This window comes from Mycoplasmopsis columbinasalis (assembly GCF_900660705.1).
Lineage (GTDB): Bacteria > Bacillota_I > Bacilli_A > Mycoplasmatales > Metamycoplasmataceae > Mycoplasmopsis > Mycoplasmopsis columbinasalis.
The window spans coordinates 346,028-576,713 of record NZ_LR215043.1 but is presented as its reverse complement, the minus strand read 5'-3'; the positions used below and the strand labels follow the sequence as shown (position 1 = coordinate 576,713).

Here is a 230,686-nt window from a genome sequence, read left to right as displayed (position 1 = left end):
ATTGCAATTGATGGGCCTTCTGGTGCCGGAAAGTCATCTGTTTCAGAAGCTTTAGCTAAAAAGCTTAATTATATTTTTATTAACACAGGTAGTTTTTATCGCGCTGTGGCACTTTATTCACTTAGAAACAATATTGATCCAACTGACGAAAATGAAGTTATAGCTAATTTGCAAACTCTTAATCCGCATTCAATCACAATTAACAACCAAGAACAAATTTTCTTAGACGGCGAAAATATTACTAACACCATTCGTGCAGACCAAATTTCGAAGTATGCGTCACAAATTGCTGCTTACAAATTAGTGCGTGAATTTGTTGTCAATCGTATTCAACACATCACTAAAAATGACAAAGGTTATATTATGGACGGTCGTGATACAACTTTTAGAATTATGCCTTATGCAGAAGTTAAGATTTTTTTAACTGCTTCAGCTAGTGAACGTGCGAAACGCAGAATTAAACAAAACTATGAATCAGGTTACAACACTGATTATCAAACTGTTTACGAAGAAGTTAAGCAAAGAGATTATCAAGACTCACACCGCGCAACTGATCCTCTACACAAAGTTGAAGATGCCATTGAAATTGACTGTACTGAAATGAATTTTGAAGCTGTACTCAACAAAATTATTGAAATTGTAGAAAGCAAGGTTAACGATGCGAAATAATGTGATTGCAATTATTGGTAAACCCAATGTTGGCAAAAGCACTCTATTTAATAGGCTTGTTGGTAAAAAAGCATCAATTACTTACGATCGACCAGGTGTAACGCGGGATCGTCTTTATGAAAATTTTTCGTGAAACGGACATGAAGTTAGATTAATTGACACAGGTGGTATCGAAGTAGACAATAAACCATTCCAAGAACAAATTCGCACGCAAGCGGAAATTGCCATTGAAGAAGCCAATGTGATTATTTTTATGGTTGACGGCACAAGTGAAATTACTAACGATGACCAAATGATTTTGAGCAAACTTCGGAAAGCAAACAAACCAGTGGTTGTAGTTGCCAATAAATTAGATAACAATGATGATTTTAATTATGGGTGATACGCTTTGGGTGTAGAACAAATTTTTAGAATCTCCGCTCAGCACGGGCAAGGTGTTGGCGATGTGCTTGATGAATGTTTAAAACACCTTAACCTTGATGATATTCACACAGAAAGTCGTTTTAAACTTTCAATTATTGGACGGCCAAATGCGGGTAAGAGTTCTTTGTTAAACCGCTTAGTTAACGAAAATCGTTCAATTGTTTCTGATATTGCCGGCACAACTCGTGATAGTGTTAAAAGTTTAGTTATCATCCACGGACAAAAATTTGAAATTATTGATACAGCCGGAATCACGCGCAAAAGTAAAATTGAAGATAACGTCGAAAAATATGCTTTAATGCGTGCCATTAGTTCACTTGATGAGTCAAATCTTTCTTTAATTATGATTGATTCGACACAAGAGCTTTCTCACTTTGATGCACGTATTATTGGTTATGCCCTAGAAAACCAAAAACCAATTATTATAGTAGTCAATAAGTGAGACTTAATCACCAAAGAAACTAACACAATGGCAAACTTTGAAAAAATGCTTCGCAATCGTTTTCACTTTGTACCGTGAGTTCCAATTGTGTTTGTTTCAGTCAAAAATAACCAACGACTTGATAAACTAATTAATTTAATTTTACAAGTCAAAACAAATTTAGAACGCGATGTGAAACCATCAGTGCTCTCAAACTTTATTCGCGAAACACAAATGGTACAACCAGCTGCCCCTTACAATGGTGGTCGACTTAACATTTACTTTGTTCGCAAACAAGCAGATAAAATCCCGACTTTTGTGTTCTTTGTGAACAATAAAAAATTTTTACACTTTAGTTACCAACGACATTTAGAAAACGAAATACGTAAAGTTTTAGACTTTACTGGTTGCCCACTAAAATTAATTTTCAAAAACAAAAATGGACTTGATTAATTGAACAGAAACTTGCGTTCTGTTCTTTTTATTTACAACAGTATGCACAAGTCTGTTTTGTTATAATTCATTTATGAATCTCAAGGAAATTTTCACACTGCAACAGAATTTAGATGAACAAATTGCCAAGCGTTCGGACTTAAATTTTGCCAGCAAACCAATTCAAAATCGGCAAATTTGCATTGCCTTATTGGTTGAATGATGTGAATTGGCTAACGAAGTTAGTTTTTTCAAATATTGAAAGGCACAAAAACATCTTGATCGCAGCAAAGCGCTTGAAGAATTAGCTGATGTGTTACATTTTTTAACAACTTTAAGTTACAAAACTGGTGTGTCTGCTGAAATTAACCCGTACGTAGTACCATCACAACAACTTGACGATCAATTTTGTGCAGTTTCGCAATTAATTACACAAACTTTCAGTCAGCTTACCAAAACAAACATTCATCATTTATATGAATTAGTACTTGGTTTTGCGCAACTTTTAAACTTTAGTGAAAACGAAATCCTTGAAGCTTATCGACAAAAAAATAAAATTAACCACCAACGTATTTATGATCATTATTAGAAAGGAGGACATATGGCTAAAAAAGCAGTGAAAACGAACAAAGTTGCCACACAAAATAACACTAAAGCTTTGTTGATGAATCTTTCTAACCAAAGCAATGATGTTATTTTTGGCCAGTTCTTCTCTTCAAACAAAGGTATTACTACTGAAGAACAAATTATTCACAATCGAAACACATTTGGCGCAAATAAAATTTCCAAAAAGAGCAAAAATTCAATGTTGAAGCGCATTATTTATGCATTTATCAATCCTTTTGCCATCATCTTGTTAGTTTTAGCACTTATCTCACTAGTAACTGACATTATTATTCCTTTGAGTCAAAGTCAAAAACCAGAACCAGTAACTATGTGCATTATTCTCATTATGGTGCTTATTAGTGGTATTTTAAACATAGTCAACGATACCAGGTCAGCTGCTAGTGCCGAAAAACTCGTGAAAATGGTGCAAACAACTACTCGAGTGGAACGAAACGGTATTTTTTACGAAATTCCACTGGAAGAAGTTGTAGTAGGCGACATTATCATTTTGGCAGCAGGTGATATTATTCCAGCTGACGTTAAAATCTTAAGTGCTAAAGATTTATTTGTGTCGCAGTCTTCTTTAACTGGCGAAAGTGATGCGATTGAAAAATTTGCAAAAAACACTAAAGAAGCTGCCAATGTTACAGACTTAACCAATTTAGCTTTTATGGGTTCTAATGTGATCTCTGGTTCGGCACGCGCGATTGCTCTGGCAACTGGAAATAATACTTATTTAGGACAAATTGCACAAAAAGTCAATGAAAAGGCTGTGAAAACTGATTTTGAAAAAGGTATCAAAGCAGTTTCATGACTTTTAATTAGAATTATGTTAGTAGTAGTACCACTAGTCTTTGTAATTACAGGACTTAGAGGTGATTTCAAAAACGGTAAAACTTGGTTTGAAGCCTTACTCTTTGCAATCTCTGTTGCAGTTGGACTTACGCCTGAAATGTTGCCAATGATTGTTACTAGTACCTTGGCAAAAGGTGCAATGTCAATGTCAAAAAAACAAACTATTGTCAAGAATCTTAATTCAATTCAGAATTTTGGAGCGATGGATGTTTTCTGTACTGACAAAACTGGTACCTTGACAATGGACCAAGTGGTGCTTGAACGACACCTTGATGTTAAAGGACAAGAAGATGTGAATGTCCTCAAACACGCTTTCTTAAATAGTCACTATCAAACTGGGTTAAAAAACTTATTAGATCTTTCGATTATTTCTCGCACTGAAGAACTCTCTTACTTACATAACGAGTTGCATGAACTCGAAGAACAATATCAAAAAGTTGATGAAATTCCTTTTGATTTCCAACGGAAAAGAATGTCAGTAGTAGTAAAAAATAAAATTACTGGCACAAGTGAATTAATTGCTAAAGGTGCTGTTGAAGAAATTTTGCACATTTGCTCGCACATCGAATATGATGGGCAAATTCAAGAACTTTCGCAAACTCACATCGACAACGTACTTAAACATGTGGATAATCTCAACGACCAAGGTATGCGGGTAATTGCAATTGCCAAAAAAGACGCTGCTTACAAAAATGATAACTTTGGTATCAACGATGAAACACAAATGATCCTAATTGGTTATCTTGCTTTTCTCGACCCACCAAAAGAGTCAACTGCTTCCGCAATTAAAAACTTACACGAACTTGGTGTCAATGTCAAAATTTTAACCGGTGATAACGCCCGTGTTACCAAATCAATTTGTTCAAAAGTTGGAATCCCTGCTGACAAAGTTATGCTTGGTAAAGATTTACTTACACTTGACGACGAGGCCTTGCGCGCAGTGGTAAACGAATACGACATATATGCAAAACTTTCGCCTGACCAAAAGGCTCGCATCATTACCGCTTTACGCCACAATGGTCATGTTGTAGGCTATATGGGTGATGGAATTAACGATGCACCCGCAATGAAAGTAGCTGATGTTTCGATTTCAGTTGATACCGCAGTAGACATTGCTAAAGAAACTGCAAGCATCATTTTGCTGGAAAAAGATTTAAATGTGCTTGCTACCGGTATTATTGAAGGTCGCAAAACTTACACTAATATGAACAAGTACATCAAAATGACAATTAGTAGTAACTTCGGTAATATTATTAGTATTTTGTTTGCGTCTTTATTATTGGGTTTTACGCCAATGTTAGCTGTCCAAATTCTCTTCTTAAACTTAATTTACGATTTATCATGCAGCGTGATTCCATGAGACAAAGTTGACCGGAAGTTTATTACAAAACCGCGGAAATGGAACTCCAAGAGCGTGCTCAAATTTATGCTGTGGTTTGGACCAATTTCAAGCATTATTGACATTACAACTTTCTTATTATTAAAATTTGTCTTTTTACCTTACCTTTATCCGCACGCTTCACAAGCTGAGTTTCAAACTCTATTTAGAACAGGTTGGTTTGTCTTATCAATGTGAACCCAAGCTTTGGTAATTCACTTTATTCGTACCGAAAAAATTCCGTTCTTCCAATCAAAACCAGCGCCAATGTTAATGATAATGACAGCTTGCGTTTTAACAATAGTTGTTGTTGCCCCCTATGTGCCAGGCGTGAACGCAACTTTACAGTTACAAGCTTTACATCCTTACTTTTACCTTATGCTGTTTGGTCTGGTTGCACTTTACATCACACTGGTGATGTTTGTGAAAAAACTATTTATCAAAAGATATACTGATTTGTTATAAAAATCTTATTTGAAAATGCAGGCTGCTTGCCTGCATTTTTAGTTATAAATTATTTTAAATTGATTACGCCGTTTTCATCAACTAAAGCAACCTTATCATCGGCAGTTAACTCAAATTGTTGACGCATCAAGTTCACAAATTCATCACTTACAGCGAATTGATTATAAAGTTCCGCATTTTGGTTGGTTCACACACCATAAGAAATTCCAAATTCGCCAGCTCAGTTAGAGTATTTAGCAATTGTTTCTGGATTAACTAAATGAGAAATAATTGCATTTGGTCTTTGTTTACTAAGTTCAAATACATTTGCATTAGTTTGAGATTTGACTACAATAAGTTTTAAGTTATCATCAACATAAGAAAGCTTTGCAAGATCTTTAAAATCAATTGGATTAGTTTTAACATCACGAGTTTCAGTTTTAGCCTCAGCTAAAAATTCTTCTTCAGCTCTTAGTTGAATTCTTTTCATTACTTCGGTTGCTTTTTCAGGATATTTACCTGAAGCGCTCTCACCTGATAACATAGTTGAATCAGCTTGTGCATAAATTGCGCCATAAACATCGTTCACTTCAGCACGTGTTGGCGATAAATTATTTTCCATTGAATCAAGCATTTGAGTTGCCACAATCACAGGTTTTCCAACCTTACGACATTTTTTAATAATTTGTTTTTGAACATAAGGCACATCGTAATAAGGGATTTCAAGTCCTAAGTCACCACGCGCAACCATAATTCCGTCACAAGCAGCAATGATTTGGTAAATGTTTTTGACACCCAATACGCTTTCAATTTTGGCAATAATTTGAATGTTTTCGCCACCATTTTCATCAAGTAATTTTCTTAATTCTTGAATATTTTGCGCAGTGTTAACAAATGACGCCGCAACATAATTTACACCAATCTTAATTCCAAAAAGCACATCATCAATATCTTTTTGACTTAAAAATGGCAATGAAAATTCAACTCCTGGCAAATTAATTCTTTTGTTTGTTTTTAAAAAGTGTGCATTTTCTGTTTTTACTTGCACAAAATTTTCTTCGACATAAATTACTCTTGATGTTAATTTACCATCATCAAAAAGAACTAAATCACCTTCTTTTAAGTCTTTCGACATATCGTATTGAACACTAATATCAGTTGAATTGCCTACTAAACTTTCATAATCTTCACTCGAAGTATGTAAATTAATAACAGCATTAGCTGGAATTTCAACACCATCGTCTTTCATTTTTCCGATTCTAATTTCAGGGCCTTTGGTGTCAAGCATCAATGAAACTGGAACATTTAAATCTTTGGCAACTTGTTTAGCTAATTCAAATTTTTTGCTTTGCTCCTCGTGAGTGCCATGGCTAAAATTAGCACGAACACAAGTAGCGCCTGCTAAAACTAATGACTTCAAAGTTTCATAGTTATCAGAAGCTGGGCCAACAGTTACAATAAGCTTACTTTTTTTATAAATAGATTGCATCGCTCTCCTTAGCGTAACATTTTTTAGATAGTTTATATTGTGAAAAACAATATAGATGTAAGCTTATTATAACAAATACAAATACTAATAGTTCAAAAGTAAGATTTCAAATTTAGGACTATAAAATAGGTAAATTCGCAAATTTAATTTTTACTAGTTAATTTAATCAAACAAAAATGAAATTTCATAGTTTTAAACAAAGTTTTTTCCGTTTTGTAAAAATAAATTTGATAAATAAGGCTATGCCTTAGTGTTATTTGAAAAATTTTGTTTGCTAAACTTATCAAGCTTATTAATATGTATATTTAATATAATAAATGTTACTTATTTTTGTAAAAAGTAGACTGAGGAGACTTGATGAAATTAATAAAAGTCGAAGCACACGGGTTCAAATCCTTCGCTGATCCAATTGCACTTAAATTTGATGGTGGTGTTGCTGGGATTATTGGACCAAATGGCTCAGGAAAATCAAACATTAACGATGCAATTAAATGGGTTTTAGGTGAACGTAGTGCAAAAGAATTACGTGGCGATAACATGGAAGATGTTATCTTTGCCGGTTCAAAAACTGCTAAACCTATGAACAAAGCAGAAGTTACACTTACTTTTGATAATCGTGATTCAAACAATAACATTCCGCACGGCATTATTACCATCAGTAGAGTTTTGGAAAGAGGCAATGGCACAAATACGTATTACTTAAATGGTGAAGTTTGTCGTCAAAAAGATATTAAAGATATCGCGATGGAAACTGGAATTGGTAAAAGTTCGTTAGCTATTATTTCGCAAGGAACAGTTAGCGACATTGCCGAGGCCACCGCTGAAGAAAGAATGGGTATTTTTGAGGAAGCTGCCGGAGTTTCAAAATATAAATTTAGAAAAAAAGAAGCAATTGCTAAATTAGAAAAAGCTGAAATTGGTTTGGAAAAAATTTGTTTAGTAATTGCGGAAATAGAAAAGAAACTTGTTCCATTACGTCGTCAAGCTGAAAAAGCAAAAGTTTTCATTGCTAAAAGTGAAGAATTAAAACAAATTGAAGTTGGTTTGTTAGTTGATAACATTCAACACTATGGAAATCTTTACGAAACATACAACACAGAACTTGATGGTGTCATCGAAACTAAAACTGATTTAGAAGCAAGAATTACTCAACTTGAAGCCAAAATCAACCAATCAGAAGGTATGAAGGCCATCGAAGAAACTGAATTACGAAAACTCGATAAAGAACTCAACGAAGTGAAAACTCGTTTCAACAATCTTGAGTTGATTTTAGCTCGTCAGGAAGAACGTCACCGTTTAATTGCCACCGGACAAGCGCAAGAAAACCACGAAGAACAAGTTCTTTCGTACAAAGCTTTACTTGAAACTAACGCCAACAGATTGAAAGCAATCAACAAAGATATTGCTAGCATCGAAGCTAAAATTGAAGAAAACAACAAATTAATTGAAACTTATTTAGCAGAACTCAATAATTTAAGCATTTCGATTAATAAAAAAGTCGGTGAAATTACCAAAATTGAAACGCACTTGAACACTTTTAGACAACAAAGAGAAAGTGGTTCTTTGATGAACAAGGGTACAAAAGTAATCCTTGAAAGTCGCAATGTTTTTGGCAAGGGTGTTAAAGGTACGGTAGCCGACTTAATTCACGTTGATTTACAATATGTACCAGCCATTAACGCAATTTTAGGTAACTCAGTCCAAAATCTTGTCGTTGACAAATCAGAAACTGCGGTAAAAGCTGTTAACTTTTTAAAAAATAATAATGGTGGTCGTGCAACTTTCATTCCATTAGGCTCAATTGCGCCTAAGTCGGTACGTGATGACTTGGTCTTAGCAATTCAAGGGCATCCAGGTTTTGTGGGCATTGCTTCAGAATTAACTCAATGTAGTATTGAATATGATGTTTTAAACAAGTTTTTACTTGGAAACGTCATTGTGGCTAGTGATATCGAAAGTGCTAACTCAATTGCAAATGTACTTGAACGTCGTTACATGGTAGTTACGCTCGAAGGCGACATTGTGCGTGTTGGTGGTGTGATTACCGGTGGTACACAAGCTGCTGTGCAAACAATTTTAGGACTTGACGAAAAAATTAAAGAACTCGAAACAGTCTTGCCTGGTATTCGCGAGGCTAAAAACAACCTCGAAACCAAACACAATGAAATCAACAACTATCGTCACAGTGCCTTTGAACTTGCCTCACAATACAAACAACAATTACACACTTTATTAGTTAATCGCAACTCTGTACAACAAATTTTTGACGAATTTAGTGTTAAATACCGTGAATTAGCCAACCAAACTATCGACTTAGAATCTGTCAGTCAAACCATCCAAAGTGAAGAAGCAACTTATGAAGACTTACGTAGTCAAATTTTGGCGCTCGAAACACAAGTGAAAGTACGCACTGAATCCATTGTGCGTTTAGCTGCTGATATTAAATTCTTTAATACTAACAGAGCTGACTTCCAGGCTAGTTTAAACAAACTCAACAGTTCGTTTGCTAAAAAAATGGCTGACAAAGATAAGTCAAAATACATTTTGGACCAATCACGTGAAAGATTGGCAACACAATACAAAATGACTTATGAAATGGCAGCACAGTCATATAAACTAGAAATGAACCGTGAACAAGCTACCGAAATTGTGAATCAATTGCGCAGCGAAATCGAAGCACTTGGTTCAGTCAACCTTGAGAGCTTAGAAGCCCTAGTTGAAGAAGAAAACAGATTCGCGGAATTATCAAAAGAAGAAAAAGAACTTTCGGAAGCAAAACAAACTTTTGAAACTGCCATTGCGGAAATGGACAAAATTATTATTACGCGTCTCAAAAACATTGTGACTGATGTAAATGACGAATTTAATAATGTCTTCAAAAGTATGTTTGGCGGTGGTAATGCCCGCCTTTACTTTGACAACCCTAACAACATCTTAGAATCTGGTGTGGAAATTGAAGCGCAACCTCCAGGTAAAAGTGTTAAAAACCTTAAACTTTTCTCAGGTGGTGAAAAATCACTGATTGCAATTTCACTCTTGTTTGGAATCCTCAAAGCACGCCCACTCCCATTGTGTATTCTTGACGAAGTAGAAGCTGCTTTAGACGAAGCTAACGTCGTACGTTATGCTGAATACTTGCAAGCACTCAAAGAAAAAACTCAGTTCTTAGTCATTACCCACCGGCACGGGACAATGAGTAGAGTCGACACTTTGTTTGGTGCTACAATGCAAACTCGGGGTGTGACTTCCTTCTTTAGTTTAAAACTTGAAGATGCCAAAAAACTTGTTGCTGATGAGCAAAAAGATTTTAATGACTTGGAAAAAGGAACCAAAGCCCAACTTAGTGCTGAAACTCCAGACCAACCAGTAACTCCAAGTGAAGAACTTGACTTTGAACTTTCTTAAAAAAATAAAAATGCAAATTCAATAACAGAAATTTGCATTTTTAATTAAAATAAAAGAACTAAAATTGTATTAGTAGACAAATAATGCTAGTAGATAGGAACAAATGAAACTTTGATCAAAATTTTTCTGCACTTCAGTGCTCACTATTGCACCTGTACTAGTTACTGTTTCGTGCAATAATAACAGCTCAAGTAACTGAACAACTATCAAAGCAGAACTAAGTGACATTCGAGACAACCACAAATACAACATCGGTGTCGACCAAACCAAATTAACTCAAGAAGTAACTGAAATTAAGCAATTGGCTCAAGCAAATCAACTTAAATACAAAGAATATGTGCTCAGTTACCAACTTAACAAAATTCCCAAAGCTGCTGAAACTAAATATTTCACCATTGATTACTTAATCGCGCGTGGTTTGTTAGAATTAACTATTAGTGACCAAGCTTTAGCACAAAAATATGCTGCCAAAATTACTAACTTTGCCGATGCCACCATTACTTGAAAGCTTTTTGACCAAGCAAACCCTGATAAGTATTACATCACCTTCGAGATACCAACAACTCAACTAAGCGCCTTGAACTTGATAAATTATGGCGCCGCCCATACACACTTTACCTTTGCGGAAAGTGAAACTCCACCTTCAATTATTGATAGTTATCAATATAATTTAGATATTAGTACTAATTACAAACCAAACTAAGAATTGTGATACAATATGTATCGCAATTTTTAATTGCAGAAAGAGTTTATCTCACCTGAAGGTGTGTTGTCACCTTAGGTAAAAGCTACAATTAAAGTCTTTATTTTAATAGTAGTTAAAGAGCGCCAACCTCTTTACTTTTTATATTTATCTATTTAGGAGAAACCATCCAAGTTAACAGAAATAATCGTAAACCACAAGCTGAACACATCATTAATGAAAACATTCCGTTTAAAAAAGTGTTTGTGATTGGCGAAGATGGTGAAAAAATTGGCGTGCTCGACACACGTCAAGCAATTGAAATGGCTAAGGAACAAAAACTCGATTTAGTTTTAATTAGTACCGAGCCTAAACCAATTGCCAGAGTTTTAAATTATGGTAAATTCAAATATGAACGTAAAAAGAAGCAAAAAGCTGCCAAGGAAAAACAAACTATTATTCAAAATCGTCAAATTCGCTTAACGCCACTCATTGGCATTCACGATTTGAATGTTAAGAGTAAGAAAGCTAGAGAATTTTTACTTGACGGTGACAGAATTAAAGTTAGTTTGAAGTTTCGCGGACGTGAACTTGCTCGTCAAGAGTTAGGTCACCAAACCCTGCAAAAATTTTATGAATCTTTAGCAGATATTGCTGATATTACCAAAGAAGCAACTTTAGTCAACGACAGATTTTTAGATATGTATTTACAACCTAACAAAACTAAAGTTGCTAAGTATAAAAAAGAAAATAACTTAGTAGATAAATCAACTACAAATACCGAAGCAAGAGTTAACAATAATCAAGAACAAGTTGAAACCGAAACAGAAGAATAATTGTTTTAGTCTCACACTCTGTTTCAAAAGGAAGCAAAATGTCAAAAATGAAGACCAAAAGTGCTCTTAAAAAGAGGATCAAAGTTACAGGAACTGGTAAAGTTATGCGTGAACAAGCTTACCGTTCACACTTAGCTCAAAACAAAACCACTAAACAAAAGCGTCAAGCTCGTAAACGTGCACTCATGCATGCTTCAGACTTAAAAAGATTTAAAGCTTTATTCAAATAGAGTTATTAACGCTTAGTTAATTAATTACATAAAGCTACTGAATCATTAACAATTATTATTTAAACAATTAAGGGAGAACAATCATGAGAGTAAAAGGCGGAACAGTCACTAGAGCAAGACGCAAAAGATGATTAAAGCACGCAAAAGGATACTGAGGACACAAGTCAATTGGCTTTAAAATTGCTAAGGAAGCAGTTGTTAAGTCATGAACTTATGCCTTTAGAGATCGTAAGCAAGTAAAACGTAACTTTAGAAAACTTTGAATCGCGCGTATTAACGCAACTGTAAGAGCACAAAATCTTACTTATTCACAATTTATTAATGGACTTAAAAAAGCTAACGTTGAAATTAATCGTAAAATGTTATCAGAATTAGCAATTAACCAACCACAAGCTTTTAACCAACTCGTTGAAATGGTAAAGAACCACAAATAAATCACACGTTAAAAAACAAGCAACAAAAGTTGTTTGTTTTTTTATTTTGACATAATAGAAATCTTTCATATTCGAATCAAAAGAGAACAAAGTTAAACAAAGCAATTCTGTTCTACTCAAATTTCTTAGGATCAGTCTTTAGTTGACGAAAAATCAAAAAAATTTTATTCTGCATAAAGAGTTGCTGAAGTGTGCAGACAGGGCGAATTTCCAGATATGTTGAATTAAAACGACTATTTAAATTGAGTAAATTAGATTTTTATTCTAATTACGCTTCTATATAAAAGGTAGGAGTGTGTTTTGAGTAAGTCACTGCAAAAACCAACCGCAAAGTCTTTTCTTAGCTTATAGAATCAAACCCGTTAATATCAGCATTAAAATCTAACAGAAAATCAACTTAAAAACATATTAAAAAACTTGACAAAATAGCGCTACTTTATATTGTTTTTTACATTAAAAAAAGCATTTGATGATAAAATTATGCAGCAATACGTGAAGACAGCAACGGTGTTGTGAATCCACAAGCTTAATAATGTTGCCAAATGTATATCACTTATTGTTTTACTTGCAGAAAGGAGAACAAATGTCAGCAGTTAAAGAATCAGCTTTAAGATTAGCAAAAAAAGAAATTGTTAAAGAAATTGTTAACAAACTACAAACAGCAAAATCATTAGTTACAGCTGAATATCGTGGTTTAACAGTTGCGGAATTAACTAAACTTCGTAGACTTGCTAAGAAAAATAACATTGACATCAAAGTTTATAAAAACAGATTGTTCAAGTTAGCAGCTCAAGAACTTGGTTATTCTGATTTAAGCGAACACTTAGTTGGACCAAACATTTTTGCTTTTGGCGTTGAAGATGAACTTGCACCTTACAAATTACTTGCTAACTTTGCAAAAGAAAACAAAATTTTTGTAAACAAAGCCGGTTTATTCGAAGGTAAAGTTGTTAATGCACAAGGCGTGGCAGAAATTGCAACTTTACCAAACTACCAAGAAGCACTTACCATTCTTGCTCGTTCATTGATGGGTGGTCTTCAACAACTTTCTCTTTCACTTAAATTAGTGAGTGAAAAGAAAGAAGCTTAATGAGTGAAACATTTTTGTTTCCTTAACATTCAACAAAAAATCAATTCAATTTATTCACAAATATATAGAAAGGTGACACAATGGCAAAATTAGAAAAAGTAGCTTTTATCGAAGCTTTAAAAGAAATGTCAATTAAAGAAGTTATGGAACTTGTTGAAGCAATGAAAGAAGAGTTCGGCATCGACCCTTCAGCAGTTGCTGTAGCAGCTGGTCCAGCTGCTGGTGCAGAAGCAGAAGAAAAATCAACAGTTTCAGTTGTTATTACCGCTGACAACGGTAAGAAATTACCAATTGTTAAAGTAGTTAAAGAATTACTTAACTTACCATTAATGGATGCTAACAAACTTGTTTCAGCTCTTCCAGCAACAGTAAAAGAAAATATTCCTGCTGCAGAAGCTGAAGAAATTAAAGCTAAACTTGTTGAAGCTGGTGCTTCAGTTGACATTAAATAATTGTTTTCTTTAAGTTAATTAAAAAAATGTAGCCTGCTAAAGCTACATTTTTTTATTTTTAAAATATTCTGTAACTAATATGTTCTATCTATCCACAATTTCAACATCAAATGTTTCTGGATTAAATTTGATAACATCATCCTTGTTAAGTTTATAAGCATAATCTTTGATCCGAGGAAACACATCAGCGATGATAGTTTCAAAGAAACTAAAAGTTACAAGCATAGCCACCACATCATTTTGGCAATATTCTTGTAATTGAACAACGTTAGCGCCTCACTCATTATCACCAATAAGACCAAGATAACGATTGTTAGCTAAAGTCATCGCCATCGAACCATTCCGCACATCAAGATTTTTGTATTCTTTAAAATATTCACTGTATTTGAGTTTTAAATTATTTTTGGTAATTAATTTTTCAATAGATTTTATACTTTTTTTACCTAGCAATTCATACAAGAAAAACGTTGAAACAGCAAAACCTTTACTTGTCACATCATAAAATTCCAAATTGATAGACTTGTTTTTTTGAAATTCAGTTTTAGTTTTTGGCAATTTCAAGACAATGTCATTTTTTGTTCTATTTTCATAATTAATAAGATCTGAATTTATTGGAAAACAAAATTGATTTGCAGCTGGAGTCTGCTTCAAAAAATCCATTAAATCTAAAGTATGATTCTGAATATGCTCTACAATCGCCGCAAGATCTAAAGGTGAATTGATACCTAGGTCCTTAATTTTTTTAATTAAGTCGTGATCTTTATTTAACGCAAAAGTTCTGTCAACTGCGTGAAAAATATCTAAATTTCTTGTGTTTTCATAACTCTTGTTGTAGACAACATAATAATCAGCACGATTGCTATAAACTTTTAAAATATTGTCAACTAAATCTGCTAAATCTAGATTTTTTGGATCTTTTACAATATTGTCAGCTATTTTTTTCTCTTCACTAATAATTTTGCCATTTATTGTTCTAATGATACTCACTTGATTAGTAACTTGTTGATAGTGCAGCATATTATCAAGGATTGGCGCAACAGATGAAACACCCTCATAGTCATATCAAACATATTTTTTATCTTTCTTAAAATATTGAGAAAGCAAAGTTAAAGCAGTTTCAGAAAAAAAGTTTTCTCTTTTTTTAAGATTTTGAATTATGTTTTTTAGTTCATCAAGTTGATCTTGTGTTAGTGCGTTTGTAATTCTTTTTAACGTACCAAACGAATAAAAGTTATTCACACCTAAATATTGAGCAATAATTTGTTTTTTTGCATCTTTTTGCGAGCCATAAACTTTATGAAAGTCATTTGGCATTGCTATTTCATTTTTGTTATTACTATATTGGGGTAACAGAGTATAGTATCCTGAAATAATTTTTTGTACCTGCGTATCAAAGTCGCCAAAAGCTCCTTCTTCATTGTAATCTTCGCCCCCATTTGTAAAAATACATTCAGTTGTTTTTGCTTTCAATCGATAGGGCTTTAAAGGTTTACCTTCGATTACAGCATGTTTAAAAGTTAAAGGATGATTTACAAATTCTGAAGTGTAAAAAAGACCTGTATTTATTGCGTACATAGCTTTTCTCAAAAGTTCAGGGTCTTGCTTTTTACCACTAAGAAAACTCTTGTTTTTCGCGGTTTTATTAGCGTTTGCTGCACTTGTAATTAAATAAGAGACTTTACCTCGCTTAGTAAATCGAACTGAATTATCAAAAAGCAACATTTTAAAACTGTCAATTCTAAAATTAAGTCGATTAGCAACTTCATAACACCAATTAACTTTTAAGTAATCTTCTACCGAATTGCTCGCTTTATAACGAATCAAATAAGCTTCTCTTTTTTCTTTATCATAGGCAAATAAATTGGATTTTAAAACGAACTCGTCATCGTATTTGCCTATATTATAGGGGTAAATCAAAACAGGATTAAAAATATAACGCACCTGGTCGTCAGCCATTAACTGAGCCATCTCGGCAGCTACTTTTTCTGCAGTTTGCATTGTGTTTATTGTTTTTGCACTATCTTTATTAGCGTGAAAAACTTCTTCAAGCATAAATGTTTTTGCTTGCGCAAATAAATCATCATAAATTTTTTTATTAGAACGTTGTGTGTAATCTCAAGTATCTTCTGGAGTTAATTCTTCTAAAAAATCATCAAAATCAAGTTTCAAATTACTTATTTCACCGTCAAATTCGCCATCTTCATCGCTATCTAAGTCAGCAAATTCTTCTCAAAATGTGAGCTTGTTTTGTTCAAAATTGGTTTTTTCGTATAACTCAAAACCATTCGCGTCTACTGGGGGAATAATTAAATTTTGCTGTTCGTCTTTACGTTCTCAAATAAAGTATGGTTGAGAAATAAAAGAGTTTAAATACTGTTTGTAACCAATTATGATTGGTTTTTTATCTGAACTCAATGTTTTCATCAACCTTTCCTTTCTCTTTTCAACTATTAAAAAGAATTTCTCACTCAGCTTCGTTTCGACATCTTAAGTAATCAACTTGATCTTTATCTCTTGGAAGCTGGTACTTTGGTGAACGACCTAAGTTTGTATATTTTTTTCAAAAGTCTTTAACTACTTTTATATCGTCTTGCGCCATAGCCTCATTGACTTTAAAGTTAAACATTTGTGTTTGTTTAAGAAAATTAACTTGATCATAATTCGTGTAATCAGTTTCTTCTAAAAAGGTACCCACAATAGAATAATATGGATAACCAAGTAAATAAGCATACAATTGCGCTTGTTTTTTATAATCTTCTGGAATTACTCCACCGACTCAAGTAGCACGTTTTTTTGCCCCAACGGCTTTAAGTTCTAAGACTGTTTTGTGTGTTGGTACTAGCGCATCAGGAACTCCACCAATAATTTCGTCATTTTTAAAGTAATCGTATTCAACATCTTCAGCTCTAATGTGTTCAATCGTGGCACCAGGAAATATTTTTTGCATAAAAGTAACCACTTTTGGTTCCAGTGCAACACCCGCATTTATATATTTCATTTGCAAAGCGGGCATTTTAAGTCTGGAAATAAAACAAAAAGCATTAAATTGACTTTTAAAAGCATCAGTTTCAAAAACATCGCCAATCGATGACCCACCAAATTTTTTAAATTTTTTAAACTTATTTGGCGATTCCAAAAGTTCTTTGTGGAAATCCGGCAACAAACGTACTTCTTGTGCTTCTTCGTCTAAAACATAATCTTTACCGTTATAAAATCTTTTTAAAATACTACTCATAAAATTCTCTTCTTTTTTGCAAAACAAAAGCTCTCGTTACTAGCTAATTCATAGTTTTGATTAATTAATGTATTTGTTTAATTATAAAAGCTACTTTTTACTCACAAATTTTCTTCTACTATTTTATAGCTTGTAAACTTTTTAGGTCACAAAAGAGACCACTTTGAAACAAAAAAACACAGGCACAAAATCCTGTGTTTGTACGAATTATCAAATCGTAACTCTCTTTTCTTTTGGCAAGAACATCTTGTCGCCTTCTTTTATATCGAAAGTTTCGTAAAATTCGTCAAGATTTTTAAGTTGCATATTTGCTCTTAATTCAGTTGAAGCATGCGGGTCAGTCACAAGTAAAACTTTGGCTGCATTTTCCGTCATAAGTTGTCTTCAGATTGTTGCTCAACTAATGAAGAAATCTTCTGAAGAATGATCTGGATCAAGTTTTGATGCTGCTAAAGCACAAGAAATTCCACCGGCATCAGCAATATTTTCTGAGAGAGTTAACTTTCCATCGCATTTACCACCGAAGGTTTCCACGCCATCAAATAAATCAATCATTTTTTTACCTAATTCGGTGAAAGTATCAAAGTCCGCTTGGGTTCATCACATATTCAAGTTACCTTTTTCATCGAATTGTGCTCCGTGATTGTCAAAAGCGTGACTAATTTCGTGTGCGATCACGGCACCAATACCACCATAATTAGCTGCTGAACTTTGTTTTGTCGAGTAAAATGGTTCATTTAAAATAGCAGCTGGGAAAACAATTTGGTTAAATACAGGTGAGTAGTATGCATTCACTACGTTTGGCGCCATACCTCAGAAGTTTTTGTTAACTGGTGTGTCGATGCATGAAAAGCTTCACTTCATTCTGACTTTTGCGAGTTCGATTACGTTTGCCAATAAATTACCGCCTTCAGCGTATGAACTAACTTTAAAGTCTTTGTAAAATGGACGAAATTCTTTTGGATAACCAATTTGCACGTCTAAAGTTCTCAATTTGAGTAAAGCTTTTTCTTTAGTTGCTGGTGAAAGTCAGGTGTTGTTTTGTAATCTTTGCGCATAAATCTCGATCATTGTAGCAACTTTTTTCTCAACGTCTTTTTTGATTTTATTTGAAAAGTATTTGTCCACAAAAGCCATTCCCACTGGCATTGAAAAGAAGCTCACAGCAAGGTCTGTTGCTACTTTTTTTGGTGCTTTTGGTCTCTTAACACCAGAAACTACACGACCAAATTGGGTTGCGGTTACTCTAGTAGCGTCATCAGCATACTTAGCAAAATCAAGTGCTGTAGTAACAATTAATCATGATTTGAATTGGTTTCAGTTACGACGGTTAACAACTTTGTCAAGATTTTCGAAGAATCTTGGGTAAGTTGGTGAAACAATTTTGACATCTTTACCAGTTAATTCTTGCACTAAGGTTGATAACTTCACATTCTTTGAAAACTTATTGAATTCTTTCAAAGTAAGTGGGTTATACATTTTTGAATAATCAGATAATTCAAGGCCGCTTGGGTAGTAAGCCGCTAAATTTTCATCAAATTTATGTGTACCTTTTAACAATGCACGAATTTCTTCTGGGCTAAAACCAAGTTGAGCAAGAATTTTCTTTGCGCCTTTGTCATAGGCACGAAGTAAAACTTTCTTTTGTGGATGATCATCTTTGTAGTATGAAATTTCAGGCAAGATAATTGTTGCTGGTTCAACGTACAAAATTTGATTTTGACTGTTAGCAAAATCTGCATAAACTGAAAAGTTAAGAATTGCATTAAAGCCATTTAGCGCAAGATGCGAATACTTGCTTCAGTAATCTTCAAGTGAATCGAGTTGTTTAAGTTCTTCGAGATAAGGAAGTAACGGAGTCACTCCGAGTTCATCTCTCTTAGTAGCATTAGTTGTGAGTTGATAAAATTTTGCGAAGTTTTGTAAAATTGGGTCTGTCAATTTGTTGTTAACAAATTTTTGCTCAAGTTCGTCTGCTAATTTTTCTACTCTCTTTTCGTTCTTTAGGTGAATTTCCACAAAAGTACCAATACTTGGTCGATTGTTTGGAATCTTTGTTTTCGCAAGTCACTCTTTATTCACGGCACGATAAAAATTTTCTTTAAGAAGTGTACGGTCCATAAACATCCTTTCTGTTTATTAAAAATTAAATATCTATTAATTTTATAATAAAAGGCTTATCTCTAGTGAGTTAGAAAAATTGGGGCAAACGCATTTGTTTCATTTTTGTTCCAAATGAGCTTGTTTTTGCTTTTTTCGCATTCAAAATAACGATAAAAAGCAGAGTTTACTATGAAAATATCAAAACAATTTGCTTACCGCTTTGACTATTCAATTGTGATTTTTTATAAAAATTCTAAAATAAAAATGTAAGAGATTTTTATATACTTTGACACATTTACCTCTTGCAGAAAGTGAATGATTATGGAAAAAATGAAAGCTTTTGTCGTTCGTGCTCCAAAACAATGAAGCGTCGAAGAAGTTGAAATTCCAAAACCAAAATACAAAGAAGTGCTTATTAAGATGGAAACATCTGGCGTTTGCCACACTGATTTACATGCCGCTAACTTTGACTGGTTAGTACAACCAAAATACCCACTTATTCCTGGCCATGAAGGTATCGGAATTGTTACAAAGCTTGGTGAAGGTTGCACCAGACTTAAAGTTGGTGACAGAGTTTGTTTAGCTTGACTCCACGATGCATGTGGCAGCTGTGAATTCTGTTTACAAGGTGAAGAAACACTTTGTCCAAACCAAAATATGTCAGCTTACACCAAAGATGGTTCATTTGCTGAATACGCAATTGGCCACGAAGACTTTGTTGGTATCGTGCCTGAAAAACTTGACCTTATCACAGGCGCTCCTGTTGTGTGTGCTGGTGTGACAACTTACAAAGCAATCAAGCGTGCTAACGTAAGAGCTGGTCAATGAGTAGCAGTAATTGGAGTTGGCGGACTTGGACAACTTGCAATTCAATATGCAAAAGCAATGGGCTACCGTCCAATTGGTGTTGATTTAACCGATGAAAAATGTGACTTAGCACTTAAAAGTGGTGCAGAATTTGCTTTCAACTCAGCTAAAGATCCTAACTGAGTACAAAACTTAATTAAAGCTACCAATGGTGGTGCTCATGGTGTAATTAACACCTCAGTGTCAAAACAAGCAGCTCAAAACGGTATGGACATTTTACGTCGTAATGGTCGTCAAGTTCTTGTTGGTTTACCATCAAAAGATGCGCATGGTAAAGATGAATTTGGTGTTTCAATCTTCTGAACAGTACTTTTTGAAAGAGAACTTGTTGGTTCTATTGTTGGAACCAGACTCGACTTAGCTGAAGCGCTTGAATACGCAGCTGAAGGTAAAGTAAAATCAGAAGTTACTCGTGTAGTAAGAATTGACGAAATTCCAGAAATTTTTGACAAATTACAAAAAGGTGAATTCTTAGGTCGTGCTGTAATCGACTTTAGAAAATAAATAACCACGCTATTAGTAAAAAACACTCTTGCTTCTTGTCAAGAGTGTTTTTTAATGATTACAAAACTTTAATGGCGCGCTTACATTTGGCGGGTGATGAGGGATTCGAACCCTCGAGGGATTTGCATCCCTGACAGTTTTCGAGACTGCTCCCGTCGGCCTCTTGGGTAATCACCCTGCTTATTTTAATAATATAATGAATCGTTTAAAAATACAAACTATTTCTGCGAATTTAGTAAAAATACGATGCCAATTTTTACGAGTCAATTTTGCCAATACCACTATAATATAGGTTTCAAAATCAAATTGATTTTGTTCGATTTAATTAACTTTATAAAAAAAAGTTCCTCAAAGGAACTAATTGAAGCGATATGGTGGCTCCGGCAGGAATCGAACCAGCGACACACGGAGCTTCAGTCCGTTGCTCTACCAACTGAGCTACAGAGCCGTGGCGGTCCAGACGGGAATTGAACCCGCGATCTCCTCCGTGACAGGGAGGCGTATTAAACCACTTTACCACTGGACCATTTTGGTGGCGGGGGTTGGACTTGAACCAACGACCTCAGGGTTATGAGCCCTGCGAGATACCTAACTTCTCCACCCCGCGATGTAAAGTTCTGGTGTTCACATGGAACAAATGGCGGGTGATGAGGGATTCGAACCCCCGCGGGCCGTGAAGCCCCTGGCAGTTTTCAAGACTGCTCCCTTCAGCCAGACTTGGGTAATCACCCCTGGTGGACCCAACAGGATTCGAACCTGTAACCAACCGGTTATGAGCCGGTTGCTCTAACCATTGAGCTATAGGTCCGTATAACCGTTAGGTATTCCATATTTTGGTAGCGTCGATGAGAGTCGAACTCATGACCTTCCGGGTATGAACCGGATGCTCTAACCAACTGAGCTACAACGCCATAATGGTGGAGGATATGGGATTCGAACCCACCACCCCTTGCGTGCAAGGCAAGTGCTCTAGCCAAATGAGCTAATCCCCCGTAAATGGTGAAGAAGACAGGATTTGAACCTGCGACCACTTGGTCCCAAACCAAGCGCTCTACCAAGCTGAGCTACTTCTCCGCTTTTTAAAGGTACTAAAAAGCAAAAGTTATTATAGCACTATATTCTATTTTTTAAGAAAATAAAATATAAATTTTCTCGCTTGGAATTTTCAAACTTGTCTAACTTAATTTAGTGAGCAAATGCAATGATTTTTTTATTTTTGCATATACTTAATATTAGTTATTAAGATATAAAAAAATCTGTAAAACAGATCTTGCATTGACATACTCAATGTCGGCTCGCAGTTTATTATATCAGAAACGGGGAATTATGAAATTAATTCATTTGTATAACCAAACACATTATTCTTTTTTAGATTCTTTAATAAGTGTTGAAGATTTAGTAAAAACCAATGCCAAAAATGGAGTAAGTGCTGTCGCTTTAACCGATCACAATAATTTATTTGCACTTGGTGAATTTTTGGATGCTTGCAAAAAGTACAAAATTAAACCAATTATTGGTGTTGATTTAGATACTATAATTAACAATTATGTCTATAGAATAGTGTTATTAGCAAAAAACAACGTTGGATACCAACGTCTTAATGAATTAATTCATTTTGTCAACAAACATGGACCAGTGCCTATTGAAAAATTTCAAGACGACGACAATCTTTATTTAATTGATCACCCTTCAAAAGGTTTTTATACTCTGGACAATCGCAATATGTATTCGGATTTTTTTGAAAAAAATTCTAATTTTTATACTATCAGAAAATACAAAGCGTTATCAAATAATGAAATTGTTGTGCGGGAAAATAAAATTTTGTTCGCCAGTCAAAACCAAGCACTTAAAACTTTACAAAAAATCGGTAATTTACCTGTTTCACAAATTGATTTCCCCGATTATGATAACGAATTTAGCAATGACACTGATACTATAATTTTTAATCGTATTAACGAAATTGTGATTAATTGTAATGTTACTTTTGAAAAGAAAAATTTAAATTTAGCACACTTTAACAATTTCACCGACCAAGAAGCCGAAAGTTACTTTAACAAATTACTTGAAGAAAGTGTCAGAGCGAGAATTGATGAATTAGAAGAGTATGACTCTTGGTTGCAAAGACTAAATTATGAACGTAAAGTTATTCGAGATTTTGGTTTTATTAATTACTTTTTAATTATTCAAGATTTAATTAAATGAGCTAAAAGTCAAAACATTGCTATTGGTCCTGGACGTGGCAGTGCTGCTGGTTCTCTTGTGTCTTATCTGTTAGGAATTACTGACGTAAACCCCCTGAAATATGATCTTTTGTTTGAAAGATTTTTAAATCCCGATCGAAAAACTTGACCTGATATTGATATTGACATTCAAGATGATCGCAGAAATGAAGTTTTTGAATATGTACAACAAAAATATGGTTATGCTAATACTGCTTTGATTAGCACTTTCCAAACTATGGGAGCAAAAAATTCAATTCGAGATGTAGCGCGAACACTAGGAATTTCAGTTGCAGAAGTTAACAGAATTTCGAAGCTAATTCCTTTTAACGCAACCTTGGCTGAAACTTACGCGCAAAACTTCGCTTTTCGTGATGCAATTCAACAACATCCTAATTTATATGAATTAGCTGTACAACTTGAAGGCCTGCCAAGACAATATGGTTACCATCCAGCTGGTTTAATCGTTGCTAACACGCCAATTTTAAAAGATTTGCCTGCATTCGAAGTTTCTGATATGAATTTTTTACAAGTTCAATTATCAATGAAACACATTGAAGAATTTGGTTTCTTAAAAATTGATTTGCTTGGTTTAAAAACATTGACTGAAATTGCTGATATTGAAGCGGAAATTCCCGTCGAAGCAAGGTTTGATTCCTTATACAAAAGAGATTCAAGAGTAATTAACGATCCAAGCGTTTTAATGATGTTAAATGATGGTTATACTGAAGGAATTTTTCAGCTTGAATCAAACGGAATGAAAAGTACTATTAAAAAAGTTAAACTGGAAGTTTTTGACGATTTATACGCGGTAATTTCTCTTTTTAGACCTGGACCAAAAAATTACATTGATACTTATGCTCAACGTAAGAATGAAAAAGTTGATTATCCAAAAGTCGAAAGAAATTACAATGCAATCGTTGAAAAAACTTATGGAATTATTGTTTACCAAGAACAGATAACGCAAATTGCGCAAAAAGTAGCTTTGATGTCGCCTGGAGAAGCAGATTTCTTGCGACGTGCAATTAGCAAGAAAAATGAAGAATTAATTCAAGAGTATCAAAGTAAATTTATTGCGGGCGCTGTACAAAATGGATTGAGCCATGAATTTGCTAATGAAATTTACGAAAACATCAAACTTTTTGGTCTTTATGGTTTTAACAAGTCACACGCAGTAAGTTATGCATATTTAACTATTAAAATGGCTTTTTACAAGTGCTATTATCCTGCGTTTTTCTACAAAGCTTTAGTTTCAAATAATTCACAATCGCAAGATACGATTATTCAGTATGTTCAAGAAGCGCAAGAAATGGGTTTTGCTGTTGAATCTCCAAACATTTTTTACTCTTCGAAAAAATGTGAAGTTCACAATAATAAACTTTACTTGCCTTTCAATATTATTAAGGGTTTTGGAGCTGAAAGTGTAAAGAAAATTGTTGCGGATAAGTCTATACACAAGGAATATTCGCAAAACCTCATCGAAACATTATTAAGATTAAAAGCTGCTGATATTAAAAACAACCACATCGAAACTTTAATCAAAGCTAATGTGTTTAGAGACTTTAACACAATTAAAAATGTACTTTATATTTTTAACAACGTTATCGACTCACTACCTAAACCACCAAAAAACCTTGATGATCCTTATACATTTTATATTCAACAAGCACAGGCACTTAAAAGCGTCGAAGAATTAATGAATAATAAGGCGCTTACTATTAATGAAATTGATTACGAAAAAACTTGTGAAGAAGAAGCTTTAGGAACGACTTTTAACGCTGTTTATTCGCGAATTTACGAAAAAAACTATCCAAAAAGATTGAATGAAATTAAATATGGTCAGCCTCCAAGTTTGTACGTTGTTGAATTTGTTTCATTAAAAAAGAACTCTGGCAAGAACTTTTACACACTAATTTGTAAGGACACTTCAAAAACAATGAGGTTTTTCTTAAGTTCTTATCTGAAAGAAAAATTTAACGGTATTACCACATATAAGGTAGTAGAACTGAAAATAGAATGAAACAAAGCGAATAAAAATCCACAAGTGTTAGATTGAAAAGGAATTATTTAAAATGAACAAATTTCTATTAATAGACGGAAATTTATTAATGTTTAAGTCATTTTATGCAACGTATAATCCGAATGTACCTGAAAAAATTTTAAAAAATAGTAAGGGTATTTACACAAATGCAATTTATGTCTTTTTAAAATCTTTGTTCAAAATTTTGGACTATATTAACCCAACACATTTAATGATTGCTTTTGATGCAAGTTCGCAAACTTGACGAAAACAAGAATTCGCAAACTACAAAGAAGGTCGAAGTAAAACGCCAGAAATTCTTTTTAGTCAGTTCGATATTTTAAAAGTATTACTCACAAAATTAAATTGTTTTTGACTTCAACACGAGGGAGATGAAGCGGACGATATAATTGCCACTTTTACAAAGAACCCAGGTTTTCATTACTATGTTTTTTCAAATGATAAGGATTTGCTTCAACTTGTTGACGAAAATGTAACTATAGTTCAAACAGGAAAAACGGATTACGAAAACCCTTATAAAATTATTTCCAATCAAAATTTCTTCCAAATTTTTAATTTATTTCCGAATCAAATTCCTGATTTCAAAGGTCTAGCAGGAGACTCTTCAGATAACATTCCGGGTGTGAATCAAATCGGTGAGAAAAAGGCAATAACTTTATTACAAAAATTTGGCAATATTGATTCTATTTATAAAAACATTGATGAAATTAAAAGCAAATTGCGCGAAAATCTAGAAAACGAAAAGGAATTAGCTTTTTTTTATAAAAAAATAGCGACTTTAAACAAAGATGTTCAAATTGATTATTCACTTGGTCAATGTATAAATTTTTTTGATGGTGACTTAACTGACGCAATCAAGATGCTCGAAGATCTCGAACTAAAGTCAATAGCAAATAGAATAAAAAACTTTACTATAAAATGATAAATAGGAGAAATTATGAAAAAAATAAGTTTTAAAGAGTTAGACAACATTTTACTCTTGCCAGAAAATAAAAATAAATTATTTTTTATTGAATTTTCCGTAACGTGATGTGGTGACTGCAAAATGATGCAACCTATAGTAAATGCACTTATTGATGATTATAAACAAAATGAAAATGTCATTTTTTTAGAAATTGATGCGGAAGAAGCGGGTATTTTTAGAGATCCTACTTCTAAATGACAAGTTTTAAAAGTTCCTACTTTTGTTTTTGTTAAAAACAATCAAATTCAAAAAACTTGCTACGAATACTATCCTAAAGAACTTCTTGCTCAATTCATTGAAAACTATATTGACTAATCCAAATAATGACAAAAGAAGAAATACTTAAAAAACTTAAAGGTGTTACCACTTCTGCAGGAATTTATCTTTGAAAAAATGCCGAAGATGAAGTGGTTTACGTCGGAAAAGCAAAAAACCTCAGAAATAGAATGCATCAATATTTTGAGGGAGCAGAAAATTCATACAAAACTTCAAAATTAGTCCAAGACATTGCTGATTTTGAAGTTTTTGTCGTCAACAATGATAAGGAAGCCTTACTGTTAGAACGCCAATTTATCAGCAAATATAATCCAGTCTACAATATTTTGCTTCGTGATGACAAGAAATATCCATATATTAAAGTTGAATTAAAACAAAAACTTTTCATTAATCTTTCTTTTAAAGTTAAGCATAGCGATTCGCCAACTTCTTTCTATTTTGGCCCTTTTCCGAATGGATATGGAGCCAGACCAATTTTAAAATTATTAGAAAGAGAAGCTTTTTATGAAAAAGGTCTATATATAAAAAATGATGACTATGAATTTTGAAAAGAAAAATTCGAAAAAATCAAAGGAATTTTAAAATTCAACAGCTCATATATTAATGAATTAGAAAGGAAAATGTATGAAGCTGCAGATAATAATCAATTTGCTATCGCTAAAGATTTAAAAGATTGTTGAACTTATTTGAAAAAATTAAACGAAAACCAAGTTATTGAATTAAAAGAAATAAGTGACATCGACGTGTTTTCAGCTAAAGAAATTGATAACTTTCTTTATATAAACATAATTTTTTATCGTTATGGAATTTTGATTCACCGTGAGTTTTACACAATACCAATTAAAATTGACTTAAAACACACTTTTGAAACGTTTGTGAACCGTTTTTACAATTTAAATTTGATACCTAACAAAATTATTTCAAACATTAACATCAGTGATTTTGAATTTGATTTTTCAAATCTTTCGCAAAAATTTATTCTCCCAAAAACTGGTATTAATGCTCAAATTTTAAGTTTGGGTTTACAAAACATTGATGAATATTACAAAAATAATCATTTACAAATTAAAGACAAAGCTAGAGAAGCGCAAGCAATGTTAGAGTTGCTTAAAACATATGTACCTGTTAAAGATTTAAAGCAAATTGTTTTATTTGATAATTCAAATTTGAATAATACAAACCCAATTGGAGTAGCAGTTGTTTATATTGATGGTGTAAAAAGTAAAAGTCTTTACCGAAAATATAATCACGAAAATTTAATTGATCAACACGCTGATGTCCAATATATGAAAATGACTGCTGAAAAATATTTACGAAATCTTAACTTCAATGTTTTGCCATCGCTAATTATTGTTGATGGCGGACTTCAACAAGTTAATGCTGTACAAAAAGTTTTGAACTTTCTAGATTTAGATATTCCTTTAGTTGGGCTTGTAAAAGATGACAAACACAGAACAAGAGCATTGATTAACTTAGAACGTGAGGAAGTTGAAATTGCAGATAAAAAACTTTTTTCTTTTTTAGCAGAAATGCAAATAGAAGTTGATCGCTTCGCAAAAGAACATTTTCGAACTCGCCATAGAATTTCATCTCTAGATGGAAAATTGCGTTCGATTAAAGGTTTAGGCGAAATGATGGAAAATAGATTACTAAGTCATTTTAAATCTTATAGTGACATATATAATGCTTCTGTAGAAGAACTTTCGAAAGTTGTTCCTAAACATATTGCGGAAAAAATTTTTAATAAAGAATTTCTTAAAAAATAAATTAGACACTACCCTCTCCTAAACTCTAGTTTTTTAAGTGATGAAATTTTTATTATTTATCTTAATAATAGAATTCTAAGTAAAATTTAAATTATGAAAAATTTAGCCAATGAACTTAGACCCAAAACACTAAATGACGTAATTGGGCAGCCACAAGTTACGGACTTATTAAAAAAAGTTGCTCAAAACCAATTACACTTTAGTTTCATTTTTTACGGCGAAAGCGGAACTGGTAAAACAAGCGCCGCAGTTGCTTTAGCTAATGATTTAGGTTTAAGTTATGGTTTTTTTAATGCAACAATTGATTCAAAAAAAGATTTGCAAGAATTATTAGAGACCAAAGACATTATTATTTTGGACGAAATTCACAGACTTAATAAAGATAAACAAGATATCTTACTTTCTTATTTAGAAGCAGACAAAATTATAGTTTATGCCACCACAACTGAAAATCCTTATTTTCGCGTTAACCCGGCCCTTAGAAGCAGAATGCAAATTCGACAGTTTAATAAAATTAGTGAAGAAGACATTTTTTTAGGACTTAAAAAAGTCAAAGAAACTTATTTTCTCGACTTAAAAATTTCAGACCAAAACTTAAAGAATTTAGTCAAAGTCTCCAACGGAGATTACCGCTCAGCTATTAATAATTTGCAACTAATTTCTCTTGTGAGCAGTAAGGACGAAGAAATTACGGAAACACAAATTAAAAAGATTATTCCTAATATAAATTTTTATAGCGATAAAGATGCCGATGCACACTATCACTTTTTATCAGCATTTCATAAGTCGTTACGTGGTAGTGATGTTGATGCTGCGCTTTACTGAGGAACACTTATACTCAAGTCAGGCGACTATCACGGTTTGTTTAGAAGATTGACTTGTGCTGCTTATGAAGATGTTGGTTTAGCAGACTCAAATTTACCTATGCGAATCGATGCAGCTTTTGATGCGGTGGAAAAGTTAGGTTTTCCAGAGGCTAATTTACCGATTTATTTTGCAATAATTACTGTGGCGCTTGCGCCTAAAAGTAATACAGTTGTAAAAAGTATTGGTGAGTTAAACAATTTTGTTGACCAAGGAAACGTTTTTGAAGTACCAAAACACCTCAAAGATGCTCATTATGCTTCCGCGAAGTATTTAGGTGATGGCTTAGGTTATAAATATCCACACGATTTTCCGAATAGTCTTGTAAAACAGCAGTATTTACCAAATGAAATTAAAAACAAGCAGTTTATTGATTTTAGTGACAACGACTCTAAAAAATTTAAAGAGTGATATCAAGAATTAAAACGAATTCAAAACGAAGGAGAATAATTATGATCCAATGAGAAAAAATCAAAACTCTCGAAGAACTTAAACAAGCTAAAAATCAAATTTATGGTGACAACAGTGAATTTCAAACCTTACAAAACAAAGTAAGAAGCGCTTCACCAGAAGAAAAAAAGGAATTGGGAAAGCAATTAAGCGAACTTAAAAAGTTTTACGAACAAAAAATCAAAGAAGCTGAAGCTCAAATTGAAAGATATAAATTAGAGGAAGCAATTAGCAAAGAATTTGTGGATGTCACAACACCAGTTCACAAAGTTGGTACTCTTCACCCTATTACTTTAATTGAAAACAAATTAAGAGATTGATTTTACCAAAATGGCTATTTTGAAGCTACAGCCGGTGAAATTACAACTGACTTGTATAATTTCGAAAAACTAAACATTCCTCAAAATCACCCTGCTCGTGATATGCAGGATTCACTTTATATAAATGAAAAAATTTTGTTACGAACACACAATACTGGTATTAGTGCCCAAGAACTCGAAAAAAGAGCAAATCAACCTGCGAATGTGTTTGCAATTGGCAAAGTTTATCGTAATGACGAAGATGATACAACGCACTCGCATCAATTCACACAACTCGATTTTATTAGCGTAGGCAATGTTAGTTTTGCGAATTTAAAATGAACTCTTGAATCGTTACTTTCTTATGTTTTTGAAACACAAGTTAAAGTCAGAATGCGGCCAAGTTATTTCCCTTTCACTGAACCAAGTGTAGAAGTTGATGTCTTCTATAAAAATAAATGAATTGAAATTTTAGGCGCTGGTATGATCCACAAAAATGTTTTGCGAGCAGCAGGTTACACCAATAATATGAGTGCTTTTGCTGCTGGAATTGGTCTTGAACGTCTTGCGATGATTAAGTATGAAATTAAAAATATTCGTGAATTTTACAAAAATGACCTTAGAACATTAAATCAATTTAACAACAGATAATGAATCGAAGTTTTTCAATTTTGCACCAACGAGTATTACAAAAATACGATTTCAGTCAATTAAAAGCAAATTTAAAAGCTGAACTTAAAACTCACCAAATTACACCACATTACCGTGACTGATTCCGTTTTGGCAACTATTGTAATGTAATGGATTTGAAAGTTTTGATTCTCGGCCAAGACCCTTATCCTGGCGAAAATGCTGCTGATGGTTTAGCTTTTTCAACACGACAAGCAGAGCGCCCCAAAAGTCTCGATAATATTTTTAAAGTTATCAAATCATCCTATCCCACAGCAACATTCACAACAAATTCTCTAGAATCCTGAGCACAACAAGGTGTGTTACTACTTAATACTTGTTTAACTTCTAGAGTGAATGCGCCTTTAAGTCATCATAACCTTGGTTGACACGAATATGTAGGCGCGTTAATTGTCGAAATTTTGCACCACAAACCTGATTTGATTTGTGTTTGTTTAGGTAACGCGGCAATGGAATTTTGAAACAAGTATGTATGACCTTATACCAAAAAGGATGTCTTGTTTGCTTCACATCCCTCACCTTTAGGTTGAGATAAAGGAAAAAGGCCTTTTAAAACATCTCAAATTTTTAAAGAAATAAACGATTTACTCGGACCAGGCAAAAAAATTGATTTTTCAACTCGATAGAAAGGAATAAATATGTTAGTTTCGCTTAAGCAAGTCAATAAATTTTTGCAATTACAAACCAACCCAATTTCAAAAGATGAATTAGAAAATATTTTTAACCGTTTAGGTTATGAAGTAGAAAGTGTTACCCCGTTTAGCCAAGCACAAGGAATTAAATTTGGTAAGGTGCTTGATGTCAAACCAAATCCAAATAGCAAAAACTTAAATGTAGTGCAACTTGAAACTGCTACTGGCAATGTGACTATTCAAACCGTAGCAACTAACGCGCAAGTTGGCTACTGAGCAGTTGCTTTTGTTGAGGGCGCTAAACTAGGTGAAATTACTTTTACCACCAAAATGATGGCAGGTGTAGCTTCACAAGGAATGTTATCTGGTTTTCCTGAATTAGGTTATGACGTTAAATACTTACCCTACTCAGAAGATGATTTGGTTATGCTAAACACAAGTGAGTTTCCTGAACTAAATTTAACTACTGACCCACTTGAATTTTTTGACCTAAATGACTTTATTTTTGATATTACAACCCCAGCAAATCGTTCTGATGTCAATTCTTATGCAACTTTAGTTGACGAAATTGCTGCTGAATATGGAGTTACTGTTCCTGAATTACTGTGAACCAATAAACCTATAACAAAGAGTTTTAAAGTAAATCAAGCAGACATTAAAATTGCAAAGGTAAGCGAATTCAATCAACACTTAATGTTTTTTGAAGTTGATGTCAAAAATGCACAAACTAAATTTGCAAATTTATTACTTTTAGCAAAACACCATATTGAAGTTAAAAACATTTGAGCTATTGATATGACTAACTTAGCATTGTTGTTGCTTGGTACACCAGTGCATGCTTATGATGCGACTAAAATTGGCAAAAAACTTTGGTGTGAACTATACACGGGCAAACTTGAAATTTTAGGTAAAAAAGAAGTTGATGTCAAAGATGTAATTATCGTGCGTGACGAAAACAAACCAATTTCAATCGCATCGGTAATGGGTTTAGAAAATTCTGCAGTTACTGCGCAAACTCAAAAAGTTGTTTTTGAAATCGGTACTTTTGATTCGAAAAAAATTAGGCAAGCAGCTAAACAAATTAAAATCGATTCATCTGCTTCAGTACAAGGCGCTCGTGGTATTAGCGGACACACCTTATTAAGAGTTTTTGATTTTATAAAAAATCAAGGTGCTTTAGATGGGTTGGCTACTGCTAAAATTGCGCCAACTTTAGCTGGCAAAAATTTTAACGAGTATTTAACTTGAAAAAATGATGCTGAATTGAAAAAACATTCTTTCCTTCCAAAAAGTAGAAAAATTCGTTTCAATCCAAAAACTTTAGCTTTATATGCAAACGTTTCTGAAAACAAGGCGAAATTGCAATTCAAAGATGCTGCTGATAAACTAGAAAAATTAGGCTTCTTGTTTTTAAATCGTACTACTGGCAAAAAACGTATTAAAGCAGAACGGCTATCTGCAAACACGGATATTTACGCGCCATTATATAGAAATGACGTTAAGTCAACTGAAGACATTATTGAAGAACTATTTAGATTCACAAATTATGATTCATTTGTTTCACAAGCTCCAAAATTAAGAAACTATGAAGTTCAAACTAGAAATGTTGACAAAGAAAAACTTGCAGGTGCTGGATATCAAGAAGTAAGAACCTTTAGCTTAACAAGTAAAGAAAAGAATAAATTTAATCCTTTTGCTTTTGAACAAGATGTTAACTTAAAAACTTTTGTTTCTCTCGAACGCGAAGTAGTTAGAAATTCAATTTTACCTTCGTTACTTGAAGTCGCCGAGTACAACCTTAAACGTAAAATTACATCTTTTAACTTATTTGAAAATGGAATGATTAACTATAACGAATATGTCTATGGCTTAGTGTCATCAGTGAAATCAGTCCAAGAATTAAAACAAGATGTAACTAATTTTTTAGGTACGAATAATCTCTCATTTGCGCCATTTACTGACAATGAGTTAGTGCATCCTAAAGTATCAGCAAAAATTTATCAAGATGGTAAGTTTATAGGTTGAGTTGGTAAATTCATTCCGACCTTTGATAAATATGGTTTAGTTGTAGCTGAATTCAAAACTCCAAAACAAACTAAAAAAACAACACTCTTTGCTGAATACAACAACGAACCATTTAAATCAATTGACTTAACTTTTGAACTCGAACCACAAACACACATCAAGCACATTGTTGATGAATTGCAAACTAAATTCAAAGTTTATGAAATTAAACAAATTGATGAATTCCTCAAAGATGATAAAAACTACCCTACTTTAAGAATTACTGCTGAAGCAGAAACCATTCAACTTATTAATGATTATTACAACAAAAAATAGACAGGTATATATGGACAAACACGACAATTATTACCGGATTAATTTACTTGATCAAGATGTGGCCGCAATTATTAACAAAGAAGCTAAACGTCAAGAAGACCACATCGAATTAATTGCAAGCGAAAACTATGTTAGTGAAGATGTTTTGAAGGCAACTGGCTCAATTTTTACTAACAAATATGCTGAAGGCTATCCGCAAAAACGTTACTATGGTGGCTGCGAATTTACTGATGAACTTGAACTTTTAGCACAAAATCGTCTAAAAAAACTTTTCAATGTTAATTATGTGAATGTACAACCATATTCAGGTTCAACTGCAAACGCAGCAGCCATTAGCTCAATTTGCAAACCAGGAGATAAAATTATGGGTTTAGATTTAGCTTCTGGCGGGCACCTTAGTCATGGTTACAAAATCACTTTTAGCGGCACATTTTTTACAACTGCAACTTACTATACAGATGAAAATGGATTACTTGATTACGAAGCAATTAAAGAAATCGCAATTAAAGAAAAACCACAACTCATTATTTGCGGCTATTCAGCTTATTCAAGAATTGTTGACTTTCAAAAATTTAGGGAAATTGCTGATGCTTGTGGTGCCAAATTAATGGCTGACATTGCTCACATCGCGGGTTTAGTTGCTACTGGACTTCACCCTTCGCCTGTACCTTACGCAGACATTATTACTTCTACTACGCATAAAACTTTGCGCGGGGCACGCGGGGCAATCATTATGACTAATAATGAAGAGATTGCTAAAAAAGTTGACCGTTGAGTTTTTCCAGGCTTCCAAGGCGGGCCTTTAGTGCACCAAATCGCTGGCAAATGCGTTGCTTTTGGTGAAGCTTTAAAACCTGAGTATAAAACTTATGCACAAAAAATAGTCAAAAACGCAAATGAATTTTGCAACGCATTTAAAAATTACAATGTGCCAATTATTTCTGGTGGAACTGATAATCACTTGTTCACCATTAATGTTTACCAAGGTTATGGTATCACCGGTGTTGATGCTGAAAACTTGCTTGGAAAATTTAACATTACGGTCAATAAAAATACCATTCCAAACGATCCTTTAGGTCCACGCGTTACCTCGGGTGTTAGACTTGGCACACCAGCGATGACTTCAAGAGATTTTACTAAGTGAACTGAATTAGCAGCGTTAATGAACGAAATTTTAAGTCAAGGTAATAAGATTCTAGAAAACAAACAACGCGTAGGAATAATCAAAGCACAAATTGCTAGTTGAACAAAAGAATTTCCTATTAAGAAACATTATTAATTGTTGTTTAACCCTATACCATTAGACTATATAAAAAATCTGACTTTTATAAGTCAGATTTTTCTTTTTCATCCATTTTAAAATGAACTTTCGCAATTTCATATAATTCAGACTCACCAAGTTCTTGTAAAAGTGTATTACGTAATTCTTTTACTTCTTTACCGGCGCCAAAAGGAAAATGCGTGTCATAATCTATGTCCATTTTCTTTTTATATTTTAAAAATCTCGCGCGAGCAATAATTGAAGCAACAGCTACTGCTAAACTTTTACTTTCGCCTTTAGTTCCTAAAATTACTTGATAATTTAAAGGTCTAATCCGAAAGTATCCATTGTCCACAAATTTTTGGTAGTAATTACGAATAGTTCTCTGCGTTGAATATTTATCAATAAAAATGCCATCTACTCGTAATTTTTCACGGTATGTTTGATCTAAAAGTCCGTTAATACTTTGTAAATGAATAAACATTTTAATTTCATTCGCATTGTATTTTTTACAAAGATTATTGTATCCCCGCGGACTTAAAACATAGGTATAACTCAAGGCGATTTTTTCAAGTTTGGGTGCTAAATTAAGAATTTTATCATCGCTGATTTTTTTGCTATCTTTTACTCCCAGAACTTTTATTTCTGCAATTCGTTCAGCAGGAAGATAGGCAGAAGTTGCTACTACTGGACCAAAAAAATCACCTGTGCCAGTTTCGTCTACGCCTATAAAATAGGGGTGATTGTAAATTGCTTCAAAATTATATGTGCGTCCATCATCTAAATCGATGATGTCGAGATCGTAATTACTCATCGTCGTCCTCAGAAACCCAATGTCTCTTAATAATTTTTTCAAGTACTGCGTTACTTTTATCAATTATCTTTTGTGGGTCATCCAAAATTTTATCAATAAAGTAACCAACGGCACCTTCATCGTTTTGTTTTCTGAGTTTGATGGTTGCGTATTTTTTAACATCATAGGTTGCATTGCCAACCGCAACTGAAATTGAGGCCACTTTAAACATTGGTACATCGTTAAAACCATCACCAATTGCAATGGTGTGGTCTAAATCTATGCTGTAGAATCTTGAGAGTAAACTTAAAGCAGCGCCCTTATTGACAGAAACATTAGTAATATCAAAAACAGGAGTCAAATTCTTTCCTTTTGATCAGTAAGAAAATTCCCCTAAGTCACCATATTTACGTTTAAGATATGTTCTTAAAGCTTCAACATCGGTAGTTGGTTTCACATCAAAAATAATTCCTGTTGGCTTAAGTGGGATTTTGTTGTAATTAATTCCCACCTTAAACTTAGGACTTGATGAAAAACCAAACACGCTTTCAAGATCTTTGTCACGGTGTTGTAGTTGTACTCAACCAGGTCCTTCGATAGCGACGTTGCTGATTTCTTTTTCAACTTTCGGGTCACCAAGAACATAAAGCATTTCATTTAAATCGAGATACTTAATGTAAGGGATAAAGTTTTCATCTTTAGGGTTGTGAATTTGAGCGCCGTTGTAATTAGCTACAACTGTATCTAACCCTAATTTTTCATAAATTGGTTTTGTCGATCTTCATGGGCGGCCTGTCAAAATACATACTACGTGGCCTTCGCGTTTTGCTCTTTCAATTGCCTTCAAAGTTCTTTCGTGAATTTCACCGCTTGCACTAGAAGAAAGTAAAGTTCCATCTAAGTCGATTGCAAATAAAAATCTCATTTGTTTTTGTTCCATATAAATCCTTATATATGTACTTGTATTTGTTCATCATAGTCAGTCAAAATGTTCGTGCTTTTGATTTTAAAATTTGTAATTTTGTTAAGTTTTTCATCAAAAGTTAAAATCATAAAACATGGAATTGAACCAAATTCAGGTTCAAATGCAGAGCCAGGATTAACGATGAAAACGTTGTTTGCAGATTCAACATAAGTTGGCATATGCGTATAACCAAAAAGATAACAAACATCAGTTGTAGGCAGGTTGTGCGTGTGAGCAAAGTCTTTAAAAATAACAGGTAATTTCGAATCAACTAACAAATCCATTTTGTTAACAGTTAATTTTGAACCATGTTGTAAAACAAAAGTAAATTTTTTACCATCATTAGTTAAGTCAAAAGTAGTTAACTCTGGTAATTGTGAGTCTTTGTCCGCTAAGCCTTTAACATAGTACTGAAAATGATTTTTAATAAAATCATCTGATAATTCTGAGTCACCTAAGCTCACAAAAATTACTTTTTCGCCATTTTTTTCAGCAAGTTTCTTTTCGCCATTAACAAATTCTGATGTTAAAAATTCCTTTTCATGCATATCGCTAAAAACAATTATTTTCATTTTTCTCCTTTTCTTGCAATAAAATTTTAATACATTTCTTTATACATTACTATAAAATAGGCCTATACAGCGAATTAGAAAGAAAAAAATGGCTTTAGCCATTTTATTTTACTATTTTTGGTATGTGTGTCATGTGCATATCGTAGTAATGATCCATCACTGACGTATTTTTAAACTTGAAGTTAGTGACTTTGCCATTTTGAAAATCTAAAACTAAATATGATGGAATGGAACCAAATCTTGGCTCAAACGCAGAACCTGGATTTGTCACATAGCAATTATTTGGAAACTCAACAAAAGTTGGAAAATGTGTCCAGCCAAAAACTACGCAAAGATTTTCAAGTGGATGTGACTCCTTTTGCGCGAGTTTGTGCAAAACTTTTTCAAGTTTACTATTAATTAAGAGATCGCTTTGGTCTTCAACTAAGTTGTTGCCATAAGTTAGTATTAGTTTTATTTTCTGTGAATCACTTTGTAAAGTAACAATTTTTTGATTTTCAAATGAAGTACAATATTGAGTCTTGTCGTCAACAAAAAAATCAAAATTTGCTTGAATTAATTCGTCAGGAAGTTCCATATCGCCAGCACTTAAAAAGTAAATCTTTTTATTCTCTTGTGCTGCCAAAGTTTTTTCGATTTGAATAATATCCAATAGATCTTTCGTGTTTCTGTGCACACCACCAATTGCAACCAATCTCATTTCATCCTTTCTAAAAATTTAGATAGTTATTCAATGTTAAGTTTTTTAAGTAAAGCATCTATATCCATATCAAAAGCATTAACTTCTTGTTCGGCTTTTTTAAAGATTTGCTCCTCAGCAACGCTTTTTTCCTCATAATGCGTAACAACATCTAAATTTTGATTTGCAAAATAATCAGTTTTGAAACAACTTAATACTATTCGTGGCGCACTAAAGTTTTCGAATGGTTCAGATACACTTGCAGAAACTTTGTAATTTGTTGGATAATCTAAAATTAATTCATTGTTATCGTTTTTTAGCAAAATTTCTGTTGCAGAATCAATTGTCAAACAGTCGCGAACAAGTATTTCGTTAAATTTCAATTGTTCAAAAATTTTCTTGCCAACATTAGTTTTATTTGTTTTAAATTTGTCTTTTATTTTCAAATTTTTGATTTTAGTATCGGTTAAAAGGGCTATTTGATCGGAGTCACCTAACACGGTGAAAGCAACCAAAAAATCATCTTTTGCTAATTTAGCAGCTTTGATTCCAATTGATTTACCCGAACGAACTGAAATTTCGTTTTCACTATATTGCCAAGCTAACCCATTTTTACTAATTAGTAAAAAGTCTTTTCAGCCATTAGAAAGACGCGCTCCAATTACCTCGTCGTCTTGCTCGAGCTTAAAAATAGCAAAGGTTTTATTAAAACGACTAACTTCTAAGTCTTTGAGTAAAATTCTCATTCCTTGCGCTTGTTTTGAAAAGAGTGAAACATATAAATTTTCTGCGAAATTTTTAATTGCAAAAGCCCCAACAACAGTTTCACCAGTCTTGAGTTCTACAAATTGACTTAGATGCATACCATTTTCTTTTCATTTTGTATCATCTAATTTAAAAACAGGAACAATAGCATAATTACCTAAATTAGTAAAAATAAGTAAGTGAGCTAAAGTTGAAGTTTTACCATGAAACACTAATTTGTCTTCAGTTTTTAAACCGTATGTTGTTCACTGATTTTGGGCAATGTTTTTTTCTGTATATCTCTTTAAATAACCATAATTCGTAACAGCAACAATTACATCTTCTTCTTTTATCAAGTCGCTTTCATTATAAGATTTGTCTAATTTTTCACTATGAACATCTGTTTTGCGAGGTAATGCATATTCTTTCTTTATTGTTTTAAGTAATTCAATTAATCACTTATTGAAAGCATTAGAATCATTGAGTAATAACTCACATTGAGCAATATTTGTTTCCAATTCAACTTTTTCTCTTAAAAAAGCTTCTTTATCAGTTTTACTTAATTTATAAAGTCTTAATTCCGCAATAGCTGTTGCCTGGTTTTGAGTAAAAGCAAAAACTTTCATTAAATTTTCAATAACACCAGCTTTAGAATTTTCACTTTTACGAATAACTTCAATAATTTCGTCAGTAATTTCTGAAACCTTAATGAAACCTTCAACAATTTCTAAACGTAATTTATATTTAACTAAGTCGTACTTTAAGGTTTTTGTCTTGACATTTTTAATGTGGCCAATATATTCATCTAATAATTCAAGCAAATTCAAAAGTTTAGGTGAATTATTTTGAATCACAACATTGTTGTAATTGTAGTAAATTTGTAATTCCGTTTTTTGTAATAAGAAATTGATAATAGTTTCAACATTAGCGTCTTTTTCTAACGTGATTAATATGCTAATACCACTGCGATCAGATTGGTCTTTGATTTCAACAATACCTGGAATTTCGCTGGTCAAAGTAATAAGGTCAATATCTTTAACTAATTTGGATTTAACTACGCCATAGGGTATTTCGTAAATTTCTATGTATTTATGTTTCTTATCTTCTGTGATTCGATATTTAGAAACAAGAATAACTTTACCGCGTCCAGTTTTGAATGCCTCATAAACTCCATCTGTTCCAAAAACTTGGCCGCCAGTAGGAAAATCTGGCCCTTTGATAATTTTCATTAAAGCTTCAAGAGAAATTTCTGGTTTAAGAATTTTGGCAACGGCTCCATCCAAAATTTCTCCTAAGTTGTGCGGTGGCATTTCAGTGGCAAAACCTGACGCAATTCCCTTTGCGCCGTTAAGTAACAAGTTTGGAATTAGTGATGGCAAGACAGTAGGTTCTTGCTCAGAGTCATCAAAATTTGGGGCAAAAGCAACTGTATTTTTTTTTAAGTCACTTAACATTAAATCTGCAATTTTAGCTAATCTAACTTCAGTATAACGCATCGCTGCAGCAGGGTCATCATCAATCGAACCAATATTTCCGTGCATTTGTAACAAGGGAATTCCCATTTTTCAATCTTGCGACATTCTAACCATCGCTTCATAGATTGAAGAATCTCCGTGTGGGTGATATTTACCAATCACATCACCAACTACCCGAGCAGATTTTTTGAAAGGTTTGTTGTTTTGTAAACCTAGTTCACTCATTGAATATAAGATGCGACGTTGCACAGGTTTCAAACCATCACGCACATCAGGCAAAGCACGTTGCTGAATAATATATTTTGAGTACCGACTAAAACGATCGGCAATCACGACATCAATATTTTCGTTAATTATCTTTGTTAATAACTCATCGAGTTTTTCCTGATCTTGTTTTTTCATTATTCACCATTAATTTGATAGTTATCTTCCATCGTAAATTCAACATTAGCATTGATTCATTGTTTTCTTGGTTCAACATTATCGCCCATAAGCGTGGAAACACGTCGTTCAGCTAAAGCTGCGTCCTCAATTTTGACACGTACAAGAGTTCGTGTTGCCGGACTCATTGTTGTTTCTCACAACTGGTCAGCGTTCATTTCTCCCAAACCTTTATAACGTTGCACTTCTGCACCTTTAAACTTATCTTGAGCTAAGATTTCTTTTAGTTCGAGTTCATCTCAGGCGTAAATAACTTCTTTTTTTGCTTTTGTGGAACTAATTTTAAACAAGGGCGGCAAAGCAATGTAAACTTTTTGGTTTTCGATTAATTGACGCATGTGACGAAAGAAAAATGTTAATAATAAAATTTGAATATGTGCTCCATCAGTATCCGCGTCAGTCATAACAATAACTTTGTCGTATTGTGCTTTAGTAATGTCAAAGTCACTGCCGATTCCTGCACCAATAGTATTGATAATAGTAGCGATTTCTTCGTTTTTTAAAATTTCAAACAATCTAGCTTTTTCTGTGTTAATGACTTTACCTCGCAAAGGCAAAATAGCTTGAAATTTACGGTCGCGGCCAAGTTTTGCCGAGCCACCTGCTGAATCACCTTCAACTAAAAAAAGTTCTTTTTCACTCACATTTTTACTTTGAGCAGGTGTGAGTTTGCCACTTAAAATTTGTTTTTCCTTAAGCGCGTTTTTAGCGCTGCGAGCTTCCTGTTTAGCTTTTCGTGCCGCTAGTCTACTTTCCGCGGCTCGCTTAATTTTGTTTAAGATTTTTTTAGCAAGTGAGTTGTTTTCGCTAATTCAATTTTTCAGCGAAGCACTCACCATTTCTTCCACGGCGCCTTTGGCTTCTGGCGTGCCAAGTTTATCTTTGGTTTGACTGACAAATTCAAGATATTTTTCGGGAATTTTAACACTTAAAACCACTGTTAAGCCTTCGCGAATGTCTTCGCCATCAAAAGTGTTTTTGCCTTTGATAGCTTTTTCATTGATGGCAAAATCATTAAATACCTTTGTGAAAGCAGCTTTGAGTCCTGTTTCGTGGGTACCACCATCTCTGGTTTTGACATTATTAACAAAAGAAAACAGTGTTTCGTTGTAACTATCAGAATATTGAAAGCCAAATTCAACTTCAATTTCACGCACAGTTTCTTTAAAAGTATAAATTGGAGTCAAAGGATTTTTGGAATCATTGATGAAATCAATAAAAGCATTCATTCCATCGTCATAGCAAAATTCTAAGGTGCGGTTGGTTTTTTCATCTTTAAGCACAATTCTCAAACCACTAATTAAAAAGCAACTTTCGCGCATTCGTTCAGCAATCACATCAAAATTAAATTGTGCACGTTTGAAAATTTCGAAATTTGGTCAAAATTCAACTAATGTACCGCGTTTGTTCGTGGTGCCTATTTCAGTTGTTGGTTGCGCAATCAAGTCAGCGTTAAAGACTGTTTCATAGACCTTACGGTCACGATACACTGTACAAACTAACTTGTTACTAAGAGCATTAACCACAGAAGAACCAACCCCATGCAAACCACCAGAAGTTTTATAGGCACCATCACCAAATTTACCGCCAGAGTGTAATTCTGTAAAAATTAATTCCACAGCACTTTTGCCTGATTCTGTTTTGCCAACCGGGATACCACGTCCATTATCTTCAACTTTGACACTGCCTTCTTTGGTTAAAGTTACACGTATTAAATCAGCATAACCAGCTAAGGCTTCGTCAATTGAGTTATCAACAATTTCTCAAATTAAATGATGCAAACCATTAATGTCGGTGCTACCAATATACATACCAGGACGTTTGCGAACAGCTTCTAGTCCCTTAAGTTGTTTAATTGTCGACGCATCATACTTTATTCCCATTATTACCGCCTTTACCAATGCCACTACAACATAGGTTTATTTATAAATTTTAAAAAATAATGGTTGTCAATTTTTGTCAAATCAACCAGTCAATATCGATATTATACATTGTTTGACTTAGCTTTTTGCAGATAGAAAAAAGAGCAAATAACTTGCTCTTTTTTGTTCTTAATTAGATTTCCTTAAAGTTTTGTTTTTGCAATTCTTTAAAAGTTTCTAGTTCTTCATCGGTTGCTAACACGAAATGTTGGTTACCCAAATCTTGTCATTTTGGTTGTGTTTCCATATCATATTCGTGCATTTCAGGGTTATAAATATAACCAAGAAGTGAACCTTTTTCGCTATCAATTGATGGCACCGCATCTAAAAGACTTTTAGTATATGGGTGCATTGGGTGTTTCATAATTTCATTGGTTGGTCCAATTTCGACTAAAACACCTTTGTTTAGAATTGCAATTCTGTCAGAAATGTATTCAACCATCCGTAAATCGTGCGCAATGAACACGATTGTGAGATTGAATTTTTCTTTTAGTTCGTTGAAAATATTAATAACTTGTGCTTGAATCGAAACGTCAAGAGCACTAATTGGCTCATCAGCAATTAACAACTTAGGTTGTAAGACCACCGCACGACAAATCCCTAAACGTTGTTGTTGACCGCCTGAAAACTCAAGTGGATAACGACCTAACACCGAATCATCAAGTCCAACTAAATTAAGAATTTGTAAAATTAATTTCTTACGGCAAGCACGTTCAGAAAGTTTGTCCATTTCTTTCCGCGTTTGAATTGATTCGTTAAAGTAAGGAATAAATTCTTGATAACGCGCGTCTTGGTTAGTTGCCTTAATTAATTCACGATAAGTTTGAACAAAATATTTTTGGTAACTTTCTTTGTGATCAGCAGGAGTTTCCTTAGCTAACTTTTCAAAGTCTTCAAATAATGGTTTAAGGTTTCGCTCTCTAATTCTTTGGTTTAAAGTAACGAAAAATTCTGCGTCATAGTTATATAAGTAAATAAATTTTGCAGCTTTAAGGTTGGTTAAGCCTTCGCCAACTACGGTTTCAACGTTTTTGTAAGGGTTAAGTGAGTTGGTTGGATCTTGGAAAATCATTTGCACTTTATTTATTAAAAAGTCAAGGATTTTCTTTTTGTTTTTGCCAAATTTGAACCCTTTATTCACATTTTTTGGCATCACAGTGTCAAGAATTTTGATGTGGCCAAATGAGTGTGGCGTCAAACCAACTAACGTACGACCAATTGTTGATTTACCAGAACCAGATTCTCCAACTAAACCAAGTACTTCACCGTCGTAAACATTAAACGAAACGTCTTTGATTGCCTTAAATCTTTTTACACCGTTACCATAAGTAACATCTAAATTACGAATTTCCAACAAGACATCACGGTCACTGCAATTCAACATTTCTTCTGTGCTTTCAACAATAGGGCGACAGACTTTTTTACCGAAAAGTTTTTTTTCACAATAAAACTTAGCCATTATTGTTTACTCCTTGAAGTGGTTGTGTCTTTCTTGTTCGTTTTGGTTGTTTCCGTTGTTGGTTGTGGTTTTGCAGCGGCTGGCACTGCTTTTTTAGGCATCTTAGGAATTTTTAGTTTCTTTTTCTCTTTCACAACTTTTGGTTTAGGTTCTTCAACTTTGGTTGGAGCTGGAGTTTGCGTTGCTTCCTTGGTTGTAGGTTCTTTTGTTACAGTTTCTTTCGCTGCGGATTCTTTTGGTGCGATGCTTTTGTTGTCTTTTGCTTGGTCTTGTGCTTTTTGAGCATCATCTTGTTGTTCAAGTCAAGCTTGAACATCTTTTTTATCTTCCTTACTTAACTTATGTTTAGACGAAGGATTGATTGCAGTTTCAGCTTTCGCTTTTTTCGATTTCAAGAGTCCTGCTTTAAGTTTCTTGGTTTTTTTATCATCAGGAGTCTTAGCATCTGCATTCTTGTCACTTTTATCTTTTTGAGCTTGTGCAACTTTAATTGCTTTTTGTTCTTTTTTACTTAAAGCATTAAATTCTACTTGTTTTTGGTGTTCTTCAAAAAGCACTGATACATCTGCGTTATAGGCTTGTGCGTCAAGTTGGTGTGCTTGATATTCTTCCTCTTCAACAAAAATATTTCTGTTGTAAAGTAAATTCAACGCAAGGTTGTATTTTCTTCATAATTTTTGAATTGTAGCAGGTGGAGTATATCTTGGCGCTTGTTTGTTGAGTAAGTTTGAACGGACAAAGTGAGTTGGTGAAACTTGGTACAATGGTGGGTTTTGTTCCAAGTCAACTCATAAAGCATAGTCATTACGAACTGCGAACGCGTCACCTTTGATTTGGTTGAGTGATGATGGCACAGCACCACGAATCACTTGTAAACGGACATCGTTATTAAAATCAGGCATCGAAGTAATCAAGCCTCAGGTGTAAGGGTGTTGTGGGTTAGTAAGAATTTCTTCTTTAGTACCACTTTCCACAATTTGACCAGCATACATAATGTTAATGAAGTCACTAATTGATGAAACCACACCTAAGTCGTGAGTAATGAACACAATGGCAATTTTGAATTGCTCTTGTAATTCTTTAATAATGTTAAGTACTTGCGCTTGTACAGTTGGGTCAAGCGCAGTTGTTGGTTCGTCAAGAACTAAAATTTTTGGTTTAAGTGACACAATTGAGGCAATTGCAATCCGTTGGATCATTCCACCTGAAAGTTCATGAGGATAAAGTTTCATAATCTTTTCAGGGTTGTTAATTTTAGTTAAGCGTAAGTATTTAATTGCTTCTTCGTAAGCTTCGCGTTTGTTTTTAACAATTTTGTTAATAAGCAAACCTTCCATAATTTGCTTACCAACTTTCATTGTTGGGTCCAAAATTGACATTGGGTTTTGGAACACAGCACTAACAATGCGACCACGTAGTTTTGACTTTTCTCAGTTGTAAGCTGAGAATTTTGATACTTCTAAACCATAAAGTTTAACACTACCAGATTCAAACACAGCATTCGAGCCAGTAAGTCCATATAAAAGTGAGGTGAGCACACTTTTACCAGATCCAGATTCACCAATAACTGCATGTACCATTCCTTCATAAACTGTTAATGAAGCACCACGTAACACCACATTCTTTTCTTTTGGATTGGCTGGGTTTTTAAAGGTTAACCAAGCGTTTTCAATTCGAGCAGCAACCTTTGTTTTTTTGTTTAACACCGTGGTTTTAGGAGTTGCTTCAATTAATTTTTGGAAGGTGTTAAAGTCAATGTTTCTTGAAATTACATCAAGTTGTTCATTTGTCAATTGCACCTTGCCTGTAGCAGTATCGGTCAACGAGTTCTCAAAAGTTTCGATAATTTTTTTGGCCGCTTTACGTCTGGTAAAAAATTTTAATTTTTGACTTCAGCGGTCAACAATTCTTCTCCAGAAGGTTTTGGTTGGATCTTTTTTAACTACTAATAAGTCAAGCGGTTCTGGTTTGTTGTCTCAAATAATTGGAGTTCTAAATTTGCGGTTATAACCAGTCAAGTGTTTTGACACTTTCAAACGCAACACAAATTCAAGAATTTCCTTACGGTCAAGCAATTTTTTACGTAAGGTTTCAGGTAAGGAACCAACTGCCAACAAGTCATTGATTTTGGCAATTTCTTCTTCCTCGAAGCGTTTTTGGGCTTCGAGTTGCTCATGAGTTATCTCTTCAAGAGTTGCCTCACCTTGGTCACTGACTAAGTGTGCAATTTCATCATCCAAAATTTCAAAGTCATCGTAAATTGAATCAAAGTCGCCTTCGAGCGCTTTGTCATAGGCATTTTGGCTAATGTGTTCTTTAATAACAGTACGTTCGCTTAGCGATTTACCAGCTGCAAGTAACTCAAGTTCTTCGTCATAAGCACGTTGTTGGTAAGTACGATATTTAAATCAGTCAGGATTTTCGATTTTGTCAGCTTCCACTTGTTGTCAGTAAAGCTGTTCTTGTTCAAATTCGTAAAGAGTTTTTGCTTCACGCGGTTTCAAACGTTGTTTGCTTGAATCAGGTGACAAAATTACGGGTGCACTTGGTGGTAAGTCTCACTCGTTTGCCCGCACGTTGATAGTTTGAGGGCGAAAAACTTTGTCAAAAGGCACTGGTTTGTGCAGTTTTTCCAAGTCACCATTGACTGGGCGTTCACTTCAAGAAGAATCATTATCAGTTAAATAGTTAGTAGAAAGAGCTAATGGTTTGCCTTTTTTCTTAAGTTCGTCTTTATTCGGAAATCTTAATTTCATTTTGCTCCTTTCTATCTTTGTCTCAACAGACTATCTTGAATAGCTGCTGACATTAACTGAATTGAAGTGGTGACAAGTACTAAGGTAAATGATGGAATCAACACATAACGTGGGTACACAGTAAATACTTTGGTTCCTTCAGTAATCAAGTTACCTAACGTTGGAATTGAGGTAATTGATAAACCAATGAAGGCAAGCGAAGTTTCACTAAGAATTACCCCTGGAATTGAGAAAACAATTTCGGTAACTAAAATTGGAATAACAACTGGTAAGTAGTTAAGTAACACTTTGTAAGTTGGAGTTCCAAGAATTTTGGAAGCATTGACTCACTCAAAAGTGGTTGCCCGCAACACTTGCGAACGCATTTGGTTGGCAATTCCTGTTCAGGAGGTAAAGGTTAAGGCAAAGACAATAATTCAGAAGGTTGGTTTGAGGATCACGGTAATAATAATCAAAATGATGATTGATGGTACGTTGGTAATGATCTTAATTATAAAGGTCATAATCTTGTCAAAGATGCGGAAGTGTCCCATACAAATACCAATGATTAAACCAACTAAGACTTGAATGCCCGTCACAATGAAGGCAAGCGCTAAGGAATAACGTAAACCTCATCATAAACGTGCAAAGATGTCACGTCCTAAGTTATCAGTTCCTAAAATGTGCCCGCTGGTAAAGAAAGTAAAGTTAGCTTCCTTGGTGTTAATCACCGTTGGGTCAGTAGTGAAAAAAGGAATGATAATGGCAAGTAGAATAATTAGGGCAAGTGTAACAAACCCAAACACACCGGCAAAAGAACGCGAGAAGCGGTAGAAAAATTCTTTAAACGGGCGCTGGCGTTCCTTGAGGGTTCCTTGTTCATAACTAGCTAAAATTTCACCAATAAGTTCTCACTTTTTATGTTGTAGTGGCTGTAAAAATGGGTTAGGGGCAAGCTGTTTGCCATGTTCATTATTGGCAGCACGAGCTTGTTTGCGACTCAGTTTACTCATAATTTAAAGCCCTTTCTTTCTCACACGTGGGTCCACAATTTTGTAGAGTGCATCACGAAGTGTAAATGACAAGATTGTAATAAGTGAGAACATAGTTACTAAGAAGAGAATGATTGAGTAGTCTTTTGAAGTAATTGCTTCTAGTAAAAGTCCACCCGAACCAGTGATGAAGAAGATTTTTTCCACGAAAAGTGAACCAATGAACGAACCAAAGATAACTACAGGGAAGAAGGTAGCAATTGGGAACAAGGCCGGTTTAAGGGCGTGTGTTCACACAAATCTTGTTTTTGTTACACCTTTAAGGAAACAGAATTTAGCGTGCATTGAGTTAAGTTCCCGGTTGAGCTCAACTCTAATGTATTTGACATAAACAATAATTGAACCAAGCGAAAGTGCTAGACCTGGTAACACGTAGGTAGCAATGTCTTTTTCGTTGAAGATATATGGTAAGTTCAAATAACGACCTGCGAGCAATAGCCAAAGCGCAAACACGAGCGATGGAATTGATGAAAAGATCGACACAAACACAGTTGCAAGGTGGTCTGGTCATCTGTCAGGGTTCATCCCCACAAACACACCAAGTGGAATTCCAATAATTAAAGTTAAAGCAACTGAGAAAATACCAACATAGAAACTCTTCAAGAATCTCACTCAGATAAAGTCATTAATTTGCGAACCAGGAAACACTGACAGTGACACACCAAAGTCCCCATGAATAATGTTGTACAAGTAGATTCAGTAACGTTGCACGACTGGTTTGTCTAGTCCGTATTGTTGTTCCACCGCGGCCTTGACGCTTTCATCTAGTCCGGAGGTAATTGCGTTAGAACCTGGAATTGAGTTAATCAAGAAGAAGGTAATGGTAATCACAATTCAGGCCACCAACACAAATTCTAAGAACATCTTAAGCACTGAGTAAAGTGATTTGACAAATGATGATCTTGGTGAAAGTAAGTTCAAGAATCAATTTGATTTAAACCTAATTCTGCGACCAGTGTAATCAACATACTGGTGCACAATTTTGGTTTTCTTATCTTCCGGATCAACTTCAGCAATTTCAAAGCGTGTTTTCTTTTGGACTGCTTCTTTTGCTTTAGTTTTAGCATCTTTAGCGTACAAGAAATCAAGATTAGTAATGTTTCTTTCTTTAATGTAAGCAAAAAGTGCTGCTTCTTTTTCTTTTGAATACGCGTTAACAAGTTTTGAACGTTCAACTGTCATCCGTTCAATTTTGTTTTCCAACTTAGTTTGTTGTTTAACTGAAATTGCAGCTTGCACTTCAGGATCGTTCAAAAAGTTTTGGTAGTGAGCAATTTTAGCATCCAATTTTTGTACTTTACGTGCAACTGCTGGTGTTAATTCTTCGCTAGCTGTATCTTGGAGAATTTCTGGCAGAACAATTTTTAAAGGTACATATGCTGAATCAACTCTACTGCTATAGTGTGGACGTCGAGGTTGGAAGTTAGCTGAAGAACCACTCCGACGAGCTACAGCAAATCTTGAAATTTCTTCAAAGTTAATTGGAATGAATTCATCCAACAATTGTTTTTCAAGGTCATAGTCAAATTCATTAGCAACTGCTCTGTATTTTTTGAAGGTTTGTTGTTCTTCTTGAGTTTCTTCAAATAAATTAAGGAGTTTAAGTTGTTCTTCGTAAATTCAAAGTCTTTCGTAAAACTCTTCAATGTTTTTCTTGGTTGCTGGTGCAATTAAAGCAAAGTATTTTCTTTGTAAAGTTGTTAATTTTTTGTTAATTTTTTGCACAACTTTACGAGTTTGTCCGTTTTTAAGTTCAGGATCTTTTTCTTTAGTCGCAGTCAACACATCATTCGAAAGTTTAATTTGTTTATAAACTTCGTCAATTTGTTTAAGTTTACGCGCTGGAACAGATTTGTTTTCGAAAATCGAAGGTAACAATAATTTTGGTTGTTCTGGTACCTTTTTAACTACGACAGTCTCAGGAGTATCAGTTTGCAATTCTACCTGTGACATAGTAGTATTTAACAACATTGGCACAACACGTTTGGTTGAACTTCTGAGTAAATCGTAATTTTTCTTTGAGTAAGGATATTCGATTTTGTCAATTTCTAACTGAAGAAAATCAATTCTTTGTTGTGCTTTTCTTTTGTCAGCTTTGATTTTTAATTTACCGCCATTGGTTTCATCACCGTTTAAAAAATCATCGTATAAACTTAATTGTTTTTTAAGACGATCTAACCTTTGTTTTTGGTGTGCTGAATAAACTTCACGATTTTTCGTTGGTACCTTTACTATAGGGGTATATTCATAATACTTAACTTTATAAGTTTCTTGTTCGTTTGGTCCTGGCAAAATTGATTCGCCATAAATAGCACCACGTGGAATAGTGAAAGTTTTTGATAATAGTGGATTAACAAATTCGAAAGCAGTTGGGTCTTTCTTTCAAAGATCTTCAACAGCATTTTTGTAGTATGGAGTTTCGAGTTTGTACTTTTTGAGTTGCAATAACTCAATTCTCTTTTGCAACGTACGTTGGTCTTTAAGTTTAGTTAATTTACCACCGTTAGTTGGGTCGCCACTAATGAAAGCTTTATATTCTTCAAGTTCTTTGTTGATTGCAGTAATTTTCACAATATTTTGTGAAGAGGCTTTAATGTAACGATCTTGTGGGTACCGTTGTTGCGCCACATCATTAATAGCTTTGTTTGCAGATTCTTCAACAAGTTGAGCAAGTTGTTTCTTTCTAAGTTCTTCGGTTAACGCTTCTTCTTTAGCTTTTTCTTCAGCGATTTTAGCTAACTGTTTATTAAATTCAAGTTTTGCTTCACTAAGTTCTGTTTGCAGTCTTTGAATTTTTTGCGCTGCTTTCTTTTGTTGCAGCTTAGATTTTAATTGACCATTGTTGGTTTCATCACCATTAATAAACGCAGTATATTCGTTTAATTGAGTTTGAAGTCTTTGAATTTTTTCTTCTAACTTTGAGTCAGCTAAAGCAACTTCAGTTGGTGTTGGTTCCTTTATTACAGCAGTATTTGCCAATTCTTCTTCAATTGTTTGAATGATTGGATCTTCTTCTACTACTGGGGTTTCTTCAACAACCACTTCATTTTCACTAACTGGTGTTCCAACGACAGCTTCTGTGGTTGCTGGAGCAGTTGTTTGTTCAACTTCGTTTTGTACTGGAGAAGCTTTTGCTTCTGTGCTTGTAGAAACTGTTTCTTCTGCTGTTTCTGCTTCTTCTTCACTTGTTTCGGCAGGTTGACTTTCTTGCACAGTAGCTGCAAGTTCTGCAACTTCTTGTTCTAACTTTTTAATTTTTTGTTGTACTTTTGGTAAGTTTCTCTCCGCCTTAGCTTTTTCTTTTGGTGTAGTTAACCAAGAATCTAATTCAGGATCATTACTTAAAATTTTTTCAAAAAGTATTACTTCATCTTGTAATTCTTTGAGTTCAGTTTGTTTTTTTGTTAGCAGCGCTGAAGTAGATGCTGCTTGTGATTCAGCATGATCTAACTGTTCATTCTGAGTCTTAAGATTTTTATCTTTTTTCATCATCTACTCCTATTCTGTGCCGCCAATTTTTCTTGGCAATCTATTTTGTGGTGGGTTGGTTACATCATAAGCAAATTGTAACGAGTAAGTGTTACCACCTGTTACACCACCAACTCTCGATATTTTCCAGTAAGTATCAACTTCCATTAGTGGAACTACTACTGCTGAATCTCTAACAACTTTTTCGAAAACTGCAATAACTGCAAAGACTTCTTTTTCAGTGAATAACAAAGCTTTTTCTTCATTAGTGAATTGGTTTGAGAAAAAGGCCGTTAATCTGTTTGTGTACTGAAGATCTGTTTCCTTAGGTAATTGGTAAGCTAATTCAAGTGCTTTTTTTCAAATTAGTTCGTTTTTCACGTTTAAACGTTCTTGTAAGGCTTTGTCTTTTGCGACATCTGCATTGACAACTTTATTTTCTTTATTAAGTGAGTAACCCATTTCATCAAAGTATTGTTTATAAGTTCAACTACCTGCTGGGTTGTTTCTAAATCCTGAATTTTTCGATTGACTCTTTTGAATACCATCTGGTGTGAAGAAAGCTATAACATAGGCATATGGGTCGCTACCAAAGATATCAAAGTTGCCATATAACAAGTCAAATTTACCACTAGTTTTGGCATCTTCATACACGGTAATTGGCATTGGTTTAATGTCAATTTGGAAGAAATTAGCATCTTCTTCTTTAAATGAACGCTTCAATTGGTCAACTAGGGCATCACCAACTCTGGTTTGTTCGTCGGTTGAGTTAGTAATGTAAGTTAAGGTAACTTGTTTTACATCTGGATGACGTTTCTTGTATTGGTCAAGGTAAGCTTGAGCAATTTCTTTCCGGTACGCAAGGTCACGCCGTGGCAATTGTTCAAAACGATAAGATTTTGCTAAGTGGTCAACGTGCGTGTAATTTTGTAATGGAATCGAACGATCAACATTTTCAGGCGCAAATTCAACATTAGTTCAATCGTTCACAAAGGCACTTTCAAGCGATTCCCCTAACGAAGAGGCACTCGAACCGAATTGTGTTCAAGTAATAACAGGGAACGATGAGTTTCAACCGGCAATTTCTAACATTTCTTCACGATTAAGCGCATAGTAAATTGCATTTCTTAAGTAACGATCTTGTAATGGTGAATTGCCGTTAGTTTCTTTATCAAGGTTGAAAGCTAACGCGATTGTACCGTAACCAGCACCTTTAACCATGAACTGACGATAATCACTTTGTGCTCAGTAGTTAAGCTGTTGAATCGAAGGTACTTTAGTTTCTGAAATTAAACCATCATCGAATAAAGCTGAGTTGGTGTTTGGATCAGAACTAAAGTAAATTTTAATTTTGTTCGACAAGGTAAAGTCGGCTGAATAGTAAGATGAATCTTTTTCTAATTCAATGTGACCTTGACCACCCAACACTAACGATGAAATTCGGAATGGACCAGAAGTTAAGAATTCTTTCTCGCTCAAACCAAACTTAGCTACAGTGGTTACTTTTTCGACAAATTTACGGTTCACTGGGAATAATTGGTCTAACAAGAATTGAACTCATGGACTTAAACTTTGTGGTTCATTCGGATTGAATTCAAGTCTTAATGAATATTCATCAAGCGCAAAGACACGATTTTGTACTCAGTCAATTGGCTTGTAATTAGCTGGCACAGTGGTATCACGTTGGCCGTAAAGTTTTGAAACTTCTAAATTGTAAGCATTTAAGTCGGTTGCATTTTCATCATAACTAGTAGTAAGTTTCTTCTTGAGTTCACTAGCTTGATTGAGTGCAAAAAGTAGTTTGTTCCGGTCAAGTTTTTGACGAGGGTCGGTAAAGTGATACTTACGAATTTTGGTAGCAAGCCGTTGGGGAATATTTTGTAATTCTTCCTTGGTGTGTTTTTCGGTTGAATATTCTGGGTTTGGTAACATCACCACCGTAATTTCGGCATCGGGATCAAACTCAGGTGAAAATTCAATGGCTTGGAGAATTTCTTCGTTGCTGTAGTTTCAGTAAAGACGGTTTGAGTAAGCACCTAAGCTTAAGACTGCGTTTTTAATTGCTTCAACATCTTTCTCGTCACCAGCAGTTTGTGAAGCTCAAGGTTTTCATTTTGGATTAAACACATCATAAACTAACTTACCATTAACTTCGATCACTGGTGGGTAACCAAAAGGATTTTGGTAAGTTTTTTTGTATTTATTAATGTAATCTGACTGAGTCTTGAGCACAGTGTTAACTTCATTAATTTTGCTCCGTGACATTCTGATAATGTGCTGCGAACCGGTATTGATATCCAAAATGTAGTGAATGTAATCAATGTAATCAGCAGCTTCAATCGGGTCACCGTTGCTTCACTTACTTGCGCCGCGGTTGAGGTTGATTGTTGACGAAAGTACATTATTACTTGGCGTGGTAATAAGGGAAACTTGGTCATTGCTTGAATCAATAGTAAGTGAACCAGGTAACACTAGTTTTGACAAGTCAAAGAAGACACCAGAAGCCTTTTTAGGTTCATAACTATTACTTGCTAAATAGTCTTCAATTGTGTTGCCTTTCGATTGGTACGCCATAATGAGAGTATCTGGTAAGGTGAACACATTTTGCACTTCCGGGTTGGTATTAGAACGGAAAATTGATTCGGTGAGCGAACCAAGTAAACGGTTAGCCGCATTGTAACGTAAGTAGTTAAGTGAGTTAATTGGTTCGTGTACTAAACCAAAGTCATAGTCTTTAGTTAGCTTATTTCACTTTGTTTCTTGGTTGGTGTTGCAACTTGCTGAAATGAAAGCTAAAGGTAAAACAGCACTACTAAGACCGAGTAAAAATTTATTTAATTTCTGTTTGTTCATGTCATTCTCCTTTAAAAACTGCCATTAAATTGGTTTTGTACAATCAAAATTGCTTTGCCTTGCAATGCTTCATCATAACTCTCGTCTGCTTTAGTTACTTTCGTTGGGGCTTGGTCATAAGTTTTTCCGTTTTCACTCACACTCTCAACATTACCTAAATCAACTTCGTAAGCAAAGGTTCCCTTTGCATCCGAAGCAAAGTACATATAGTATTGTTCGCCAGGTGTTAATAATCTGTCCCGGTACTCATTCATTACCGCATAATCTGAAACTCAAGCCGTAAAACCAATACCTTCGTGTTTACCGTTGAGGTCTGTGTACTTGTAAGGTTCGTCAGCTAAGGTGTGACGTAAGCTTGAATCACGTTCGGCATCACGCCGTTGTTGTTTGTAGTAGAACAAGTTATCTGTACCATCGGTTGTAACTTTTAAGGTTTTAATTTCACCAGTTTTAATATTTTTGAAAGCAAGGTATTTGATCTTTTCTTTCATAGTTGTTGGCACATAACCAAACATTGCCACTGCGTCTAAATCATTGTTACGTCAAAGTTTAGTTAAGTTTCGTTTACCTACACCTTGGTTTTGAATATAGAACTGTCAGTAGGCGTCCACACGGTTAGTCACTGCCCCCCCTCCAAGTTCTTAATTCTAATAGTGTCATCTTCAACTGGATTACCGTTGTCGTCGTAAAGTAAGAAGTCAGTAATTTCACGGTACCAACGGTCTAAGTATCAACCGTTATTGTCGGTTAAGATTTTGCCAAAGTATGATGATTCTTTTGATATTTGAGGTGAAAAGTCTTCGTCAGTAACAAATTTGTAAGGGGTTTTGATTTGGTTATAGTTGTAGTTGTAAGCTTGACGCTCGGTTGCTAAGGTTTTGTAGAAGTCTTGCAAGGCGCCTTTGACTGAGGCTTGTGCTGCTGCACTGCTTGAGTAAAGCACTTTCCGGTCGTTTCAAGTTTGTGCTTTTTCGCCATTAATTACATAGGTAACACCAAGTGAAGACTCCGATGCGCCACCAAGAGCAGTTGGTAAGTTTTGGAAGTTTTTAGCTACAGGTGCGTAAGTGATTTGCAAGTTATCACGGTTGATAGTTTCTGCTCAACTTCAAGTATAGTCACTGAAAAGTTGGTTGAAGTCACGATAAGTTTTTGAGTAGTAAAGACTTTCAATAAAGGCATCTGGCTTGTCTTTGATTTTGCCACCAAATTGTTCTAGGATTCCTTGGAGTACCCACACAATTTCTGATTGGTTGTTAGCTTCAAATAATGGTTTGAGTGCCGTAAGTTGGTTTGGTGGTGCAATAGTGATTTTGCTCCGTGTGAGCATTACATCCAAGAAACTAAGTTGATGCATAGTTAAATCACGTTGTGGATTAAACTCTTGATTTCAAGTGTATTCACTCATTTTCGTTTTGTATTGTTCAAGAATAATGTTGAATTGGTCACGCAAGACGCTTTCGTTATTAGTTGCAAATACATCAAAGTCAGCTAGTTTAAGGTAATCAAGTCCCACGTTGGCATCAAAGATTCAGTATTTACTTGGATCAGCAAGTAATTGTGCCAGTGTGTAATGAGTGTGGACTAAAGCCAATGGACTCGCAATGAAACGTTTCATAAATTCATTTGCAAGTAATTGTGCTTTTTCTGTTGCGTTTGCTTCTTTAAGCATTGCTTCAAAACCAGCTTTTTCGTCTTTAGTTAGTTTTGCAGTGTCTAATCAGTTCCGTAAACCATCTTCAAAACGTGTTTGACTGTACTTAGTTGCTACATAAGCAATGTCTCAGTCAACTCTGTGTTTAGTTGTGTTAAGTTTGGCTTTGGTGAGATCAATTTTGACAAATTTTAAGAATGTAGCCACATCAGTAAATTCAGTTTGAGCACCAAAAGTTTGGTTTGAACCAAAAGCTTGGAACATTTCATTGTGCTTATCTAAATTCAAGTTAGCTGTATCAATTTTAATTTTGGCTGCTTGTTTAAAGCCTTCTGCGTTAAGTGGAGCTACTTTGTTGTCAGCTGTAATTAATCTAAAGATTGCTGGTTGCGCACTCTCATTTTGGCCAAAAGCAGCAAATAAACTTTGCAATGGTGAAGTCAAATGTTTTTTACTCAAAATGTCATCACTTAAATATGTTGCAATTTTGTAAACTGGTGGCACTTTAAAATTAAAAGTTTTTTCAAGTGCTGCAAGATTCGCAAGGTAAGCTCCCTCAAAAATGTTACGAGCATTGCCGGCATTAGTAATAACATACTGACCATCTAGTCAAGTTGCAAAAGCAGCTGTTCCGTTTTGATAGTTTCATCTACCTTCTGGGTAGAAACTGCTTAATCGATAAAGATTAGTAAAGACAGTGGTGTTGGCACCAAGATTTCAGATTTCTGGCTTACTTGAAATAGGCGTCGTGGCATCAAAATCGTCAGCATAAAATTCAATGTTTTTAGCTATTCGTTCCAAGAACTGAGCAAAAGTTAAGTTTTGTACCGCGGCATCATCTAAGAATTTAGTGTACCCATTTTGGTTTGGCAGATCAACAGCCTTGGTCTTTAAATAATTAGAAACATTAGCAAGTGGAATAACTTTATTATTTTCGTCTAAATCGTAGTATGAATAATATGAATAATCAGATCTTCCATTAGGTCTTAATGTGTATCATTTCAATTTACTAATAGCACTTAAATCAGCAGCATCTTGTGGTTGTCTTTTGACAACTAAATCAAAGTAAGATTTAGCCGCTAACGCGTATGAAGCTGCGGAAATTTGTTTTGTGAGTGCTTGGTTAAAAATACCATTAATTGGTCAGTTTTGAGTGAAGTCTAATTCAACTTTGTTATCAATTTTAGCATTTGAATGATCACGATCTCAGCCGCCTATTTGCGGTGAGCTTGGGTAGAATGCTTGGATAGCCTTAATTGCCTTGATAACTATATTATTGTAGTATTCGATTTCTGCTGGATCAGTTAAGACTACATTCAATGGTAGTTGTAAGGCGTCTTCGCCAAACTCATTTTTCAAAATAACTTTGGTAAATTTAGTCATTTTGGTTCAACCAGTCTCTGGATCTGTAGCTGCCACTCTGCTACCAGCTGGAATGTAAGGATCACTAGCTTCAACAACTTTTGGTAATCGTTTACCTGATTTGTCATCTTTAACAAATTCAATCAAATTACCAGCACGATCTTTAAGGTTCAAGTTGTTGTTTTCTGGCAAGGCAGGTAGGTAAACTTCCTTACCATCTGTAGTTGGAGTTAAGACTTTTAGAACTCCATCAAATTTACTTGGGTTGAGTGTACCTGAATAAGGGTCAAGAGCGTTGAGTAACCATAAGTCTGAAATCCGCAAGTGTTTTTTGAGTTCATCAGTGGTTAAACCATATGCTTCTTGACGCGCTTTGAGAGCAGCGGCAAAGCTTTCGAAATTTTGACCAAAACGACGTTTGTCGTTATTGAAGGCAAGACGGACATCGGTCACACCATCTGGTGTACCAAAAACGTCAGTAGCATCTTCAGTTTTGTATTCAATTTCGCCAGTTTCGCTGTTGAAAGTAGGTAATTGTCAACGAGGGTATTCACCAGCTTCATTAACTCTTTCACCTTTTTCGTTAAATTCAAGTAAAGGACTATTATCAACGTTAATGTTGCTCCGTGCTTGTAAATACAACTTCAACATCTCTGCATTTTGGTATGAGTTGATATTTGGTGGGTAGCCAGGTTGAAGTGCACTAACTAAAATTGGTTTGCTACCTTTGTCTCCTAAGTCACTAGCTCCATTAAGCGTAATGTGGTGACCATATTCGTGAGCGCCAACAAAAGCTAAGAAATCTCAAGCTAATGATTTAAAGTTAGGATCAGTGGCTTTGAGTACACTTCATAACCCAACACGTGAATTCATGTTTCAGCCTAAGTACGCACCATCTTTAACTTCATAAGTCATTTCACCATTAGCATCAATACTACGTTCAAGGTGCGCGCCAGTTTGTCACTCAGCTGCGTAAGGGAATTTTTCACGGACAGTATCAAGTAAAAGCAAGTAATCTTCTGAAAAAATTTCAAACAATTTTTCTTTTTCACCTTGTTCATTGATTCTAAAACTACTTTCGTTGACCACGTAAGGTGAAAAGACTTTGTTATAACCTAATTCGCGAAGCAAATCAGCGACTTTGGCAACAACTTCCATTTTGGCGTTAGCATCAACACTAATAACTTTGTAACCATCAGTATAACCTGGTTCAACGTAAGCTTCTTCAGTCTTAGGTTCAACTTCACGTAAGATGAGTTCTAAGTTAGTACCGTTTTTAGCAAATTTATCAAGGTTAACATGCTTAATTTTGGCTTTAACTTCGTCTTCGTTAGTAGCAGTTAAGACACCTGCTTCTTTAAGTTTAGCAAGTAAAGTTACTTGGTTCGTACCATAGTATCACTGGTTGCCAGCAGTAAAGTTAAGAGTTTGACCGGCACGTTTGTTCAAATTGTCTTCTTTTTGTTCCAAAATAGCTTTGTTCCGCAACACTGCTGAGAAAGGACGAGTAAAGATTTCAAAACCAGTAAGGTTAGTATTTAATAATAAGGTAAATAAGTTTTGATAATTTTTGACCGCACCAAACAATTTTTGTACTTTTGTTTGCAATTGTCCGTAGGTGTTTGCCACCTCAGTAATATAAGTTACCAATTTAGAAGGCAGAACAGTGAAAAACACATCTGATCATGCGCCAATACCTGTGTCATCGAAAATGGCAGCTTTAGCTTTGAGATCGTACTCAAAGTTTTCGTCAAGCAATTTATTGTTAGCTACGTATCAATAGCTTGTTCCAAAAGTAGAATTATTCACTGCTGGATTGGCAGTCACGAAACTTTGATTACTAATTAAAGCATTGTAGAAGTAGTATTTAAGTAATTTGTCTTTATCTTGGTTGTAAAGTTCTGTCAAACGATTGTTTAGTGTTGTGCGTTCTTGGGAACTTAAGTTTGTTTTTAGTTTTTCCGCAATTTCAGCCGCTTCTTCTACTGAATTTGCAGTTGCCACATTGGCAGCAGCAAAGTCTGCTTGAATCAAACCACTCACCAAGGCACCAGCTCACACATAAAGTGTGTAATCTAAACGCGTAAACTTGCTTGCGTTTTCCGGTTTAGTTGCAAGATAAATCGCATCAAAAGCATTTTGCAAGTAATTTGTGTATACCTCTGTGTTGAAGCCTTCTTCGTTAAGTTTAGCTTGGAATTCAGTTTTAATTTTTTCAACACTAACTGTAAATTCAGCAATTTCTTGTTTAAGCGAATTGAGGGTTAATTTAGTGTTTTTAATTTCGGTAAGTTGTCCTAATACTAAAGTTAAGAAGAGTGAAGCTTCTTGGTTAATTGAACCGCTAAAAACAGAACTATTAAAAATTAACTCTGAAGCTTTTTTGTATAAATCATTCAAAGCATTAGAATAAGTTTCAATTGCTGCTTCTTTTTGTTTAACTAAGTTAATAATTTCATCCTTTTGAGCAAAGAATGGGGTTAAATCAGTAAAGAAGTTAGTCAATTTGGTTTCAATTTCTGCTAGTTTAGCGTCAATTAAACTTTGCGCTTGATTACCTTCAAGATTGAGTAATTGTTTAAGTTTAGTTGCTTCTGCATTACCAAATTCAGCAATTTTGGTTTGACTAAAAGTATCACCCAAGTCAAAAATTGGGTTACCATCAGGACCATAGTGTTTAAAGTCATTGAAACCAACAGCATCTAATTGAGCTTGTTTTGTTTGTGCAAACAAGTTAAATTGTTCACTAAAGTAAGTATTAAATATTTTTTTGAACGATTCAATTTTTGTGTTGTCATTACCAGTTAAAACTTTTTTGTATTCCGTTAAGAACAATTTAGTTCTCATTAGGTTGTCGTAGTTTAATAAATAATTTTGAATTGCTGGAGTTTGACGTGACATTTCCGTGAATTTATCACTTACTTGCGTAGTTAACGATTCGAATTCACGCGCAAAGTCTTGGTTTTTGAGTGCTTCAAATTCTGCTTGTAAGTTGAAAATTTCTTTGAAAGTTTCACCAGAAGAACCATTAGTTTGATAGTCTGTTTGTACGGCTTGAATAACTGCGTAGAAAGCATTATAAAGGCTTTCAGACTCTGGGTTTTGTTGCGCAGTTTCTGGTAATTCGGTTGGAAGCCATGTTTGCAATTTAGCATCAATTGTGTCAATAGTTGCTTGGCTTGTGGTAATTTTGTTAAGTTGTGCAAGATATTGTACAAAATCAGTTTTCGCAGCATCATTAGCATAAAGTTGTGTTACTTTTGCATTATTTTGTGCCACTAAAGTCTCTAAACTTGTTTTCGTATCAGCTGCAGAATGATAAGCAACAAAAGGACTGAATTTAGTATAAGCATTAGCAAGACCGTCTAAAGTATCCAAAAATGCTGGAAGCACAAAATCAATAAGTTGTGACTCAGAAAATGGAATGAGGCGGTTTTCTCATTTTGGATCATTGCCTGTGACAAAAGTATCTGGATCTGTAACCACTTTAGCAAACAACTCAGCGCTATGTGCTAAACGAACTGCTGCTGAAGTTGTAGTTGCAGTTTTATATTCACTATCAGCAGGACTTTGTTTTGAACTTGAATCAAAGTTGAAAATATCAGTAAGAATGTTTAATAATAACGCAGGTTTGTGAGTTGTAGCTTCTGTAACACTTCATGGTGTGTCACTTGTTTGGTTGGCAGCAACTTGACCAACTTGTCAGTAGTCTTTATTATCCAAGGTGAGTGCATAATCTTTTTGTAAGAAACTTAAAACTTGACTACCAATACTGTAAAGAGCAACAAATCTAGAGAAGAAGCCATTCACAGAATTTTGTGCTGTAAGTTGAGTTTGTACAAATTTATAGTTAGCCAAAGCACTTTGGAATAAGTTTAATAAGGCGCCACTTTTAAGCTCTTCCATTAAAGTGTTGTAAACCTTGAATGTATTAAGGAAATATCTGTATGCAACCAATTTTTCTGAATTTTCTGGCTCACTGTCAAGGTTTGGGTTAGTTGCAACTCAGTAAGCAAATTTTTTGCTTACTTGTTGGTTCATAGTTACTAACTTGGTGAGTGTTGAAGGATCTTGTAAATTCGTGATAATAGCTTGCAAATTATTAAGAAAAATAGTTTCATACTTAAGAATGAAATCTTTATATGTAGTTTGTTCATTCACTTGCTCAAACAATTTGTTTGAACTATCAGCAAAAACATTTTTCAACTCTTCGCTTAGATTTGCACTTGTGCCTGAACCATCTTTTTTACCAGCGAAAATTGAAGTAAAGTTTTTATTATTTGCATTTTCAATTCATTGGTTGATGATTGTGGCATACGAAGCAATTGCACCCCCATCAATACCAGTAACATTTCTATTGCCGGCAGTCTTAAGATTTGCAAAAGCAGATTCAACTACAGCATTTTGTTGGTAAGTGATAGATTTTGTAAGTAACTCTGTTGCCTCGGCAGTACTAGCAACATTATGATTAGCAAACTTTGTGTAAGCTAATTGTGCGTTCGGCGCGAAAAAGACACCAAATTCACTAGTTGGTTGTACATATTGAATTTGTAAGAAAGCAGCAGCTTTTTGTGCACTTAAAGAATTGATTTCTGCTTCAATTTTAGCAGTCACTTGAGCTGCAAATTGAGTTTTTTTGCTTTCAAACGCAGCGCGCAAACTGTTGTATTTAGTCACAACTTCTTCACCGGTTGCATCACCAATAACATTTGCTAATTTAATAAGTGAATCAGTGAAAGTTTGCTCAAGTTTTTTAGTTTCAAGTTGAATTCTTAAGTTTTTATAGTCTTCAACAGTTGGCAATGAATTAACTAAACGCGTTTTGATACTTCGCAAGTTTTCTCTCAATGTTTCTAAATTAAAGACTGCATCATAAGTGTAAGAAGATCTTTCTAAAAACTGTGCTTTTCAAAGTTCAACTTTGGCCACATCAATTTTTGTTGTAAGTTCATTCTTGCTTGCATTTTTAATTTGACTGTAAAGATCACTTGCTGAAGTTGTGGTCATTTTAGTTTGAACTTCATTGTAAAGAGTTTCAATACCTTTACGTGCGACTGAATTGTCTGGAGCTTTTTGATTTCCATTAAGTGCTAAATTAACATAAGCTGCTAAAAATGATTCAGAACCATTGGTTAAGAATGAATTTTGCAGAAAATCTAGAATTTGTTCGCTCGCTTGTGCTTCAAAGGACTCTTCACCAGGTAATTTGTAACCTTCTGGGAGCGCAACAGCTGTTGAAGTACCGTTAGTCAAGTAATCTTTTAATAAATTGTAAGCTGATGTTGTTGAGGTTAAAGCAGTGAGATCATCATTAAATTGATTGATTTGAGTTTGAAGTTGAGCAATTTCTGCTGTAAGTTCACTGAGTTTTGTTTTCGATTCTTCAACTTTAAGTACATCAGTTTGTTCGCTTTTTTTCAACGAATCCAGTGGTTGGTCTTGAGCATTATTATAGAAATAGAATGCAGCTGTGGTATTTTTAGCGCCAAATAACGAAGTAGAACTTTTTTTGCGTAAAAAACCATTGAGATTTGCATAATCTCTTCAGTTTAAAGCGTTTTGTTTGCTAAGTTCTCGTAAAGTATCTAAAGAAATTAGATAGTTAGGTAAATCACCTAAGTCCACAGCATAGATAAAGTGATTGTTCTGGTCAACACTAACAAATCGTTTGTTATTCACGAACGGATCGAGCACTGCAAAAAGTTTGTTATATCAAGTAGTGTAAAATTTGTTGCTTTCAAGAACAAAATTTACCTTTTCTTGAAATTTAGCTGTATCCTCGAAACTTTCAGCAGCATATTCTGCGAATTTAGTTTCGTATGTTTTTACAAAATCTGTTTCAGCAAATTCAACTCTTAATTGCATAAGTTTAAAGAGTGAACGCGCTTTACTGAAATTGAAGAAAATTTTTTCAGCCAAGTTAAGAAAACGAATTTTTTCCGCTAATTTTGAATGGTTGTTTTCTGCGACAACCATTGTGTCATCAGCGTTTGGATCGTCTTCACCTTCAGCTTCTAAAAATTTCTTAAACTGTGCTGTTAATTCATCTAATTTTTCACTCGGAATACCAAATTTAGTTTGAACTAATTGCTCAGCAGTGTCAAATGATGTTTTTAAGGTTTTATAACGTTGGTCAGCAAATTCTCATGCAGAATTAATTTTTTCAAATGAAGCAAAATCTTTCGCAACATAAACCTTACGAGACCCTACTGTTGTCTTAACTTTGGTGCTTGAAATTAAATCAAACAAATTAAATGTTGTTCCATCTTGGAATCAAACTTTAAGGTATTTTTGTTCAAACTCATCCGTTTCAAGATTTGCAAATGTTGGTAATTCAACTGAAATAATAGTTTTTTCATCTAATTGCACAGTTTGTGGATCAATTTGTTTGAAGAAATTAAAATTACCACTAATTTCTGCATATTTTTTCAACTCAGCAGCTAAATTTTTGCGAGCTTCTTGTTCATCTTGTCCATGCGTAAGTAAGGCATATGTAAAACCATCATTTTCAAAATCTTGCTTAATGAGGTTTAATTCAGCTTTAGTGATGTCATTGAATGCTTGTTTTTCAAATTCATCTGTTCAATTTTGTAAACGAACAGCATAAACTTTTGCACCAACTAGTTCAGTGTAATCGTTTAAAGTTCTAAATCTATTACTTTGATTTATGTTTTGTGCACTATTGATTTCTTTAGCGTTTTGAAGTAAGTGGGTGAGTTCTTCAGAAGTTAAATATTGTGCATTTACAAGTGAAGTTAAAGAATCTACGGCATTGTTTTTTCCTGCAGTAGTTGAATAAATTGGTAAAGAACCAAAAAAGGCATCAGGATAAAATTTGATTACTGTTGTCTCTTTGTTAGTATCTTTGTGTGAACCAAGGATTATGCTAGAACCGTTTTGGTCAACTCCACGTACAATTGAGAAATTTTTCAGTGTAATAATTTCTGGACCTCAAGAAACATTTTTCATAAACCATTGAGTAAATTTGAAAAATTCAGATGGTGAAACAGCTTCAACATAATCATTGAAGAAATTAAAAGTTCCGTATGCAATATTGAGAGAAGGTAATTCGCGGTTTGTTTCAAAATAATCAAGAAGAAACTGATCTACATCAGCACTTGTTTCTTGACCATTGATTGTGTAAATAACTTTGTCTTCTTTTGTATCGTAAAGAGCAACTTCTCGTAAGTGGTCACCACTCATAAATTTTGTTGTCACATCTTTTTCAATATCTGAAACAAAGCGATTAATTAAAGCATCTCCTTGAACTGGATTAACCTTTCCTAACTTTTGATCTGATTTTGAAGCTGAAGCAAAAACTCCACCTATCGTCGTTCCTACTCCAGCTATTAACAACCCTGCGGATATGACATACTTTGGTCAAACTAGGGTTTTGAAATTAAATTTTAGTTTACTCATAGTAGCTTTCCCCTATTTAGTTTCTTGGATTTAACAATCAACACTTTTCTAAATCGAATTCTGGCAAAATTCTTAGAAATAAAAAAGTGCTTCAAGCAGTACTTTTTAAATTTCAAATTCGCAAATAAATCGCTATAACCTTTAAAACAAAATTGCTGCCAGACTGAAAAATATATATCGTTTAATTACAAATTCTAATATATATTAGAATGCTTAAATTATATATATAAATGCCTATATGTTTTGTGTTTATGCACAAACTAAGAAATTTTTTTCAATTTTTTGATTTTTTAAATTTTTGTTTCAAAGAAAAAGTTAACTTCAAGAAATACTGATTTTAAAACTAATTTTTTAGATATAGCTATGTTATAGAGTTATCTGTCAAATCATAGTTTTAAATGAATTTTTGGATTTTTATCATCTTTACGTATTAAATTAAGCGTATATCGCTTTCTTATAGTTTGATTCGTAAAATTAGTTTTAAATAAAATGAATTAACTTGCATTGAATTGTTTTTGCACAATTAAAATGCTTTTACCATTATAGTTTTCACCATAAAGATTATCTTGAGCTTTGGTAACTTTGACAGGCGCTTGGTCAAATGTTTTGCCATTTTCGCTCACACTCTCCACATCACCTAAATCCACTTCATAGGCAAAAGTTCCTTGTGCATCAGAAGCAAAGTATAGATAGTAAGTTGAACCTGGATTAAGTAATCTATCTTTGTAATTACTCATCACCGCATAGTTAGAAACTCAGGCTGTAAAACCAGTTCCTTTGTGCTTACCATTTAAATCTGTATATGCATATTCTTCATCTGCTAAACGGTGGCGTGCTGCAGAATCGAGCTCATTGTTAGCTTTTTGTGTCTTGTAATAGAACAAATTATCAGTGTTTTCAGTTGTCACTGGCAGCGTTTTGACTTCACCAGTTTTAAGATCTTTGAAGGCTAAATATTTAATTTTGTCCTTCATATCATTTGGCACATAACCAAACATTGCCACAGCATCTAAGTCCAGATTTCTTCAAATTTTAGTTAAATTACGACGACCAATTCCTTGAGCTTGCAAGTAATATTGCCAGTAAGCTGTCACAAGATTAGTAACTTTTTCGCCTTTTAAATCTTTAATTCTGATGGTGTGATCTTCGACTGGTTGCCCTTGATCATCATAAAGTAAAAAGTCTGTAATTTCACGATATCAACGGTCTTTATACCAAGCATTATTATCGGTTTTGATTTGACCAAAATAACTACTACTTAGTCTTGCCGGCATAAAATCACTTGCTTGCGAAAACATCACTGTATCGGTATATTTGCTGTAGTTGTAACTATAAACTTTGTTTTCGTCTTCGTAAGCTTTAGTGTAATTTATCAAAGTATCCATAATATTTTTTGTTGTGTAAGAACGTTCTAACTCGACAAATTTTTCTTTTCACACTGCTGCTTTTTCACCATTAATTACATAAGTGCTGCCAAGCAAACTTTCTGAAGCAGTACCAATTGCAGTTGGTAAATGAGTAAAGTTTTTAGTCACCGGTGAATAAGTAATTTGTAAATTATCACGGTTAATGGTTTCGGCTCAATTTCAAGCGTAATCGCTAAAAAGTTGATTGAACTCACGGTATGTTTTCGAGTAATACAAGCTTTCAATGAATGGATCTGGTTTGTCTCTGACGAAACCACTTAATTGTGAAAAGTAAGCTTCCGCATATCAAAGTAGTGGTAACTGTGTTGCAAAACTTCTGTGATTTTTTTCTCATTTTCAGAAATTCCATCTAATCATTGGTGCAACAATAGTTTTGTTGCTATTGTTAATTAAGACATCTAAGAAGGTAATGTTTCTTGGAATCAAACCATCAATTCAGTCTTTTAAGTATTCTTTGTTGTAAGGTTCATCACCTTCATAATTTAGGGAATGCATTAATTGTTTGTAATGAGCTAGTAACTCATCACTCCAGGTAATTGGTGTTTCCTTGTTTTGAGTTGCAAAAATGTCAAAATCAAGTTTGTAATCATCTAACCCGAAGTTTTTATCAAAAATTCACTGTATATGTTGAAATGCTGGTTCACGCAATTGTTGCATTGTATAAGCTGTGTGTACCAAAGCCAATGGACTGCGAAGGAAACGATACATAAATTCGTTAGCAAGCAATTGTGTTTGTTCGGTTTCATCTTGTGCATCAAGAATCGCTTGCATTTGTGTGCGTTTTTCAGGACTAATGTCACCACTTTCCACTCAGAATTTAATTCCTTTGAAGAATAAGTCTCTGTTTCACTTAGTGTTGACATACGCTACATCCCAGTCAATTCTGCGTTTTTCTTCATTTAGTTTTGTTTTACTTAAGTCGACTTTAACAAAACTTAAGAACGCATCTGTTTTACTAAATTCTAACTCAGCGCCATACTTGCCATTGACACCAAAAGCTTCAAAAAGACTTAGTTCGTAATTTTCAGTGAGTGCAGCTAAATTAACTTTAGCTGTGGTAGCCCCACCTAACAAACTAGGATTGTTAAGGTCTAATTTGTAATTATTACCTTCATTATCCAATGCGAAAAAGACTTGTGGTTTAGTTGACACGCCGCCAAAAGCCGTCATTATTGATTGCAATGGTGAAATTACGTTTTTTAAGCCCAAAATGCGTGGACTGCTGACTTCTTCAGTCATTGCATAATTGATCTCATAATCAGCTCTTGTTAAAACTTGGTGTAAACGCTGTAACACATTTTCCGATAAGTTGTTTGAGTTTAAGGTGTTAGTAATAACGATGTGTTCGTCACGCGTACGACCTAATTTTGAATTTCACAACGCTAAGGCTTGTGAACCATCTTGGTACATCAAAATTTGTTCTGGGTCGCCAAGTGACTCAACTACTTCTTCGGGTAGTGCTGGTGCCGCACCGATTCGAAGGCCTTCTCCTTTAGAAGTGTCTAAAGCTAACGCAAAGGCACTGAAAAGTTTTTGTAAAGTTGAATAATCATTTGACAAGTTCGTTGAATCAAAACTTGCTTGGTAACTGTTAGCAACTCAATATGAACGAGCGTTGTTCATAAATAATGGGTTTTTTGGTCCGTTAATTTCACCTTTGTCGTCGACAATGTTGCCATCAGCATCAATGTTATAACTGCCACCGCTAGCAGCAGCAAGCGTTGATCATTCATTTGATGAAGCTTTAAAGTAATCACGAAAACCTGTGCGCGTACGATTTAGCACATAGTTAAAGTAAGCTTTTCAACTCATTGCGTAGTGTGCGGGCACTAATTTATCGTCAAAGTGAAAATCAATTCATTCACCAAAAGGAAAGTCTTGCAAAATGTTTAATTCCTTTGTCACATCAACTTTAGCTGAACTATGATTGCGGTCTCAACCATAAGTGCTAACTTCTGATGGCACAAATGCCTGAATTGAAGCAACAAGTTGGTTAACCAAATTATTGTAGTACTCAATATCTTTTAGATCGGTTAGTTCCACGTTAAGTGGTAACTTTACTGCATCCGTACCATCTGCATTTTTAATTAAAACTTTTGTAAATTTTTTGCGTTTAATGTAGCCTGTGTTTTCATAGACATCTTGGAATTTTATGTCTGCACCATTAACATACTCTCCTTCGACTACATTTGGCACTAAGTCACCGGTTGGAGTGTAACTAAAGGTAATTGGGTTACCGGCTTTGTCAGTAAGGTTGAGATTTTTGTTTTCAACACTTGCAATTTCAAAAACTTCCTCACCATTCTCTTTTTTCTGCAAGATTTTAATTAAACCTTTAAATTTCGATGGATTAAGAGTAGCAGAATTAGGATCTAAAGTGTTCAAAAGTCACAAGTCTGAAATGCGAAGATATTTAGCATCATCACCGGTTAAATTATTTTCTTGTCTGCGTGCTTCAACAGCAGCAAGAAATGAATCATAATGTTGACCAAACCGACGTTTTTTGTTACTAAAGGCTGCTTGAATATCATAAACACCATCTTCAGTGCCAAAAACATCACGTGGGTCTTCGTAAACAAATTCAAGTTCACCATTTTCATTACGTCTTGGTAATTTTCATTTTGGATATTCGCCATACGCACTATCATACCCTTGATTTTCTTTGTTAAAGTCAAGCAAAATATTATTATCAAAATCAAGATTACTTCTAGCTTGTAGGTATAAACGTAAATTGTCTGCGTTGTTGTAAGCAGTAAGCTGAGGTTGCGAACCTGGCATCAGTGCGCTTACTAAAAGTGGCTTAGTTCCTTTGTTGCCAAGATCTTGTGCACCATTTAAGGTAATATGGTGACCATATTCGTGCGCACTAACAAAAGTTAAAAAGTCAGCTGATAAACCTTTGAATGAAGGATCAGACACCTTAAGTACACTTCAAAGTCCAATTCTCGAATTTGCAGTTCAACCTAAGTAACTACCTTCTTGAATTTCATAACGATAAACACCATCAGCGTTTAAAGTTTTTACTAAGTGCGGACCATTTTGTCACTCAGCAGCATAAGGGAATTGTTCCTTGATTTTATTGAGTAAACCTGGATAAGCCTCAAGGTAAACTGAATAAAGTTTTTCTCTTTCTCCTTTTTGATTAAAAGTAAAACCAGTTTCTTGAATTACATAAGGATTAATAATTCTTTCGTAACCTAATTCTTTAAAGAATTCATCGATTTTTAGTGCTATGTCAGCTTTAACGTTTGCGTCGAATTCAACTATTTTATAGCCATCTGTGTAACCTTGATTTACAAAATTAAGCGTTTCATCTTTTGAAATTTCGCGCAAGAAAACAGTTAATTTTTGGCCTTCTTTGGCAAATTTTACGACATTAACTTCTTTAATTTTGGCAAGAATTTCTTCTTTATTATCTTCTGTTGCAATACCAGCATTTTGTAGTTTATTAATCAGAATAAGCGGACTTTTAGCAAAGAAAAATTTATCTGGATTATCAAAATTGATAATATTGCCTTCTTTACGCAACATTTTGGCATCTTTTGTTTCGTCAATAATTTTGTCACGCAAAATTTGGTAAAGTGATTTAGTGCTGCTTTCACGATTTAATCTTGTATCCAAAGTTGTATTCAACAAATCTTCATAAGATGTGGTGTAACCAAAAATATCATCTATGGTTTTTTGAATTTCAACTGGTGTTTGAGCTAACTCATCTTTATATTTTGACCAAGGACTTGGTTTACTTAACTCATTACTATTAAAAGTATCTTCGAATTTTTGTAAATAACCTAATGCTGTTGAAGCCAAATTACTTACAACATTATTTGTTGGTCCCTCAAGATCTGGATAAATAAGAGCTCTTGAATGTAAAGCATCATTAGCATTTGCTAAAGAATTGATAAAGAAGTCGTTTTCAAGAGTTGATTTAAAGAAGAAATGTTGAAATAAAGTTTCTTTGTTTTGATCGAAAAGAGTTTGCAAAGTTGTCTTGGCGCTATCAACTTCTGCTGTGTTTTTGCTGTTTTGAATAATTTCGCTTAATTTTTTTGCTTGATTAATAATTAAATTTACGTTAGCAAAAGAATCAGTAGCCTGTGTAGCGAACAACGGATATACAAGTGGCGCAATCACACCAAAAAGTGTTCTAGAAATGTTAAATGAAAGTGATAGGGGATTAGTGATTCGTAAATCTAGTTCACCATCTTCATTAAATTGAAGTAAACTAAGTTCACCAAATAACTGAGTTAAAGTATCAATATATTTTACGTATGTACCTATATCATTGTTTGATTCGTTTAATTTATTATTTCATTTGGTTTTCAAACTATTGATGTCGAGATCTCAATTTAATAATTTTTGTTTATTATCTGCAAGCTTATTTGTAGCATTTTCTACTTTTACTAACTGATCGCTTAAAGCGCTTAAAAAGTTTGAAATATTAGCATTTTCAATATCAGATAAGTTTGGATCTTGGCGTAATAATTCTAATGTTTGATTATAAATTTGCTTGAGTTCAGTTAAGTAAAGATCAATTTTTGATTCAGCATTTTTGTAAGCATCAATGATTTCTTGTTTCTTTGCAAAGAAATTAGTTAACGGTGCAAAAATATTAGCTATTTTGTCATCAAGTTCAGCTATTTTTGCACTGATTTTTGTTTTTCCGGCATCACTTAAATTATATGCATCGGCGAAACCAAAATAAGAGTAAGCAAAATGTTCGTAAGAGTCTTCATTAGGCAAGTCGAATAAATCACTGTATTGAGTAATTAAAGTTTGCGCAAACTGATTGATTTTGGTTTGGTCAAAAGTATCACCTAAATTAATTAAGTGATTTCCTTGACTATCTTTAAGGTCAAAATATTTAAGTCCGCTTTGTCTAAATTTATCAAAATTATTTTGTTTTAGTACATTTGAGGAACCATCAATAAATCATTTAAGAAAAGTTTTAATTCCAACTGCACCATAAGGAAAAGCATCTTCATCACTTGCTGTTTTAACTTTTTCAAAATTTACCAAAATTTGTTGTAAAAACGTTTTGCTTTTTTGTAAATTATTAAGATTTGATAATTGTTGATTAACAAATTCGATATCTTGTTTTCAAAGATCTAATTTTTGGTCGATTTCAATTTTGACATTTTCCACGTCGAGATGTTTTTGGTCGGTTAATAATGCATCATACTGAGTTTTGAATTCGAAAATTTTGTTAACAGTCGGATTACTTCTGGTTTCATTTACCATTGCCGCTGTTGCATTAAAAATTTCTGTCGCAAGTCCTGATTCATTGATTGCTGGACGAGTTTCAATAAAACCTAAAGGTAATCAAGCCTCAATATTCGCACTTGCTTGATCAATCAATTTTTGTGCTTCTTGAGCTGTTTTGAAAGATTTAACAAAATTTTGGAAGGCGATTTTTGCTTCCTCATTGTTAACTAAATTTGTAAATAGAACATTATTGTTTGTGATAGTTGTATTCAAAATATCAATTACATCATTAACAGCTTTGAAATTTTGGTACTCACTACCATCTTTACCAAAGACAGGATCAATGGTTTTGGTGAAGTACTCAAAATAATCATTACTTGCAAGACGGCGGAACGATTCGCCGGGTAATGGCATTCAAGCGCTCTTTCAAGGTGAGAAAACATCACCTTGAATAAATGAATCAGGTTGAGTAATTAATCTAATAAATTCAGTGGTACTAAAAGCAAACCTAATAATTGGCGAATCAGTAGTAGCAGTTGCAATTGCTTCATCAGTTAACGGTGTGTTTTCATCAAATTTTTCCACTTGCGCAAGCAAGTCGAAAAGGTATTCGTTAGTAGAATCTGCTACTGCTCATTCTTGGTCATCTTGAGCGGAAGTACCAATGCCTTTAATCAAATAAACACCAGTAAGTGGTAAACCAGAATTACCAGTAACTGTACGTGTGCTTAAAATTGCTGAAACTTTTTTACCAATAATATAAAGTGTCGAAATAATTGAGAAAAGACCTGAAGTACTCTGTTGACGCGCAACCTGAGCTTTTAAAAATTGATATTCATTGTAAGCTGCTTCTAAAGTTTCCACTAACCTGTATTAAAGTATTTAGAAAGTTCATTGAAAGCAAGAATAGTGTTTAAAAATAAGTTTGATTTCCGAATTTCATCTTCGGTATAAGCAGTTGGATCTGGATGTTTAGTTTTGAAAAATTCGTATTTCTTACTTAAACGAGCAATAACTTTTTCGAGCTTTGTTTTAAAGTTTGCCTCTTTTAACGCTCTTAACATTGCGCTAAAGTTATTAAGAAAAATTTGTTCAAAAGTATTGAAAAATGTTAAGTAAGTTGCGTTTTCTCCACCAACAGCATCATCAATAACTGTGTTTCCTGAACTGTCTTTAAAGATGTTTTTAAATTCTGCACTAACATCAGCAGCTTTCTTTTTATTTTTGCTTGCTGGATTAGCTGCTTCCCTGTCACCACCAGCAAGTAAAGTAAGAATACTTTTCCGATTTGCGTCGTGTGCTCACTCGTCTAGTAATGAAATTGTGGTGCGACCTAAACTAACTTTTTCATCTTGTGAAAAAATAAACTTGTCTCTTGCTTGGTCAAAATCAACATTTTGAGCATAAATTGCAATTTTGTCAAAGAAAGCTTTAATTTGTGCTTCGGTTTCCAATGTTTCATTAACAAAATTTTTATAATAATCACTTAATTTGTGGTCATAAAAAACACCAAAAGAGTTAGCTTGATATTGTTGTCCAATTGAATTCAACAAAATTGTTTTCGAAATTGTAGTTTTTAAGATTTGCGCATCTAATTTTGCTTTCTGTTCACTTACTAACGCGTTTTTCTTTGTGTTGTAAGTATTGATTAAAGTGCGGTATGCGCTTAAAAATTCTTCATTATTCAAATTAAGGACATTCGAAACTAAGTTTCAAACAATACGTTTGAAACGTAAATCAATAGTTTTTTCTGCTAATTCAACTTGTAAATCGTTAAATTTAGTAATTTTTGTGCTTAGTTGGTTAGCTAATCTCTTTTTCAAAGCATCAAAATTATTAAAAAGACCAACTAAATTACTATATTGCTCTCAAGTAAAACCTGTTTGCTTGAAAAAGTTCAAAAGGTTCGAAACATATGCAATGTATGCTGCACTAGTGGCCTTGTCTTGACCAGGTTGCACAAGCGTAGCAGGATCTACATCAACTAAAGCGTCATAAATATTTTTAGCATTGGCATCTATAATTGCATTTGCTTTGGCCAAAATACCTCTAAGACCTAAGTTTTCATTTGAATTGGCTGGTGGATTTTGATTACCTTCCAAAATGTAATTAATAAATAACTCTAAATATGAGTTGGTTTGATTTTCTGGTCTTAGATATGAAAACTCTAAAAATGCTTTTAGTTCGCCATTAGACTCAATTGAACCATCAAATTTTTCGTGACCAGGCAATTTGAAATTGAAAGGTAATGGGGTTACATCTTGAGTAGCATAAACAGAATTTAAAATAGTTCAAGCTGATAAATTCTCTCCATTTACTTCGTCTTTAAAAAGAGAACTATTTAAGTTAGTAATTTCAGTTTGAATGGCATTGGTACGAGCTTCGAGCGCGTGAATTTCATTGATTAAAACTTCTTGATCAATTTCACTTGACGTGGTGTTATCTTTTAGTGAATCAAGTGGTTGTTCATCGGTGTTGTTATAAAAGAAAAATTTAGTTGCTGTATTTTCTTTAGCAACGCCATTAACTATATTTTCGCTGACTTTTTTGCGTAAAAAACCATTGAGATTCGCAAAATCTCTTCAGTTAATTCTATGTTCATTGGTTTTCTTAGTTAATGTATTTAGTGTAATTAAATAATTTGGTAAGTCGCCTAAATCAACATTGTAAATAAAACGATTAGTTAAGTTTTGGCGTTCAACTACTTTGCCATCAATTTGACCATCAACAAGTAGAGCTAAGTCATTTCAATATTTTGTATAAATTTCATTGATTTTGGTGGTAAATTCACTTTTACGAACATCAAGATCACGTCTTTCAGTACTTTCGTTAAGTAATGCTTGTTCTTGTGTGTTGTAAGTTTGAACAAAAGTTTCTGCCTTAAATGCCTCAATTAATTGATAGGCTGAAAATAATAATTTAGCTTTATGTGTACTGAATAAAGCTTCTTTGGCAAATCTTAAAAATCTAATTCTTTCTGCTGTTTTTGAATAGTCGTTTTCGGCTGGCTCTTGACTTTCATCAACTTTTGTATCATCAATGCCTTCTGTGTTTTGATAAATGGCAAATTTTTCATTTAACTGTGCTAACAATTCAGCATTAACTTTGAGTTTGTTGGCAACAGTTTCAAGTGCTTGGTTGTAAGTGGTTGTTAAAACACGAAAACGATCACGCGCGCTGTCGAAAGCTAATTTTAGATATTCGTGCGAACTACTGTTATAACGCACAATTCTTGCCACATTATCGTCTGTGGTGGTTTCATACCATGTGTTTGAAATTAAATCAAAAAGACGGAATGAAGAACCATCTTGGAAGAAAATCTTTAGATAATCGCGCACAATTCCTTGTTTTGTAATACTTGAAAGAAAAGTTGTGGAAACACTAAAAATACTTTTTTCTTCTAATTTAACAGTGTTAATATCAATTAAATCAAAGAGATTATATTTGTCATCGGCAACATATTTTACGAATTGCGATTGCAAGTTTGCTCTTGCTTGGTCTTCGGTGTCACCATCAATTAACAATAAATAAACATAACCATCGTTAGCAAAATCCTGTTTGATTTGTTCAACCATTGCTTGCGAAACGGTGTTAATCAATTTATCTTCAAGTTTAGTTGTTCAATCTTGCACTTTAACTGCTCAAACTTTAGTGCCAATTAATTCTTTGTAGTTAGCAATTGTTCTAAAACTTAAGTCAAGATTTCGTTCGTCAGTAAAACCTTTAGCAACATTAGCATAAGAGTTATAGTCATTAATTTTAGATAAAAATTCCTGCAATTGTGTTGCAGTTAATTCGTTTTTGTTTAGTTTGTAAGTGAGAGAATCTCTGTGGTTGTTCGGACCATCATTTGTTGAATAAATTGGAAGCGAACCAAAAAATGCGTCAACAAAAAATGAAATCGAAGTAATTTCTTTATTCTTTTCTTCGTGTTGTCCAAGTAAAATTGCATTTCCATTGTGTTCTACACCACGTACAAGTGAAAAGCTTTTAAGAGTAATAATTTCTGGTCCTCAAGAAACATTTTGCATAAATCATTGAGTAAATTTGAAAAATTCAGCTGCTGAAATAGATTCAATATAATCATTGAAAAAGTTAAAAGTACCATATGAAATTTGAAACGAAGGCAATTCACGATTTGCTTCAAAATAGTCTGCAAGATAAGTGTCTACGTCAACCGATTTGTTTTCACCATTAATTGTGTAATTAATTTTGTCATTTTTGAAATCATAACTAGCTACTTCGGAAAGATGATCTTTAGTAACAATTTTCGCAACAACATCGGTTTCAATATTTGAAACAAATCGATTAATTAATGCTTCAGGCGCAACTGGGTTTGTTTTACCAGTTTTTTCGTCAGACTTACTTGCGTGTAAATAAACAGCACTAAGTGCTGTCGCGACCCCTGCGGCTAAAATTCCGGCCGAAAGCACATATTTTGGTCACACTAAAGTTTTAAAATTGAATTTTTTCATTATTACTCCTTGTATGTTTTGTAAGCACAATAAATAAAAAAGTACTTAAACAAGCACTCTTTTATAAAATTTTGGACCACAAACAATATCAAAAATCTAAAAAGAATGGTTTTTGCAAATATTATATATAAATATGATTCTGATTTAGATACTGATATATAAATACTAATGTGTTTTAGTGTTTTGGTAACTTAATGTGGCAGTAACCACTAGGATTTTTGTCTAAATAATCTTGATGATATTCTTCGGCTGGATAAAAATTTAACAATGGTAAAACTTCAGTGGTTAGCGGTTTACTATAATTGTGTGCTAATTTTTCAAGATGATTTTTGATTATTAATTCATCGTTTGCATCTATAAAATAGACACCATTGCGATATTGGACACCAACATCTGGTCCTTGTTTATTTAATTCTGTTGGATTAATAACATCAAATAAACTAGTAATTAAAGTTTCGATAGAAGTAACATTTGAGTCATAGACAACTTCAACCGCTTCACTAGCAATAGATTTGCCATCACAAACATCTTTATAAGTTGGATTTGGAATGTTTGAATTTGCATAACCAACAATAGTTTTTACCACACCTGTTTGTAATTTTAAAAAAGCTTGCACACCTCAAAAACAACCGCCTGCTAAATAAATTTTTTTGTTCATTTTTACCTTTCTTTTTTATATATCTCTATTTTATAGATATATTAGAAAAATTAAATTTTTGGACGACGCGCAAAAATATATTTTATGCTCGTACCTAAAGCACTTCATTTTTGTTCATAGCCTGTCATAATGTTATCTTTTGCATATGCCGAATTATGCAAATCAGTACCATTTGCTAAAATTTTTCACCCATTCGCTTGCAAACTTTCAAGTGAAAAATGATACAACTTCTCATTATCACTCTTAAATTTAAACAAGGAATCATCACTCATTAATGTTTGATATAAACTTAAAAAATTCTTATGTGTAAGTCTTCTTCGTTCGTGTCTTGCTTTTGGTCAAGGATCGCTAAAAGTAAGTCAAAGTGTATTAAGCTTACCACTAAAAATTGTTGACAAATTCACTGCACCGTCAATAACTAAAAAGAAATTTTGCAAATTATATTCTTGTGCTTTTTTAAGTGTTTTAGCCGCAACAGTTCAATATTTTTCTAAGCCGTAAAATTTTAATTCTGGATGTAATCTTGCTAATTCAACTATCATTTCGCCTTTGCCCATTCCAACTTCTACCACACAGTGGTTATCTAAATCAATAGGATAAACTGTTGGGTTAATATAATAAGGCGATTTTTTAATTCGTTCTTCGGCCGTTTTGTCAAATCTTAAACGCATAGCTTTATTTTATCATCGAAACAAACAAAAATACTTTAGCAAATAAAAGTTTTAGTGCTAAAATATTATGCAAACTAGAGGAGGAAATATGGATTTTAACTTTGACGAAATTTTAGATTCACTCCAAAATAAAACAAAAAAGAACGATGACGAAGACGACATTTTAAAAAAATACGGTAAAAATTTAACTGATATGGCAGCTCGTAACGAGCTTGATCCAGTCATTAACCGTGACGACGAAATCAGAAGAATGATTAGAATTCTTAGTCGTAAAACCAAAAACAACCCTGTTTTAGTAGGCGAGCCTGGCGTGGGAAAAACAGCAATTGTTGAGGGTTTAGCTCGCAAAATTGTTGAAGGACAAGTACCTGAAAATCTTAAAAATAAAGATGTTATCGAATTGGATCTTGCAAGCATGATTGCTGGTGCTTCTTACCAAGGACAATTCGAAAAAAGAATTAAAGATGTTCTAAAAAGAATAGAAGATGCCAACGGCGACATTATTGTTTTTATTGACGAAGTACATATGTTAGTTGGAACTGGCAAAACTGGTGCTGATAACGGAATGGACGTAGCTAACATTTTAAAACCAATGATGGCACGAGGTAAATTGCATTTAATTGGTGCCACAACTTTTGACGAATATCGCAAATATATCGAAAAAGACGCCGCACTCGAACGAAGAATGCAAAAAATTGATATTTTTGAACCTTCTGTAGAAGATACGATCACCATTCTACGTGGTATTAAGGAACGTTTCGAAAATTATCACAATGTCAAAATTCAAGATGACGCTTTAGTGGCAGCCGCTAACCTTTCATCAAGGTATATTTCTGACAGATTTTTACCTGACAAAGCAATTGACTTAGTTGACGAAGCAGCAGCTACTATCAAAACGGAAATTAATTTTCAACCAGAAGAACTAGAAAGAGCAAAACAAAATTTAGCTAAGCTTAAGATGGAAAAAATCGCTTTATCAAACGAAGATAAGGTTAAACACGCACTTCGACTTAGTCAAATAGAGACTGAAATTCAAGCTGCTGAAAAGAAAATTAACGCTTTACAACAACAATGAGATCAAGAAAAGAATCGTCTCAATTACGTTTCACAATTGCGTAGTACTTTAGATAATTTGCAACACGCTCTCACTTTGGCGCAAAGCGAAGCTGAATATGAAAAAGCCGCAAAATTAATGTACATTGAAATTCCGAAAGTTGAAAAAGAAATTTCACAAAAAACTGCTGAAATCAACGCTGCAACTAATTCGCTTATTAAAGACTCAGTTACTCCTGAAGAAATTGCTTCAATTGTTTCAAAATGAACTAACATTCCTGTTAACAAATTATTAGAAGGCGAACGACAAAAATTATTAGCACTTGAAAGTGCACTCAAAAACAAAATCAAAGGACAAGACGCTGCTATTAAAGCAGTGGTGCAAGCTGTTTTACGTGCAAAGGCCAACATTAACGATCCGAATCGCGCACTTGCTTCCTTTTTATTTGTTGGACCTACTGGTGTGGGTAAAACTGAACTCGCAAAAGTGTTAGCTAGTGAACTTTTTGATGATGAAAAACAAATCATTAGACTTGACATGTCTGAATATATGGAAAAACACTCAGTTTCCAAAATCATCGGTGCTCCTCCAGGATACATTGGTTTTGATTCAACTCACTCATTAACTGACGAAATTCGCAAGAGACCTTATTCGATCTTGTTGCTTGATGAAATTGAAAAAGCTCACCCGGAAGTTCTCAATGTCTTGCTCCAACTTTTGGACAACGGTTCACTTACTGACTCAAAAGGTAGAGCAATTAATTGCCGCAATTTAATAGTCATAATGACTTCTAATTTAGCTGCTCAACAAATTCTTGAAAACAATATTGATGTAAGTGAAATTAAAGACATTTTATTGCAAAAATTAACACCAGAATTTATTAATCGTATTGACGAAATTGTTAAATTCTCTGCGCTTGACGACGAAGCGATTAAAGAAATCACTCGCATTGAACTTGAAAAACTTGCTCAAAGAGTATTGGATTCAAAACAAATTGCACTCAAATTTACTGATAAAACTATTGATTTTGTGGCAAAAGCTGGGTTTGACCAAGCATTTGGTGCACGCCCAATCAAAAGATATATTCAAAATCATCTTGAATACTTGTTAGCGCGCAAAATTATTGACCAGTCGATGGTGCCTGACAAAACCTACCAAGTTGATTTGTTAATGGGAAATTTCACCATTAAAGAAATTAACAAATAAACTTCAATGTGAACGTTATCACGTTCACATTTTTTTATTCTTTTCTGTTACTGATTCAATACTTTTGTCAATAAAATAAGCTTTTTATAATATAATTGCACAGCAATTACAAATTGCCTCTAACTAGTGGGAGAGAAATTTAAGTATCGCTAGTACCACATTATCGAAAGGATAACAAAACATGGCAAAGTCAAAAGCTGATATTGTTCGTGTTCGTAAGTTGCAATTTTTAGCTGGTCAAGCTAAACCAGGACCTGCACTTGCAGGTGTTGGTATTAACATGCCAGGCTTTACAAGAGCATTTAACGATGCAACAAAAGACAGAAACAGTGAACCTGTTCCTGTAGAAATTACAGTATATAAAAACAAATCATTCGACTTCAAATTATTTACTGCACCTGCAAGTTTCAAACTTAAGCAAGCAGCTAAGATTCAAAGCGGTTCAGCAAAATCAAAAACAACTAAAGTTGCTTCAATTACAGTTGACCAACTTAAAGAAATTGCTGAATACAAATTACCAGATTTAAGTACCGATAACATTGAAAGCGCTATGAAAACCATCGCTGGTACAGCTCGTCAAATGGGAATTACAATCGAAGGTTGAGACGGAGATAAATAATGGCTAGAAGATTAGGTAAAAAAATCAAAGCAGCTCGTGAATCATTTGACAGAACAGTTGCTTACGATCTTAAAGAAGCATTAGAATTAGTCAAAAGAACTTCATACAGTAAATTTGATGGCTCAGTAGAATTGGTATTTAAATTAAATCTTGATGTTAGAAAAGCTGACCAACAACTTCGTGGTGCAGTCTTACTTCCAAATGGAACTGGTAAAAGTGTAAGAGTATTAGTTGTTACTAACAACCCTGAAAAACAAAAACTTGCCAAAGCAACTGGTGCTGACCAAGTTGTGGACGGTCTTGAACTTGAAGGTAAAATTAAAGAAGATAACTTTGATTTTGATGTTATGGTTGCTGACCCAGCAATGATGCCACTTTTAGGAAAATACGGTAAAAAACTTGGACCTAAAGGTCTTATGCCAAACCCTAAAACCGGTACAGTTACTCCAACACCTGAAAAAGCTGTTGAAGAACTTAAAAAAGGTAAAGCAAACTATCGTACAGATAAAGCAGGTATTGTTCACACCATGATTGGTAAAGTAAGCATGGATCTTGACAAACTTGTTGAAAATGCAAATACTGTAATTAACTTAATTAAAAAACTTAAACCAGCAGCAGTAAAAGGTACATACATTCAAAACGTTGTTGTAACTGCTACAATGGCTCCTGGTGTAAAAGTAAAATTAGGTAACTAAGAAACTAAATTAGGACAAGAAAACAAATTCTTGTCTTTTTATTTTTTTTGTAATTATCCAAAGAAAATTCTTAACTAAAAAAGCATAGAAATAATTTGAAAATGAAATCAAAATAAAAACCAACTTTAAGTTGGTCAATTAAAAAGTGCCTAATGGTTCTTATTTAGAAAAACAAATCATTATGTCAATTATTAAATAAATAAAAAATCAAAATTTTATTGAGGCCCCGTTTGTATATTAGTTGTGCTTTATAAAAAATAAAAACTTATATTAGTAAAAGGAAATAAAAAAAGCACCGCCCTATTTTCACATCTCTGCTATCGTCGGCACTAGAGGGCTTAACTACTGAGTTCGGAATGGGGTCAGGTGATAACCTCTGCTATAGGCACTTGTGGAATATATTATAGCACCTTTAAATTTACCACCAAGAAAAAAATTAAATTTTTTTAGTAAATTTTTGTACATAGTTTTTGAAGTCATCAATTTTTAAGTCATTACTATGATCTAAAGTCAAAAGGATAATTTTCAGCATTACATAAAAACGGTTTTCTAAATCAGTTGGAATCTCTTCTGGAAAGCCGCTATCTCAAGTTAAAGCAGCTAATTCACCTGCAAGAATTAAAATCGCATTATACTTAGCCTTGGCGAAAAGTTTACACATAAAGCTGTACAAAGACTTTAAATAAGTTTGAAAAGAAATTTTTTTAATTTTACTTGATTGTGTTAAGGAAGATGCGGAAAAGCACATTTGCGTTGGTTCATAATTCGAAACATCTTCAGTTAGTATACGTTCAAATTCTAGATAAGTGAATTTTGGCGCTTTGTGTTTCTTTCAGTCAATGAACTTTTCAATTGATTTATATGTTAAAACTAGAAAATAAAAAAGAGAGAGAACGCCTACTACACTTGAAATACTTAATACCACCAATTTTGTTTGTTTTTGAAATCCAATTGAAAAACTTAATTTTTCTGGAATTAGAGCAGAAAGAACTAATCAAATTAATAGTCCTGAGAAAAGCAAAACTCAAAATAATGAAACCAAATATCATACTAATCAAGTTTTTATTGCTCACTTGAAAACTCCGCGTCTTGTATTGGCTAATAAGGCACTAAGAGATCGATTAGTGAAGTAAAATGTGATCGCAGCCAAAATTGGAATAAAAAATTTTATAAAAACATTAAATCACGACATATTTATAATATTTTATCTTAATAAAAAACACTTTTTTGAAAGATCAAAAAATAGCACAATTTGTGCTATTTTCACATTATGCCGTTATTTTTATTAATTAATGGATTAATTACGTTGTAAGTAAAATAAATTACAAGCATATTGAATCAAACTTTAACAGGACTGAAAAGGGTGTGGTTAAAAATGTAAATAAAGATTGAATTTTTTTCCGAACCATAAGCAATAGTATCTGCAAAAGAAAGCAATGGTACATTAATTAATTCAATGAAAGCCGAAAAGATGATAATTGGAATGATAATCATAAAGTGTTTTGATTTCATTGCAAATCTAGAAATTCAAACAAATAAAATCATTGCTGAATAACCTGAACACATTAATAAAGTTAACCAAAGTCTACTTTTTACAATACCGCCATCTAAAGCGCTTTGTGGGATTTTGAAACCAATTAGTCACACAATAAAAAATACTAAAACGGCTAATAATAAAGTAGAAATTACACCATAAAAATTCAATAATGTGTTCCGTGTACCTACAATTCTAATTTTTTTGCGTTTTTCATGAGCATAAAGAATTCTGTCTTCTATTTTTTTAATTCTTCTCGAGTATGGATTTTTAAGTTTAATTCTTGCAATTCTGTTAAATAATCTTGAAATTTTTACTTCAAGTACACTATCACGCATTGTACCATCAAAATAGTATTTAAAAAGTCTTAAGAAAAGTAAACCGACTAAACCAGCAATAATACCGTCCACTGCAGTCGCAACTGTATAAAACGGATTATAAATATTTGGAACAAAAATGAAACTTAGTAAATCAGCTACTAAACCCACCGTTCCACCAACAATAGGTCCAAAAATAAATCCAGTAATTTTAACAGGCAAGCCAATAAAACTGATTTTATATGAAGGAACTGAAACAATTGGAATTAAAGAAGCACATATAATCACAAAAACGACGGAAATTGCAATTAAGATTCCTACGAATGTAATTTTGCGAATTGTTCATTTTTGAAATAATCGCCAATTTTCGCTCATTAATACTCCCTTCATCAACTGTTTTAAAGTATTTATATTTTAGAATATTTATCAAAATTAAATTTAATTTTGGAATTTTTCTCAATTAACGTGCATAAGAAATAATTAAGTTAACAGCAAATACAATGGTGCCAATAATTAAGTTGAAATAAATAACCGTTCTGTTTTTGGTAGGAGGATTATCTCTTTTGTGTTCTAATGTTTTCAACTCTTTTTCCATAGTTTTAAGTTTGACACTTTGTTCAAAACTGTGTGGTTTATTTTTTTCGTCTGTAATTTTTAAGCGAAGAAGCTGAATTCTTCTGGTGATGCTATTTTTTGTGAAAGTAAAACCAAATTCAAAAGTAAACAACAAAACCAAAAATCAAAATGTAACATAGCTTACTGACGTTCCTGTGATGGTGTCAATTACTAACACAGTGTGATCATCAGGAATGTTTGTTTGGACAATTTCTGGGCGTTTCACAAAATAAATTGCTAAACCGATCCCCAGAGAAATTGCAAAAATTAAACAAGCATAAATAATGTAACCTTTGGTTCAACCTGCCTTAAATTTTTGTCATATTGGGCTTTTAAACATAAATTTATTTTAACAAAATAAAAAATAGCAAATACTATTTTCTAAATTACTAGTCTATTCGTATTTGTCAGGATGTTCTTTTTGCATCTTGACAACAAATTCTTTTTTAGGCATTTTGCCGTATTTTTCCATCAATTCTTCACATTCAGCTAACTCTTGTAATGCTCACTCAACGTTTTCAAAACCCTGAACTTTAGTTAAGTTTGGTTTCTTTCAGTTTTTGTAATTATTGAAGAATGTTTCTAAATTAAATAAAAATGGCTCTGGTAAGTCTTTAAGTTCTTGAATGTGGTCGCAACGATAATCGTCAGCATGTACAGCAATTAATTTTGTATCTGTTTCACCCGAATCAATCATTTTCATCGCACCGATAATTCTTGCGTTTAAAACAACTCCAGGAATAAATGTTTCTTGTGAATAAAGCAAAACATCTAATTCATCCCCATCTCAATCTAACGCATTTGGAATGAAACCATAATTAGCAGGATAAACAAAATCTCCTCTAAGAATTCTATCAACGTGAATTAAACCGTCTGCTCTATCGTATTCGTATTTAATTTTTGAGCCTTTAGGAATTTCAATTTTAATTTCAATAATATTTTTCTTTGACATAATATTTTTATTATATGCTAATTTTCTTGTACTTTAGTACCTTATAATCTATCAATAATTTGCTGCGGCTGCATTTTTGTTAGCTCAAAAAACTTTGTTTGTACAGTTTTTACTAATAAGCCTAAGCTATAACGCAAAAGTAAAAATGTACTATTTAAGGAAGTGATTTTTAGCTTCTAATTTCTGTTTGAAGAATTATTATGAAGTAAAATAAGTATTATTTTTTAATACATTACTCTTAAACTTCAAAAATGAAAGGAAAATATGCTTTTCAAAGAAATCTTAACTTCAAAAGAACAAAACAGCGTTTTACTTAAAGCATTTTTTAAAGGCGATGAACCTTTACCATACTTACTTGAAAAAAACGGCAAAATTACTGAATATCTTGACAAAAATGTAGCATATGTTTATTTAGGCGAAAAGAAAGATTTAACTAAAGAATCACTTTTAAGTACTTTTTTAGGTGTACTTGCTAGTCAAGGACGTTCATATGTTGTTGACTTAGAATCATTTACAACTGAAAATGTTTGTTTAGTTGGCGCGATTACTGCTTTAACACGTGCTGTTTACTTTAAAAAAGCTGAAATTTACAATGCAAAAACTCAATGCGATGGTTGTCCAAGCAAAAAATACACTCTTACTCCATTTTTAGCTAAAGTTCCAGACCTTGTACAACAAGCTATGGAAAAAGAAATTATTCTTTCAGAAGCAACTAACTTTGCAAGAAACTTACAAGTTACTCCACCTAACATTTGTAATTCAGAATATTTGGCTGATGTTGTTGCTAAAGACCTTGCTCAATATTCAAATTTAAAAGTTACAGTCCTTAAAAAGGCCGAAATTGAAAAACTTGGTATGGGACTTTTACTTTCTGTAAACCGTGGTAGTGTTTATGAACCACGTGTTGTTGTAATTGAATACAATGGTGACCCAGAATCTAAAGAAAAAACTGTTTTAGTCGGTAAAGGTATTACTTTTGACTCAGGTGGTTACAACATTAAAACTGGTCGTTTTATGTTAGGCATGAAGTACGATATGTCGGGTTCAGTAATTGTTGCTGGCGCTTTAAAAGCAATCGCGCAACTTAAACCTAAGAAAAACTTTGCTGCTGTAATGTGCATTACTGACAACAGAGTTAACGGTGATGCTTCGTTACCTGACTCAGTATGAACTTCAATGAATGGTAAAACTGTTGAAATTAACAACACCGACGCTGAAGGTCGTCTTGTGATGGCTGATGGTTTAACTTACGCTGTTAGAGAACTTAAAGCAACTAGATTAATCGATGTGGCAACACTTACTGGTGCAATTTTAGTGGCATTGGGCTCAACTTACACTGGCGTTTGAGCTACTTCAAATGATGCTTGAAATGAATTTGAAGCTGCCGCTAAATCAGCTAACGAATTAGTTTGAAGAATGCCTTTTGACGAAGCTTTCGCTAAAAACATCAAAGCATCAAAAGTTGCTGACCTTAAAAACACGGATCTTAGTGGTAATGGTGGTTCAAACTCAGCTGCAATGTTTCTTAAGGAATTTACTGAAGGCGTTGAATACATCCACTGTGACGTGGCTGGTACAGCCGAAATTTCAGAAGAACCACAAGGTGTTTTAGTACACACTCTTACTGAATTAGCTTTACAAAAATAAGTAATTAACTTGAAAAAGTCCTGCGTGGAAACAAAGGGCTTTTTTATTGAATTCATTTTTGATTTTTTGGAGTAAAAATGTATTTAAAACAAAAATTTAATGGTCTTTTAGAAGTTATTACTGGGCCTATGTTTTCTGGCAAGAGTGCTGAATTATTGAAAAGAATTAAAATTTTAGACATTGCTGAAATCAAAACATTAATAATCAAACCTCAAATTGACAATCGTTTTAGCGAAAGCAATATTGTCAGCCGCACTGGGGCACAAATTAAGGCAAATGTAGTTACTAAAGCTGCGGACATTTTGAAGTTATGAGACAAACACTATCAAGCAGTGGCTATTGACGAAGCCAATTTTTTAGACGCTGAATTACTTAATGTCATTGATTATTTAATCGCTCAAGGAGTTCGAGTTATTTGTTCAGGGCTAGACACGGATTTTTTAAGGCGACCTTTTGGGATTATGCCTGAAATAATGGCGATTGCTGACAGTATCGCTAAGCTCAAAGCTGTGTGCGTTAAATGCAAATCTAATGCTGGATTTTCATTTAGAAAAGTAAAATCAAATGAACTTAATTTAATTGGTGATTCCGAATACGAAGCGAGATGTAGAATTTGTCACATTCAAGGTGAGCAAGAAAAACAAAAGTAAAACTTGAATTTTATTGAAAAAGCAACCATTACGTTGCTTTTAATTTGCAGTTTTTGGTTGTTTTTTTAAATTTCGTTTTCAATAATCCTTTAGATTCAGCAAAATTATCGACAAAACAATCACACCGGTAACTCAATAGTAAATACTAAAGTTATAGATATTTAAATTAATAGGTATTGTTACTGAAAAGAGTAAACACAAATCTAGTAATTTATCAAGACAAAAATACAGAAAATTCAAGTATTCTACTGACCAAAACCCAAAAAATGACAATAAATAAGTTATTTCAATAATAGGACTAAAAAGCAAAATATAAAGTGGAGAAAGAAGATTTATTTGTTTTGTAAAAATAACATTAACAAATAGATTGGCAAGAAACAAAAGCAAAGATAAGCTAATAGTTTTCAATACTTTAGAATTTATTTTTAATTTCTTGTAAAAATAACCAATTAAAAAACCATTAGCAAACGTTAATAAAAATGAATAACTAAACAATCAATTTTTATTAATCAAAAACATTAGAAAAATAACTAAAATTGTTGAATCTAATTGACTAAATCGATTGTATTTTGCAATTTTGCTATCTTTTATTAATTTATATAATATGGCCTTAATCATTGGGATAGGTGATAACGAAAATATTGAATACACAAACACCATTAATATTAAAAAAGTAGTAATTGCTCGTTTGGTTTTTCTATATTTATCATTTATTAATATCAAACAAAAGAAAAATAAATCAATGTGTAGGCCAGACACAACAAAGAGATGATTTAATCCTAAAAGACTTATTTTATTCTGCGTTACATTATTTTCGTTATTCATTCCTAATACAATTTTGTATCAGTATGTGTTGTAATGCTTTAAATTTTCATTACTAACAGGCTGAAACAAATTAAATGCTTTCTCTTGAATTTTTTCTTCAAAAAGCACAGTCGCATTATTTAATTTGTACTTAATGTTATTCTCAAGCACTCAATTTTTAATGTTAAGATCACTATCAAAAGATTCTAAATTACCTACTGCTTTGACTAACGACCCATACCTTAAGTCACCATAACTTACTCGAGGACTTTTGTATACCAACACATTAAAATTGTTATAGTTAATCAAAAAATATTTGTCAGCACTTTTGTGAATAACACCTTCAATTGAATACTTGCCATTTTCTAATTCGTGTTCTGTTTTAAAAACAAAGATAAACAAAAAAGCTATTGCTAAGCAAATTAAAATTAAATTTCTTAAGTCTTTAAGTAATAGTAAAAAAACACAAAGAACTGTGAGTGTATACGTAATTGGGCAAATTTCTTGAAATTTAAACCCGGCATAAAGTAAAGGCGGCAATAAAAACGCTAAGAACTCTATCTTGACAATTTTATTTTGCTTTGTAGAGTTTCTAAAGTCTTCTCACCGACTCCGCGTAATTGATCAATATCTGCTCAAGTGACATTATTACCTTTAATTTTCTTTAATTCATATATTTTCTTCGCTAAGTTGGCGTTAATACCAACTTTCAATAAATCTCTGACTGATTTAATATCGTTTCAAGCAATTTTCGCAAGTTTTTCTTCTTTATTTTGTAATGATGCAAAAAAACGTTCATTTATTTGTTTGTTAACCGCATTAGTTAACTCTTTTGAATTAATTTTTTGGATTTTTGAAATTTTTTTCAATATGCTGTCGGACTTTTTATCAGCGTCATATTTTTCATTCCTATCATTAGTTGAACTTTCATTATTTTTTCTTGTGCGTTTTGTAGCGCTATTTGATTCTTTGGTTGAATTTTTTAACTCCTTTAAATTTGGTATTGAATTTTCATTTGTTTTATAAGTGTTTTTTACCTTTTTATTTATTGTCTTTAAAAGTACATTCGCAGTACCTGCTGTTGCAATTTTAGTTTTTACTTTTGTTTGTTTTTTAAAAGGCACTTCCAGCAAGTAATTACTTTTTATTTGTTTTTTAAAATTAATTTTTGTTAAATCTGCATCTGCTTGAACTTTCACTTTTTCTAAAATATCACCAATTGTTTTTGGTTCTTTAAAAATTAAAATTTGTTCACTCGCAACAGCTCCTTTAACTTTAACTTTATAAGCGACTGAATGTTGGGTATTATTGTTTAAAAAATCTGAGTTTTTATCACTAAAATCTTCTATTTTTTCGATTTTTGTTTTCTTAGTATTAAATGCAACTGCACTTGAAACTAAAGCGATTGTAGATGCTAACCCCGTTAATGTTCAAAATGCTCTTCATATGCTTTTTTTCATTTTCTCAACTATGTAAAGTCTTCAAATTCAACATTTAGTAAATAATCTATCCCTTTTGACGTAATCGACCTACCTCGTGGGCTTTTGACAATCAATTTATGATTCAGCAAGAGCGGTTCTATATCATAAATTAAGTTTTCCTTATTAAAATTCATAATTGAAGCAATTGCATCAACTGATGAATATTTACCATCAAAAACATCTTTCAGCGTTTTTAAATATTCAATGTGATCTTTATTCAAACCGTATTTATAAATTTCTAAGTACTTAAGTGTTTTAAGCACCGAAGCCTTAGTTAAAATTGCACTTTCTTTCTCAATTGAAAAATCATAGACACGTTTTAGTAAATGATTGGCAATTCTAGGGGTGTTTTGTGAATATTGAGCAATTAAATCCAAAACATCACCTGCTACATCGATTTTAAGTCTCTTACTATTATTAATAAGAATTGTTTTGATATCTTCAACACTGTACTGATCGAGTTTAGCTTTTAAACCAAATCTATCTTTGAGTGGCAAACTTAATAAATTTGGTTTAGTCGTTGCTCCAATTAAAGTGAAATGATTAAGATTCATCCGTAAGACTTTTGTATTGCCTTCTGGACCAATTATCATATCGATTTTAAAATCTTCCATTGCGTTATAAATTAGTTCTTCAACACTTTTATTGATACCGTGAATTTCGTCAATAAAAACAATGTCGCCTTCACCAACTGCCGCAAAAACTGTTAAGATATCAGCTTTTTTCTCCAATAAATTTCCCTGCAAAAAGTGAATTTTTGCTTGTAATTCATTAGCAATTATCATTGCCAGCGAAGTTTTACCAACACCAGGAGGTCCATAGAACAAAATATGGTCTAAGGGTTCTTTCCGAAACAAAGATCCTGAAATCATTGTTTTAAGGGTGACTATTAACTTTTGTTGCCCAATAAATTCTTCAAAATTAGTGGGTCTGAGTAGCACTTTGTTCATAATTTTTTGAAATTAACTTAATTGCGTCTTCAACCATCGTATCTACATCGGCGTTGTACGGAATTTCTGCAATCACATTTTCAATTTGGTTGCGTTTAAAACCAAGCATTTTTAAAGTTTCCTTGACTTCTACAAGGTTAGTTGTTGTTTTTTGGTCTTTTTTATCATCATTTTCAGTGGATTTATTTCCCCAGTTTTTCTGGTATTTACGTTGCAATTCGGTCACAATTAGTCTTGCGATACGATTATTTACATAGTTGATTTTAGCAAGAGCTTCAACATTACCAGCAGCAATATAATCAACTGTTTTTTCTCAACCACCGTTTAGTAGATGAAATGCCGCTCGTGGACCAATACCTTGAATTGCAACTAAATCGCCAAATAAAATTCGTTCTTTAAAATCCTTGAAACCATAAGCTGCTTGATAATAATCTGTTTTATATTCATAAATATACATACGGATCTTGGTTTTTGTCTCAAAACGCTCAGGATCAGGCACAATGATTTGGTAACCAGTTGCACCCGACTCAAAAATCATCGTATTTCCATTTTTTCAAGTTATTGCACCTAAACGATATAGTACCATTTTCCCTCCATTCACACTTTTTAACACTATGCTCATTAGCTTCAAGGAAAAAAGGAATTTTTTGGGAATTTATCTGCTTTCACAAAGTTTTTAAACTGCTACAATCACAGGCAAACCTTCACAAAGGAAGCTATTATGTCTATAATTGGACAATGAAAGGACAAAATGGAAAATGGAAATAAATTAAATAATTCCCAAGCTAATTCTATAGGAATCGAGAGAGAGAGAGAGAGAGAGAGACAATAGTACAAACTCGCTGTCAGATCGTTTAATCCAATACCAACAGCAAGTTGATGTGTTTTCAAAAAACATACTTAACTCAGACCAAAAAGAACTTGTTAAAACAATTTTGACTTGAGCGGCTGAAAGTAAGGACGCGACTGAATATATACTTGAAAGTGTGTATCAGTTACTGATTCAAAGGATTAAAGTAGGCTTAACTTTTGATATCGCGCCAACAACATCTGTTGGCTCGATTTCATATCTAAGAAAAGATCACAAGCTTTCGTTTAGTTTAGATAGCAAAAAAGCCAACAATAATTTAATTATTGGCGAAAACTATGATGCTTTAAACAATTTAATTTTGATTGAACAAGAATTAAATCCTTCGGACCCGGGGTATGACATCATCTATATCGACCCTCCTTACAACACCGAAAGTTCTGCCAAAGACGGCAACAATGCTGCTGATGACAAGGAAGATATCAAAGCCAATAAGTTTGTCTATCGTGATAAATTTAGTCGCAATGGTTGACTCAATATGCTTCGTGAAAGATTGGTGTTGGCTAAACAACTTTTAAATCTAAATGGTGTCATTTTTGTCTCAATTGATGACAACGAACAAGCATATTTGAAAATTTTGATGGACGAAATCTTTGGGGAAGAAAACTTTGTTGCTAATTTCATCTGAGAAAAAAATTACTCGCCAAAGAACAACAACAAGTTTGTTTCAGTTAATCACGATTACATTTTGTGTTACCTCAAAAATCGAAATTGAGTAACTAACTTTAACCGTTTCGAACGAACCGAAAAGCAAAACTCAATGTATGTTTATGATGACAACGACGGCAGAGGACGTTATTGTTTAGGAGACTTAACTAAGAAAGGCAAAAACACCTATGACATAGAGTGAAACGGAAAAATTTACAAGTGTCCAGAAAATTCAGGATGGCGCTTTAACAAAACAAAAACGAAAGAACTTATTGCTGATAATCGTATTTACTTACCTGACGACCAAAATCATCGCCCACGAATGAAAAGGTACTTAAGTGAAGTAGCTGACGTTATTTCACTTTCAATTTTGCCACATAAATTAGTTGGCCACACCGGCGAAGCTAAACAACATTTGAATAGCATAATTGCGGGCAATAACTTTGATACACCAAAAAGTGTGCGTTTAATTGAATATTTAATCAAACTGATTGATACTGGAAAAACAAGAGTGCTTGACTTTTATGCTGGAAGTTGTGCCACTGCTGAAGCGGTTTTGGAACTAAATCAAAAAGATGGAGGCAGTCGAACTTATACAATGGTAACTAATAATGCCAATGAAATAGGCACAAAAATCGCCTATGAAAGACTGTTTCGCATTAATCACGGAGTAGGTACTAAAGGTGAAAATTTTAAATGAACAAATAAAAATATGGCATTTAATTCAAACTTGTCTGTGTATTGAGTTGAACAAACCAAAGTCGGTTTAACTGACGAACAAAACCTTGATGAATTGGTAGTGGTAGTGAAGAAAATGTTGGGTGATTTTGGAGTTACTAACACAACAATTAGTGTAGATAGAATTCTTAGTAAACTAAGGTCGTTAAAAAGTTTTATTCAACCTGAAAAAGCGGATGACAAAGACTAATTTTTAAAATTTTGTAATTTTCAACAAAATCTGTGAATAACTAGTTCGCAATAATCACGACGATTTTAAAGAAAAGCAATAAATAATTCAACTAAAAATAAATTTCGCGAAGTCTTATATCCTATTAATAATAAAGATACGAGAGACTTAAATGATCTTGAAACCAGCAGAATTCTAAACAAGTTAAGATCAATTAAAACTTTAGAAGAATAGACAAATTTATTTAAAAAATTGATTTATTCACAACTAAAGCACTAAAACAATATAAAGAAAGTTTATTCATCTTCAAGAACTGAATGTTTGTTGTGATTGTTTATAATAAAACTATAAACTGGAGGAAAAATGAAAAACTCAAACATTCAAATTAAAGAAAAGACTAATCAATCACTAGGAGTCGAGAGAGAGAGAGAGAGAGAGAGAGAGAGAGAGAGAGAGAGAGAGAGAGAGAGAGAGAGAGACAATAGTACAAACTCGCTGTCAGATCGTTTAATCCAATACCAACAGCAAGTTGATGTGTTTTCAAAAAACACGCTTAACTCTGACCAGAAAGAACTTATTAAAACAATTTTGGCTTTGCTTGTCGAAAGCAAAGGTTCAACTGAATATATGCTTGAAAGTGTGTATCAGTTGTTGATTCAAAGGATTAAAGTAGGCTTAACTTTTGACGAAGCACCAGCTGCACAAGTGGATGCGATAAGTTATTTAAAGAAAAACCACAAGCTTTCTTTTGGTCAAGACCAAAACACAAACAAAAATATTTTCATCATTGGTGAAAATTATGATGCTTTGAAGAATTTAATTCTAATTGAAAACGAAAAAGACATTAATGGTGTAGGTTATGATGTTATTTACATTGACCCACCTTACAACACTGAAAGTTCAGCAAATGATGGCAACAGAATTGCCGATGATAATGAAGAAGTAGAAAGTGGAAAATTTGTTTATCGTGATAAATTCAGTCGTAATGGTTGATTGAATTTAATGAAAGAGCGTCTTGCGCTTGCGAAACAGTTATTAAAAGATGATGGGGTCATTTTTGTTTCAATTGATGACAATGAGCAAGCTTACTTAAAAATTTTGATGGACGAAATTTTTGGCGAACAAAACTTTGTTGCGAATTTCATTTGACAAAAGAAAAGCGACGGTACAAGTGGCGATGCTAAAAGTGTGCGTATTCTTTCTGAATATGTCTTAATGTATGCTAAAAATGCTGAACAATTCCAAATCAAAAAAGATTTGAGAAACCTTGAAGACGGCAGCTACACCCAGCAAGATGAATATGTAACAACTAGAGGAAAATACAAAATAGCTAACTTAGCAACTAATACATTGCAATACAGTCCTTCAATGGACTACAAAATTGAAATTGACGGTCAAGTTTTTATTCCGGGCAATGATCCAGACTTATATGAACAAAGAGTTAACGGAATTGTTGACACTTATGACTGAGCTTGAAGATGAAGTGAAGAAAACTTTTGAGAAAGATACAAAAATGGCTCCATTGTTGTTAAAGAAACTGGAATCTACTACAAACAGTATCAGTATGTTGATAGTGACGACAAGCCTTACACCAGATACAAAATCAGAAATAATTTGATTTTAGGAACACACGGTGCCACTGGCACTGCTGAATTTAGCAAAATTTTCAATAAGAAAAAACTCTTTCAGTACCCAAAGCCTGTTACTTTAATTGCTTATTTAATTGATGCTCACGCAAATAAAAACGCCAGAGTCCTTGACTTCTTCTCAGGCAGTGGTACAACTGGACAAGCAGTGTTACAGCAAAACCGTAAAGATGGTGGCAATAGAACCTATACTATCGTTACTAATAATCAAAATGACATTGCCGATAGAGTAACTTACGAACGTCTTTATCGAATTTGCCACGGTAAAGGAACAAAAAGCGAGTCAATTGACAAATGAACTGAGAAAACTAAACCTTATCAGTCTAATTTATCAGTCTTTGAACTTCAATATCGCGATGTAAGTATCACGAGTGACAAAACACTTGATTTGCTAATCAAAGATGTAAATCAAATGTTGAATGAATTTGGCGTTGAAACTAACTGATTAACTGCTGAACGAATCTTAACTAAGCTTAGATCTTTAAAAGCTTTAGATAACTAAAAGTTGTTGATGCAAATTTGTCATTGCTACTTCTTGTTTATAATTCAACAATAAACAGGAGAAAAAATGCAAAATTCGAACAAAACAATTACAGAAAATATTAACCATTCTATAGAAGTCGAGAGAGAGAGAGAGAGAGAGAGAGAGAGAGAGAGAGAGAGAGAGAGAGAGAGAGAGAGAGAGAGAGAGAGAGAGAGAGAGACAATAGTCTCGTTGCGAGTTTAGACGATTTAGTCGCTTCTTATAAACGAAATGTTGACGCAATTTCAAGAAGCAACCTCAATAATGACCAAAAAGAACTAATTTATACAATTTTGGAAGCATTAGCAAACCTCAAAAATTCATCAGAATACTTAATCGAAAGTGCTTATCAATTACTAATTCAAAGAGTGAAAATTGGTTTTACTTTTGACTCAGCGCCAACAACTAAAACTGATACGATTGCTTTTTTGCAAAAGAATGAACAATTATCTTTTGGTCAAAGCACACCTGCTACTCAAAACACCTTAATCATTGGTGAAAATTACGATGCCTTGAAAAACCTTATTTTGATTGAAGAATCGAAACAAGAACACAAAGGTTTTGATGTAATTTACCTTGATCTTCCTTACAATACCGAACGGTCAGCGGTGGAAGGTAATAGAGTTGCTGATAACAACGAAAAAATTGCTCCAAGTAAGTTTATTTATCGTGATAAATTCAGTCGTAATGGTTGATTGAATATGATGAAAGAACGACTTGTGTTAGCTAGACAACTTTTAGCAGAAAATGGCGTCATTTTTGTTTCAATCGATGAAAGTGAACAAGCATACTTGAAAATTTTGATGGACGAAATTTTTGGTGAAATCAATTTTGTAACCAACTTTGTTTGACAAAACAAAAATGATGGGTCAGGTTCAGATACCAAAAACATCAGAACATTAACCGAATCAATTCTAATGTATGCTAAAAACATTAATTTACTGGAAATCAAACACGAAGAAATTGATGTTAATGATGGCAGGTACCAATACAAAGATGAATATTTTGAAGAACGCGGTTTATATCAGCTCAAACAACTCGACACGCCAGGACTTACTTATGTAAAGTCGCTTGACTATCCAATCACAATTGACGGTCAAACCTTTGTGCCTGGTTCAGATTATCAAAAACATTTAGACAGACACAATGGCAAACATATGTTTAACGATCATCGTTGAAGATGAAGTGAGCAAAAATTTTTTGAAAACTATGAAAAAGGCTTCATTGAAATTAAAAATGGCAAAGTGTATGCAAAACAATACCAATTTGTGGACAACAATGGCAGCAAAATTGTCCGTAAAAGAAAACAGTCTAATTTAATTTTAGACATTCACGGAGCAATCGGGACTAAAGAAATTAAACAGATTTTCAACAAGGACAGAGTGTTTGAAAACCCTAAACCTGTTGGTTTGATTTCTTACCTAATTGAATTAATTCCAAACAAAAATGCAAAAATTCTAGACTTCTTTGCGGGTTCGGGTACCACAGGACAAGCAACCCTAGAGATCAATCGCAAAGACGGTGGGCACAGAATTTTTACACTAGTAACTAACAATGAAAACGACATTGCCCGCAAAATCACTTTCGAAAGGTTGTTTAGAATTAACTACGGCAAGTCAACACAAAATGAACGAGTTGACTGGGCAGCTAAAAACAAACCTTACGAAGCAAATTTAACAACCTTTGATATTGAATACAAAAACATAGGTATCACAAGTAAAGAAGATCTCGACCTATTAATCAAAGATGTTAACAAAATGTTGTCAGACTTTGGTGTTAGAACGCCTGCGATAACTTCTGACAAAATCTTAGCCAAACTGAGATCACTCAAAGCATTAGGTGGATAATATGAGTACTTTCGAATTATCAACAGTTCAAGAGAGAGCTGTCAATGAGCTTTTTGAATTCTGAAGAGACGAAGACACTAAGCATGTTACTTTCAAAGCCCCTACAGGCAGCGGTAAAACTTTTATGATTGCCAAATTGATTGAAAGAATCATTAGTGCCTATGAAAATCACAATTACGATAAAAGACCTTTCTTTTTATTCGCAACCTTATCTTCAGCAGAACTTCCAAAACAGCTCGAAAACAAACTAAATCAATATCGTTATTCTTTCACTAATGATATCAACTTAAGGGTTAAATATGTGGAGTCACCTTCATCAGCCAAACAGGGTACAAAAGATGGTAGTTTTAACTTAATGTACAATGACTGTGATGTGATGATTGTGGGTAAATCATCCTTTGGTAAGGGAAGAATTTATACAGAAATGGGTTATCTTGAGGGAATGCTCGATTCCATTCTAAGAGACAACGAAACTGAATTAATTTATATTCGGGATGAAGCTCACGTCGGCACGGGTAGCGGAAATAGTGGAAACAATAGTAAATATGCGCAAAACTTTGAATCTTTAGTTCATAATGCGGCGTCTTTCACTATTCATATGACTGCGACTCCAAAAGAGCAAGGTAAAATTGTTGAAATTAGCGAAGCAGATTTAGCAGACGACAATTTAATTTTGTTAAAAAAAGAACAAGAAACGAATCCAGGTTTTGACGAAGATGTAAAACATATCGATGACATCGCGATGCTTGATGCGGCTTGTCGGAAATTTAAAGAAATTAAAGAAAGATACGGCAATCAAGAAAAAGAACCTGGCTTACTTGGAATTAACCCAGCAATGCTAATTCAAATTAGAAACAGTAAATCATCAAAAGTTGAAGAAGAGAAAAAAATTGATGAGGAATTGGAAAAAGACATTGCTGAGTACATTAAAGTCATTAAAAGTCATGGCTTGACTTAAGCACAATATTTTAGTGAAAACAAAACCAGTTCAGACTTAAGAGAAAAAGTTACTTTGCAATCACTTTCAAAAAATAATTCTCCTTATGATGTCATCTTGTTTAAAGTTGGACCAGCAACTGGTTGAGATATTCCACGTGCTTGCATGCTTGTACAACTAAGAAGAGTGTTTTCAGAACCACTTAACATTCAAACAATTGGTAGAATAAAACGTAACCCAAAGCCTTCATATGACTTTTCTTACAATAGCATAGTTCATAAATATTTCATTTATTCAAACGTTATCACTTCTAACACAACAGGTCTAATAAGTTGAAAAATAAAAGAAAATATCAAAAAGAAGAACATTACAATTCCTTATGGCAAAATTAATCTTGATTTACTAAAAAAAGAATTTGATGTGGTTAATTATCAAGAAAAATTGACAACCAAGCTTGACTTCGACAGCATTAAAGACAAATACATAACTTTTATGAATTTCTATATGAATGAAGAGAACAAGTATTTAATTGGTGAAGAATCAAAATTTAAAAAAGATGGTACTGGCCAAGAAGTGACATATATTATGTCAAAAATTCAAAATTTAATTGATTTAAGAATTTTTATTAACAACAAGCGCCGTCAATATAATAAGTATTTCGAAAAATTAGGCGAGAATTTCTTGAAAAATTTATATGCCAAAATGAAAAATTGGCTCAATGAAAAACTTAAGTCTACAGCCAAACAAACTGAAGATGAAAAGGAAAGAGCAGAAATATATTTGCGTTCTTTCACCCAGGATATGTTTGAATACACAATTTACAAAAAATACATAAGTGACATTGCAAGTTTGTATGGCAAGTTTTGTAAATCGGTGAACCAAAACACTGGCAAAAATACTTATGTTATTCATTTTAATGATATTCCAAGTGAGTTTGTCCAAATAATTGAAAGTCATTATAATGGTGTTTCTACACCTGGTAGTGGCAAGTCGAAAAACACAATTTCCCTTAAAAAACAACTTGCTGAACTCTTCCCATATTCTGCACATAACCATACAGAAGTTTATTTGGATTCAAAATCAGAAGTATCATTTATAGCTGAATTTTTAGCTAACTTAGAAAGAAAAAATGTGGTAGCTAGGGCAGTTGGACTTTGATCAATTAATCAACCACATCGTGGTTTTGGATTTGAATATCTAGAAAGTTCAGATGATTTTTCTGTCAAAAAAGGTTTTCCTGATACATATTTTGTAATTGGCGAGAACAGCGATTGTCTTGAGCACGCTTTATTTATTGAGATAAAAAATATAAACGATATTGCTCCCCAAAAAACAATAAATCTTCTTGAAAGTTTCAATCTATATGTTGAAGCATTTAAAAATGGTAACTTTTTTCATAATAACACAAAGATTAAAACGATGACAGCACTAATTGTCAAAATGAACGGTTCTAATATCGAATCGTTTGAAGGTTATAGTACTATTGAAAATTTTGATAACGAAATAAGAAATCAAGAAATAAAAACATTAGAAAGAATAGTTGACTTAATACTAGCAAGTAGCAAAAGAGCTTAAACCTCAATTAACAACCAAGGTAAACTTGGTTTTTTTATTTTCACTGTTTCTATGTAGACCATTGCTTTTTCAATTTTGGATCCAATAGATTGCAATACCTCAGTTACAACCGAATTGTAGTTAGACCGTCAGAATCATTAGTCTAAAACGTTAATTAATCTTTCGATGAAATATTCAATAAATGGCGGTATTTGAACAAAACTAACAAATTCATTTGCAAACGAAAAATCAAGTAATGAAACCTCAGGTTTGGTTGGCAATTCGTAAGCTTTAAAAATTTCGTTTGGTGTTAAAACTCTTAAAGTGTTGTTAATTCAATATATCCCATTTCTTGTGTAATAAGAACTTCTCAAACCAAAAGGATTTTTACTAGCTGCAAAACGTGACCCATAAGGAGCAAAAACTTTACCTTTTTGACCAAAGACAGTAATTCCAGACAATAAATCAATGTGTAAACTTAATAACTCGTCCTCTGTTACTGAAAAATTGTTTTCCATAAAAATAGGGAATAACGCTGGCGCAACCGGTGATGTATTAAACAATTTTGTTTCAATTAATTTTAGTACTTCTTCACTGACATTGTTTTCGTCGAAAGACTCAAAACAATGGCGAAAAGTTACTGAATTTAATTTTTTTTCTTCAAAAACATTATCTTTTGGTTTTATGCATCACTTTTTAGCTAAAATGCTTTGATCACTAAGCTTGTCACTTAAAAGCTTTAAAAATGAATCTAGTCCTGCATCTAAACAATCGCATCTTTCTTTACTGTGCAATTTAATTTCTTTGTTTTTTAAAACAAAATTGTTGATAAGCGGTTTTCAAATATAGTCTCTGTTAATTAATGTGGCAATAGATAGAGTAGATGTTGGTCTTTTTTGCAAGAGTCCTCGAAAATAGTTTGGCTGCATTTTTTGAATGATTGCTGATTTAACAAAAATCCTTGATTTTTCTTCCAGAATATCTTCAACTATTTTGTTTTCGGTTCTTTTCAGACTTGAAAATTCAGCAAAAATTTCGGCAAACTGCTTGGAACTTGATTCTTGAGCAAAAGCTATTATTGTTTTCGAATATCTAGTTACTGCATAGCCAAATTTTGCCGGGTCATAAGTGTAAACATTTGGAAAATATCCTAGATGTTTTAAACCAGTAATTAAATTCTCAAACTTTTCTTTGTATTTTAATTCAAACTCATTTTCGGTACTAAACCATAAATCTAGATAAAGTGCTTTACACTTACTTTTGTTTATATGTTCGAGTAATTTATTATTTTGCAAATTAAAAGCAAGATTTGAATAAAACAAAATATCCACATTCAAACTCTTGATTTCAGGTAGTTCCAAATTCTCTAACGCTTTGAAATTATTAAGATTGAGGTTTGCTTTTTGTTGAAAGATTTTTACAATATCTCAAAAATTTTCGTCATTTTCATTTTGAGCAAAAAAGCAGTTTTTTATTCCTACAATCTTCATTCCTGCTTTTCAAAAATAATATGAGAACACACCACTAAAGTCAAAACATAGTTGTACACTTAGCTTTTTTCTTTGTTCCATTTTTTCCTTCTTTAATTGGTTTTATTATATCTTCTAAAATAAATAAAAATGACCTCCATAAGGAAGTCATTTGTGAACACGATTTCTGTGATATGGTGCGCAAGGAGGGACTTGAACCCTCACGCCGAAGCACTAGAGCCTAAATCTAGCGTGTCTGCCATTTCACCACTCGCGCATAATATGCTCATTTAAGGAATTGCACCTTATAAAAGCTACTAAGCTAAGCATATGGTGCCGCCTATAGGACTCGAACCTACGACCTACTGATTACAAGTCAGTTGCTCTACCAACTGAGCTAAGGCGGCAAGACTTACATATTATAATACAGAATATTTTTTTGATAGAAAATTTAAAAAATATTTTTGCAATCAGTTTTGATATTTAATTAAGCATTTTTTTCTATAACAGCGAGTTACTTATAAAAGCGAAATTAGAAAAATTAAAAACTAAATCGGGCTTTGATTTTCGGTTTCTTTTTTTACTTCAAAAATACACCTTTATTTTTTAATCATTTCTCATAACATACTATATTATAGGCATATACAAAAAAATATTTTTCTAAAAATTGCGCACTTTTTCTGTCTTATTCTTTTAAATTTTAAATTTTAAAGTAATATATAAATAATTAAAATTTTTATTAAGAAATGTGATGAGGTTTTTGTGAAATATAAAAGAATCTTGATTAAGCTATCTGGTGAGGGCTTAGCAAACAAGGAACGTAGATTAGCAATTGACTACAATATTGTCGAAAATATTGCTTTACAACTTAAAAAAATTCACCAACAAGGCATCCAAATTAGCGTTGTAATCGGCGGTGGCAATTTCTGACGTGGCGCTAGTGCTGAAAAAAATGGTATTCCTCGGAACAGAGCTGATTACATCGGAATGTTAGCCACAATAATGAATGGACTTGCACTCAAAAGCGGATTCGAAAAAGTTGGTTTAAAAGCCAGAGTGCAATCGTCAATTAACATTGACCAAAAAGTGGCGGAAAACTACATTAATGAAAAAACACTTAAATACCTTGAAGAAGGCGAAATTGTTATTTTTGTCGGTGGTACAGGTCGTCCAATTTTTACCACGGATACTGCTGCAACCTTATTTGCTACTGAAATCGGAGCTGAAGCCATCTTGATGGGCAAAAATGGAGTTGAAGGTATTTACGACAAAGATCCTAAAGCTAATCCAGACGCAAAACATTTCAAAAAAATTACTTACGACGAAATACTTGACCAAAAATTGCAGGTGATGGATTTAACCGCAACCAGCATGGCAAGAGATCACAACATTGATTTAGTTGTTTTTAACATCTTAGAAAAAGACGCCATTATTCGCGCGTTAAATGGAGACATTAATCATACGGAGGTAACAAATTAATGGAATTAGAACTTTATTTAGAAGAATTCAGAACTGAAGCAGATAAGGCGGCTAATCATTACGCATTTGAGCTTTCAAAAATTTCAACAGGTAGAGCTAACCCTCAACTTATCAAAGGTATTAAAGTTCTTTACTATGACACACCAACTCCAATTGAAGAATTAGCAAACATTAGTGTGCCGGAACCTCAACAGCTTTTAGTTAAACCTTTTGATGCTAGTGTGACCAAAGAGTTAGTAAAAGCAATTTTAGCTGATAACTTAAACGTTGGAGTTGCTGACGAAGGTAACCAAGTCCGTTTAACTTTCCCTGCTTTAACTTCTGATCGTCGTAAAGAATTAGTTAAAAGTTTGAGTAAATATACAGAACAAGCAAAAATTGGTGTCAGAAACGTACGGCAAAATATTAACAAGCAAATCAAAGCTGATGAAGAATTAACTGAAGACGAACAAAAAAAATATCTTGATGAAATTCAAAAGCAAACAGATTTAAAAATTGCTCACATTGAGACAATGACAAAAGCTAAAGAAAAAGAGCTTCTTACAGTTTAAAAAAAGTTCCGCATATGCGGAACTTTTTTTTATTTTTTATATGTTCTTGAAATTGCCTCACCACTTTCGAATGATGCTTCAATCGCTTTGTTTTTATATTCGTCGTTGAAAATTTTTTGGGCCGCTTCCAACGGTTCTAATGAGTCAGCACTAAATCCTGTTGTATTTAAGAAGTTCTCGATGCCAACAGTGGCGTTGGTAAATTCTTTTGCCACTTTTACAAGCGCATTATAAGAATCAATTTGTTTTTTACGGCTATCTGTAAGACCTGTTGAAATAGCAGCAACGTGCGACATAAGTTTTTTTAATGAACCAAATAAGACATTAAGATTTTGAGTTAAAGCACTATATTGGTTCATTGCACGATACATATCAATAAAGCAAATGATAGTTGAAGGACTTACTGGAATAACATTTGGAAATTCTTTTTTCAAATCAAGAAACTTTTTATGAGTAATTAAGAAATAGTAAAGAGTTTCACTTGGCAGAAACATCAACACATGTGAAGTAGTCACACCATCAATTACATAACTTGCCGCTTCTTCGAATTTTTTACGAATTGAAAGTAAAAGTGCTTCTTCAGCTTTGCTTTTATCTTTTTCTTCAACTAAATAATTATTAAATGTTGTATATGGGAATTTTGAATCAATTGGTAAGTAAATGAATTTATTTTGACTATTGTTTGTATAAAGTTTAATTGTAGCATCAACAATTTTGTCGTCTTTGATGGTGTGTTGGAATTTTAATAAACCATCAACCTCTTTGTTACCATAACGATCAGCTAGCATATCCTCTAAAATGAATTCACCAGCCAACCCAATTTTTTTGTTGTTTGAAAAAATTGAATGTAACTGCAAAATGTGTTGGTTAACATCTTGAATAACTTGAACATTTTGTTGCAATCTTTCAACTGCATCCTTTGCATTTTGAAATTCTGTTTTGATCGCAGTAGATAATTCTTGTTGCAATTTACTTTTTACATAAAGTTCAATTTCTTTGAGTTTATCAGTTGTATTTTGTTGGATTTCAGTCATTTTAGTTGTAACTAAACTAGTTAACTGATTATTATCTTGCGTTCTCTTTAAGTGAAAATTATTTAGAAAAGCTGTTTGCTCCGTTTTTAAAGTATTAAGTTCAGCGTTTACTTTATTTTTTTCGTCTTCGATAGATTTTTTTAATATGTCGAAATCCCTTTTCAAAACAGATAAGAACGAAGTTTTTTCTTCTCCGAACAAATGCTTTTGCAACGTTGTTTCAACATCGCCGGCGTAAACTTTTATGTGTTCTTCCAAATTAGAAGTTAAGTGTTTTTCAAAATCAGCGTTTTTAGTAACTAACTCAGAAGCAAAATCTGTTTTTTTGTTCGCTAAGATTAATTCAAGCAAATTTTTTAACTTATTGTCATCAATTTTTGCTTCTTTCTTCGAAAAAACAATCACCAAAGCAAGAGTTATAATCGAAATTAAAACACATAAAATTGAAAAAATAATTAATGCTATAGCCATTAAACTCCTTTGTTTATTAATTTAACAGACGCTTATTTAATATAAAACTTCAATCTTTTTTATATATTTTTGAGCGTCTTTTTCCTTTATTGCTTGTCGTCGATCTTCTTTTCTAAGACTCACAACTAAGGCTACTTCAATTTTAACTCTGCCTTGTTCATTAAAGTAGATTTTTGTTGGTAAAATAGTACCATTCCCCACTTTTTCCAACTTGTTTTGCAATCTGATAATTTCATTTTTATGCATTAGCAATTTGCGTTCGCGTGTCTCGTCGTTTTTTTGGAGCATCCAACTTTTAAATGAAGCATTGTAAAGAAAAAATTCGCCTCTGCGAAAAAAGCAATATGAATTAGTCAAATTAACTGTTTTAGCTCGCGCAGACTTAACTTCTCACCCTTGCAAGACAAGACCACATTCGTGTTTGTCTAAAATTTCATATCCGTGTAATCCACGTCGATTATCGATAATAATTTTCATAAAAGTCCTTTAAACAAAATAAAATGTGCTTATTTGCACACTCTATTTTTTATAACCTGGTCTAATTGTTCAAGCATTGCTTTCGCCTTTTAAGAAACGAGAATCAACTGTTAATAAACGGTATAACTCACCAATTTTTGCTTCTGAAATAGTTTCATAAGAAACATTTTTTTCTTCAGCTTCTTCTCTTCATTTTGATCCGAGCTCATTTTCCACAAAAGCAAAAATATCAGTAAAATCAGCATATTTGCCAGATGAATAACTAGCTAACATATAATCAAGCGCTATGTCAAGAATGGTTCTCATGTAACTCCTTTATACCTTTAGCGTGCCAATCGATAATTGCCATAAGTTGGCTTATTATACAATATAATTGCATTTATTTAATAGCTACTGATGATTTATAAAACATCATTTTGCAATAATAGCTAAAAAATAGATATATACGTAACAGAGAAAGGTAAAAAATGCTCAATATTGTTTTGTTTGAACCTGAAATTCCGCCCAACACAGCGAACATCATTCGCACGTGTTTTGCTCTTGGTGCAAAATTACACATCATCAAACCCATTGGGTTTGACTTAGATCCTAAGTATCTTTCAAGAGCTGCAGCTGGTCGTTTGCTTAGTGATATCCCGCACGAAATTCATAATTCTTATGCAGATTTTCATAAACTTTACAAAGACAAAACAATTTGGTACTTAACTCGTTATGGGTTGAAAAGTTATACTGACGACAATGTTTTTAAAAAAAGTTATGCTAAAGATAAAGAGATTTGAATTATGTTCGGCAAAGAATCTACTGGCATTGATAAAAACATTTTAATGAATGACATTGACCATTGTTTAAGAATACCAATGGTTTCAGCTATGCGTTCAATTAATCTTGCAAATTCAGTGGTAATTGTGGGTTTTGAAGTAATGAGGCAATTAAAATTTAAAGATTTGAATTGTTTTGAAACTGAAAAGGGAAAATATTTCTTGCTCGAAAACAAAGAAAAGAAAAATTAAAAAATGGCAAAAGAAATAATTACTAGTGTTGCTAACCAAAAAATAAAAAATTTAATCAAACTTAAAAACGATCCAAAATCCCCTTATTTTTTAGTTGAAACTCGTCACTTAGTTAAAGAAGCTGAAAAGGCTAATTTAGTAAAAGAAATTTTCGCCACTTATGAAACTGAATTTAACAAACAAAACTATATTATAGGTTCAAACATTGCAAAACGTCTTTCTGAAATAGTTAATACTGACGGAGTTTTTGCGCTTTGTCAAAAACCAACTGTTGAAGATTTGGACAATAAAATTGTTTTTCTTGATAATGTACAAGATCCCGGCAACGTAGGCACAATTATTAGAACATTAAAAGCATTTAATTTCGATTCAATCATTACCAACGTCAATGTTTTTAACAGCAAAGTGATTAGGTCAACTCAAGGAGCAATTTTTTCAGTTAAACATAAAAAGAGTTTTGATTCATATGCGGAATTAAAAAAATTGAAAGATTTAGGGTACAAAATTTACATTACTAGTTTGGATAAAGATTCTCAACATTATGATCAGGTTCCAACAAATTTCCAAAAATTGGTTGTAGTTTTGGGAAACGAAGGCAAGGGAGTGGAACCAAAATTATTAGAATTAGCTGATTACAAAATTTATATCCCTATAAATTTCGAGAGTCTTAATGTGGCAGTAGCTAGTGGTATTATTCTTAACGAGTTTTACAAAAAGAGGTAGCAATGAACGAAATATCTGTAGTTGAAAAAATAAAAACAAAAAAATTTCATCGTGAATTAAATGGCTATATTACCTTTGAAGTAGATAATTTTTTAGAAGAATTAGTTGTGGATTTTGAAAACCAAAAAGCAAACGAACAAAAACAAATTGAACTGTTGAATTCGCAAATAGCCAATAAAAATAAAATTATTGGTCAACTAGAAAAAGAAATTTTAGAATTGAAAATTAAATTAGGTTGTCATGAATAATACTGAACAAACATTAATCAATTGATATCCTGGTCATATGACGAAAGGAATGCGCGAAATCAAGGAAAACGCAAGTTTAGCTGATGTTTTTATTATGGTTTTGGACGCCAGATGCCCAATTAGTTCATACAACGAAGATTTCGATGCAATAGCTCCTCAAAAACCTCGTCTCTTTGTCATTACAAAAAGTGATTTAATGGATGACAACAAGAAAAACTTGATTCAAAAAAGATTCGGAAATGAACAAGTGCTTTGACTTGATTTGCGAAAAAAATCTTCGAGAGATCAAATTATTAAAGCCATTAAAAAATGTACTAGAGAAAAAGTTGAAAGAGATAAACAAAAAGGTTTTTTAATTTCAAAAATCAAAGTTTTTGTTGTTGGTGTTCCAAATGCTGGCAAAAGTTCTTTAATTAATTTGATTTCTCAAAAACAATCATTAAAAGTAGCTAATATGCCTGGAATTACACGGGCTAAAAAATGAGTAGCGGTTGATAACATTTATTTTATGGATACTCCTGGCATTTTACTTCCGAAACTTACAGATCAAAAAGCTGCCGTCAAACTTGCTATGGTTGGATCTATTGAAACCACAATTTTTCCACTTAGATTTTTGGCTAACCAATATCTCAAAACACTTGCTGAATATTACCCAGAAAAAATTGAAAAAGAATTCAATGTTGATTTAACAGAAATGTTAAGTCAAGAATTTACTGATACAGTTGCTTATAATGTGTTTGCAAATATGGCAGTTAACAAAAATTTTAAAATTAACAACAAACCAGACTTTAATAAAATTTACGTTCACTTTATTAATTGAGTTAAAAACTTAAAAGGAGTTACTTATGACTAAACAACAAAATAAACCGAAACAAAAATATACAAAGAACCAAATTACTGATGGTTGGTTCAAAGTTTTAAAAACTAACCCGGACTTTTTTAGGGGTCGTTTTAACTCTTGGGTGCAAACATTTTTTCTAGGAACTTTTATCTGTATTGGCGCTGCTGTTGTCTCGATTATAGCTTTATCAAAGGATGATATACAAAACAGAAGTGATGTTGGTTTACTTATTTTTATTTTAGCTTTTTCAATTTTAGCGGGACTTCTAATGTTAAATTTCTTTGTTTCAAGCATCTTAGTTTGAATTGCTTCTAGAACAATCGACAACGAACAAAGAGAATCGAAAAATAAAAAAAACATTAAGTATTGGGTTATTTCTACTTTTAGAAAATATCCAACTAGATATCTTGACTTGCTTGAAGAACCAAAAATTGATGAATTGTATTTTCAACAACACGAACTAGAAAAAAATGCGCCGGTTGAAAAAAGCATTCAAGACTATATTGAAGAGAAAAAGGATAATCCAGAAGTATCTCAACAAAACGCTTTTAGTTTTATCAAAACCGAAAAAAATGCAAATCCAGAAGATTCTCAACTTTCGGTTGAAAATGCAGTTGAATTAAAAACAGCTGATGAAATTCACGCAGAAGAACAAAACAACAAAATAAATCAAATGAATAATAAAAACTATTTGGAAACTTATGAAAATCTTAGGAATCGAAACTAGTCACGATGACACATCAATTGCAATTTTAGAAAATTCTAAAGTTGTTGATCTTATTACAATTTCACAAATTGATATTTTTAAAGAATTTGGTGGCACCATTCCAGAATTATCTTCTCGCACGCATGTGAAAAATATTCAGGTAATTCTAGAAATGCTTATTAAAAAGTGGAATTTGAATGAAATTGACGTGATTGCTTACACTGAAAAACCGGGTTTAATTGGCACTTTGCAAATTGGTTATTTGTTCGCGAACGCATTGAGTTTAGCTTTAAACAAACCAATTTATCCAATCGATCATTTGGAAGGTCATTTTTATTCAACTGTTATTAATGAAGAAGAAGTTAAATACCCCGCTTTGTGTTTGTTAGTTTCAGGCGGACACACTCAATTAATGTACATTAAAAATCCAACAAGTTTTGAAATTATTGGCCAAACACAAGACGACGCAGTAGGTGAAGCTTACGACAAAGTGAGTGTGAGACTCGGACTTGGTTTTCCAGGCGGCCCTACTATTGACAAGCTTTACAAGACATATCGCGGAGAATTTATAAAATTAACATCACCTAAAACTGAAAACGAACTAGATTTTTCATTCAGTGGACTAAAATCGCAAGTGATTAATTTGTATCGTAATTCTATTGATCGTGGGCAAAAATTAGATGAAGTTGCACTGGTTTGTTCTTTTCAACATTTAGTTGTTGAATATCTAATTTCTAAAGTAAAAAAAGCAATACAAAAGTACGAATTTGAATCATTAATGTTAGCTGGTGGTGTTAGTGCGAATTCATTGCTTAGACAAGAATTTCTTAAACTTTCAGACAAGGCGACTATTCCCAATCTTAAATATGCAACTGATAATGGTGCAATGATCGCAAGATGCTTATACGAAAAACTAAAAGATGTGCAAAAATAGTCTGTAAAGCTACTGAAAATATCAAAATTGTTCCATTTCCCTTTGTTACTATATAATTATGAATATATATATTAATATAAATATAAATACTGCAAGAAGCAAATAAAAGTTTTGCGAGTTAGGATTGTTAGCATAGGAGAAATATGGCAACAAATAGAAGAAACGAAATTACCAATACAATTGTCAAGGAAATCGGTGTAATTTCAGAAACAGCAGGTGGCTACAAAAAAGAATTGAACCTTGTTTCATGAAATAATTCACAACCAAAATATGATATTAGAGATTGAAGCGAAGACCATTCAAGAGCTTCAAAAGGTATCACTTTAACACTTGAAGAACTTACAATTCTCAAAGACCTGATCGAAAAAGAATTAGAAACTATCCAAAAATAATTAACTTAACAAGAACTAATTCGACGAAACAGTTTTTGTTTTTTTATTTTTTAATAATTAAATCTGTAGAAAGGGGTTGTAATGCTTAATTTTCTCGAAAACAGAATTCAAAAATCTCTTGCCAAAATGGAAAAGAAAACCATTGTGCAAGAATCTGACATTCTTGAAACAACCCGTGACATCAAATTAGCTTTGTTAGAAGCTGACGTTAATTTACAAGTTGTGAAAGACTTTGTGAGCAACATCAAACAAAAAGCACTTGAATCAAGATTAGTGGGTTCGCTTAATGCTTCACAGCAAATGATTAAGATTGTTCACGAAGAATTAAAAAATGTTCTCGGGGGGCAAGTTCAAGAAATCAAAATTACTAAATTTCCATATGTTATTTTGATGGCCGGTTTACAAGGCTCTGGAAAAACCACAGCTGTTGCTAAACTCGCTTTCTACTTGAGAAAAAAGAATTTTATTAAAAAACCTTTAGTTGTAGCTGGTGACGTTTATCGTCCTGCTGCTGTTCAACAACTTGTGACTTTAGCAAAAGGTATTCAAATAGATTATTTTGAAAAAGGAACAAGTGACACGCCACAAAATATTGTTAAAGAAGCTCTGCTTTTTGCTGAACAAAACAAAAATGATTTAGTAATTATCGATACTGCTGGTCGTTTATCAATTGATGAAAAATTGATGCAAGAATTGAAAGACTTGCGCAGCATTGCTCATCCAAACGAAATTTTGTTCGTTGCTGATGCATTCAGCGGTCAGGATATTCTTAATGTTGCGAAAACTTTTCACGAAAACTTGAAATTAACAGGCGCAATTATTACTAAGCTTGACTCAGATGCTCGTGGTGGAGCAGCTTTAAGTATTGCTAAAGTACTGAATGTTCCAATTAAATTTATTGGTACCGGTGAAAAAACTTCTAACTTTGATCTTTTCTACCCTGATCGTATGGCTGATAGAATTTTGGGAATGGGTGATGTGCTTTCCTTGATTGAAAAAGCTGAAGAAGCAATTGACGCGGATATGGCACAAAACACAGTTGCTAAAATGTTAAGAGGTCAATTTACACTCGATGACTTAATGCAAAATCTTGCTCAAATTAAAAAATTGGGTAAGATGACGAAAATTATCAAAATGATTCCAGGTTTGGCTAAAAAGATTGACGAGCAAAGAATTGAAGAAGCTGAAGAAAAATTTAAAACTTATGAAATCTTGATTAATTCAATGACCATTAAAGAACGTAAAAACCCTAAATTACTTAAACAAGCTTCTCGCAAAGCTAGAATCATCAAAGGAAGCGGCCGTTCTGCTTTTGAATACAACCGTTTAATTAACGATTTCGAACAAATGGCAAAAAATATGACTGAAATGTCTAAGAAAATCAAAAGCGGTGACCTTGGTTCACTTGCCAAAATGGGTTTTGGAGGTGGTTCACTCTAATGACCAACTTTTTTAATCCTTATGGCAATCGGTTACCGCTCAGCGGTTTGTCGACAATTATTTATTTTTCTCTTGTTACATTAACTGTTTTGAGTTGCGTTTTACTTTGGTTTCTTAAATCAAGCGTAAAAAAACAATACTCGATGCACTCAACAATTTTAGGTATGCGTAAAATTACTTTTTGAAGAGTTTTTGGCTTGTTAACCATCATTTTTGCGATGGGACGCTCAGTAGTTTTAGCAGTAAATGACTTTCCAAATTTATGAGAAGTTATACCTTTACATCTATGCCGTACAGCTATTTTTCTAATTGGCATAATTTTGATTTTCAATAAACTGCACTGAATTAAATATTTTGGTTCAATCAGTTTATTGGGTGCATTTATTGCAATTTCGTACCCTGGTGCCGGACAAAATATTGGTGTAGACAGTTTTTATTTTTGAGATTACTATGTTGCACACACTTTCTTGTGCTTGATTACAAGCTACTTAATAATTGTTGTTAAAGCAAAATACACATTTAAAGATACTATTGTTACAATAAATATAATCTTTGTTTATTGTGTAATTTTATTTGTTATTAACTATATTACTGACATTTCAAATTCTGTGCCAGAACGCTGAAAAGCAAACTATCTTTATTTAGGTTTAACTCAAAGCAAACAAGATATTTCATTCCTTGCCCAAATTTTAGTGTGACCATACAATTTCTTTATTGTTACTGGCGTTTTAATTGCTTATATTCCAATTTCAATCTTAATTTGGTGTTTACAAAATAAACTTAATATTAGACTTGAAAACAAAAAACTTAAAATTAGTATTAGACACAGTAGAACTTGAAGAAAATACAAAAAATCGATGATTCATTATTGAGAAAATCACTGAATCACAAAATTACATCGTCGCAGAATAAATAAGGAGGCTTCCGCTTAGGAAGTTTTTTTATATAAAAAAGCGCTTCTTTAAAGAAACGCTAAAGTGAACAGTAAAACTGATTTGGAGGCACCAACGGGAATCGAACCCGTAATCAGAGTTTTGCAGACTCGTGCCTTCGCCTTTTGGCCATGGTGCCGTTTTTGCTAACAAATTATAGCAACTTTTTCTTAAAATACATCTAATCAGCAATAAAAAATGCCCTTAAAGGCACTTTTTGGTCAACATAATTGAAATGGCGATCCCTAGAAGAGTCGAACTCCTAACCTTTTGGTCCGTAGCCAAACGCTCTGTCCAGTTGAGCTAAGGGACCACTCAAATTGCTATAGTATTATAGCAACTTTTTAGAAAATTCCAATAAATTATGTTAAGGTTAAGCTTCTGCTTTTGGTGCTGGTTTTTGGTTAAATTTTGCTTTTACAAGAGTTTCAACTTCTTGTTTAAACTCTGGTTGTGCTGTGAAAAGTTCTTTGAGTGCTTTTTTACCTTGCGCAATACTTTTTTCAGCAAAAAAATATCAAGAACCTTTTTTGTTTAAAATACCAAATTCAACTGCGCAGTCAATTAATTCTGATAAAGAGTCAATACCTTGGCCATAAACAATTTCTGTTGTAAAACTTTTATATGGTGGGGCTACTTTGTTTTTCACAACTTTTATTTTTATTTCATTGCCTGTGATATCTTTACCTTCAACTATTGAAGTACTTTTACGAACTTCAATTCTAAGAGATGAATAAAATTTGAGAGCGCGCCCGCCCGTTGTTGTTTCGGGGTTACCAAACATCACACCAATTTTTTCTCTTATTTGGTTAACAAAAATAATCGTGGTTTTATTTTTATTTAGTGAAGCCGTAATTTTTCTAAGCGCTTTTGACATCAAACGAGCTTGCAGTCCGATTTGACTATCATACATATCACCGTTTAATTCAGCTTCAGGAACTAAAGCAGCAACACTATCCACCACAATCAAATCAATTGAACCTGATTTAGTTAATAAATCAACAATTTCTAATGCTTGTTCGCCACTATCGGGTTGACTTAGAATTAGTTCATCTAATTTAACACCAACATTTTGTGCATAAATGGGATCAATTGAATGCTCTGCATCAATAAAGGCTGCAATACCGCCAGCTTTTTGAATCTCAGCAATTGCGTGCAAACATAGAGTGGTTTTACCACTGCTTTCTGGACCATAAATTTCAATAATTCTACCTTTTGGATAACCGCCTACTCCAATTGCATTATCTAAAAGATAAGAACCTGATGGAAAAGTTTCTACAGATTCTACAGCGTTTTCATCACGAAAGATCATTGCTGCTTCGGTGCCAAATTTTTTAATAATATCATTTAAAATTGTTTCAATTTTTTGCGCATTTAAAACATTGTTGTCATTAGTTTCTGTGGTTGTTGTAGTATTGTTCTTTTTTATTTCGGTCATTTCTTGCCTCCACTCACATAAACATCAAAAAATAAACTTTGCAAAAAAATGAAAATTTTTTGGGAATTAATTTTAGGTTACAGCAAACACAATAAAAACAATTTGAACGTCTTAGCAATTTTTAACTTTTAGCGAATTACTATAAAATAATAATATCTTTGCTTAGATTACAAAAAATATTTGAATGAGGTTATTTAATGAAAATTAACAAAAAGTGATTTTGATTAGCAACTCCTGCTTTAGTCACAACAATACCCTTAATTTCTGCTGCGTGCTCTAATGAACAAAAAGAAACACCCGCAGAAAACCCACAACCTGCAACACCAAGTGAACCTACTACTGAAATTAGTAGTATCAGTCAAAGTATGACGTTGCCGGTACCAATGCTTACTAAAGAAATTGTCACAGAATTACAAAACGCGAAAACTAATGTAGCCAACTTTAATGCTAAATTTAATGAATTAGTTTTAACTAGTTTCAACCCTTTAAAAAGAGATGATTTTGAAGTTGCACACATAAAAGCTGATAGTGCCGAAAATCCTACTCGCGTAGAAGTACAAACAAAAGAATTTACAACAGATTTTGACGCAGAGGACAATAAGATCAACGAAAAAGAAATTATTACAACTTATACTTTAATAAAAGTACCTGCTGGAAAATTTGTGTCACGTCGCATCACTGTTGCAGGTGACTTAGAAGCTTTGAAAACTAATTTAGAAGCTAACAAAAATGATAAAGCTAAAATTACCGAACTCATCAATCAAAACAATAAGTCACACGACTTAATCTTTACCTTAGTTAAGTCAATTGAGTATAACGACGTAAAAACTACTTTTGATACTGCTGCGAACAAAAAACTTAATCTGTTCTTTAATTTAACAATGCAAGATGATTCAACTGCTGAACTTAAATTAGTTGTAGAATCAATTTAACATCAAGGCTAATTTAACTAAAAAACGTGCACAAATTTTGTGCGCGTTTTTAAATTTTATTTATTGCTTTCTGTTATAATACACAGGCATATTGCTTGGTGTCAAGCAGTTATGCTTGACACTATGTAACAGAGGAGTCATTTAATGGTAAAAATCAGATTAAAAAGATTGGGTAGCAAATTTAACGCTTGCTACAAAATTGTTGCTGCTGACTCAAGAGCTCCACGCGATGGTAGATTTATCGAAGCTTTAGGACAATACAATCCACAAAGCAAACAATTTGTTCTTGACGAAGAAGCTACACAAAAATGAATTAACAACGGCGCACAACTTACTACAACTGTTTTCAATTTATTTAGAAAACATGGCTTGAACGAAAAATTCTTAAAAAATAAAACTAGTAAATAATGAAAGTAAATTTTTTGACCCTTTTTCCTAAGTACTTTACACCTTTTGTTGGGGAATCAATTGTTGCCAAAGCAATTGAGAAAAAACTAATTGAAATTAACGTCGTTGACTTTCGAACTTTTTCTCCGGACACAAAATGACACAAAGTTGATGATGAAATTTATGGCGGCGGCCACGGTTTGCTCTTACAAGTAGAACCAATTGATCGAGCATTGGAATCGTTACAAAATCGAGGCGGACACAAAATTTTAGTTTCACCACAAGGCAAAGTTTTTACACAAGCGATAGCTAATCGCCTTGCTAAATATGATGAAATTACTTTAATTGCCGGACGTTATGAAGGTTTTGATGAACGGGTTGTTGAACTAGTTGATGAAGAAATTTCAATTGGCGATTATGTTTTGACAGGTGGGGAATTACCAGCAATGGTAATTGCAGACGCTGTTGTTCGACTTGTACCCGGCGTTATTAATGAATTAAGCCACCAACATGATTCATTTCAAACTGATGGTTTATTAGATTACCCGCAATATACACGCCCACGTGAATACAAAGGAATGAAAGTACCAGAAGTTTTGTTTAGTGGCAACCACGCGAAAATCGAGGAATGGAAGCAAAGGGCAAAATACGAAAAAACGTTAAAAAATCGTCCTGATATTATTGAAAGGATTAAAAATGAGAAATAAATTAATCGAACTTGTAGAATCAAGCCAGTTACGTAAAGACCACCCAGAATTTCGTGTTGGGGACAATGTAAAAGTTTATGTGCGTATTCGTGAAGGTGAAAAAGAACGTATCCAAATTTTTGAAGGTTTAGTAATCTCTAAAAAAGAATCTGGTACACGTGAAATGTTCACTGTTAGAAAAACATCATTTGGTATTGGTGTAAACAGAACTTTCCCATTACACTCGCCACTTATTGCTCAAATTCAAGTTGTACGTTCAAACAAAGTTAGACGTTCAAAACTTTACTACATGGAAAACCGTAGTGGTAAAGCAGCTAGATTGAAAGAAATTAAGCGTTAATTCACCAATCATCCTATGAAATAGAGTATTGCGAACAATTGATGTTCGCTTTTTTATTATTTTGCGTTAAAAAAATGAATGGTAACCCATCCATTTTTGCTAATTATTTTTTTCCTACAACAAGTGCACATTTTCTTCTTTGCATTTAGCTAACATTTCTTTTGGCCAAATTGCTGCTTGCACTTCACCAATATGTTTTTTCTCGAGTAAAAACATTGAAAGTCGACTTTGTCCAATTCCGCCGCCAATTGTTAATGGCAAAGAATCTTCGAAGATGCCTATGTGATAGGCTCCAAAATCATTTTTATCTTTGTTCACAAAAGCTGCTTGTTTCTTTAGTGAATCAGCATCAACTCTTATTCCCATTGAAGAAACTTCGATGGCTTTATCATTGACATAATCATAGAAAATCAAATCGCCGTTTAGTTCTCAATCATCATAATCAAACGCACGGTCTGAATGTTTAATACCATCTTGTAAAGGATATCCAACTTGGTAAACAAAGAAAGCTTTAACTTCACGCGCAAAAACATTTTCTCTTTCAGTAGGAGTCAAATTTGGATACTTATCTGCTAATTCTTGTGATGAGATAAAAACTAACTCTTCTGGTAGTTTTTTTACAAGCTGAGGATAGTCGAAAATTAATTTGTGTTCTACGAATCTTACTGTTTTATAGATCTTTTGAACAACTGATTTTAAAAACTCTAAGTTACGTTCTTTTCGATCAATAATTAATTCTCAATCTCATTGATCTACATAATATGAATGCAAATAATCTAGATTTTCGTGTTGTCTAATAGCATTCATATCGGCTCAAATACCTTCATGTAAATTAAATCCATAACGATGTAAAGCTTCGCGTTTTCACTTTGCTAATGAATGCACGATTTCAAGAGTTTCATTTACTTGTTTTGGGTTAAAACTTACAGGTGTTTCGCCAGATAAACCATCATTAATTTTTGTGCTTTGGCGAACAAATAAAGGTGCCGACACACGAGTTAAATGTAATGTTTTACTGAGATTTTTAATAAACAGATATTTTAAATCTTGAATTGCAAGTTGTGTTTCTTTAACGTTCAATTTAGTTCGATACATTTTGAGTTTTTTGTTTCTTTTCTACTCTGTGATATTTGGTAATCATTGCTAATTGTGATGAGTAAAGCATTAATGATAACGCTTGTCACGTGATTGGTGAAATTAAATCTGATAAACTGCCTTGGTTGTAACCAATAAAGAAGAAGTAAATAATTCATACTACGTTATTCACTACAAAAATTGTCACCATTGGTGTCGAAATAGTATTAAATCTTTTAGTTTCAAAGTTTCTAATGATTTGTGGCAAGAACGCAAACACGCTTAACATTGGCACAATTTGCGCAAGCACTTTGTTAAGTTCTTCAGAAACGTTGAATGGTAGCGCAAGTTTAAGAATAGCAACAATTAAGAACGCTGAACTAAGTGTTAACGTGATCGCAATGACAATAATTGCATTTCTTTCTCTTTTTTTGTGTAAAACTTTTGCCTTTTCGTTCTTTTCAGCTTCTGAAACTCTAAGGGGTCTGTATTTGTAAAGGAAATACATATAAACCGAATAAATGTAAAGGCAAATAATATTTGCGATAAACGAAGCAATTAAATTTTGAAATGCCCCATAAACCATTCAACCAATTAAAGCAACGAAGAAAATTCAATATTGATAATATTTAGTTTCTGGATGTATTTTTTTAGTTTTAACAATTTCTACTAGTTGTGGAATTGTTAACGATGCAGTGATAATTGTGGCTAGTAACCCAAAAACAAAAGCGATTCAACCACTTATTTCATTGAGCGGATTGATTTTGTAAATTTCAAAAACCTTATCCATTTTTACCTTTCGTGTTCAATTATTTTATTAATTTCATTATTTACAAGTTCTGGCGCACTATAGAAAATTGCATGCCCAGCACCTTTGACCATTAAATTATCAACCTTGTTTTCTTTTAACACAACTTCCATCATTTCTGGCGGCAAAACTTTATCAAATTCGGCGTATAGAACTTTTTTATACGGATATTGGGCTCAAAGTGGCTTGATATGCGTTTGTAAATAATCAAAATTAGTTAGTTCATCATTAACTAATTTATAAAATAAATTGTATGTTAAATCTAGCATTGCTTGAGGAGTTTGCAAAATTTTATTTTTAATATGTGGCATTTGTGCCAATTTTTCCTCACTTGGCGCAAGCAATCAAGTGTAGTTATACCAAAGTCTTTCTGAGGTTTGGGGAATAAAGAAAGGAACTTTTTCTTTTAAAAATGTTTTTCAAGCCGGATCGTTATAGTAAATAGCTGGAGCACAAAGCAAAGAATATTGTAAATTTTCAAAGTTCTTACTAAGCATTAATGTGATGTGCGCTCCCATTGAGTGAGCGACAATTCAAAATTTTTGTTGCCCGATTTTTTGTTTGATAAATTCGGTTACTATTTGCGAATAATACTCTAACGTAATGGTTTTCGTTACATCACGTGACTCTCCACAACCTGGCAAGTCAATTGCGATTAATTTGTAATTTCTATTTGTATAACGAGCTATGCTGCCAATTCTAAGTCCCGAGTCACCAAAACCATGAATGAATAAAACAATTTTGGCATCACGAATATCAAAATCTTCGTCCTGTCAGTAAACTATATTCTGACCAAAAATTTGAATTTCTTGTTTCTTCATCTTCTTAACCTAACAACAAAGTAAGAATTTCTTGTTTTGTAATTGTTCCAAAATATTCTTCAAATTTAATGCTGTCTAAAACTTTCAAAATCGCGCTTTCATTTAACTTTACACCAGCGAATAAAGGTTCAATTTCACGCACATTTTGTTTGCTCAAAAAGTCGCCTTCAAACACAAGTTCTTTAATAATACCTTGTTCGATATTGCCATTAATTTTTAAGATGCCACCATCAAATTTATTGGCGTTTGAAAAAGTAAAATTAGCGGCTTTATTGTAAATTCATTCTTCTGAAGAAAACTTAGCTCTTAATTCAGCTAATTTTGCAGCATATTGTTCTGCCGGCACTTCAACCAATTCACCATGTTTGTTGGCAACGAAATAGTTAACCAATCTTTGCACAAACTCGTGTACATCCATTTTTGTTGGCAATTCGTCAAAAATGTTAGTTACACGCTTACGCACTGACTGAATACCTTTTGACTCGTATTTAATTTTCGATGGATTTAGTGCACTAGCTAGAATAGATAAATTAACATTGAAAAGTAGTGTACCGTGACTAACAATTCTGTTGCCACTTACGTATTGAGCATTTCCGCTAATTTTTGCACCATTAACTAAAATATCGTTACGTCCTTTAAATTCGGCATTCAAACCTAATGATTGGAGAAAACCAAGAATTGGTGTTAAAAAACGTTCGTAACCACTTTGTTTGTTGTAATCAGTAATAAATGAAAAACAAACATTGCCTAAATCGTGGTAAACAGCGCCACCGCCTGATAATCTACGTGCAAGCTGAATGTTGTGTTCTTGGACAAATTGGCGGTTAATTTCTTCACGTGTGTTTTGGTTATTACCAACAATAATCGCGTTTGAGTGTTGATAAATTAAAAGCACATCACCAGTAATCGCTGGATCGTTCATAATAATATTTTCATATGCTAAAGTTTCATATGGGGTTAAGGATTTGATTCAATAAATTTTCATATTTTCCTTTGTGTCCTGTAACATTAAGTTGTTAACTAGTATCTTTTTTTTACTTTGCGAGTAATTATTACAATATAAAAACCAGTCAACCTGGTTTTTAAATTATATGTCAATTTAAATTTGGACTTTTGATAAGTATTTACGACGGAAGTATTCACTTTTCTTAAAGTAATGAATTCCCACGGTTTGCGCGATGCCTCATAAACTGGTAAAGATTCAGTAAACTTGCACACCGGCACCAAAGATTACCGTAAGGATGACAAAGAACACTAAGAAGTAATTTTGCATACGGTTGGATTTTCTCAATGCTTTCTTCTCGTCAATTGTCATTCTTTGTTTGAACTTCTTCCGATTCAAAATCCGCGGCAGAATTTGTGAGAGTACCTGCGTGACGACTGCGAAGAAGAGCAAGCCAAAGTATTGTCAATGACCATTATAAATTCATTCACGTCATGAGGTGGCCGCAAATGAAATGCCCAGTCAAGTAGTTGATTTCAGCGTTGGCACACTCTGAATTACCCGTCACATCGCAATGAAGATCGGCAACGAAATGAACGTACTTAACAAAATATCAACAGGATTAATCCCGTGTTTTTTGTAAAGTTGTTGCACCTCTTGTTGGTGACGTTGTTTCATTTGTTTATTATTTTTAAATTCAGCGTACTTAGCATCAATTTTTGCTTTCTTCTGCTTAATATCTTCTTGTCATGTTTGGCTCACTGTTGCTTTTCAAGTGAATAAAAGCGCAATGACACGAGTAATAATCACAGCCACAAAAATTGCCAAAATCGAAGTTCAACCCCCAGCTGCTGCTAATGGGTTTCTAATCAAACCCGTCAACGCACCCATTGGGTAGGCAAAGAAACCAAAGAAAGGACCTAGTGCCCAAGCTTCGCTTCAACTTGAAATTGGTTTTTGTGCATCTGTATTCAGATAAGCCAACTTAGTATCTTTTGCATACTGCGCACTAAGTTGACCAATTTCATAGTCAGCTTTCCAGTATTTTGTGTTGAGTGCATTCCCATTTTTATCCACAGCGTCTTCACCTGTGGTAGTTTTAACACGCACAAACGCACTTGGGTCTACTTTACTGAAATTAGTTGCTGCCAAGTAAGACTTGATTGTTTCTCATGATTTCTGTAAAGCATTGTATTCTTCTTCTGTAATAGTTTTTTTCGGAAAAGTTCCATCCACAATTGTCTTTCAGACCTGATTGTAACGCTCACCTACATCTGAATTATTTTCAGCTGTCACAAAGGCTGGATCGTTAAATTGTGTTGCATAATAACTGTCTTGTGTAAAGGTATTACGATAAAGAAATTCTAAAACATCACGATTAAAGCGTACATTAGCATATTCAGCACTATCAGAAAATGTGTTAGCTACTTTTGCTAATCTAGCTTGACCTAGTTCCACTTTATGCGCTTCGTCTTCAAGAAACTTATTATTGGTTTGGTCATATTGATAAATGTATTTTTTGTTATCAGTTAAACCACGGTAAGTATAAGTTTTAGCTGTGCTGCCTGAAGTGGCTGGTTGTTCGGTGAAAAAGTTACCAAGCGTAAAACCATCTTCAAGAAACATAATGTCTTTGTAAGAATCATAAATCGAACTATATGAAGTTGCTGATGATGCTTTAAATAAGTACTTGCCATTATTTTGAACAATGTATTGCCCACCAACAAATTTATCACTTTTATCAAGCAACTGAATACCAGTTGAGTAGCCACCATATTCACCGTAGGTGCCACCATTTTCTTTGGTTTGTGCTTGGATACCACTTAAAGTTTCAGCACCACCACTGATGTTTTTAGAAAGTAAAAAGTTATATTCACGATTTTGTACGAGCGAATAAAATGTGCCGTCTTTTAAAAATTTATCGCTCTTAACATAAGTTGCTGGCTTAAAAGTTGCCACCGAAGGTGCGATTTCATCTTTGTTAAGATAAAATTCAACACCACCCCCAGTGTAGGTAGAAGATTTAACAACCATTGACTGCACGCAACCAGTCATCGTGATACCAAAAATACTTACATAGAAGAAGGTTTTGAGTCAGAATCAAATTCGTTTTCAGACACTTTTCTTCTGTACTTGTTTGTTGTGTTTTTGGGTGAAATAATCAAAATTTTGTGATCTGTCGTTGTTTTTCATATCTATTTTTCGTGAAACTTGTTAAATAGCTTTTTTGTTGTGTTGTGTTTCGACTGAAAGTTTAAGTTTAAAAAACTTTTACGTAATATCAACACAAAGTGGAAGTTGAGATTATAAATTCCAAGGGAATGCAAAATAGCTTTGACCTGGCGTTTGTAATAATTGCGTTTGACTGCATTGCAAAATTTCTTTGGCACGGTAATTCCAATTTTAAAATTCGGCGCACTTTCATAGTACATAATTAAGTAGCTGTTTACCAACTGTTTTCCTGTTTTGATTACCGCGTCAAATTCTCAACTCTTTTGCAAACGATATTTTTTCTTCATATTTAAAGCTATTTACTTGAAACAGTTAATCTTTTTCTACCTTTTGCTCTTCTTGCTGCTAATACTTTACGACCATTAGCTGTTGACATTCTCGCTCTAAAACCATGAGTTTTGGCGTGTTGTCTTTTGTTAGGTTGATATGTTCTTAAGCTCATTTTTTCCTCCTTTTTTGTTTGTAAAGTAACATTTTAAATATTGAATATCTACAGTTTGAATGAATAAAATGCTTTAAAATTATATATAACAATTTCTAATTTATATATAAAAGCTTAAGTCTAGAATTAGCGTTTAAACACAAACTTAAGTTGACTAAAACATTATTTTTCGTAGCAATGAGGGCATTATGCTTAATTTAAAATTTTTACTTGAAAACGAAGCAAAAGTACGCAGTCTTTATGAAACCAGAAAAGTTGATTATCAGCAACTTGACAGACTGTACGCGATTGCTAAAGAACGTGGCCAAATCATGTTTGAAGCACAGCAAAAAAAAGCTCAATTAAGTGCTTTTAGCAAAGAATTTGTTCGTTTGAAAGACAACCCAAATGAACTAGCAAATCTAAAAAAACAAATTGAAGTCATTAAAAAAGAACAATTAACACTTGAAAAAAATGCGAAAACTTTTGACGACAAAGTGCAATCAATTCTCGAAACTTTACCAAACTTACCTCTTGATGAAGTTCCACTTGGCAATAGTGATCTTGAAAATAAAGTGCTTGCTGTGCACGATAAATTAGGCAGAGGTTTGGTTGTTAAAGGAATTAAACCTCATTACGAAATAGCCTATAAACTAGGTTTATTTGAAACAGAGCGAGCTGTCAAACTTTCTGGTTCAAGATTTGTGATTTATCGTGGACAAGGTGCAAAATTAGTTCGTGCCCTAAAAAATTTCTTACTAGATTTACACGCCAAAAATGGTTACGAAGAAGTAGAAATGCCAGTACTTGTAAAACCCGAAATAATGTTTGGAACAGGTCAACTTCCTAAATTTAAGGAAGATTTATTTTTCTTAGAAAAAGAAAATCTTTATTTGATTCCAACTGCCGAAGTACCAGTCACTAACATTTATAACAATGAAATAGTTGACTTGAGTACACCACAACGTTTTACGGCTTATACAGAATGTTTTCGTTCAGAAGCAGGAAGTGGAGGCAAGGACACTAAAGGTATCATCAGACTGCACCAATTCAAAAAAGTTGAACTTGTTGAGATTGTTACGGAAGATGATGGTTTAAAAGAATTTGAATATATGCTAAAAGAAGCGAAACTGGTACTCGAAGAATTAGAATTACCTTATCGCGAACTTTTATTATGTCGTGGTGACCTTGGTTTTTCAGCAAGAAAAACCATCGACCTTGAAGTGTGATTGCCTTCAGAATTTAGATTTAGAGAAATTAGTTCGGTTTCATACATGGGTGACTTTCAAGCTCGTAGAGCTATGATTCGTTATCGTGACCAAAACGGTGATACCAAATATGCTCACACAATGAATGGTTCCGGACTCGCAATTGATAGACTTGTTGCCGCAATTTTAGAAAATTACCAAAACGAAGACGGAACAATTACTGTGCCTACAAAACTTGTCCCTTATATGAACGGGCAAACCATCATTAAATAATGTATACGTTATAAAATAATATTTTAAATTAACTCTATTTTATAGATATATTCGCAAACAGAAAGGAGTTAGTATGAAATCAAATATAAACGTTTTAAGAAGAGAAGAGCAAATTAAAAACTTATTAGCGCAGATTATTACTTATGACTTAAACAACGCTAATATCATAGAACCAACAGTGGTCGATTGTAAATTATCGAACGACCTTTCACATGTTAAAGTTTATTTAACCTTTGCCCAAAACTCAACAAAAGGACTTGAGGCAATAAATAATGCAAAAGGATATATTCGAAAACAAGTTGCGAGAAATTTAGATTGAAGAAAAGTACCTGAACTTAACTTTGAATTAGACGAAGTGTCAAAAGAAGCATTAAGAATTGATAAAATACTTCACAACATTAAAGAAAATAATTAAAAAAGCAAACAACTTTCTTCTGGTGTTTGCTTTTTTTAATATTAAATATATCGGAAGAGAATTTTTGGTTTTTTACCAATTTTTGAAAAAATGGTGTTGGATTTTTTTCCATCTCTTGTAACTACTTTGTAATAAAAGACAAGTTGTTCAGAACCTTCATTAGGTTTTTTGCCATCGATATATTTTAATTCTACACGCTGAAACTCAATATCAAAATCACCCTCAATTATCACAACTTTGTTTTTAAGTCACTTTCTATACGCTGCGTTGGTATTAAAAGTTTCGATAAAAGCCGCTACTGATCAGTGACTATCTGGATAATCACTGACGATTTCTCATGTAAAAGGTTTGTAAGTAGCTTCGTTTATGGATTTCTTTAACTGAAGATCAATATTGTTATCTAAGTTTACTTTGTGATAAACAATTGAACTTACTGGCTGCGAATCTTCTTCATCTGTTTTAAATGAGTCAAAGAACAATTTTACATATGTTCCATCCGCAAAAGGTTTTTCTTTTTCGTTTTCAACATTATAAATATTAAAAATTTCAACACCTTTAAACACAGCTTTATGATTTCCTAAAACTTCGCCCTCAAAGTTGAATTTGTCTTTGTGTTGTTCAAAATAATTTTTAAAGTCTCATAAACTTTCAAACACACGTTCTCTATCATTTGAGAACGACATAGGAACGTTTTTGTTCTTGACGCTTGAGTTGTAAAATTCAATTGGCAAAGGTTTAAAGAACAATTTAAAAACAGGACTTTTTTTAATGAAACCATTTCTTTTATCGGTTACTGTAAGTTGTGCTTGTACTTCACCAAAACTGTAATTTTTTTCCAAGATTTGATATGAAGCTTCATAATTTTCAGGATCAAGTGGCGAATATTTTGCGCCTGAACTCATATTTCCGCTAATATATGCTTGGATATCGCTTTCATCAAAATCATAAATTGATGTTTTATTGGAATCCTTATCTTTTAAATCCATATAGGATATTCTTGCGGTTTCAAATTCTGCAATTTGTTCAATTGATTCGTAAGGTGAAATTTGTTTCAAACCTTTTATAGGCATTCTGAATCATGAACTTGTATTTGTGCCTGATTTAATTCTCACTTTAAGTCGATATTCATTTTTTGAACTGTCTGGAATATAATACATATCTCTGGCAAATTCGACCCCGTAATCATAATCGCGATCAAAAGTAAGTAGTATACCGTCAACTGGCTCCATTAAATTTAAGCGCTCGTGAAAATCAAAATTATTAAGCTTAAAAAGCTCAAAAGCAGTTACATAACCATTATGGTACCGTCGATTTCCAAAGAGACCTTTTGTCTCGCTGTAAACAACAGTAAATTTCTTTATTTTGGAAACAAATAAATTATCCAAAGAATTATCTTTAGTTGGAATTACGTTGATTAATTTTGTTTTTAAAAAATTTGTAGATAACACTCCGTCCTTCTTAAGAAATACTTTTATATCTAGTGTGTTATCAAAATATGAGTCTGCATCGACTTCGTAAAAGAATTTTCCGCCATCTAATAATTGATCCGGGTTGTCTTTTTTGGTATCACTATCGTTTGTGAAATAGTGAATTTCAAAAATATTTTTATTTGCTTTTTGTAAAATTTCATCTTTTACAAAAGTTTCGCTTGGATTTAAGTTAAAGGATGTAATTTTATTTAACAACAAATCCAATTGCTCCGAAGTGTGACTTGGAGTTCCTTCAAAAGGAACCTCTTCATCAACTTCTTCTCCCGTTTTTTCCTCAGACGCTTTATTTTCACCGTTTGTTGATGGTGCAGTTTCATCGTTTGCTGATGGTGCAGTTGTTTCATTTTGCGAATTTGAACTTGTCAATGTGCTTCTGCCACCGTATCAAAAACATGAAACCGCACTTACTGGTAAAAGTATAGACAGTGCAGCTACAGGTAATAAAAATAATTTTTTTATTTTCATAAAAATCACCTCAATTTTGAATTTCAAAAAAATTTTCTTTTTTTTTTTTTTTTTTTTTTTTTTTTTTTTTTTTTTTTTTTTTTTGAAGAAGAAAGGTGATTTCAATATGAAAACTTTTTTATTATTTCAATATTATTTTTGTTATCTATAACACAATCAAAATTAACGGTGTTTAAAACTTTTAGTTACTATTTGCGTTAAACTTAAAAAGGTTAAAAATTTTTAATTATTACATTTAAAAACTTAAATTTTTTCGAGTAATTTTTTATCAATGTAAATGTTGTTCTTTAAATTGTGTTCATTTATCTTGCCGTATGTTATCTTAAAACCATCGAGAAAAACATTCATGTCATCGATAATGTTGTTTTTGTTGTTGAAAATATATTTATAAATTTTGTCTCTTAATTTTTCATCACTAACACGCAAAACATAAATGGCTGGTGAAACATAATATGTTGAGTCACTTATTGCTATTTTTTTGTTATTTGGTAAACTAGAAATCAAAATGTCATTCTTTTGTGCAATTTTTGCTGACTTTTTATGCTTATTGTTCTTAATTTTGATTTGACCATTTTCAATGTCCGAGATTTCAATATATTTGGTGTTTTCGTTGACTAGCTTTTGCTTTTGTTCTTCAGAATAAATTGGATTTATTTCGTCAATTAAAGAATCAAGAGCAACAAAATCACCTTGGTGTTGTTTATATCTTGTATAAATCAATTGGCTTTTGTGGTCTTTATCGTCCACTAAAATTTGATTTAATTTAGTTACAAAAGCATATTTTGGCAAATCTTTTACTACACCAGTCAAGATAAACTTCTTAACAAGTGGGGCATAATTTTTAACTAAGTTATTATTTAAAATAGTTATTCCTAATTTATTACGATTCGAACTGAATTCATAACCTAAAAACTGCTTTTCTTTTGTTGTTGATTCAAAAAGCATTTTTGGGGAATTAATAATTAACAACTCATAATTTAACTGATTTTTATCTAATTTTTGTTTTTTTAAAAATAAAATAATTGGAGAAGTAGTGGTTCCGCTGAAAGTATTATCTGCAGACTCGAAAATTGCTAAAATTTTGAAATTTTCTAGTACAAATTTACGTGCATAAATATATTGTTGACTAGTTAGAAACGACCTTGGTAAAACAATCGCTCCGATTCCATCGTTTTTTAATAATTGTTTAGTTCTTTCAATAAATAAAACTTCGATTTCAGATGATTTTTCGTCTAAATGTTTCAATAAAGAAAAGTCTTGCTCATTAATGTTTTTCTTTTTGATGTTTTTCATAAACCCAGCAACTGAATACGGTGGGTTAGCAATAACGAAATCAAAGATAGCATTTTCCTTCTTTTCGGAATATAGTAAGGTACTTCTGTATTCAATGGCGTCAAATTTGTCAATTCCATCGCCATTAATGATCGTGGCATCACCATCGCCATTTAAAAAAGTTGAAATTTTGGTAGTTTTTGCTAACCGATAATCCTTTTCAATTGCCACAATCGAATCACGTGCTCAACTAAAAGGACTAATTTTATAACTTTGTAACTTCTTTTGAACTTGAGACGAAGTTTCGATATTAATCTCATCCAAAACAGACTGAACAAAATCCATATAAGCAACAATAAAGTGTCCGCTCCCACTAGCGTAATCTATCATTTTCGGCACAATCTCATCGTTTTTATTTTCAATATTTTCTCGAATTTTGTTCGCAATTGGTAGTGAATGAATCATAAAATCAACAATGGGCATTGGAGTGAAAAATTGGCCGGCTTCTTGTTTTCAAGATGTGTTTAATAATTCTTCAAAGAAATCTCCCAAGAATTGATGTTTGTTGTTGTATTTAAAACGATAATTTTGAAGTAACAAAACTAATTCTTTCAAAATTTGAGCGTTTTCTTCAAAAGTTTTGTCGTCAAAAACTTCAATGAAAGCAAAAGCACTATTCTTTTTTAAACGAAGATTATCTATCATTTGTTTAATAAAGAAAGATGATTTACTGTTTTTCAATAATTCATAAATTTCACTATCAGAATAATCAATAATATCTTTCTTCATATAGACACTCATACCTAATTTGTATAAATCATTGAGTCTTTTTATGAATGAAATATTGTCATCAAGTCCTTGAATGAATTGAAATTTAACACCCGTAACCTTTTGTCCGTTAACTTCAAAACTAGTATCTTCTTTGAGTTCATCATAAACTTTAGCAACAAAAATGTTTATCATTTTATCAAAAGCATTTGACTTATCAGATACACTGTTTTGTCTTAAAATTGTCAGAAATTGATTGAAAATTGTTTTAACTGAATCATTATCAATCTTTTTGAGTTGTTTGTAAACAACTGGCGTAAATTTAATATCAAACAAATTGTTTTCCAAAACATAAGACGCTGTATTTCAAGTCTTATTTCAATTATTAAACATATCATCAACAGAAAGTGAATTTCTTAATGTGTCATTAACAAAAATATTATAAAACTGGTGTGAATGATTTGAGAAATTGTATGTATAGTAAGAACCAACTTTAACGCTTTTGTCTTGAAACATATAACTAAACAATTGTTTTGTGTACTTTTCGTGTTTTAAATTGATATATTTGCTTATTTCGACAATGTTCTTAACTTCGAAAAAGTAATATGGTTTACCATTTTGATAAAGAGCAACATCGCAATAGCCAGATGAATCGTGTCCTAATTGTCAACTTTTTTCTAAATAGAGTTCATTTCTTATATAACCTTTTTGAAATAGCTCACAAATCAGCATTAAAACAGATCAATTTTCTGAATTATTCAAATTCAGGATTCTCTCGTGACCTAAATTAGAAAAATTTTCTATTTCCCATTTAAGCGAGTTCATATCAACAATCACTTTTTCATTTTTGATAAAGAAAGTAAAAATCCCTTCTTTTTCTATGAAATTGACAAATTTTTCTTTTAGTTCATTTAGATATAAATATTGATTCATATGGAATCCTCTGTTGTTATTGAATATACTTTTTAAAAATTTTATGTAAATTCAAATAAAGAAAAAACAAAATAATAGATATTTAACATTTTGAAAATCTATGCGCAAAGTTGATTAGATCAACGCAAAATATAAAATTTATTTAGCTTAATGAAACATTACGGTTTTTGCGCAGTTTACTCTTTCTTTTGTTTATATTTACATTAAAAAAAGAAAAATTAACAGCGAACTGTTAATTTTTTATGCTTAGTTTTTCTAATAATTGTTGATTAGCTATAGTTGGGTTAACTCTTCCTTCTGAAAGTTTCATAATTTCACCCAAAAGCATTTTAGTAACTCTATCTGGTCGATTTTTGAATTCTTCAAAGCTCTCTGGTTTTTTAGCTAAAATTTCGTCAACTCATTTATTAATCACATTAATATCACTAATTTGTGCTAATTTGTGTTCTTCGACCAATGAATCTATTGAGTTTTCATTAAAATTACACAATAAAGGAATCAACTTCTTAAATGATTTTCCAGAGAGAACTTCTTGATCCAATAAATTAAGTGCTTGTTCTAAATGTTTTTTTTGAATGTTTAATTCATCAACTTCAACGTTTTTAGAATTTGCAAGTGATACAACTTCAGCGAAAAATAATTTTGATAACTTGTCTTTGTCGAAATAATTAATCGAATCAAAATAAGTCGCAAGTCTTAAATTGTTTGTCAAACTATCGATATAGATTTGATTTAAGTTATAAGATTTGTATCTTTCTTCTTTTTCTCAAGGAAGTTCGTTCAATTTAATTTTTTGGAGAAAACTATCTGTTAATTTAATTAAAGGAATGTTTGGTTCTGGGAAATATTTGTAATCAACTTCGCCAGTTTTTGTTCTCATCACAACATTTTCTTTTAATTTTTCATCAAAACGCTTTGTTTGTTGAAGAATCTTTTCATTACGAATAATTTTTCTTGATTGCAGCTCGATTTCAAAATCGATTGCTTTTTTCATATTTGAAAAAGTATTGATGTTTTTAATTTCAACTTTTGTTCCAAAACCGCTGTAACCAAAAGGTCTAAGTGAAATATTAACATCTGCTCTCAATGAACCATTTTCCATTTTCGCATCTGAAATACCAAGACTAAGAGCAACTTTACGAATCATATCTACATAAGCCACTGCTTCTTCGCTTGATCTTAGTACTGGATATGTAACAATTTCAATAAGTGGTACACCAGCTCTGTTGTAATCAAGTTTGGTTATTTCGCCATCATGGTGTTGACGAGCAGTATCTTCCTCAAGGTGAATTCTTTCGATTTGAATTTTCTTTTCGCCTTGACTTGTTCTAATTGATAAAACACCGTTTTTGCCAATAGGTCTATAATATTGTGTTATCTGGAAACCTTTTGGTAAATCAGTGTAGTAATAATTCTTGCGGTCAAAATGCAATTCTGTGTCAATTTCCATTTTTAAAGCACGCGCTAATTGCACAGCAAAAATCACTGCTTGTTTGTTTAAAAGCAGCAAAGTTCCTGGATATCCTAAGTCAATCACATTAATATTTGTATTCGGTTCTGCATCAAAATTATTTATTGCTGGAGAAAACATTTTTGTTTTTGTATTTAGTTCTAAATGAATTTCAATACCAATAATTACTTCAAAATCATTCATAGTTATTCTCCTTTTTTATTGAACTTTGTTAAAAATTCTTCAAATCATAAAGCGTAGGAAAGCAATTTGTCATCTGCATAAAGTTTAGCATCTAAAGCCAAGTTAACTGGTAAACCATCAACTTTAGTAAAAGGTATTGAAATAGATGGATTTCCGCCTAAATTAGAGCCAGTAAGAATGTAGTCCATAAAGCCATAAGATGGGCTTGTTCCATCAATTAATGGGGCTTTGTCAGCTGAAGCTGGAAAAACTAAAACATCATATTTATTGTGCAAACTTTTAAGATATTCCACAATAACTCTTCTTGCTTTTTGGGCTTTCAAAAATAATTCTTCTTGGTTTGAAGCAAACAAAAAAAAGCTACCTAAAGTTAAACGGCGTTGCACCATTTTGTCAAAACCTTGTGAACGCGTATTGGTCATAATTTGTTCTCAATTTTCGCCATCTTTGCGATTTCCGAAGGCTATTCCGTTTAAATTTGAAAGATTTGATGATGCTTCAGAATATGAAATAATGTCGTAAACTGGTTTGATGGCAGTAAGAATTTTTTCATCAACTTCAACTCATTCAAAAATTTCATCGCCTTTAAATTCTTTTGAAAGTTCTTTGAAAAGTTTTTGATATGCATTCGAAAGTTGTGAGTTTAAGTTGTCAATTTTTAGTACACCAACTTTTTGAGGTTTTGTTTTTTGCACATTTTGAATGCCAACTTTTTTCGTATTAAAATCTTTTGAGTCTATGCCATAGGTACATTGGGAAACTTTAACTGCATCAGAGACGTTATGTGTAAAGAAAGCAACAGTATCTAAAGATGAAGCATAAGCATAAAGTCCAAAACGACTAATAGCTCCGTATGATGGTTTAAAACCAACTTTTCCATTGTAACTAGCAGGCAATCTAACGCTATCTCCTGTATCTGAGCCAAGAGCAAAACCAATGTTGTCTGTCAAAGTTGCGACCGAACCTGATGATGAACCTCCAACTAATCTCTTTGGATCTAGTGGATTGCGAATTAAACCATTGCAACTATAAGTTCCTGTGCCACCCAATGCTAATTCATCACAATTCACTTGGGCAGCAGGAATTGCTCCAGCTTCTAAAAGTTTTTGTACAACAGTTGCGTTGTATGATGGTTTAAAACCTTTCAAAATTTTGCTTGAGGCAGCACATTCAATGTCTTGAATTGCATAATTCGCTTTGAGAGTGAAAACAACATCTTTTAGTTCGCTTGTTTTTGGCGAAACAGGTGACTGGCCTAATACAACTGTAACACTATTACTTTTATCGTTTTTCAATTCTACAAGAGCTTGTTCTAAATTACCTTTTACTTTAAAAGACATTATTTCACCACCTTTTTAATAATAATGTAGTCATCATCTTGGTCTTTTGCGTTTTGAAGCGCAATTTCTTTGTTGATGTTAAATGTTGTATCAGCAATATCATCTCTCAAAAAGTCATCAATTGTTGTCGAATCAATTCTTGTCATAGGCTCAACATTTTCTAAATTTAATTCATCGAGTAATTTAAGATTCTTGTAAATATCGTTTCATTCAAGCAGAATTCCTTCTAAAACTTCTTCGCTAGGTTCAAGCATAAGTGAAGCAACAATACTTTTTAATTTTTCTTTATCAATTTTTAACATCGCTCTCCTTTTTAAATTCTCAAGGAACTTTTGATTCGAAGGTTTTTTCGTTTAAATATACTAAATTATCATGCAAATTATGAAAAGTTAGTTGGTGTGAATGTAAATACATTCTTTTTGCAGATTTACCACCATATTTTTTATCTCCATAAATAGGAGTATTAAGTGCTTTTAAAGTTAATCTGATTTGATGTTTTTTACCTGTTAGAATATAGGCGAATTTTTTATTATTTAAATTAGTAAATTTAGTGCAAATAGGAGAATCTGGATTAATAAGAGCATCTCTCTTTTCGCCATTTTGCACAATATCTATACAAACAATATCGTTGTTTGATTCAAAATCTGACTCAAATACATATGCTTTATCGAAGTATTTTGTTTTTGCGTTTAACTGAACTAAATTTGAATGTGATTTTGCATAAAGCACTATTCCACTAGTCTCTTTGTCAATTCGGCCAATGTGACTAGGTCTAAAATTTCCGGGAATATTTTTAAATTTTAAATAGTTCAAAACTTGAAAATCAAGACAATTTGCCTCGGAATGAATTGAAATTCCAACCGGTTTATCAACTATCAAGATGTTTTCATCTTCGTAAATAACATCAAAAGTAGGTTTTGCTTCTTTGAATTCATCGTTTTGGTTATTTTCAATCTCTCTTGCGAAGAAAATTTCAACTACATCACCACTTTTTAAAACTAACTTATCATCTTTTGTTCTAGCACCGTTAATTTTGATATCTTTATTACGAATGAGTCTATATAATAAGCTCAAAGGATAACTTACAAAAATTTCCTTAAGAAACTTTAGCAACTTTTTACCATCATTTTCTGGCAAAATGACAAAATGTTTTCACTTATTTTGATTCATAAAAAACAATAAATAAGGGAGCTTACAAGCACCCTTATTTTAATCCTGTCTTTGACTATCGAATAGGTTGAAGTCTGCGTTTTCATCTTCAACTCCCTCGATAAAGTTGAATTCTGTTAAACGAGGTAATTCAGCCATTGATTTTATTTTGAAATAGTCATAAAACTTATTAGTAATTCCGTACAAAACCGGTCTACCTGGAGTTGGACTAACACCAACTTCTTCAACAACACCTTTAATCAAAAGAGTATTCAAAACTTGTTCACTCGCAACACCACGAATGTTGTTTATCATTGAACGAGTCACAGGTTGTTTGTAAGCCACAATTCCGGCTACTTCAATAGCAGCGTTTGATAATCTGTGTCTTTTAACAACTTGAACCATTTTCTGAATATATTCTTTGTATGTTTCACGAGTAGCTAATTTATAAATTTCATTGAAATTAACAACTTTTAGTGCTCCATCTTTGTCATTGTAGTACTTCACAAAATCGTTAATAACTTTTTTAGCTTCAGCTTTGGTTTGTAAACCAAAAGTTTCTTTTATTTGTTCTAAGGTTAATCCTTCGTCGCCCTGAACATACAACAAAGCTTCTAAAATATTATTTTTCATATTCTGGACCTCTTTCAAAGGTGATTAACCCAAATTGTTCATCCTGATGTAAAACAACGATCTGGCGTCTTGCTAAATCAAGCACAGCCATTAAAGTAATAACAAAGTGACTAAGTGATGGCACTGAAAAGATCATTTCAAAAGTAACTTCTTCATTTTCGTCAAACAAATTTAAAATGTAAGGAATCTGATCTTTTGGCGTGACGTTAAAATGCTGCAATTTTGTGTTACGTAACTGGTTCGCGTACGATCTTTCAAACATTTTTCGCAAAATGGTAATTAATTTTAATGGATTTGAATGCCCATCAAGTGTACTTTTATCATCGTCAACAATAAACTCTTCTAAGTCAGATTGTTTTTTAATATAAATTTCACGACGCAAACCTTCTTGTTCACGTAATGTTTTTGAAATTTCTTTGAATTGTTGGTATTCAAACAATCTTCGTAAAAGTTCACGCTTATCTTGTTCAACTTCAACTTCTTCTTCAGGTGTAGCAAGCAACATTTTTGTTTTTAAAGCTAATAAAGTAGCCGCCATAACCAAGTAATCACCAGCCACATCAATTTCGTTTTCTTGCAAAATTTGAATAATACGCAAGTATTCATTGGCTAATTCTGCTATGTCAATTTGCAAAATGTCAATATTTTTATCTTGTACCAACGCTAACAAAAGATCTAACGGACCATCGTAATTTTCCAACTTAATGTCATAACGTTTATCCTCAGTTTGGTAATTACTTATCTTCGCCATTTGCTAAAGCTCCTTGAATAGCTTCTTTTGCTTTTTCTGCCAACACATTCACATCCATAGCAAAAACAGTGTTTGCTTTAAATTGTGGTAAAAATGTAACTTTTATTGTTAATTTCTTTTTGCGTTTGTGGTTAAATGCTTCGCGTGTGTCAGAAATTGCTACAGGCACAACTGCTAAAAAGTTTTGATGTGCAACTTTAAAAGCACCATTTTTAAATTCACCCAATCCATCTTCACCTACTCGTGTACCTTCTGGAAAAATAACACCATAAGTGCGATTTTCTTTGACAAACTTTCCAAATTCGTTCAGAGTCTTAAAGAAATCACGGAAGTTTTCGCTGTCAATAAAAAACGAATCTAATAATTGCATAGCACTGTGTACGCTTTTTTGTTTTTGCAACTCTTTTTTGCCTACAAAAGTTGGTATTTTGTTCAAAACATCATCTTCATGCGATTGTTTTTTAAGCGCGTATAACAACACAACTGGATCCGCATATGACTTATGATTTGGCACTAAAATTGCAGGAGATTTTGGTAAATTTTGGTAACCTTCTACTTCAACTTTAATGTTTCAAAGTCACAACAAAAATTTTGCTTTTTTAACGAGTCAATCGTTTCGTTGCTGCAAAGTGTAATTGTCAGAGTTATTTTTGTATCTTTTTGCGTACGCCCTAATTCTTCAATTAACTCAAAGTGCTCTTGGTCAGCTCAAAGCCATTTTTGTCTTAATTCCAATTCCCATAATTCTCCTTTGATTTTTTGAATGCAACAGCAACTACTAGATCATCTTCGTGTGATAACGTAAGTCAAAAGTCGGGATGCATCCATTGGTTTGCTTGCCGATTAACGGAAATTTTAGAAAATTCGTTGTATGAATTATCCGCCTTAAAAATTGCTTCCTTGATGGCTCACAGTGACGCTAAAACTTGCGTTTTTTCTGCTGTTTGATCATAAAATTCTAGTTCACTTTCACTTAAAATTCGAGCAGCAAATTCGCGAGTTTTGTTTCGAAAACGACTAATTCGTACTATGTCTACGCCAATCATTGAAATATTATATATTATATATATTCAGAGTAAATTTTTTGGAAGACCAATGAACGCAAAAGAAAAAGACGAATTATCGTTTTTTTTTGTTGTTAATTTAAAGCTCTTGAGAAAACTATTTGTTTCTTAACACTAAAATTGCCAATTGGTAAAGTAAGTAGAAAAGATCAAAGGCAATTTTGAACCCAAAGAACATACCTGCTACAGTTATTTCTTTTTTGGTTTGGTCAGACATAATTGCATCTTTAAAGAATTGATTACTTCTCATTACATAAACTCAGTCAATGTAAAGGTAAATGAAACCAAGCAAAATACTAAGCAACGATCACACAATCATTAATGGTTTATGAAACGCAAAGATTGAAACCAAACTGATAATTAAAGTAGTTAAGAAAAGAGCAATTAGCATTGTGTACGCAAATTTTAGTTTAATGATTTCGTAAGCTGCAAAAATTGCGGCAATAATCATAAGTCCAAGCGGTACCAATGTTACTATTAAAAATTCTGAAATGTTGGCCTCTAGCAATATAAATGTAATAGGAGCAACAACGACGATTCCCACTATTACCATCAAACCTGTTGCCCACAACAAGGTGGCAACTTTATTGGTTTTTATAAATGATTTTGTCAAGAAAATTGAACCAACAAACAAAAGAATAATGAATCCAACGTTTAACCCAATTGAAAATGGTGTACGGTAAGAATAAAGATTAATTAAGACATTTTGCGACGCAAATCTACCAATTAAAGCGCCAGTAGCAATTGCGATAATTAAATAGTAACCAAGTCACATTAAAGTTGCGCCTAACACAGTTGAGCGTCTGCGTTTAGTTGCTTTAACATCTACGCCTATTTCGTAATTTTGATTTTGCAAATTATTGAAGAATTGATTTTCCATAGTAAATATTATATATTCACTTTCTTGTTTGAAAGTATTCGCGCTTCGAAAGACCTTGAAAATAAAAAAAATCACTTCGTGCAAAGTGATATGGCTGCTCCAGTTAGATTCGAACTAACGCATGACGGAACCAAAACCCGCTGCCTTACCGCTTGGCTATGGAGCAAAATGGTGGAGGGGGAGGGATTCGAACCCCCGAACCGTGAGGAAGTGGGTTACAGCCACCCGCGTTTGGCCGCTTCGCTACCCCTCCGTTTTGAAAAAGCTTATATATTATAGACTAAAATGTTTTTTGTCTAAATTAAAAAATACACAAAAAAAGAAATGATTTTGTTCGAACAATTGTTTTGTTTTTAAGCATTTTTCCAAATTTCATTCATTTTTTTGATCTAAAGAAAACTTTATTTGAGAATTGGGTTCACAAATAGTTCTATAAAATAGTTATATTCGCAAAGTTTAATTTATATATCTAAACATTTTGTGCGTCCTTTAAATTTATTTATATAATTGAAAAACAATGTTTAGTAATAAAAAATTACTTCTTTTTGCACACCAAGAATTGCACCAAATTTGTCAAAAAAATGAATGTTTTTTAACACTTAGCCCTGATTCGTTTTTGCAATTACAAAAAAATCCAAATTTACCTTTGGAGAAAATTCGCTATTCACTGTACTGAGCTGATTATTTCTTTTTGGCTTCAAACCACCAAAATCAATTTATGGCACAAGACAAAACTGCTGAGAGCACAAGTTTGGTGCATTTGTTTAAGTATGAAAACCAGAAAATTTACTTGGACTTAATTTTCCCTACTACACCACAGCAATATCACGACTTAATGTTAAGAAAAAACCGTAAGCGGATGGAGTTAGCATACTCGCACAGTAAAACTCTTAGTCAAAAAATTAAATTTTTCAGAACAAAGCCAATGGATATGAATGATTTTGTCAAAATTATCCTCAACACAAGGTATGAAGGGTTTTTAATTCAAGGCGAAAACTTTAACAATTATCGCTTTTACGAAGACCTTAATCCCAATTTTGTAAATACAATTAAACAATACGATTTAGTTTATAATTATTTTAAAATATTTGAAAAAGATATTAAAAATAAATAATGTCTTCTTATTTTAATTCAACAAGAAGCATAGGAGTTAAGATGTCAACACATATCGGAGCAAAAAAAGGCGAAATCGCAAAAATAGTTTTTCTTTCAGGTTGCCCATTACGTGCAAAATATATGGCATATCGTTATCTTGATAACGTTAAACTTGTTAACACTGTACGTAACGAACTTTTCTACACTGGTACATATAACGGCACTCCAGTGACTTTCGGTGGGTCAGGTATGGGCATGATGTCAATTGCTGCATATGCGCACGAATTGTTCTCAGAATATGGTGTTGATGTCATTGTTAGAACTGGCACTGCTGGCGGTTATTTACCAGAATATGAAGTTGGCGATGTGGTAATTATGAACCGTGCGTACGCTGACAACAGGGGTTTAGGTGAATTAATTAACGCCGAAAGTACTCACGTATATTACCCTGATGCAGAAATAGTTGAAAAACTCGAAAAGAGTGCAACCGAATTACAAATTCCTTACAAAACAGCTTCAATTCACTCAACCGATTGTTTTTACGCAATGCGTCCTTTGGATGAAACCATTCAAGTAACCGAATCACAAGTGATTGACTGTGAAAGTTATGCGCTCTTTGCTGTAGCAAGACACTTTGGAAAAAGTGCTGCTACTATTTGCCAAGTAAGTGATAACTTGGTTTTAAATGAATTCAGCAGTCAACTTACACGTGAACGTGAATTCACAGATATGTACCTTATTGCCTTAAATGCTCTAGTTAAATAATTCAAAAAAAGCCACAGTGAAGTGGCTTTTTTAGTTTTATCCTTTTTACAATTGCAAATTTAAACAAAAAACCAGCAATGATAATTGCTGGTTTTTCAATTATTTATAAAACTCTTGTGGATGCAATGGTTTGTCATTAACTCAAATATCTTTTATTTTACCTTCAGCAATCGTGATTACACGCGTTGCCATTGGTTTAATTTTGGGGTCGTGACTAACCATAATTACCGTAGTATTGTTCTTTTTGTTCAATTCATAAAGAGTGTTAAGCACAATTCTTGATGTTGCCGTGTCAAGCGCTCCAGTAGGTTCATCGGCAAAAACAATTTCTGCATTCTTTGCCAACGCACGAATAATTGAAACACGTTGTTGTTGTCCCCCTGACATTTGTGAAGGGAATTTGTGCATTTCTTCTTCTAACTCAAAATCTCTAAATAATTGGCTAATATCTGGTCTTTTGCTTTTATCTTTTTGCAAATACGCACCAGTTTCAGCGTTGTCATAAGCGGTTAAATTCCCTAGTAAGTTATAACTTTGGAAAATAAAACTTACATGATCTCTACGGAAACGAGTTAATTTTGCGTTTGACAAATAAGTTAGATTTTTGTTGCACACAACCACATCGCCAGAATTCGCACGGTCCAAACCCGAAATTAAGTTAAGTAAGGTTGATTTACCACCACCAGAAACTCCAAAAATTAAGAGGATTTCACCTTTTTTAATTGAAACCGATAGATTGTCAAGAATTTTATTAACAATTAGACCGTTTGTATAGTATTTAGTTACGTTCTGAACATCAATAATATTGTCTTCTTGATTGGATAAGAGTGCATTTTTGTCTTTTTTACGTTTGAAGTTTCCAGAAATTCAAAGTGCTTTGGCCACTTTTTTTGGCACAACCACATTTTTCTTTTTGCCAGGAATCTTATCTAGAAATTGACAAACATTTCTTGAATTAACTTTTTCTTTTTTAAGTTCAGTTGGAATTTCAAGTTTTTTAGTGTTTTGCAAACTTTGTTCACGTAACTTCTTAGCTGCTTCTTTTTTTTTTTTTTTTTTTTATATTTGCTTTTTGCAGACTTACTTTTATTTTCTGGTTCTGCTTTTGAATTGCTTTTGTCTGGTTGTGCTGTTTCTACAGGTTTGATTTCACCTTTAGAACTATCTGCTAGCTCCATTGGTAAAACGTTTTCGACTAAATCTTTATCGACAACAGTGTTGTCATGCTTTTTATTAGTAGCTTTTTTTCTATCAGACATAACCTATCCTTTCAGCAATTCAACAGCTTTGATTTTTCCTATTGAATACCAAGTAATTAAAGAAGTAAACGCAAACACTAAGAAGGAAACAAGGAACACTAGCAACACTAACACCGGACTCATTGAAAACACCAGCACAATTGAACTCTTGAGCATAAAGAAATTAAATAAGAACATAACACCCATAACAATTGGAATCGATAGCAATAACGAACCAATTAAGAATGGTATGAAAATCGAGAAGAACATAATTAATTTTTCTTTTTCACTATAACCCAAAATGCTGAATATAGCTATGTTACGTTGGTTTTCGTTAATTATCAATGTCGAAATAATCACAAGAATGGTTAACGAAATAAAGATCATCACAACAATAATTCCGGTTGAAACATTACTTACAGTGCCACCAATTGAGTTGATAAAACCTAACTCAATATCTTTTGAATCAATGGTTTTAGCAACCAAACCATAAAAGTAACTATCATAAAGTTTAATGAATTCATGTACTTTGGTATTAGCATTATTTTTCTTATTATCGCTATAAATTTTTTCAAGCACAGATTCATTGCTTAAATCACTTGGTGGACTTTGTGTAAGGAACGCTGCTCATTTAGCGATTGCTTCTTGACGAGTTAAACCACCAGCCATTAAGTTGCTAATTAACAAACCATTTTGATAATGGAAGAATTGTTCAAAGACAGCTTCATCTTTGTCTGGCCCAAAGTTTTCGGTCATAATTGGTCAGTAACCACTTTGTGAGTAAAGTGAAGCTGAACCCAAAATTTGTTGTGGAATAGTTGCTTTTGAAAGAATACCGTTAAATGGTTCGTAGTCAATTTTTTCTTCACGTGCTAACTCTGTCATTCCAGTCAACAAGTTAGCCACGTGTTGCGAGGTCAACATTTCTTCATTGATGAATGTTTGGTTAATTCCGATAACTTTAAATTTATATTGATAAATTGGTTCTTCGCCATTAGCAAGAAACTTGTTAATGTATCTGCGTACGTGGTTTTTAACTGTTAAAGTTACTTCTGTACCCACGCCTCATTTGTTTTTGGCAGCCACCACTTCGTTAATTACTAATGGGAAGATGGTGTTATTTTGCGTATCGAAGTTGTAAATTTTTGTTAGCAAGTTGGTGCCATCAAGCGCTTCAGCTTTAATGAAACGACTATCTTGTTTATATCCAAAAATTTTGCCACGGTTAGTTTCGATGTATGAGTATTTTTCATCATCGTTTTCATCATAATACACACCACCAAAACTAATAAAGTAATCATTAATTGTTGGACCAAAGAATTCTTGATAATCAGCTAAAAAGTCCCGGTAAGGTTGTGGTTTAGTCGCTTCTTCATTATTTGGACCCACCTTAATTAAACTTGGATCTTTCTTTTCGGCATTAATTTGTTCTTGAATTTTTTCATAACCACGCACTAAGAAGGCGCGATAAGCATCTCTTGCGGTTGTGGTAATGACTTCTAATTCATAAGTTTGCTCATTAGGGTTTCATTTTGCCAATTTGAAGCTTCCGCTTTTTTCGCCTGGTTGTACATAGTATTTATAGTAATCACGATATTCATTGTGATTATCTTTATTCACAAAATATCAAGCTTGCGTGTTTGAATCTTTGATGAATTCTCACGTTTTGCCATCGGCTACCAATCCGTTTTGGGTTTTTTCAAGTTGTCAACCAATTCTATTTCTAATTGAATCAATTCTAGTTTTTTGCGTATCCGCCATCAAACTATATGAAACTTGTCATGGGTTGACTGTTACAGCAGCGTCGACAACAATGTCAAGTGAAAACTGGGTTAGTAAGTGAGGTTCCCCGGTAGTTGGTTCCCCGTTGTAAGGCGGCGAGCTATACGGTGGGGTGTCACTGTTCTTTTGTTTCACAGGTTTATCTGAGTTAATAATTGAAGAATGACCAGGTTTCAAGTAATCTCGAATTTCGCTTTGACTTTCGTAGTTAAAACCAATTGGTGTGTAGAGTTCATTAGCTACATTGCTACCATTGAAGGAACGATAAATTCCCCCTTCAACAGTTGGTGTGACTAAATCTAACTTAAATTTATAATCACGGTTCTTGTATGTGTTTTCAATTGTGTTCTTGAAGACAGTTCGGTTCGACAAACCAAACAAGGCTGCTGTGGCCACCAAAATGATACTGATCATAAACGGAATCAACTTGGTTAAGCCAGTGTAAGCAAGAATCAGTGAGAAACGCGAACGAATACCACTTTTACGAATTCCTCAGTAGAATTTTCAGAATCGTTTCGAGTTTGGCATTGTGTTGTTAGCCGTAATCAAATCAAGCGGTTTGACACGCAAGGTTCACAACGTGACAATGTAAATGATCACTGATACAAGTATAAACGGTACCAACATATTATTGAACAAACCAAAGTAGTTAAAATCGAGTGATGACTTTGGTAGGGTTCAGTAGGCTGAGAAGAAGTCCATCACAATCAGCTGGAACCTATTACCAACAATGTAACCCATCAGCCCGCCAATAATACTTGTGACAATCGCAAAGACAAAAAGTGAACAAGCAATTTGACTTGGTGTGTAACCTTGAGCTTCCAAAATTCCAAGTACTTTGTTTTTCGAAGCAATATATCTTTTAATAATAAAGACAACTGAGAAAGTAACTAAAACACTTAGTAAAGCAACCAACAGTGTTGTAATTACTGAAATTCCGTTAATTACTTTTTGAATTGTATTAATTCTAAGTGCACATTCCGGGTTAATTGGGTCAATTTCACTCGCTAAGAACACGCGTTCAAAGCTACTGTTATTATTGGTTTTTTCGCGCACAATTTCACGTAATTGATTCCGCAATTGTTCGTTTGTGAGAGGTTTTGTACCGTTAACTTCCGGAATAACAATGTTGTGCGGGTTTTTTACAAGTAACACTTGTTTGATTAAATTACCGCTGTATGCTTTTTTCACACGGTTAAAACCATATTGGTTGACGTAAATTAAAGCTTGGTTGTGCGTATCCACCTGCAAGTTGTTTTCGTCAAGCACAGGGTACATATAATCAACCGAAGTTTCCTGACCAACAATGATAAATTGCAAACCGTTAATGTCAATTTTAAAATCGTCATCAAGGTTTTTCACAAAATTATCAATGTTTAGTGAATCATTTGGAATTTCACCAGCATAGATTTTTTTGTTATTAGCAATTAAGTAAGCATAGTTAACTTTGGCAAAGTAACCACGTGGGTTTGGCAACGAAACTAAAGTTGTTTCAAGTGGTTTAAAAATTGCAGCCACTGGTTCGTACAATAAACTTGGAATGTTTATACCAAAGAAGAAGATATTGTTTTCGATAACTTTTTCGGCCAAAGTTTTGTTTCTTAAAATCGCTTGCGAGTCAATGTTAATTGATAACTCAGTTTTCCAGTGTCCTAAACCAATTGCGTCACGTTCAACATTTTCTGGTAACAAATTAGTTAAAAATTGTTCAAAAGCATTATTTTGTAAGGTATCTTTTTTAACAATGATTTCAAAATCTGTTAAGAAATTGTTAATCAAACCTTTCAAGTTACCATTTTCTTTAATTTCTGCTACTCGTGCTGCGCTTAATGGTGTGTTGTATTGTTGAATTAAGTATGAAATCGCAATTTCTGGAAAGTAAGTTAACAACACTGGGTTAAATAAAACACCAGAAATACCAATAAATTCTAAGTTATAAGCAGGACTAAGTTGAGTGTTGATTTTAAACACTGCATCTTTAACTGCGTAAAATTCAGGAGTCGAAAGATAATTGTTATAAAAACCATTAATAGTTTTGAAGTATCCTGAATCTTTAGGATTATCACTATCGGTTGGTTTTGAATATTTTGCTGCTTGGCCGATGTAACCAAGTTGCAAAATTAACATCAATTTGTAATCGTGGATAAATTGACGATATTTAGGATTGGCAAGTGCTAATTCTTCAGCGGGCGCAAATAAGAATGTACCATCTTGATTTTGGTCAAAAATGGTTTGTGTAGCTGGTGTTGATAAAAAGCGACTAATGTAATAATCTGTTTGATCACTAAAAGCAATATTGATATTTTTGTTGGCTTCTTGAGTTTTCGCTAAGACTGGTGCGCTTACTGCAAACTCTAAAAAGTCGCGCACAAATTGGTTAGCTTCTGCTTGGTTTGTATCTGGTTGTGTGTAAATGGTTAGATAAGGTGTGTAAATTGAAAATACATTTTTAGCAAAGTTTTCGTTATAAATGCTATCCAATTTAAGCAATTTGCTTAACGTGGTTTTAACCAAAGATCAAGCTCCTGTACCAGTTGTTGATTGCATATCAACAATTCAGTCTGCTCCAGTTTTTAGAGCTGGGTTTGTCACCAAACCGCTTGTTCTTTTGGTTTGTGCAATAAATTTTAACAAATTATCTAGCGCAGTTTCAAGTGCTTTTTTGTTAAATATAATTTTTGCTGATTCGACGTATGAGCCTATAAATGAGCGGTATTTGTCTTGTAAATTGTCTAAGTTAATTTCATCACCTGTTGCCTCGGCAATTTTTTGTTTTAACTCTAGAATTGTTTGTTCTAAAGTTAAATTCAGAGGCGTAGATACTGAGGCAGGTGTGTTTGGAGATGTTGTTGTTGATTCTGCAGGTGTTTCTTTTATGCTTATAGCTGAAAGCAAGTCGGCCACAGAAATTTTGTTCTTGTCTTCGTCTCAAATTCAGGTGGTTGGACCAGCGGTTGAACCATCGCTTTGAATTTCACCATCAAAAACCTTCATTTTTCCCGAAAGATTGAATAGAGAAATAATGTTTTCTTTAAAAGCTTTGTTGGTTCCTGAAGCATTAAAAAGCGATTCAAAAATTAATTTAATCAAATCTTTTGTTTCAAGAGTTCGAAAAGCATAATTCTCAAAGCTACTGTAGATACTTGTTTGTGTTTTGTTACGATATTCTCATTTCACATATTTAGTTTGAATATATTTTTCTAAATTACCTTTGAAATAATCAAAATCAAAGTTCCGAATGAGACTTTTTATTATTCTCACTACCGGTTCATAGTCGTTATTTGGACCAGGATCTAGTTTGCTTACTAAAATTTTATAAATTTGTTGAATAACCGGTTGGTTTTGAAGAAAGTTGTAAATTAAACCTGTTTCATTTGGAGCTAAAATTTTGTCGAGATTTACTTGATCGATCGCATCATAGAAAACATTTTTTAAAATGTTGCCATCAATTGCAGTTAAAATGTTTGCCAAAATTGTTGATAAAGTTAATTTTTGTGTTCACATTTCACCATTGTAAGCGATCTTTTTATCATCAAATTTATCGAATCAAGTGATTCAGTTCTCTTCGAGTTTATTGATGTCAAACACATTTACCAAGTTTGATAATACTTGTAAGAATTTAAACGGGTTATTAAAAATAGCGAAGAAACGATCTAAATAAGAATAATCAGTATCTGGAGAAATGTTATTTGTTGAAATTAATTGTAATGTTTTGAGTAGATTGATAACCTGTGATTTAAAATACTCTTTTACTTTTTGAATTTCTGCTTCATCTAAATTTTCCAGTCTCGAAACTTCGATGCCGGTATTAAGTGAAGTTAATTCTTTCACTTTTTTAATCGCATTATCTAAAATTAATTTAATGAGATTACCCGATGGATTGGTTGCTAAATTGTTGATCAAATAAATAAATATTTTCGGCAACATCCAACTATCAACGCGTCCTCTTAAAAACGCACTAGCAAAATTAACTTTATTTAAAGCTTGTGTAAATAAAGGTGTTAGTTGGTAGACTAAGTCACTTGAAAGAAAACCGTTTTTGACAAAATCTAGATTTAAAATAACTTTTTCAAAAGCTTCTAATAATGGTTTGGTATCTTGTTCTTTTAATACAGCGTTGTTAAGCTCTGCGTCAATGTTTCAGTAGAATCTGTGAATGTCAACTGTGTCGCCAACTTTAATTCCTCACCCATCACCGTCGGTTTTAATTCCGTTTTTTAAAATTTCTACACCTTGCTCATCGTGTCCATCTGTTGCAATAGTGTAATTATTCGCAATCAATCAACCCCGCATAAAGTTACCATCATAACCATTCACTTTAATTGGTTTTTCGTTAGTGAAATATCTAGTTACATAAATATTTTCTTTTTGTACCTTATTCCCAGTGACAGAATCATATACAACAGCTTTTTCTTCAAATTTAGCAAACTTAAAGAAAAAACCATCTGTATAAATGTAAAGATTGGTTTTGCGGTAATCTGGCGTTTTCGAACCATCAGTATTAGTTGTTGGATCAACATATTTGTTTAAAGCAACTACTTTTACTTTATTATGAATTGTCGTTTGGTGTGTGACTGGGTTTTCATCTCAAACATCTTGATATGAAACTACCGGCATAATATATTCTTTGTCTAAATAGTGGTTTCCAACTAATTCTGCAATGAGTGGTCAAATTATTGCTGGTGGTATTTGATAATCAGAGAAGAAAGTTCTATCAGTTTCATGAAATTCATTTATTACTGTTGGTGTTGTTTGTTCATTAAAAAGTTTCCCAACATTTGTTGGAATTCCATCAACAACAAATTTATTTTCTCCTTCACCTGTTTGCCCAGTATTGATGAAGTGATAAACATTTTTATTACCTTCTGCGTTTACACCATCAACTGTAGTGGTTTCTTTAAGTCCGATATTTTCAACTCCAACCAATTCTTTTGTTGCATCCAAAATCGAATTTTTAGTAATTTTTAATGCACCTTCTTTAATAATGTTTAATCTTCTAACGTTAATCTTAGAATCAAGAATTAAATTATAAAAAGCATCCTTGGCATTAAGGGTGTTTTTGGTGTATTCTGAACTTAAAAATGGATTGTTATATTTCTCTATTTCTAAAATTGTTTTTGCATCGTCCACTTCTATTTTATAGGCATTACGGTTCGCAACATCAATTGGTAAGGTTCTTGTGTCGTTAGTATATAACTTAAGAAAACTACTTTCCATAAAATCGTTATTTGAGGCAATGTTTACTTCAGTATTTTTAGTAATAATACTGTTGGCATCATTAGCTAATTCATAAGTGTCGCCCTTTAAACGGAATGGAATTCAACTTTCAGATTTGAGTTTTTTTCAATGTGAAAAAGTTTCTAATTGATCTCAAAGTGGGTTTCGATTCGCAATAGATGGATCACCTAAACTTTCAATAAAAGTTTTGTATGTACCAGATCATTTTTTACGCGCATCGTTTTTACTTGTGTATGAGGTGTAATAATTTCAACGTCAAAATTCTGTCGAGCTATTGTGCTGTCACACATATTCTTGACTAAGGTTATATTTGGTTCCTGGTTTAAATGAAAAACTTGCTTCTTGTAAAGTTGTAACTGAAGCAACATCAGGGAATAAAACGCCTGCAGTAATATTATTTTTAAATACAGCTTGAGAAATATCGTTGTTTGTTGAATCGTTTAATAAATCAGCTCGTTTATTTGCTAATGATCTGTCATATTCATAGTAAAAAGGATTGTTTTGATTTGGGTTAGTAAAACCAAGTAAAGTCATTATTGTTTGTGGGTCTATTTTTTTACCAATACCTTGGTTGATTCATTCTATCCCATCAGTAAAATCTTTGGTTATTTCTTTTGTTTCAACGTTAACAAACAACGCGCCGACTTGAGTCGCATTGATTGTTTGGTTATATTCATTAAAAATCGCAAGTTTTTTTAATTCTAGCGGTGAATTAAAATGTAGCACATCGTCCGCTTTGAGAGTGTGTGTGATTGTGAGTGGTTTTATGTCATTGTTTTGTAACGAATTAAGTACAAAAACTTTCAAACGTCATTCATTTGAGACTTCAAAATACGGATCATTTATGTTTTGTAAATTAAATTTAACGCTGCTGTCAGCGTTTTGTGAGTAACGATAAAAATCTCTTAAATCACTTTTTTTAATGTAAAAATTCTCTTTAGCAACACGTTTTGAACTGCTAAATTCATCAAGAAAAGCTTCAACATCAGCGCTTTTTATTTTATTAAGTGGAAGATAATCACCTTTAATATTGTCAACATATAAAATGTTTACATTTTTTTTGTCTTTATATTCCTCAACATCTTGATCAATTGTAGGCGCAGGTACACTTAAAGTTTTTTTTCATTCCTGATACGCTTCACCTTGGAAAGTCTTATCATAATTCACTATGTATCTGATTGGTTCGTAAACTTTTTTACCATCCACTTCTTTTAAATCATCATATGACTCGCCATTTATAAAGTAACCTTGATTATACGCTTCACCTGAAGAAGATAAGTTTAAGTCAACAGTCACATCTTGTAAAACCGATTTATTTTTATACTCGGTAAAACTATTAACCATTGAACGCCGCACGCTTGTTAAAAGAGTAAAAATAGCGGTAGTGAAAAAAAGCAAAATCGAAAGTCCAATTACCACTACTTTGTTTTTGGTTAATGATTTAAATACTTCTTTAAATAATCTTCACATACTTACTCTTTTCCGTTTAGAGTTAATTATAGAACAAAAAGCACAAACATCAAAATTTGGTGTTTGTGCTGTTTATATCTATGAAATAGGTGTTTTTGGATTTTTTCTTTAACAGAACTGGCTCATTAGTCTTAATCAACCAACTCTTTAGTTATTTTCTTGTGAATTAGCAGTATTTTTATTTTCTGTTGACTCTTCTTTTTCATCAACATTTTTCGAATCTTGCTGTGTTGTAGAGTTATTCAATAATTCATCTAAAGTGAATTTTTTGTTGTCTACAGGTGTAATTTCTTTTTTAGGAGGTAAACTTAAATTTTTGGCAATGTATTCGATTTCTTCTGCAACAATGGTTTCTTTTTCTAGTAGTGCAGTTTTGATTAATTCTAAAAGCTCACGATTTTCATTGATTACTTTTTGCGCATTTTCAAGTGCTTCTAACATAATTTTACGCACTTCAACGTCAATTTCGTGACCAATTTGACTTGAAAAAGCAGCAGATTTAAGATAATCACGACCTAGGAAAGGAGAACCTTCATCTTTTTCAAATTGAATTGGTCCAAGTGCTGACATACCTCATTCTGTTACCATTTTACGAGCGATTTTGGTTGCTTTTGCAATGTCATCGCTTGCGCCAGTTGAAATATTTTCTTCGCCATAAATAATTGTTTCAGCAGCACGCCCACCCATGAAACTGGTGATCATCGCAATTAATTCTTTACGTGAAGCGTTGTATTTTTCTTCTTCAGGTGTCATCAAGTTGTGGCCACCAGCTTGTCCACGAGGGATGATGGTGATTTTTTGCACTTTGTTACCGCCAGGAACTTTTAGTCCAACTACAGCGTGACCAGCTTCGTGGTAAGCAACCATAGTAAGTTCTTCTTTAGAAATAACTCTATTTTTCTTTGCAGGACCACTCATCACACGGTCGATTCCTTCGTCAATATCTTCGATAGTAATTAAATCGTGTGATGCTCTAACTGCAAGAAGTGAAGCTTCGTTAATTACGTTTTCAAGTTGAGCACCAGAAAAACCTGGAGTACGTTTAGCAACTTTACCTAAATCAATGTTAGGTGCAAGTCTCTTGCCTTGTGCGTGCAATTCTAAAATTTCTTGACGTTCTTTAACATCAGGTAAACCAACGGTAATAGTTCTATCAAATCTGCCTGGACGAGTTAATGCAGGATCTAGAACATCAGCACGGTTTGTGGCAGCAAAGAATAAAATTCCATTGTTTTCTTTCATACCATCCATTTCAACTAAAAGTTGGTTTAAGGTTTGTTCACGTTCATCGTGGCCTCCCCCTAAACCTGCACCACGTGTACGTCCGATAGCATCAAGTTCATCAATAAAAATAATTGCTGGTGCATTTTTACGAGCTTCTTCAACTACAGTTCTAACTCTTTTAGCGCCTAAACCAACAAACATTTCCACAAAGTTTGATGCTGAAATAAAGTAAAAAGGCACATTTGCTTCACCAGCTGTCGCTTTGGCAAGTAAGGTTTTACCAGTCCCTGGAGGACCACCAAGTAAAATTCCGTGCGGCATTCTTGCGCCGGCAACTTGGTATTTTTTAGGGTTTTTTAAATAATCAACAATTTCTTGAATTTCTTCAATTGCTTCTTTGTTTCCGGCGATATCTTTAAAGGTTTTATCGCTTTTGATTTTTTTAGCAGGGTTTCTATCTTCACCAACAGCACCCATCAAGTTTGAATTTCTTCGCAATAATCACATTGAAAGTGCGATGTAAAGAATAATCATCACAATCAATGGAATTGATGGAGCAATGTATCTATCAAAAAATGAAGTGCTTGCAACAGGTAAAGGTGTGTATTGGAATTTTGCAACTGCTTCTTGAGCTCCGCTAATTGCATAATTTAACACTTGTGAATAAGCGGTGCTTTCGTTTCAATTTGCCAAACTTTTTACCAAAACCCCATTAAGATTTCAATTTCCGATTGCTTCAGATGAACCTAAAAGTCCAGCAAATTCTCGACCAACATTAGCTTGAAAAGTTCCAACTACAACATTGTTTTCTACAAATGTATAAGTTACTGTTCCAATGTACGAATCTAACTTAACATCTTGAAAATAAGTTGTGTCTGAGCTTGATGCTATTGCTTTTCCAAATTGTGTGTTGAAATCAGTTACCGAAATCACTTTCAAGCTACTTCCATATCTGTTCACAATAAACGCAATAACAATAGCAAGAATAATGGCGATAATAATGAAGTAAAATCAAAACTTAGCTTTGTTAAACTTACGATCTTGTTTACCTTCCATCCTTCTCCCTTCTTTAGTATGTAAGAATAAATAAAAAAATTATATAACATAACAAAAATTTAGCACTCTCGAGATGAGAGTGATATTTATTTTGTTTTTGGTTTAAGTAGTTTTCCTCTTTTTTTGTGTAAAAAAACTTTATCTTTTAAAAGAAAACTATTTGTCCTGTTGTTCGAAAGTACAAAAGCAACTAAATTGTTAATTTTTCCGCTTGAAAGTTTTATGGTTTGAAAATAAGTGTTGATAAAAATGTAAATAAGTTCAGTTTTGTATTCTAATTTTTTAAATTCATCTTGGTCAAACTCGCTACTTTCTCATTTTGCAAAAATTCTAAAAATTTCTTCATTCACAATTTGGTTTTTTTTGTTTAATTCGTTTATTTCATCAATAATTTTTTGTTTTTGATTGTTACTTAGTTTGGTTAGTTCTAACCGAATTTTGTTTCTGGTGGTAATTGGTAAAAAATTCGTCTCGTCCGTAGCGTAATTAATTTGATTTTTTTCACACAGTTCTAAAAGTTCATTTTTAAAATACATTTTTAGAAAAGGTCTATAAACTAGCATATTACGCAAAATTGATTTTTCTTTAATGCCGTAATAAAACCTTTTTTTCTTTGCGTTTTGTTGCATTAATGCTGTTTCTAAAAAATCATCCTTATGGTGCCCGAGTAAGAGCATTTCACAATTAAATTTTTTATAGATTTCGTAAAAAAAATCCAACCTGTCTTCCCGCGCTTGGTTTTCAAAATTCGTGTTGTAATATCTCTCTTCTTTGGACGTAAAAATTTGCTTATCAAAAAATGAAATTTTGTGTTTCTCACAAAATTTACGCACTATTTCAACATCTTTGAAACTATCCTTACGAACATTATAATTCACTGTACAAACAATTAAATTTGACGAATCATACTGTGACATAGCTCAAGAGAGCAAATACATCGAATCAGGACCACCGCTAATTCCCAGTAGGATTTTTCTTTCTTCGTAAAGCATTAAATTTTTCCATTACTTGGTTGATATCGTTATAAATAAACTGAATCGCTGCATCGCACGCGATGTTTGCCACGGTTTCAAAATCACTAATTTCCTCTTGTTTAAAATTTTGCAAAACATAATCTCTTAATGGTATAACATCACTTCTACCAATACCTATACGCATACGTTTAAAATCATTTTTACCTAATTGGTCAACTATGCTTTGGATTCCGTTGTGTCCCGCAGAACTACCACCAATCTTAATTGCTGCTTGCCCCAATTCAAAATCTTTGTCGTCATAAATAACCATTAAATTTGTTGAATCAATTTTGTAAAAATTAAGCAAATTTTGAACAAAAAAGCCAGACCTATTCATGTATGTTTCTGGTTTTGCAATAATAACATCGTCGCCAATTACGTATCGCCCGTTGAATTTTTCTTTGTTAAGTTTTAGGTTTAATCTTTCCAAAAGTTTATCCACCACCAAATAACCCGCATTGTGTCGATTAAACTCATACAAAGTTCCTGGGTTGCCCAGACCTACGATTAATTTCATTTTTCCTGCCTTGTGTTTAATAAATAACTCATTATAGTCTCGATGTGTTCATCAGAGTTACGAATGCCACTTAAATAGTGATGTTCACTACCTAGAATTATAAGTTTTTCTTGAGCTCGCGAAACAGCGGTATAAATCAAACGATTAGTTAACATATATTCCACTTCAGCAAACGCACAAAAAACAACTACTTTTGATTCTGACCCTTGAAATTTATGTACGGTGGTAGCGTATGCTAATTTTATTGTTTCGGTTGTTGTTTTTTGATTTAGTTTCAGAATTTTTTCGCCATTATTGATTGAAAAAACGTAATTTCCACCATCAATTCCGATAAATTCACCAGTTTCTCCGTTAACTATATTTTCTGATGGTTTGTTAATCACACAAATAATTTTGTCGCCTATATACAATTTCTCGTTTTTGTGAATTTTAGCAATACCAATATCTTGTGTTTCGTGCTTTTCTAAACGGTACTGTTGAATGATTTTGTTTGTTTGATTAATGATTTCATTAGTAGGAATTAAAATCGCAATATCATCAATCTCGTAAATTTCTCTTAACTTTTCATACATTAATGGGAAATTTTCATAAAAAGTAGCTAGATTTGTTTCGTGAAAAAATATATGTTCAGATTGCATAATTGGGTAATTTTTTCCTTGCACAGCTACAAAGTTATCGCTTATATCCTTGAATTCCGTACGAAAAATTTCTGTTAAGTAGATTTTGTCAATGTCTTTTGCTTCCATAAATTCTTCCAGCAAATTACCTGGTCCAATGCAAGGAAGCTGATTACTATCACCAACCAAAATTAAACGTTCTAAGTTAGGACACTTCAACAAAATAGTATAGAACAAATCAACATTCACCATTGAAAACTCATCAATAATTAAAACTCTTGTTTTATCAGACTCAGGTATGGAATCAAAGTTTTTGGCAAATTCGTGGTCAATTTTGAAGTAACTATGAATCGTTTGTGCTGTCACTTTTGTTTTTGTTCTTATATTCGCAGTTGCTTTTCCTGTTGGGGCTAGAATTGCCACCGAATCTTTTTTATAAACATTTGATTCGATAAAACTCTTGTAAATGTGTTCAATTAAATATGATTTGCCTGTTCCTGGAAAACCAGAAATAATGTAAAACCCGCTTTGCAAAGCTTCTAAATAAGCTTTCTGCTGTTTCTCAGACCATTTGATTGATGATTTTTTATTATAAATAAGTGGTAATGTTTTGTTAGATTTTAATAAAAAAACTTTTTGCAAAATATACAGATTTTTTTTATACATTTCTGCTGTGCATATTCTATCTAAAGCATCAAAATAAATTAATTCCTTTGTTTCTAACATCACATCTAAAATATCGGTCACATATTCAACTCTAGCGCCTGGCCATTCTCTTTTAATTTTTTGAAAAATCTTATATGGTTCATATTTAAAAAATGTACTGTTTGATGTGTATTGTTCTTCAAAATATTTTAGAATCAAACTTTTTGTCATTCAAGTTCGTTGAATTATATTTTCGTCAGGCTTGTATAAAGCTAAGGCAAAACGGTGTACATCATAAAAATGCCAACCTAATTCAAAATAAAATTTATAAACGTTTAATTGAGTCAACTCTAATAAAAAATCGCTTTTTTTAAAGAATTCTTTTAAATTTTCGTAATAAATTATCAAATGCTGTCTGAGAAAAAATTTATAGGTTTCATTTTCGAAAGTTGATAAAAATTCTTTGAGACTTTTCTTTCTGCTTGGAGTTTTTATCACTAAATCTTTTTCAAAATAATTGTGTTTCTCAGCCACTTTGTATCATTCTTCACCATATTTTTCAATAATTTTTTCAAGCGACTTTTTAGTAAAACCTTGAACTTTTTCGATTACGAGTTCATTAATCATTTCGGTTGTAAGTTGTGGTTGCGAAATTTGAACAAGAACGTATGAGTCATAATTTTCATTTTTGCGTAACACAAGGTCATAATAGTTTCCGATTTCAAAAACTTCTTTATTCATATAAACCAAATAAGTTTGTTTTTTTGTTGAAAACAATGCAAGCGTGTACGCCCAATTAAAATCAGGACCGCCTTTAAAAATTTTTGTGAATCTTCCTGTCACTTTTAACTCTTGTTCTGTCATAACAAAATTATAAAGATATTTTTATTCATTATTTTTTTGATTTCAACCCCTCTTTACCCTGTGTTTTTGGGTAACTTTTGGTTTCTTAGAAACTAAAAATAAAATATTATTTTATATATGAACAACAATAACTTTGACACATTTAATTTTGAAATTTTTGCTTCTGTCAATGAAATGTTCAAAAACGAGATGAAAAAAAATGATGATACTCTTGCTAACAAAAATTTTTACAGCAAAATGATCATCCTTAAATTCAAAGATGGTGTAGTTACCTTTCTGACAAAATTAGAAAAAGAAATAGCCGAAAGCTGGCTAAAAAAGAAAAAATCGCTAATTATTCGTGTTTTGAACAAAATTTTAGACTCTAACGTAAATACAATTGTTTATAAATGCGAAAAAAATAACAAAGAAAGTGTTGTAACTGCACAAGTTAAACTACCTATAGATAAAGAGATTTACGAACCAACAGCTTCTGATTTGACTGGAGAATCAAAACGTCAACAAACCCTTCTTTTCTGGAAGAATCGATAAAAAAAACTAACGAACAAAAATTTCGAGATAACTTAAACCACCAAGAAAATGAAAGTTATCAAGATGAAATAATTATTGAATTTAAACATCAAGATCAATATACTTTTCAAAATTACTTGTTTTGTAGTTTTAATCAAAATTTAATGAGCGTGAAGAACCTTATTATCGAAGGTGATAAAACTTATCCAGTGGTTGTTATTTTTGGTAAACCGGGCTTTGGTAAAACACACTTTTTATACGCATTAGCTAACGAAATGCTTGAAAATGAAAAATCTGTTTCTCTTTTTACCCCTAAATACTTTTCAACTGAAATTCAATTGCTTTTGCAAACCAACAATCAGACAAAATTAAAAAAGATTCGTGAAAAACTAATTTCTGTTGATTTGTTGATCTTTGATGATTTTCAAGTTTTTAGCGATGGAAACAAAAGAGCAACAATTGATTTTTTGTTTGATGTATTTGATGCTCGTATCAATTTAAAAAAACACACTATGTTCGCAACTGATAGAAACATTGCTTTGTTTAAAAATGTTTTTGCCGACAATTTGTTTTCTCGATTACGACTTGCAATTGAAATTGAATTGGATAAACCAACAAAAAAAGATATCGAAAAATTGATTTATTTTATTATTGAACAAAAAAATCTTGATAAATCACTTTGAGAACAAGATGCAATTGATTATGTTGTTGCGCACCAATCTGATAGCATAAGAAGTTTGATAGGAGCAATTGACAATGCGAATTTTAAACTCTTACAAAGAAACAATTTGTTTTACAGAGAGCCAGAAACAACCATCTCAAAAGACGATATAAAAGAAGTTTATTCAGAACTAGAGAAGAGAAAAATTGAAAATTACACACCTGAAAACATTATCCTCAACGCTTGTCAATACTATAAAGTTCAAAAGAAGGATGTTTTAGGTAGAAAAAGAAGAAAAGACATAAATAATGCAAGACATGTTGCAATGTATATGATAAGAAAAGAATTAGATGTGCCTTTGCAAAAAATTGGAACTATTTTCAATAAGAACCATTCATCTGTTATATATGTGATAGAAAAAATGGAAAAAGATATCGAAAGTGAACAAAGTTTGTTCCAAGAGGTAATTAACACTATAAACGAACAATTGTTAAAAAACTCTTAATTAACAAACACTTTTGTCAAATATTTACGAGTTTTTTAACAAAAGTTATTGGTTTTTAACAATTTGACATTTTATATTTATAAAAACATCTTCTTTTGACAATCAAAAGAAAAAGAAACAATTCAAAAGGGAGAGAGATGAAATTTACTATCAACAAAAAAATTTTGGAAGAAAGTACAGAAACCGTTTCAAAATACACAAATTCGGTTAGTGAAAACTACGCGCTAAGATCAATTTTGTTCAAAGTGAAACAAAATGAAATTGAATTACAGGCATACAACGAGTATTTTTCTATCGTCAAAAAAATTGAAGTCGACAACACCAATGTTTTTGTTTCAGAACAAGGTGAATTTCTAATCACTGCGGCAATTTTTAAAAATGTTGTTAAAAAAACAACAGGAACAATTGAAATAAACGACGAAAACGGAATAATTGAAGTAATTTCGCCGGAAAGCCGTTACACAATTACAAAAAACGATCAAAAAATTTTTAATCAAATAGAAAATGTTGTTAAAACGGTTGAAATTGAAATTGACCGCGATGAATTCAAAAAAGCCATTCAATCTGTTAGATTTGCCGCAACAAACAACAACGATAATATTTTTAAATGTATAAATTTAAAATTTTTTAAAAATACAATTAATTTAGTTGCAACTGATAGATATCGTCTCGCAAAATATTTAGTAACTGCGGGCGAAGAAATAACAAACGACGAAATTGATATTTCAATAAACGCTGACCTTGTAAAAGATTTGATTCCGCAAGATGCAAACAAAAAAATGAAAATATTTTTTAATAATATTAAATTTGGTGTGGAATATAAAAACACTGTTATAACTGTAAGAAAAAGTGATGTAACTTATCCAAATTTAGATTACCTTTTTACAACTGATGAAATCAAATACAAAATTATTATTAATAAACAAATATTAATGGATATGTTAAACAGAGCGTATGTATTTAGTTCTTATTCAACGAGCGCTCTTGAATTAAGTTTTGATAAATCAAGTTTAACTGTATCAATGCAAAACTCAGAAATAGGAACATCTGTTGTTAGAACTAACCAAGTATATTTCGAAGGACCTAAAACATTAATTTTTGATATAAATTACAACTATTTAAAAGATGCTCTTTCTGTTTTTGATAATGATGTAATTATTCTATTAGATCAAAGTGCCTCAAAAATATTGCTTTTGTCAAAGTCAAACGAAAATTGCAAGCAAATAGTTTGCCCTATAAGAAAATAAATTTCAATAAAACATTTCTAACTAGATCTTCATGTTCTAGTTTTTTTATTTAATTTATAAAAAAACCTCTCCATTTAATGAAGAGATTGTGATTATTGTTTTTCTTTTATGTAATCAAGAAATTTGTTTTTTGTTTCCTTATCTATTTCCATAACTATTCCAACATACGATTCTGGTCCCGTATGTATTGAAACAACAGGAGAAATAAAACGCTTTATAACTTTTTCACCAAAAACTTCTTCAAACTTGTTTTGAATATCTCTTTGGTCATCTTCTGTTGCGTTTGAATGTAAGTAAGCAACTAAAAATTCATTTGTTTCGTTTGCTTTTAAAAATTCCTTTTTCTTTTCTATGTTTTTTAAGATTGATTTTTTAAAGATTCTTCCAACACCTTCTTTTAGAAGTTGTCCATCTTCAAAAGCAATTAAAGGTACTATATTTAAGAGTTTAGCAACTAATGCAGCAGCAGGATGAAGTCTTCCGCCTTTTACAAGATATTTGTTGTATTTAGGAATAAGAGTAACTGACTTTCTTCATCCACCATTTTCTATGAATTTAATATATTCATCGATTTTTGTTTCATCTTTTTTAATTTGGTTTTCCAACCAAAATAGGTCAAGCAAAATAAGTTCAACAATTTCAACGGATTGTATAACTCTTACTTTGGGAAATTGCTCTGCCAAAATAGTTAAAGATTGACAACAACCTGAAAGATGTTTAGAAATAGGATAAACAAAGATCTTGTCGTATTCTTTTGATAGTTCTATAAATAAATTTTCAGCTTCTCCTAAATTAACAGAAGAAGTTTTTACTTCCTTGTCTAAAGTGAACTTTTCAAATAAGTTTTTTGAAGTTATTTGAACTCCATCTTCATACTCAATATTATTAATTGTTATGTGCAGAGGCAAAAAATATCACCCTAATTTTTCAGCTTCGTCTTTAGTTAAAGAGCTAGCGGAGTCAACTACTATTGCATATTTCATACTGATATTATATATAAATAAATATATAATTCTTTTTATGATATTTTTTGATTTAAGAAACAATTTTAAAGACACTTCAACCGTAATTTTAGATTCTAATGTACAAGACACTTTCGTTGATGACTACAAAGATTTTAGTGTCCTTTACGACAAAAATTTAAATATCAAACAAGTAAATTTTTTTAATTTTGATATTTTAACTTTTAACAAAAACATTGTTTTAAGAGAAGAAAACACAAACAAATTAAAAAGCTTGTTAGCTTCAACTAATAAACGGTATATCTTAAACTCAAAAAAACTAATTGCTTACGGCAAAATCATTAGTAGAACTACCCATCCTAAAAGCAAAAATCTTTTTGTTTTAGATGTGGACTTCAATGGTTTTCGTAAACAAATAATCACTAACACAGATTTCACTTTAGAAAACAAGTATTTCTTATTTTTCTTAAGTGGATCAATTACTGCGAATAATGACCGAATTTCAGAAGGTACTATCTTAGATGCAAAAAGTGCTGGTATGTTAGCAAGTGCTTATAGTTTAGGTTTACAAAAAGAGAATAACCTTCTATTCAACCAAAAATTTAACGATTATTTAAACCAACAAAATGTAATTGACGCATTTTGACAATCACAAGATATTTATTCATTGTTAGGAAACTTTGAAAAAGAGTAAGGATTTTATGAACATTTTAGATGAATTAAAATGAAGAGGAATTCTCAAGCAGATTAGTAACGAAGAAAAATTTAAAAAATTAATTCCTGGAGAAACTGGCATTTATTGTGGTTTTGATCCAACAGCTTTAAGTTTGCACTTAGGTAATTACATTTTAATTTCTGTTTTAAAAAGATTTAAAAAAGCTGGTTTCAATGTTTATGCCATTGTTGGTGGTGCAACTGGAATGATTGGGGATCCCTCATTCAAGGACAAAGAAAGGGTTTTGCTAGATAATCAGGCGGTTGTCACAAATAAAAACGCAATAAAAAACCAACTTAGAAAACAAGGTCTCAAAGTTATTGACAATTATTCTTTTTACAGAAACATAAACATCTTAGAGTTTTTACGAGATGCAGGTAAATTAATTAATGTTGCGTCAATCTTAAGTAGAGACTCTATTGTTAATTGTTTAGAAAGAGGATTGTCTTTCACTGAGTTTTCTTATACTTTATTGCAAGGTTACGACTTTTTAACTCTTTACAAACAAAAAAACGTTTGTATCCAATTAGGCGGTAGCGACCAATGAGGCAATATTGTGACTGGTCTCGATATGATAAACCGCGTTTATGGTGATAACCATCAAGCTGTTGGCATCACAATGGACTTGTTAACTGACGAAAACGGTAATAAAATTGGAAAATCTACTGGCGGCGGTGCGCTTTGGCTCGACCCAAAAATGTGTTCGCCATATCGCTTTTACCAATATTTATTTAACCAATCAGACGCAACGAGCGAAAAATTAATTAAATGGTTGACTTTTTTACCAAAAGAAAAAATTGAACAAGTAATTTCAAAACATTATCAAAACCCAAAATTGCACTTGTTACAAAAAACATTAGCGCAACAAGTTACTAAAGATATTTTTGGTGCCCAAGGTGTGAAATTTGCGCAAAAAATTACAAGTTTAATTTATAAACAAAACATTAGCGATTTAAACCTTTCCCTTGACGAATTTGAAGAGCTCAAAAACTATTTACCTGTTGTTGAAATTGAAGTCGGAGCTAATACAGTTGACACTTTAATTGCTGCTAAACACATTCAATCAAAGCGCGAAGCGAGAGAATTTATTCAAACAAAATCGTTAAAAATCAATGGCATGCCTTTTGATGAAACATCCTTGTATGAAACCAAGCTTGGTGAAGGCAAGTTTGCAATTATTAAAAAAGGCAAGAAGACAACAATTCTGGCAGTTTCAAAATAAGAAAAAGATATAGTAAAATATTAAAACATTTTACTAGCCGGATTAGTTAAGTGGTATAACAAATGACTCGTAATCATTAATCGCAAGTTCGATTCTTGTATTCGGCACCAGATCAAAACAAATTTTGTCAGCTAAACTACATTTATGTAGTTTTTTATTTCCTTTTAAAATAAACAAAATTCAAATTACACATTTACGCTATAATATGCTACGCATATTACAGCAGATGTTCATAAATAAACCTAATATTTGTTTCTTTTTGAGTTGAAAGTAGGTTAGCTGCAAACCGAAATCATTAAAAAATTATTACTTATTTAGGGAACATTACTCTTGATGTTTTATGCAGAAAGAGGTTTACATGAGATACTTAGGACCTGTTTTTAAGAAATCAAGAAGATATGGTTTTTCAATTCTGGAAACTGGTAAAGAGTTCGCAAAAGGTAAAAAAAGAAGTTACGCACCTGGTCAACACGGTAACAAACGTGTGAAATTATCTGACTATGGTCTTCACCTTTACGAAAAACAAAAAGTTAAATTCACTTATGGATTAAGTGAAAAACAAATGAAGAAATATTATGTTCGTGCAACCAAACAAAAAGGTGTTAACGGTACAATTTTGCTTCAATTATTAGAAAGTCGTTTAGACAACTTGGTTTACCGTTCAGGTCTTGCGCAAACAAGAAGACAAGCAAAACAACTTGTAGCACACGGACACTTTGAAGTTGATGGTCACAAAGCAAACATTCCATCAATGCACATTAATGTTGGCAGCGTGGTTACTTTAAAAGTAAAATCACACAAAAATGCTGAAGTTGCAAAGTCACTTGAAAGCAAAACAACATCACCATGACTTACATTAGATCGTGAAAAATTCACATTTAAATTCGACAGATTACCTGAAAGAAACGAACTTCACGCAGAAATCAAAGAAAACTACGTGATCGAGTTCTACTCAAAATAATAGGAGTGATGTATGAAAAAAGATTTACACCCACAATATTTTGATGTTAAAGTTACTTGCCAAACTTGCGGTAAAAAATTCGAATTTAAATCAACAAAGAAACAATTCACAGTCGATGTTTGTTCAGGTTGCCATGTTGTTTATACTGGTGACAAAACCAAACAAAAAGCAACTGGTATGATTGACAAATTCAACCAAAGATTTGCAAAAAGCCAACAAAAACAAAAAGACCAAAAGAAATAAGTTTTGACAAAAATCACTGCAAAAGTGATTTTTTATTTTTGTTCTTTTGTAAAACTGGCACTATACCAATCCTATACCAATCCTATACCAATCCTATACCAATCCTATACCAATCCTATACCAATCCTATACCAATCCTATACCAATCCTATACCAATCCTATACCAATCCTATACCAATCCTATACCAATCCTATACCAATCCTATACCAATCCTATACCAATCCTATACCAATCATTTTTTATTTATATATAATATAAATATTAAAAAGGGAGAATATGAGTGAAAAAGAAGCGTTAATTGCTGTTTATGATTTTTTAGATAAATCAGAACCAGAATCAAGTTATTTGGAATATAAAAAATCAACACAGCAAAAAGATAAAATAATTAAAGTTGCTTGTGCTTTTGCTAATAACATAATGAATAATGATGCGAGTTATTTAATTTTTGGTGTTCAAGAACAAAATGAAGTTGATGGTTCAAAAGCTGTTCCAAAAAAACCAATTTATGGCATTAACCCAAAATTCCTGGAAACTGAAAGAAACAAAATCAAAAATCTTTTAACTAATATTCATCCTCGAATCAATTATTTATTGGTTACTTTATCGTATAAAAAAAGTTTAGTAATTGCCGTGGTTATTCCTAGACACCAAAATGAAAATGGTCCATACATCACCTCAGATTTAGCACAAAAGGATAAATCGATAAATTTGCCAGCTAAAGTTTATGTTAGATACGACACTGATTCTAAGACTTGTACACCGGAACAATTTCAAGAGTTAACTTGAAAATTTTCAAGATTAACTTTTTTAAGTCAAAGTAATGCCACTGCAAAAGTTTCTGATTTAAACATTTTGTTAATTTTAGAGTATTTAAGACGAATACATCCTGGACGGGTGTTTGAAAAAACAAAGCTTTTCCAACTTGTTAAGGAGCTTAAGTTATCGAACGAAAAGAACTTAACTGAAAAATCTAGAATTACAAATTTCGCAGTTTTGATGTTTACTGACAAGCCAAAAAAATTTATACCTGGTGCTTATACTGCTTTGATGATTTATGACAAAGTCAAAGATGGTTATAACGATAGAATACTTGACGGGAATTTATTGAAACAAATAGACGATTTAAACGATTTTTTTAGTAGTAACATTGAAAAATTGTCAGAAAATGTAGAAGATAATTTTGCCACAAAAGGAATTTACAATTATCCATTGTCTGTGTTGAGAGAACTTGCTGTCAATGCACTTTATCATAAAGATTATGCTCGCAACGAAAATGTCAGAATCTTTTGGAATGAAGATTCAGTCGTGTTTTTCAACCCAAACAAACCACTTTTACCTGTGACTTTGGATAAATTAAATACTTCAAGAGATATTTATTCGTCAGCAACTTATAGAAATCCTGAACTAAAAGAATCTTTAAAATTATTGAATTTTGTGGAAACTCATGGTGCTGGTGTCGCGAAAGCTAAAAAAGCTTTAGAAAAAAATAGCTCACCTCAATTACTTTTTGATATTCAAGGTGACGGAGACGCGAATTTTACTCAAGTTACTGTCAAAATTCACCCTTACGCACAAACAAAACATACAAAAGAGATCAATTTAAACAAATCTACAACAGAAAACATTTCGAACTTATCGAATTTAGAAAGATTTAAATTATTCCCAGCTCAAATTGAAATTTTAAAATTGATTCAAGGTGACAAAAATATCAAAATGTCTGAAATAGCCAAAAAAATAAATTTGAGTGTTGCTGGTGTAAAGTACCATATGCAAATATTAAAATCCTTGAACTTAGTAAAATTCACTGGCAACACTAAAGCTGGTTTTTGGGAACTAATTGAAGAAACAATTGCAAACAAAAAATAGAATGTGATTCTAATTTATAAATATAAAAAAACACTCGCTTCATTGAGTGTTTTTTTGCTATTTGTTGAAAAATTTAACTTTCATTAACTTATTCATTAATGAATTTTTTGAATGGAGAAATAAACTCTTGATAATTTTCAATTCAAGGAGAATGACCCGCTTTCGAAACTTTTAAAATTTGCAGTTTTGTGAATCTTTCTTCAAAATATGCTTCGATTTTAGCAAGATCTATAATTCCATCAGCCTCACCATAAACAAGAAGAATTGGTTTGTTTTTTCATAACTCGTTCCCTTTGTCCATAAGATCAAAGTTCTTTAAGTCGGGCAAATTATCACCAAGTTGATATACTAAATCTAATTTTTCCTTGTTATTTTTAAAATAGTGATCTAGAGTGTTCATCAAATTTACATTGTTGATAATTTTGTTGGGTTCAAAGTAAAGTAATTTAACTAGTTTTTTATATTCTTCAACATTGCGCGGGAAAAATGTCTCTTTAAATGCCTCAACTCTACTTAGGGAAGTGCGATTTTGCGGTCCAATTAGAATAATTTTTGATACTCGATTCACAATGTTGGGCAAAGCCATCATTGTGATGCCGCCTCCCATTGAATGTCCAATGATTATTAAATTGTTTAAATTTAATGTTTCAATAAATTTAATTAGGATATCCATACAAACAATTTCAGTCATTAACTCTTGTTTGCCTTCACTATTTCCGTGTGCCGGCATACTAATTGAAAAAATATTGAAATTAGCAAATTCATCAATAAATTTTTCAAAATGCGTATAGTCAGAACTAAAACCATGCACAAGTAAAATGTTTTGGTTGCTGTTTTTATTTAGATATTCAACATATTCAAGTTTGATATCTTGATATTGAAAAAATTTGTGTTCAAATGTAACCATTTGGCTCCTTTACTGTTTAAAGTTGTCTAAGACTTTTGCTATTCTAATTGCTAAAAATTGCAAATCAACAAGAAACACAAATAAAAATAAGGTAGGAAAAATAATTTTAGCAGGATTTAAGTCTCTGTCGACTCAATTGTTCTTGAGAGTAATCGCCACGTTATAAGAAATCGGAACGCCAATAAAATCTAGAGTAGCAATAAGAAAAATAATATAACCGATTCTTCTAATGAACAAAATTAGTATACGACCAAGAATTCTAAAAGTGATATGTTTGTAGATTATTCTATGTAACGAAACATTTTGACTTCATAAGGCATCAATAAAATTGCTATTTAGTTCTTGCAAGCTGTATTGATAAGCCCAGTAAATCATTCTAATTAAACCTGTTAAAAAGACAAAGATATAAATGAAATAAATGTTACGTATAAAAACAACCACAACAATCATCATAATAATGTCTGGTATCGCCAATAAAACATTCATCATTTTTAAAGAGATTTTAGTAAACGGATTCTGTGTTTTTCAAGCAAGGTAAATTCCTATGTATAAGCCAAAAATTAATTCAACACTAAAAATTCCTGCTGAAATTCCTACAGAAATAATAAATTGTTGTAAAGAATCAACAAAGACATCTTTTCCGAAGGAATCTGTACCAAAAAGAAAAACATGATTTCCGTATAAGGCTTTGATATAGTCTGATTGGCTAAAAACCAAATTTTGTCCAAAGATAGTTTCTTTTATTTCATAAGGGACATTATATTTTTGCAAATTGGCAAAAATTTCCAAAGTTATTTGATTTTCTTCTTTTGCTCCTCCGTATTTAATTGTTTTTAATGTGTTTTGTCCAAGAGGCAAAATGTTTTCATCTAACCTTAGTGTTTTTTGATTTTTGAAAGGTTCATTTTCTAAAAACAAAGCAATAATTCCAAGAGTCAAAAATAATATTAATGTTGCAAATAATATTATGTTATAGGGCGATTTAAAAAAAGTTTTTCATCTATTGGTTTTATAACCAATGTGTGATTTGCTAATTTTTGGTGTTTGAACAAATCGGAATTGATTATTCATTTGCCCTCCCTTTTTGTCTTGGATCTAAAATTACTTTGACAATTTCGTTAAAAGTTACATTCAATGAATAAATAGTCCCCATGAAAAACACAAAAAAGCAAGTAAAACTGTTTTCATAATTAATTATTACAGCATAGAAATATGACCAAGTACCAGGCATGCGAAAATAAAATTCTAGAAAAATACTAGAAGAAAACAACCCCATTAAAAGGAAAGGTGCGAGACTTAAAATATCAATTAAAACGTTAGGGATGACAATTTTTCAAAACAAAAAACTGTTATTTAAGCCCAACGATTTAGAAAAATTATAGAAATTAGTGTTAAAAACTTGAATGGTTTTTGATCTAGTTACCTGCAAGAGTGGAGCGATTGTAATAAGCACGAGACACATAGTTGGTAAAATCAAACTACTTGGTTTGTTTAAAACATAATCCGTTTGAATTCCATATCCAGACAATCACTGAATAAGCGCAGGAATTAAAATGATTAAAGAAACATTGAGAAAACTTATTGCAAAAAAGTTCAAAATATAATCTCAACTTGTATCTCTCTTTTTTGCTGCAAAATAACCTAAAGAAACCCCGATAAAGAAAGAAATAACTAAAGCAATGAAAGCAATTAAATAAGTGAGTGAGTTTTTCTCTACAAAATAGTTTCAAATGTTAGTATCAGCAACAGTATTAGTGCCATAAATTTGAGAATTTAAATTGCTCAGTGTGCCGAATTCACCTTTAAAATAGCCCAAAATGTGAATTAAACCGCGTAGAAAAAGTGGCTTGTCGAGGTGTTTTTTTTGAATTATGCTTTGTATGGTGAGATCGCCGCTCAAACCCGAAGTTGCAATTTGTTGTTGTTCAGGTACAGTGTAAGGGAATAACCCATTTAGAATTAAGAATAATAAAAACACAATTACTATTGTGATAATAATTGCGTTTAAAAATTTAAAAATAGGAACCGACCAAAATAATTTTTTCTTAATTTTATGAAACTTTTGCGAAATCTTGTACATAGGTCACATTATCCACTGGTATAACAACTTTAAGTGTTTTTTGTGTAATAAGTGTATCAGTATTTTGGTGTGAATCAATGAATTTATCTAAGGTAATGTCAAAGGCTCTTCAGGTGTTGAGTTCACGAAGTAATTCTACTAATTGTTCGTTAGTTGAATTTGCTACAAACCAACGAGCATATTTTGATTGTTCAACAATGTTATCGGTAGAAAAGATTTTATTTTTTACATCCCATTCGTAACCAACGCCACCAAAACCAGTGTTTTGTCATGCTTTAGATTCAGGGTTATATACACCTCTTAAGTAAAGATTTCTTTCCTCGTAACTATTAAATTTATCTAAATCACTTCATACAAGTGGTCTAAATTTGTTTTCTACACTTGGGTCGTAAATTTCGTTGTATCTAAAGGTGCCTTGTTCTTGATGTTTTTTAAGTTCTTTTGCAAATCTAGTTAGTTGTGGGAATGATTTAGCTAAGTTATCATTTTCGTTTAAATCAGCGAATTTCTTTAATAAAGCAAATGGACTTAAACCAATAGCGTGTGTAATTTTGTCTAAATATGGTGAAAGTGTATCGAATTCATAGTTATACACAATGTATTGTGAAATTGCATTTGTACCTGTTTCGTTCACAGCGCCAATTACTCTGTTGATATCAGTTTGACTTGCGAGTAAGTTAAACTTTGGTTCTAATCTTGAATCCAATTCTTTAATTAACTTAATAATTTCTGCGTAGGCTTGCTTTTGTTGTTCACTAAGTACTTTAGTGTTGTAAATGGTTCATTGGATTTTGTCTTTGCTGCTATCTAAATTATTTGCTGTATAAAATTCATCAAGTAAAGCTTTGATGTTTTTCTTCATTTCAGCAAAGTAAAGAGATTTGTATGTGTTTTTATTGTTGTTGTCAGGTGTAAGTTTTGCCAAATCAATTAAATTACCATCTTTGTCAATTGGCATTAATGAGTTAATTTTATCTTTAGCATCGCGTGGTGTTTTATATTTTGCTGTGGCTTGGTCGCTACCACCTAAATTAGCATCTGGTGCCGCGTTTGAAAGTCATAAATCAGTTGCTTTAGAAGTAGATGTTTGTGAATTGTCCTTCACAAAATCTCAGTTAATAGCAGCGTTGATTAATGATCTAAAACTAATACTTTGGTTTGCAAAAACACCACTACTAATCGATTTTCTGTCACTATAGTGTTCTCAATCGCCTTTGAAACCTTGAAGAATTTCTTCGATAGATGCGCCATAAACTAATTTAGCGTAATTGTCATTGAAGTGTTGTGAATAATTTGGTTGATTATTTTTGTCACGTGGAGCAGGAGTAATGTTAAAAGCAGAATTACCGATTGATTGTGATTTGAGGTAGTTTCTAAATTTAACATAACTATATTGATTTTGGTTAGACTCGATTGCTTTTTTATTGGTTTCGTTTAAGTTGTCATAACTAAGCACGCTGTTTTCTGAACCATTAAGAAAGTCACTTTGCGCTTTGTTTGCGTCATTTACACCGTAACGAATTAAAATGCTCTCTAAGTTATTTTGATTCAATAATCCTTTGCTCAAGTAATCTGGATTCACCTTAAGTTCAAGAACATTGTCAGTTGATTTTGTGGCGTTAGGTAAATACGCTCCAGCGTATAGGTTGTTTTTGTATGTGTCTACGCCATAGTAATATAGCGCGATTTCATGGATGATGCTACGACCATATTGATATTCGTTTGCTTCAGTTGAAGCATATTTTTTGTCAGCTGCCAGTGCCTTAATTTTTTGGCTAGGAGCACCCGCAAAAATCAATGACTGAGCAAGCATTAATTTAAAGAAACCAAAAAAATCTGTGCTTTGGTTAGTATCTAAAACATCAAATACTAACGCGTTATTTTTAACGGCGTTAACAGGAGTGAATTTTTTTTCGTCAAACTGAATAAATTTTTCTTGACTAAGGTTATGAATATCAAATTGTTGGCCGTTTGTGTATAAAGTGCTATTGAATTTTTGGTTTTGGTCGTTCAATCTTTTACGGGCAAGCTTATCGGTTTTGTTGTTTTGAGCAGGTGTGCCGTTAAAACCCCTGAAAGCTCTTTGGAAATAACCTGTAAAATAAGTTCTTAAATACGAATATCAAAAATCTTCAGCAACAACTTGGTACTGAGTTTTTTCGCCATTAGCATCGTATCAATAAAAACCGTCTTTAATTTTAATTTCCATTTTTACAGCTTTTTTGGCTGCTTCTTTAAATGCTTCTGAATTTATCGAATTAACGTTGCTAGATTGTTGAAAAACGTATGGAATGGTTGTGTCCTTGTTTTCTTCAGCCTGGTCATTGTCAAAAGTTTTGGTTGAACCATCTTTGAAGGTGAACACAACAGCTTGAGCAAGTTCTAGTTTGAATTTAACTTGACCAGCTTTGACAATATTACCTTGTTCATTATATTCTGGTGATGATAAAGTTTGCAAACGAACAAGTGACGCAGCAGTTGCTGTTTTTTCAAGGCTTTGTTCTGGATTAATTCTGCTGCTTAGTTCAGTTGATGTATCTAAAAAGTATTGATTCATCGGACTTGCAGTTGTTAAATTGTAAACAATTTGGTTTTGGTTGACTTTTGTGTTGTCACCTGAATTATTGGTGCATGAAATTGCTAAAGAAATAGGGGCCAAAGAAATTATTGGCAAAAACTTATAGAATTTTTTATACATCAGTTCTCCGTTTAAAAATACGTTAAGAAAAGTAATAAAAAATAACGAAAGTGAACCGTCATTTTCATTATTTTATTTTGATAAAGTACTATTTTATTTTTCTTGGCTTTTGAGCGATTTCAATTCAAAAGCTGTTGGTGTTTTACGACCAAAAAAGTCGATTTCAACTGTTGCTTTTTGAATTGCTTCGTTAAGCTCAATTATTTTACCACTCTCACCTTTAAAAGGCCCCTCAATAATTTCCACAATTTCACCAATAAGAAATTTCTCGAGTAATTTGCCGCTTTCGAAGTCTTTGGCAAATTTTTGTTCCTTTAAAAAACTTTTTTCAATTTCGCGGTGAGATACAGGTGTTGGTTTTGCTCCCTTACCACTTGACCCAATTAAACCGGTAACATACTGTGTATTCCGAATCACAAATCAAGCACGATCGGTCATATCCATTTTGATAAAAATGTAACCCGAATACATATTGATTCACTTTACTTTATAAGGTTCACCCTTAAGCTTTTTTTCTTGTTCTTTAGCCGAAATAGTAGGTTTTTTAAAAATTTTAAAGGCACCTTCTGGAGTAGCGGTGTTGTCAAAACTTTCAGCAACTTGTTCACTAATAATTCTGTTTCTTAAACTTTCAATTACTTGTTCTTCTTTACCTGTTACGGTACTAATCATATATCATAAAAATTTATTATTTTCCATAGATCCCCTTAGTTAATTGAAGCGCTTGTTCAAATTACAGTAAACATTGATGCTAGGGCAATTACGATAATTACAAAAGCGACAGAAAAAATCACCACTTGTCAAAACGATGTTCAGTTCACTTTTGAGGTTGGCCACTGTACACGTTTAATTTCTTTCACAAAACGACGAAAGAAGTATCTTTTTTTTCTTTGTTCTTTTGGTTCAAAACCAGTTTCGTTCTTTTTACGTAGTTTGGCGGCAGCTCTTTCTTCTTTGTCTTGTTTTTTAGCCAATGCATTTGCTGCTTTTCTATTTTTTCTATCAACAACTCTTTGTGCTTTTCTTGCTTCTTTGGCCGCTTTTTCAGCAAGTTTAGCTTCGTTAATCAATTTGTCAGACATTATTTTTCCTCTTTGTGCAATGTGTGAATTCGACATTTAGGACAAAATTTCTTAATTTGAATGCGTTCCGGATTGGTTAGGCTTTTGTGTGTTGTGTAATTCAGCGCGAAACATTCAGAACAGCTCAAGGTAATTTTTCTCTTCTCCATTAATTATACCTTTTCCATATTTAAAAAAGCCGCGAGGGCTTTTTGTGTAAATATTATAAATTGTTTTTAAAAAACAAAAGTAAAAGACAGTGTGATTGATTTTAATAAGTTTGATAGAAATTATGAAATTTAGTTTGAATTGTGTGTTGTAGTTTGTGAAGTTTTTGTGTTGACATTAAATGGTCTTTGAAATTAAAGCGTTTTTGCAAGCAAAACTTACGTTCAAGTGTTGAAAGTTCGCGTCTTCAGAATTTAAGCAAATCAATATTCTCAACTAATGTTCATGTCTGCGCGTCTTTGTCTTCTAAGTCAAAAAGTTCAAAATCAAAATCGGAGTTTCCAATTTGCATCGTGCGTTCGTTTTTTCAGCGCTTGCGCTCACTGCGCAAATAATTTTTGGTAAAGTTAGTCACGATTTTGACCAAAAAAGTTGTAAAAGATGCTTGCTTGAGTCTTGGTTCGTAAGATTTTAAAAAATAGCCAACTTTTAGTAAAAAGTCGCCATAAACATCATCTTTGTTTTCGTGTGAATATTGTTGATTCAAAGTTTTTGTAATAAATGATTGAATCAGTTCTCGATATTTTAAATGAATTAATTTAGTTAATTCATTGTCAGTCATACTGTCAAATAAAAGTTGAAGTCCAGCACTGTCTTTAGAGTTTACAAATTGGTTAAAAGCTTTTAGTTTTTTAAAAATAAAAACTCGAGTTGGCAAAACACTCCTTAATCTTTTTTAGTGATCGAGTGAATAAGTAAGCCTGCCGCAACTGAAACATTTAAAGATTGCACAGTTCCCTTTTGTGGAATATAAACAATTTGGTCAGCAGTTCTTAACGTTGGCAATGATACACCATCACCTTCACTACCAAGCACCAAGGCAGCTGGGTAGTTATATTGAATTTCGTCGAAACTTGCCGCGTTTTGTTCTAAAGCGGAAACATAAATTCAAAAATGTTCTTTCTTCAATTTGGTTAAAGTTGCTGAAATGCTACTTACTTTAATGAATTTGATATTCGCAAAACCGCCTGATGCAATTTTTAATACTGTAGGAGTAATTGAAGCAGCTTTTTCCTTTGGAAAAATAATGTGTTTAATGCCAAAAGCATTGGCTGTCCGGATGATAGCACCAAAATTATGTGGGTCTTGAATGTGATCAAGCACTAAAACACAATTTGGTTTGTCTTTAAAAATAACATTAAGTTCGTAAATAGGGAAATCCTTAAGAAAAGCAACAATACCTTGGTGATTTTCGTTGTTAAAAACTTCGAAGAAACCCTTTTCTTTAATTTCGATTGGAACTTTGGCTGATTGAAAAATTTGTTCGTTACTAAATTTTGTACCTTTTTGCAAAACAATTTTTTCTAAAGGAAAGCGATTTGCAAGTGCATCTGCGACGCTATTTTTACCACACACATATAATTTTTTCAATTTTTGCGAATTTTGATTCATATTTTTTTCCCAGTTTCTGTTCACTTAGATTAAGTTTTTTGCTAGCAATTTTGCTCTTAACTCATCTGCTTGAGCGAATTGTTTTTTTTGTAACAATTCTTGTCAATTTTTGTAAATGTTAATATCTTCATTATAGTTGTTTTTGTCAACTAAATTTTTATGGATGTTACCAAGAACTTGCGTTACTGTTAATGCTTTTTCAAAGTCGCTGTCGTTTTTATTAAAATCTTTTAACGCTTCGTTAAGAAGTAAGTTGTATTTAGCAAAATCAAAATCTTTCAGTGCTTCAAAAATAACTTTTGCTTGTTTAGTTAATGACTGGCTTGTAAAGTTTTGTTCAAAATTAATGTAAGCTTTAAAAATAACGCGCACATATTTTTCTTTAATTTTGTACATATTGTCGATAAGTTCATCAGTAACGTTGATTTGCGCGGTTAGTTTACTACTTAAAAAAATAAGTTTGAGAATTTCAGCGTCGTGTTTTGCCAAAAAGTCGTTAGCTAAAACGATGTTTCCTAATGATTTTGACATCTTGATACCATCTAAATTAATTTGTCCGGTTCTAAGTCATTCTTTAGCAAGAGGTCGACCATAAATTGCAAAATGCTGGATATTTTCGTTTTCGTGATGAGGAAATGTTAAGTCCATTCCACCGCCATGAAAATCAACTCCGGCTTCACCGAAATGTTTAGCAATCAAAGCACAACATTCGGTATGTCAACCTGGTCTACCCTTACCAAAAGGACTTTCATATTTAATGCCTTCAGTTGTGTTTTTTCATAGCGCAAAGTCGGCATCAAATTTCTTTTGAGAAGAAAATTCTTCAAAGTGCATTTTATCAAGGTTTTGATTTGATACTATGCCATAGTGTTCTTGGCAGCTTTTAATGTCAAATCAAATGTTCTGTTCTGCGTCAGCGTAGGCGCGTTTTTTAGCAAGAATTTTCTGAATATAGTCGGTAATAACATCAAAATTATCAGTTACTTTTTCAACGTGAGTGACGGTGTCAACATTTAATTTTTTAAGTAAGTCTAAATAGTTATTTCCAAAAAATTCACTTACTTCTAATTCACTTTTATTTTCGACTATGGCCTTTTTGATAATTTTGTCATCAATATCTGTTAAATTGTGTACAAAAACGAAAGGCATTTCAAGTGCACGATAAGCCTTTAGAACTAAGTCATAAGTTAGAATTGGGCGTAAATTTCCAATGTGGACATAGTTGTAGACAGTTGGTCCACAAACATAAATTTTTGTGAAATTTTTGTTCATTTTTCACACCTTTCAATTTCAAAAAAAGGCTATTAAATAGCTTCATTCTTAAATGTACTAAAATTGTAATAAACAATTTATTCAAAGGAGAATCTTTTTATGAAAATAGTAGTTGTTGGGGCAAATCACGCTGGAACTTCGTTCTTAAGAACACTTAAAACCGTGAACCCAGATGCTCAAGTTGTAGCATATGACAGAAACACAAACACATCATTTTTAGGTTGCGGTATTGCAATCTGAGTAGCTGGTGTATTTAGCGAACCAGGTGGTTTATTCTACTCATCTCCAGAAATTTTAAGAAATGACTATGGCGTAGACTTAAAAATCGAACACGACGTTGTTAAAATTGATCGGAAGAAAAAAGAATTAACTGTGAAAGACCTTAGAACAGGTCGTGAATTCAAAGACAACTATGACAAACTTGTTTTTGCTGGTGGTACTTGACCAATCGTTCCTCCAATCAAGGGTGTTGAATACAAAAATATTGTTCTTTCAAAACTTTACCAACATGCACAATACTTAGTTGAAAAAGCAAACGATCCTAAAATTAAAAATGTTGTTGTTGTAGGTGCTGGCTACATCGGTATTGAATTAGTAGAAGCATTCCACGTAAAAGGTAAAAAAGTTACTTTAGTTGACTTAAGTGACAGAGTTGTTGCTAACTACCTTGACAAAGAATTCACAGAAAAAATGGAACACAACATGAAAGCTGATGGCGTTAAACTTGCTCTTGGCGAAAAATGTGTTGAATTCAAATCAAACGATGGCGTACACGTTTCAGAAGTGGTTACAGATAAAGGTTCATACCCAGCTGATTTAGTTGTGCTTTCAGTTGGTTTCAAACCAAATACAGCTGTACTTAGTGACGTTGAAAAATTACCAAATGGTGCAATCAAAGTTAATGAATTCCAACAATCAGTTAGTGACGAAAACATTTACGCACTTGGTGACTCAGCTGCTCTTAAACACTGTGTAACTAATGACTTTGCACACGTTGCGCTTGCAACAAACGCAGTTAAAACTGGTATTGTGGCAGCTCTTAACCTTGCAGGCCTTAAAGTTGCTTTCCCAGGTGTAGCAGGTACCAACTCAATCAATGTATTTGGTTGCAGATACGCATCAACTGGTTTCACAGAAGGTGTTGCTAAGAAACATGGTTTCAATGTTGGTGTACAATACTTCGAAGACAATGACAAGTGTGAATTTGTAAGCCCACATGAAAAAGTTGGTTTCAAACTTGTTTACGACAAAGACACATTAAAAGTGTTAGGTGCACAAGTTGGTTCATGAGGTAAAACAGGCCACACAGAAGTTATGTATATGTTTGGTTTAGCAATTCAAAGAGGTTTAACCTTACCTGAAGTTGCTCTTACAGACGTATTCTTCTTACCACACTTTAACAAACCATTCAACTTCTTCTTGGTGCCAATTCTTAAGGCATTAGGCTTGGACTACAAGAAATAATTAATCCTTCGAAAAAAGATGCCTAGTGCATCTTTTTTATTCTTGTCTATTTTAAGTATGAATTTAAGTTTTAAGTTATAATTCTTTTACTTTTATTGCATTTTATGCTAGCATTAAATTTTCAAGAAAGGAGAGCCAATGTCAAGAGTAGACCAGTTAACTTTAAGAGGGCCAATGGTTGGCAACAAACGCTCACACGCAATGAACGCAACCAAGCGTAAATTCAACTTAAACTTACAAAAAGTTACAGTGAATGTTAATGGCAAAAAAGTATCTCTTAGAGTTAGTGCAAAAACCGCAAAAACTATTAAAAGTAAAGGCGTTCTTTCTTCTTTCTAATATCAATTGATTCATAAAAAGCTTCCTCGCGGTGAGGAAGCTTTTTTTTACCAATAATACAATAATATAGCTTGATTTGTCGTACGTTTAGCTTGTAGTCTTGGTTAAATAATAATCCAACAACACAGGTGCGTGGTCAGAAATATTAGTTACTAATTCATATCAAGGAACACTGTTTTTGTTAACATAACTTGTGTTTTTGCTATAAATGTTTCATCATTTTTGTTGTCCGGTTTTAAGGTCTAATCAACCACCTTGTGTATCATAAGCTTTGAGCAAGTCGACACGATATTGTTCAGGAGCGACTGGCGCAATATTTTCTGCGCCTTGGTCTAAATACACGAATTTATCGTAAGGTTGACTATAACCAGCGCTTTTACCGCTCTTTTTGTAAGTTGCAGTTTGTCTTAAAGAGCTTTTATAATGTTCATTAACGTTTTGTGCAAATTCTCGATATGCAGTTTTAATATTATTTTGAATGAATTCTTGAGTTTCAAATAAAGCTTGATTCTCAGCCATGATGTTTGTATCACCCAATAAAATAATATCGTTTGTCACACCAGCGTTTTTTAAGTCCAAAATAATTTTGGGAAACATTAAAGCTTCTTTGACTTCCTGTTCCCCTTGTCCGTTGTACTGCTTTGAAGCTTGTTCGTTTTTACTTGCTGAATTACCGGGTGAATCTAAGTGAAAAGTGACTAAGCTAAGGACATCATCTTTGCCATTAACTTGAAAATCTACTAAAAATGGATAACGTGTAAAATCATAGTTAGTTAAAAGTTTTTTAACTTCTTGACCGTCTTTTTGAACTACACTAACAACATTTTCTTTATAAATAAAACCAAAATCTTCTATTGAATTAGGGAAATTTGGATTCTTGATAGTTTCACTTGTTACGAAGGTTCAACTGTTTTTAGTTTTATTATCACTTCGTTCTTTTTCAAAATTGTTTAATAAATCAGTTATACGTTGTAATTTATCTCCTGAATTACTATTTATTTCCTGAATCGCAACAATATCAGGGCTAACATGAAAAATCGTGCCAGCTAAACCATAAACTTTGTTAGACAAAGCATTATCATTGGTGCCACCAAAATTTTCAATATTTCAAGACATAATTTGAATTTTGTCACCAGAAAAAATTGATTTTTGTTCGTTTTGCTTTTGTGTGTTATTTGCTGTGTTGTCAGGTATGTTAGTGATTTTCTTCAAAATATCTTGTGCAGCATCACTAATTTTTTCTGTGCAGCTTGTTGCTGAAAGCAGAGGCAGAAAAGAAGCTATTCCCGCACAACTTAACACTAATTTAGTTTTTAATTTCATAGTTATATTTTATAAAAAAGATTTTAGTGATTTTACTAATAATTCTATATTTTAGGCACAAAATAAAACAAAGAAAAAGCAAAGAGGTTTCCCTTTGCTTTTAATTATTATTTATTATCAGAAACAGTATAGGTGTAAAAAATTACGGCAGGAGCGTGGTCTGTGAAATTACTTAATAAAGCTGAAATCGGAACAGAATTAGCATCTTTATATTTTGATTCATCTTTCTTAACTTTTATATAGTATTCGCTTGCAAGCATTTTGTCTAGATAGCCACCTTTGTCAGGCGGCAAGAAAGCATCAGCAACATTAACTCTATATTCTTCCGGCTGAGCCAATTCAACATTTGTTGGTCCTTGATCTAAAATTAAAAATTTGTCATAACTGTTTTTGTAATTATCGTTACCTTTGCTTTCTTTTCATCCTTCCCCATTAAAAGTTGTGCGGTAGTTTTTGAGATTATTAGCAAAATCACGGTAACCCGTTTTTACATTTAAGTTGACGTAAGTATCACTTTGAAAAATTTTTTCAGAGTGGTTATCTTTGATGTTTGAATCACCCATAATAATTAAATCGCCTGTTGTATTTTCTGCTTTAAAGGTTTCAAAAATTTTTGCCAAGCCAATAGCTTCTTTAACTTCTTGTGCGCCTTGTCCGCTAAATTCCACACTAGCTTCTTCTTTACCTTTTTTTGCTCCTGGAGCATCAAGGTGAAAAGTTCCTAAGGTGAATTTATCTTTTGAGTTAAGTAATTGAAAATCTGCTAAAAGCGGTGGACTAGCAAAATCGATGCTGTTCTCTGCGTCGAGGAATAGTCTTAAATTAGATGCGCTTACCTTATTACTTTTATAAAGGAAAGCAAAGTATTCAGCTTGACCTTTTTTGTTTGGGTTTTCAGACAATAATGTTTGTATTTCTCAAGTATTTCTATTGTCAGTTTTGGTTTCTTCAAATTTGTTTAAATCCTCAGCTAAATTTTTAGCTTTTTTGTCACCACCATTTTTAACAATTTCTTGCAAAGCATAGATATCCGCATCAATGCGCTTTAAAGTTTCTAAAACAGCGTAATAACGAGGACTTTGTCTATCTGTTGTTGCACCACCAAAAGTTTGTATATTTCAAGTCACAATTTTAATTTTTGTTCAGATTTGCCAGCATTTTGTTGTGAAGTTTCGTCACTTTTATCACTTTTTGCAGATTCAGCGACATTTTCTTCAGCTTTTTTGTCATTTTCGTTGTTTGGGGTAGATTCAGCAACATTTTCGTTTAATGTTTCTTCATTTTTTTCTTTTGTTTCGGATTTTTCAGTTATTGTTTGGCAACTAACAGCCAGTAACGGTAAGAGGCCCCCCTATTAATGTACTGCTTAAAATAAATTTTTTAGATTTAAATTTCATATCACACTCCTACATAAAAAAAGATTGAAAAATCTTTTTTTAAAATTATAAATTTTATGATTTGTTCAAAAAAGTGAGCGCAGTAAAATAGATTGAATTACTATGTATTTTGGATAATTACAATAAAAAAAGGCGCAGTGAGCGCCAGTTTCGTCTTATACACTTTGACACTTGTAAATAAATTTCACGCATAAAATTTATTAATTATTTAAGGGAAAGGAGTATACACTCAAGACAACTAATTAAATTAGTAACCGTTCAACTTGGAACGCATTGAATATATTTTACATTAAAAATTTAAAATTAAATCTTTTTTATTTTTTTATTAAAAGACGCAATGAACAATAGCGCTTGAAGCATATGTTTTCTATTATCAACTTCCACGTTTGTATTATTGACTTTTTTATAAACTTTAAAACCAAACGAGAAAGTACCTGTTGTTTGGTTTAAATAAATTTTAGTTATTTGGGCGTTAAGTGTGTTTTCTTTAGTAACTGGAGTAATTAGATCAGCAACATAATATGCACCTGATTGAGTGTTATTTGCTGTGTTGTCAGGTATGTTTGTGATTTTCTTCAAAATATCTTGTGCAGTATCATTAATTTTTTCTGTGTAACTTGTTGCTAAAAACAAAGGCAGAAAAGAAGTTATTTCCGTGAAACTTAACACTAATTTAGTTTTTAATTTCAAAGTTATATTTTATAAGACAGATTTTAGTGATTTTACTAATAATTCTATATTTTAGGCTCCAAAATAAAACAAAGAAAAAAGCAAAGGGGATTTCCTTTGCTTTTAATTATTATTTATTATCAGAAATAGTATAGGTGTAAAAAATTACGGCAGGAGCGTGGTCTGTGAAATTACTTAATAAAGTTGAAATTGGAACAGAGTTAGCATCTTTATATTTTTCAGTACCTCTAACTTGTATATAGTATTCGCTTGCGAGCGTTTTATCTAGATAACCACCTTTGTCAGATGGCAAGAAAGCATCAGCAATATTAACTCTATATTCTTCTGGTTGAGCCAATTCAACATTTGTTGGCCCTTGATCTAAAATTAAAAATTTGTCATAACTGTTTTTGTAATTATTGTTACCTTGGTTTTCTTTTCATCCTTGCCCGCTAAAAGTTGTGCGGTAGTTTTTGAGATTATTAGCAAAATCACGATAACCTGTTTTTACATTTAAGTTGACGTAAGCGTCACTTTGAAAAATTTTTTCAGAGTGGTCATCTTTGATGTTTGAATCACCCATAATAATTAAATCGCCAGTTGCATTTTCTGCTTTAAAGGTTTCAAAAATTTTTGTCAAACCAATAGCTTCTTTAACTTCTTGTTCGCCTTGTCCGCTAAATTCCGCACTAGCTTCTTCTTTACCTTTTTTCGCTCCAGGAGCATCAAGGTGAAAAGTTCCCAAGGTGAATTTATCTTTTGAATTAAGTAACTGAAAATCTGCTAAAAGCGGCGGACGAGAAAAATCGATGCTGTTCTCTGTGTCAAGGAATAGTCTTAAATTAGTTGCGCTTACCTTATTACTTTTATAAAGAAAAGCAAAGTATTCAGCTTGACCTTTTTTATTTGGATTTTCAGATAATAATGTTTGTATTTCTCAAGTATTTCTATTGTCAGTTTTGGTTTCCTCAAATTTGTTTAAATCCTCAGCTAAATTTGTGGCTTTTTTGTCACCACCATTTTTAACAATTTCTTGCAGAGCATAGATATCCGCATCAATGTGCTTTAAAGTTTCTAAAACAGCGTAATAACGAGGACTTTGTCTAACTGTTCTTTCACCGCCAAAAGTTTGTATATTTCATGTTGCAATTTTTAATTTTTGCTCAGATTTGTCAGCGTCTTGTTGTGATTTTTCGCGACTTTCATCACTTTTTCCAGCTTCAGCGGCTTTTTCTGCTGTTTTTTCGTGACTTTCATCACTTTCTCCAGATTCAGCGACATTTTCTTCAACTTTATTGTCATTTTCGTTGTTTGGGGTAGATTCAACAACATTTTCACTTAATGTTTCTTCATTTTTTTCTTTTGTTTCGGATTTTTCGGTTACGGTTTGGCAACTAACAGCCAGCAACGGCAAAAGGCTCCCCCCTATTAATGTACTGCTTAAAATAAATTTTTTAGATTTAAATTTCATATCACACTCCTACATAAAAAAAGATTGAAAATCTTTTCTTAAATTATAACTTTGGCGATTTGTTCAAAAAAATGAACGCAGTAAAATAAATCGAATTACTATGTATTTTGCATAATTACAATAAAAAAAGGCGCAGTGAGCGCCAGTTTCGTCTTATACACTTTGACACTTGTAAATAAATTTCACGCATAAAATTTATTAATTATTAAAGGGAAAGGAGTATACACTCAAGACAACTAATTAAATTAGTAACCGTTCAACTTGGAACGAATTGAGTCTATTTCACATTAAAAATTTAAAATTAAATCTTTTTTATTTTTTTATTAAAAGGCGTAATGGAACAATAGCGCTTGAAAACATATGTTTTCTATTATCAACTTCCACGTTTGTATTATTTACTTTTTTATAAACTTTAAAACCAAACGAGAAAGTACCTGTTGTTTGATTTAAATAAATTTTAGTTATTTGTGTGTTAAGTGTGTTTTCTTTAGTAATTGGGGTGATTAGATCAGCAACATAATATGCATCTGACTGAGTGTTATTAGGATTTGAAAGCTTAGATGTATTAACGTAAAAGATTTCAGTCTTAGTTTTTTTAACTACATCTTCTACTGACATTTTTTGGGTTTCAAAATCGAAGACAAATTTAAACTTACCGTCGTTGTTTTGTGAGGAGTTAAAAGCATTGATAAGAGCTTGTGCTTGTTCAGTTTTTAATTTTCCGTCTGTGTCAGGATCGATGATCGCAAAGTTGTTAGTATTATTTTGTGGGATTTCAGCGAGCAAACCAAATGACTCTTTAAACATATCAATAGTTTCTTTAATTTGCTCATTATCAACCAATTCATTTACTAATTCAGAAATTTGAGTAGTATCACTAGTGTTAAGATTTTTAAATTTCTCAACTATTTCTTTAATTTCTTGAGTTTCAGGAGTTGTTTTATCATTCACAACAGAATTAACTGTGTCCAAAACTTTATTTACTGTTGGTTCAATATCTTTTTCGTATTTGACAAGAGCTTGTTCGTAATCTATTAAGCCAATTTCTTTTAAATCATTTGCAAGATTTTTCGATTCGGTTACGTCAGTGTCTTTGAGGACTTCAAAAGTATTTTCATACACAGCAAATAACTCTTTCACTTTCTCCTCAAGTGGTTTTTTAGAGTTTTCAACAAGAGCAACAACATCAGTTATTCTTTGTGTTTTGGTGAATTGAGTATCCTTTTCATTGCTTGATGTAAAACTTAAATCACAACTAATTGTTGCTAAAGGTAAAATAGTTGCTGTAGCAATTGGAACGCTTAATCAAAATTTTCTTCTTTTAAATTTCATGCATACAATTTTAATATTTATTTATTTGCTAAGAAAAAATTAGTTGAGTTATTTTGCTTTCTCTGAATGCATAAGAGTTTTTTATAAAAAAAGCAATTTTAAGTCAAATTGCTTTTTAAATTTGTTTAACTTACTACAAGTTACAAAATTAAATCAATGGTCGAAGCGCTTCGAAGAAGAAATCTGTTAACAGATTAGCTTTAATACTAATTGGGTCGAGACTATTTAATTGCGATTTACTTTTGTACACTTCAATTTGTTCAATAATTTGCGAAACTGCTTCGCCAGTAATTATGTCCATAATTTCATATTGTGAATACATTGACCGCATATCTATGTTAGCAGATCCCATTCACCCAATCTTATCGTCGATTACACCACATTTTGTGTGAATAAACACATCTTTTGTTAAGTATAGCTTGAGGCCAACTGCCTCTAATTTTGATAAAAGATTCAGACTTGTTTTTCAAACCAGTTTTTTGTCAGGAAGACCCGGGAAATATACCTCGACAGATACTCCGCCTTCAAGCAATAACTTTAAAATATTAAATAATGATGAAGGTGGAGAAAAGTAAGGTGTGACAATTTTGACAGACTTTTTGGCACTAGTTAAAAGCGAAAGTAAATTGTATTCAATTGAACTTGCCTCGTAAATGGGGCTGTCCGCCACCAAAAGCGAATTAGCGTTTGGTTCAAAGTCAGTGAATTCTGTGTTGAAAAAAACTTTGGGAACACTTTTGATAATGTTTTTTCTATCAAAAATATTTCACATTTTAAGAAACTGCAAAATGTATGCATTAATTTGTGGACCTTCAATTTTGAAATTTAAATCAATTCAGTCACCATATTTTCTTGATAGACCAACATATTCATCGCTAAGATTACAACCACCGGCATAAACTATTTTTGAGTCTATAACATAGAACTTTTGGTGATTTCGATAAAAATTCTGTGAGTATACAAAAGGATATAAAACCTTTGAAATGTATACAATTTCAAAATTAATGTGTTTCTTTAAATTATTTAAAAAAAATCTTTTGCTAACTGTTGTTCGCCCGAAATCATCAATTAATCAATAGATTTTTACGCCTTCTTTAGCTTTTTCTTTCAGAATATCAATAAACGTTCTTAAAATTTCGCCGTGTTTAATAATGTAAGAAATAATAAAAATATGAGACTTTGCGTTTTTTAGCGCACGAAACAAATCGTTAAAGAAATCGCCTGTGCGTTGAAAAATTTTGTATTTGCCGTCTAAGGATATGGTTTTATTTAGACTTTCTAAAGTTTGAATGTGAGCATCAAACACGTGTTGTTTTGTAAACAAACTTGAATAACTTTTCAATTGAAAAGTTGGGTTGGCGTTTAAGGTTTTTTCTTTTTTGTTTCTATATTTGGCTCCGAAAGTTAAGAAGAAAATGTTACCAATAATTGGGAAAAGCATCAAAATTAAAATTCATGATAACTTTGTTGCCTCAGTTCGTGTTTGCAAAAAAATTCAAATCGCAACCAAACTGTTGACAAAATAAGAAAAAAATGTAAAAGCAACAAATAAGTTTTGGTCATAAATGTAAGTAAAATACAAAACAACAATAAGAGCAAACAAAAAGAGCAAAGCTTCTAAAGAATAAACAAGAAAACCGAGCGTTTTTTTAAACATATCAATATTTTATTATGTTCTTTGCTGTTTAAAATTCATCTTTCTATTCTCTTTTATACTTAATAACTTCATACAAGAAAAGAACAGATGATTTAAAGTGTGTTATATTTAATAAACAAGGTGATACGATGGGAATTTTTAAATACTTAAAAAATAAATTCTTTAAAAAAGAAGGCAAGGAAGCTCTTGCAGCCAAAGAAAAAGAATTAAAAGAAAAAGAGTTACAAGAATTACTAGATTCTAAACAACTGGAAAAATATAATGCTGGACTTGCAAAAACATCTTCGCTTGGTCAAAAAATCTTTAATTTGCAACAAGTTCATAAGGAAATCAACAAAGATTTTTTTGACGAACTTGAAGAAATTTTGATTATGAGCGATATTAGCGCTAAATTAGTTTATGCTATTGTCACACACATACGCTCAGAAGTAGTAAAACGTAACATCACGGATGTTAAAGAAATTGGCGAACTTGTTACTGACCAACTTTTTGTTGTGTATGCAAACAAGAGTGTTGTTGATACAACGCTTAATTATCAAGATGGCAGACTCAATATCTTTATTTTCATTGGTGTAAATGGATCGGGCAAAACCACATCAATTGCAAAAATCGCGCACAGATACATAAAAATGGGAAAGAAAGTTTTAATTGCTGCCGCCGATACTTTCCGTGCAGGTGCAGTTGACCAGTTGGAAATTTGAGCCAACCGAGCTAACGCAGACATTATCAAACCAATTAAAGACGGCGCTGACCCTTCTAGCGTTGTTTATAGCGGACTTGAAAAAGCAAAAAACGAAGGGTACGATTTATTACTTATTGATACAGCTGGTCGTTTGCAAAACAAAATTAATTTGATGAAAGAACTTGAAAAAATGTATCAAGTAATCAAAAAATTCGAGGAAACCGCACCCCACGAATGTTTACTAGTTTTAGATGCTACTACAGGCCAAAATGGAGTTTCACAAGCTAAAGCATTCAATGAAGTTACTCACCCAACAGGTATCATTTTAACCAAAATGGATGGTACAAGCAAGGGCGGAATTGTGTTATCAATAAAAGACGAACTTGATTTGAATGTGAAATACATTGGTTTAGGTGAAACCATGGAAGATTTACAAGAGTTTGATTTAGATACATTTATTTATGCGTTAACTAAAGATTTGGTTGCTGACTATGAACAATAAAAATATTCAAGATGTTGAAGTAATTGAAGAATTAATTGCACTGTATGAAAAATACGGTTCACTACTAACACAAACACAAAAACAAGCTTTTCACTTAAGGTTTTTCGAAGATTTGTCTTATCAAGAAATTGCTAATGTGTTAGTTACGACAAGGTCGGCTGCTTATGATAGTGTCAAAAAGGCAATTGACAAGTTAGAAAAAATAAACAATAAGTTAAAAAATAACACTCTTTAATATATAATATAGCAACTTTACGAGCAAATTTTGGAAGAGGAGGAAGTAAGATGCCAAGAGAAGGCTTTACACTTGGATGTACAGTTTGCAAAAATGAAAACTACATTAGCAAAAAGAACAAGAAAAACAATCCAGAAAAAATTGAATTAGCTAAATACTGCTCTACTTGTCAAAAATCAACATTGCATAAAGAAAAGAAATAATTTGCATTCAGCTAAACACGAGGAACTCGTGTTTTTTATTGCTGAAATTTAAGTTTTGTATTTAGTTTCAAAAATTTCTATTTATGCTATAATTAATCACGATTTTTCACTTGTTAGTGAATTTTTTAACTAACAAATCTTAGGAAAAAGGGAGGTATTTATGGCTAACATAAAATCTAAAGTAAAAAGTATAGCTAAAATGGAAGAAGCCAGAGTAAGAAACAATGCGATGAAAACTCGTGTTCGTAAAGCAATTAGAGCTGCTCGTGAAGCTGTTTTAGCTAAAGACGAAAAAGCTGTAGAATTAGTTGCTAAAGCTCATTCATTAATTGCAACTGCTGTTCAAAAAGGAACTTTCCACCCTAACAAAGGTTCAAGAAAGTCATCTCGTTTGGACAAATTTGTAAATGAGCAAAAAAACAAAGCGTAACATACTTCCAGAACTAAAGTGGTTTATCCACTTTTTTTAATATTTAGAGCAGTTTTGCGAAGAATACTGTGTTATAGGTTTATTTGCTAAATCGAAAAACAAACACTTATTGAGAAACAAATTTTAAGTAACTAACACATTTTAAGTGCTTTGTTGTTAGCGCCTATGTCATAGATATATTTGTGATTTTCAATTGTGAACAAGAACTAAAGTGAGTTTAAATCAAATCTTAGATAGAAATATAATAAGAATATCAATCGGAGATATATGAAAAAAGTAATTTTAGGAATGTCAGGTGGCGTTGATTCTTCAGTTGCAGCATACTTACTTAAAAAACAAGGTTACGATGTTGAAGGATTGTTTATGCGTAACTGAGATTCAAACTTAAATAATGACTTTTTAGGAAATGAAAATATTTCGCAAAACATTTGCCCGCAAGAACAAGATTATCAAGACGCCCAAAAAGTTGCTCAGCAGCTAGGAATCAAATTACATCGAGCTGACTTTATTAAAGAATATTGGGATAATGTGTTTGAAAATTTCATTGCTGAATATCAAAAAGGTCGTACGCCTAATCCTGATATTTTGTGCAACAAATATATTAAATTCAAAGCTTTTGCAGATTACGCTTTTAATATGCTCGGTGCAGATTTGATTGCGATGGGACATTATGCCAAAGTTGAAAATGGACATTTATATCGGGCCAAAGACCAAAATAAAGACCAAACTTACTTTTTAGCACAACTTACTTCAGCACAACTTGCTAAAGTTTTAATGCCTTTGGCAAATTACACAAAGGAAGAAATTCGTAAAATTGCACAAGAGTTAAAGCTCGAAACAGCACAAAAGAAAGATTCAACCGGAATTTGTTTCATTGGTGAACGTAACTTTACTAAGTTTTTACAAAATTACATTCCTGCTCAACCTGGTAATTCTGTTTCCATAGTTACAGGTAAAGTTGTGGGACAACACGAAGGCTGTTTTTACTACACTTTAGGACAACGAAAAGGTCTTAATTTAGGCGGTTTGGAAGAACCACATTATGTCTGTGGACGTGATGTTGTGAAAAATATTGTGTATGTAGCCCCTTCATCGCAAATGCAATATTTAACTTCTGATTCACTACTTGCATCAAATCTCACTTTGAACAATACTGACTTCAATATGAATAATTTGACTGCGAAATTTAGATATCGACAACAAGATGTGCCTGTGAAAATTAAAATTTTAGAAGATGGTTGAATTAAAGTTGACTATCCGCAAGGTTCACAAGCTGTTACCCCCGGCCAACAAATTGTTTTTTATGATGGCGACAAATGTTTGGGTGGCGCGGTGATTGAAAAAATTTATTTTCAAAACAAACAACTAGATTATGTTTAAGAGGAACTAATTATGATGACATCGAAAGAAATTAGAAAAAGTTGAATTGACTTTTTTAAAAGCAAACAACACTTAGAAGTACCTTCTAAATCTTTAATTCCGGTAAAAGATCCTTCACTTTTATGAATTAATTCTGGAGTAGCTACTTTAAAAGATTATTTTTCTGGCAAGAAGAAACCACCTGCACCAAGATTGGTTAATAGTCAAAAAGCCATTAGAACTAACGATATTGAAAATGTTGGTGTGACAGCGCGTCACCATACATTTTTTGAAATGCTTGGTAATTTTTCAATTGGCGATTACTTCAAGAAAGAAGCCATTGCTTTTGGCTGAGAATACCTTACACAAGTGTTAAAACTTGATCAAAACAAACTTTATTTCACTTACTTTCGTGATGACTTAGAAACTAAGGAACTTTGAAAAGCGTGTGGCGTGAGTGAAGACCATCTTATTCCTGGCGGCAGAGATACCAACTTTTGAGATGTGGGTAATGGCCCTTGTGGACCAAATACAGAAATTTTTTATGATCGTGGTGAAAAATACGACCAACGTGGAATCGAATTGCTTGCCAACGACATCGAAAACGACCGTTACATTGAAATTTGAAACATTGTTTTTTCAACATTTAATAACGATGGTGAAAACAATTACACCGAACTCAAACAAAAAAACATTGATACTGGTGCTGGTTTAGAAAGAATTGCATCGATTATGCAGGATGCACCAACTAACTATGATTCAGATCTTTTTAGCGGCATTATTAAAAAAATTGAAAGTTTTACTCGTTTTAGATACGATGTCAATAACTATTTTGTGAAAAACCAAGCACAAGAGTTAATTAACCAAAACTTCAAAATTATTGCTGACCACGCAAGAACTGCTGTAAACGCAATTGCTGATGGGGCAAAAGTCTCAAATGTTGGTCGGGGTTACATTATTCGGAGATTGATTCGTCGTGCCATTTATAAAGGTATGCAACTTGAAATTCGCGAACCTTTTATGTACAAATTAGTTCAAGTTGTTAAAGATTCATTGCCTTTTGAATACGATGTAGAACCAGTAGCAAAAGCTATTCAAGATGAAGAAATTTTATTTCACAAAACTATTGAAAAAGGTCGCAGTATTCTTGAACAATTCCTTTCAACCAATACTAAGGAGCTTGATGGTTATTTAGCATTCAAAATGTTAGATACATATGGTTTTCCAATTGAATTGACCACTGAAATCGTAAAAGCTTCAGGCATGACTGTCAACTTAAAAGAATTTGAACAAGCAAGAGCCGAACACGTTCAAAAATCACGTGGTGAAAAAGTTGAAGGTATGCAGAATGTTTTGAATTCGCTCACTTTAATTGAAGATAAAATTGACCAATTTACTGGATATGACTACTTAGATGGAACTGCCAATGTGTTGATGTTGCTTGATTCTGAAAAAGAAATAACACATGCTAATGGTATTGCTTACTTAGTGCTTGACAAAACACCGTTTTATGCAACTTCGGGTGGCCAAAACCACGACGAAGGTTATATGGTTCAAAATGGCAAAAAGATTAAAGTTTTAGACGTGTTTAAAGATAAGTTCGCTAATCATATTCATAAAGTTGAAGGCGAAATTAATAACGAAGACCCAATTGAGTGTTATGTTGATGCCGACAAAAGACTAAATTTAGCACGTGGGCACTCATCAACACACTTAGTCTTTAGTTGTTTGCGCAAAGTTTTAGGGCCTCAAATTGAACAATTAGGTTCAGACATTACTTATGATCGTTTTACTTTTGACTTTCCAGCAGATGAAAAACCAACTGATGAACAAATTGCTGAAGTTGAGAAAATGATGGCAGAAATAATTGCGCGTGACATTAAACGTGATTATTACGTAACCACCACTGAGAAAGCTAAAGAACTTGGTGTTATTATGACTCTGCAAGAAACAGAATACATGGATCCAAAACATGTGCGCGTGGTTAAGTGAGGTGATGTAACTAGTGATTTATGTGGCGGTACACACTTGGACCACTCTGCACAAATTGAAAAATTTAAGATTGTTTCAGTTGAGAAAAAACAAGCAGGAATTTTTAGAATTAGAGTTGTAACTTCTAACAAATTAGTTGACGAATACTACAGTAAACAAGCAGAATTCTACGAATCAGAGTTACAAAACATTGTTGCTAAAATTAAAGCTTTGGATCCAAAATATGACTTGAAGTATTCTTTAACTGGTTTAGATGCAGAACAAAAATATAAGCAAATTCTAGATTTAATTCTGCAAGCTCGCGAAGACTTTAAAGTTGTCAATAAAGAAAAATCAAACATTGAATTTGACTATGAAACAATCGAATTTCAAAGTTTAAATAGTAAAAATGTTTACTTCAATTTTGAATTGCCTGCTAGTCAAGTTAAAGTTATTGCTTCAACTTTAAGAGAAAAATATCCAAATGTCTATATTTTTGCAGGTTCTGAGTCGAGCGAAAATGAAACTTTATTGGTGGTTGCAACCAAAGTTGAGAACTCTAATTTAATCTTTCAAAAAATTGCAAAAGCTTTGAACGGCAAGGGTGGCGGTTCACCAGTACTTGCGATGGGAAAAGTTCCTAAACAAGCAAATTTAAGCGCAAAAATTAAGGAATTAATCTTTAATGCGTAAGTTAGCATTAGATCTTGGAACAAAAACTTGCGGTTTTGCACTTAGTGATGAAAATGGCATTATTGCAAGTAATTTAAAAACAATTCAATTTGACGAACAAGACTTTGCAGTAGTTATATCTGAAATTTCTGGTTTGTTAAAAATTTACGAAATAGATGCTTTAATTCTTGGCTACCCTTTACGTAGTAATGGCGCTAAAAGTGAACGTACAGAAATGGTTGAACAATTTGCCAAAGATTTACAAAAATCTTTTTCATTAAAAGTGTATTTAGTAAATGAATATGGCACAACCATAAAAGCCACATCAATTTTAAAAAGCGCAAAAATGTCAATCAAAAAGAGAAAAAAACATAAAGACACTTTGTCGGCAACTTTAATTTTGCAAGACTTTTTAGAGTATGGCGGAAAGGAATTTGGCAATGAACCAACCTAGTTTTTCAAATCCAGAATCAAGTGGGTTAAGTGCAGGACTAAAATATGGTTTGCTAGCATCTGCCATTGTAATTGTTGTTTTAGCAATAATTATTTGCACGATACTATTTTTAAAAGTTAAACGGATTAAATCAGATTTGTTAGCTAAAGAAAAACAAGAAGCAAAACGAATTATTTTAGAAACACGGGGTGAAGAATTTGGTTTTTTACCCGACGAATTAAGACCCTATTTAGTCCCTAAGATTAAAGATGAAGATCTTGAACATATTGTCAATACTACTTACGTAAATTATGCCGAAAGCGCTTTATTAATAGGTTCAAATGTCGAATTTGAATACGCCTCTTTAAATCATTGCGGTTATGGTGAAACTGCTTGGTTGCCTGAAAAAATAGACAAAGAAAATTGAAACCGTGCAGTCTTAGATTTTCCTGAATTCTTTAAAAAACCACCAAAAATTTTAAAAGAAGAAGTCGGCGAATATAACTTAATTATAGTCGCCAACGCAACACAAGCTAATCTTTATTATTATAAAAATTATTATCAAAATTTACGTCCAAACGGAATGCTTATAATCATTCAAAATTCTACATCACTCAAAACTTTGAAAGAATTAACAGCCTTATTAAAAACTGAAAATATTCGTTACGAAGTAAGTCCTGTGAAAAGTAAATTCCTTTACATAGTAAAATCATAAAAACCTTTATCTCAAAAATTTCTTAAGTAAAATTCATAAATACTCATTCACTCAAAACTAAATAAAGGAGATATATGCCAAACAAGAAAAACGATACGATTTTGTTAACGCAAGATACTTTTGATAAATACAAACAAGAATATCTTAATTTAGTTCAAGTTCAAAGACCAGCAATTCAGTTAGAACTTAAAGAGGCTCGTGCACAAGGTGACCTTTCAGAAAATGCTGAATATGACGCTGCAAGAGATAAACAAGCTTTAATTGAAAACAAAATTTTAGAACTTGAAGCAATTTTAGACAAAGCGCAAATCATTGACCAAAGTGAAGTTAATCGTGACAAAAAAGCTGGCATTGGTGCTAAAGTAACTTATTTGAATCTTTCAAATAATAAAGAATATGTGGTTACTATTATGGGCAGTCACGATTCAAACCCTTTTGAAAATAAAATTTCAAACGAATCTCCAATTGCTAAAGCAATTATGGAAGCTGAAGTTGGTGAAGTTACTGAAGTCGATGTTGCTGTAAAATACCAAATTAAAATTTTGAACATTGAATATTAATTTAAAAACTTAAGAAATTAAAATGAAGGAGTAATTTTATTTATGTTAATTGGAATTAGTGGAATGATTGGTGCCGGTAAGAGTACTTTAACGCAAAAGTTAGCCGAAACTTATGAGCGTTCGATGGTTTTGCGCGAATATAACGAAAATGATGAAGTGTTTAACACTTTTCTTAAATGATTGTATGAAAAAAAACCTAATTTAACTATTGGGTTTCAATCATATGTTGTGGAAAATCATTCTTCAAAATTAGAACAATTAATTGAAGAATTCAAACAAAGCGGTCACAACTTTCGTGAACATCACATTTTTCTCGATCGCTTTAGTATTGAACACTACATTTTTGCCAACGTTAATTTGCAACCAAAAGGCCCTAAGTACTTAGCTGGTTACGACGAATTGTTCACACACATCATAACTCCAAGCGAAACTCCTGATTTGGCCATTTATTTAGATATGAGTTTTGACACGTTCAAACAAAGATTGTTTGCACGTGGACGTGAAGTTGAAATTAAAAACTGAGACAATAATGTCGAGTATTTTAAAAAACTGTATTCTTTATACAAAGATTTGTTTATTAAACAAGCTAATAAATACGCTCTAGATTATGTAATTATTGACACTAACAACCTCACTTCTGAAGAAGTATTTGTCAAAGTGAAAAAAATAATTGATGAATATGATTTTTCTAAGAAAACTAGATACAACGAGGTTTAGTGATGGTAATTGCAATTAGTGGAATGATTGGAGCTGGTAAGTCTACCTTAGCAACGGCTTTACATAAATATTATCGTAACTCCATGATGATGGTTGAATTCGAAGAAGACGATGATGTCTTCAATATTTTTTTAAAATGATTGTACGAAAAACAACCTAATATTGATATAGGTTTTCAGGCTTACATTATTGAAAGTTTGTCTGCTAAATTTCAAAAAACAATTGCTGATTTCAAAGCGCAAGGTTATCAATTCGATAAAAATCACATTTTTCTTGATCGTTTTAATCTTGAACACTATATATTTGCGGCGGCAAATTTATCAGAAAAAAATCTGAAATACTTAAAAGGATTTGACGCGATGTTTCATCAAATTGTTAGTCCAAGTGAAAATCCTGATTTTGCAATTTTTCTTGATATTTCTTTTGAAACCTTTAAAGAACGTGTTTTCAAACGTAATCGTGCAAGCGAAGTTGAAAATTTTGATCAAAACTTACGCTACTTTATGCGTTTACACGATTTTTACAAAGAGATGTTCATAGCTTTGTGCAACAAATACAAAATACCTTATCACATTATTAATTGCAACAACAAAACGCAAGAACAAATTTTTGCAGAAGCGTTAATTTTAGTTGAAACATTTGATTTTAGCCAACTACAAAGGAGATAATAAACTATGTCCCAAATTGATCCAAGAATTGAAAAAGTGCTTTACACACAAACTGAACTTGAGAATAAAATCAAAGAACTTGCCCACTGAGTCAATGAAACTTATAAAGACAGCAAAGAACTTTTATTAGTATCTTTACTTAAAGGTTCAATTCCCTTTTTAGCGCAATTAATCAAAGATATTACAGTAGATCATGCCTTAGATTTTATGGTTGCTTCTAGTTATAACGGAGCAGACAAATCTAGTGGCAATGTCAAAATTATTATGGACTTAAATCAAGAAATTGAAGGTAAAGATGTTCTAATTGTTGAAGAAATTATCGATTCAGGTATTACTTTAGCAAGAATTAAAGAACTTCTGTCAGTAAGAAAACCTAAGTCTTTGAAAATTTTAACTTTGTTAGACAAAAAAATGAATCGTAAATATCCAATTGAACCTGATATGTATGGTTTTTCGGTGCCAGATGAATTTTTAGTTGGCTTTGGTTTGGACTATAAAGAAAAATTACGCAATATCCCTTATGTTGGTGTATTTAATAAAAAGTATTTGTAATTAATTTTTAAAGTAAGAGCACAAAAAGTTGTGCTTTTTATTTTCAAATTTTTCACTTTTTAATAAAAACTAAGTGAAGGGAATTAAAACAGCTAAAATCCAATTCTAAATTAAAAGTTGTTCCAATTAATTCATTAAAAATTAAATCAACGTAAATTTAGTGTTTGCATTTTATGCCTATAAAATAGTCTTTTTTGGAAAAATCAGTAAATTAATTCTCAAAAAACGACATAAAAAAATGGCGTCCGCAACAGGAATCGAACCTGCCACCCCAAGCTTAGGAGGCTTGTGCTCTATCCTACTGAGCTATACGGACAAACCTATGTAATATTATTACATTTTCGGCCATTTAAGGCAATAAAAAATGGCGATCACGAGAGGATTCGAACCTCTGACAACAAGCTTAGAAGGCTTGTGCTCTATCCTACTGAGCTACGCGACCACGCACAAGTTATTATATAACAATTTATAAAAATAATATTAAAATGACTGCATAGCAAGACACAGTCATTTCGAGTAAATTTAGTTATAAAATTATTAGAAACCAGTAAAATCTGGAATTTCGTCAAAGTTTTCAACTTTGTTTCCCAGTGATACCTCAATGGTTCAAACGATTGGTTTTTTGCTTACCATTTTTAATGGTTTAAAAGTGACGTCATCAACAGAATATTCGGTACTTTTGCTTATTTGTTTCTTAGTGCGATTTTCTAAAAAAGTTTTCAGTGGCAATGAAAGTTCTTTTTTCGAAATATTCATTTGCACTTCAAGTTCTTTAAGAATTTCCTTCATTGGTACGTTGCTAAGCACGTGGTAAAGCTCTAAACTAATAGCAGAAATTTCTTTCCATTCGTCTTCATCGTGCTCGTCGTAAATTTCGCCGACAATTTCTTCGAGAATATCTTCAATAGTAATAATTCCTATAACATCAGCTGATGCGTTGTTATCTGTCACAAAGGCCATTTGCGCTTTATGCCTACGCAATACCTCTAAAGCTTTCGCGAGCGAAATATTGGCGCTGATAGTAGGCGCACTTTTAATGTGTTTACTTAAACTCCCACGCGTGGCGTAAAAAATATCTTTGAGCAACACAATACCTAAAAAATTACCATCTTTGTTACGGACTGGTAGCCTACTATAGTTAGTTTCTTTAAAAACTTCTTGAGCATGTGTGATGTTGTCATCGATGTCGAGAAAAGTTACGTCTTTAACCTTAACGAAATGACGGCGAACTTTCACACTGTCTAAGTCTAAGGCATTTTGTGCCATTTTACTTTCATTGGTTTCTAGCACACCCTCATTTTGAGCAACATCAATTAAGTTTTTGACATCTTCTTCGGTGTTGGTGATGTAAATTTTCTTGCCAATTTTACTAATTGGAAAGGTAAAAATTCAAAAAAGATAGTAAAAGTAAACTAATGGGTAGCATAAAGTTTGGGCAGTTCAAATGGGATGATATTTAGCAATAATTTTGGGAATAATTTCACCAAAAATCACCAAAATTGGTGTCATTACAACGGTGGATATTAGTACGTTATAGTCTCCGACGTTAACATGAGCACTAAAAATATAGGAAATTAAAGAGGAAGCAGCAATGTTAACTAAGTTGTTGCAAATTAAAATAGTTGCTAAGGTTTGGTTGAAATATTTATGTTGTGCTTTAATGAGTTTGTAACCAAATTTTTTCTTAGCTACTAAGGTCTCAATTTTGCCTGGGTTAAGCGAAGTATAAGCAGTTTCGGCAGCACTAAAAATGCTACTACCTATAATTAAAAGCACAAGTAAAATCACTAAAATTACAAGTCCCATTATAAGTACACTTCCTCAGGACGAACGCGCCCACTAATTTGGTCAGCTAATTTTTGTAAGTCCATATCTAAAAAGCGACCTTGCGCTAAGTTGAAGAGTAACGGAATATCGTCTCTAGAACCATTTCTATTTTTGGCTACAATCAAGTTCACCACAGTAATGTCGCGTGCTTCTTGTTCAGCTTCAGATAAATTGGTTGGATTTTCTTGCGGATTATTTTTAGGACGTTCGTAATAACTATCGCGGTAGAGAAACATTACCACGTCAGCATCTTGTTCGATGGCGCCAGATTCACGCAAGTCGGCAAGAAGTGGTCGTTTGTCTTCACGACGTTCCACTTCACGTGAGAGCTGTGACAGTGCAATCACGGGAATGTGGAGGTCTTTGGCTAGTAACTTGAGTGCCCGCGAGATTCTGGTAATTTCGTTTTGACGATTTTCCCCATTGCTCCATCTCTCAACATTAATTAATTGTAAATAGTCAACCACAATTAAGTCGAGCGGGTGGAGTTTGTGTAACCTGCGACATTTTCAGATAATTTCGTTAATGGTGTTAGTACCTGAATCATCAATAAAGAGATTGAGTTTATCAATTTCTTTGGTTTTTTTGGTGTAAATATACATCATTTCTTGGTCAGTGAGATGTTTAGCTTCTTTCAGTTTGTTACCATTAATACCCGTCAAAATACTATAAATCCGTCCCATTAATTGTTCGGGGCTCATTTCAAGTGAAAAGAAGGCCACGTTGTGGTGTTTGTTTGGGTCGTTTTCTTGAAATTTTAACTTGGCAACATTTAAAGCAATGTTCAAGGCGAATGCGGTTTTACCCATACCTGGCCGGGCTGCCAGAATGATGAGTTCATTAGGCTGCATTCCCTGGTTGAGTGCATCGTATTTACGGTAACCAGTTGGCACACCAGTAATTTCAGCAGTAGCATTGTGCCGTTTTTCTAAGTTCGCAAAGTATTCGTCACTAACTTTTTTAGCTGTGGCAAAGTCAGCACCAAAATTACGACGGCCTAGGTCGTACATCAAATTATTGAGTTCATCTTGCAGTTTAGCCGGTTCAGCGGCAGGATTGCCTTGAATTTGGTTTAACACAGAAACTAAACCAGCTTGCATTTTACGTAAAATGGTTAAGCGTTCGAGTTCTTGTAAATAGTAAGTAATGTTGCCTTCAAAGGTGTTACTTACTACTAATGAGTTGAGTAAACTGAGATCAACTTTGTTGTAACCGTACTTTTTAGCAAACTCAAGTACGGAAATAGTGTTGATAAGTTGGTTAGTATCAAAAAGGGCCTTGAAGATGTTGAAAAGCAACTGATATTCAGCAGTAAAAAAATCATCTTCTTCAAGGTAAGGGATTAAATTGTAAGCGTTCCGTTGATTTTCGAAAATTAAAGCCAACACTTGTTTTTCAAGTGTTGGGTTATTTGTTATGTTAGCAACAACATTGTTTGTTACAACACTTTGGCCTGCAACAAAATTAGCGCGTTGCGTATTTGGAGTATTTTTGTCGCTTGTGTTGCGGCCAAAAGTTTTAAATTTGGATGAACCACTGGGGTAACCACTATTATCTTGCATTAATTGTTATAACCACCTTTACTTGGGCAACGATGTCTTTGTATACGATCACATCAATTAAGTGTGTACCGTTTGAAACTAAGTGCACTTTTTGCACAGCGTGTTTGTCAAGTTTGTAACCACGTGCAGTTAATTCTTTCACAATTTCTTTGGTTGAAACTGCGTTGTGCACGTTTAAGTTACCGTTGGCATCAATTTTAGCATCAAGCACATACTCAAAGGTTTCTTGTTCAAGTTTGGCTTTGAGTTCGTTAGCTTGTGCCCGTGCTGCCATTTCGTCAGCAACAAAATTGCTGAGTCTTTTTTCAAGATCACGAGCAGTTTTAGCGTTGTAAGGTACACCAAAACCTTGTGGAATTAAGTAGTTAGCACCATAGCCATTAGCTACTTCGATGATGGTATTTGCTTTACCATCTTTGCAGTCTTTAATTAAAATTACTTTCATTTTTCACACTCACTATAGCTTGTTTTAGATTATCGATAAAAATTGGGAGGCTTTCATTGGAAACTGCAGCGGCCATACCAAAGTGGCCACCACCTCCAACAGTTTCTGCGATGATTTGGACATTGGTGTCAATGCCTCGTGCTGAAAGTTTGTAACTTTGTTTTTTTTCCTTGCGCGCTACCACAAAGGAAGCTTTGCGGCCGCTGATGCGCAGAATCTCTTCAGCAGCGATCGAAATAACATCATCCGGTAAAGAAACATCTTTGTAAGCAAGGAAAAAGCCAGGTTTGACTTCCTCAACAGTTTGCAGAATGTCAGCTACTTTAGCATAGGTTTCTGCATCAATTTTGAGGATACTTGCACTCCTAATTGCATTTGCGCCCTTGCTTTGAAGTCAAGAGGCAGCTTCAAATGTTTTAAAAGTTGTGTGCTTTTGAAATTGTAAAGTATCTAGGTAAATTCCGTTCAAAAGCATTTGAATTATTTTTGGATAGTATTCAATTGTTTTGGTCACAAACATCAAAATTTCAGTCACAATTTCACTTGCGCTTGATGCTGATGGGTCAACATAACGATTTTCGCGCGGGGCAAAATCAATTGGTTGACTGAGTCTGTGATGGTCAAGAATAAGCACATTTGAATTTTTAGCATTAGTTAATAACTCGGGAAAATCAGTCCGGTTCGGATGAGAGTTATCAACTAAGAAAATCAGAGTTTGGTCATCGATTTCGAGTTTTTTGTTGTCACTTTTTAAGTGGTGACTCTTAATAAAAATATCGTTGCTTTCACCAAAATATTCACGCATCACATTTTTGGTTGTTACGTCTTGCGTCGAAGTACAAATATACGCATCTTTATTATAATTTCGCGCCAACATATAAATACCAAGAGCAGAACCAAGAGCATCTAAATCGGCGTTAGCGTGTCCGAAAATAATAACCTTAGTGATATCTTCACTTGCCAAACGCGACTCAATTAATTTTGTTAAAGTTTTAATTTTTGTCCGGTCAACACTTGGCAAGATTTCACGCGTAGAACCAAAATATTTTGCTGATTCAATGTTTGAGAAAATTGCAATTTGATCACCACCACGGCTTTGTGCCTGCAACAATGCCTTTTTAGCGTTTTCCATTTTTTCATTCAAACTATCTGTACCATAAGCGAAACCAGCAGATACAGAAAGCATCATATTTGGATCACTGAATTTAATGGAGTTATGTAACTCCCTAAAAAATTCAAAATTTTCTTCGCGCATTAAATCGAGTACGCTTTTGTTAGTAATGATTAAAAATTTATTGTTGCTATATTGTCGATAAACTAAATCAAAACGTTCAACTAAAGTATCAAGAGCTCTAATAACTTCACGATTCAAACCTGAAAATTGTTCTACTGAAAGCAATGATTGGTAAAGTTGATAATTATCTATTTCAACTTCTCCTACAACTGAAAGTGCTTTTTCGTAACTACGAACAATGTTTTTTTCTTCAGTAACATCTCTAATGCTAATTGCATTTTCTATATCTCAATTATTTACAATGTAGTGTTTATTTTTGTAACTGAATGTATATTCTTGATAAATATTATTCTTGTCGAAAGACATCTTATCAATATTTTGACTATCGTCAGCAGTCTTGAGTTCATCAAAAAACATTTTCATTGTTTTGCCGACTAACTTATTTCCGAATCTTTTTTCTATAAAAGAACTAGTTCATTGAATTGTTTCGTTTAAGTCGTAAATGATTATTCCTAAGTTGTTTTTTAAAATTATTTTATCGATAAAATTTCCAAACGATTGGCTAGAAGAAATATATCTTCGATTTGCATCTTTGAACAAAATTCAAAGCGCATAAATTCCTATGCATTGAAATAGAAGCACCAGTGGAGCAACCCAAATTAATGATGATTGTTGATAAAGAACAAGCAAAACAATACTTACTATGAAAAGTAGAAAGCAAGTAATAAAAAAAACTATTTTGACTGCGGTTTTTGATTTACTTATTGATTTCATTGTTATGCTGTTCCTAGGATACTAATTATATATATGTATACATATTATATTATCTAATCGATTATGCTATATATAGCTGATCGAATATATTATATAGAGCTAATCAATAATAAAACAGAACAGCATAAAATGCTGTTCTTTGATGTTTGCTTCTATAATCTAATCTTGTTAACACAAAAACTTAAAAATTTAATGTTTATTCTGCTAGTAAAATAGCCAAAAGATCTATAACACAGGCTTATTCGCGATTTTCATCATTTGATGAGTAATAAATCACATATGGTAACGTTTTATCTTTAAAGGGTTGAGAATTATACTCAGAAAAGTTTTGTTCTTGTTTAAGTTCCGCTTGTTTGTTTCAAATCATTCGCATATTCGCACCTTTAAAACCAGTTATTCAAAACAGTTTATCTTTATTCTCTTGGTTCAAAAGGGATTCGTTATTGTTGTCATAAAAATCAACTTGAATTAAGACAGAACCTAATTTTTGCGGAATACCCTTTTCTTTAGGATCGACAATTTTCACTCTTACACCCTTAATTAAAGAATTTGTTTTATTGTTTTTAATTCAGTAGAGTAAAACGAATTGAGAAAACAGCAATGAAAGTTTTTTCTCAAATGAATTTTTATTAAAAAGAACGTATTCAGCCGTCGTGTTTTCCATTTTCGAATTATCTCAAAGCAATAAATTATTAATATTTTTCGAAATGATAAAACTTGCGATGTCGTTAAAATTAGTTTCAAAAAATTCATTGGCATCTATGCCATTAGGGTAAATCACAGTCTTTTCGCCAGTTGCAGTTTCTTCAACATTCAAATTGTAGTAAGAAAAATAATTATCATTTTTCAAGTTGTTTAATAGACCAAGTTCATTTTTTGTAATATAGCCAGAAAAAAGGTGTTTGTGCGGTGTGAAATTAATCGAAAACCAAGGAAAAATTTCATCTCCCTTTTTAATGTTTAGTTGGCCAATTGCTAAACTATTATTTAGTAACTTTGTAGGTTTAAAAGAATCAAATTGAAATACATCAGAGTTTTCTACATTTACCAATTTAAAAATGTCTTTATTGTTTTCAAATAAATATTCAAAAACACTCAAGTTCATTTGTTTATAAAGTTCAAAAGGGTGAAATGTTGCGTCGTAATCAGCAAAACCGAAAACATTTTCATTAAAAACAATTGCTGCATTTCGAAATTCTTCGTTAAAAAGCACAACATTATTGTTTTCTAAAGCATCGTCAGTATCAAGAACTTGCCAGAAATTTTGTCGTATAGCGCCAGTTTGTCACGACCATAAATTTGTTCAAAATTCAAAAAGTCATCAAGGTAAAACTTGTGATTTAACTGCATCTCGTTAAGCAAGCTTTTTCGCTCTTCATCTAATAAGTTGATTTGAAATTCAAGAAAATTTTCTTTTGTTACTAAATTAAAAATTTCAACATAAGCAATTTTTTTATTATCTTTTTCAATTTTGTATTGGTTTAACAAAAACAATAATTCATTAGCAAAAAGTTCTTGTTGAAATTTAGAATTTACAAATCCGTTGATTCTAATTTCATTAAAAGGAGTTTTGTAATTGTTTCCTAAATTGTTTGATTTCTTAGCCAAAATCGCTAATGTTTGTAAGTTAGGCAAATCATAAATTAACGAAGAATATTTGCCAAGTTCCACATTGTTTCGTCAAAGACTGCGGTGGTATTCATCATTTTTTATGTATGTTTGGGGTAAAAGTTCATACAAAATGTTAAGTTCTGTTGATTCAGTGCTTTCTCTTTGCATTTCATATTTATTATTCTTAAATTGTGCCTCTTTACTAAAGAGATTAAAAGTTAATTTTTTAGAAGTAATTTGCGTTTCGTCACTAAAATATAGTGTGTTTTGCGGAATGTTGCTTACTTTTTTGTTAATTTGATTACGAATTAAAATACTATTCAAAAATTGAATAGTCTGCGCTTTTGTAAAATCTGAATAGTCAAGACTTTCATTTTCGATAGCTTTTAAAATCTGCGTTTGTTCGGAAGGCGCAAGTTGTGCACAAGCAACAGTTAAAAAAGGAGTTGAAAGTAAAAAAGATGATAAAAAGAAGCGTTTGATTTTTTTAAACATACAAATGAATTTCTAGAAGTTTAGTTTGTGAATATATCTATGAAATAGACCCAAATTTAAAATTTCACTTTTCAGAAAAGTCAACTCTTTTTGGCAATCGTGTAACTTGAATAATACGTTTTATAGTATGCTTCATTAACAATTGAACCAATTATTAAGAAAAAACTCATAGTCGAAACTAAAAGCGAAATATACAAGAATGTGCCAATAATTCCATATTTGTTGTAATCGATGATAGAAGTTAAATAACCAAAACTAGTAATAAAAATTGTGATTGGTACAGCAGAAACAATTACACCTGGAATTACTGTGTGCATTGGGTTAATAAAACTTGGTGTTAGTTTGAAAAGCAAAAAAATTCCCAAACAAAGAGCTAAAAAGAGATAAATTGAAAACGTAAAATAAAAGAAAATGTTTGTATCGTAAGAGCTAGTTAAAGACTGCGTGACACTTTCAAAAAATAGTAAGTAAATAATGATTACGCCCGTTAAATATAAACTAATACAAAAGACAATTACTAGTCCTTTGAGCTGGTTGATGAATCAGTTTCCTAAGTAGTCATGTTGGTAAATATAGTTCTGACTGTAAACAAAACGGTTAAAACCAGAAGCACTTAATCATAAAGATGAAATTGCTAGCACACCTAAGTAAACATATTGAGTGCCGCTATCAGAGCTTTCCGGAAATTTAATTACCGAGTTAATTCCAGGAATGATCTTCGTGAGAATAACATCAAGAAACATGACGTTATATTTTAGTGCTGACAACAGGATAAGAATAATTGTAATAATGGGCACAAAGGAAATTAAAAAGTAAAACGAAAGCGAAATAGGAATGAATACTATATCTTTACGCATATAGTTATTGTAAGAACGGTTTACCAATTCATTAATTTTTGGTTTATTTTTTCATGAAATTCTTGGTGCAGCAATCCGTAACAAAATATGTAAGATAATTTTGATGATTTTTTCATCTCAAGTTTGCTTTTTTCGAGTGATTGGCAAGACGTTTTTAGAAAATCACTTAGTTCGAAGTGTTTGTTTATAAGCCGACTTAACTTTGCGTATATTTATACCAGTTAGAATTTCTTTGTTACCGTGTGGTTTAGTATTTTTCAAAGTTATCAATGTCCTTAATTCTTTGTTGGTGACGACCACCCTCAAATTCTGTGTTTAAGTATTCATCAACCATTGCTTTTGCGTCAGCAGGAGCTGTAATTCTACCGCCAAAAACTAAAACATTGGCATCGTTGTGTTGCTTAGCCATATGTGCGTCGGCTACAGAAGTAACTCTTGCTGCCCTAATATTTGTGTGTCTGTTAAGTGCATAAGAAATTCCTAATCCTGTACCGCACAAGCCGATTCCGAAAGCTACTTTGTCTTCATTTTCATTCATATAATTAGCCAACTTATGACCTTGTAAAGCATATGAGCAAGATTGACTTTCGTCAGCTGGCCCTAAATCTAAAACTTCATAGCCCTTAGTTTGAACATATTTTTCAAGTTCTTTCTTTAATCCAACCGCAGCATGATCGCTGGCAAAAACGACTAATTTTTTTGACATTACAATTCTCCCTTGCATAGAAAAAATCGAGAAAAAACACATTTTCCCAAAATTTTTTCAATTTCAATATATTTTACAAAATTCGTATTCAATAGATGTGAAAATAAAACAACAAACAGATGAGAAAGACTGCGGCCTTTATGTCTTGCAATATTTTGCCAACTTTCTACACAATTTAGAATTAGATATCAATTATTTAAAATTGAATGCTCAATATGGCAAAGATGGCATTAGCATTAGTTGTTTAAAAGCTATCGCTAAGAAGAACAACATTAATATTGAATCGTATTCTGGCGATTTTGCTTCCTTACGTGAACTTAAACAACAAGATTTACCATTAGCTATTATGGTCACAAATCGAGGTTTGAACCATTATGTTGTGCTAGAAAAAATTGTTGGTGACAAATATTACATTCAAGATTCTGTTTATGGTGGTAAAAGAGTTTTAAACGCTATTGATTTAGAAAAAATTTATCTAGGAGTAATCTTAGTTTTTTCTTCGGCAACAAAACAGCAAATTAAACAGTTAACTTTAACAAACAAAATTAGCGACCTATTACTTTTTAAAGAACATAATGCATTAATCTTTATTGCGGCGCTTTTTAATTTAGTTTTAACTTTTGGTTCAACATTTTTTGTCAAAATTGTTTTCGATATAGTTTTGCCACAACATTTAGTTTCAAGTTTGATTGCAGTTTTTGCAATATTTTTACTAATTAACTGTTTGCGGTTTACTAATAATTTCTTTAAAAATTTTGTTGTCCATAAAATTCAAACGCAAATTGAAAACAACTTGCAAAGCGCATTGTTGGAAAAATTTTACGTTTGCTCACAAAATTATTTACACAAGCTTTCAATTAATGAATATATGAGAAGAGTTTCCTTTGTCCCGATGATAGCTAATTATCGAGCAAATTTTTTGTATTCATTTGTTTTTGAATTGTTTTCAATTTTAGGTTCAGTTTTAATTTTAATTTTAATAAATGTAAGTCTCTTTGGTATTGTCATTAGTGTACTTTCACTGACTATAGTCATTAATTTTTTGTTCCAAAGTAAACTTAAAAAAACATATCCAGTTTATATGGAAGAACAACTAGATAAATTGAATTCAGAAATGAATCTAATCGGAACAAAAGGTACGCCAATGAGTTTCCAAATGTGAAATTCAATATTTAAAAAATACGAACAATCGCTTCTTAAACTTAAAACAAGAGAATACAAGTTCTTTGTTGATGACAATGCTAAGAATTTAACTTTTGACTTATTGCTTGGAAATTTAAACTTAATAATGGTTTTTGTTGGTGTGTTGTTCATTTTTAAACAAAAACTTAGTACTGGTTCATTAATGATGTTTATGACTAGTTCTTCATTTTTATTAACACCAACATTATCAATAACTTCACTTTGAGCCAAACATTCATTGTTTCAAAAACAAATTGAAGAGCTTAATTTTGTTTTAAATTTCCCCGCACAAAAGCGGAATGGCAAAATTAATTTTGCAAGAGTTAAAAGTATAGAATTACTAAATTTAAATTTCTATTTTGAAATTCAAAAACCCATCATAAATATCAGAAAATTATTAATAGATAAATCAATACAACTTGTTGGCCCAAACGGAAGCGGTAAAAGTACGCTTTTAAATTTACTGAGTCAACGCACGGAACCTGTCACAGGTTTATACAAAATCAATGGTATTGATATTAAAGATATTGATTACACGGATTTTAACAAGAATTTTATTTATATTTCACATAGCCATTATTTACCTAGAATGACTGTTTTAGATTATGTTACTGAATGTAGTCCGGAAAAAGTTGAGTATTTAAACCAAGCGGTAAACAATCCAATTATTGTGCAATTAATAAATGATATGAAATTAAATTTGCAGGACACTATTATTGACGGTGGCATTAATTTTTCAAGCGGACAAAGACAATTTATTATGCTATTGAAATTATTTACGCAAAAATACAAATTAATTTTACTTGATGAAGCATTTGAAAATTTAGCTTTGGGAATGTATTCAGTTTTAAAAGAATTAATCAAACAAGAACAAAATCAAGCGTTGTTTATTGAAGTTAGTCATTCGAAAAAATATGTTTCGAACATAAACGAGGTGAATTTTGAAAAAATCAACAAAATTAAATAAACTTGTTGCTTGTTGATTAATTGTTGTGTTTTTCTTACTAGTTGGTATTTTAGCGTTTCTAATTTTTTATCAAGTTAATAAAACTGCGCCGCTAAAAATTCTCGTAGATGATAAAAAGAATTTTGTTGTGATTTCCAATAATGATGTTGCGTATTTATTAAAAAAAGACCAAACATTATCAGTTCTTTTGAACAACGAAATTTATCAAGTTAAAATCAAAAATTTATTTTTAAAAGAAAACTTATTGTATATTGACTGATATAACTTTCCCAAACTTCAGTTTTTGCCAAATACAGAAATTAATGCAACTATTATTTTAGAAAAAACAACACTCTTAAAGCAGCTTATTGCAACAATTTAATTAAACTAACAAAAGAAGTAAAAAGATAAAGAATAGTACAAAAATAATGCTGTCAAAGCGATCTAGGAAACCGCCATGTCCAACTAAAATTTTTGAATAATCTTTAATGGCATTAAGTCTCTTGATGGCAGAAAAATATAAATCTCCTGTACAAGCTACAATTGGAGAAAGAATAGCGAAACTAGTTATACCTAAGTATCTGGAAATATTATTTGTTGAGTCAAAAAGATTAAATCCAAATGCTAAAGCAAAAGCGATTAATGAACCACCAATGACACCAAAAATAAATCCTTCTCAGGTTTTTTTAGGTGAAATAACTGGTGCAAAAGGTTTTTTTATTCATTTTTTACCAAAAAATTTACCGCCAAAAAAGCCCATTGTATCGTAAGCTGCGGCAATTAAGATAGCACTAACTCAATATCTTCAATTTAACGTAATAAATAAGTTGAGTACTTTCACAGCATTGATAATTACATATAAAGTAATGAATATAAACAACATCCTCATGAATCGGTCGCTAGTTTTCATTTGAGTTTTTGTAGCTCATTCAAGTACAAAAAAAACAATAGAAATACCTAAAATTATCAAAAAAGAAATGTAATCTTTCGCTAGCATTAAGACATAACTACTTAAAGTAGTGTAAGAAAATTGCGTTAACTCTGCCACATTAGAAGCATTTGGCAAGTAATTAATTTGAAATAAATTTAACGGAAAAGCAATTGTGGCACCCGCTGTGATTAAAGCGAAAATTATTGCCAAATAAATGTTCATTCTTTGAGCTTTGAACAGTTCAAAAAGCACAATAATTAATAATAAAGAAGTAACAATAAAAGAGGTTATTCTTGCCTCGAAATGAGTGGAAGCAAAAATTGACACAGGGATTAAAAACCCTAATGCAACTATGCTTAAAATAAGCGCGGGAATAATTCTTTGTTTAAGTAAATTCATAAGTAAATTATAAAAAACATAAAAAGCGAATCATTAAAATGTTCTAAGCTAATTTTTATGAATTTTTTCACCAAAATTATTTATAAAGTCGTTATAGCAATTTAAAAATTGTTTCAAATCAATAAGCATTTGTGTCATAAAAAATTTTTCTCAAAAAATGGGTCAAGTCACGAAAAAATTTTTCTGAATTTGACATTCTGTCAGTTCCAAGATTTTTAGCGTTTGATAACGCTAAAAATTGCTTAAAAAGGTGTTAGTAATGCGTTAAAAAGCACTTTTTGCCATTTTTATTCAATTTTATTGACCAAAATTTCTTTATAATAATGTCATGAAAACAACAGTAAAAGAGCGAGAACTCAATGCCATCACAACGATGGAAGAGGACTTTGCTAAATGATATACAGATATTGTGAAGCAAGGTAATTTAATCGCTTATGGACCTGTTAAAGGTACATTAGTGCTTAAGCCAAATGCTTACGGCATTTGGGAATTAATACAACAGCATTTAAATCAAGCTTTTGCAAAAAAAGGAATTAAAAATGTTTATTTACCATTGTTTATTCCTGAAAAGCTTTTTGCTAAAGAAAAAGAACATATAAAAGGATTTAACCCTGAATTAGCAACCGTTACAATGGTCGGCGATAAGAAATTGGAGGAAAAAATTTATGTTCGCCCTACCTCAGAAGTTCTTTTTGCAGATTTGTTTAGGAACTCTATTGAATCGTACAAAGACTTGCCAATCATCTACAACCAATGAGCTAACGTTGTGAGATGAGAAAAAACTACTAATCCGTTTCTTAGAAGTCGCGAATTTTTATGACAAGAAGGTCACACTTGCCATGATAATTCGCTCGAAGCGAGAAATTTAACAAAAGAAATGATTAAACTTTATGCCAGCTTTTTCAAGAATTATCTCGCGATCCCAACTATTATGGGGAAAAAGACACCTCATGAAAAATTTGCTGGTGCTTGCTCAACTTATACAATCGAAGCGATGATGAAAGATGGTCGTGCTTTGCAAGCAGGCACAAGTCATTATTTAGCGCAAAATTTTTCTAAGCAATATGGCATCATTTTTAAAAACAAAGAAAATGAATTTGAATACGCCTTTCAAACTTCTTGAGGCGTTTCTACGAGAATTTTAGGCGCAATTATTATGGTCCACGGAGATAATCGTGGAATTGTTATCCCACCTAAAGTAGCGCCTGTTCAAGTAATGCTTTGTACTTTGTTTGGTCACAAAAATGAAGCAGTTGCAGAAAAAGGTAAAGAAATTTTTAAATTATTAAAAAAATCATTTAGAACAGAACTAGATGATTCAGAAAAAAATCCTGGTTTCAAAGCCTCTGAAACTGAAATAAGAGGAATCCCAGTCAGAGTAGAACTAGGTCCAAAGGATCTTGAAAAAGGCCAAGTTACTATTGTTAGACGTGATACATTAGAAAAAATTCAAGTTCCTTTTGGTGAAATGAAAGACGTAATCAAAAAAATGCTTTTAGATATTCATAACAATTTATATGAAAAAGCAAGTCAAAGACTAAAAGCTAATACAGTAACAGTTTTTGATGATTACGAACACTTTAAAAAGGAAATTCAAAACAGAAAATTTGTTATTGCTCCCTTTTGTTGCGGCGGCGAAGTTGAAGATCTTATCAAAGAAGAAACTGGCGGAACCACCAGATGTATTGTGAAACTTTCACCCGCAGAAACTCGCGGTAGCAAAAAACATGAATGTATTTTTCCTGAATGTAAAGGTAAAACAACCAGATTTGTTGTTTTTGCTAAGAATTATTAAGGAAACGTTATGTCAAAATCAGATCAAGAGTTTTTCGATGAGGAAGAACTTTCCATTGCAGAAAGAGCATTAAATAGCTTTTTAAAAAATGAAAATTTAGTCAAAAAAGTTAAAAAAATAGTGGAAAACGAAATTTTAACTGCAAATCAAAAAGTGAGAGAATTTAACAACGAAAACTTTTTGACAGAATTGCTTAAGTTGCGTAAACAAACTTCTTACGATGATTTAAATTTTGATACAAATGGTTTTTTAAAGTATGTAAGCACAACATTTAAGAAAGCTTATTATTCACTTGAAGATAGTATGAAAAGATTCTTCTTTTGTGACTTAATAATTTTTCCAAGAAACAAAACGTGATACAAAAATTGATTTTCGAAATCAACTTACTATCGAAAAAAACTAAATTACTTTAATAGATTTTTATCACTTTACAACTTATACGCAAAAGCCGAAAACAAACCAATTCAATAAAAGCAACTTATGTTCGATTTTATTTGAACAAAAATAAAAAAACTAGGTTATTGGTCACGTAGCCTAGTTTTTATTTTTACAATCTGGATTTATTCAACATATTCTGTGCTGAAACTACCATTGACTTTGACAACTGGTTTAATTTTAATTCAAGCACTTTTATCAATTCATTGTAAGTCTTTGATTAAACTTTTACTTTCTAAAAGTAAAGAAGTTGTTTCCACTTTATAAACAGGGTTGCCTGTATAACCACTTTGAGCGGTGTAAACAGTATATGCGTGTCAATAATTAATTGCTTTTAAGTAATTTAAAATCTTTTTAGGATCTGCAGTGAAGATTTCAATGTCAACTTTTTTGTATTTTGGATAAATAAATGAAACTAAGAAATTAACAATAAAGATGTAGAAAATGGTCATAATTTCACGCATACCAAAAACAGCGTGATTATTAGTTACTTTGTATACAGGAGAAATCTTGCCGTTTACATTTGTAAATTCAACCGCTAGTGAAGCAGTGTGAGGGTGTAAGGCAGAAAACAAAATCAAGAAAATAGCAGATGTTAAAAATGAAACAATCATCAAAACAAAAGACACACTCTTTTTCTTTTTGGTAGAAAAGTAGTAAGCAATAATGTCTGTGCCACCAGTAGAACCGCCATTTTTTCACGCAATAGCAATTGAAATACCAATTAATGCTGAACCAATAATACCGTTCATAAAAATTGGTCAAGTATTTGGATTTTCATAATTTTGAAACACGTTAGGTTGTACTTCGACACTGATCATTTGTTCTCAACCAGGCGAAACGCTGAATGTGTGGTTTACTCAAGTTTCAACTTCTTTAATAGTCAAAACAGCGTTTACTGCGATTTGAAAAATCATAAAAAGCACAGATAACACAACAAAACTTCGCTTGACTTTAAAACCAAAGATAGCAAAGAGCGGAATGTTCGCGGCTAGATACATTAAAGCAAAAAATTTGCTAATTTCTGGATTGCTGCGGTTTAATAAAAACACAATTAACGAAGGAATTCCTGAAATTCCACTTGGAATAGTGTCTGATTTTTGTAAGAAGGCTAAAACGCCAAAGTTAAAAAGAATCGCAGAAATAAAAATGAAGAAAATACGTCTGGCATATAATAAAATACGCTCTTTTTTAACATTTTTATCGTGTCGATTAGTTTTACTAAAAGCGTATTTTCCAATTTTAGTTTTGTTAAAGTCACAGTTTTCTTCTTCAAAGTTTTCTGTAGACTTTAGTGAACACCCTTCTGCATTTTTATTGAGTGTGCATACTAATTTTTGTTTAAATTTCTTTCAGTGATTTTTCTTAGAATCATCATTATTTTTCATGGAAAAATTATAGAGAAAGCATATTTAAAAATGCAAAAAATTTCCATTAATTTACACTTTGATCCGCGCTTACCTTTTATATATAAGCAATATCTGCAATGTGAGTAATTAAATGTGCTCCGCTTTTAAGTAATTGTGTGTTACCATCGTCATAATCAACGCCAGGATAACAAAAAACTTCTTTTCCAGCATCATTGAAACAAGATGCTAAATTTAAAATTCCAGAATCTTTTTTACTACTATAAATTATTAAAAATTTACTGAGTCAACTTACTAAGATGTTTCGTTCACGAAAACGGCTAAGCTTTGGGTGAGCATTAGGCGGGTAGGTTGAAATTTGCAATGTGTGCTCATCTAATTGATCGTTTGTTTCGTGAGCTAAACCGTAAGCATATGTATAAATAATGTCTCCGTTTTGCTTTTTTCACTCTTGAATAATTTGTTGATCTAAAGTTTTGAAATTAGTTGTTACTAACACAAATTCTTTTGCGAGTTTTTGGATTGAATCTTTTATGTTCGCGTTTGTTAAATCAGTTGCTAGATCAGCTGTTAAAGTAATTTTTGGCTTGTTTAACAATTCAATGTTTCCTCGATAAAACAAAAGCAAAGGTGCATTTGCATATTTTTGCAATTCTGGCGGAAAGTTATCATCTAAGATAGTCAAAAACTTTACGTTGTGAATGTCTAACTCAAGCAACATATAATTTAACACAACGTCTTTTTCAATTGGTTCGCTTGCTTTAATTGCTTTGTGAACTTGAGACGGATTACCATTGTATTTATAGGTGAAATAAAGTATTAGATTATTCATAACACTTAAGTAACACCAATTTTGGTGGCTAGTTCAGAATTGAAACAACCTTGGGAAAAATGCACAAAAAAAGCAAGTATTTACCTTGCTTTACTTGAAATGGTACATCCTGTGGGGATCGAACCCACGACCCAGGGATTAAGAGTCCCTTGCTCTGCCAGCTGAGCTAAGGATGCAAGTTTATTAATTATATATGAGAAATCATTTTTGAAAAAACAAACTAATTTTACTAAAGCTATGAAGAATTTGAATTATTTTATGTTTTGGTAATGTGTTATTACTAAGCAAAAATGAAGATTTTTTATTTTGTCGAAAAGAGTTTTAATCAGTGAAAAAATGTGAAAAAAAGAAGAAAAAATTTGCAAAGTTTTTAGCTTATATCATAAAAACTTAAACAAAAAAGAAAAAACCAAAAATGGACTATTTTTTCACTTTTTTTTGTAAAAAACTTTAAAATTTTATTAAAGATATTTTTAAAATCTTATCTATCGAAGGAGAAGATATGAAAAGAATTGCAATTAATGGTTTTGGTAGAATTGGACGTTTAATTCTTCGCCATTTAATTGGAACTAATAATCGTGAAGTTGAAGTAGTTGCAGTAAATGATTTAACAGATAATGCTATGCTTGCTCACTTGTTTAAATATGACACAGCTTTTAGACCATTTAACGGTAAAGTTGAATTAAGTGAAAAAGGAATCATTGTTAATGGTAAAGAAATCGCAATTTACAGCGAAAAAGATCCAGAAAAATTACCTTGAAAAGAATTAGACATTGACGTTGTGCTTGAATGTACTGGGTTCTTCACAAAGTCTGAAGGCGCTTCAAAACACTTGACAGCTGGAGCAAAAAAAGTGCTTGTTTCAGCACCATCAAGTAGCGATGTTAAAACAGTTGTATACAATGTAAACCACGAAACATTAACTAAAGATGACAAAATTGTGTCAGCAGCTTCATGCACAACTAACTGCTTGGCACCACTTGTAAAAGTACTTGTTGACAATTTCGGCGTTAAGAACGGTTACATGACTACTGTCCACGCTTTCACTGGTGACCAAATGTTACAAGATGGCCCACATCGTAAGGGTAACTTAAGAAGAGCTAGAGCTGCAAGTTACAACATTGTGCCAACAACTACTGGAGCAGCAAAAGCGCTTGGTTTGGTTATTCCTGAAGTTAAAGGTTTATTGGATGGTTCAGCACTTCGTGTGCCAACAATCACAGGTTCGTTTGTGGATTTAACAGTGCAACTTGAAAAAGAACCAACAGTAGCTGAAGTTAATGAAGCTTACAAAAAAGCTGCTAACCAAACTTTGAAATATGAAGAAGATCCTATTGTTTCATCAGATGTAATTGGTTCACACTATGGTTCAATTTTTGATTCAACTTTAACCAAAATTCAAGAAGCAAATGGACTTAAACTTTACAAAATTTTCGGTTGATACGACAACGAAATGTCATATACAGTGCAATTAGTAAGAGTTCTTACTTATATGGCAAAATTGAAATAATAAGCACTAAAAAAAAGATGAGTTATTAGGCTCATCTTTTTAAATTAATTTTTCAAATAAGCTTATGTTATAGATATATTTGCAAAATTTATTTCATTTTAAGTGTTTAGTACTCAAATTTACGAATATATCTATAACACAGTGTTATTAATCATTTTCAATGTTTTCACGTATCTGAATTAGTTTCGATAAAGCATTTTTAGCTGCTTCTTCTTCTGCGGCTAATTTATTTTCGCCTTGCCCCACACCATAAATGTTTTCATCGTGATAAACTTTCGCTTCAAAAAGTCCGTTTTCAATCGCGACAGTAACATACTTTATTGCGTTTTTTGTATAACTTTGCATATATTCTTGCAACTCAGTTTTTGAGTCTTTCATTGTTGTTTTCTTGACAAATTCATTTGCAGTTGGAAACAAGTATTTAATTAGAAAATTGTTAGTAACTTTCAACCCTTGGTCTAAAAACAAAGCAGCAACAAATGATTCAAACACATCGGCTCCCACTTTCGGAGATTCTGTAACTTCGCGACCCATATTGCCATCAGCAGCAATAATCATTTTGTGAAAATCCAATTGGCGTGATAACGCATTAAGATTTTTGGTGTTCACCATATTAGATCTTAACAAAGTCATATTTCCTGCGGACTCAACTAGTTCTTTACGAAAAATGTGGTTGGAAACTAAAAATTGTAAAATGGAGTCACCCAAAAACTCGAAAGTTTGATAGTCTTGAATTGTGTCTTTGGTGCCAAAACGACGATATGATGAGTGTGTAAAAGCTTGCACATATAAATTTTTGTCTTTAGGTTCTATGTTTTCGGAAGCAAGAAATTGAAAAATTTTATTAATTTTGCTGTTCATTGTGATCTAATTCTTCTTTGATTTTGGTAAATGTATTTGTCTCTAGAGCTAATTTCACTTGATTCAATGCGCCTAAGTAAGATTTGACATCACTTGATCCATGGGTTTTAATTACTAAACCATTCAAACCAAGTACTCACGCGGCCCCGACATTGCGGTAATCAAGAGTTTCGGCCGTGTCTCTAAATGCGCCTTTTAAAAACAAATAACCAATTTTTCTTCAAAACTTAGCTTTAATAGCCGTTTTTAGTAATTTACCAAATGAAAGAATTGCTCCCTCGAAACTTTTGAGTACTAAGTTACCCGCATAACCATCCGCTAAGACAACGTCGTTTTCTGTTGTCAACATATCACGCGGCTCAACAAACCCTTGATAATTTAAATTTTTTTCATTTTTTAGTAACCCGTGGGCACTTCTGGTTACTTCTAGTCCTTTGTATTCTTCAGTCCCGACATTAATTAAAGCAATTTTAGGTTCATTAACTTTTAACATTGTCTTAGCAAAAATTTTTGCTAAGTGAGCTCACTCAACAAAATATGTATCTTTGACTTCTAAGTTGGCACCAACATCTAAAAAGATCGTTTTTTTACCTTTTTTAATCGAAGGCATAATAGGCATAAAAGCAGCTCTCGAAATGCCAGGTAATCTTTTCACAATAAAAGTAGCAGCACTAAGTAACAAACCAGAATCACCTGGTGAGAGCACAGCATCAACTTCATTGTTAGCCAAAAGTTGCAAGGCCGTGTTCATCGAAGTGTTTTCTTTTAGAGCTTGACGCAAATTTTTTGTATCGCTAGCTACTGTGGAATTATCAATAATTTCGAGATTTGCGGGCAATTGGTTTGCAAAAAATTCCAAAATACTGGTTTTGTTGCCCACAAGTAAAACTGTAAAGTTTGTGTTTTTTTGTATAAATTCACGCACAGCTTGTAAAGCGGGTTGGTCACCATAGTCGTTGCCCATCAAATCAAAGGCAATTTTGTACATTTGCCCTCCAATTCTATTCAAAACCAATAATAAAATGATAAATTGGTTGGTTTCCGTCGACAATTTCCACTTCAAGATCGTACTGATTTTCAATATATGATTTTAGTTCAAGCGCATCATCTTCAGTAGCTTCGTTACCGTAATAAATCGTAATAATTTCGGTTTCATCTGTGGTGTTAGCATCAATGGTTTTTTTGGCTGAATCAATAAAAGTTTTTTCACAAGCGACAATTTTGCCGTTTGTAATGCCGATGTAATCGTTTTGTTTAATTTTGAAACCGTTAAGTTTAGTATCACGAGTCGCTTGCGTGACTTCAGCTGTAGTGATTAGTTTGATTGCTTGGTTAAGAACTTCTTCATTCTCTTTAGCTTTGGCATTTTTATCAAAATTTAAAATTGCATTAATACCTTGCAGCTGGCTTTTGGTTGGAATCACAAACACTTTTTTGTTAGTGATAGCTTGCGCTGCTTGCTGCGCTGATAAGAAAATATTTGAATTATTAGGGAAAACAAAAACATTTATTGCGTTCACAGCATTGATTGCGTCAATAATTTCTTTTGCCGACGGGTTTTGTGTTTGTCCACTCTCAACTACTACGTCAACTCCTAAGTCATACATACGCTTGATAATACCCGAACCAAGATTGCACGAAACACTACCACACTCAAAAATTTCTTCGGTATTTGAGTTTGTGTTTTGTAAAATCACTTTTTTATTCCTTGACTCAATTGCTTGGTTAGTCATATTTTCTGACTTGATTTTGGCAAATTCGCCGTATTTTTGTGCAAAATTCAGTAAATTTCCTGGTTTCAAAGTGTGTCCGTGAACTTTGACAAATTCATTATCTTGTACCACCACAAGAGAAGTGGCTTTTTTCTTTAGAGCAAGTTCGAATTTTTCTTTTTCAAAAGTTGCTGGTGAAGCTAATTCCAAAATAAATTCGGTGCAGTAACCAAATTCACCATCATAGATTTCATCATCACTCACAAATTTATCAATGTCTTCAGCGCTGTCCTTAAATTTCACATCTTCACCTTTAAGGAATTTTTGCATACCAACAAAAATTGTGTAAAGACCTTCACCACCAGAGTCTGTAACTCCAACTTCTCTAAGTACTTTAAGTTTGTTAGGGGTTTCATCACAAGCTTTACGCGCGAATGTTACGACATAGTCAAAAAATTCTTCAAGTGTCGTATTTTCGTTAACAACTTGTTCTAATGCTTGTGTTGTTTCCTTAATTACTGTTAAAATTGTGCCTTCAACAGGTTTAAGCACAGATGAATAAGCTTTTTTTGTTGCTTCTTGAAAAGCAAAAAGTAAGCCAGAAATGTTTACTAAGTCAGCATTGTTGAAACCAATTTCAAAACCTTTGAAGATTTGACTAAGGATTACACCTGAATTTCCTCGAGCACCAAAAAGCATTGCTTTTGAAATTCCGGCTGCAACTTCACCTAAGTGGGTGGAATTATTTTTTTCAATGAAGTCAACAGCAGCTTGGACTGTGCTTGACATATTTGTACCAGTATCGCCATCTGGCACGGGGAACACATTTAACGCATCAATCTTCGATTTGTTATTAATGAGATTGATTGCGCCTGCGGCAACGAGTTTGCTAAATATATTTCCATCCACTTGTTTATTCATTTTCGATTCCTTCTATGACAATTTCTAGTTTTTTGTATTTAACTTTCGATTTAGCAAAGGTGTAATTCGACAGTGCACCAATTGATTTCATTATGTTTTTAACATTTGCATTTTTCAAAATGATAATTGACGCTTGCAACGTTCAACGTCGATTAGTATATTCAGCTTTGACCTTGAATTTATCAGTTTTTGGGTCCTTGCAAATTCTTAAAACACCCGGCGAAGATACCAAGATGTCGATAAACATTGATTCAACTTGACTTTTTTCCATCTTGCTCCCTAGCAAACTAACATATAGTGCAGAACAAAACGCACATAACGTCTTAATATTATAAATATGTAGATTTAATTCTTAATTAAAAATCTAATAATACATTTGTTTTCTTACTGTAACAACGCAAAAAAAATTAGATTTTTTGCAAAAATTAAGTTTTGAAGTCGTATAAACGAATCAAACTATGTTATAGGAACAAACAAATTTTTAAGAAAATTAAAAACTAAAAACAGTTCTTTAAATTTGTTTAATGTAACGAGGAATTAAAAAATCACAAGAAAATAGATAGAATTTGATAAATAGAACTATATTATAGATATATTTGCAAATTAAAGTTTACTCAAATACTCTTTTAAGTTTATTGATGAGCTATACATTTCAAAACTAAATAGTACAATTTAACAGTTATAAAATCATTAGTTAATTTAATTAATAGTTAATACGCAATGTCGGAAAAAGTAGAAAATTTTGTGATTCTTGAAATTAAAGATTCTGCAACCAGCGAACGTGATGGCATTATTTTAGCCTGAGGCAAAAACGGGCTGATAAGTTTTTTGGCCGCCGGAATTAACGCTGCCGAATCGAAAAATCGTGCTAATTTAATTCCAGGACTTTTTTCTGAGTTAATTTATTTCGAAGCACGTCAACACCAAAAAATGAATCGTTTGAAAAAAGCTAATTTGCGCAAAATGATTTCTTTTAGTGATTTAACTAATCTGCGTTTTTTGCAAAGAGTTTCGTTGTTTCTAAAAAATTTCAAAGAACGTTTCTCGCCTATTTACGAAACTTACGACGAAATCATTGAAAATTTTGAATCGTTTTCTTCTGTGCAAAAAGAGTGTTGTATTACTTTTATGGTTTTACAAGCACTCAAACCTTGAGGCATTGAACCTAACTTTTCTAGTTGTGTAGTTTGTGGCACGCGCAGAAATATTTGTCATTTTAGTTTTGGCCATGGCGGTTACTTTTGCGAACAACATGCTGGTGTTTATCGAACCAGAAAGAACATTTTAGAACTACTTTACTACGCACGATATGATTTCTATAAGTATCTAAAGTATTCAACTTTTAAAACTAATGATTTTATTTACAAAATGCTTCTTACTCACATCGACGCAAACGGAATTTTTGTGAACTGAGAAGAACCAACTTGAATAACTGAGAAAGGAAATTATGAAGATAGGAACTAGCAAAATTGCTATTGACGCAATTAATAAGTACGATAATATCATAATTTTTCACCACATTAGACCTGATGGCGACTGTTTAGGGAGCCAAGCTGGTTTAGCTGAATTAATTCGCGCTAACTTTCCAAACAAAAAAGTTTTTACGCCAGGAAATAACGACCACACGTTTGACTTTATGGACTATCACTTTGATCCTGTTGAAACAATTGACTATAAAAATTCTTTAGCTATTGTCGTTGACGCGTCTTCAAGCGAACGAATTATGTGTGCAGACTTATTGCTTTCAGGTAAATTTACTGCCAAACTAAGAATTGATCATCACCCAAATGATAGCGACATTACTTATGACTATTTATTTGTTGATGAACATTATGTTGCTGCTGCAGAAATGATTGCTAAAATCGCTTATGATGCTAAGTGAAAAGTCACACCTAAAGCAGCAGGTCACATTTACTTGGGAATGGTAACTGATTCTAATCGTTTTATGTATGCAGACACGAGTGCTCGTACACATAAATTAGTTGCATTTCTTTATGACAAAGGTAAATTAGATTCTTGAAAAATTTTCGTTGAACTTAACAAAAGAAAAATGAATGACTTAAAATTCACCGGCGAAATTTTGCAAAACTTCCAAAAACAAGGTAGAGTGCTTTACTTTAAAGTTACCAACGAAATTATGGCTAAGTATGGTTTTGATTCGCTTTATGCTGCCACCTTCGTAAATGAATTAGCAAACATTGAAGATAATTCATGTTGAGCCTTCTTCATTCAACTTCCAGATGGCAAAATTAGAGGTCGTTTAAGATCAAATGGCCCGAAAGTTAATGAAGTAGCACGTAAATACAGTGGCGGTGGACACGACAATGCTGCCGGTATAACACTGAGTTCTTTTGATCAAGTTGATGAAGTGATTGCAGACCTTAATGAATTAATTGTGAAGTGAGAAGCACAATGCAAATAGGAAATTGATTTGAAATTGTTCAAAAACTTGAAAAATACAATTCAATTGTTATTTTTCACCATATTCGCCCTGACGGTGATTGTTTAGGTAGTCAATTTGGGCTGCGTGAGTTGTTAAGAACTAATTATCCACACAAAAAAATTTATGCAGTCGGCAATAGTTTTGGCTTGTTTGGTTCTTTTATGGAATTCGATTTTGACGAAATTCCAAGTGACGAAGTTTTGCAACAATCACTTGGCGTAATTGTTGATGCAAACTTCAAGGAGAGAATTCAAGATCGCGCTGTTTTAGACAAAAATCTTTTTCCTGAAACAATTAGAATTGATCACCATCCTAACGAAGACGATTTGCCAAATTGTACTCGTTGAGTGGATGCCAAAAGAATTGCAGCAGACGAAATGATTACTGAATTAGCTGTGCAGGCGAATTGAAAAATCACTCCTAAAGCAGCTGAATATCTTTTTTTAGGTATTGTAACTGATAGTGGTCGTTTTATGTTTCAAGGTGTAAGCGCTAAAACGCACGAACTAGTTGCCTTGTTGTATAAAAATGGACTTGACTCAAACAAAATTTTCCGCGGAATGAGCGAAACTTCTTTAGTTGATTTCGAATTGCAAAACATCTTGATTAGAAATATGAAAACTCAAGGGCAAGTTGCTTGAACAACAATTGATTACGCAACCACTAAATCGCTAAACAAATTACCAAATGAAGTGATGCGAGTAAATTTAATTGGTAACATCAAGGGTTTCCCACTTTGGGTACAATTTTTGGAAGAAGAAGATGGCCGCATTCGTGTGGAATTTAGATCAAATGGACCTTGTGTGCGTAATGTGGCAGTAAAATGAGGTGGCGGTGGACACGAACGAGCCTCAGGATGTATGGTTGACTCTTTTGACAAAATTGATGCAATCATTGCTGATTGCAATGCTGAAGTACTTAGATTTCAAAACCAATAGCAAGGAGTGTAAATGTCTTTTATAGTAAAAAATAAGTTAAGAAATTCAGCGCGTGAATACGATTTAGCTCAACAGCCGTTGAAGGCTGAAGCGCTAAAAGCAATTTTAGAAACAATTCAAAATGCGCCAACAAGCAATAATTTCTTTTCATCATCAGTGGTGGTAGTAACAGACACAAAATTATTAGCAGAGTTGGGACAGATTTTAAAACAAAAACAAGTGAGTGAAGCAGGAGCATTTTTAATCTTTTTAGCAGATTTCAATCGTTTAGCGCATATTACCGCAAAAACGAATTACAAAGAAAAGCTCACTCAAAATGATTTATTAGTAGCTTTTGGTGATGCGTTCATTCAAGCGACAATGGCACAAGATGCTGCAACTGAATTGGGACTAGGCACGTGTTTTATTGGTGGTGTGAGAGAACATATTGACAAAATTAAAGAGTTATTAAACGTTACAGGAATTGCCTTTCCAGCAGTTGGTTTAACAGTGGGCGTACCTAAAAAAGTTGCTCACACAGCCAAACCAAAACTTAATCGTGTTTACCAAAACACCTATAACCAAGAAGTATTAGCTGACGAGATAAAAGCCTATGATGAAGTAATAAAAAATTACTATCAAGAACATGGTATTAATGGCGATTACTCTAATTATGCTGCTGAATATTTGACTAAAAAGCACGAAAACCAAAAAATACTTTCCGCAGATATCTTAGAGGCGTTTAATCTTAAAACAAAATAGGAGAACTTATGGCTAGATTTAAAAGAATTTTTATGATTGTTACTGATGGACTTGGCATTGGTCCAGACCGCGACCAACGCGCTTTTGGTGACAAGGGAGCTAACACAATTTTGTCAGCCTCAAAATCAGCAATGTTTTTTATTGACACATGAAAAAAACTTGGTATTGGAAACATTACTACTTTAGAAGGCAATTACCACGTAAAAAAACCACTTGGTTATGTTGCTAGAGTTCAAGAAGTTTCGAATGCTAAAGACACACTTGCTGGACACTGAGAAATGATGGGAATTAAGACAGAAGTTCCTTTTCCAACTTTTGCCGAAAATGGTTTTCCAGAAGATTTAATTCAAGAATTATCGAAAGCTTTTGATGGCAGAAAAATTATTGGTAATAAAGCAGCTTCAGGTACCGCTATTATCGATGAATTAGCTAAAGAACAAGAAGAAACCGGCGCAATTATTGTTTATACATCAAATGATTCTGTGTTGCAAATTGCTGCACATGAAGAATGGATTGGTCTTGATAACTTATATCGTTACGGTAAGTTAGCACGTGAAATTTGTTCATCGAAACCAGAATGAAACGTAGGTAGAATTATTGTTCGTCCCTATATTACAGATGCAGACGGTAAATATAAACGTACATTTAATCGTCATGATTACGCAAATAAACCACGCGAAATGATTTTAAACGAATTACAAAAAGCAGGCGTTCCTACTATTGCGGTTGGAAAAATTAATGACATTTATGTTGGTCAAGGTATTTCTAAAGCGTTTCATTCAAATGGAGATGCCGATGGAATGGACATTACAATTAAATTAGCATCAGATCCAACTACTGAAGGACTTGTTTTTACGAACTTAGTTCAATTTGATTCACGCTATGGACACAGAAGAGATGTTGACGGATTCGCCAATAACATAGCAATGTTGGATACAAAGTTAGCTAAATTAATTTCAGTAATGCACGAAGATGACTTACTAATTATGACTAGCGACCACGGAAACGACCCACTTTATCCTGGTTTTAATCACACTAGAGAATTTTTACCATTGACAATTTATTCAAAATCATTTAAGGAACCAAAAGTGTTGCTAGATGTAATGGGGCTTGGTACTTCAGGCAACATTGTCGCACGTAACTTTGGTGTACCAATCGTGCCAGAAACTGGTGATGACATTTTTGATTTATTAGTTTAAAAATCTAGCTTGCAGCTAGATTTTTTATATTTTATGCGAAAAAAACAGCACAAATTTCTGTGCTGTTTTAATTACTAAAATTAGTTTGATTTGTTAGCGTATACTGAGGCATATGTACGATTTCTACGTTTTTCAAATTTTACATAACCTTCAATCAATGCGTAAAGTGTGTCATCTTTACCGATTCCAACATTATTTCCAGGAAAAATTTTTGTTCCTCTTTGTCTGAAAATAATTGAACCAGCAGTACAAAATTGTCCGTCACCTAATTTAATACCTAATCTTTGGCCACGACTATCACGGCCGTTTCTAGTGGAACCACCAGCTTTTGTTTTTGCCATTTTTTAAGTCCTATCCTTTGATTTGAGTAATTAATACACGTGTATATGGTTGACGGTGGCCAAGTTTTCTCTTGTGAGTTGACTTAGCGTTGTGACGGTAAACGATAATTTTTTTCGATTTACCTTGTTTTTGAATCACACCTTCTACGGTCGCATTTTTAACATATGGTGTACCAATTTTGTCATTAACAAAAAGCACTTTGTCAAAAACAACCTTGTCACCTTCATTGCCTTCAAGCTTTTCAACAAAGATTGTGGCATCTGGTTTTACTAAAATTTGTTTGCCTCCAGTTTGTATAATAGCGGTCATGCTTTATACCTCCTGTTTTTGTGGCTCATCTTTGAGGCGGCACGAAAAAGGTGCACTTTAGCCTTGTTAGAATGGTTACAAAAAGTAACTTTGCTATTATATAGTAAAAGTAATTTTAATACGCTAAATAAACAATTTTTTCAGTAGGTTGAATATTATTGCCGCCAGGCGGCTGGCTGTTTTGGGCGACAGTAGGATTGCTTCATTTGGCCGTAGTGTCTTCTGTTTTAACTTCACCATTAACTGAAGTGGCTGCTTTTACGCCGCCAACAATACCTGTAAAGGCCTTAATCACTAAATTACCTAAAAGCACAGCTCCTACTAAAAATAAAGGTAAAGCAGGAAGCACACCACCATAAATATTTTTTTCTTGGTCAACAGTTAATTTTGTGAATTTTGGCTTTGTCATTTTTGCTCCTTTCGCTTACTTAACAACAAAAAACAGCGGAAATAAAAAAATGGGAATTTTTTGCAACTTTAATGCATTCCCATTTTTGTTTTTTTAACTTATTATTCGCTTTGCGTTGCGTCATTGTTTTCGTTTACATCTGTGTCATTAGATTCTTCGTCAGATGATTGTTGAAAAGCATTAGGGTTTTTAGTAGCAATTACTAAAGCTGGCTTGATTACACGATCATACAATCTAAAACCAGATTGCGTTACTTTAATGACTGTATTGTTAGGTTGATCAAAGTCCTCAAGTTGTTCAATTATTTTTGAGGTTTCAGGATTAAATTCAGTGTTAAGATCGGGTGTAAATTCAAAAACACCATTGTTTTCAAGTGTGTTTTTAAGCATATTTAAAACCATATTGAAACCAAATAAATAATTTTTTACTTCTGTGCTTTCACTTTTTTCGCCAGCAGCAATCGCCATTTTCAAAGTACCATATGGGGCTACGAAATCTTCAATAAATTTTTGTAACGCATATCGTTGTGCTTTTTCAATTTCTTCTTTTGGCACAACAAATCTTTCCACTACTTTAGCTTCTTTAGCTTTTTTAATATCAGCGACTGCTTGTTTAAGTTGTGACTCTAAATGTTTAATTTGTTTATCTTGAAGTTCAATTGTTTTTTCGCGAGCTTCGTATTGCTTTTTGTATTCTAACATTCGACTTTGTGCGTGTGTTGTTTGAAAAGGTTGATAATTAATAACTTCAACTTGAAAATGAAGTGGAATTGATTCTTGTTTTTCAGGGTGCACAGGTTTTTCCGGCTTTTTGTCGTTTTTCTCTTGTTGAGATGATTTAACATTGTAATCAAACTCGAAAATTCCTTTTGTAGGTAAACCAATTAGAGCATCTACTAAAAAACTAAATTGTGGATTGATTACTTCTGGAACTAAAACTATGTCCATTTTTTTAGCACAAAAACGCTCAACAGGTTTTTTGTGTTGGTCAAAAGCTTTAATATTCACTTGTAACATATCGCCTTTTTGAAAGACAAATCTAACCGCCATATTTACTCCTATCTATTGATCTTTTTGTTCTTTAATTAAATCTTCTAGAGCTTGAATAGCTGCAAAAGACTTGTTATAGTCCATATTGCTTGCACCAACAACGGAAATTTCCTTAATTTTTTTGCTATTGATTTTTTTGCTTATAAATGCACTGTTATTGTTGTGTATTGCTATCTTAATTGTTTCGTCTTCGTCTTCAAATTCTTTTTCGATCATTGACCAAATAGAATTATTTTTAATTAATTTTAAAATGGTAATAATATCTTCTCGTTTAATTTTTGAAGCCAAAATAATTTTGTCTTCACCATAAACTTTGTTTTCTTCTACCATTTCAAAATTGAATACATTTTGAATAAAATTTTGCAAGATGGTTTCGTAATTTTTAATACCTTTTGAAAGCAGCGGCATTAAACCATAAGCATTTTCAGCAAGGTGAATAATTGGCACACCAACTAAACGTTCTTTGAACACGCGTACAGCCACTTTGAGGTCTTCTGAATTGATTAACTCTTTTTCTAAAGTGATTGTTTTTGAAAAAACTTGGCCATATGAGGTTACTAAAATTATTGTTGCCTTATTATCATCCAATGGAACTAATTGAATGTGTTTGAGCGACTCTTCATCATTTGAAATTGAAGTAATTAAGGTGACGCCAGCGATATCACTAATTTGCTTAGCGGCTTCGTCCAAAGTGATATCAATATTATTTCAACGCTTATAAAAAATATCTTTCATTTCATTTTTTAAAGTGTCAGTATCATGTGTGGCAATAAATTTTGCATAAAACGAATAACCTTTGCTTGAAGGCACACGCCCACTAGAAACGTGAGTTTTTTTCAACAAACCAAGTTGTTCTAATTCGTTCATAATGTAACGAACTTTCGCAGAAGACATTTTCAAGTTATATTTTGTAACTAAATGTTCTGATGAAATGGGATAACTAGTTTCCACATAAGTTTCGATAATATATTTAAGAATTTCTTTACGGTCTTTTTTAAGTTCCTTGTTGATATTCTTCATAATTTCTAATTATAATTGAAATGCCAAAATTTAGCATTTTTTAGTTCAAATGCTAAAAAACAGAAAACATTTTTTGCTTTGCATTTGACAAATAGCACTATTTTGTAATTGTATATGTAAAAATTATCCTTACAAAAGCGAGTGCTAAATTGTTCTAGCCTTGTGTTGCTATTTAGGAAATTGTATTTTTCCAATTATTCTATGTTATAGCTCTAGGCGTAAAAATAAAATAAAAAACCGCTTTTAGCAGTCTTTAATTACTAAATTTCTTTTGCGGAATAATTTCTACAATTCTTGGCGAATAATTAATTTCACCACGACGTTCTGGATACTCAGTAGACTCGTATAAAACTTTTTCAATTTCTAAACCAATTCTTACATAGTCAACAAAAACCTTAAAAGCCGCGCGTTCCATTGAATCAATGGCTGAACTATAACCAACATCAGTTAAAATAATATTTTTATCTCCTGAGGAAGCTAAAGCTAGAAAAACATTATGACTGGCACAAACAATATTTACTAAATTGAGACGGTAAAACGAAGTTCCTACCCGTTTAACATTCATAGGGTCTTTTCAATCTAGTTCAAAATATTTGTTATTTAGTCTTTCGCGTTCACACCCTTGTTTAAACCCTTCGTACCTAAGTCTTTTGATTTCCTCGCCCAAATAAGGGTCATCAATGTATACAAGTGTGTTTTTTTTGTCAAAAGTTTTCGAAAATTTGATTACAAGTTCTTGGAAAGCTGATTGGTTTCTGACTTTGATTCTACCTTGGTCATTCTTGTCTGTGTTGTAAACAAAATAAGGTATTTTTGAGCAGTTTTTTTCTAGATAATCAAGAATGTCTTGATAATGTGCTTGGTCAGTAAATAGTACTAGTGAATAAGGTTTAAAGTAAAGTACTTGCTTGATTAATTGAATGTAACTTGTCATGTTGTTTTGGCATTTTGACAACAATAAACTTTTTCCGCGTGAACGGGCACCTTGTTCAATTCCGTGAATAATTTGATATTGATTCATATCGCATTCTTCAGTCGCAATTACAAAAATAGTATTCAAACGATCTTTTACCAGTTTAGAACCTAAACTTGGCATATATTCATTTTCTCTTAAAATTGCTTCAATTCTTTTCTTGGTTTCCTTAGCAATATAGCCTTTTGTAAAATATCTACTTACAGTAGCAACTGAAACATTTGCTAACTTGGCAATTTCCTTGTATCCAAACTTTTTCATAAATAAAAATATAACATAAAACACACTTTCTACATCTGTAAAAAACCTTCTTTTTTCACATTTTCTTGATTAATTCTGCCTTAAGAAAACTTCATTTAATAAAATAGTGCTTTTTTATTACTAACTTTCTAAATCGTGGTTGTAAAGTAAAAAGAAATTAGCTTGCCAAAGAAATGAATTGAAGTTGTCATTTCAATTCTAAACATATAATCTGTAATATAATTCTAAAGTTAATAGAACAGCAACCTTGTAACCTGGTCAGGACAGAAATGAAGCAGCCACATCAAGAAGTACTGTGTCTATTGACATTTTTTTTAAGGTGAAAAAATGAGAGTAGTACAACAACCCATCAGTTATAATGAGTTCAATGAAAAATATCGTCCAATCATAAAGGCAGATATTACTAACATCATTAAGAAACCAGAAATCGAAAAAAATAGAAAAAAAGCAACAATCTTTTTAGGTCTAACTTTAGGTTTTTTAGTGTTATTTATAATCTTTACAATCATATTAGTTTTCACTTTTTCATCCGCTCCCGGATACGACGATTCTGCGAAATTGTTGGTGTTAATGAGCCTAATGATGCTTGTATTATTATTATGCGTATTATTTGGAGTGCTTTGAGGAAAATTCAGGAACAAATTATTTAAATTGCTAAAGTATGAAATTGGCCAATTGGATTATTTTCGTGTCTTATTTAAAAAAATGGGACTTAAATTCGCTCCTACTTCTTTAGCTGAACGTAGAATTTATGATGAAGATTTAGATCTTCAAAACGCATATAAAGAACATTTTGATACTATCAGACAGCCAATTCGTAATTACGAAAAGTATTTAGTGAACTATGCTGGAATTCCAGCTGAGGCTACTATCGTTTCACGTGGTCAACAATATTTTATTGCGGATGAATGAAATAATAACTGAATGATGCAAATGTTAACTTTTCATTGAGTTTATACAATTTACGATCACACGAATAAAACAACACGAAAAGTAGACTGTTATAAAACTGTTTTCGCTATGGAAGGCGTTTATGCCAAAGTCCCTAATGATAACTACTTTACTTTCAGTATGGGAACAAGATGTGCCTTGAACGGTAACCAAAAACCAAACGTAAATTTGGAAAATGTTGCTTTTAACAAAGCTTTTCACATTTATACTAATGACCAAGTGAAAATTCGTCAAGCTTTTACTCCGCTCGCAATGGAAACAGCACTTAACCACGTTAATCAAAATATCAAAGTTATCCCTGCTGGTTTCGGACTTCAATATTCAGACCATATTGTTCGTTCGTGATTCATTCCAAAAGGTGATCCACTTAAGATTGATTTACCAGCTGTGCGTCTATCGATGAACAAGGTAATTGAATTTGTGGTTAACGATATTATTAACGGAATTTATAGCATTTATTGAGTAATCTCTTTATTCAATATTCCGCCAATGTTTTATTAATTAGAAGAACAAAATGTGCACGTAGGTGCATTTTTTTATTCTTTTTTAAAAAACCAACAATATTCCCACAAAAGTTTCATTTTTACAATTTGCCTTACCTCTTGCGTTTAAAGAGATGAAAGGAGCGAAAAATGTCAACTACTAATTCACAACAACAGCCTGAGTGTAAACATAGTGAGTTTACTCATTTAATGCAACTTGTGGATGAATTTTTTCAATTTCCACAAACTAATTGATTCCCTGAATTCTTTACTAATCTAAACGAATTTTTCGCGCGGCGACCAGAATTTGTGAGAACTTGTCGAAAAGAAAACGGTGATTCAACAGCAAAATATGTGCTCACTTTTTCTCTAAGTTGCCCTGAAATGCCTACAAAATCAGCTGTGAAACATAAAACATGCCAATGTGTCGAGTGTACATCAGTTCAAAAATAAAGGAGATTGCTAATAGTTTTATATACACCACCTAGTAATCAAACATCTGCAATAGTTGAACAAACCAGTAAAAATAAAAATTTAGTGCTAGAACAAACAGATTGGTCGCTTTTTAATGTTCGCAGCTATGATAAATCAAAAGATAATTCTTTACTAGCAAGTAGCAGTCAACCACAATTACAGGTACAAACGATTATTTCCTTAACAAAACTTTTTCAGAGCAGCCAGTTCTTTTTAAATTTTTTCTTTGTCATTCCCTACGAGCAAAGCGTAAAATTAAGTGCAATCAATATTGCTATTAATAATAAACTTGTCGATAGTGCAAAATATTTAAATAACATTGCGCGTTTTGAAACTACTTGCAGCGGCACAGTGCTTGCTGCTGCTCTGAAAAATCAGCTTGTGTTGGAGGAAACTAAAAACTATAAGGTCATCTCTTACCGCTTACGGCCAGAACTTATTGGTACTAATTTTAATGACTTGGAAAATATTACCGTTACTTTTCAAAATTCAGACCGACGAGCTGAAGTTAACTATGTGCAAATTAGACGCCGAAGTCTCAACAATAATTCCTATGTCATTAATAAAAACAATGACGAAACATTGATACTGCAAATTCCGTATTTTTGACAGTTTAATTTTCCATTAACACAATCATTTTTAAAAACTCATTACACCAATTTAACAATTAAAACAAACGAGTTAAATCGTTTACAACCAACTAGACAATTACTCACAAGTCAGTTAAAAGTTAATTTAGACCGTACAAGTAATCTTTTTAACACTGAAAATAACACAAATGCCTCTATCAATAAGCTAAAAGATTTTTACAAGTTTAGCTGACCGCAATATTACGGCACACCTTACTACGAATTCAAAGAGTTTGTAAGTTCAATTGGCTACCAAACCACTTCATTACACACAACGTTTTTAGAAAAAGATGAACTTAACGACCAAAATGAACTTAGCGAGTTAAAATCGATTAATTTAGATTCTTACTTTACTTATGATTCTGGCAACAAAACTGTAATTGAATCAAGCACAGCTGCTCAGCCAGGTTTAATCATTCCTTACTCACAAGCTAATAACATTACAAATAGTTATTTGTTAGCGTTTAATTATCAAAACTTACCAAATTCTGACAATTGACTCAAAGTTTTAATTAATGATACTTTCAAAATTGAACGTCCTTTACTAGATAAAGAACAAGGATTGATTAAATTAGACATTTTAAGTGAGGGCTCAAGTACTAAAGAATTTTTTAGATATGTCCTTAATTTAGATGATGCAGAGCTGTTTGTCAACAAAATTTTTGCTGATTTATCGCAATTAGACCAATGAAGAAACAAAACTAATGACCCTGAAGAATAAAATTTTAATCGGTGTCGGTTCAGTTGCGGGGATAGCAGCTATTGCTACTCCGGTGGCTCTAGTTTCTGCGAAAAAAACTAAAAAAGAACATTTAGCTTCGCATTTGACTGCGAATGTTCATGACCAAAATGCTATTTTCCCCAAAATTAGTGGCAGCGAATTTTACGATTACATCGTTATCGACAAAGGACAACCGATCTTTAAACCTATCATTGTTCCAAAATTAATTCAATATATTGTGACAAATACAGAGGCAAGTACTGGTAAGTTGTATTTTGACTATAAATTCGTTGATTCTAAACGTTTGATTATTTATTTAAAGTGAGTTGGTGAACAAGAAGCACTTACGAAAAAGTACTTGTTGAAGATTCTAAATTCTGAAATTTTGATCAAAGATGGCAATGAAATAACAAGCGAAACTGAGGATAAATTTAATGAATGAAATAATGACGGAACTATTGACCAAAGCGATAGCAACTTACAAGAAAATGATAGTGATGCGACAGTATAAATTTAATAATTTAGTTTTTCGAAATCACCATTAGCAAAAGTTGTAATCAATCCTAAAACTAAGCAATTTTGTTATAACTTTTGCTGATTTTGACTCAAAATTCAACAAAAAACGCGAAAAATACAACAATTTTCGTGATTTTTTTATTGCCTAAAAATTCTTCATTTTTCGCTTTTTTAAAAAGACCTTTCCTTTATAATTCTAAGGCTACTATACACTATGAAGTTTGAGGTTGTTGATACGCCAATAAGCGTTGTCAAGGACGTATGCAAGAAATTCAAATGGAGTGTGTTCTATAAGAACGAAAGGAGACAACGATGAGCAAGCTAACTATCAAAGTGAAGTCATTTGAATATACCTTAGTTGATTTTGCGGCTAAAAAATTAGTTGATTTAGCTAAAAAAGAAGGCGTTCAAGTGTCAGGACCTGTTGCGTTACCAACCAAACGTGAAGTAGTTACTATTCTTAGATCAGTTCACATTAACAAAAAATCTCGTGAACAATTCGAATCAAGAACTTACCAACGTTTAGTTGTGTTCACAACCCAAAATGGTCTTGAAAATTTACTTGATAAAATCAAGCGTTTTGAGTTACCAGCTGGTGTTGAAGTTCAAATTAAGCCTGGTAACTAATTTTTATTTAATTTAAATCTGACTTAGTTTTTGAGCTAAGCGACAGTCATTATCGAACGTCAGAAAGGTAATGGAGAAAGGAAATCCTAATGAAAGGAATTTTAGGTAAGAAAGTTGGGATGACTCAAATTTATACTGAATTCGGTAGTTCAATACCAGTTACAGTAGTTGAAGTTCAACCAAACGTTGTTACTAAAGTTCTTACCGCAGACAAGAACGGTTATGTTGCAACCCAACTTGCTGTTGGTGAGAAAAAAGAAAGATTGACCAACAAACCTCAAAAAGGTCAATTTGCACAAACAAAAACAACTCCTAAACGTTTTGTGAAGGAAATTAGAGGTATGGAAGGCTACGAATTAGGTAGCGAAGTTAAAGCTGGCATTTTTGCCGCTGGTGAATTAGTAGATGTGAGCGGAACTTCAAAAGGTAAAGGTTTCGCTGGTACTATTAAGAGATACAACCAACACATTGGTCCTAAATCACACGGTGGTGGTGGTGGTTCACAACCTATCCGTCAAACTGGTTCTCTTGGTGACATTTCAGGTAACCGTGTTTTCAAAGGTATGACAATGCCTGGACGTCTTGGTGGCGTGAAAACAACAGTACAAAACCTTGAAATTGTGAAGGTTGACGAAAAGAACAACTACATTTTAATTAAAGGTTCAATTCCTGGTGCTAACAAGTCATATGTTGTGATTGAAGAAGCTGTGAAAGGCTTGCCAAGCAAACAACCTATTAAACTTGTTGACATTGAAGAAGTACTTAAAATGAACGAATTGGTTGAAAAAGCGAAAAAATACAACATTGAAGTTCATGTTGGTATGCACTCAAGTGACCTTCAACCATTAATCGAAAAAGCTGAAGCTGAAGAAGCTGCAAGCAAAGCTGAAGTTAAGGAAGGAGATAAATAATGGCTGCTGAAAAGAAAACTGCTAAAACTGCTGTTAAAAAAGAAAAAGTTGTTAAAGCACCTTCTCTTGAAAAGTACTATATCGCTGAAAAATTCGATAAAGAACGTAATATCTCATTTAACTTCAAAAAAGCAAACCAAAAAACTCCAGAAAACTTCAAAACATTCATCGCAGCAGTTGAACATTACATCGCAATTGGTGAAAAATCTGAATTACCAACTCGTGTATGATTCCACAGAGACGGTGCGTACCGTGGTTCTGTAAGTGTTGACAAAGCAAGAATTATTGTTAAAGAAGTTCGAACCAGCAAAGTTGAAGACACTAAGGCAATTGAATTTATTGAAACTAAAAACTTAGTTGAAAAACCAGTTCCAAAACCAGTTAAGAAAGAAGAACCTAAACCAGAACCAGCAGTTGAAGAACCTGTGGTGGAAGTAAAACCAGCTCCAGCTCCTAAACCTGCACCAAAACCAAAAGCAGAAAAAGTGCTTGACTTTAACAAGGAAACTGTTTTAAACTTCCCAACTGACCAATTACCAGAAGAATTATTTGGTGTTACAAGAGATTACTCACAAGCAATTTTTGACACCATTCTTTCAGAAAGAGCAGCAAGAAGACAAGGTACACACGATGTTAAATCACGTGCTGAAGTTCGTGGTGGTGGTAAAAAACCTTGAAAACAAAAAGGAACAGGACGTGCTCGTGCGGGTTCAACTCGTTCACCAATTTGAGTAGGTGGTGGTCGTGCATTTGGCCCAACTCCAGCTCGTAACTACACCCTCAAAGTTAACCGTAAGGTGAAACGTGCTGCCTTTGCAGCGGCTTTAAGTGCTTTGGCACGTCAAAAAGCAGTTGCTGTTGACGAATTTGTACTTAACGCGCCAAAAACTCGTGAAGCAGTTGCTAAACTTGCTAGTTTAGAAGTAAATCAACTTAAACACATCTTACTTGTGACAACTAATCCTGAAGTGTTTCAAGCAGTTGCTAACTTACAAAATGTGCGTGCGTTGTTACCACAATTTGTTCAAGTTGAAGACGTAGTATGAGCAGATGTGTTAATTATTTCAAAAGAAGGCATTGAAGTATTTAAAGAAAGGGGACAAAGATAATGCAATTAACTCAAATTATCAGAAGACCAATTCTTACCGAAAAAACCAATAACATTCAAGGGAACAATGTTTACACTTTTGAAGTTGATTGAGCTGCCAACAAGTTTCAAATCAAACAAGCTGTTGAATTCATTTTTAACGTGAAAGTAGCAGCTATTCGTACTTTAAAGATGGACAAGAAAGCCAAAAGACTTGGTCGTTTCAATGGTTTTCTTAACCGTTACAAAAAAGCTTACGTTACGCTTAAAGAAGGGTTTGTAATTAACTACTACCCAGAAGAAGCAGCTGCCAAAGAAGCTGAACAAGCTAAAGCAGCCCAAAAAGCACAAGCTAAAGCTGCTGAAAAAGAAGCAGCACAAGCCAAAGAAGCTGCCTTAGCAGAAAAACTTGCGGCTAAAAAAGCAAAACAAGACGCCCAAGATACACCTGCTAAAGACAAAGCAAATTAATAGAGGAATTTAGACTTGCTTAAAAGAAAAAATCCTCGTCTATTTTTAAGCAAAGGAGAAAGACATAAATGGCTATTAAGCATTACAACCCAGTCACTAACGGTCGCCGTAACATGTCTACTCTCGACTATAACGCTAACTTAAGCGGACACAAGCCTGAAAAGTCGTTGCTTGTAATCTTAAAGAAAAACGCTGGTCGTAACAACCAAGGTAAGATTACAGTACGTCACCAAGGTGGTCGAGTAAAGAGATTTTACAGACTAATTGACTTCAAACGTAATAAAGACAACATTCCAGCCACAGTTAAGTCAATCGAATATGACCCAAACCGTTCAGCGAATATTTGTCTATTAGCCTACGCTGATGGTGAAAAGAGATACATTCTTGCACCAAGTGGCATTAAGGTAGGCCAACAAGTGATCTCAGGACCACAAGCCGACATTTTAGTTGGTAACTCATTACCACTAGCTAACATTCCGGAAGGTACTTTCGTACACAACATCGAAATGCAACCTGGTGCTGGTGGTCAAATTGCGCGTTCAGCAGGAACTAGCGCACAAATTTTAGGTAAAGACGAAGACGGAAAATACGTTGTGTTACGTCTTAAGTCTGGCGAAATGCGTAGAATTTTGGCTCGTTGCCGTGCCACCATTGGTGTAGTTGGCAACGAAGACCACTCACTTGTGAATTTAGGTAAAGCTGGTCGTAACCGTAAACTTGGTGTCCGTCCAACTGTCCGTGGTTCTGTTATGAACCCTGTGGACCACCCACATGGTGGTGGTGAAGGTAAGCAACCAGTTGGTCGTAAAGCGCCACTTACCCCTTGAGGTAAGAAAGCGCTTGGTGTGAAAACAAGAAAAACTAAGAAGGCTTCTAACAAATTGATTATTAGAAGAAGAAAGGATAGTAAATAATGGCTCGTTCATTGAAAAAAGGACTTTTTGCTGACGACCACTTGCTTAAAAAAGTGCAAGCAATCGAAGAAGGCAAAGCTCCTAAAAAACCAATTAAAACTTGATCAAGACGTTCAACCATCTTTCCTTCTTTTGTTGGCTTAACCTTCCAAGTGCACAATGGTCACAAGTTCTTAGATGTTTATGTTACTGATGATATGGTAGGACACAAGCTAGGCGAGTTTGCACCAACCCGTACTTTCTCAGGTCACGGTGCTGACAAAGGTAAAAAGTAAGTTTAGGTTAGTCTGAGTGACTCACTTGCCAACAGGCAAGCAACACCACTTAACACTTTGTTTGTTTCTCCCGGTCTCCCAACTTACCACACCCACCTGTGGTCAAGTGACCAGATAACAATCACAGTGCTCCTAGTTGCCCCTGCTTGGACTCGACTTACACTTTCAACTTTTCAATTACATTGTTAAAGGAA

General features: G+C 32.7%; 190 protein-coding genes, 19 tRNA genes, 1 rRNA gene and 1 other RNA gene (1 of these 211 only partly in view). 95 read left to right on the top strand and 116 right to left on the bottom strand.

Features of this window, described 5'->3' with window-relative positions:
• From cmk to mgtA, 4 genes are all read left to right on the top strand, one after another.
• A protein-coding gene (gene cmk / locus EXC55_RS02345) for a (d)CMP kinase (protein WP_129623072.1) crosses the window boundary here: on the top strand, positions 1-669 show its 3' portion. It extends 15 nt beyond the left edge of the window; 669 of the gene's 684 nt are visible here — the last part of the coding sequence; the start codon falls outside the window, past its left edge; its stop codon occupies positions 667-669.
• Positions 659-1,966 (top strand): ribosome biogenesis GTPase Der, encoded by a 1,308-nt coding sequence (der, locus tag EXC55_RS02340; protein ID WP_129623071.1) that lies wholly within the window; start codon positions 659-661, stop codon positions 1,964-1,966. Before cmk ends, der begins: the two co-directional genes overlap by 11 nt.
• A gap of 73 nt (positions 1,967-2,039) precedes the next feature.
• Positions 2,040-2,534, top strand: coding sequence for a dUTP diphosphatase (locus EXC55_RS02335; protein WP_165001866.1), 495 nt, complete (start codon positions 2,040-2,042; stop codon positions 2,532-2,534).
• Between the two features lie 12 nt (positions 2,535-2,546).
• Positions 2,547-5,249, top strand: a complete 2,703-nt coding sequence (mgtA, locus tag EXC55_RS02330; RefSeq protein WP_129623069.1) for a magnesium-translocating P-type ATPase — start codon at positions 2,547-2,549, stop codon at positions 5,247-5,249.
• A 49-nt stretch (positions 5,250-5,298) separates the two neighbouring features.
• Here mgtA and pyk read toward each other — a convergent pair whose 3' ends face one another.
• Positions 5,299-6,717: a pyruvate kinase gene (gene pyk / locus EXC55_RS02325; protein WP_129623068.1), complete on the bottom strand. Its 1,419-nt coding sequence runs from the start codon at positions 6,715-6,717 to the stop codon at positions 5,299-5,301.
• Positions 6,718-7,074: 357 nt separating this feature from the next.
• On the opposite strand from pyk, the gene EXC55_RS02320 reads away from it, so the two are divergent.
• The 7 genes from EXC55_RS02320 (at position 7,075) to rplL (ending at position 13,846) form a co-directional block, all read left to right on the top strand.
• Complete coding sequence (locus EXC55_RS02320) at positions 7,075-10,122, top strand: AAA family ATPase (protein WP_129623067.1); 3,048 nt, start codon at positions 7,075-7,077, stop codon at positions 10,120-10,122.
• Positions 10,123-10,225: 103 nt separating this feature from the next.
• Positions 10,226-10,825 (top strand): hypothetical protein, encoded by a 600-nt coding sequence (locus EXC55_RS02315; RefSeq protein ID WP_129623066.1) that lies wholly within the window; start codon positions 10,226-10,228, stop codon positions 10,823-10,825.
• A 209-nt stretch (positions 10,826-11,034) separates the two neighbouring features.
• Entirely contained in the window at positions 11,035-11,640 is a 606-nt protein-coding gene (infC, locus tag EXC55_RS02310; protein WP_129623065.1) for a translation initiation factor IF-3, read from the top strand.
• Positions 11,641-11,678: 38 nt separating this feature from the next.
• Positions 11,679-11,870, top strand: a complete 192-nt coding sequence (gene rpmI, locus EXC55_RS02305) for a 50S ribosomal protein L35 (protein ID WP_129623064.1) — start codon at positions 11,679-11,681, stop codon at positions 11,868-11,870.
• An 83-nt stretch (positions 11,871-11,953) separates the two neighbouring features.
• A complete protein-coding gene (rplT, locus tag EXC55_RS02300) occupies positions 11,954-12,304 on the top strand; it encodes a 50S ribosomal protein L20 (protein WP_197722274.1) in 351 nt (116 codons plus the stop codon).
• Positions 12,305-12,887: 583 nt separating this feature from the next.
• Entirely contained in the window at positions 12,888-13,394 is a 507-nt protein-coding gene (rplJ, locus tag EXC55_RS02295; protein WP_129623062.1) for a 50S ribosomal protein L10, read from the top strand.
• 80 nt (positions 13,395-13,474) lie between these two features.
• Positions 13,475-13,846, top strand: a complete 372-nt coding sequence (gene rplL, locus EXC55_RS02290) for a 50S ribosomal protein L7/L12 (protein WP_129623061.1) — start codon at positions 13,475-13,477, stop codon at positions 13,844-13,846.
• A gap of 84 nt (positions 13,847-13,930) precedes the next feature.
• On the opposite strand, the gene EXC55_RS02285 is transcribed toward rplL, so the two are convergent.
• From EXC55_RS02285 to EXC55_RS02275, 3 genes are all read right to left on the bottom strand, one after another.
• Entirely contained in the window at positions 13,931-16,270 is a 2,340-nt protein-coding gene (locus EXC55_RS02285) for a UU173 family protein (protein WP_129623060.1), read from the bottom strand.
• Positions 16,248-17,081 (bottom strand): MAGa7180 family putative nuclease, encoded by an 834-nt coding sequence (locus EXC55_RS02280; protein WP_129623059.1) that lies wholly within the window; start codon positions 17,079-17,081, stop codon positions 16,248-16,250. The genes EXC55_RS02285 and EXC55_RS02280 overlap by 23 nt, the downstream gene beginning before the upstream one ends.
• A 207-nt stretch (positions 17,082-17,288) precedes the next feature.
• On the bottom strand, positions 17,289-19,202 hold the full coding sequence (locus EXC55_RS02275; protein ID WP_129623058.1) for a M13-type metalloendopeptidase: 1,914 nt from the start codon (positions 19,200-19,202) through the stop codon (positions 17,289-17,291).
• Between the two features lie 312 nt (positions 19,203-19,514).
• Between EXC55_RS02275 and adhP the strand changes: the two genes are divergently transcribed.
• Positions 19,515-20,555 carry an alcohol dehydrogenase AdhP gene (adhP, locus tag EXC55_RS02270; protein WP_129623261.1) on the top strand — a complete coding sequence of 347 codons (1,041 nt, stop codon included), beginning with the start codon at positions 19,515-19,517 and terminating at the stop codon, positions 20,553-20,555.
• Between the two features lie 87 nt (positions 20,556-20,642).
• On the opposite strand, the gene EXC55_RS02265 is transcribed toward adhP, so the two are convergent.
• From EXC55_RS02265 to EXC55_RS02225, 9 genes are all read right to left on the bottom strand, one after another.
• Positions 20,643-20,732 (bottom strand) — tRNA-Ser (locus EXC55_RS02265).
• Positions 20,733-20,927: 195 nt separating this feature from the next.
• A tRNA-Phe gene (locus tag EXC55_RS02260) sits at positions 20,928-21,003 on the bottom strand.
• A gap of 1 nt (position 21,004) precedes the next feature.
• Positions 21,005-21,081, bottom strand: a tRNA-Asp gene (locus EXC55_RS02255).
• A gap of 4 nt (positions 21,082-21,085) precedes the next feature.
• Positions 21,086-21,162: transfer RNA gene (locus EXC55_RS02250), tRNA-Met, on the bottom strand.
• Between the two features lie 31 nt (positions 21,163-21,193).
• Positions 21,194-21,286 (bottom strand) — tRNA-Ser (locus tag EXC55_RS02245).
• 1 nt (position 21,287) lies between these two features.
• Positions 21,288-21,363: transfer RNA gene (locus EXC55_RS02240), tRNA-Ile, on the bottom strand.
• A gap of 26 nt (positions 21,364-21,389) precedes the next feature.
• Positions 21,390-21,466, bottom strand: a tRNA-Met gene (locus EXC55_RS02235).
• Between the two features lie 4 nt (positions 21,467-21,470).
• Positions 21,471-21,547, bottom strand: a tRNA-Ala gene (locus tag EXC55_RS02230).
• 5 nt (positions 21,548-21,552) lie between these two features.
• Positions 21,553-21,629: transfer RNA gene (locus tag EXC55_RS02225), tRNA-Pro, on the bottom strand.
• Positions 21,630-21,881: 252 nt separating this feature from the next.
• Here EXC55_RS02225 and dnaE point away from each other — a divergent pair.
• The 9 genes from dnaE (at position 21,882) to glyA (ending at position 34,375) form a co-directional block, all read left to right on the top strand.
• Positions 21,882-24,845: a DNA polymerase III subunit alpha gene (gene dnaE, locus EXC55_RS02220; RefSeq protein WP_129623057.1), complete on the top strand. Its 2,964-nt coding sequence runs from the start codon at positions 21,882-21,884 to the stop codon at positions 24,843-24,845.
• A gap of 1 nt (position 24,846) precedes the next feature.
• Positions 24,847-25,740, top strand: a complete 894-nt coding sequence (locus EXC55_RS02215; RefSeq protein ID WP_129623056.1) for a 5'-3' exonuclease — start codon at positions 24,847-24,849, stop codon at positions 25,738-25,740.
• A gap of 12 nt (positions 25,741-25,752) precedes the next feature.
• Positions 25,753-26,094, top strand: a complete 342-nt coding sequence (locus EXC55_RS02210; RefSeq protein ID WP_129623055.1) for a thioredoxin family protein — start codon at positions 25,753-25,755, stop codon at positions 26,092-26,094.
• 8 nt (positions 26,095-26,102) lie between these two features.
• Positions 26,103-27,821: a GIY-YIG nuclease family protein gene (locus tag EXC55_RS02205; protein ID WP_129623054.1), complete on the top strand. Its 1,719-nt coding sequence runs from the start codon at positions 26,103-26,105 to the stop codon at positions 27,819-27,821.
• Between the two features lie 93 nt (positions 27,822-27,914).
• A complete protein-coding gene (locus tag EXC55_RS02200; RefSeq protein WP_129623053.1) occupies positions 27,915-29,135 on the top strand; it encodes a replication-associated recombination protein A in 1,221 nt (406 codons plus the stop codon).
• A gap of 2 nt (positions 29,136-29,137) precedes the next feature.
• Positions 29,138-30,085 (top strand): phenylalanine--tRNA ligase subunit alpha, encoded by a 948-nt coding sequence (pheS, locus tag EXC55_RS02195; protein ID WP_129623052.1) that lies wholly within the window; start codon positions 29,138-29,140, stop codon positions 30,083-30,085.
• On the top strand, positions 30,085-30,750 hold the full coding sequence (locus tag EXC55_RS02190; protein ID WP_129623051.1) for a uracil-DNA glycosylase: 666 nt from the start codon (positions 30,085-30,087) through the stop codon (positions 30,748-30,750). The genes pheS and EXC55_RS02190 overlap by 1 nt, the downstream gene beginning before the upstream one ends.
• Positions 30,751-30,762: 12 nt before the next feature.
• Entirely contained in the window at positions 30,763-33,096 is a 2,334-nt protein-coding gene (locus EXC55_RS02185; protein ID WP_129623050.1) for a phenylalanine--tRNA ligase subunit beta, read from the top strand.
• A gap of 10 nt (positions 33,097-33,106) precedes the next feature.
• Positions 33,107-34,375 carry a serine hydroxymethyltransferase gene (glyA, locus tag EXC55_RS02180; protein WP_129623049.1) on the top strand — a complete coding sequence of 423 codons (1,269 nt, stop codon included), beginning with the start codon at positions 33,107-33,109 and terminating at the stop codon, positions 34,373-34,375.
• A 46-nt stretch (positions 34,376-34,421) separates the two neighbouring features.
• Here glyA and EXC55_RS02175 read toward each other — a convergent pair whose 3' ends face one another.
• From EXC55_RS02175 to trmB, 17 genes are all read right to left on the bottom strand, one after another.
• On the bottom strand, positions 34,422-35,171 hold the full coding sequence (locus tag EXC55_RS02175) for a ribonuclease HIII (protein ID WP_129623048.1): 750 nt from the start codon (positions 35,169-35,171) through the stop codon (positions 34,422-34,424).
• Entirely contained in the window at positions 35,164-36,090 is a 927-nt protein-coding gene (locus EXC55_RS02170; protein WP_129623047.1) for a Cof-type HAD-IIB family hydrolase, read from the bottom strand. Before EXC55_RS02170 ends, EXC55_RS02175 begins: the two co-directional genes overlap by 8 nt.
• Before the next feature lie 8 nt (positions 36,091-36,098).
• The gene (locus EXC55_RS02165) at positions 36,099-36,686 is read right to left on the bottom strand and encodes a metallophosphoesterase family protein (RefSeq protein WP_129623046.1); all 588 of its coding nucleotides are present in this window, start codon (positions 36,684-36,686) and stop codon (positions 36,099-36,101) included.
• A gap of 103 nt (positions 36,687-36,789) precedes the next feature.
• Positions 36,790-37,386: a metallophosphoesterase family protein gene (locus EXC55_RS02160; RefSeq protein WP_129623045.1), complete on the bottom strand. Its 597-nt coding sequence runs from the start codon at positions 37,384-37,386 to the stop codon at positions 36,790-36,792.
• 26 nt (positions 37,387-37,412) lie between these two features.
• Entirely contained in the window at positions 37,413-39,986 is a 2,574-nt protein-coding gene (parC, locus tag EXC55_RS02155; protein WP_129623044.1) for a DNA topoisomerase IV subunit A, read from the bottom strand.
• Positions 39,986-41,908 (bottom strand): DNA topoisomerase IV subunit B, encoded by a 1,923-nt coding sequence (gene parE / locus EXC55_RS02150; protein ID WP_129623043.1) that lies wholly within the window; start codon positions 41,906-41,908, stop codon positions 39,986-39,988. Before parE ends, parC begins: the two co-directional genes overlap by 1 nt.
• Positions 41,909-42,080: 172 nt before the next feature.
• The gene (locus EXC55_RS02145) at positions 42,081-43,406 is read right to left on the bottom strand and encodes an ABC transporter ATP-binding protein (protein ID WP_197722273.1); all 1,326 of its coding nucleotides are present in this window, start codon (positions 43,404-43,406) and stop codon (positions 42,081-42,083) included.
• On the bottom strand, positions 43,406-46,162 hold the full coding sequence (locus tag EXC55_RS03365; protein ID WP_318024538.1) for an ABC transporter ATP-binding protein: 2,757 nt from the start codon (positions 46,160-46,162) through the stop codon (positions 43,406-43,408). Before EXC55_RS03365 ends, EXC55_RS02145 begins: the two co-directional genes overlap by 1 nt.
• Before the next feature lie 11 nt (positions 46,163-46,173).
• Entirely contained in the window at positions 46,174-47,154 is a 981-nt protein-coding gene (locus EXC55_RS02135; protein ID WP_129623041.1) for an ABC transporter permease, read from the bottom strand.
• A gap of 3 nt (positions 47,155-47,157) precedes the next feature.
• Positions 47,158-48,138 carry an ABC transporter permease gene (locus EXC55_RS03375; RefSeq protein ID WP_408634041.1) on the bottom strand — a complete coding sequence of 327 codons (981 nt, stop codon included), beginning with the start codon at positions 48,136-48,138 and terminating at the stop codon, positions 47,158-47,160.
• Between the two features lie 2,553 nt (positions 48,139-50,691).
• Positions 50,692-53,514 carry an ABC transporter substrate-binding protein gene (locus EXC55_RS02125; RefSeq protein WP_129623040.1) on the bottom strand — a complete coding sequence of 941 codons (2,823 nt, stop codon included), beginning with the start codon at positions 53,512-53,514 and terminating at the stop codon, positions 50,692-50,694.
• Positions 53,515-53,525: 11 nt separating this feature from the next.
• The gene (locus tag EXC55_RS02120; RefSeq protein ID WP_129623039.1) at positions 53,526-54,137 is read right to left on the bottom strand and encodes a hypothetical protein; all 612 of its coding nucleotides are present in this window, start codon (positions 54,135-54,137) and stop codon (positions 53,526-53,528) included.
• Positions 54,083-63,949, bottom strand: coding sequence for a PDxFFG protein (locus EXC55_RS02115; protein WP_129623038.1), 9,867 nt, complete (start codon positions 63,947-63,949; stop codon positions 54,083-54,085). Before EXC55_RS02115 ends, EXC55_RS02120 begins: the two co-directional genes overlap by 55 nt.
• 494 nt (positions 63,950-64,443) lie before the next feature.
• Entirely contained in the window at positions 64,444-71,442 is a 6,999-nt protein-coding gene (locus tag EXC55_RS02110) for a hypothetical protein (RefSeq protein WP_129623037.1), read from the bottom strand.
• Entirely contained in the window at positions 71,442-75,053 is a 3,612-nt protein-coding gene (locus EXC55_RS02105) for a PDxFFG protein (RefSeq protein ID WP_129623036.1), read from the bottom strand. Before EXC55_RS02105 ends, EXC55_RS02110 begins: the two co-directional genes overlap by 1 nt.
• Before the next feature lie 175 nt (positions 75,054-75,228).
• Positions 75,229-75,711, bottom strand: a complete 483-nt coding sequence (gene msrA / locus EXC55_RS02100; protein ID WP_129623035.1) for a peptide-methionine (S)-S-oxide reductase MsrA — start codon at positions 75,709-75,711, stop codon at positions 75,229-75,231.
• A gap of 50 nt (positions 75,712-75,761) precedes the next feature.
• The gene (gene trmB / locus EXC55_RS02095) at positions 75,762-76,382 is read right to left on the bottom strand and encodes a tRNA (guanosine(46)-N7)-methyltransferase TrmB (protein WP_129623034.1); all 621 of its coding nucleotides are present in this window, start codon (positions 76,380-76,382) and stop codon (positions 75,762-75,764) included.
• An 88-nt stretch (positions 76,383-76,470) separates the two neighbouring features.
• Between trmB and EXC55_RS02090 the strand changes: the two genes are divergently transcribed.
• The 3 genes from EXC55_RS02090 (at position 76,471) to rplA (ending at position 79,956) form a co-directional block, all read left to right on the top strand.
• The gene (locus EXC55_RS02090) at positions 76,471-78,642 is read left to right on the top strand and encodes an ATP-dependent Clp protease ATP-binding subunit (RefSeq protein ID WP_129623033.1); all 2,172 of its coding nucleotides are present in this window, start codon (positions 76,471-76,473) and stop codon (positions 78,640-78,642) included.
• Positions 78,643-78,823: 181 nt separating this feature from the next.
• Positions 78,824-79,261: a 50S ribosomal protein L11 gene (rplK, locus tag EXC55_RS02085; RefSeq protein ID WP_129623032.1), complete on the top strand. Its 438-nt coding sequence runs from the start codon at positions 78,824-78,826 to the stop codon at positions 79,259-79,261.
• Positions 79,261-79,956 carry a 50S ribosomal protein L1 gene (gene rplA, locus EXC55_RS02080; RefSeq protein WP_129623031.1) on the top strand — a complete coding sequence of 232 codons (696 nt, stop codon included), beginning with the start codon at positions 79,261-79,263 and terminating at the stop codon, positions 79,954-79,956. The genes rplK and rplA overlap by 1 nt, the downstream gene beginning before the upstream one ends.
• A gap of 287 nt (positions 79,957-80,243) precedes the next feature.
• Here rplA and rrf read toward each other — a convergent pair.
• The 5 genes from rrf to EXC55_RS02055 form a co-directional block, all read right to left on the bottom strand.
• A 5S ribosomal RNA gene (rrf, locus tag EXC55_RS02075) occupies positions 80,244-80,349 on the bottom strand.
• Between the two features lie 43 nt (positions 80,350-80,392).
• Positions 80,393-80,617, bottom strand: a complete 225-nt coding sequence (locus tag EXC55_RS02070; protein ID WP_129623030.1) for a hypothetical protein — start codon at positions 80,615-80,617, stop codon at positions 80,393-80,395.
• Between the two features lie 596 nt (positions 80,618-81,213).
• Positions 81,214-82,182, bottom strand: a complete 969-nt coding sequence (locus tag EXC55_RS02065) for an ECF transporter S component (protein WP_223211677.1) — start codon at positions 82,180-82,182, stop codon at positions 81,214-81,216.
• 85 nt (positions 82,183-82,267) lie between these two features.
• A complete protein-coding gene (locus EXC55_RS02060) occupies positions 82,268-82,762 on the bottom strand; it encodes a hypothetical protein (RefSeq protein ID WP_129623029.1) in 495 nt (164 codons plus the stop codon).
• A gap of 54 nt (positions 82,763-82,816) precedes the next feature.
• Positions 82,817-83,374, bottom strand: coding sequence for an inorganic diphosphatase (locus EXC55_RS02055; RefSeq protein WP_129623028.1), 558 nt, complete (start codon positions 83,372-83,374; stop codon positions 82,817-82,819).
• Between the two features lie 264 nt (positions 83,375-83,638).
• On the opposite strand from EXC55_RS02055, the gene EXC55_RS02050 reads away from it, so the two are divergent.
• Together EXC55_RS02050 and EXC55_RS02045 are read left to right on the top strand one after the other, a co-directional pair.
• Complete coding sequence (locus EXC55_RS02050; RefSeq protein WP_129623027.1) at positions 83,639-85,021, top strand: M17 family metallopeptidase; 1,383 nt, start codon at positions 83,639-83,641, stop codon at positions 85,019-85,021.
• A gap of 77 nt (positions 85,022-85,098) precedes the next feature.
• The gene (locus EXC55_RS02045; RefSeq protein WP_129623026.1) at positions 85,099-85,671 is read left to right on the top strand and encodes a thymidine kinase; all 573 of its coding nucleotides are present in this window, start codon (positions 85,099-85,101) and stop codon (positions 85,669-85,671) included.
• Positions 85,672-85,710: 39 nt separating this feature from the next.
• Here EXC55_RS02045 and EXC55_RS02040 read toward each other — a convergent pair whose 3' ends face one another.
• Genes EXC55_RS02040 through ruvA form a run of 4 tightly spaced genes read right to left on the bottom strand, consistent with a single transcriptional unit; the run spans position 85,711 to position 89,492 of the window.
• The gene (locus EXC55_RS02040) at positions 85,711-87,015 is read right to left on the bottom strand and encodes an MAG0480 family ComEC-like protein (RefSeq protein WP_129623025.1); all 1,305 of its coding nucleotides are present in this window, start codon (positions 87,013-87,015) and stop codon (positions 85,711-85,713) included.
• 17 nt (positions 87,016-87,032) lie between these two features.
• Positions 87,033-87,935 carry a hypothetical protein gene (locus EXC55_RS02035; RefSeq protein WP_129623024.1) on the bottom strand — a complete coding sequence of 301 codons (903 nt, stop codon included), beginning with the start codon at positions 87,933-87,935 and terminating at the stop codon, positions 87,033-87,035.
• Between the two features lie 8 nt (positions 87,936-87,943).
• A complete protein-coding gene (ruvB, locus tag EXC55_RS02030; protein ID WP_129623023.1) occupies positions 87,944-88,906 on the bottom strand; it encodes a Holliday junction branch migration DNA helicase RuvB in 963 nt (320 codons plus the stop codon).
• Entirely contained in the window at positions 88,878-89,492 is a 615-nt protein-coding gene (ruvA, locus tag EXC55_RS02025) for a Holliday junction branch migration protein RuvA (RefSeq protein WP_129623022.1), read from the bottom strand. Before ruvA ends, ruvB begins: the two co-directional genes overlap by 29 nt.
• A gap of 295 nt (positions 89,493-89,787) precedes the next feature.
• Between ruvA and EXC55_RS02020 the strand changes: the two genes are divergently transcribed.
• From EXC55_RS02020 to EXC55_RS01995, 6 genes are all read left to right on the top strand, one after another.
• Entirely contained in the window at positions 89,788-91,350 is a 1,563-nt protein-coding gene (locus EXC55_RS02020) for a site-specific DNA-methyltransferase (RefSeq protein WP_223211676.1), read from the top strand.
• Between the two features lie 342 nt (positions 91,351-91,692).
• A complete protein-coding gene (locus tag EXC55_RS02015) occupies positions 91,693-93,477 on the top strand; it encodes a site-specific DNA-methyltransferase (RefSeq protein WP_197722272.1) in 1,785 nt (594 codons plus the stop codon).
• A 66-nt stretch (positions 93,478-93,543) separates the two neighbouring features.
• Positions 93,544-93,702 carry a hypothetical protein gene (locus tag EXC55_RS03335; protein ID WP_197722271.1) on the top strand — a complete coding sequence of 53 codons (159 nt, stop codon included), beginning with the start codon at positions 93,544-93,546 and terminating at the stop codon, positions 93,700-93,702.
• An 89-nt stretch (positions 93,703-93,791) separates the two neighbouring features.
• Positions 93,792-95,345 (top strand): site-specific DNA-methyltransferase, encoded by a 1,554-nt coding sequence (locus EXC55_RS02005; RefSeq protein WP_223211675.1) that lies wholly within the window; start codon positions 93,792-93,794, stop codon positions 95,343-95,345.
• A 1-nt stretch (position 95,346) separates the two neighbouring features.
• Positions 95,347-96,303 carry a DEAD/DEAH box helicase family protein gene (locus EXC55_RS02000; RefSeq protein WP_129623019.1) on the top strand — a complete coding sequence of 319 codons (957 nt, stop codon included), beginning with the start codon at positions 95,347-95,349 and terminating at the stop codon, positions 96,301-96,303.
• Positions 96,304-96,357: 54 nt separating this feature from the next.
• Positions 96,358-97,857 (top strand): DEAD/DEAH box helicase, encoded by a 1,500-nt coding sequence (locus EXC55_RS01995; protein WP_129623018.1) that lies wholly within the window; start codon positions 96,358-96,360, stop codon positions 97,855-97,857.
• A 137-nt stretch (positions 97,858-97,994) separates the two neighbouring features.
• Here the strand turns inward: EXC55_RS01995 and EXC55_RS01990 are convergent, their stop codons facing one another.
• The 3 genes from EXC55_RS01990 to EXC55_RS01980 form a co-directional block, all read right to left on the bottom strand.
• Entirely contained in the window at positions 97,995-99,407 is a 1,413-nt protein-coding gene (locus EXC55_RS01990) for a hypothetical protein (protein WP_129623017.1), read from the bottom strand.
• Between the two features lie 93 nt (positions 99,408-99,500).
• A tRNA-Leu gene (locus tag EXC55_RS01985) sits at positions 99,501-99,582 on the bottom strand.
• A 54-nt stretch (positions 99,583-99,636) separates the two neighbouring features.
• Positions 99,637-99,712, bottom strand: a tRNA-Thr gene (locus EXC55_RS01980).
• Positions 99,713-100,067: 355 nt separating this feature from the next.
• Between EXC55_RS01980 and pyrH the strand changes: the two genes are divergently transcribed.
• Together pyrH and frr are read left to right on the top strand one after the other, a co-directional pair.
• Entirely contained in the window at positions 100,068-100,784 is a 717-nt protein-coding gene (gene pyrH, locus EXC55_RS01975; RefSeq protein ID WP_129623016.1) for a UMP kinase, read from the top strand.
• Complete coding sequence (gene frr, locus EXC55_RS01970; protein WP_129623015.1) at positions 100,784-101,335, top strand: ribosome recycling factor; 552 nt, start codon at positions 100,784-100,786, stop codon at positions 101,333-101,335. Before pyrH ends, frr begins: the two co-directional genes overlap by 1 nt.
• 29 nt (positions 101,336-101,364) lie before the next feature.
• Here frr and rmuC read toward each other — a convergent pair whose 3' ends face one another.
• From rmuC to rpoE, 3 genes are read right to left on the bottom strand one after another with little or no spacing between them, the layout of a single operon-like run.
• Positions 101,365-102,840 (bottom strand): DNA recombination protein RmuC, encoded by a 1,476-nt coding sequence (gene rmuC, locus EXC55_RS01965; protein WP_129623014.1) that lies wholly within the window; start codon positions 102,838-102,840, stop codon positions 101,365-101,367.
• A gap of 36 nt (positions 102,841-102,876) precedes the next feature.
• Positions 102,877-103,317, bottom strand: a complete 441-nt coding sequence (smpB, locus tag EXC55_RS01960) for an SsrA-binding protein (RefSeq protein ID WP_129623013.1) — start codon at positions 103,315-103,317, stop codon at positions 102,877-102,879.
• Between the two features lie 42 nt (positions 103,318-103,359).
• Positions 103,360-103,623, bottom strand: a complete 264-nt coding sequence (gene rpoE / locus EXC55_RS01955) for a DNA-directed RNA polymerase subunit delta (RefSeq protein ID WP_129623012.1) — start codon at positions 103,621-103,623, stop codon at positions 103,360-103,362.
• Between the two features lie 161 nt (positions 103,624-103,784).
• On the opposite strand from rpoE, the gene EXC55_RS01950 reads away from it, so the two are divergent.
• From EXC55_RS01950 to EXC55_RS01910, 9 genes are all read left to right on the top strand, one after another.
• Complete coding sequence (locus EXC55_RS01950; RefSeq protein WP_129623011.1) at positions 103,785-104,327, top strand: tRNA (cytidine(34)-2'-O)-methyltransferase; 543 nt, start codon at positions 103,785-103,787, stop codon at positions 104,325-104,327.
• A 3-nt stretch (positions 104,328-104,330) separates the two neighbouring features.
• Positions 104,331-105,050 (top strand): TrmH family RNA methyltransferase, encoded by a 720-nt coding sequence (locus EXC55_RS01945; protein WP_129623010.1) that lies wholly within the window; start codon positions 104,331-104,333, stop codon positions 105,048-105,050.
• A 2-nt stretch (positions 105,051-105,052) separates the two neighbouring features.
• Positions 105,053-105,298: a DivIVA domain-containing protein gene (locus EXC55_RS01940; RefSeq protein WP_129623009.1), complete on the top strand. Its 246-nt coding sequence runs from the start codon at positions 105,053-105,055 to the stop codon at positions 105,296-105,298.
• Positions 105,291-106,151 (top strand): ribosome biogenesis GTPase YlqF, encoded by an 861-nt coding sequence (gene ylqF, locus EXC55_RS01935; protein ID WP_129623008.1) that lies wholly within the window; start codon positions 105,291-105,293, stop codon positions 106,149-106,151. Before EXC55_RS01940 ends, ylqF begins: the two co-directional genes overlap by 8 nt.
• Entirely contained in the window at positions 106,144-106,866 is a 723-nt protein-coding gene (locus tag EXC55_RS01930) for a hypothetical protein (RefSeq protein WP_129623007.1), read from the top strand. The genes ylqF and EXC55_RS01930 overlap by 8 nt, the downstream gene beginning before the upstream one ends.
• Complete coding sequence (gene tsaD, locus EXC55_RS01925) at positions 106,841-107,779, top strand: tRNA (adenosine(37)-N6)-threonylcarbamoyltransferase complex transferase subunit TsaD (RefSeq protein WP_129623006.1); 939 nt, start codon at positions 106,841-106,843, stop codon at positions 107,777-107,779. The genes EXC55_RS01930 and tsaD overlap by 26 nt, the downstream gene beginning before the upstream one ends.
• A gap of 143 nt (positions 107,780-107,922) precedes the next feature.
• Positions 107,923-108,171, top strand: a complete 249-nt coding sequence (locus tag EXC55_RS01920; protein ID WP_129623005.1) for a YdbC family protein — start codon at positions 107,923-107,925, stop codon at positions 108,169-108,171.
• A gap of 81 nt (positions 108,172-108,252) precedes the next feature.
• Positions 108,253-109,611: a signal recognition particle protein gene (gene ffh / locus EXC55_RS01915; protein ID WP_129623004.1), complete on the top strand. Its 1,359-nt coding sequence runs from the start codon at positions 108,253-108,255 to the stop codon at positions 109,609-109,611.
• A complete protein-coding gene (locus EXC55_RS01910) occupies positions 109,611-110,543 on the top strand; it encodes a YwaF family protein (RefSeq protein WP_129623003.1) in 933 nt (310 codons plus the stop codon). The genes ffh and EXC55_RS01910 overlap by 1 nt, the downstream gene beginning before the upstream one ends.
• A 64-nt stretch (positions 110,544-110,607) precedes the next feature.
• On the opposite strand, the gene EXC55_RS01905 is transcribed toward EXC55_RS01910, so the two are convergent.
• From EXC55_RS01905 to recA, 3 genes are all read right to left on the bottom strand, one after another.
• Positions 110,608-110,682 (bottom strand) — tRNA-Cys (locus tag EXC55_RS01905).
• A gap of 97 nt (positions 110,683-110,779) precedes the next feature.
• Positions 110,780-110,856: transfer RNA gene (locus EXC55_RS01900), tRNA-Arg, on the bottom strand.
• A 60-nt stretch (positions 110,857-110,916) separates the two neighbouring features.
• Positions 110,917-111,981, bottom strand: coding sequence for a recombinase RecA (gene recA / locus EXC55_RS01895; RefSeq protein ID WP_129623002.1), 1,065 nt, complete (start codon positions 111,979-111,981; stop codon positions 110,917-110,919).
• A gap of 197 nt (positions 111,982-112,178) precedes the next feature.
• On the opposite strand from recA, the gene EXC55_RS01890 reads away from it, so the two are divergent.
• The 4 genes from EXC55_RS01890 (at position 112,179) to rplS (ending at position 114,347) form a co-directional block, all read left to right on the top strand.
• A complete protein-coding gene (locus EXC55_RS01890; protein ID WP_129623001.1) occupies positions 112,179-112,913 on the top strand; it encodes a hypothetical protein in 735 nt (244 codons plus the stop codon).
• 144 nt (positions 112,914-113,057) lie between these two features.
• Positions 113,058-113,321, top strand: a complete 264-nt coding sequence (gene rpsP / locus EXC55_RS01885; RefSeq protein WP_129623000.1) for a 30S ribosomal protein S16 — start codon at positions 113,058-113,060, stop codon at positions 113,319-113,321.
• Entirely contained in the window at positions 113,321-114,007 is a 687-nt protein-coding gene (gene trmD, locus EXC55_RS01880) for a tRNA (guanosine(37)-N1)-methyltransferase TrmD (RefSeq protein WP_129622999.1), read from the top strand. The genes rpsP and trmD overlap by 1 nt, the downstream gene beginning before the upstream one ends.
• On the top strand, positions 113,997-114,347 hold the full coding sequence (gene rplS / locus EXC55_RS01875) for a 50S ribosomal protein L19 (protein WP_129622998.1): 351 nt from the start codon (positions 113,997-113,999) through the stop codon (positions 114,345-114,347). Before trmD ends, rplS begins: the two co-directional genes overlap by 11 nt.
• A gap of 114 nt (positions 114,348-114,461) precedes the next feature.
• Here rplS and EXC55_RS01870 read toward each other — a convergent pair whose 3' ends face one another.
• From EXC55_RS01870 to rpmH, 7 genes are all read right to left on the bottom strand, one after another.
• Positions 114,462-115,442, bottom strand: a complete 981-nt coding sequence (locus tag EXC55_RS01870) for an aspartate--ammonia ligase (RefSeq protein WP_129622997.1) — start codon at positions 115,440-115,442, stop codon at positions 114,462-114,464.
• Complete coding sequence (locus tag EXC55_RS01865; protein WP_129622996.1) at positions 115,429-116,211, bottom strand: PQ-loop domain-containing transporter; 783 nt, start codon at positions 116,209-116,211, stop codon at positions 115,429-115,431. Before EXC55_RS01865 ends, EXC55_RS01870 begins: the two co-directional genes overlap by 14 nt.
• Positions 116,212-116,213: 2 nt before the next feature.
• Positions 116,214-117,050 carry an alpha/beta fold hydrolase gene (locus tag EXC55_RS01860; protein WP_129622995.1) on the bottom strand — a complete coding sequence of 279 codons (837 nt, stop codon included), beginning with the start codon at positions 117,048-117,050 and terminating at the stop codon, positions 116,214-116,216.
• Between the two features lie 4 nt (positions 117,051-117,054).
• Positions 117,055-118,035 (bottom strand): lipoate--protein ligase, encoded by a 981-nt coding sequence (locus EXC55_RS01855; RefSeq protein ID WP_129622994.1) that lies wholly within the window; start codon positions 118,033-118,035, stop codon positions 117,055-117,057.
• 114 nt (positions 118,036-118,149) lie between these two features.
• Positions 118,150-120,186, bottom strand: coding sequence for a membrane protein insertase YidC (gene yidC / locus EXC55_RS01850; protein ID WP_129622993.1), 2,037 nt, complete (start codon positions 120,184-120,186; stop codon positions 118,150-118,152).
• Between the two features lie 2 nt (positions 120,187-120,188).
• Positions 120,189-120,512, bottom strand: a complete 324-nt coding sequence (gene rnpA, locus EXC55_RS01845; RefSeq protein WP_129622992.1) for a ribonuclease P protein component — start codon at positions 120,510-120,512, stop codon at positions 120,189-120,191.
• Positions 120,513-120,520: 8 nt separating this feature from the next.
• A complete protein-coding gene (rpmH, locus tag EXC55_RS01840; RefSeq protein WP_129622991.1) occupies positions 120,521-120,667 on the bottom strand; it encodes a 50S ribosomal protein L34 in 147 nt (48 codons plus the stop codon).
• Between the two features lie 188 nt (positions 120,668-120,855).
• On the opposite strand from rpmH, the gene serS reads away from it, so the two are divergent.
• Together serS and rbfA are read left to right on the top strand one after the other, a co-directional pair.
• Entirely contained in the window at positions 120,856-122,127 is a 1,272-nt protein-coding gene (gene serS, locus EXC55_RS01835; RefSeq protein ID WP_129622990.1) for a serine--tRNA ligase, read from the top strand.
• Positions 122,128-122,200: 73 nt separating this feature from the next.
• Entirely contained in the window at positions 122,201-122,542 is a 342-nt protein-coding gene (gene rbfA / locus EXC55_RS01830) for a 30S ribosome-binding factor RbfA (protein WP_129622989.1), read from the top strand.
• Positions 122,543-122,583: 41 nt separating this feature from the next.
• Here the strand turns inward: rbfA and EXC55_RS01825 are convergent, their stop codons facing one another.
• From EXC55_RS01825 to EXC55_RS01765, 13 genes are all read right to left on the bottom strand, one after another.
• Positions 122,584-124,497, bottom strand: a complete 1,914-nt coding sequence (locus EXC55_RS01825; RefSeq protein ID WP_129622988.1) for a hypothetical protein — start codon at positions 124,495-124,497, stop codon at positions 122,584-122,586.
• 243 nt (positions 124,498-124,740) lie between these two features.
• Positions 124,741-127,470 (bottom strand): N-6 DNA methylase, encoded by a 2,730-nt coding sequence (locus tag EXC55_RS01820; RefSeq protein ID WP_129622987.1) that lies wholly within the window; start codon positions 127,468-127,470, stop codon positions 124,741-124,743.
• Between the two features lie 232 nt (positions 127,471-127,702).
• Positions 127,703-129,124, bottom strand: a complete 1,422-nt coding sequence (gene gatB / locus EXC55_RS01815) for an Asp-tRNA(Asn)/Glu-tRNA(Gln) amidotransferase subunit GatB (RefSeq protein WP_129622986.1) — start codon at positions 129,122-129,124, stop codon at positions 127,703-127,705.
• Positions 129,125-129,126: 2 nt separating this feature from the next.
• The gene (locus tag EXC55_RS01810; RefSeq protein WP_129622985.1) at positions 129,127-130,464 is read right to left on the bottom strand and encodes an amidase family protein; all 1,338 of its coding nucleotides are present in this window, start codon (positions 130,462-130,464) and stop codon (positions 129,127-129,129) included.
• Positions 130,464-130,766, bottom strand: a complete 303-nt coding sequence (locus tag EXC55_RS01805; protein ID WP_129622984.1) for an Asp-tRNA(Asn)/Glu-tRNA(Gln) amidotransferase subunit GatC — start codon at positions 130,764-130,766, stop codon at positions 130,464-130,466. Before EXC55_RS01805 ends, EXC55_RS01810 begins: the two co-directional genes overlap by 1 nt.
• Positions 130,750-131,634, bottom strand: a complete 885-nt coding sequence (locus EXC55_RS01800; RefSeq protein WP_129622983.1) for a pseudouridine synthase — start codon at positions 131,632-131,634, stop codon at positions 130,750-130,752. Before EXC55_RS01800 ends, EXC55_RS01805 begins: the two co-directional genes overlap by 17 nt.
• Before the next feature lie 39 nt (positions 131,635-131,673).
• A complete protein-coding gene (scpB, locus tag EXC55_RS01795) occupies positions 131,674-132,246 on the bottom strand; it encodes an SMC-Scp complex subunit ScpB (RefSeq protein ID WP_129622982.1) in 573 nt (190 codons plus the stop codon).
• Complete coding sequence (locus EXC55_RS01790) at positions 132,236-132,997, bottom strand: segregation/condensation protein A (protein ID WP_129622981.1); 762 nt, start codon at positions 132,995-132,997, stop codon at positions 132,236-132,238. The genes scpB and EXC55_RS01790 overlap by 11 nt, the downstream gene beginning before the upstream one ends.
• On the bottom strand, positions 132,981-133,739 hold the full coding sequence (locus tag EXC55_RS01785; RefSeq protein WP_197722270.1) for a lysophospholipid acyltransferase family protein: 759 nt from the start codon (positions 133,737-133,739) through the stop codon (positions 132,981-132,983). Before EXC55_RS01785 ends, EXC55_RS01790 begins: the two co-directional genes overlap by 17 nt.
• Entirely contained in the window at positions 133,723-134,043 is a 321-nt protein-coding gene (locus EXC55_RS01780; RefSeq protein WP_129622980.1) for a holo-ACP synthase, read from the bottom strand. Before EXC55_RS01780 ends, EXC55_RS01785 begins: the two co-directional genes overlap by 17 nt.
• A gap of 115 nt (positions 134,044-134,158) precedes the next feature.
• Positions 134,159-134,941, bottom strand: coding sequence for an MAG0110 family membrane protein (locus tag EXC55_RS01775; RefSeq protein WP_129622979.1), 783 nt, complete (start codon positions 134,939-134,941; stop codon positions 134,159-134,161).
• 91 nt (positions 134,942-135,032) lie between these two features.
• A tRNA-Gln gene (locus tag EXC55_RS01770) sits at positions 135,033-135,107 on the bottom strand.
• Between the two features lie 3 nt (positions 135,108-135,110).
• Positions 135,111-135,194: transfer RNA gene (locus EXC55_RS01765), tRNA-Tyr, on the bottom strand.
• A 264-nt stretch (positions 135,195-135,458) separates the two neighbouring features.
• On the opposite strand from EXC55_RS01765, the gene EXC55_RS01760 reads away from it, so the two are divergent.
• Both EXC55_RS01760 and EXC55_RS01755 read left to right on the top strand, forming a co-directional pair.
• Positions 135,459-136,055 (top strand): hypothetical protein, encoded by a 597-nt coding sequence (locus EXC55_RS01760; RefSeq protein WP_129622978.1) that lies wholly within the window; start codon positions 135,459-135,461, stop codon positions 136,053-136,055.
• 41 nt (positions 136,056-136,096) lie between these two features.
• Positions 136,097-136,801, top strand: a complete 705-nt coding sequence (locus tag EXC55_RS01755) for a phosphorylase family protein (RefSeq protein WP_129622977.1) — start codon at positions 136,097-136,099, stop codon at positions 136,799-136,801.
• Between the two features lie 99 nt (positions 136,802-136,900).
• Here the strand turns inward: EXC55_RS01755 and EXC55_RS01750 are convergent, their stop codons facing one another.
• From EXC55_RS01750 to EXC55_RS01720, 7 genes are all read right to left on the bottom strand, one after another.
• Complete coding sequence (locus EXC55_RS01750; RefSeq protein WP_318024533.1) at positions 136,901-137,698, bottom strand: ABC transporter ATP-binding protein; 798 nt, start codon at positions 137,696-137,698, stop codon at positions 136,901-136,903.
• 32 nt (positions 137,699-137,730) lie between these two features.
• Complete coding sequence (locus EXC55_RS01745; RefSeq protein WP_129622975.1) at positions 137,731-138,060, bottom strand: hypothetical protein; 330 nt, start codon at positions 138,058-138,060, stop codon at positions 137,731-137,733.
• Positions 138,061-138,063: 3 nt separating this feature from the next.
• Positions 138,064-146,529, bottom strand: coding sequence for an ABC transporter permease (locus EXC55_RS01740; RefSeq protein WP_129622974.1), 8,466 nt, complete (start codon positions 146,527-146,529; stop codon positions 138,064-138,066).
• Between the two features lie 147 nt (positions 146,530-146,676).
• Positions 146,677-148,809: an ATP-dependent zinc metalloprotease FtsH gene (ftsH, locus tag EXC55_RS01735; RefSeq protein WP_129622973.1), complete on the bottom strand. Its 2,133-nt coding sequence runs from the start codon at positions 148,807-148,809 to the stop codon at positions 146,677-146,679.
• Between the two features lie 86 nt (positions 148,810-148,895).
• Positions 148,896-149,801 (bottom strand): tRNA lysidine(34) synthetase TilS, encoded by a 906-nt coding sequence (gene tilS, locus EXC55_RS01730; RefSeq protein WP_129622972.1) that lies wholly within the window; start codon positions 149,799-149,801, stop codon positions 148,896-148,898.
• A complete protein-coding gene (pth, locus tag EXC55_RS01725; protein ID WP_129622971.1) occupies positions 149,764-150,339 on the bottom strand; it encodes an aminoacyl-tRNA hydrolase in 576 nt (191 codons plus the stop codon). The genes tilS and pth overlap by 38 nt, the downstream gene beginning before the upstream one ends.
• Complete coding sequence (locus EXC55_RS01720; RefSeq protein WP_165001865.1) at positions 150,330-152,342, bottom strand: ATP-dependent DNA helicase; 2,013 nt, start codon at positions 152,340-152,342, stop codon at positions 150,330-150,332. Before EXC55_RS01720 ends, pth begins: the two co-directional genes overlap by 10 nt.
• Before the next feature lie 240 nt (positions 152,343-152,582).
• Between EXC55_RS01720 and EXC55_RS01715 the strand changes: the two genes are divergently transcribed.
• The 3 genes from EXC55_RS01715 to EXC55_RS01705 all read left to right on the top strand — a co-directional run bounded on the left by EXC55_RS01715 (position 152,583) and on the right by EXC55_RS01705 (position 155,388).
• Positions 152,583-152,996 (top strand): hypothetical protein, encoded by a 414-nt coding sequence (locus EXC55_RS01715; RefSeq protein ID WP_129622969.1) that lies wholly within the window; start codon positions 152,583-152,585, stop codon positions 152,994-152,996.
• On the top strand, positions 152,921-154,141 hold the full coding sequence (locus tag EXC55_RS01710; RefSeq protein WP_318024545.1) for a helix-turn-helix domain-containing protein: 1,221 nt from the start codon (positions 152,921-152,923) through the stop codon (positions 154,139-154,141). Before EXC55_RS01715 ends, EXC55_RS01710 begins: the two co-directional genes overlap by 76 nt.
• Positions 154,142-154,278: 137 nt before the next feature.
• Positions 154,279-155,388 (top strand): DNA polymerase III subunit beta, encoded by a 1,110-nt coding sequence (locus EXC55_RS01705; RefSeq protein WP_129622967.1) that lies wholly within the window; start codon positions 154,279-154,281, stop codon positions 155,386-155,388.
• Between the two features lie 92 nt (positions 155,389-155,480).
• On the opposite strand, the gene EXC55_RS01700 is transcribed toward EXC55_RS01705, so the two are convergent.
• Positions 155,481-156,371 (bottom strand): DegV family protein, encoded by an 891-nt coding sequence (locus EXC55_RS01700; RefSeq protein ID WP_129622966.1) that lies wholly within the window; start codon positions 156,369-156,371, stop codon positions 155,481-155,483.
• Between the two features lie 37 nt (positions 156,372-156,408).
• Here EXC55_RS01700 and tapR point away from each other — a divergent pair, with 37 nt between their 5' ends.
• The 6 genes from tapR to EXC55_RS01670 all read left to right on the top strand — a co-directional run bounded on the left by tapR (position 156,409) and on the right by EXC55_RS01670 (position 161,359).
• Positions 156,409-157,044, top strand: a complete 636-nt coding sequence (gene tapR / locus EXC55_RS01695; protein ID WP_165001863.1) for a TyrS-associated PheT N-terminal domain-related protein TapR — start codon at positions 156,409-156,411, stop codon at positions 157,042-157,044.
• 7 nt (positions 157,045-157,051) lie between these two features.
• Entirely contained in the window at positions 157,052-158,287 is a 1,236-nt protein-coding gene (gene tyrS / locus EXC55_RS01690; protein WP_129622964.1) for a tyrosine--tRNA ligase, read from the top strand.
• Between the two features lie 36 nt (positions 158,288-158,323).
• Positions 158,324-158,397, top strand: a tRNA-Thr gene (locus EXC55_RS01685).
• A gap of 248 nt (positions 158,398-158,645) precedes the next feature.
• Positions 158,646-159,248, top strand: a complete 603-nt coding sequence (gene rpsD / locus EXC55_RS01680) for a 30S ribosomal protein S4 (RefSeq protein WP_129622963.1) — start codon at positions 158,646-158,648, stop codon at positions 159,246-159,248.
• Between the two features lie 12 nt (positions 159,249-159,260).
• A complete protein-coding gene (rpmE, locus tag EXC55_RS01675; RefSeq protein ID WP_129622962.1) occupies positions 159,261-159,491 on the top strand; it encodes a 50S ribosomal protein L31 in 231 nt (76 codons plus the stop codon).
• 278 nt (positions 159,492-159,769) lie between these two features.
• Complete coding sequence (locus EXC55_RS01670; RefSeq protein ID WP_129622961.1) at positions 159,770-161,359, top strand: RNA-binding domain-containing protein; 1,590 nt, start codon at positions 159,770-159,772, stop codon at positions 161,357-161,359.
• Between the two features lie 88 nt (positions 161,360-161,447).
• Here EXC55_RS01670 and EXC55_RS01665 read toward each other — a convergent pair whose 3' ends face one another.
• The 10 genes from EXC55_RS01665 to EXC55_RS01620 form a co-directional block, all read right to left on the bottom strand.
• On the bottom strand, positions 161,448-162,266 hold the full coding sequence (locus EXC55_RS01665; protein WP_129622960.1) for an alpha/beta fold hydrolase: 819 nt from the start codon (positions 162,264-162,266) through the stop codon (positions 161,448-161,450).
• A gap of 9 nt (positions 162,267-162,275) precedes the next feature.
• Complete coding sequence (locus EXC55_RS01660; protein ID WP_129622959.1) at positions 162,276-163,337, bottom strand: ABC transporter permease subunit; 1,062 nt, start codon at positions 163,335-163,337, stop codon at positions 162,276-162,278.
• Complete coding sequence (locus tag EXC55_RS01655; protein ID WP_165001862.1) at positions 163,330-164,346, bottom strand: ABC transporter permease subunit; 1,017 nt, start codon at positions 164,344-164,346, stop codon at positions 163,330-163,332. Before EXC55_RS01655 ends, EXC55_RS01660 begins: the two co-directional genes overlap by 8 nt.
• Complete coding sequence (locus tag EXC55_RS01650; RefSeq protein ID WP_129622957.1) at positions 164,318-167,044, bottom strand: OppA family ABC transporter substrate-binding lipoprotein; 2,727 nt, start codon at positions 167,042-167,044, stop codon at positions 164,318-164,320. Before EXC55_RS01650 ends, EXC55_RS01655 begins: the two co-directional genes overlap by 29 nt.
• A gap of 93 nt (positions 167,045-167,137) precedes the next feature.
• Positions 167,138-167,743, bottom strand: coding sequence for a transcription termination/antitermination protein NusG (gene nusG, locus EXC55_RS01645; RefSeq protein WP_129622956.1), 606 nt, complete (start codon positions 167,741-167,743; stop codon positions 167,138-167,140).
• Positions 167,744-167,751: 8 nt separating this feature from the next.
• Entirely contained in the window at positions 167,752-168,126 is a 375-nt protein-coding gene (gene secE / locus EXC55_RS03330) for a preprotein translocase subunit SecE (RefSeq protein ID WP_197722269.1), read from the bottom strand.
• A complete protein-coding gene (gene rpmG / locus EXC55_RS01635; RefSeq protein WP_129622955.1) occupies positions 168,126-168,275 on the bottom strand; it encodes a 50S ribosomal protein L33 in 150 nt (49 codons plus the stop codon). Before rpmG (EXC55_RS01635) ends, secE begins: the two co-directional genes overlap by 1 nt.
• 101 nt (positions 168,276-168,376) lie before the next feature.
• Entirely contained in the window at positions 168,377-168,991 is a 615-nt protein-coding gene (locus EXC55_RS01630; RefSeq protein WP_129622954.1) for a hypothetical protein, read from the bottom strand.
• An 8-nt stretch (positions 168,992-168,999) separates the two neighbouring features.
• The gene (rlmB, locus tag EXC55_RS01625; RefSeq protein WP_129623257.1) at positions 169,000-169,704 is read right to left on the bottom strand and encodes a 23S rRNA (guanosine(2251)-2'-O)-methyltransferase RlmB; all 705 of its coding nucleotides are present in this window, start codon (positions 169,702-169,704) and stop codon (positions 169,000-169,002) included.
• A gap of 45 nt (positions 169,705-169,749) precedes the next feature.
• Positions 169,750-170,997 carry a class I tRNA ligase family protein gene (locus tag EXC55_RS01620; RefSeq protein WP_129622953.1) on the bottom strand — a complete coding sequence of 416 codons (1,248 nt, stop codon included), beginning with the start codon at positions 170,995-170,997 and terminating at the stop codon, positions 169,750-169,752.
• 99 nt (positions 170,998-171,096) lie between these two features.
• Between EXC55_RS01620 and EXC55_RS01615 the strand changes: the two genes are divergently transcribed.
• Both EXC55_RS01615 and rpmB read left to right on the top strand, forming a co-directional pair.
• On the top strand, positions 171,097-172,461 hold the full coding sequence (locus tag EXC55_RS01615) for an FAD-dependent oxidoreductase (protein ID WP_129622952.1): 1,365 nt from the start codon (positions 171,097-171,099) through the stop codon (positions 172,459-172,461).
• A 138-nt stretch (positions 172,462-172,599) separates the two neighbouring features.
• The gene (rpmB, locus tag EXC55_RS01610) at positions 172,600-172,800 is read left to right on the top strand and encodes a 50S ribosomal protein L28 (RefSeq protein ID WP_129622951.1); all 201 of its coding nucleotides are present in this window, start codon (positions 172,600-172,602) and stop codon (positions 172,798-172,800) included.
• Between the two features lie 87 nt (positions 172,801-172,887).
• Here rpmB and EXC55_RS01605 read toward each other — a convergent pair whose 3' ends face one another.
• The 6 genes from EXC55_RS01605 to EXC55_RS01580 all read right to left on the bottom strand — a co-directional run bounded on the left by EXC55_RS01605 (position 172,888) and on the right by EXC55_RS01580 (position 180,649).
• Positions 172,888-174,123 carry an MnuA family membrane nuclease gene (locus tag EXC55_RS01605; RefSeq protein WP_129622950.1) on the bottom strand — a complete coding sequence of 412 codons (1,236 nt, stop codon included), beginning with the start codon at positions 174,121-174,123 and terminating at the stop codon, positions 172,888-172,890.
• Between the two features lie 107 nt (positions 174,124-174,230).
• Positions 174,231-175,250 (bottom strand): endonuclease/exonuclease/phosphatase family protein, encoded by a 1,020-nt coding sequence (locus EXC55_RS01600; RefSeq protein ID WP_129622949.1) that lies wholly within the window; start codon positions 175,248-175,250, stop codon positions 174,231-174,233.
• A 573-nt stretch (positions 175,251-175,823) separates the two neighbouring features.
• Positions 175,824-176,210, bottom strand: coding sequence for a hypothetical protein (locus EXC55_RS01595; protein ID WP_129622948.1), 387 nt, complete (start codon positions 176,208-176,210; stop codon positions 175,824-175,826).
• 109 nt (positions 176,211-176,319) lie between these two features.
• The gene (locus EXC55_RS01590; protein WP_129622947.1) at positions 176,320-177,660 is read right to left on the bottom strand and encodes an MnuA family membrane nuclease; all 1,341 of its coding nucleotides are present in this window, start codon (positions 177,658-177,660) and stop codon (positions 176,320-176,322) included.
• 312 nt (positions 177,661-177,972) lie between these two features.
• Positions 177,973-178,992: a hypothetical protein gene (locus EXC55_RS01585; RefSeq protein WP_129622946.1), complete on the bottom strand. Its 1,020-nt coding sequence runs from the start codon at positions 178,990-178,992 to the stop codon at positions 177,973-177,975.
• A 148-nt stretch (positions 178,993-179,140) separates the two neighbouring features.
• Positions 179,141-180,649: a phospholipase D-like domain-containing protein gene (locus EXC55_RS01580; RefSeq protein WP_129622945.1), complete on the bottom strand. Its 1,509-nt coding sequence runs from the start codon at positions 180,647-180,649 to the stop codon at positions 179,141-179,143.
• 128 nt (positions 180,650-180,777) lie between these two features.
• Between EXC55_RS01580 and ftsY the strand changes: the two genes are divergently transcribed.
• The 12 genes from ftsY to hpt all read left to right on the top strand — a co-directional run bounded on the left by ftsY (position 180,778) and on the right by hpt (position 190,348).
• Positions 180,778-181,833, top strand: coding sequence for a signal recognition particle-docking protein FtsY (ftsY, locus tag EXC55_RS01575; protein ID WP_129622944.1), 1,056 nt, complete (start codon positions 180,778-180,780; stop codon positions 181,831-181,833).
• Positions 181,823-182,068, top strand: a complete 246-nt coding sequence (locus tag EXC55_RS01570) for a sigma factor-like helix-turn-helix DNA-binding protein (RefSeq protein WP_129622943.1) — start codon at positions 181,823-181,825, stop codon at positions 182,066-182,068. Before ftsY ends, EXC55_RS01570 begins: the two co-directional genes overlap by 11 nt.
• Positions 182,069-182,118: 50 nt before the next feature.
• A complete protein-coding gene (gene rpmG, locus EXC55_RS01565; RefSeq protein ID WP_129622942.1) occupies positions 182,119-182,271 on the top strand; it encodes a 50S ribosomal protein L33 in 153 nt (50 codons plus the stop codon).
• A 160-nt stretch (positions 182,272-182,431) separates the two neighbouring features.
• The gene (rpsT, locus tag EXC55_RS01560; RefSeq protein WP_129622941.1) at positions 182,432-182,701 is read left to right on the top strand and encodes a 30S ribosomal protein S20; all 270 of its coding nucleotides are present in this window, start codon (positions 182,432-182,434) and stop codon (positions 182,699-182,701) included.
• A 252-nt stretch (positions 182,702-182,953) separates the two neighbouring features.
• The gene (gene mnmA, locus EXC55_RS01555; protein ID WP_129622940.1) at positions 182,954-184,081 is read left to right on the top strand and encodes a tRNA 2-thiouridine(34) synthase MnmA; all 1,128 of its coding nucleotides are present in this window, start codon (positions 182,954-182,956) and stop codon (positions 184,079-184,081) included.
• A 12-nt stretch (positions 184,082-184,093) separates the two neighbouring features.
• Positions 184,094-186,724, top strand: coding sequence for an alanine--tRNA ligase (alaS, locus tag EXC55_RS01550; protein ID WP_220096549.1), 2,631 nt, complete (start codon positions 184,094-184,096; stop codon positions 186,722-186,724).
• Positions 186,717-187,157: a Holliday junction resolvase RuvX gene (gene ruvX / locus EXC55_RS01545; RefSeq protein ID WP_129622939.1), complete on the top strand. Its 441-nt coding sequence runs from the start codon at positions 186,717-186,719 to the stop codon at positions 187,155-187,157. The genes alaS and ruvX overlap by 8 nt, the downstream gene beginning before the upstream one ends.
• Complete coding sequence (locus EXC55_RS01540; protein WP_129622938.1) at positions 187,144-187,851, top strand: BC85_0335 family putative methyltransferase; 708 nt, start codon at positions 187,144-187,146, stop codon at positions 187,849-187,851. The genes ruvX and EXC55_RS01540 overlap by 14 nt, the downstream gene beginning before the upstream one ends.
• Positions 187,852-187,925: 74 nt before the next feature.
• A complete protein-coding gene (gene greA / locus EXC55_RS01535) occupies positions 187,926-188,411 on the top strand; it encodes a transcription elongation factor GreA (RefSeq protein ID WP_129622937.1) in 486 nt (161 codons plus the stop codon).
• Positions 188,412-188,453: 42 nt separating this feature from the next.
• The gene (locus EXC55_RS01530) at positions 188,454-189,128 is read left to right on the top strand and encodes a deoxynucleoside kinase (RefSeq protein ID WP_129622936.1); all 675 of its coding nucleotides are present in this window, start codon (positions 188,454-188,456) and stop codon (positions 189,126-189,128) included.
• 2 nt (positions 189,129-189,130) lie between these two features.
• Positions 189,131-189,796, top strand: coding sequence for a deoxynucleoside kinase (locus EXC55_RS01525; protein WP_129623255.1), 666 nt, complete (start codon positions 189,131-189,133; stop codon positions 189,794-189,796).
• 6 nt (positions 189,797-189,802) lie between these two features.
• Entirely contained in the window at positions 189,803-190,348 is a 546-nt protein-coding gene (gene hpt, locus EXC55_RS01520) for a hypoxanthine phosphoribosyltransferase (protein ID WP_129622935.1), read from the top strand.
• A 239-nt stretch (positions 190,349-190,587) separates the two neighbouring features.
• Here hpt and EXC55_RS01515 read toward each other — a convergent pair.
• The 10 genes from EXC55_RS01515 to EXC55_RS01470 form a co-directional block, all read right to left on the bottom strand.
• A tRNA-Arg gene (locus tag EXC55_RS01515) sits at positions 190,588-190,664 on the bottom strand.
• Between the two features lie 49 nt (positions 190,665-190,713).
• Positions 190,714-190,790, bottom strand: a tRNA-Arg gene (locus EXC55_RS01510).
• Positions 190,791-190,885: 95 nt separating this feature from the next.
• Positions 190,886-192,154: a hemolysin family protein gene (locus tag EXC55_RS01505; RefSeq protein WP_129622934.1), complete on the bottom strand. Its 1,269-nt coding sequence runs from the start codon at positions 192,152-192,154 to the stop codon at positions 190,886-190,888.
• A complete protein-coding gene (gene dnaB, locus EXC55_RS01500; protein ID WP_129622933.1) occupies positions 192,154-193,737 on the bottom strand; it encodes a replicative DNA helicase in 1,584 nt (527 codons plus the stop codon). Before dnaB ends, EXC55_RS01505 begins: the two co-directional genes overlap by 1 nt.
• Positions 193,727-194,182 carry a 50S ribosomal protein L9 gene (gene rplI, locus EXC55_RS01495; RefSeq protein ID WP_129622932.1) on the bottom strand — a complete coding sequence of 152 codons (456 nt, stop codon included), beginning with the start codon at positions 194,180-194,182 and terminating at the stop codon, positions 193,727-193,729. The genes dnaB and rplI overlap by 11 nt, the downstream gene beginning before the upstream one ends.
• On the bottom strand, positions 194,163-196,190 hold the full coding sequence (locus tag EXC55_RS01490; protein WP_129622931.1) for a GGDEF domain-containing protein: 2,028 nt from the start codon (positions 196,188-196,190) through the stop codon (positions 194,163-194,165). Before EXC55_RS01490 ends, rplI begins: the two co-directional genes overlap by 20 nt.
• 238 nt (positions 196,191-196,428) lie before the next feature.
• On the bottom strand, positions 196,429-197,403 hold the full coding sequence (locus tag EXC55_RS01485; RefSeq protein WP_129622930.1) for an MAG3240 family lipoprotein: 975 nt from the start codon (positions 197,401-197,403) through the stop codon (positions 196,429-196,431).
• 14 nt (positions 197,404-197,417) lie between these two features.
• Positions 197,418-198,296, bottom strand: a complete 879-nt coding sequence (locus EXC55_RS01480) for a hypothetical protein (protein ID WP_129622929.1) — start codon at positions 198,294-198,296, stop codon at positions 197,418-197,420.
• Positions 198,297-198,352: 56 nt separating this feature from the next.
• Complete coding sequence (locus tag EXC55_RS01475) at positions 198,353-199,414, bottom strand: YhjD/YihY/BrkB family envelope integrity protein (protein ID WP_129622928.1); 1,062 nt, start codon at positions 199,412-199,414, stop codon at positions 198,353-198,355.
• Entirely contained in the window at positions 199,401-199,859 is a 459-nt protein-coding gene (locus tag EXC55_RS01470; RefSeq protein ID WP_129622927.1) for an RpiB/LacA/LacB family sugar-phosphate isomerase, read from the bottom strand. The genes EXC55_RS01475 and EXC55_RS01470 overlap by 14 nt, the downstream gene beginning before the upstream one ends.
• A 97-nt stretch (positions 199,860-199,956) precedes the next feature.
• Here EXC55_RS01470 and EXC55_RS01465 point away from each other — a divergent pair, with 97 nt between their 5' ends.
• Positions 199,957-202,008, top strand: coding sequence for an Mbov_0121 family peptidase domain-containing ABC transporter (locus EXC55_RS01465; protein ID WP_129622926.1), 2,052 nt, complete (start codon positions 199,957-199,959; stop codon positions 202,006-202,008).
• The gene (locus tag EXC55_RS01460; RefSeq protein WP_129622925.1) at positions 201,983-202,369 is read left to right on the top strand and encodes an MAG1140 family protein; all 387 of its coding nucleotides are present in this window, start codon (positions 201,983-201,985) and stop codon (positions 202,367-202,369) included. Before EXC55_RS01465 ends, EXC55_RS01460 begins: the two co-directional genes overlap by 26 nt.
• On the opposite strand, the gene EXC55_RS01455 is transcribed toward EXC55_RS01460, so the two are convergent.
• Positions 202,370-203,317 carry a phosphatidate cytidylyltransferase gene (locus EXC55_RS01455; protein WP_129622924.1) on the bottom strand — a complete coding sequence of 316 codons (948 nt, stop codon included), beginning with the start codon at positions 203,315-203,317 and terminating at the stop codon, positions 202,370-202,372. It lies immediately after the preceding gene.
• A 328-nt stretch (positions 203,318-203,645) separates the two neighbouring features.
• On the opposite strand from EXC55_RS01455, the gene proS reads away from it, so the two are divergent.
• Positions 203,646-205,112 carry a proline--tRNA ligase gene (gene proS / locus EXC55_RS01450; protein ID WP_129622923.1) on the top strand — a complete coding sequence of 489 codons (1,467 nt, stop codon included), beginning with the start codon at positions 203,646-203,648 and terminating at the stop codon, positions 205,110-205,112.
• A gap of 9 nt (positions 205,113-205,121) precedes the next feature.
• The gene (locus EXC55_RS01445; RefSeq protein WP_129622922.1) at positions 205,122-205,583 is read left to right on the top strand and encodes a hypothetical protein; all 462 of its coding nucleotides are present in this window, start codon (positions 205,122-205,124) and stop codon (positions 205,581-205,583) included.
• 89 nt (positions 205,584-205,672) lie between these two features.
• On the opposite strand, the gene EXC55_RS01440 is transcribed toward EXC55_RS01445, so the two are convergent.
• From EXC55_RS01440 to EXC55_RS01430, 3 genes are all read right to left on the bottom strand, one after another.
• Positions 205,673-206,935, bottom strand: a complete 1,263-nt coding sequence (locus tag EXC55_RS01440) for a YitT family protein (RefSeq protein ID WP_129622921.1) — start codon at positions 206,933-206,935, stop codon at positions 205,673-205,675.
• Between the two features lie 76 nt (positions 206,936-207,011).
• Entirely contained in the window at positions 207,012-207,746 is a 735-nt protein-coding gene (locus tag EXC55_RS01435; protein ID WP_129622920.1) for a DNA-processing protein DprA, read from the bottom strand.
• 100 nt (positions 207,747-207,846) lie between these two features.
• Positions 207,847-207,922 (bottom strand) — tRNA-Lys (locus tag EXC55_RS01430).
• A 326-nt stretch (positions 207,923-208,248) separates the two neighbouring features.
• Between EXC55_RS01430 and gap the strand changes: the two genes are divergently transcribed.
• The gene (gene gap, locus EXC55_RS01425) at positions 208,249-209,256 is read left to right on the top strand and encodes a type I glyceraldehyde-3-phosphate dehydrogenase (protein ID WP_129622919.1); all 1,008 of its coding nucleotides are present in this window, start codon (positions 208,249-208,251) and stop codon (positions 209,254-209,256) included.
• A gap of 147 nt (positions 209,257-209,403) precedes the next feature.
• On the opposite strand, the gene rnc is transcribed toward gap, so the two are convergent.
• The 4 genes from rnc to EXC55_RS01405 are packed head-to-tail and all read right to left on the bottom strand — an operon-like array spanning position 209,404 to position 213,021.
• Entirely contained in the window at positions 209,404-210,117 is a 714-nt protein-coding gene (rnc, locus tag EXC55_RS01420) for a ribonuclease III (protein WP_129622918.1), read from the bottom strand.
• The gene (gene plsX / locus EXC55_RS01415; RefSeq protein WP_129622917.1) at positions 210,101-211,105 is read right to left on the bottom strand and encodes a phosphate acyltransferase PlsX; all 1,005 of its coding nucleotides are present in this window, start codon (positions 211,103-211,105) and stop codon (positions 210,101-210,103) included. Before plsX ends, rnc begins: the two co-directional genes overlap by 17 nt.
• 13 nt (positions 211,106-211,118) lie before the next feature.
• Positions 211,119-212,750 carry a DAK2 domain-containing protein gene (locus EXC55_RS01410; RefSeq protein ID WP_129622916.1) on the bottom strand — a complete coding sequence of 544 codons (1,632 nt, stop codon included), beginning with the start codon at positions 212,748-212,750 and terminating at the stop codon, positions 211,119-211,121.
• On the bottom strand, positions 212,743-213,021 hold the full coding sequence (locus EXC55_RS01405; protein WP_129622915.1) for a hypothetical protein: 279 nt from the start codon (positions 213,019-213,021) through the stop codon (positions 212,743-212,745). The genes EXC55_RS01410 and EXC55_RS01405 overlap by 8 nt, the downstream gene beginning before the upstream one ends.
• A 449-nt stretch (positions 213,022-213,470) precedes the next feature.
• Between EXC55_RS01405 and recO the strand changes: the two genes are divergently transcribed.
• Genes recO through EXC55_RS01380 form a run of 5 tightly spaced genes read left to right on the top strand, consistent with a single transcriptional unit; the run spans position 213,471 to position 218,071 of the window.
• Positions 213,471-214,214 carry a DNA repair protein RecO gene (recO, locus tag EXC55_RS01400; RefSeq protein ID WP_129622914.1) on the top strand — a complete coding sequence of 248 codons (744 nt, stop codon included), beginning with the start codon at positions 213,471-213,473 and terminating at the stop codon, positions 214,212-214,214.
• Positions 214,198-215,172 carry a DHH family phosphoesterase gene (locus EXC55_RS01395; protein WP_129622913.1) on the top strand — a complete coding sequence of 325 codons (975 nt, stop codon included), beginning with the start codon at positions 214,198-214,200 and terminating at the stop codon, positions 215,170-215,172. Before recO ends, EXC55_RS01395 begins: the two co-directional genes overlap by 17 nt.
• The gene (locus EXC55_RS01390; protein ID WP_129622912.1) at positions 215,163-216,131 is read left to right on the top strand and encodes a DHH family phosphoesterase; all 969 of its coding nucleotides are present in this window, start codon (positions 215,163-215,165) and stop codon (positions 216,129-216,131) included. The genes EXC55_RS01395 and EXC55_RS01390 overlap by 10 nt, the downstream gene beginning before the upstream one ends.
• A gap of 12 nt (positions 216,132-216,143) precedes the next feature.
• The gene (locus tag EXC55_RS01385; protein WP_129622911.1) at positions 216,144-216,872 is read left to right on the top strand and encodes a nitroreductase family protein; all 729 of its coding nucleotides are present in this window, start codon (positions 216,144-216,146) and stop codon (positions 216,870-216,872) included.
• Positions 216,873-216,880: 8 nt separating this feature from the next.
• Complete coding sequence (locus EXC55_RS01380) at positions 216,881-218,071, top strand: phosphopentomutase (protein ID WP_129622910.1); 1,191 nt, start codon at positions 216,881-216,883, stop codon at positions 218,069-218,071.
• An 80-nt stretch (positions 218,072-218,151) separates the two neighbouring features.
• Here the strand turns inward: EXC55_RS01380 and rpmA are convergent, their stop codons facing one another.
• The 6 genes from rpmA to EXC55_RS01350 all read right to left on the bottom strand — a co-directional run bounded on the left by rpmA (position 218,152) and on the right by EXC55_RS01350 (position 222,434).
• Positions 218,152-218,412 carry a 50S ribosomal protein L27 gene (rpmA, locus tag EXC55_RS01375; RefSeq protein WP_129622909.1) on the bottom strand — a complete coding sequence of 87 codons (261 nt, stop codon included), beginning with the start codon at positions 218,410-218,412 and terminating at the stop codon, positions 218,152-218,154.
• A 10-nt stretch (positions 218,413-218,422) separates the two neighbouring features.
• The gene (rplU, locus tag EXC55_RS01370) at positions 218,423-218,722 is read right to left on the bottom strand and encodes a 50S ribosomal protein L21 (protein ID WP_129622908.1); all 300 of its coding nucleotides are present in this window, start codon (positions 218,720-218,722) and stop codon (positions 218,423-218,425) included.
• Between the two features lie 115 nt (positions 218,723-218,837).
• Entirely contained in the window at positions 218,838-219,131 is a 294-nt protein-coding gene (locus tag EXC55_RS01365) for a hypothetical protein (protein ID WP_129622907.1), read from the bottom strand.
• A gap of 101 nt (positions 219,132-219,232) precedes the next feature.
• Positions 219,233-220,180 (bottom strand): nucleotide exchange factor GrpE, encoded by a 948-nt coding sequence (locus tag EXC55_RS01360; protein ID WP_129622906.1) that lies wholly within the window; start codon positions 220,178-220,180, stop codon positions 219,233-219,235.
• 12 nt (positions 220,181-220,192) lie between these two features.
• Entirely contained in the window at positions 220,193-221,200 is a 1,008-nt protein-coding gene (gene hrcA, locus EXC55_RS01355; protein WP_129622905.1) for a heat-inducible transcriptional repressor HrcA, read from the bottom strand.
• A 253-nt stretch (positions 221,201-221,453) separates the two neighbouring features.
• The gene (locus EXC55_RS01350) at positions 221,454-222,434 is read right to left on the bottom strand and encodes a LacI family DNA-binding transcriptional regulator (RefSeq protein ID WP_129622904.1); all 981 of its coding nucleotides are present in this window, start codon (positions 222,432-222,434) and stop codon (positions 221,454-221,456) included.
• 222 nt (positions 222,435-222,656) lie between these two features.
• Between EXC55_RS01350 and ffs the strand changes: the two genes are divergently transcribed.
• From ffs to rpsS, 11 genes are all read left to right on the top strand, one after another.
• Positions 222,657-222,753, top strand: an RNA gene (ffs, locus tag EXC55_RS01345) — signal recognition particle sRNA small type.
• 8 nt (positions 222,754-222,761) lie between these two features.
• Positions 222,762-223,886 carry a DUF3137 domain-containing protein gene (locus EXC55_RS01340; RefSeq protein ID WP_129622903.1) on the top strand — a complete coding sequence of 375 codons (1,125 nt, stop codon included), beginning with the start codon at positions 222,762-222,764 and terminating at the stop codon, positions 223,884-223,886.
• Between the two features lie 131 nt (positions 223,887-224,017).
• Complete coding sequence (locus tag EXC55_RS01335; RefSeq protein ID WP_129622902.1) at positions 224,018-224,320, top strand: hypothetical protein; 303 nt, start codon at positions 224,018-224,020, stop codon at positions 224,318-224,320.
• Between the two features lie 84 nt (positions 224,321-224,404).
• Entirely contained in the window at positions 224,405-225,691 is a 1,287-nt protein-coding gene (locus EXC55_RS01330) for an MHO_1580 family protein (protein WP_129622901.1), read from the top strand.
• Positions 225,675-226,202 carry an MHO_1590 family protein gene (locus tag EXC55_RS01325; RefSeq protein WP_129622900.1) on the top strand — a complete coding sequence of 176 codons (528 nt, stop codon included), beginning with the start codon at positions 225,675-225,677 and terminating at the stop codon, positions 226,200-226,202. Before EXC55_RS01330 ends, EXC55_RS01325 begins: the two co-directional genes overlap by 17 nt.
• Positions 226,203-226,519: 317 nt before the next feature.
• Positions 226,520-226,834 (top strand): 30S ribosomal protein S10, encoded by a 315-nt coding sequence (rpsJ, locus tag EXC55_RS01320; protein WP_129622899.1) that lies wholly within the window; start codon positions 226,520-226,522, stop codon positions 226,832-226,834.
• A gap of 89 nt (positions 226,835-226,923) precedes the next feature.
• A complete protein-coding gene (gene rplC, locus EXC55_RS01315; RefSeq protein WP_129622898.1) occupies positions 226,924-227,745 on the top strand; it encodes a 50S ribosomal protein L3 in 822 nt (273 codons plus the stop codon).
• Entirely contained in the window at positions 227,745-228,854 is a 1,110-nt protein-coding gene (gene rplD / locus EXC55_RS01310; RefSeq protein ID WP_129622897.1) for a 50S ribosomal protein L4, read from the top strand. The genes rplC and rplD overlap by 1 nt, the downstream gene beginning before the upstream one ends.
• Positions 228,854-229,303: a 50S ribosomal protein L23 gene (gene rplW / locus EXC55_RS01305; protein WP_129622896.1), complete on the top strand. Its 450-nt coding sequence runs from the start codon at positions 228,854-228,856 to the stop codon at positions 229,301-229,303. The genes rplD and rplW overlap by 1 nt, the downstream gene beginning before the upstream one ends.
• A 68-nt stretch (positions 229,304-229,371) precedes the next feature.
• Positions 229,372-230,217 carry a 50S ribosomal protein L2 gene (gene rplB / locus EXC55_RS01300; RefSeq protein WP_129622895.1) on the top strand — a complete coding sequence of 282 codons (846 nt, stop codon included), beginning with the start codon at positions 229,372-229,374 and terminating at the stop codon, positions 230,215-230,217.
• The gene (gene rpsS, locus EXC55_RS01295) at positions 230,217-230,492 is read left to right on the top strand and encodes a 30S ribosomal protein S19 (RefSeq protein ID WP_129622894.1); all 276 of its coding nucleotides are present in this window, start codon (positions 230,217-230,219) and stop codon (positions 230,490-230,492) included. The genes rplB and rpsS overlap by 1 nt, the downstream gene beginning before the upstream one ends.
• Positions 230,493-230,686 lie beyond the last annotated feature (194 nt).